Raw genomic sequence first — 221,321 nt, forward strand, 5'->3', positions numbered from 1 at the left:
CTGAGCCAGAAGGGTCTCGACCTGAGCGCGCACGGCGGGGTTGGGGGCGAGGGTTGTCAGTTCTTCGAGAAGCGGCTGGGCGCCTTGCACCTGTTCAATACCCCAAAGGTCAGCCACGCCCGCCGCATGGGCCATCAGCTCCAGATCCTGATCCGAAGCGAAGCCGATATGGTTGGGATAGCGCCGAGCCAGATCCGCCGCCGCCTCGGCCTTGCCGCGGTTGGCGGGCAGTTTCAGCGTATCGACGGCGACCGGGTCCACCTCGACCACCAGGGTGTCAAAGGCGCTCCAGTCCCGCAGGCTGTCGAACAGCGCCCCGGCGAACAGGGGGGTGTCGTGGTCGTTATGGCTTTCGCCCAACAGGACGAACTGGGCCTTCTGCGTCTGGTCGCGGAGGAAGTCGGCTCCGGGGCCGGACAGGCCGCCCTCAAAGGCGATCGGCCGGGTGTTGGCCTCCAGAAGCGCCGTCGCCCGCGCGGCCGACGCAGCGGCAGCGGCGGCGACCTCCGCCGGGGTCTTGTCCTGCGCGACCGCCGCGCCGGCGGTGCAGGCGAGGGCGGCCAGGGCCGCGATCATCAGTTTCATACCGAGGCTCATCCTACTGAATCGGGGGAGCGATCCAGTATGAACCCAGGCCCATCGCGAGATCGAACCCAAGCTTAGCCATTCAGCCGAACAGTGTCATCCCTCGCGATGACGCGGCCCCTAAAGGGGCGACTGAGGGTCCTAGCCCTCGATCCGCTCCAGCCGGGCGGCGAAGAAACCGTCCACGCCGCCGCGCTCGGCCCATTGCGAGGGCAGGATGCGCAGCCAGCCTTCAGGCGTCAGGGCCTCGTCGGGGGCGCCGATCTCGGCCGGAACGGCGGGAACCGTGCGGAAGGCCGGGTTGCGGCGCAGGAAGGCGATGACCTGGGTCTCGCCCTCTTCGCGTTCCAGCGAGCAGACGCAATAGACCAGGCGGCCGCCGGGCTTCACCTTCTCGGCGGCGACGTCCAGCAGACGGTGCTGCACGTCGGCCAGCTTGGCGACCTCGGCGGGGCGGGTGGCGCGCAGGACTTCGGGGTTGCGGCGATAGGTGCCGGTGGCGGTGCAGGGGGCGTCCAGCAGGACGGCGTCGAAGACGCGCGCATCCTCCCAGTCCTCGGCCGGAACGGCGACGACCTCGACCGGCAGGCCGGTGCGGTCGAAATTCTGTTTCAGGCGCTTCAGGCGGGCCGGCGAACGATCCAGGGCCACCACCTCGGCGCCCGTCGCGGCCAATTGCAGGGTCTTGCCGCCGGGGGCGGCGCACATGTCCAGCACGGTCTCGCCGGCCTTGGCGTTCAGCAGGCGGGCGGGGACGGCGGCGGCGGCATCTTGCACCCACCAGTCGCCGGCCTCGAAGCCGGGCCAGCCGGCGACGTCGCCGCGCTTGCCGGTGCGGACCGTGCAGCCGGGCAGGACCTCGCCCTCGACGTCCTGGGCCAGGGCGGCCAGATCGACCGAAGGCTTGGCGCTGAGATCGGTGGCGGGCTCCTCGCGGGTGGCCAGGGCCAGGCCCAGGAGAGCGGCCTCGCCGTAGGTGGCCCTCCAGCGGGCGGCCAGCCAGTCGGGCAGGTTGGATTCCGCCGTCGTCAGGCCCGGACCGTCGCGATCCACGCCGCGCAGGACGGCGTTGACCAGGTTCTTGTAGGGGCGGGTCTTGGCGTCGCGCTCAGCCAGTTTCACCGCAGTCGAGACGGCGGCGAAGGCGGGGGTGCCCAGGACCAGGGTCTGGGCCAGGGCGACGCGCAGGATGGTGCGCACCGGGGCCGGCGGGGCCTTCTGCAGGCGGCGGTCCAGGATCTGGTCGATCTCGCCCAGACGGCGCAGGGCGGCCATGGCCACGGCGCGGGCGAAGGCGCGGTCGGGCCCGTCCAGGTCCTTGGCCGGGGACTGGCTGAGCGCCTCGTCCAGACCCGTGCGCTTCTCCAGGGCGGCGTTCAGCAGGACGCCGGCGACCAGGCGGGCCTCGACGCCGATGTCGGCGTGGGGGTCGTCGGCCACGACCTCGGGCTTGGCCTCGCGACGCGGACCGCGCGCCTTTTCAGCCATGCGACGACCGCGCGCGGCCGAGCTTTTGCCCTTGGGGGTGCCACCACTCATACGGATACCTGCGTGCCCAATTCGACCACGCGGCCGGGCGGGATATGGAAGAAGTCGGTCGGATTGGCCGCGTTGCGCATCAGGAAGATGAACAGCTTGTCCTGCCACAGGGGCATGCCCTGACGCGCCGAGGGCACCACAGAGCGACGGCCGAGGAAGAAGCTGGTCGACATGATGTCGAACTTCAGCCCCTGCTTGCGGCACAGGCCGAGCGCACGCGGCACGTTCGGCGTCTCCATGAAGCCATAGGTGATGGTCAGGCGTTTGAAGTCGTCGCTGATCGGCTCCATCGTCACGCGCTGGCTGTCGGCGACGCGCGGCCGGTCGGCGGTATGGACCGTCAGGATGACGTTCTTCTCGTGCAGGACCTTGTTGTGCTTGAGATTGTGCATCAGGGCCACCGGCGCGACCTCGGGGTCCGAGGTCAGGAAGATGGCCGTGCCCGGCGCCCGGTGCGGCGGACGCGCCTTCAGCATCTCGATCAGGTCATGCAGGGGCAGGCTGTCCTTGCGGGTCTTCTCGGTCAGGATCTGGGTGCCGCGCACCCAGGTCCACATGATCAGCACCAGACCACCGCCCAGGACCAGCGGCATCCAGGCTCCATCAGGGATCTTGAGCAGGTTGGAGGTCAGGAAGACGCCGTCGATGATCCCGAACGGGACCAGGGTGCCCAGCACCGCCCACATCGGCCACTTCCACTTCTTGGTCACCACCGACCAGGACATCAGGGTGTTGACCAGCATGGTGCCGGTGACGGCCACGCCATAGGCCGCCGTCAGATTGTGCGACGACTGGAAGGTCAGCAGCAGGAACAGAACCCCGATCATCAGCAGGCTGTTCACCGCCGGGACGTAGATCTGGCCGGCCAGGGTTTCCGACGTATTGCGGATGTCGATGCGGGGCAGCAGGCCCAGCTGGACCGCCTGCTGCGTCACCGAGAAGGCGCCGGTGATGACCGCCTGGCTGGCGATGACCGTGGCCGCCGTGGCCAGGATCAGCATGGGCCAGTAGATCATCTGCGGCACCATGTTCCAGAACGGGTTGTCCGCCGCGCCGGGGTTGTCCAGCAGGAAGGCGCCCTGGCCCAGATAGTTGAGCGTCAGACAGGGCAGGACCACGAAGAGCCAGCCCTGACGGATCGGCGCCTTGCCGAAGTGACCCATGTCCGCATAGAGGGCCTCGGCCCCCGTCACGGCCAGGAAGACGCTGCCCAGGATGACGAAGCCGAGGAAGCCGTCCTTGAGCAGAAGTTCGATCCCATAGAGCGGCGACAGGGCGCGCAGGATCGACAGGTCGTCGAAGATATGGCTCAGGCCCAGGACGCCGAGGCTGAGGAACCAGACGGCGGTGATGGGGCCGAAGAACTTGGCCAGGCCGGCGGTGCCCCGCGACTGGACCATGAACAGAGCAATCAGGATGCCCGCAGAGATCGGCAGGATGAAGGGGTCCAACTGACCGTTCAGACCGGGCGCATCCTTCAGGCCCTCGACCGCCGACAGCACGGAAATGGCAGGGGTGATGACGCCGTCGCTGTAGAAGAGAGCCGCGCCGCAGACGCCGAGAATGAACAGCCAGGCGCTGCGCCGGCCGACCGCATGCTGGGCCAGGGCCATCAGCGACAGGGTGCCGCCTTCGCCCTTGTTGTCCGCCCGCATCAGGAACATGACGTATTTGAACGTCACCACCACCATCAGTGCCCAGAAGGCCAGCGACACCACGCCGATGATGGCCAGTTCGCCGCCGACGCCCTTCTGAGCGTGGCCGATGGCCTCGCGCAGGGCGTAGATCGGGCTGGTGCCGATGTCGCCGAAGACCACGCCGATGGCGCCCAGGATCAGGGCGCGATGCGTCGCCTTGCCGTGGCCCGCCCCGTGAGGAGGCGAAGACGGAGTCCCGGCGTTCGGTTGTTCGGAAGCGTTTGCGGCGGACGTCTCGGCGTCGCCGCGGGGCGTATCCCCGGCCATGCATAACCTCCGGGTCGCGCGGAACGGCGCGCCCATCAAGAGCGGCGGGCCTTTAGCCCCTTTCGGTCAGCGGTTCAATCGCGCGCCGGTTCCGCGCCCCGTTCAGCACGACGGGCCGCCGACAGGATACGTCGGTCCGTCTTGGCTTGAACCAGGACTACGACATTGTCTTCTGAGGCGGAATCCGGCGGAAGCACGAACAGGACCGGACGGCCGGTCCAGTCGCCGAGACGCTTCACGTCACGCACGACGTTGACGTGACGCACCGCCTGGCCTCGATTGTCGCCCTGACGCACCTCCACCGTCTGCAGGCCGGGCTGATAGACCACGGCCATGACCTCGGCCCCGCCGACGGGCGGACGGCCCGAACCGACGCCGACGCGGTCGCCGGTTTCGCGGAACTCGATCTCCGGCGGGTGCAGGCGGGCGGCGGCCTCGGCGTCGATGGCGGCCTGAAGCTCGGGCGAGCGCGCCCCGGACAGATGGCGGCGACCGTCGATCACCACCTGGGGCGTCGAGACGTTCCTCAGCTTCAGGGCCTGGCGATAGGCCTGCTGACGGGCGGCGAACTCGGGCTTGGCGAAGGTGTCGGGCCAGCCGAGATAGTCCCAGTAGTCGACGCCATAGGTCAGGGCGATGACGCCCGGTTCGCTCGCCACGGTTTCCAGGGTGCGATTGGCGTCGGGACAGCCGGAACAGCCCTGGGCGGTGAACAGTTCGACCACCACCGGCTGGATCGAGGCGTCACGCTCGCGCGGCGGCGCGGCGGCGCCGACCCCGATGATCGCCGCGACGAGCAAACCGCTCTTGATCAGACCCCTTGCCTTCATGGCCGCGATCCTAGTCCTTCGATCCGTCCGCGCCGCTCATAAAACCGTGAAGGGCGACGAGCCTCCCTCCTCATTGTCATCCCGGCCGCAGCCGAAGGCGAAGAGCCTGGACCGCCAAAGACATCGACGTAGCGTCCCTGGCGATCCCCGATAGCGGCAAAGCCGCTTCCGGGATGACGAACAAGGCGGGACGCCCACAGGCTTAGTCCATCAGTTGCTGGCTGAGATAGACGTAGTGCCTTGCCCAGCGGCGGGCGTTGGCCACCGGATCGGCGTCGTTGGAGTGACCCCCGGCCGTGTCCTCGTAGTAGAGGTGGTCGTGGCCCTGATCGCCCAGTCGCGCCGCGAACTTGCGGGCGTGGCCGGGGTGGACCCGGTCGTCGCGCGTATTGGTGGTGATATAGACGCGCGGGTATTTCATCTCGGGCCGCAGCTGCTGATAGGCCGAGTAGCGGGCGATGAACGCGGCGTCGCCCGGAATGCGCGGATCGCCGTATTCGCCGATCCATGAGGCGCCGGCGGGCAGGTCCTGATAGCGCAGCATGTCGATCAGCGGGCTTTCGATCACCGCCGCATTGAACAGTTCCGGATGCTGGGTGATCGACACCGAGGTCAGGACCCCGCCGTTGGACCGGCCATAGATGCCCAGGTGACGCGGGCTGGTGATGCGGCGCTGCTCCAGATCGCGGGCCACGGCGGCGAAGTCGTCGAAGGCGCGCTGGCGGTTCTCGCGCAGGGCCGCCTGGTGCCAGCCGGGGCCGAACTCGCCCCCGCCCCGGATATTGGCCTGGACGAAGACGCCGCCGTTCTCGAGCCAGAGCTTGCCCATCTCGGGCTTGTAGGCGGGCGGGAAGCTGGCCTGGAAGCCGCCGTAGCCGAACAGGATGGTCGGGCCGGTCCCGTCCATGGCCAGATCGCGCGGGCGGGTGACGAAATAGGGAATCTTGGTCCCGTCGGTCGAGGTCGCTTCGAACTGCTCGACGACATGGGTCGAGGCGTCGAACTTGGCCGGAGCCGACTTGAGTTCGGTCAGGGCGCCGGTCGAGACCTCGGCGAGGCTGAGGGTCGGCGGCGTCAGGAAGCCCTGGGTCGAGACGAAGACCTGGCCCTTGGCCTTGGAGCTGTCGCCCAGGCCCACGGCGCTGTTGGCGGGAACGGCAATGTCGGTCGCGGTCCAGCCGCTCGCGCTCGGGGTGAAGCGCTTCAGCGTGCCGACGACATTGTCGGCGACGACCGCGACGATGCTGTCGGACAGGACGGTGACGTTCTGCAGCGACTGGCGCGGGGTCGGGGTGAAGATGGTCGCCCGGTCGGCGTCGATGGCGATATCGAGCCGAACCGGTCCCAAAACGCCGATCGGCAGGGAGAGCAGCGAGCCAGCCGCATAGTCCTGACGGTCGAAGGTCCAGGCCTGATCGGGCGAGAAGATCAGATTGCCGCCCATGACGCCCTCGACGGCGACGCGTTCCGGCAGGCTCAGCTTGACCGGCTTGCCGTCGGCCAGGCGCCAGATCTCCGAGCGGAAGGTGTCCAGCGGACGGCTGAACAGCACCGCCTCGACCGCCCCGGCCTTGTCGCGGAAGACCATGGGGCTGACGCCGTAGCCGCCATCGGACTGCTGGCCGCGATAGACTTCGGTCGCGTGGGCCAGCGGGTGGCCGCGCGTCAGGGATTTGACGATGAAGGGATAGCCCGACTCGGTCATCGTGCCGGGACCGAAGTCGGTGGCGATCAGCAGGGTGTCGCGGTCCAGCCAGGTCAGGCGGTGCTTGCCCTCGGGAATGACGAAGCCGCCCTGGGACGGCGTCACGAAGGTCTTGGTGATCAGGTCGAACTCGCGGACGGTCACGGCGTCCTTGCCGCCGTCCGACAGATTGATCAGGCAGCGGGTCTCGTCCGGCGCCAGACAGTTCGCGCCCTTGAACACCCAGTCGCGGCCCTCAGCCCTGGCCAAGGCGTCGATGTCCAGCAGGGTCTCCCATTGCGGCTGGTTGCTGCGATAGCTGTCCAGGGTCGTGCGGCGCCAGACGCCCTTGGGATTGGCCGCGTCCTGCCAGAAATTGCCCAAGCCTTCGCCCAGGAAGCTGACGCCGGGAATGCGGTCGGTGGCCGTCAGGATGGCCTCGGCCTGCTGGCGGAAGGGCTCGTAGCGACGGTCGCCGGTCAGGGCCGACAGAGACTTGGCGTTCTCGGCGGCGACGAAGGCCCGGGCCTCGACCCCGTCCACCTCTTCCAGCGCCAGATGATCGTCGGCGGCCCTGACCCCCTCGGGCGACAGATCGCGCGGGAAGTGCGGCGGCGGATTGGACGCGGCGACGGCGGCGGAATCGACCGGCGCCAGGGCCAAGGCCGGCCCGGCGGCGAGGATCAACACCGGCAGGGCGGCGGACAGGAACAGAGACTTCATGCGGGCAACCTCGTAACCCGCATCAGGCGGGGGCTGGGAGTAGGGTGGGCGTGGCGCAGTCCTGGGTTTGCAGCCATCCAAGGGCGCGCGTCACAGTTTGTTCGTCCGGTATCGCTTCGTCCGGCGTCAGGCGGCCCTCAATGAAGCGCCCGGCGCCGTCGTGCACGCCGGTCGTAGTGATCTGCAGAATAGCCCCATCGGGCAGGCGATGGCTGCCGTTCGCGGTCGTCAGACCCGCCGTGGGCGCGCCGAACGTGCGGGTCCGCTCCCGGTTGTGAAAGGCGATGGCCGTCATCTCGCCGGAACTGGCCGTGCCCGGCCCCAATAGAACCGCCACGGGGGCGTCGGCCAGTCGGCCTGTCGCGCCGCGAGACGCGGCTTCATCGAGGTCGACATCGACAATCTGCTCCGCCCGACGAACCCATCGCGAATGAAGCACGGTCGCATCGCCGAAGGCGCCGAAAGGACCAACGCCCAGAAGCGGTTCAAGACCGTTGAGCATGGGCCACATATTGCCGCCGCCATTGCCGCGCAGGTCGACTACCCAACGGCAGACGCCTTCGCCTTCCAGATGTGCGATCGCCTCGACCAAGGCTTCGCGATAGGCGGCGTTCAGCGGATCGTCCCGGCCGCGAGGCATCAGCTCGGGCAAGATCAGGCGGCCAACGGCGGGCGCGACCACCTCGCCACGCGGCAGGGGTCGATCCGGCGCGGCGCTCTCTTTCGCAGCGGACGGCCCTCGGAAGCTCGAGTGTCTTTCCCCCAGCAGACCGACCGCGACCCGCAGCACGGGATGAATATCGGAGGGGGTCTCGGCGCCCGCCGCCAGACGGCCTGAAATCTCACGCACCTGGGTCCAGTCCACCGTGGCGCGATTGATGTGGCGAGCCTGCAGCGCATCGAGCGCCTCATCGAGATAGGCCTGAGCCTCGGGGGCGACCGCGCCATTTTCGGGCGCCGCCACGGCCAGGACGACGTCGTCCATATCCAGCGCGCCGGGGCCCGCCTTCATGACGCCGAAAGTTATGCGCGCCGCGTCGGCGGGCACATAGGCGATGATCTCATGCCGCGCCCAGCCGCCCGGCGTCACAGGCCGATCCGACATATTGTCGAAGAACAGCAGCCGAGACGACTCGCCGCCGTCAATCCTCAGCCACAACCCCGCCAGGGGCGCCGCCGGTCCCGTGGCCCGGAGCCAGGCGGAGAGCCGGATCGGCTGCCCCCGCCACGGCGCGGCGTCCAGATACCGGTTGGCCATGGCCGGCTGTTCGCCCAGACCGTCATGCGACAAACGGGCGAAGACTGCGCCCTGGGGCGCCGTCTCCCGAACAGGCCGGAACGCCCAACCGCCGCCGGGCTGGAAGTTCAAGCCTGGCCCGGCTTCAAAATCGATCACGACCGGCTCTGGTCCGGGCGACGCCCAGACCGGTCCGGCGGCACACAGCGCCAGAAGCGATACGACGATCCGGGCCAGACGCTTCATCGACTATTCCTTCGCCGGTTCATCCATCAGGCGGCGCGTCAGGTAGGTGTATTCCAGCGCGATGCGGCGGGCCGTTTCGCGCAGGTTGGCGCCGGCCGCGTGGCCGCCGTCGGTGTTTTCATAGAAGAGGACCGGATAGCCCAGCTCCTCCATCCGCGCCGCCGCCTTGCGGGCGTGGCCGGGGTGGACGCGGTCGTCCTTGGTCGAGGTGTGGATGAAGACCTCGGGGTAGGGCTGGCCCGCCGCCAGACGCTGATAGGGCGAGTATTGCTCGATCCAGGCGCGCTGCTCGGGGATGTCCGGGTTGCCGTATTCGCCAATCCACGAGGCGCCGGCCAGCAGCTTGTGGAAGCGCAGCATGTCGAACAGGGGCACCTGGATGACCGCCGCATTGATCAGGTCCGGGCGCTGGGTCAGCATGGCGCCCATGAACAGGCCGCCCTGCGAGCCGCCCATGACGCCGAGGTGCGGCTGGCTGGTGATCCCCCGCGAGATCAGGTCCTGGGCCACGGCCTGGAAGTCCTCATGGGCGCGCTGGCGGTTTTCCTGCTGGGCCGCCTGGTGCCATTTCGGACCGAACTCGCCGCCACCGCGCGTATTGGCGATGACATAGACGCCGCCGCGCTCCAGCCACAGCTTGCCGACCGTGGGCGAATAGCCGGGCAGCAACGACGACTGGAAGCCGCCGTAGCCATAGAGCAGCGTCGGGTTCGAGCCGTCCATGGCCATGGCGTCCTTGTGGACGACGAAATAGGGGATCATCGTCCCGTCGGCCGAACGGGCCTCGAACTGGTCTACCCGCATGCCGGCGGCGTCGAACTTGGCCGGCAAGGACTTGGTCAGATCGACCGCGCCGGTGGCCGCGTCGGCCAGATAGAGGCTGGACGGGTTCAGGTAGCCGGTGACGCTGACGAAGATCTTGTCGTCCTGTTCCGAGGCCGAGCCGACGCCGACCGAGACGTTCTGCGGCAGGTCCAGACGGGTGCGGCTCCAGTCGGCGGGGTCATAGACATAGACCGAACCGCGCACGTTTTCATAAAGGGCCACGACCAGCTTGTTGCGGGTGGCGCTGATGCCCTCGATCGCCTCACGTTCGCCGGGACGGATCACCAACTGGGCCGGGGTCTTGGGATCGGCCAGCCAGGCCTGCAGGTTCCAGGCGATGACGTCGCCGGTCTTGAACGCCTGGCCCGAGGGGGCGGTCCAGTCCTGATCCGTCGTCACCACCAGCTGGCCGTTGACCAGGGCATTGATATTGCCCTTCAGCGGCAGGGCCAGCTGGGTCGTGGAGCCGTCGGCGTTCAGACGCCAGGTTTCGCTCTCATAGAAGTTGACGCCCCGGTTCAGCAGCACCGCCTGCACCACGCCGTCGGCGTCCCGCAGGGTGTAGCCCGAGACCGAGACATCGGTCTGTTGGCCGGCGAAGACCTCGACCGCCTGATCGACGCTCTGGCCGCGTTTCATCAGGCGCACGGTGCGTGGATAGCCCGAGTCCGTCAGCGAGCCCTCGCCGAAGTCGCGCGAGATCAGCAAGGTGTCCTTGTCGATCCAGCTGGCGCCGCCCTTGGATTCCGGCAGAGAAATCCCGCCGTCCACGAAGGTCTTGGTGACGCTGTCGAACTCGCGGATCGTCACCGCGTCCTTGCCGCCGTTCGACAGGGACAGCAGGCAATAGCGCTCTTCCGGCGCCAGGCAGGTCGCGCCCTTATAGACCCAGTTGGCGCCCTCGGCGGCCGACAGGGCGTCGATGTCGAGGATGGTCTCCCAGGTCGGCGCGTCGGTGCGGTAGCTGTCCAGGGTCGTGCGGCGCCAGATGCCGCGCACGTGCTCGGCGTCCTGCCAGAAGTTGTCGACATGGCCGTCGTGGGTAAAGCCCGGCGAGGGGATGCGGTCGCGCGACTGCACCAGGTCCAGGGCCTGCTGGTGCAGGGCCTCATAGCGCGGGTCACCCTGCAGCGTCCCCAGCGAGGTCTCATTGTGCGCCTTGACCCAGGCCATGGCGCGCTCGCCCTCGACCTCTTCCAGCCAGATATAGGGATCGGTCGCGTCGCTGGTCGCGAAGCCCGGCGTGGACGTAGTAGCAGCGGCGGCGGCGGGCGTGTCAGACGAATGGGCCATGGCGACGGGTGCGGCTCCGGCGGCGAGAAGAAGGGCGGCGGCGGACGCCAGAGTGCGGATCATGTTTTCATTCCCCAAGAGAATTGGGCCCCAACAGAATTTCGGCGGCACCTTGGCGAGAGGCGAGGACGGCGGCAAGCGGCGGAAATCTTACAAGCCTGTCATCTTTCGTCGCAGTGACGGCGCGAACCGCGTCAATCGCCCTCGTCCGGAATGCACAGGATCTGGCCACAGGCCTTGCAGTGGACGGCGTCGGGGTCATGCTTCTGCAGGCCGCAGGTAGGGCAGGGGAACTTGACCTTGTGCGGCCGGATCAGGGTCTGGGCCAGGCGGATGAACAGGGTGATGCCCACCAGCATGACCACGATGGAGATGACCCGGCCCCAGTTGCCCGGCAGGGTGATGTCGCCAAAGCCCGTCGTCGTCAGGGTGGCCACGGTGAAATAGAGAGCGTCCAGATAGCCGTGGATGTGCTCGGCCTTGCCCCGGAAATAGGCATAGACGAAGCCCGTCGTGACAAAGACGAAGGTGATCAGGGCGGCCAGGGCGCGGGTGATCTCCTCGACCCGCGTATCGTCGAAGCGCCGGCCGATGGTGCGCCAGAACAGGTCGCTGTTCAAAAGACTCCAGAAGCGCAGCAGACGCAGGAAGCCGAGATTGGCCAGCCAGACCGGGAAGAGCAGGGTGGCCAGGACGAACAGATCGACCCAGACGATCGGCCGCTTCAGCCAGGACTTGAGGTCGGACCAGGCATAGGCCCGCGCCGCCAGGTCCAGGCCCAGGATGGCGGCGATCAGATAGTCCATCACATAGAAGACCCAGCCGGCCTCCTTGAGAATGGGCGTGGCCAGGAAGAAGCCGATGATGATCAGGTCGATGACGATGACCATCAGGCGGAACTTGACCGCCGCCGGCTGGGTGCCGTGATAAAGATAGCGCAGCCGCGCCTTCAGTCGCAGGCCCTCGGATTTGCCGGATTCGCTCGGTTCGGACGTCATCGCCGCCAGCGATACATGAACCGGCGAAAAATCCTATATGAAGGCGGTCATGACCCAGGCTGCTCGCCCCTACATCCGCATGAATGGCGCCGGAAACGCCTTCATCGTCGTCCAGGCCTTCGAGGAGGGTTTCCACCCCAGCGAGGCTGAGGTGCGCGCCCTGGCCGACCCGGCCGCCGGCCTGGGCGGCTTCGACCAGCTGATCGGCGTCGAACCGTCCGAGAGCGCCGACGCCTTCATGCGGGTGTGGAACGCCGACGGCTCCATGGTCGAGACCTGCGGCAACGCCCTGCGCTGCGTCGGCTGGCTGCTGCTGGAGGCCACAGACAAGGAAGAGGTGGTGATCGACACCCTGGGCGGGCCGACGACGGCGCGGCGGGCGCCAGGCCGCGGCGGGTCGGGAGATCCCGAAGGGTCGACGACCGCGGCCCACCAAGTGACTGTGGATATGGGCGCGCCGCGTCTGGACTGGGATCAGGTGCCCCTGTCCGAGGAGATGGATACGCGCGGCATCGAGCTTCAGGTCGGACCGATCGACGCCCCCCTGCTGCATACGCCCGGCGCGGTCTCGATGGGCAATCCCCATGTGGTCTTCTTCACCGACCAGCAGGACGACGCCTTCGTGCGCGGTTCCGGCTCGCTGGTCGAGCATCACCCGCTGTTTCCCGAAGGGGTCAACGTCGGCTTCGCCAAGGTCATCGACCGCGACCATATCCGCCTGCGGGTGTGGGAGCGCGGGGCGGGCCTGACCCTGGCCTGCGGCACCGGCGCCTGCGCCGCCCTGGTGGCCACGGCCCGGCGCGGCCTGACCGAGCGCAAGGCCACCGTGGTCGTCGATGGCGGCGAACTCAGCATCGATTGGGACGAGGCGTCCGGTCACGTCTTCATGACCGGCCCGGTCGAGGTCGAGCGCACGGGGCTTCTGCCACAGGTCTAGAGCGAAATCGGTTCAGATGCGATCGCATCTGAACTCAGATATTCGCTCCAGCATCAATCCTGAAGCCTGATTCACGGCATCGGCGGAATCGCGAAGCGATTCCACCTCTACCGATCAGGCTCTAGGCAATCTCTCCTGACGTAGCGTCAGCGGTTGTCCCGCCACGTCCCACGATCTAGGAACAGAAGGCGCCTGCCCTTCCCGAGATCGAAATGCCCGAATTGACCGACAAACAGACCTTCTCCGACGACGACGCGCTGGAGTTCCACAACGCGCCGACGCCGGGCAAGATCTCCATGGCCCCGACCAAGCCCATGGCGACCCAGCGCGACCTGTCGCTGGCCTATTCGCCCGGCGTGGCCGTGCCGGTCCTGGCCATCGCCGAGGACGTGGACAAGGCCTACGACTATACGTCCAAGGGCAATATGGTCGCCGTCATCTCCAACGGCACCGCCATCCTGGGCCTGGGCAACCTCGGCCACATGGCGTCCAAGCCGGTGATGGAAGGCAAGTCCGTCCTGTTCAAACGCTTCGCCGACGTCGACAGCTTCGACGTCGAGGTGAAGACCACCGACCCGGACGAGTTCGTCACCGTGGTCAAGAACATCGGCGACACCTGGGGCGGCATCAACCTGGAGGACATCAAGTCCCCCGAATGCTTCGAAATCGAAGCCCAGTTGCAAGACCTGCTGGACATCCCCGTCTTCCATGACGACCAGCACGGCACGGCCATCATCTCGACCGCCGGCCTGATCAACGCCGCCCATATCGTCGGCAAGAAGCTGGAAGACCTGAAGGTCGTCCTGTCGGGCGCCGGGGCGGCAGGTCTGTCGTCCATCGCCCTGATGAAGGCCGCCGGGGTCAAGGCCGAGAATACGGTCATCTGCGACCGCCAGGGCGTGATCTACAAGGGCCGCGACAACGTCTCGCAATGGCAGGCGGCGCACGCCACCGACACGCCCCTGCGCACCCTCGAAGAAGCCATGGTCGGCGCCGACGTGGTCCTGGGCCTGTCAGCCAAGGGCGCGATCAGCAAGGAGATGGTCGCCTCCATGGCGCCCAATCCGATCATCTTCGCCATGGCCAACCCGGACCCCGAGATCACCCCCGAAGACGTCAAGTCGGTGCGCTCGGACGCCATCATCGCCACCGGCCGCTCGGACTATGTGAACCAGGTCAACAACGTCCTGGCCTTCCCCTACCTGTTCCGCGGCGCCCTGGACGTGCGCGCGCGTCAGATCAACCACGAGATGAAGATCGCCTGCGCCCACGCCCTGGCGGCCCTGGCCCGCGAGGACGTGCCGGACGAAGTCGCCGCCGCCTATCGCGGCCGCAAGCTGAAGTTCGGCCCGGAATACATCATCCCGACCCCGTTCGACCCGCGCCTGATCTGGTACATCCCGCCCTTCATCGCCCAGACGGCGATGGAGACCGGCGTGGCGCGCAAGCCCATCGCCGACATGGACGCCTATCGCATCTCGCTGAAGCAGCGGGTCGATCCGTCCGCCGCCCTGATGCAGAAGATCTCCTCGGCCGTGCGTTCGGGACCCAAGCAGCGCGTGGTCTTCGCCGAGGGCGAGGAGCAGTCTGTGATCCGCGCCGCCTGGGCCTTCAAGCAGGCCGAGCTGGGCACGCCCATCCTGGTCGGCCGCGAGGACCTGATCCGACAGAACGCCGCGGAAGCCGGTCTGAATTTCGACGAACTGGGCATCGACATCGTCAACGCCCGCACCTCGGGCCACAATGTCGAATACACCGACTGGCTCTATGAGCGCCTGAACCGTCGCGGCTATCTGCGTCGCGACGTGCAGCGCATGATCAACCAGGACCGCAACTACTTCGGCGCCACCATGATCGCGCGCGGTCAGGCCGACTGCATGGTCACCGGCGTGACCCGCAACTTCAACATGGCCCTCAAGGAGGTCCGTCGCGTCCTCGACGTCACGGACCGCATGATCGGCCTGTCGATCCTGCTGGCCAAGGGCCGCACCCTGTTCGTGGCCGACACCTCGATCCACGAACTGCCCAACGCCGCCGAACTGGCCGAGATCGCCATCAAGGCCGCCGGCACGGTCAAGAAGCTGGGCCGCAAGCCGCGCGTCGCCTTCCTCAGCTACTCGACCTTCGGGGACCCGCCCGGCGATCGCGGCGAGAAGGTCCGCGAGGCCATCCGCATCCTGGACAGCATGGACGTCGACTTCGAATACGAAGGCGAAATGCCGCCCGAGCTGGCGCTCAACCCCGAAGCCCGCGCCAACTATCCCTTCATGCGCCTGACCGGCGACGCCAATGTCCTGGTCATGCCGGCCATCCACTCGGCGGCCATCTCGACCCGTCTGGTGCAGTCCCTGGGCGGCGCCACGGTGATCGGCCCGCTGCTGGTCGGCCTGGAGAAGTCGGTGCAGATCGTGCCCCTGGGCGCCTCGGTCAACGAGATCATCACCGCCGCCACCTTCGCTGCCTACGCCGAGGGCGCCTCGGTCGAAGACTGACGGCTCATCACCGCCCGTAAGACGTGGAGAGGCGGCCTTCGGGCCGCCTCTTTGCGTTTGGGCCCTAGGCTTGCCGCTTCAAGCGCCGCAGCTCGAAGGTCTGCCGCACCCACTCCAGGGCGCAGAAGACGACGGCGATCAGGCCCAGCCAGGCGGCGATGACGAACATGGACGCATAGCCCTGACGCTCGATCAGTTCGCCAAGCGCGCCGCGCCCCAGGGTGCCGATCAACAGGGCCAGGGAGGTGAAGACGGCGAACTGCACCGCGCCGAACATCTTGTTCGACAGAGCCGACAGATAGGCGACGAAGGCGGCTCCAGCGAAGCCGCCGGCGATGTTCTCGCCCGCGATGGCCAGCATCAAGCGTGCCAGGGGCTCGCCGACATGGAAGAGGCCGAACAGCTTGTAGAGGCCGGTCGCCGTCATGAAGGGATGGATGACCGGCGCCCCAAGGGCCAGATCCATCATCAGCAGGTTGGTCGCCGCCGACAGGGCCGCGCCCAGCAGCAGGCTGGCCATACGGCCGATGACCAACAGCGCCCAACCGCCCAGGCCGATGCCGAGAATGGTCATGACCACGCCGAAGGTCTTGGACGCCAGGGCGATCTCGGTCTTGGTGTGACCCAGGGCGCCGCCGGTGTCGCCCATGTAGAAGGGGAAGGCAAACGGCCCCCAGACGCCGTCGGTGATGCGATAGGTCAGTATCAGGCCCAGGACGATGACCGCGCCCCAGCCCAGACGGCCCATCAGTTCGACCAGGGGCGCCAGGATGGCGTCATAGAGGGTGTTGACCAGGGCCGGGGCGTCGCGCTCGCTCGCCACCGGTGCGGTCTTGCCGCCGCGCCAGACGATCAGTCCGGCTAGTAACGCGGGCAGGATGACGGCCCCGCCGACGATCCACGGCCCCCAGGTCGCGGTGAACTCGCCCGCGCTCGGCGCCGGGGTGACGCTCAGCGCCGTGACCATGAAGCGGATCAGCATGAAGGCGGCCCAGGCCCAGGCCATCAGGGTGGCGGCCAGGGCGATCATGCGCAGACGCGGCGAGCCGATGCGCTCGCGGGCGATGGCCTGCTGGGCCGCCGGCTTGGGCTCGGGCGCGATCAGGGTCCCCAGCAGGCCGAGGCCCATCAGGCCCGCGCCGATGACGAAGGTCGAGGACCAGCCGAGATGATCCGCCAGCACCAGGGCGCCGGCGCCGCCGACCAGGGCTGCCGTGCGGAAGCCCAGTTGATAGACGGTGGACAGCAGATCGACCGGCACCCGCTCATCGGCGACCTCGATCCGCCAGGTGTCGATGACGATGTCCTGGGTCGCCGAGGCGAAGGCGCCGAGCGCCGCCGCGCCCGCCAGCATGGCGATGGCCCCCGTGCCCGGATGCGACAGGGCGATGGTCAGCAGGGCGCCGACCAGAACCACCTGACACAGGATCAGCCACGATCGACGCCGCCCCATCCTGCCGATGATCGGCGGGGTCAGACCGACCGAGGGCGACCACAGGAACTTGAATGCGCCGAACAGCCCCACCCAGGACAGGACGCCGATGGTGGCCACCGAGACGCCCGCGTCCGACAGCCAGGCGTTCAGGGTGCCGAACAGCATGGCGAAGGGCAGGCCGGCGGAGAAGCCCAGCAGCAGCATGGCCAGGGTGCGCCGCTCGCGGAAGGCCGCCCTCAGCACGCCCAGGCCTTTCGGCGACGGCTGCAGGGCCGCGACCTCGGAAGCGGGCATCTTCGTGTCGGTCATGCGGCTCTCCGGCGTACGCCGCCGGAAACGGGCGGTCGTGGGAACTAGGCCCCGACCTTGGCGCGGTTGCCGACGTTCGTCCAGCGGGTCAGGGCGGCGCGCAGGGCGTCAGCCTCCAGCGGCTTGGTCAGGTGATCGTTCATGCCCGCCTCCAGGCAGGCGATGCGGTCCTCGGCGAAGGCGTTGGCGGTCAGGGCCACAATGGGGGTGCGCTCGCCGCGCGCCCGCAGGGCCCGCGCCGCGCCCGGTCCGTCCAGACGCGGCATCCGCATGTCCATGAAGATCAGGTCGAAGCGGGCGTCCTTCAGCGTCTGCAGGGCCTCATGCCCGTCGGCCGCCGTCTGGACCACGCAGCCCTCGCGGCGCAGCAGGGTCTTGGCCAGGAGGGCGCCGACCGGATTGTCCTCGACCAGCAGGACCCGCAGCCCCTTGAAGGCGACGGGGGTGACGCGGTCGTCGTCCTGGCCCCGTCCGACCGCGACGGTCAGACCCTTGCGTCGGCCGGCGGCGGCCAGCACCCGCTCGGCCAGCGAGGCCCGGCGCAGCGGCTTGATCAGATAGCTGTGGAAGCCCGCCGCGCGATAGCGGTCGACCAGATCGCGCTCGCTCGGTTTCAGCAGAATGACAGCCTCGCCCTGCGACGGCTTGACCATCAGGGCGCCGTCCTCGGCGGCGGCGTGGTCGATCAGGGTCACGCCCGCCTGGCGCGCGACGCGGCCGCCCGAGGCCTCTATCTGCGCGCTCGCCGCCTGACGCACGAAGGGATCAGGAGTGCGCACAGCCACCACCACCCCGTCCAGCGGACGCTCGCGCGGCGCAGTCTCGGCGACGGGGAAGGGGGCCTCGAACCGGAAGCGCGCGCCGGGGCCGTCGGGCCGATCGCTCACGACGACCGTGCCGCTCATGGCCTGGGCCAGACGACGGACCACGGCCAGACCCAGACCGGCGCCGTCGAAACGGGCGGCGTCCGAGGCGTCGGCGTGACCGAACTCGTCGAAGATGCGGCTGCGCGCCTCTTCGGGCACGCCGGGGCCGGTGTCGTCCACGACAAAGGCCAGACGCGGGCGCGCGGCGGTTCCGCCGGCGCGCTCGACCGTCAGGCGAACCCCGCCCCGGTCGGTGAATTTCACGGCGTTGCCGGCCAGGTTGAACAGGACCTGACGCAGGCGGCCCTCGTCGGCGACCACGTCGGGCGCATCAGCGGCGACCGACCAGACGATCTCCAGCCCCTTGTCGTGGGCCTTGGGACTGAGCAGTTCGGCCACGCCGCGCGCCAGGCCTTCCAGATCGACGGGGGCGGGATCGAACTCCAAGGCCCCGGCTTCCAGACGAGCGAAGTCCAGCAGGTCGTTGACCAGGCCCAACAGGTGTTCGGCCGACTTCTGCGCCGCCTCGGCATAGGCGCGCTGGGCGCCGTCCAACTTGGTCCGCGACAGCAGGCCCAGCATGCCGATCACCCCGTTCAGGGGGGTGCGCATCTCGTGGCTCATCAGGCGCAGGAATTGCTGCTCGGGCGCATCGGACGGCGCTCCGGGGGGGGCGGCGGGCGTGATCTCGGTCGATGCGTGCGTTCTGCGTGCCTGTCCCATGAGCGCCAGCCTAGCGCCCAAAGGGTTAAGCGTGGCCGAACGAGGGTTTCAGGTCTCAGAAGGCGGGTGTTTCGCTGCGATGCGCGGTCTGACGGTCGAAATCGCCCTGGGCCCCGACGGTGGTGCGCCGATACATCAGGGCTTCGGCGACGTGCCGACGCAGCACCCCGGTCGAGCCGTCCAGGTCGGCGATAGTGCGCGCCAGCCGGAGCGTCCGCGTCCAACCCCGAGCCGTCAGCCCCCCGGCCTCGCCCGCCCGCATCAGCAGGGCCCGGCCTGCGTCATCCGGCGCGGCGAAACGATCCAGGGTCTCGCCCGAGGCGCGGGCGTTGATAGCCTGATCGCGCGCCTTGTCGGGATCGAACCCCGCCGCGCGCACCCGCTCCTCCTGTTGAGCGCGGGCGTTCGCCACGCGGGCGGCGGCCTCGGCCGTGCCCTCGGCGGGGGCGGGCAGGGCCATGTCGGCGGCGGTGACCGGCGGGGTCTCCACCGTCAGGTCGATGCGGTCGAACATGGGGCCGGAGATGCGGTTCTGATAGTCGCGCTGACAGCGCGGAGCCTTGCCGCAGGCGCCGCGCCCGGCCCCGCCCAGACCACAGCGGCAGGGGTTCATCGCCGCCACCAGTTGGAAGCGCGCCGGATAACGGACATGGGCGTTGGCCCGCGCCACCACGATCTCGCCCGTCTCCAGCGGCTGACGCAGGCTGTCGAGCGCCTGGGCCGAATATTCGGGCAGTTCGTCAAGGAAGAGGACGCCGTTGTGGGCCAGGGAGGCCTCGCCCGGCTTGGCCCGCAGACCCCCGCCGGTCAGGGCGGCCATGGAGGCGGAATGGTGCGGCGAGCGAAAAGGCCGGTCCCTTGTCAGGGCGCCGCGATCGATCAGGCCCGCCACCGACCAGACCATGGAGGTCTCCAGCAACTCCTGAGGCGTCAGCGGCGGCAAGAGGCCCGGCAGACGCTGGGCCATCATCGACTTGCCCGAGCCGGGCGGGCCGATGAAGAGCAGGTTGTGGCCGCCCGCGGCGGCGATCTCCAGCGCCCGCTTGGCGCTTTCCTGACCCTTGACCTCGCGCAGGTCGGGAACCGCGCCGCCCGCCGTCACCGGGCCGGGTTCGGGCGCGCGCAGCACCTGGGTTCCCCGGAAGTGGTTGATCAGGCCGATCAGCGAGCGCGGTGCCAGGATGGCCGTGTCGCCCGCCCAGGCGGCCTCGGGGCCATTGGCCTCGGGACAGATGAGGCCCAGCCCCATGGCCCCCGCCGCCATGGCCGCCGGCAGGGTTCCGCCCACGGCCGCGATCTGGCCGTCCAGCCCCAGTTCCCCGACCGCCGCCCAGCCGTCGAGGGCATCAGGCGCGATCACCCCCATGGAGGCCAACAGGGCCAGGGCGATAGGCAGGTCGAAATGACTGCCCTCCTTGGGCAGGTCGGCGGGCGCCAGGTTGGCGATGACCTTCTTGGGCGGCAGGGCCAGGCCGATGCCGGCGAAGGCGCCGCGCACCCGTTCACGGCTTTCGGCCACTGCCTTGTCCGGCAGGCCGACGATGGCGAAGGCCCCGGCGGGCGTCGCCACCTGCTGCACCTCGACATCCACCCGCCGCGCCTCGACCCCGTCGAATGCGACCGTCACCACCCGCGCGACCATGGGCTCCCTCCCGCTGACCAAAAGAGAACAAATCACGAACTTAAATGGATAGCAAGAGCGCCGTTATCTAAGGCGCATCAAGGCAACCCGGCCTCAGGCGCCAGGGTGTGGATCACCTCGCCCGCCGCATTGAGGAACTGGATGGCGCCGAAGCCTTCCTCGGTCACCGTCATCCGCACGCGCGGCCTGTCGTTCTTGTCCGACAGGGCCACGGCGGGGGTGCCGTCGGCGGCGACCGACAGACGCATCCGCGTCGGCGTCTGCACGCCCGGCGTCAGGGCGTCGCCGAGACCCGGCTCACGGATCAGAGGCGGGGCCTGGTTGATGACGAAGCTGACGGCGCCGTCCGGCGACACGCGCCAGCCGATGGCGTCCATGGCCGGATGATCCAGCGCCAGCACAGCCATGCCGCCGTCGACGTCAGCGGTGCCGAAGCCGCCGCGCTCGCTGCCCTTGTCGTCATAAAGAATCAGACCGGCCACGTTGAAGGCCCGCTTGTACTGAATGCCGTCGATGATGGGGGCGGGCGTGGCCCCCGACAGGGTCATGCGGATGGTCCCGTCGGCGTCGACGATGTCGATGCGTCGCGCGGTGATGCGCTCATGGTCCGGCGTCTCGACGCGCGTCTGCGGCGTGCGGGTCTCGATGATCCGCTCCAGCGCCTCCAGCGACGGGCGTTTCGGCCCGGCGTCCTGCGCCATCGCCGGCGCGGCGATCAGCAGAGCCAGGCCGGCCAGCGTCCCGACAATCGTCATTCTGGTCATGGGGTCCCCTCCTGTCATGCGCGGCCTAAAGGGCCTCGCGCGTCTTCCTTTCGATCACGTCCCACATCAAGGCTGTCGCATCGACGCCGCTGAATTTCAGCAACTGCTGGGCCCCAGTGGGGGAGGTGACGTTGATCTCGGTCAGGTAGTCGCCGATTACGTCGATGCCGACGAAGATCAGGCCGCGTTCCTTCAGATAGGGGCCGATGGCGGCGCAGATCTCCAGGTCGCGCGGCGTCAGTTCCACCGGGGCCGCCGTGCCGCCGACGCGCAGGTTGGAGCGCACCTGATCCTTGGCCGGGATGCGGTTGATGGCGCCGACCGCCTCGCCGTCGATCAGGATGATGCGCTTGTCGCCCTTGGACACGGCGGGGATGAATTTCTGGATCACCAGGGGGTCGCGCGATCCGGCGGCGTGGATCTCGATCAGGGCTTCCAGATTGGGGTCGTCGGCCTTCAGCCGCACCACGCCCGAGCCGGCGGCGCCGTGCAGGGGCTTGAGCACCACGTCGCCGTGACGGCGATGGAAGTCGACCAGGGCGACCGGGTCAGACGACACCAGGGTCGGCGGCTGCAGACCGGGGAAGAGGGTGGCGATCAGCTTCTCGGGGGCCGAGCGCACCTCGGCCGGGTTGTTGACCACCAGGGTCTTCGGATGCACCCGCTCCAGCAGATAAGTGGCGGTGACATAGGCCATGTCGAAGGGCGGATCCTGACGCATCAGGATGACGTCCACATCCTCGGCCAGGTCGAGAACGACCTCGGGGCCAAAGTCGGCGTGCTCGCCCTGGACCGTGTTCACCGTCACCGGACGGGCGCGGCAGAACAGGCGGCCTTCGTCCAGGGCCAGGGTGCGGAAGTCGTAGATCCACAGCCTGTGGCCGCGCGCCTGACCCGACAGGGCCATCAGAAAGGTCGTGTCGGACTCGACGTTCACCGCCTCGAGCGGGTCCATCTGGATGGCGACTTTCAGCATGGGTAGTCCTTGGTAAGGGGCGCTATCGCTCGCGCCGCCGACGCTCGCGGCTTGAGCTAGTTTTAGTTCGCTATGCTCGCGTCGCGGACGCTCGCGGCTTGAGCGCCGAAGCGCCGTCCCTGCCTAATTGAGGGCGTCAGACGCCCGCCGCAAGGCCACGCTTCAGTTCAGGCGCATCCGCACCCGGTCCATGCTGGCGCGATGGGCGTCGGCGGGACCGTCGATGGCGCGGGCGCGCGACAGGGCCTGCAGCGCCCCGGTCAGGGCACCCTGCTTTTCGCGCGCCGCGGCGACGTCCAGCCAGGGCCGGTGATCCTCCGGGTCCAGGAGGGCGCGCCGCAAGGCCGAGCGCTCGGCGCCCTCATAGTCCTCCGCCAGCAGGGCCCGGGTGAAGAGAACATTCTGCAGACGGATCAAGGCCTGACGATCGCTGACCGGCGCCATCAACAGGTCCAGCCGGTCGGCCACGTGGGGCGTCAGCCCCGCCAGCAGGGCGCGTCGCGTCAGTTCGCTGGGCAGAACCAAACGACCCTGGCTGAAGGGATCCAGCGCCACAGGCCCCTCGGGCGTCTCGACACGCAGAAGGACGTGGCCGGGGAAGTCCACCGCCGCCGCCTTCAGCCCCGCCCGGCGCGCCGCGTCCAGATAGAAGACCACCAGGGCCGCCGACAGGCCGCGCCGCCGTTCGGCCACGTCGATGACGTCGGTGTTGCCCGGATGATCATAGTTGAGAAGATCGCCGTTCAAACGCAGGTCGCAGGCCATGGTCTCGGCCAGGGCGTCGTCGGGACTTTCGTTGGACGCGCGTTCCTTGACCCGCTGGGCGGCCTGATCGGCCAGCAGCCGGACCGGCTCGGGATCGCGGAAAGGATAGTCGTGGATGGCGCAGGCGATGGCGCAGTCGAGCAGCGGGAAGCCGTCGTCCTGGGCGGTTCCCGCCTGGGTCAGAATGGTCTCGGCGTCGTCGCGGGTCACGCGATGTCCGTTCCTGTGGTCGTCACGCCGCGAAGATGACGCGGAAATCGTCCGGGAGCCAGCGCCACCATATCAATCCGCAGGTTCAACCCCTGCAACGAGGGCCGGCTTCGGGCCACGGCGGCGCCGGCGACGGCCAGACGACCGTGTTGTTCCGGGCCGAGCGCCAGGATCGCCGCCTCGATCGTGCGACGTCGCTTGACCTCGACCACCGCCAAGGTGCGGCCGCGTCGGGCCAGGATGTCGATCTCGCCGCCCCGCCCCTTCAGGCGGAAGGCCAGGATCTGATAGCCCTTGAACATCAGCCAGACGGCGGCGATCCATTCGGCCCCGTGGCCCTGGCGATGCGACCGCACGCCCAAGGCCCGACGCCAGCCCCTTTGCGGGCGAGGCGGCGACGGCGGGGGCCGCAGGCGGGGCTTCACCGCCCCTGCATTTCCAGCGCCCGCTTGTAGAGGGGCTTTCTGGGAAGATTGAGCGCCTTGGACACCTCCGCGGCGGCCTCGCCCGGCGGCAGGCGGGTCAGGGCCTCGGCCAGGGCCGCATCGGCGTCGGCGGCGCTGGCGACCTCGGCCTCGCCAGGGCCGATAACCACGACGATCTCGCCCTTGGGCGCGTCGCAGCGCGGGTCGGCGGCCAGTTCGGACAGGGTTCCCCGCACGGCCTCCTCATAGAGCTTGGTCAGCTCGCGGGTGACGGCGGCGGGGCGGTCGCCCAGGACCTCGGCCATGTCGGTCAAGCTGTCCTTCAGGCGCGGGCCGCTCTCGAAGAAGACTAGGGTCTGACGCCCGGTGCGCAACTCCTCCAGCATGGTCTTGCGCGCCCCCGACTTGGGCGGCAGGAAGCCGGCGAACAGCACCCGATCGGCGGGCTGACCCGCCAGGCACAGCGCGGCCAGCAGGCTGGAGGCGCCAGGGATGGGGTGGACCGGCAGGCCCTCGGCTATGGCGGCGCGGGCCACGACATAGCCGGGGTCCGAGACCAGAGGCGTGCCGGCGTCCGAGACCAAAGCCACCACCTCACCCGCCTTCAGCCGCTCGACGGCGATCTCGGCGGCGCGGGCGGAGGCGTGGTCGTCGCAGCGCTCCAGCTTGGCGCGCAGCCCATAGGCGGTCAGCAGCTTGGCGGTGACACGGGTGTCCTCGGCCAGGACCAGGTCGGCGGCGGCCAGGACGTCCAGCGCCCTCAGCGTCATGTCGCGCAGATTGCCGATGGGCGTGGCCACCAGATAGAGGCCGGGCGCGACGGAGCGCGCGGGCGGGGCGGTCGGCGGGAAGAGAGAGGCGTCGAAAGACATGACCTCATCCTAGAGGGCGTCACCCTGTCGCGAAACCCGCCAGTTCCGGGAACCCGGTTCAGATTGAGGCGCTCATGTGTCCAAGCGGCGCAGAAACCGCAAAGCTTAGGGAAACGCACCAATGTCCAAATCCACCGCCATCGTCCTCGTCCACGGCTTCTGGGGCGGCGCCGCCCACTGGGCCAAGGTCATCACCGAGTTGAGCCGGCGCGGCTACACCTCGCTGCACGCCGTCGAGATGCCGCTGACCGCCCTGGCCGACGACGCCGAGCGGGTGCGCAAGATGGTGCGCCAGCAGGAGGGCCCCGTCATCCTGGTCGGCCATTCCTACGGCGGGGCGGTGCTGTCGGAGGCGGGCGACCTGCCGAACGTGGCGGGCCTGGTCTATGTCGCCGCCTTCGCCCCCGACGCCGGCGAAAGCCCCGGCGGCATCACCCAGGAAGACCCGCCGGTCGCCGCCCCCAACCTGGCCCCCGACAGCGACGGCTACCTGTGGGTCAAGCCCGACAAATTCCACGAGAGCTTCTGTCAGGACCTGACGGCGGACGAGGCCCTGGTCATGGCTGTAACGCAGAAGGCGCCCTTGGCCACCACCTTCGGCGACGCCGTCACGGCGCCCGCCTGGAAGGCCAAGCCCTGCTGGTATCAGATCTCGAGCCAGGACCACATGATCGCCCCGACCAACCAAGCGCGCATGTCGGCGCGGATGAACGCCCGCAAGGTCATCACCCTGGACGCCAGCCACGCCTCCCTGGCCTCGCACCCGGTCGAGATCTGCGACCTGATCGAGGAAGCCGTCGCGGCGATCTGATCTAGGTCAGCAGGGTCCGCAGCACGGCGTCCAGCACCGGACGGCCGGTCGCCGTGGCTGCGACCCGACCCTGGCGCAGTTGCAGAAAACCATCAGAGATCAGGTCGGCTAAAGGGCCGGTCTGATCCGACAGGTCCAGCGCCGCCAGCGTCGCCAGAGACACCCCCTCGACGGTGCGCAGGCCCAGAAGCACCAACTCCTCGGCGGCGCCAGACGCATCCAGGGCCTCGCGCTCAGCCCAGGGCGATCCGTGCGCGACCCCTTCGACATAGTCGGCGATGCGACGGTGGGCGACGGTCGCCGTCCGCTCGCCGTTCAGCGTCAGCCGTCCGTGGGCCCCGGGACCGAGACCCAGATAGTCGCCGCCGCGCCAGACGTGCAGGTTGTGGCTGGACCGCGCCGCCACGTCGCGGGCGTGGTTGGACACCTCATAGGCCTCGAACCCCGCCCCCTCGAGCACCGCCTGCGTGGCCTCATAGAGAGACGCGGCCAGGTCCTCGTCCGGCGGGGTCAGGGCTCCGCGCGCAAAGGCGCGGCCAAAGGCCGTCGTCGGCTCTATGGTCAGTTGATAGGGCGACACGTGCTCGAACCCCAGGTCCAACGCCGTGGTCAGCTCCGCCGTCCAGTCGGCCACGGACTGCCCCGGCCGGGCGTAGATCAGGTCGATGGACAGGCGCGCGAAGGCCCTGGCCGCCGTCTGCACCGCGCGGCGCGCCTCCGCCGCCGAATGGTCGCGGCCGAGGAATTTCAAGGCGGCGTCGTCGAACGACTGCACCCCCATGGACAGGCGGATGATCCCGGCGACGGCCAGTGCGGCATAGCGGCCCGCCTCGGCGTCGGTGGGATTGGCCTCCAGGGTGATCTCTATGTCTCCCGCCGGAGGAAACAGGGCCTTGGCCCGCGCGATCACCGCCGCCACGGCCTCGGGCGGCATCAGAGACGGGGTGCCGCCGCCGAAGAAGATGGAGGCCAGACGACGCGGCCCGACCAGGCGGCTCTGCGCCTCCATGTCGGCCAGGATGGCCTGGACCAGCCCGGCCTGTTCCTCGACCCTTCCTCGGTCGCGCACGACGTTGAAGTCGCAATAGGGACAGATGCGGGCGCAGTAGGGCCAGTGGACGTAAAGGGCCACATCCCTGGGGTCCCTAACGCCTCGCTCGCGAAGCGACGCTGCTTGAGGGTCCCGAGAACCAGGCAGGATGTCAGTCAATCAGCGCCGCCTTCAGCCGCGCGAAGGCGCGGGCGCGGTGACTGATCGCGTCCTTCTCGGCGTCCGTCATCTCGGCGAAGGTCCGGTCCGAACCCTCAGGCCGGAAGATGGGGTCATAGCCATGCCCCCGGTCGCCGCGCGGCGGGAAGAGCAGATCGCCGTCGAGGCGGCCTTCGACCACCACGCAGGGGCCGTCGGGCCAGGCCACCGCAAGCGCAGACGTGAACCAGGCGCGGCGATCGGTCGATCCGATCTCCTCCAGCCGCTCCTCGACCTTCTTCATGGCCAGGGCGAAATCCTTGCCCGGCCCGGCCCAGCGCGCCGAGAAGATGCCCGGCGCTCCATCCAGGGCCGCGACCGACAGGCCGGAATCGTCGGCCAGAGCCACCTCGCCCGAGGCCTCGGCGGCGTGGCGGGCTTTCAGCATGGCGTTGCCGACAAAGGTGCTCTCGGTCTCGTCCGGTTCGGGCAGGTTGAGGCTGCCGGCCGTGACGATCCTGTAATTTCCATCCAGCAAGGCTTCGATCTCGCGCGCCTTGCCCGGATTGTGAGTCGCGGCCACCAGCCGCATCCCCTTGATCAGCTTGAGATTCATGGCGCGACCTTACCTCCGTCCGACGCATTGCGGAAGTTTAACATCGTTAAACGATATGTAACGTGATTTTCGACGGGGTCACCCCTATCTTCAATCTCAAGAACGGGGGTCGCACCGTTCAGACGAAGCGAAAGAGACGCAACGTTTACCCAGCGACACCACAGAAACGCACGAAAATCGTGCAACAACGGAGAGATACGATGCAAGCGATGAAAACCTCGATCTGGATGGACCGCGTCGGCCACGGCTTCTTCAACGCCCTTCTGCTGGCCGCCCTGCCCACCGCCGCCATCGCCCTGTTCATCCAGAGCCTGTGATCCGATCCGGATCGCTCTGGAGGCTTTGACGATCAGCATGAACACCGCGAAGAATAGCGCCGCGTGAGGGTTCGCCGGACCCCACGCGGCGATCGCCGCCCGAACCACCCGGCCTGAGATCCGACTTCATGCGCCTCCCGAAGCTGACGTCCATCGGGATCCGTGCGCCGCGCCTGACAGGCGCCGACCTGCGCCCGCCGCTTCGGACCCCCAACCTCAGAACTCTGGGCCCGGGCTCCGTATCCAGCCTGCTGAAGATCGCGCTGGACGTCGCCTATGTGCTGCTGGCCCTGATCACCGGCGTTCTGCTGCTGCTCTGGGTCGCCTCCGTCTTCATTCCGCTCGACAACATCAACGTCACCGTCACGGACGGCGACAACGGCCGGCAGATGCCGCTGACCCGTCCGCTGCTGCTGTTCGGCGTCGGCGCCATGACCGCCTATTTCGGCGGCTTCCTGATGATCCTGCGCGGCCTGCGCAAGATCTTCCGCACCCTGACGCTCGGCGATCCCTTCCAGCCCGACAATGTTCGCCGCCTGCGCCAGATCGGCCTGATCCTGGCCGTCGTCACCGGCGGCGTCTGGGTGGCGCAAGGCCTGGTGGCCGCCCGTCTGGCCCCCGGGGTCATGGAGCCGCAAGGCGTCAGCGACCTGCTCACCCCCGTCTTCTCCATCCTCGTCGTCTTCGTCCTGGCGGAGGTTTTCCGCGAAGGCGCGCGCCTGCGCCGCGAATCCGAACTGACGATCTGATCTCGAAACGCTAAGCTCACCCCATGGCCATCCGCGTCCAACTCGACCGCATCCTCGCCGCACGGCGCATGTCGCTGACCGAACTCGCCGACCGCGTCGGCGTGACGGTCGCCAATCTGTCGATCCTCAAGACCGGCAAGGCGCGCGCCGTGCGCTTCTCGACCCTGGACGCCCTGTGCCGCGAGCTGGACTGCCAGCCCGGCGACCTGCTGGCCCATGAGCCCGGTCCCGGCGACGCCTTCGACGACGAGGATTGAGGTGGCCCGCAAAGGCCCGCCGGACTCTTCTGACGACGACAAGCGCATCTGGGCCCGTGTCACCGGGACGGTGACCCCGCCCGCGCGCCGCAAGGCCGCCCGCGTCACCCCCGGCGCCGTCCTGCCCGATCCTGAAAGCCCGCCGGTCGTCGCCAGGCCCGCGCGCGGCGTCGCCGGCAAGAAACGCAACGCGCCGGATCAGACGCCGGCCTTCGAGGCCCTGGGTATCGTCGCCCCTGTAAAGCCCACGCTGGCTCGCGCCCGGCCGACGCCCGAGGAGTTGGAGCCGCGCCGCCAACGTCGCCTGTCGCGCGAACGCGATCCGATCGAGGCCCGCATCGACCTGCACGGCTTCGGCCGCTTCGAGGCCGAGGACCAGCTTCGGGGCTTTCTCATCGGCTGCCAGATGCGCGGCCTGCGCTCAGTCCTGGTCATCACCGGGCAGGGGCGGCGCGGCGGCGGGATCATCCGCGGTTCGGTGCACGACTGGCTGACCGGACCGCACCTGCGCGGCGTGGTCTCCGGCTTCGCCTCGGCCCACCGCCGCCACGGCGGCGACGGCGCCCTCTATGTCACGCTGAAACCGCGCGCCTGACAGCGACTACCCCTGGGCGTTGCGGATCGCCGCCGCTCCGGCGACCGGGGCGATGACCACGGCGAACAGGACATAGGCGGCCAGCAGGGCCAGAGCTGAAAGCGGGTCCTGACCATTGGCCGCCCGCGTCAGGGCGCCGGCGCCGAACACCACCGGGGGGATGAACAGCGGCAGGACCACCACCGCGATCAGCAGGCCTCCGCGCTTGGCCCCCAAGGCCAGGGCCGCGCCCAGCGCTCCGGTAAAGGCGAAGCCCAGGCCGCCGATGGCCGCCGCCAGGGCGGTCAGACCGATCAGATGGGCCGGCTGGCCCAGGGCCAGGGCCGCGACCGGGGCCGCGACCGCCAGCGGCAGGCCCGTCGCCAACCATTGGGCCAGAGCCTTGATCGCAACCGTCGCCTCCAACGGCAAGGGGCCGAGCGCCAGCAGGTCCAGCGCCCCGTCCTCCAGATCGCGCTCGAACAGCCGCTCCAGCGACAGGAGCGAGGCCAGGGCCAGGGCCATCCAGCTGGCCCCCGAGGCCGCCGGAGCCAGAACGCGCGGATCGCCGCCCGCCGCCAGCGGCAGGATGGCGGTCAGGCACAACATGAAGCCGCAGGCCAGCAGAGGCCCGCCGCCGCCGCCCCAGGCCAGCGACAGCTCACGGCCGAACAGGACCCGAACGGCCTTCACGCCAGATCTCCAAGGTCAAGCCCGCGCGCCGGAACGGGCAGAGGGTCGTGCACCGCCGCCAGGATCATCCCGCCCGCCGCCAGATGCGCCGCCATCAGCTCGGCCGCGACCGCCCGCCAGCGCTCGTCCAGCGGGGCCAGGGGTTCATCCAGCAGCCAGAGGACGCGCGGCGCGGCGATGAGGCGCGCCAGCGATAGGCGCCGCTTCTGTCCCGCCGACAGCTTCCTCGTCTCCAGATCCAGCAGGGGCGTCAGGGCCAGGCGGGCGACGGCGGCTTCGCGTGCGGCCTCATCGCCGCCCAGCCAGGCCGTCTGGAAGTCGAACTCCTGACGCGCCGTTCGCGTCGGCTTCAGGCCTTCGAGATGACCCAACAGATGGACGCCGCCCTGCCGCGCGGTCTCCTGATCCAGCGCCTCACCGTCCGCGCCGCCAAAAGTGATCGCGCCCGAATCCGGCCGGATGAAACCCGCCACGGCCCGCAACAGACTGGTCTTGCCCGCCCCATTGGCCCCGGTCAGGGCTGTGGCCTCGCCCGCCGAAAGCCGCAGCGACAGGCCCTGGAACAGGAGGCGCTCGCCGCGCGACAGGCTCAAGGCCGCGATGTCGACCGCCGTCAGCATGAACCCGCCGATTTGCGAACCCTTCTCAATGTCCATGACGCCCGTGTGGATACATGGACGGCTTCCCCGCACAGGACTATATCCGCAAGCGCCGCAGCAGGCTTTCGCCGCGCGCGCCTGGGACCTGTGCGCCCCGGCGTCCAGCGCGCGAAGGCGCAACCGAATTGTCGGGCGGCGTTAGTCAGAGGACTTATCTCCATGCCGTCGATTGACAGCCTCAAGACCCGTCAGGACCTTTCGGTCGGGCGCAAGAAATACGCCTATTACAGCCTTCCCGCCGCCGAGGAAGCCGGTCTGGCCGGGATTTCCCGTCTGCCGCGCTCGATGAAGGTGCTTCTCGAGAACCTGCTGCGCAATGAAGACGGCGTCTCGGTCACCGAGGACGACCTCAAGGCCGTCGCCGCCTGGATCGAGAACAAAGGCGCCGTCGAGCACGAAATCGCCTTCCGTCCGGCCCGCGTCCTGATGCAGGACTTCACCGGCGTTCCCGCCGTGGTCGATCTGGCCGCCATGCGCGACGCCATGGACAAGCTGGGCGCCGACGCCAAGAAGATCAATCCGCTGGTCCCCGTCGACCTGGTCATCGACCACTCGGTCATGGTCGACCACTTCGGCACCGCCAAGGCCTTCGGCGAGAACGTCGAGCGCGAGTATGAACGCAACATCGAGCGTTACAACTTCCTGCGCTGGGGCTCCTCGGCCTTCAACAACTTCCGCGTCGTGCCCCCCGGCACCGGCATCTGCCACCAGGTGAATCTTGAGAACCTGGCCCAGACCGTCTGGACCCTGGACGAAGGCAAGAAGACCGTCGCCTATCCCGACACCGTCGTCGGCACCGACAGCCACACCACCATGATCAACGGCCTGGCCGTCCTGGGCTGGGGCGTCGGCGGCATCGAGGCCGAGGCCGCCATGCTGGGTCAGCCGATCCCGATGCTGATCCCGGAAGTCGTCGGCTTCAAGCTGACCGGCAAGCTGCCGGAAGGCGCGACCGCCACCGACCTGGTGCTGACCGTCACCCAAATGCTGCGCAAGAAGGGCGTGGTCGGCAAGTTCGTGGAATTCTTCGGCGACGCCATCGCCGGGATGACCATCGAGGATCAGGCCACCATCGCCAACATGGCCCCGGAATACGGCGCCACCTGCGGCTTCTTCCCGGTGTCGCGCGCGACCATCGACTATCTGACGGCCACCGGCCGCGACAAGGCGCGCGTCGCCCTGGTCGAAGCCTACGCCAAGGCCCAGGGCCTGTGGATCGACGAAACCTCGGAAGACCCGGTCTTCACCGACGTTCTGGAGCTGGACATCTCGACGGTCGTGCCGTCGCTGGCCGGTCCCAAGCGTCCGCAGGACCGCGTTGAACTGACCGTCGCCGCCCCCTCGTTCGAGACCGCCCTGGCCGAGGTCTTCGGCCGCCCGACCGACGCCGAGCGCGCCGCTGTCGAAGGCGAGAAGTTCACGGTCGGCGACGGCGACGTGGTGATCGCCGCCATCACCTCCTGCACCAACACCTCCAACCCGTCGGTCCTGATCGCCGCCGGTCTGGTGGCGCGCAAGGCCCACGCCCTCGGCCTCAAGGTCAAGCCCTGGGTCAAGACCTCCCTGGCCCCCGGCTCGCAGGTCGTCACCGATTATCTGACCGACGCCGGCCTGCAAAAAGACCTGGACGCCATGGGCTTCAACCTGGTCGGCTACGGCTGCACCACCTGCATCGGCAACTCGGGCCCGCTGGACCCGGCCATCTCGAAGGCGATCAACGACAACGGTCTGGTCGCGACCTCGGTCCTGTCGGGCAACCGCAACTTCGAAGGCCGCGTGAACCCCGACGTCCAGGCCAACTACCTGGCCTCGCCGCCGCTGGTCGTGGCCTACGCCATCGCCGGCTCGATGCGCATCGACATCACCAAGGACCCGATCGGTCAGGACAAGAAGGGCAAGGACGTCTTCCTGAAGGACATCTGGCCGACCTCGCAGGAGATCGCCGACATCCAGAAGAAGTCGGTCACCCCGGCCATGTTCGCCAAGCGCTACAAGGACGTCTTCAAGGGCGACAAGCACTGGCAGGCCATCAAGGTCACCGGCGGCCAGACCTATGAATGGGAAGACACCTCCACCTACGTCCAGAACCCGCCCTACTTCGAAGGCCTGTCGATGGAGCCGGCCCCGGTCAGCGACATCGTGGAAGCCCGCATCCTGGGCATCTTCGGCGACAGCATCACCACCGACCACATCAGCCCGGCCGGTTCGATCAAGAAGGCCTCGCCCGCCGGCGTCTATCTGACCAACCACGGCGTCGACGCCCTGGACTTCAACAGCTACGGCGCCCGCCGCGGCAACCATGAAGTCATGATGCGCGGCACCTTCGCCAACATCCGCATCCGCAACAAGATCACCCCGGACATCGAGGGCGGCGTCACCAAGCACTTCCCGTCGGGCGACACCATGTCGATCTACGACGCGGCCATGCGCTACCAGTCGGAAGGCCGTCCCCTGGTCGTCTTCGCCGGCAAGGAATACGGCACCGGCTCGTCGCGCGACTGGGCGGCCAAGGGCACGCGCCTGCTGGGCGTCCGCGCCGTCATCGCCGAAAGCTATGAGCGCATCCACCGCTCGAACCTGGTCGGCATGGGCGTGGTGCCGCTGCAGTTCAAGCAGGACGGCTGGCAGAAGCTGGGCCTGACCGGCGAGGAAATCGTCACCATCCGTGGCCTGACCGACGCCAACATCGGCAAGCTGAAGCCGCGTCAGGACCTGTGGGTCGAGATGTTCCGCCCGTCGGACGGCAAGATGGCCCGCTTCCCGGTCCGCTGCCGCATCGATAACCAGACCGAGCTGGACTACCTGCTGGCCGGCGGCGTCATGCCCTACGTCCTGCGCAACCTGGCCGGCGGCCCGCAAGCCGAGACGCCCGCCGCCGCCGAGTAAGGCGAGGCTTCAGGCAAGAACTGGAAAGGCCGGCGGATCGCTCCGCCGGCCTTTTTTGTGGGCGGAGGGCAGAAGAGCGCTAATCCCGCACCAACGCCCTATTGAAGCGACGCCGAGAGCGTGGACTTCCGCCAGGCATTGGGCGTAGCGCCCTCCCAGCTTCTGAAGGCGCGATAGAAGGACCGCGTGTCCTGATAGCCGAGCATATAGGCGACTTCGGCGATGTCGCTCGTTTGGTCGGACAAGAGGCGACGGCTGAGTGCATGCCGGGCTTCGTTGAGCAGGTCGCGGAAGGCGGTTCCCTCCTCGGTGATCCGGCGTTGCAAGGTCCTCTCGCTCATGCCCATCTCGCGGGCCACATCGGCGATGTCGGGGCGGCCGCTGGGCAGGGCGTGCAGCAGGACGGTTTTCACCTGATCGCCGAGCGAGGTCTGGGCCTGAAGATCACGCAGTGCCCCGGCCAGGGCGGGCGTCAGCATCTCCAGCAGTTCGGGGTTATGGCCGGCGAAAGCCAGGTCGAGGTCGGCTTGACGCAGCACCATGCGGTCCTGCTCTGCACCATAGCGAACGGGGCAGTTGAAATAGACCGCATGGGCGTCCGACGTTGGGTGGCTGCGACGCAACTCGACCTGCAGCGGCGCGATCATCCGACCGGTTCCGCGTCGGCCCAACTCCATCACGGTGGCGAAGGTGATGTCCGTGGCGATGTGCGGTTCGGCTTCTGTCGCGTTCGGCCAGAGATGGCTGACGGTCGCCGTCGTCGGGTCTTCGTCGATCTGAAGCGTCTCGGGCGTGCAAAGACGCTTGAACCGCGCCAGACGCAGCAGGCCGTCGCGATAGTCGCGGGCATAGAAGGCCGCCAGGCTGGAGGGCGGATGCGCGCCCGTCTCGGCGTTTGAGGCCAGGCGCAGTCCCAGGCCCGGATCGCCGGACAGGTCTTCGACGGCCCGCCACAGGGCGAAATACTGGGCCGTAGTAAGCGTAGCGGCGGGTTGCAGGCGCAGCATGACGGGCAGGCGGGCGCGGCGCAGCACGTCCGGCACGGACAGACCCTCGCGCTCCAGCGCCTTCCACAGGGCTGAGGGAAGCCGGCAGCGATCCGGCGTCGCGGATTTCATGGACATGGAAGCCTCCCTCTTTCGGCGACGAACTCAGCCCATCTGGCTCAGGATCAGGCGGTCGAAGACGCGGTCGCCCAACCATTTGCGCACGCCGATCATCATCTTCGCATATCGGCCGGCGGCATAGCGGGTTCGAGGACGAGGCGAACGCACCGCGCGCGACACGACATCGGCGATGACGGAGGGGTCTGTGCCGCGGCCATGGCCGTAGGATTTCTGGGTCGTCCGGGCGACGGCCCGCGTGACCTCGGAATAGGGGCCGCCATTGACGCGTTTCATCAGGCTGGCGGCCGAGACGTCGCCGAAGCCGGTTTCGATCAGGCCCGGCTCGACGATGACCACCCGGACGCCGAAGGGCGCCAGTTCCAGACGCAGGCTGTCGGACCAACCCTCCAGGGCGTGCTTGGTGGCGTGATACCAGGCGCCCAGCAGGGTGTAGACCTTGCCGCCCATCGAGGTGATGTTGACGATGGTTCCCGCCTTGCGATCGCGCATGGCCGGCAGCAGCAACTGCGTCAGGCGCGCCGCGCCGAACAGATTGACCTCGAGCTGATAGCGGGCCTCGTCCAGGGGAATGTCCTCGACGGCGCCATAGAGGCCGAACCCGGCGTTGTTGACCAGGACGTCCACGCCCCCCGTTTCGTCCAGAATGGTCCGCACCCCGGCCTCGACCTGATCGTTCATGGTCACGTCCATCCGCAGCGGGATGGCGCCGAGGGCGGCCAGGTCGTCCATCTTGTCCACGCTGCGCGCGGCGACATAGACTCTGTACCCGTCCTTCAGCAGTTGGCGTGCGATGGCCTTGCCCATGCCGGAGGAGGCTCCGGTCACCAGAGTTGTCTTGTGTCTGTTTGTCTGGGTCACGTTCGTCTCTCCCGTTGTCGAGGCGAACCTAGGTGACGATCGCCGCCATGAGAGTGACCAACGTCGCCAGAATTGGGGCGAACAACGCCAATCCTGTGCAGCCAGCGGCGGTCCGCGATCCAGGGGAAAACCCAATGACGGCTATTGGCGGCGTAAGGCTGTCACCGCCTTTGCCCGCAAAAAGGCCGGCGGATCACTCCGCCGGCCCTTCTCATTTCAGACTGCCGTCCGCCTTACTCGGCCGCGACGCGATCCGCGTATTCGGGGATCTGGTCGAAGTTCATGTAGCGATAGACATCGTCGCGGTCGGCGTCGATGACGCCCATCTCGGCCATGTACTCGGCCACGGTGGGGATGCGGCCCATCTTGGAGGCGACGGCGGCCAGTTCGGCCGAGGCCAGGTAGACGTTCGAGCCCTTGCCCAGACGGTTGGGGAAGTTGCGGGTCGAGGTCGAGACCACGGTCGCGCCCTCCTTCACCTGGGCTTGGTTGCCCATGCACAGCGAGCAGCCCGGCATCTCCATGCGGGCGCCGGCGCCGCCGAGGGTCGAGTAGTGGCCCTCCTTGGTCAGCTCCGAGGCGTCCATCTTGGTCGGCGGGGCCACCCACAGACGGGTCGGGATGTCCTTCTTGCCCTTCAGCAGCAGCGAAGCCGCGCGGAAGTGGCCGATATTGGTCATGCACGAACCGATGAAGACCTCGTCGATCGGGGTCTCTTGCACCGCCGACAGCAGGCGCGCGTCGTCGGGGTCGTTGGGGGCGCACAGGATGGGCTCCTTGACGTCCGCCAGGTCGATCTCGATGACGTGGGCGTATTCGGCGTCGGCGTCGGCCTCCAGCAGGTGGGGCGCGGCCAGCCAGGCCTCCATGGCGTCGATGCGGCGCTGCAGGGTGCGGGCGTCGGCGTAACCGTCGGCGATCATGTTCTTCATGAGCACGATGTTCGAGGTCATGTACTCGATGATGGGCGCCTTGTTCAGCTTGACGGTGCAACCCGCCGCCGAACGCTCGGCCGAGGCGTCGGTCAGTTCGAACGCCTGTTCCACCTTCAGGTCGGGCAGGCCCTCGATCTCAAGGATGCGGCCCGAGAACTCATTGACCTTGCCCGCCTTGGCCACGGTCAGCAGGCCCTGCTGGATGGCGTAGTAGGGAATGGCGTGGACCAGGTCGCGGAGCGTAATGCCCGGCTGCATCTCGCCCTTGAAGCGGACCAGGATCGACTCCGGCATGTCCAGCGGCATGACGCCGGTGGCCGCGCCGAAGGCGACCAGACCCGAGCCGGCCGGGAAGGAGATGCCGATGGGGAAGCGGGTGTGGCTGTCGCCGCCGGTGCCGACGGTGTCGGGCAGCAGCAGGCGGTTCAGCCAGGAGTGGATCACGCCGTCGCCCGGACGCAGGGCCACGCCGCCGCGGTTGGAGATGAACTGCGGCAGTTCGCGGTGCGTCTTGACGTCGACCGGCTTGGGATAGGCGGCGGTGTGGCAGAAGGACTGCATCACCATGTCGGCCGAGAAGCCGAGGCAGGCCAGGTCCTTGAGTTCGTCGCGCGTCATCGGGCCGGTCGTGTCCTGCGAGCCGACCGTGGTCATGCGCGGTTCGCAATAGGTGCCCGGACGGATGCCCTGACCTTCCGGCAGACCGCAGGCGCGGCCGACCATCTTCTGGGCGACGGTGAAGCCCTTGCCGCTGTCTTCCGGCGTGACCGGCAGGCGGAATTCGGTCGAGGCGGCCAGACCCAGGGCCTCGCGGGCGCGGGCGGTCAGCGAGCGGCCGATGATGAGGTTGATGCGGCCGCCGGCCTGGACCTCGTCCAGCAGGACCTGCGACTTCAGCTCGAAGTCGGCGACCTTTTCGCCATTCTTCTCGATCTTGCCCTCATAGGGATAGATGTCGATGACATCGCCCATGTTCAGGCTGGTCACGTCGACCTCGATCGGCAGGGCGCCGGAGTCTTCCTGGGTGTTGAAGAAGATCGGGGCGATCTTGCCGCCCAGGGTCACGCCGCCGAAACGCTTGTTCGGCACGAAGGGGATGTCCTGACCGGTGGCCCAGATGACGCTGTTGGTCGCCGACTTGCGCGACGAGCCGGTGCCGACCACGTCGCCGACATAGGCGACCAGATGGCCCTTGGCCTTCAGGTCCTCGATGAAGGACATGGGGCCGCGCACGCCGTCCTGTTCCGGCGTGATGCCCGGACGCGCGTTCTTCAGCATGGCCAGGTAGTGCAGCGGAATGTCGGGACGCGACCAGGCGTCGGGCGCAGGCGACAAGTCGTCGGTATTGGTCTCGCCGGTGACCTTGAAGACGGTGACGGTGATCTTGTCGGCGACCTTGTCGCGGCTAGTGAACCACTCGGCTTCGGCCCAGGACTTCAGCACGGCCTCGGCGTTGGCGTTGCCGCCCTTGGCCAGCTCGGCGACGTCGTGGAAGAAGTCGAACATCAGCAGGGTCTTCTTCAGACCCTCGGCGGCGACGGCGCCGACGATCGCATCGTTCAGCAGGTCGATCAGCGGCTTGACGTTGTAGCCGCCGACCATGGTGCCCAGCAGCTCGGTGGCGCGTTCGCGCGACAGCGACGGCACGGCGAAGTCGCCATGGGCCACGGCGGACAGGAAGGAGGCCTTGACCTTGGCCGCGTCGTCCACGCCGGGCGGCACGCGATGGGTCAGCAGGTCCAGCAGCTCCTGCTCGGCGACACCGGCGGGCGGCGCCTTGATCAGCTCGATCAGGTCGGCGGTCTGCTCGGCCGACAGCGGCAGCGGCGGAATGCCCAGGGCCGCGCGTTCGGCGACGTGAAGACGATAGGTTTCGAGCATGAGCGGCCTTCCTTGGTCCAGTCGCGGCATGACCGACCCGTCGGCCCGCCAAAACCGCGCGTGGCCTTTCCCACATAAGGGTCAGGGTCGCAAGGGAAGGGGGCCGGTCCGACCTTCGACCTCCGTCGTAGAGGGGCCTCATCCCTCACTCGTCATCCTCAGGCTTGACCCGAGGATCGAGCGGAGCCACGCGCTCGACCTTTCAGGTGTCGCACAAGCGGACAATCCGATCCTCGGGTCTAGTCCGAGGACGGCGGAGAAGGAGATAGGCATGCGAAAGGCATGGCGGCTTCAGGGCCGCCGCGCCTCAGCCTCAGTCCAGCTTGAGCGCCTCGGCCAGCAGGCGGGCCTCCGCCGCGCGGCTGGAGCCGGTGCGCCAGGCGACGACGATCTCGCGGCGAGGGGCGTCGGCGGAGATGGGGCGGACCACGACGCCGGGATTGTCGGCCAGGCCGGCTTGCACCGCCATCTGCGGCAGGAAGCTGACGCCCAGACCCGAGGACACCATCTGGACCAGGGTGTGCAGGGAGGTGGCGGCGAAGACGTCCTCGCCGCGCGGGGCCTCGATATTGACGGCGGCCAGGGCCTGATCGCGCAGACAGTGGCCGTCTTCCAGCAGGATCAGGTCGTCGGCCTTGAGCATACCCTCGGGGATCGGACCGGCGCCCGCCAGCGGGTGGCCGACCGGAGCGGCGGCCAGGATCTCGTCGTCGCCGATGCGGGCGTGGTCGATGCCCGGCGCCTCATAGGGCAGGGCGATGACGGCGGCGTCCAACTGGCCCGCCTTCAGCCCGGCGATCAGGCGCGGGGTCAGGTCCTCTCGAATGAACAGGCGCAGGGCCGGATAGCGGTCGCGCAGGCCGGGCAGGGCGCGGGGCAGCAGGAAGGGGGCGACGGTGGGGATGATCCCCAGGCGGAACCGGCCCGACAGGGGCTTGCCGGCGTTGCGCGCCGCCTCGACCAGATCCTCGGTGCGGGCCAGGACGTCCTCGGCGCGCTTGACCGCCTCGGCGCCGACGGCGGTCAACTGCACCGCGCCGCGCGTGCGCTCGACCACCGGCGCGCCCAGGATCTTCTCCAGTTCCTGCACCCCGGCCGACAAAGCCGGCTGGCTGACATGGGCCGCCTCGGCCGCACGGCTGAAGGAGGCGTGCTCGGCCAGGAGCTTGAGATAATGGAGCTGTCGCAGGGTGGGGAGCATGCGCCCCACATAGGCGCGCCCTATGGTGTTTTCAAAGACAATCGAAGTCATTGATGAAGCAAGGCGCCGCGAACCGGTCGGTCCGCGGCGCTGCTCGGCCCCTAGTTCAGATCGAACCGGTCGGCGTTCATCACCTTGGTCCAGGCCGCGACGAAGTCCTTGACGAACTTCGCGCCCGCGTCGGCCGAGGCGTAGACCTCGGACAGGGCGCGCAACTGCGAGTTGGAGCCGAACACCAGATCGGTGCGGGTGGCGGTCCACAGTTCCTCGCCACTGGCGCGGTCATTGCCGGTGAAGACCTCGTCGGCGCTGTCGTCGACCTGTTTCCAGCCCGTGCCCATGTCCAGCAGGTTGACGAAGAAGTCGTTGGACAGGACGCCCGGCCGGTTGGTCAGGACGCCGTGGGTCGAACCGCCGTGGTTGGCGCCCAGAACCCGCAGACCGCCGACCAGGACCGTCATCTCCGGCGCCGTCAGGCCCAGCAGCTGGGCCCGGTCGATCAGCAGCTCCTCGGTCGGGACGTTGAAGCGGACCTGCAGATAGTTGCGGAAGCCGTCTGCGCGGGGCTCCAGCACCTTGAAGCCGTCGACGTCGGTCTGGTCCTGCGAGGCGTCGGTGCGGCCGGGCGTGAAGGGGACGGCCACGTCATGGCCGCCGGCCTTGGCCGCCTGTTCGACCCCGACCACGCCGCCCAGGACGATCAGATCGGCGATGGAGACGTTGGCGCCCGACGCCGCCTTGATGTCCTCATAAACCTTGAGGACGCGGGCCAGCTTCGCCGGTTCGTTGACGTCCCAGTCCTTCTGCGGGGCCAGGCGCAGGCGGCCGCCATTGGCGCCGCCGCGATGGTCCGAGCCGCGATAGGTCACGGCCGAGGCCCAGGCCGTCGACACCAGGTCGGCGACCGACAGGCCCGACGCGGCGATGGCCGCCTTCAGCGCCGTGACGTCGGCGTCCGACAGGGCCGGTCCGGCGTGGGCCGGGATCGGATCCTGCCAGATCAGGTCCTCGGCCGGCACGTCAGCGCCCAGGTAGCGGGCCTTGGGTCCCATGTCGCGGTGGCACAGCTTGAACCAGGCGCGGGCGAAGGCGTCGCCGAAATAGGCCGGATCGGCGCGGAACCGCTCCATGATGGGGCGATAGGCCGGGTCGATCTTGAAGGCCATGTCGGCCGTCGTCATCATCGTCGGCACGCGCTTGCCCGGCGTATGGGCGGCCGGGGCCAGGGTTTCCGGCGGATTCCCCACGGGTTGCCACTGCTTGGCCCCCGCCGGGCTGCGAACCAGTTCGTAGTCATGGTCCAGCAGCATGTCGAAGAAGGTCATGTCCCAGGTCGTCGGCGTGGGCGTCCAGGCGCCCTCGATGCCCGAGGTGATGGTGTGGTCGCCGACGCCGCTCTCATGGCCCGAAATCCAACCCAGGCCCTGCTGGGCGATGTCGGCGCCCTCGGGGCTGGCGCCCACCTTGGAGGCGTCGCCGGCGCCGTGGGCCTTGCCGAAGGTGTGCCCGCCTGCGGTCAGGGCGGCCGTCTCCTCGTCATTCATGCCCATGCGGGCGAAGGTCTCGCGAATGTCGCGGGCCGAGGCCAGGGCTTCGGGCACGCCGCCGGGACCTTCAGGGTTCACATAGATCAGGCCCATCTGGATGGCGGCCAGGGGCTCTTCCAGGGCCATGTCCTTGTCGGGCTGGATGCGGGTCTGGTTGCCCTCGTCGCCGACCCAGTTTTCCTCGGTGCCCCAATAGACGTCCTTTTCAGGCTCCCAGACGTCGGCGCGGCCGCCGCCGAAGCCGAAGACCGGCCCGCCCATCGACTCGATCGCCACATTGCCGGCCAGGATCATCAGGTCGGCCCAGGACAGCTTGGCGCCGTACTTCTGCTTGATCGGCCACAGCAGGCGGCGCGCCTTGTCCAGGTTGCCGTTGTCCGGCCAGGAGTTGAGCGGGGCGAAGCGCTGCTGGCCCGCGCCCGCGCCGCCGCGCCCGTCCCCGGTGCGATAGGTTCCGGCCGAATGCCAGGCCATGCGGATGAAGAAGGGACCATAGTGGCCATAGTCCGCCGGCCACCAGGGCTGGCTGTCGGTCATCAGGGCGGTCAGGTCGCGCTTCACCGCCGCCAGATCCAGCGACTTGAAGGCCGCAGCGTAATCGAAGTCGTCGCCCATGGGGTCGCCCGACTTGCCCTGCTGATGCAGGATGTCCATGGCCATCTGATTGGGCCACCAGTCGCGATTGGTGCGCCCCAGAAGCGAGCGCAGCGCGCCCGGCTCCTTCTTCGGATCGTGGAGTGGAGTGGGGCCGCCTGCTTGTCCGTCCATGATTTTCCTCCTGTTCAGCAGATTAGACCGCGAGCCTACGCCCGGTTCCGCGCCGAAGGAAAATCGATAAACTTTCTCAGGATTAGCAGTTGAACTTATAGCCGGGCTTGGTCGCCCCTCCCTACCGAGCGCCGCCGGTCATAAGTTAAATTTATTCGCACGTGCGAAATGATCGATTTGACTTCCAGGACGCCACGGCCCATTTGACCCCCATCGGCGATGCACCTCCCTGCGACGCCGGCTGTCTTACATTGTCAGAATGGAGCTCCACTATGCTGGGCGTCGGTCAAAAACTGCCTGAATTCAAGATCACTGGCGTGAAGCCGGGCTTCAACGACCACGAAGAAAACGGCGTCTCGGCGTTCGAGGCGCTGACGCAGGACAGCTTTGACGGCAAGTGGAAGGTCATCTTCTTCTACCCGAAGGACTTCACCTTCGTCTGCCCGACCGAAATCGCCGCCTTCGCCAAGCTGGGCAAGGACTTCGAAGACCGCGACACCGTGGTTCTCGGCGGTTCGACCGATAACGAATTCGTCAAGCTGGCCTGGCGCCGCGACCACGCCGACCTGAACAAGCTGCCGATCTGGCAGTTCGCCGACACCGGCGGCAAGCTGGCCCGCGACCTGGGCGTCCTGGACGAAGAAAACGGCGTCGCCCTGCGCGCCACCTTCGTCGTGGACCCGCACAACGTCGTACAGCACGTCTATGTCACCAACCTGAACGTCGGCCGTTCGCCGGAAGACACCCTGCGCGTCGTCGACGCTCTGCAGACCGACGAGCTGTGCGCCTGCAACCGCCCGGTCGGCGGCGAGACCCTGGCCGCTTAAGTACTGGCCAAGGAAGGCCCGGACCGCGTTCGTACTGGTCCGGGCCGCCCCTCTTGAAGAGGCGGCGGCGGGCGACTGTCGCCGCCTTTTTCATGCCCGACGTTCAGTCCTGACATGGCGCGTCGGCAAGCCCTATATTGTATCCGGCGCAAGCGGCGCCGTTGAGCAGAAGGAAGTTCCCCATGTCCCTCGACGCCCTGCGCGACCTCATCCCGGCCTATGGCAAGGACATCTCGCTGAACCTGTCGTCGCTCGCCAATGAAACGGTGCTGAACGACCAGCAGAAGTGGGGCTGCTTCCTGGCCTCGGCCCATGCCATCGGCGTCGCCCCGGCGGTCAAGCTGATCGAAGCCCAGGCCGCCACCGTCCTGTCGCCCGAGGCGATGAACGCCGCCAAGGCCGCCGCCGCCATCATGGGCATGAACAACATCTACTACCGCGCCCTGCACCTGATGAAGAACAACGAGTACACGACCCTGCCAGCCAAGCTGCGCATGAACGTGATCGCCAATCCGGGCGTCGACAAGCTGGACTTCGAACTGTGGTCCACCGCCGTCTCGGCCATCAACGGCTGCGGCGCCTGCATCGACGCCCACGAGGGCGAACTGCGCAAGCACGCCGTGCCCAACGTCCAGATCCAGGCCGCCCTGCGCATCGGCGCCGTGGTCCACGCCGCCAGCCGCATCCTGGCGTCGGAAGCCGCTCTGGCTGAATAGTCAGGCGAACCGATCCTCTGGATCGCAGACGGCAAAAAGGCGCGGATCGCTCCGCGCCTTTTTCAATTTCAGCTCCCGCGTCAGTCCTTGCCGACGGAGCTCTCGGCGCCCGTCATCTCGCGCATCATGTCCAGCACCAGCTTCTGCTGACGCACAGACAGCTGAGGTGCCAGACGGCCGATCTCGATGCTCTGCCGCGTGGCGGGGAAGTCGTTCACGAAGGGCTCGGCCTCGCCTTCGGCCATGCCCGGAGCCGCCGTCGTCAGCCCTTCGAAGAAGTAGGCGATATCGACCTTGAAGAAGCGGGCGATGTCCCAGAGCTTGGACGCGGACACCCTGTTCGTGCCCTTCTCGTACTTCTGGATCTGCTGGAAGGTCAGACCCAGGGCGCGCCCCAGATCACTTTGGTTGTAACCGAGGGCGATCCGTTTTTCGCAGACTCGCCGACCCACGTGCCGGTCCACCGGATGGGGACCGTCCTCAGCAGAGCCTCTGACCATTGCCTTCTCGCCTAAAATTACGCCCGAACTCGATTACTCACCTGTCCCGAAATGCGACGGATAGCCCGCGCTGTCACGACAATTCGCGCGACGCGGGTTTAGCGCCGTCTCCAGAACGTCGCCTCAGTCCAGGTCTTCGTTCTTCAAGGCTCGAATGACCGCCAAGGCTGTGCGCTGACGCTGAGGCGACAGTTCTCGCGCCGCCGCGCCTATCCTTTGCACCAGCATCCCCTGGCTTTCGGTGGGCGCTGGGGCCGAGGTCTCGCCCGCCTCGTCATGCAGGCTAAAGGGACGCTGCGGCTCGGGAAGGGGAATAAAGGCGGCGGAAGGTCTGGCCGTCACAAAGGGCTGATCCCTGAACACGGCGGCGACCTCAATGTTCAGCGCCTCGCAGAACTGCCACAGACGCGCGGCCGGCAGGCGATTGGCGCCGCTTTCATGACGACCCCACTGGTTCGTGGAAATGTCGAGCATCCGCGCCATGTCGGCCTGGGTCAGGCCGTGGTTCTCGCGAATGGCGCGCACGCGCACGCCCAGGGGCACGTCGATGTGCTGCGTGCGTTTGCGATCCTCGTCGTCCTCAGCCTTGGTCATGCTCGCCCCTTGCGGCGCCCCAACGAAAAGCCGCCCGCCAACATGAGGGCCAGCAGGACGCCGAACAGGCCGTCACCCCAGCGACCGTAGAGGGTCGGCGCCGCCGGTTCCGGCAGGTGCACGTCGATGACGCCGGCATGGCCGGGGTCCAGCCGCTTGCCGTCCACCACCCGGCCCCAGGGGTCGATCATGGCCGAGACGCCAGTGGGGGTAGCCCGCGCGATGGGCAGGCCGGTCTCGATGGCGCGATAGCTGGCCAGGTTCAGGTGCTGACGCGGCCCCGAGGTGGCGCCGAACCAGGCGTCGTTGGAGACATTGACGATCCAGGCCGGACGGGCGTCGCCGCCGGCCGGGGTGAAGCCCGGATAGAGGCTCTCGTAGCAGATCAGCGGCTGGACCTTCGGCGCATTGACCAGGCTGATCGGCGCGGGTTTTGCGCCGGCGCTGAAGTCGGCGGGCACGTGCACCAGGCTGCGCACGCCGATCTTGCTCATCAGCCGCCCCATGGGCAGGTATTCGCCGAAGGGCACCAGACGGTGCTTGTCGTAGATGGCGCCGATGCGCATCCCCGCCGCGCCCTCGTCGTGCAGGGCGAACAGGCTGTTGTAATAGCGGGCGCCGCCCTCGGCGGTCGGGTCCGCCTCGCCTCGGCTGAGGCCCATCAGCAGGGTCTGACCGGTCTGCAGGGCGCCGGAAATCGCCTGGGCGTCGGGCGAGTTGAAGACGTCGTTGGCGGTGGCGGGCAGGGCCCCCTCGGGCCAGACCACCACGTCGGGAACCACCGCCCCCTTCTGGGCGGTCAGGGCGACATAGCGGTCGACGATGGCCTGATAGGCCTCGGGGCTCCACTTGGATTCCTGAGGAATGTCGGCCTGGACCAGACGCACCAGGGTCGGGCCATCGACCCGCTCGGCCGACGACAGGCGCGCGGCGCCGAAGCCGAACAGGCCCGCCAGAACGGCGACGCCCAGGCCGGCGGCGATCAGACGCGGCCGCCGCGCTCCGTCCCCGACCAGCAGGCCGAGCGCCGAGACCCCCGCCAGGGTAATGAGGCTCAGGCCATAGACCCCGCCGATCGAGGCGAACTGCGACATGGCCGAACCCGCCGCCCAGGCCGCGCCGGTCGGGTTCCACGGAAAGCCGGTCAGGACATGGCCGCGCAGCCATTCCAGCAGGGCGAACAGGGCGGCGAACAGCAGGACGCGGCGCGCGCCCGCTGGCGCGAAACGGCGATAAAGGGCCGTGGCCGCGCCGAAGAAGAGCCCCAGCCCCATGGGCAGCAGGCTGGCGGCGAAGGGCGCCATCCAGGCCTGATCCTTGTTGACCAGAAAGGCCTCGGCCACCCACCAGCAGCCGATGAAGAAGTAGGAAAAGCCCGCCAGCCAGCCGACCCAGAAGCCGCCCTTGACGTTACGCGAACGCTCGGCCAGCAGCATCAACAGGGGATAGCCCAGCAGACCCGGCAAGATCCCGAACGGCGGATGGGCCAGGGCCGCGCCGGCGCCCGCCAGCAGGGCCAGGGCGATGCGGCCCCAGCGGTTCGTCAGCACGCCCCCCCAAAGGGCCGACAGGCGGTCGATCATGCAGTGGTCTCGCGTTCGGCTTGATAGGGATCGGCGACGCCGAGCGACGCCAGGATCTCGCGCTCCTCCGCCTCCATCTCCTCGGCCTCGGCGTCGTCCTCATGGTCGCGGCCCAGCAGGTGAAGGACGCCGTGGACGACCAGATGGCTCAGGTGATCCGACAGGCTCTTGCCCTGGGTCTGCGCCTCCGCCGCGCAATAGGCGTAACCCAGAACCACGTCGCCCAGATGCGGAAAAGCGCTCTCAGCCGCCGGGAAGGACAGGACATTGGTCGGCCGGTCCTTGTCGCGGAAACGGGCGTTCAGGTCCTGCACCCCGGCGTCGTCGGTCAGCAGGACGACCAGGTCGCCCTCGACCGTGCCCAGCGCCGCCGTCGCCGCGCGCAGGACCACCGCCTCGGCGTCAGGCAGCGCAGTCGTCCAGGCCGCGTCCTCGACTTCGATCTCGATCATCAGTCTTCGTCCTCGAGGTCGGGCAGGGGGCGATGGCGCGCGGAATCGGCGTCATAGGCGCGCACGATGCGCTCGACCATGGCGTGGCGCACCACGTCCTCGGCCTTGAAGGCCTGAACCCCGACCCCCTTCACGTCCTTCAGGATGCGCAGGGCGTGGCTGAGACCGGAATCGCGCGGATTCAGCAGGTCGATCTGCGACGGATCGCCCGTCACCACCATGCGGGCGCCCTCACCCAGACGGGTCAGGACCATCTTCATCTGCAGCCGCGAGGTGTTCTGGGCCTCATCGACGATGATGAAGGCGTGGCTCAGGGTGCGGCCGCGCATGAAGGCGATGGGGGCGGCTTCGATCTCGCCCTTCTCGCGGCGGCGACGCACGTCCTCGACGCCGAGAATGTCGTTCAGCGCCTCCCAGATTGGGGCCAGATAGGGGTCGACCTTCTCGTTCAGGTCGCCCGGCAGGAAGCCCAGCTTCTCGCCCGCCTCGACCGCCGGGCGGGTGATGACCAGGCGGTCCACCTGGCCGCGCCGCAGCAGGGAGGCGCCATAGGCCGCCGCCAGGAAGGTCTTGCCCGTGCCCGCAGGCCCGACTCCGAAGGTCAGTTCGCAGCGGCTGAGCAGATCCAGATACTGGGCCTGGGCCGCCGTCTTGGGAGCGATGGCCCCGCGTCGACCGACGGGCAGGGCCACGGCGTCCGGCACGACCCGGCCGTGGTCCGGTCGCGGCTGCGACACGGCGGCGCCCAGGGCCATCCGCACGTCGGCCTCCGTGATCTCGGCCCCTGCATCGGCCCGCTTGGCCAGAGTCTCGACCACACGCTTGGCCTGGGCTCGGTCCCGCGCCGAGCCGTTGATCGACACGCCGCCGCCGGGCGCCTCGACCAGCACCTTGAAGGCGTCCTCGATCAGGGCGACGTGGCGGCTGTTGGGACCGATCACGGCCCGCAGCGCCTGATCGCTCAGAGACAGGAATTCGGACTCTCGCGCCATAGGTTTCCTTGTTGGGGTCCCTACCGCCTCGCTCGCGGAGCGAGGCTGCTTGAGGGACGTCAAACTACAATACTGACACTAGATAGTGCCTGGGTCAGCCAACCGCCCGTTCAAACTGTTCTGGGCGCCGCTGATGATCTCCACCGGAACGATCTGACCCAGCAGATGATCCGCCGCCTCGACGTGGACGGCCTGCAGATAGGGCGAGCGCCCGATGGCCTGCCCTGCGTAGCGGCCCTTCTTTTCGAACAGAACGGCCAACGTCTTGCCCGCCTGGGCGGCGTTGAAGGCGGTCTGCTGCTCGAACAACAGGGCCTGGAGCCGTTGCAGCCGCTCCAGTCCGACCTTCTCCTCGATATGGCCAGGCATGGTGGCGGCGGGCGTGCCGGGACGCGGCGAATAGACGAAGCTGAAGGCGCCCGCATAGGTGACCTGGCGCACCAGATCGAGGGTGTCCTCGAAGTCGCGATCCGTCTCGCCGGGGAAGCCGACGATGAAGTCCCCGGCGATGGCCATGTCGGGCCGCGCCGCGCGGATGCGAGCAATCAGGTCGATGTATTTCTGGCGGCCATGCTTGCGGTTCATCAGCCGCAATACCCGGTCGGACCCAGCCTGCACCGGCAGGTGCAGATAGGGCATCAGGGCGTCCAGATCGGCGTGAGCTTGGATCAGGTCGTCGCTCATGTCGTTGGCGTGGCTGGTGGTGTAGCGGATCCGGTTCAGGCCGGGGATCTCGGCCAGGGCATAGGCCAACCGCGCCAGGGTGAAGGGCTTTCCGTCCGGTCCCTCGCCGTCATAGGCGTTGACGTTCTGACCCAGCAGGGTGACCTCGCGCACGCCCCGGTCGGCCAGGGCGCGGGCCTCAGCCAGCACCGCCGCCACGGGCCGCGACCACTCGGCGCCGCGCGTATAGGGGACGACGCAGAAGGTGCAGAACTTGTCGCAGCCCTCCTGCACCGTCAGGAAGGCGGTCGGGCCTTCGCCGCTCCGCGTGGCGATCATCTCAGGCGTCAGGGCGTCGAACTTCTCGTGCGGGGCGAAGTCGGCGCCGATGCGCTCGCCGCGCGCCCGCGCCGTGCGGGTCAGCAGTTCCGGCAACTGGTGGTAGGCCTGGGGCCCGACCACCAGATCGACCGCCGGCTGGCGCTTCATGATCTCCTCGCCCTCGGCCTGGGCGACGCAGCCGGCCACGGCGATAGTCATGCCGCCGTCGCCGCGCGCGACCTTGCGCTCGCGCATCTGCTTCAGCTTGCCCAACTCCGAATAGACCTTCTCGGCGGCCCGTTCGCGGATGTGGCAGGTGTTGAGGATGACGAAGTCGGCCCCCTCCGGCGCGTCCGTCGTCGCATAGCCCAGCGGGCGCAGGACATCGGCCATGCGCTCGCTGTCATAAACGTTCATCTGACAGCCGTAGGTCTTGATGAACAGGCGTTTGGGCGCCGCTGGAATGGCAGCGCCTTCGGCCTTTTCGATGGGCTTTTCGAGCGTATCGGTCATGCCCGGCTTATGATCGCCGAAGCCGGCGACGGCAAGGCGAGCGCCGTGATCAGGCTCAGCTGTCGGCCGCTTCCGGTTCGACCCGCGCCGCATGGCGCTTGTAGATCAGGCCTTCGCGTTCGACCGGCTCGGCGCCGGGGATGGCGTGGCCGTAGAGCTCCAGCTTGTGGCCGACCAGTTCAAAGCCCAGACGCTTGGCGATCTCGGTCTTCAAGCGCTCGATCTCGGCGTCGAAGAACTCGATGACCTCGCCCGTCTTGGTGTCGATCAGGTGGTCGTGGTGATCGTCGCCCGCCTCTTCATAGCGGCTGCGGCCGTCGCCGAAGTCGTGCTTCTCGACCACGCCCGCCTCTTCAAACAGGCGCACGGTGCGATAGACGGTGGCGATCGAGATATGCGGGTCAATGGCCGAGGCGCGGCGATACAGCTCCTCGACATCAGGGTGATCCTCGGCCTGGGACAGGACGCGGGCGATCACGCGCCGCTGCTCGGTCATACGCATGCCGCGGTCGGCGCAGAGTTTTTCGATCCGTTCCATGGGCCGGAAGATAGGCTGAGCCGTCGCCTTATGGAAGCTATCGAGTGAAGTTCAACGACAGGACCAGAGCATCCTCGCGGCTTCCATCCGTGCGCGCATAATATCCGCGCCGACGACCGGCCTCATTGAAGCCCGTGCGGGCGTAGAGGGCGCGGGCGGCGACATTGTCTTCGGCCACTTCCAGGAACATCCGTTCGGCCCCCAGGGCGGCGGCGCGCACCACGGCGGCCTCGACCAGACGGGCGCCCAGGCCGCCGCGCCGGGCGGCGGGCCGCACGGCCAGGGTCAGGATCTCGGCCTCGTCGGCGACGACCCGGATCAGGATGAAGCCGTCGTCCTCGGCCACAGCAAAGACGCCGGGCGAGGCCAGAAGAGCCGATAAACTGGCCGCGTCCCAGGGGGCGTCGAAGGCCTCGGCGTGAAGGAGGGCCAGGGCGGCGGGATCGGTCACGATGCGGCGATCGGGCGCGGCTGGCCCGGCAGCCGGCTGGGCGGCGTGGCGTCGGGCGCGCGCAAATAGAGAGGCGCGGGCAGGGCGATCGTCGGGTCAGCCCCGGCCGTCAGACGCGCCAGGGCCTCGGGCGAAGGCGCGGCCAGGGGCTCCGTATCCGCCAGCCCCAATCGTTCGGAGAAGCCATCGACCAAGACGGCCGCGCCCGAACCAACCAGCGCAGGCGTGGCCCCGGCGGCGGCGTCCAGAATAAGGTCCGTCGCGGCCTCCAGGGGCAGGGCTTCGGCCGGCCCCACGGCGACGCCGTCGCGGAACAGGCGCGCATAGACCTGGCCCCGGCGGGCGTCGATCACGGCCGCGACCAGACCGGCCTGATCGACAGAAGCCGCCAGGGCGTCCAGGGTCGAAACGCCGACCACGGGACGATCCAGGGCGGCGCCCAGGCCCTGAGCGAAGGCCAGACCAACGCGCAATCCGGTGAAGGAGCCCGGCCCGACCGTGACGCCGATCCGGTCGATGGCCTCGAAGCCGCCGCCGGCTTCCTTGGCCGCATCGGCGACCGCGTCGCGGACCATGCCCGCCAGCCGTTCCTGATGGCCCTTGGTCATCAGTTCGGAGCGCAGACCCAGCCGACGCCCGTCCTCGACCACGCAGGCCGTACAGGCGCCCAGCGCCGTATCCACGATCAGAACTCTCATCGCGGCCTTCCTATCGGGGCGGTCAGGCCGACGCCAGCGCCTCGACCACCCGGCTCACCGCCTGACGCAGGGCCGGATCGCTGATCCGGGGGAAGGCCTCGGCCAGGGCGCGGCCGTCCGCCGTCGCCGTCAGGTCGCGCAGACCGGCCATGGGGTCGGGCGCATCGGCCCGCGCGGGAAAGAAGTCGGCCACCGAACAGCCCAGGACGGTCGCCACCTGATGCAGGCGCGAGGCCGAGACTCGGTTGGCGCCCTTTTCGTACTTCTGCACCTGCTGGAAGCTGACCCCCAACTGCTCGGCCAGAGCCGTCTGCGACAGGCCGAGCGCCGACCGACGGGCGGCCATCCGCAGGCCCACGACGGCGTCGATATGCTGAGTGCGGCGGTTCATGGACGGCGGCTCCTTGACGTTCACCGCCGCACAGTTTCATAGAGCGCGATGAAACACAACTGTTTCGTTTCATCACTCGTCCAGCCGCGCCGTCACGGCCGAGACGGCGCGCGCCGAATGACGTGGGATCCGCTCGATGGTCAGCAGGGCGCCGGCGCCGCGCACCACCAGCTCGGCCTCGTCGGAGCGAACATAGAGCCGCGCCCGCAGACTACCGTCGTCCATCTCGATGACGCAGCCCTGATCCCGGCGCGGCCAACGGCCCGGCGCATATTCCAGCACCGTCCCGGCGGCGGCCCAGGGGGCCAGGTCGTCGGTGGAGAGCTGCAGCCGCCGCCGCTCGACCATAGGCGCGGCCTCGAAGGCGCGACCGCGCGCCTGAAGCCCTTCCGATGGGCCCTTGGGCGGGAAGATCAGGGCAGGGGCGGCGCCGACCAGAAGGGTCAGGTCCTCGGGCGTGGCGTCCAGGGCGGCGGTCAGACGGCGCTGCACGTCGGGGCGGAACAGGCCGGGGCGCTTGCCCGCCTCGTACAGGCCCCAGCCCTGACTGGTCATGCCGATCCTCGTGCCGGCCTCGGCCTGGCTCAGCCCCCGCTCGCGGCGCAGGGCGGCCAGGGCTTCACCGAGGGCGCGCCCCTCGGCCCCGGCGTCATCATCGGAGGTGAAACGGGCCATGCGGCGATCATGCCCCACGGCCCGTTCGGACGATAGTGTTTCATGTGAAACAGCGGGCGCAACCGTCCCCACACCCCTTGTCGTCACCCTCGGGCTTGACCCGAGGGTCGGGTGAAGCGGCGCGCTCGTCGCATCCAAGGTCGAGAAACCGGACAATCCGATCCTCGGGTCAAGCCCGAGGATGACGGAGCTGGAATGCGCTCAAGCAGCGAGCGACCGCGTCGCTAGCGGTAGCGCCCCTTACTTAAATGACCTGCTCTACGCTGGTCACCTCGGGGACGTAGTGCCGCATCATCTGCTCCACGCCCGCTTTCAGCGTAGCGGAGGAGGAGGGGCAGCCCGAGCAGGCGCCGCGCATGCGCAGACGCAGGACGCCGGTTTCCTCGTCGAAATGGTCGAACAGGATGTCGCCGCCGTCCTGGGCCACGGCCGGGCGGATACGGCTGTCCAGCAGGCCCTTGATCTCGGCCACGATCTCGGTGTCCTCGCCGGCGTCCTCGGCCGTCGCCGGAGCGTCGCGCGTCAGCGGCGCGCCCGAGACGAAATGGTCCATGATGACCGACAGGATGGGGGCCTTCATGGCGCTCCAGTCCGGGGCCTGAAGGCCGCGCGTGACCGAGACATAGTCGGCGCCGAAGAAGACGCCCTCGACGCCCTCCAGCTCGAACAGAGCCTCTGCCAGGGGCGAGGCCGCGGCCTCGTCGATGGTGCGGTATTCCAGCACGCCTTGCGGAGCCACGTCGCGGCCCGGCAGGAATTTCAGGACTTGGGGGTTCGGCGTGGGTTCGGTCTGGATGAACATGGCCGGGAGATGCGCCCCCACAGCGCCGTCTTCAAGACCCCAGATGTCGCATCGAGTCTATGAAGTGCAATCTCGCTCAAGTAGCGAGGCTCCGCGAGCCGAGCGTAGCGACTTCTAAAACATGAAGCTGCCGCGCGGCTTGCGACAGCGACCTCTTAAATCACGCCAGGTCTTCAATGTCCGCCTCGGTCAGTTCGCCGGGCACGATAGTCACGGGCAGCTTGCGGCCGGTGAAGGCGCCGCCCTGTTTCAGCACGGCCGAGACCAGGGGGCCGGGACCGCGCGAGCCGGAGCCGGCGGCCAGGACCAGGATCTTGATGTCGGGGTCGGCGCCCACGGCCTTGCGAATGGCGCCCTGGGGGTCGCCTTCCTCGATCAGGAAGATGGGCGGGGCGCCGGACTTCTCGGCGGCCTCCTCGCCGAGACGGTTAAGGAGCAACTCAGCCTCTTCGCGCTGCTGACGGCGGATTTCGTCGCGGACGCCGGACCAGTGCTCGTCCGATCCGCCGGGCAGGGCGCGCAAGAGGACGACGCGGCCGCCCGTCGACTTGGCGCGCCGGGCGGCGTAGCCGAGGGCCGCGCCGAACTCGGGGCTGTCGTCGACGACGACGAGGAACTTCCTGGGCATGAGGTCTTTGCGCCTTGCGGATCTCTGAACAGCGGCGACCACCTAACGCCAAGCCGCCCCAAACGCCAAGGCCCGCCCGCCTCGCCGAGAACGACGAAACGAGCGGGCCCATTTAGGCAGATGTCACGCGACTGCGCTCAAGCAGCGAGCCGCCGCGCGGCGAGCGATAGCGCTCTAAAGAGAGCGAGCGACCGCGTCGCGAGCGTAGCGCTCTGGGAAGCCTTAACTTCCCAGGACCTCGCGAATAGCCCCGTTGGCGATGGTCAGCTTGGCGAAGGTCCAGCCCGTGCCCGATGTCTCGATCTCATCGACCGAGCCGCGCAGGGATTCGACCTGGCCGATGCGGCCGCCGATCCAGGCGTCGACGGCCGCCTCGGCGGTTTCCTCGCTGGCGCCCGCCGCCTCGGCCGAGGCCTGGGCCACGGCGCGGGTCAGCTGAAGCTGCTCGGCCATCAGGTCCTGGATCAAACGACGCACAGCCAGGCGGTCGAAGTGGTCGCCCGACGGGATCGAACCGGCTGCGACGCGCAGACGGTCGAAGTCGAAGGCGGCGCCGACCTGGTGATAGAGGCGGGCCATGGCCGGCGCGCTCCAGCCCAGTTCATTGGCCAGGTCGCCGATGTCCGCCGTGGCCACCATGGGCCGCAGCAGGGCGATGTCGCGCGCCAGGTCTTCCGGCGCGCCCAGGCTGACGAAGGTCGCGACGCGAGCCTCATACTGCCCTTGCTCGAAGCGCGACAGCACCTCGGGGCCAGCGGCGCGCAAGGCGTCGGCGGCGGGCTGGTAGGCGGCGATCATGCCGCTCACCGTGGTTTCGGTGCGGGCCGCGCGACGGGCCAGCCAGTAGGTCTGGCGACGCAGGACCTTGGCGATCTCGCGATAGAGGGCGGTCTGGGCCTCGGCCGGGATCTTCAGGTCCAGGGCGGAGACCGCCTTCCAGGCCTGATCCAGACGGAAGACCTGACGCGCGGTCTCGAAGGCCGTGACCATGGCGGCGGTGTCGCATTCCGCCGCCGCCCGCAGGCGGTCGGGGAAGGTCGGCCCGGCCATGTTGACGATCTCGTTCGACAGCACGGTGGCGATGATGTCGCGACGCAGGCGGTGGCGCTTCATGTCGTCCTCGAACTTCGCCAGCGGGGCCGGGAAGTAGTGGACCAGAAGGCGCTCGAAGAAGGCGTCGTCCGGGGCCGAGGAGCCGACGATCTCGTCGAACAGCTCCAGCTTGGAATAGGCCGTCAGCACCGCCAGTTCGGGACGGGTCAGGGCCAGGCCCTGCAGCTTCATCTCGGCCATGCGAGCGTCGTCGGGCAGGTATTCCACCGCCCGGTTCAGCTTACCGACCGACGCCAGGTGCTGCATGAAGACCTGCTGGGCGTCGAGCGCCTCGGCGCCCTCGGCCTCCTGCAGGCTGACCGCCAGGGTCTGGTCGTAGTTGTGGACCAGGACCTTGAGGCCGACCTCGTCGGTCATCGACTTCAGCAGGGCGTTGCGGTCCTCGGCCTTGAGGTTGCCCGAGGCGATGGCGCCGCCGGTGAGGATCTTGATGTTCACCTCATGGTCGGACGAGTCCACGCCGGCCGAGTTGTCGATGGCGTCGGTGTTCAGGCGCATGCCCGCGCGCGCCGCCTCGATACGACCCAGCTGGGTGGCGCCCAGGTTGGCGCCCTCGCCCAGGACCAGGGCGCGCACGTCGCCGCCGTTGATGCGGATGGCGTCATTGGCCTTGTCGCCGGCCTGGGCGTTGGTCTCGCCGCCGCCCTTGATGTAGGTGCCGATGCCGCCGAAGTAGAGCAGCTCGGCGCGGGCCTTGAGGATGGCCTGCATCAGGGTGGTCGGGTCGACGCTGTCGGCCTCGATGTCCAGCAGCGCCTTGATTTCCGGGGTCAGCTCGATGGTCTTGGCCGAACGCGAGAAGACGCCGCCGCCTTGCGAGATCAGGCCCTTGTCATAGTCCTGCCAGCTGGTGCGCGGGGTCTCGAACAAACGCTTGCGCTCTTCCCACGACCTGGCCGTGTCCGGGTTGGGGTCGATGAAGATGTCGCGGTGATCGAAGGCGGCGACCAGCTTGATCGCCTTGGACAGCAGCATGCCGTTGCCGAAGACGTCGCCGGACATGTCGCCCACGCCGACCACGGTGAAGGGCTCGGACTGGATGTCCTTGCCCATCTCGCGGAAGTGGCGCTTGACCGCCTCCCAGGCGCCGCGCGCCGTGATGCCCATCTCCTTGTGGTCGTAGCCGACCGAACCGCCGCTCGCGAAAGCGTCGTCCAGCCAGAAGCCGTAGGCCTGGCTCACGCCGTTGGCGATGTCCGAGAAGGTCGCCGTGCCCTTGTCGGCGGCCACGACCAGATAGGGGTCGTCGCCTTCCCAGGCCACGACATCGGCCGGGCGCACCGGGGCGCCTTCGCCGACGATGTTGTCGGTGATGTCCAGCAGGCCCGACAGGAAGGTCTTGTAGGCGCGGATGGCCTCGGCCTGGACCGCGTCGCGGTCACCGCCGACCGGCAGTTGCTTGGGATAGAAGCCGCCCTTGGAGCCGACCGGCACGATGACCGAGTTCTTGACCTGCTGGGCCTTCACCAGGCCCAGGACCTCGGTGCGGAAGTCGTCGCGACGGTCCGACCAGCGCAGGCCGCCGCGCGCCACCGGGCCGAAGCGCAGGTGGACGCCCTCGATGTGCGGGGCCCAGACGAAGATCTCGCGGAAGGGCTTGGGCAGGGGCAGATCTTCAAGCTCGCGCGAGGCGATCTTGATCGAGATATGCGGCTTGGCCACGCCCTCGGCGTCGACCTGATAGAAGTTGGTGCGCTTGATCGCGCCGATCAGCAGGGCGATGCGGCGCAGCACCCGGTCGTGATCCAGGCTCTTCACGTCCTGCAGCAGGGCGATGATCTTGTCGTTCAGCTCGGCGACCAGGGCCTCGCGTTCCGCGACGCCGCCGCCGTGGGCCGGATCGAACTTGGCCTTGAACAGCGACAGGATGGCGCGGGCCACGGTCGGATATTCGCGCAGGGCCGTTTCCTGCACCGCCTGCGACGGGTCCAGACCCGTCTGCTGGCGATAGCGGGCCAGCGTGCGGATCAGGGCCGCCTCGCGCCAGTCGACGCCCAGTTCCAGCACCAGACGGTTGAAGCCGTCGCTCTCGGTGCGACCGGTCCAGACGGCCGAGAAGGCGGCCTCGAACGGGGCCTTGATGTCGGCGAAGGTCAGGGCCTCGCCGCGCGGGTCTTCCAGCAGGAAGTCGTGGATATAGATGGGGGCGTCGCCGGTCGTGCGGACGACGTGGTCCGATTCTTCCAGCGTCTTCAGACCCATGTCGGCCAGGATCGGCAGGACATCCGACAGCGGCACGGCCGACCCGCGACGATAGAGCTTGAAGCGGAACTGCAGCGGGCTCTCGTCCGCCGTGCGGAAGGCCCGCACGGCCACCGGCTCGGCGTGGACGCCGTCGCCCATCGAGCCGTCGTTCAGGCGGTCGAACTGCTCCAGGTCGGCCACGGCCTCAGCGGCGTCGTAACGGTCGCGATAGGAGACGCCGAAGCCCTCGGCCCATTTGGCGCTGGTCGGGCCGACGGCGACTTCATCGACATCGGCGGCGCGCAGGGCGGTCTCGAAGCGGTCGATCCAGCTGCGGCCGGCCTCGGCCACCTCGGCCTCCAGGGCCTTGGGATCGGGGTTGAGGTGGGCGCCCGGCTCGACGCCGATGATGTAGTGGACGCGCGTCAGCGGCTGGTCCGTCAGCTGCGGATACCAGGCCGAGACCCGGCCGCCCCAGGCCTTGGCCAGGATGCCGCCGATGCGCTGACGCAGGCCGGCGTCGAAACGTTCGCGCGGGATGAAGCACAGGACCGAGACAAAGCGGTCGAACGGGTCGCGGCGCGTGAACAGGCGGATGCGCGGGCGGTCATAGAGGTGCAGGACGCCCAGGGCCGTATCCAGCAGCTCGTCCTCGCTGATCTGGAACAGCTCGTCGCGGGGGTAGTTCTCGAGGATGTTCTTCAGGCGCTTGTAGTTGTGGCTGCCCGGGGTCTTGCCGGCGCGTTCCAGCGCATTGGCGACCTTGCGCCGGATCAGCGGCACCTCCTTGGCCATCTTGTCATAGGCCTCGGCGGTGAACAGGCCGACAAAGCGGGTCTCGCCCGAGGCCTTGCCGTCCGCGCCGTAACGCTTGACCCCGACATAGTCCATGTAGGCGCGGCGATGGACGCGCGAACGCATATTGGCCTTGGCCACCGTGACCGGCTCGCTCTCGTCCAGCTGACGCTGCATGGCCGGGGTCAGGACGGCGGGTTCCGAGGCGCGACGCAGCACACGGCGCTCGGGATCGTTCAGTATGCCCAGGCCCTGGTCCGAGACCTCCAGCGGGGCCTCGGCCGCATAGCCGCCGTCGGCGCTGCGCGGATAGGCGTAGTCGCGGGCGCCCAGGAAGACGAAGTGATCGCTCTTGGCCCAGCGCAGGAAGGCGATGTTCTCTTCCAGCACGGCCGGATCGACGGCGGCGGGGGGCGAGGCCTCCAGCTGCTCGACGGCGTCGCGCATCAGCTGGACCATGGCGGCGTGGTCGGCCACGGCGGCGCGCACATCGGCCATGGCCTGGGCCAGGCCCTCGCCCAGAGCGTCGCGACGCTCCTGGGGCAGGGGGTCGATGACGACGATGATCAGGGAGTCGCGGCGGCCGGCCTCGACCTCGACGATCGGGTGGAAGAGGGCGCGCACGGTGACGCCGGCCTCGGCCAGTTCGCCCAGGACGCTGTCGACCAGGAAGGGGGCGTCGTCCTGCAGGATCAGGACGCTGTCATAGCCGGTCGGGGCGCCGTCGGCGCCGGCCAGGGGGCTGACGGTGACGCGGGCCGGCTCGCCGGCCTTGCGGCTCTGGGCCGAACGCCAGGCCTGGCCCAGCAGGGCGGCCAGGTCGTCGCCGCCCAGCTCGGGCGTCTCGTCGGCGGCGTAGTCGTCGAAGGCCTGAGCCAGGAAGGACTTTTCAGCGGCGCCCGGCGGGCCGTCGACAATCCGCGCATAGGCCGCTTCCAGCGCCTCCAGAGTTGCTGGCGTGGCGGAAACTGTGCGCGGAGCGGCGGACATGGTGTGGTCTCGAACAGCACGGCCTGAGGCCGCAGGGATTTGACCGCGCCACCTTAGCGCCGCGGGCGGTGATGGCTAGGCCGGCTGAGGCGGCTAAGACCCTGAATTTCTGTGTGCAGCGCACCATGTTGCGCCAGGGGCCCACAGTTGGGCGAATTTCGGTCTTTGAAACGGAAAACCCGACAAAAACCGCCCCAATTCGGCCCCGATCCGACGCGGCGTATTCGACAAACAGGGGGCTGAAAAGAACAAGGCCGCCGAGCGTGAAACGCTCGACGGCCTGCTTGGGGTCCGGCGCAGGAGGGGGAGGGAGCGCCGGTCCTCTGGACTTCGCGGCCGGGAGGGGGAGGGGGGCCGCGTCGTCTGATTGGGTAGATAGTCGCCAGATATGGCGGATCAAGGGCAGGATCAGCCTTCTTTCGGGTCTTTTTCATGCGGCGCCTTGCCGCGCCCCGACAGGCCCTTGAACCAGCCGCCCCCCTTGGGTTTTTCCGGCGGCGTCTTGCGCGGCGCATAGGGTTCGCCGTCGCCCGACAGCAGGACCGCGATCCAGCGCGAACCCTTGAATTCGGCCAGAATCGCCATGGCCATGACCGCCAGGGGCGTCGACAGGAACATGCCCGGCACGCCCCACATCTTGCCCCACAGGGCCAGGGCCAGCAGGACCACCACGGGGTCGATGTTCTGATTGTCGCCCTGCATGCGCGGCTGGATCATGTTGCCGACGATGAAGAGCAGGGCCTGCAGGCCGACCAGAAGAATCAGGGCGGGCCAGTAGCTCTCGAACTGGACCAGGGCGAACAGGGGCGGGGCGCAGCCGGCGATGGCGCCGCCCAGCACCGGAATGAAGCCGACGATGAAGATGACGAAGGTCCAGAACTCGGCGTTCTGAAGCCCCACGGCCCGCATCAGGACCCAGGCCACAGCGCAGATCATGACCCCCGTCACGGCCTGAACCCACAGATAGCCCTCGACCCCGCCACGCACGCGATTGAACACTTCCAGCGCCTCGTTGCGGGCGCCGCGGTCGGGGAACATGGCGACGATCTTCTTCCTGAAGCCCGCCTGCGAAGCCAGCAGGAAGCCCAGATAGACCATGACGAAGAAGGCGCCCGAGGCCACGCCCTGGGCCTGCATCGCCGTCTGGGTCAGCCAGCCGCGCAGGTCGATGCCCGCGATCAGGTCCTGCAGGGTCGGCGGGTCCTTGACCCCGACCAGGCCGCTGACGTCGGCGATGATGTGGTCCAGGCGCGGACCGATGCTGGCCGAAACGCCCGAGGCGTCGGTGAAGAAGCCCGCCGCCCCATCGACAATGATCCAGATCGACAGAAGGAAGCCGAGCACCACCACGATCAGGGCCGCCGTCCCGGCGAAGCGCGACGGCACGGGCGTCCGATGCTCGATGGACCGCTTCACCCCGTCGATCATGATCATCAGGAAGATGGCCATGGCCAGGGGCGTCAGGATATCCCGCAGCCAATAGAGGGCCGCGCCCGACGCCACGACGGCGATCAGGACCAGGGCGTTGCGTGCGACCGAGGAGGTCGGAACCGAGATGGGCAGTTTCATGAGCGGGACTGTCGGCGGCGTCGGGGACAGCGTCAATCGCTGTAAAGCCGCACGGTTCCGCCTTGCGGCCTCGCCTCGGTCGGCTAAGCATGGGGGCAGACTGCAGGAGACGACTGAATGACCGACGCCCCCGCCGCCCTCTTCCTCGGCCAGTCCTTCGAGGGCGCCGCTGAAAACCTGCTGTTCAAGCGCGCCAACCGCCACGGCGTGGTCGCCGGCGCGACCGGCACGGGCAAGACCGTAACCCTGCAGATCATGGCCCAGGGCTTTTCCGACGCGGGCGTCCCGGTCTTCTGCGCCGACGTGAAGGGCGACCTCTCGGGCATCAGTCAGGCGGGCGACACCGCCAAGTTCGGCGAGCGCGCCGGCAAGATGGGGCTGACCCTGACCGGCAAGGCGGCCCCCGTCGTCTTCTGGGACCTCTATGGCCAGAAGGGCCACCCGGTGCGCGCCACGGTGTCCGACATCGGCCCGACCCTGCTGGCCCGGATGCTGGAACTCAACGACGTGCAGGAGGGGGTCCTGACGGTCGCCTTCCACGTCGCCGACAAGGAGGGCCTGCTGCTGCTGGACCTGGAGGACCTGCGCAGCCTGCTGGCCTATGTCGGCGAGAACGCCCAGACCATCGGCCGCGAGGTCGGCAATGTCTCGCCCACCTCCATCGCCGCCATCCAGCGCGCCCTGCTGCAGTTGGAGCAACAGGGCGGCGACGCCTTCTTCGGCGAACCGGCCCTGCGGCTGGAGGACATGATGCGCACCTCCCTGGACGGGCGGGGCCAGGTCAATGTGCTGGACTCCACCCGGCTGATGAACAGCCCGCGGCTGTATGCGGCCTTCCTGCTGTGGCTGCTGTCCGAGCTGTTCGAGCAACTGCCCGAGATCGGCGACCCGGAGAAGCCGCGCCTGGTCTTCTTCTTCGACGAGGCCCACCTTCTGTTCAACGACGCGCCCAAGGGCCTGCTGGAAAAGGTCGAGCAGGTGGTGCGCCTGATCCGCTCCAAGGGCGTCGGCGTCTATTTCGTCACCCAGAACCCGGCCGATATTCCCGACACTGTCCTGGCCCAGTTGGGCAACCGGGTGCAGCACGCCCTGCGCGCCTACACCCCCGCCGAGCAGAAAGGCCTGCGCGCCGCGGCCCAGAGCTTCCGCACCAATCCCGGCTTCGACACGGCCGAGGCCATTCAGGGCCTGGGCGTGGGCGAGGCCCTGGTCTCGACCCTGGACGACAAGGGGGCTCCGACCGTGGTGGCCCAGACGAAGATCCGTCCGCCGGACTCACGCCTCGGCCCCGCCACCGACGCCGAACGCGCCGCCGTCATGGCCGCCAGCCCGGTACGCGGGACCTATGACACGGCGGTCAACCGCGAGTCCGCCGAAGAGGTCCTGAACGCCCGCCGCGCCCAGGCCGACCGCATCGAGGCCCAGGCTCAGGCCGACGCCGCCGAGGCCAAGGCCGCCGAAAAGGCCGCCCGCTCGGCGCCCGCCCCGGCGCGCGAACGCGCCGCGCCTCGCGCTCGCGCCTCGTCCCGTCAGACCCCGATGGAGGCCCTGACCAAGTCCGTCCTGCGCACCGCCGGCTCGACCATCACCCGCGAACTGCTGCGCGGCGTCCTGGGCAGCCTGAAGCGGCGGTAGGGGCCGGCCCTCCAGTCTCCGTCACCCCGGAAGGCCCAAAGGGACGATCCGGGGCCCAGGCGCCGAAACCCATGGCGAGGACGCAGAAACCTCAACCGCCTGGGTTCCGGGTTCGCTATGCGCCCCGGAATGACGGCTGAGGGTGGGAAGCGGGCTTCAACGCGGCTTGCTCGCTCCCTTGAGAAAGGTCCGCCGTACCGCGTTGAAAGCTGCTGCCTTAACTGCGGCACGTTCCGCAGGCGATAGGGTATCGTCGTGTTCAGCGACGTATTGATCCGGAGCCCTAGTCTGTGGCGTTGTGGCCTTCCGGCGAACCCAAGATCGAAAAATACCAAACATCCGCGAGGCTATCCCGCTAAATTGAATTTCCGCAACGGGTCGATAGCAGACAACCGCCCCCGCCTCAGCCCCTCGGAGTCAACCGCCACATCCTGAGCGGATGCCGCACCGCCCCCGCCTCCTGACCCGCCGCATCGCCGCGGCCGATGTAGAGGTCGGCGCGGACGGGGCCGCGGATAGCCGAGCCGGTGTCCAGCGCCATGACCAGACCGCGATAGCTGGCGCGGGCGCCGACCAGATTGCCGCCGTCGGCTTCGATCCAGACCGCCTCGCCATAGGTCCAGCGCGAGGGGTCCACCGCCACCGAGCGGCGCGCGGGCAGGGGGACCCCGGCGGCGCCGGTCGCCTCCTTGCCGTCGTCGGGGCTGACGGCGAAGAAGATGTAGCGTGGGTTGAGGGCCATGACCTCGCGCGCCTCGGCGCCGCGATGGGCCGACAGCCAGCCGCGAATGGCGTCGCCTGAGGTGCCGTTCTGGGGCAGCAGGCCGCGCTCGGCCATGGGGCGGGCGATGCCGACGAACCTGGCGCCATTGTCGGCGGCGTAGGCCGCACGCAGGCGGGCGCCGTCGGGGAAGCTCAGGGTCCCCGAGCCCTGGATCTGCAGGAAGAAGAGGTCCTCGGCCTTCATCCAGGCCAGGGCCGTCGACTGGGCCGACCCCGCCTCGATGGCGGCGCGGTCGCCGACCTCGGACAGGTTGGTCGGGCGGCTGAGCACCGGGGCGTCGAACTCGGCGTCGGGCGTGCGACGGGCGGGGTATTCCGGCGCGAAATAGGCCGTCAGCAGACCGGCGCGACCGTCGTCGGTGCGGGCTTCCGTGGCGACGAAATTGCTCTCGAGGAAGGCGCGGGCGTCGCTGGGCGACAGGCGCCGCGCGGCCAGGTCGCGCGCGCGCGCGCAAACGGCCTCGGCCGCCGCGCCTCGCGCCCGAACGCAGCCGGCGACATAGGCGCGCAAGGCGGCCAGATGGTCTTCCTCGGCCCAGCCCGGCAAGGCGGTCAGGCTCATCCCCTCGACGGGAGTCGGCGGGGTGATCGGGCCAGGACCGGGCGACACCGGCGGCACGACCGGCGGGGTCGAGGCGCAGGCGGCCGCCAACAGCAGCAGCGACAGGCCGCCGAGCCGGGCCGCGCCCGACCGGTCGAACGGCAGGGCGGAGGCCAGGGCGCGCATCAGGCGCTGGCCGGCTCGACGCGGGCCAGGGCCCAGTTGGGATCGGCGGCGCCCAGGGCCCGCTCGAAGGTCCACAGTTCGGCGGTGCGGCGCTCCTCGGTCGAGGCCTCGCCCTCGGCCGGGGTCACGGTGCTGCGCATCTCGGCCAGGAAGCGGACCTTGGCGACGGCGCGCTCGTCCTTGACCGTGGCCAACTCCAGATCGGCGCGGGGCGTGTGCAGGAACTCGGCCTGTTCGCGCTCGCCGCGCGCTTCACGCGCCGCGATGCCGGCCTCGAACGAGGTCATGACCGATGGGGTCAGCAGGGGACGCAGGGCCTCGCGGTCGCCCGAGGCGTAGCCCCGCACGATGGTCTCATAGGCCTGCCGGGCGCCCTCGACGAAGCGGGCCGGATCAAAGGCGGGATCGCGCGCCTTCAGCCCGGCGATGGCGGCGGCCGTGGCGGCGTCCAGGCCCGGCGTGGCGGGGGCCGGCGCCTGGCCGGCGATGGCGGCGGTCTGGGGCAGACGGGCGTCTTCCTGGGGCTGACGGCCGACCTTCTTGCCCAGCACATTGTAGAGCATGAACAGCAGCACCGCGGCGACGATGGCGAACATGACGATCTGGAATTGGATGGGCACGGGCTTCACCTGATTGGCGCGCGCCCTGGGGGTGTCGGCGGGCGCGCATCTGTTGTCCCGAGGATTAGGGGGCGTTCCCGCCGGGCGCAAGGCGAGGGGGGATCAGAACACCGGTCTCGACGTTGCGGCCAATAGCCTCGCCGTGTTAGTCGCGGGCCCTTCACCCCGGGCCCGGAGCGGTCCGGCGTCCCTCGTTTTCAGACTGACGGCTTTCCTTCATGACCGACGCCACCGCCCCCGCCGACGCCGCCAACGGCCAGACCACGACGCTGGAAGGCCAGGGCCAGCCCGCCGGTCCCGGCTTCCGCATCCTGGCGCAATACGTCCGCGACCTGTCCTTCGAAAACCCGCGCGCGCCGGAAAGCCTGCGCATCGACGGCAAGCCCGCCATCGACATGGGCGTGGAAATGAACGCCGCAGGTCGTCCCGACGGTCTGTTCGAGCTGGACCTGAAGCTGTCGGTCAAGGCCACCGGCGACGACAAGAACCCGGTGTTTCACGTGGAACTCGTCTATGGCGGCCTGTTCGCCCTGAGCGGCGTCGCGCCCCAGGACATCGAGCCCATGCTGCTGATCGAGTGCCCGCGCTACCTCTTCCCCTTCGCCCGCCAGGTCATCGCCCAGGCGACGTCGGACGGCGGCTTCTACCCGCCCTTCATGGTCGACCCCATCGACTTCGCCGCCATCTACGTCGCCCGCCAGCAGCAGATCGCCGGCGGCCCGGCCGAAACCGGCCAGGCATAATATAAGAAAGACCGCTAACGCCCGTCGCGCGGCGACGGCCTGCTTGAGCGGAAGATTTGGGGGCGTCCGATGGGGCGCCCCTTTTCTATTTCAGGTTGGGGTTAGCGACATGCTGAAGGTCATCGCCGAGGACTTCATCAAGCCCGAGCACGTCGAGGCGGTCATGCCCCTCTATCGCGAACTGGTGCGGCTGACGCGCGAGGAGCCTCTGTGCCGGGCCTATGATCTGTTCACGGATCAGCGCGCGCCCGGTCACTTCATCTTCATCGAGGAATGGCCCGATCAGGCCGCCCTGGATGTCCACTGCGCCAGCGAACATTTCCGTCGCCTGGTCCCCCAGATCGACGCCTTCCAGGAAAAGCCCGGAACCTACATCCTCATGGACCCGGCGGTTTAGGCCGCCGCCTCGTCCTTGGCCTCGACCGCGACGGTCACGCCGTAGCCGGCCCACAGGCTGTGGTCCTTCAGCGTCGCTTTCAGGAAGGCCAGATGCGCCGCCTGCTCCGCCTCGGTCGAGCGGAAGGGCAGGGGGTGGGGTCGCGCCCCATGACTGACCGAAGCGGCGGCCGCCGTGGCCTGGGGACCGCGGGTCGTGGTCAGATCCAGCGCCCGCTCCTTGCCCCCGCGCAGCTCCAGATAGACCTCGGCCAACAGGCGGGAGTCGATCAGGGCCCCGTGCAGGGTCCGGTCCACCAGCGAGATCTTGAAGCGCTTGCACAGGGCGTCCAACGAGTTGGGCATGCCCGGAAAACGCTTCTGCGCCAGTTGCAGGGTGTCGATCCACCGCGCCTGCTCCGGCGGCTTCTGGCCGATGCGGCTGTATTCGAAGTCGATGAAGTTGCGGTCGAAGTTGGCGTTGTGCGCGATCAGGGGCGCATCGCCGATGAACTCCAGAAGGTCGCCTGCGATCTCATGGAACTTGGGCGCGTCCTTGACGTGATCATCGGTGATGCCGTGGACCCGGATGGCGTCCGGCGGGATCAGCCGCTCGGGATTGACCAGGCGGTGAAAGGTCCGCCCCGTCGGCAAGAGGTCGTAGATCTCGATGCAGCCGACCTCGATCAGACGGTCGCCCGTCTTGGGATCAAAGCCAGTGGTTTCAGTATCGAGAACGATTTCGCGGGCCATGGACCCTTAATGCCGGGCTTCGATCTTTTGCGAAAGGCTCAAGCCGCCTTCAGGGTCGCCTGAACAGCGCGCGCTACCGCCAGACTGCGTTCGGCCTCCGCCACGTTCCCGTCCTCCAGATGCCAGGCCGCCGACAGACAGGCGTGACAGAAGCCATAACCGAGAACAGCGGCGACGGGCCGCTGCGCCGCCGGCGCCAGAACGTCCGCCAGACGGCGCGCTCGCACCGGGTCGGTGCGCAGATCCTGACGCTCCAACGGATTGTAGAGCAGGTTGGCCGCGTCATAGGCCGGGTCGCCGATGAGGCCGTGCGGATCAATAGCCAGCCAGCCGCGTCGCCCAAACAGGATGTTGTCATGATGCAGGTCGCCGTGCAGCGGTTGAACCGGCCCGCCCGCCAGGGTCTTCAGCCACGCGCTGGCCTCGGCAAACAGCCCCCCTTCGCGCTCGCCCGCCGCAGTCAGGGCGGCGAACCGATCCGTCATGGTTTGCAGGCCCTCGGCGCGACGATCCGAAGGGGCGTGTAGAACCCGCAGCACCTCAGCGGCGATCAGGGTCGCGGCGGCGTCGCCGTCCTGATCCAGCACCTGGGCCAGGGTCCGTTCGCCAGCGTCCTCCAGCATCTGCCAGCCGCCGTCGACGGCCAGCACGCGCACAGCGCCCAGACCTTGGCGCCAATCGAGATAGGCTATGGCGTGGGCGGCGTCCGACGCCGCCTGGGCGCTGACGCGCTTGACCACCACCGGATCGCCGTTCAGGCGGCGCGCCCGCCAGACCTGACCGCCGACGCCCTCGGCCAAAGGCGTCGCTTCAATGATGCCCCAGCTTGACGGCAGGGCCGACGGCGTCATGGCTCGACGCGAACAGGTTTGGCCCAATCCCGCGACAGGACTGTACCCACGATCTGGGCCACCTGTTCGCGCGCCGCGTCCAGGCCTTGGCCGGTATCGACCAGGAAGTCGGCGCGGCGGCGCTTCTCGGCGTCGGGCGTCTGGCGCGCCAGGATGGCCTCGAAGCGCTCACGGGTCATGCCGGGCCGGGCCAGAACCCGCGCCGCCTGAACCTCCGGGTCGGCGGTGACCACGACCACGGCGTCCACGAAGGCCTCGCCGCCGGTCTCGAACAGCAGGGGGATGTCCAGCACCGCCAGCCGCACGCCCTCGGCCCGCGCCGCCGCCAGATCCTCGGCCCGGTCCTGGGCCACCAGAGGATGGACGATGGCTTCCAGGCGTTTGAAGGCGGCTTCGTCGCGACCGAGCCTCTCGGCCAGACGGGTGCGGTCCACAGCGCCGTCGACGACCACGCCGGGGAAGGCCGCGCCCAGCGGTTCGACCGCCGCGCCGCCATGTCCATAGAGGCGATGCACGGCGGCGTCGGCGTCCCACAACAAGGCGCCTTCGTCGGCGAACATCCGCCCCGTGGTCGACTTGCCCATGCCGATCGAGCCGGTCAGGCCGAGGATGATCACGCGGCCTCTCCCAGATGGGCCAGCAGCAGGGCGCGCAGGTCCAGCGGCGGCGGCGGTCGGCGGAACAGAGCGGTGAAGGAGGGCGCCGCCTGACCGATCAGCATGGCCAGGCCGTCCACCGTGGTCAGCCCACGCGCTTGCGCCACCGCCAGAAAGGGGGTGACGACGGGCTTGTAGGTCATGTCCATGACCACGGCGGTCGGCTTCAGCATCGACAGGTCGATGCTCGGCGGCACGCTCAGCGCATTAACGACCAGATCGGCCTCAACCAGGGCCGTCTCCTCCGCGACGCTGACCGAGGGGCCGAGATCGGCGGCCAGGGCCTCGGCCCGGTCGCGTGAGCGATTGAGGATTCGGATTTGCGCTCCCGCCTCGATCAGGGCGCCGGCGCCGGCTCTAGCCGCCCCGCCCGCACCGAGCATGACCACGACGGCGCCTTGCAGGTTCAGCCCCGGCGCCTGTTCGGCCAGGGCGTAGAGAACGCCGACGCCGTCCGAGCTGTCGGCGCGCACCCGCCCCGCCTCAAACACCAGGATATTGGCCGATCCGGTGGCCTTCGCCGCCTTGCTGGCCTCGTCGGCCAGGGCGAAGGCCTGTTCCTTGAAGGGGGCGGTGACGTTCAGGCCCTGGACCAGACCGGCGCGGCCTGCGGCGACCAGGGCGTCGAACCCGGCGGCGTCCTTGGGCGCGAAGGGCATATAGGCGCCGTCGATGGCCCCGGCTTCCAGCCAGGCGTTATGGATGACTGGGCTGAGCGAATGGGCCACCGGCTGGCCGGCGATGCCGGCCAAGAGGGCCGCGCCAGTGATGCGATTGGGGCGAGTAGGGGAGGGGCTCACGACAGGATCACTCCGGCGCGGCGCAGTTCGGCCAGCACCGGCCAAAGCGGCAGGCCCAGGACGGTGAAGTAGTCGCCCTCGACCGCCTCGAACAGTTGCGAGCCCAGGCCTTCCAGCCGGTAGGAGCCGACGCAGGCCAGCAGGGCCTCGCCTTCGGCCGCGAGATAGGCGTCTAGGAAGGCGTCGGAAAAGTCGCGCATCCTCATCTCGACCGTGTCCACGCCGGACCAGACCACCTGGCCGTTGCGGGCCAGAGCGGCGCCGGAATGCAGTTGGTGGGTGCGGCCGCGCATGGCCATTAGCCGTTCGCGCGCCGCCGCAAGGGTCGGGGCCTTGGACACCAGGCCCCCGTCAAAGGCCAGGGTCTGGTCGGCGCCCAGGACCCAGGCCTCGGCGTCGTGGCGCGACACGGCTAGCGCCTTGGCTCGCGCCAGCTCGACCGCCAGTCCCACCGGATCGACGCCCGGCGTCTTCAGCGCGTCCTCGTCCACATCGGCGACCTGAACCGTGAAGGGCACGCCTGCATCGGTCAGGACGGCGCGCCTTGCTGCGCTCTTGGAGGCCAGGATCAGGCGTTCGCCATCGGTCGTCGTCACGAGGGGGCTCCGGGGGTGTCCTGGCGACGGCTGCGCCGCTCGCTCAACAGGTTGATAATGGCGGCCGCAGTCTCCTCGACCGAGCGGCGGGTCACGTCGATGGTCGGCCAGCCGCGCCGTTCGAAGGCGCGGCGCGCCTTGACCGTCTCGTCGCGCACGGCGTCATGATCGACATAGTCGGAGGCCCGCGCGGCGTTCAGCCCCTCCAGCCGGTTGCGGCGGATCTGCACCAGACGATCCGGCGACACCGTCAGGCCGACGACCAGCGGATGCTTCAGCTGGGTCAGCCGCTCGCCGTCTTCCTGGCCCGGCACCAGGGGCACATTGGCGGCGCGGATGCCGCGGTTGGCCAGATAGATGCAGGTCGGCGTCTTGGAGGTCCGGCTGACGCCGCACAGGACCACGTCGGCGTGCTCCAGCTGATCCAATGTCCCCTGTCCGTCGTCGTGGGCGATGGCGAAGTCCAGAGCGCCGATGCGGTTGAAATAGCCGTGGTCCAGCGCGTGCTGAGCCCCGACGCGGGTCGAGATATTGGTGCCCAGATAGCCCGAAAGAGCGCCCACCAGAGGGTCCAGGGCCCCGATCTGCGGCGTCTGCAGCCGACGGCAGCCTTCCTCCAGCTGTTCGCGCAGGTCGCGGTCGACCAGGGTGTGCAGGACCACGCCCGGCGCCCCCGCCACCTCCTCCAGCACCCGCTCCATCTGCCTGGGCGAGCGGACCAGGGCGTAGATATGTTCAATGGGAATGACGCCGTCGAAACGGGCGATCACAGCCTTGGCCATGGCGTTCAGGGTCTCGCCGGTCGAATCCGACACCAGATGGACATGGAAATAGGTGGCGAGGCGCGATGACGGGCGTGTGGGGCTCATGGCTCTGATCGTCTCCTCATCCTTCGCGCCCGGATAGGCTCTGACTCTGTCCCCGACAGCCTGTGCAAAAGCCTGGGCGCCGTTCGACATCGCCTGGGCGCCGCCAGGGCGCCGATTGGGCGCCGAATCCTCTAGCAAGCTCGGACGCCGGTCGCGAGCGGGGATCGCGGGCGCCGATGGCCGAACGGCGCCTGGAGTCATTCATACAGGCGCCGAATTTCTATCCTCACCAGGGGATAAGGCGCCTTGTCCAAATTTGGCGCCCGGCGCCTTTCCCACAACGGCGCCCAGATCGGACTCCTGCTACAGCAGACTCAGAGCGGGTTATCCCCGCAATCAACACACCATGACGGCGGCCCTCGGATTCATTCGCCCGCCATCGGGGAGAAGTCTGTCGATCATCGGGAGGATCGGATTCTATCCCCGCGTTCCAGCCCCCTGCTTCCAACCTCCAATTTTCTTTCAATTCTTAAATCTGAATAGGGATTGAGGCTTGGAGGTGTGCATCCTAAAGCCCAAGGCATGAGCACCCCTCTTCTGATCCAGGCTCTCCAGGGCCAGACTACGACCCGTCCGCCCGTGTGGTTCATGCGTCAGGCGGGGCGCTACCTGCCGGAGTACCGCGAACTGCGGGCCAAGGCGCCGGACTTCATCGCCTTCTGCATGAACCCGGAGATGGCGGCCGAGGCGACGCTTCAGCCCATGCGCCGGTTCGGCTTCGACGCGGCCATTGTTTTCGCCGACATCCTGCTGATCCCGGGCGCCCTGGGGCAGAAGGTCTGGTTCGAAGCCGGCGAAGGCCCGCGCCTGGGCGCCCTGCCGTCGGTGGAGTCCATGCGGGAGCTGGCTTCCGGGGCAGGGGAGGCCCTGAAGTCGGTGGGCCAGACCCTCAGCCTGGTGCGCGCTGAACTGGAGCCGTCAAAGGCCCTGATCGGTTTCGCCGGGGCGCCCTGGACCGTGGCCACCTATATGCTGGACGGAGAAGCCCGCACCATCGGCAAGGGCGAACGGGCTCAGGCCCGGACCTACGCCTATGCCGAACCGGAAAAGGTCGCGGCCCTGCTGGAGGTTCTGGTCGAGTCCACCGCCCATTATCTGAAGATGCAGCAGGACGCCGGCGCCCAGGTGTTGAAGATCTTCGAGAGCTGGGCCGAGGGCCTGCCCGACGATCTGTTCGAAAGTCTGGTCCTGAAGCCTCACCAGGCGCTTGTGGCCCGCGCCCGCGCCCTGGGGGTCACGGTGCCGCTCATCGGCTTCCCAAGGGGCTCTGCGGCGCTTGCAGAGCGGTATGCGAGCAGTTGCGACGTCCAGGCCGTGGCGCTGGACACCGCCTGCCCTCTGGAAGTCGGCAAGCGGGTTCAGGCCATCAAGCCGATCCAGGGCGCGCTCGACCCCCTCCTGTTGCGCGCCGGCGGCGATGCGTTGGATCGCCGCGTCGACCAACTGCTCGAGGCCTGGGGCCAGGGACCGTGGATCTTCAACCTGGGTCACGGCATCCTGCCCGACGTGCCGATCGCCCATGTCGAACAGGTCCTGCGCCGGATCGGAGCCCAGTGACCATGACCGCCGAGGCCCATCGCCCCAACCGCCGCGTGGCCGTGGTGCTGACCAATCTCGGCGGACCGGACGGGCCTGACGCGGTCAAACCCTTCCTGTTCAACCTGTTCAACGATCCGGCCATCATCGGTCTGCCGGGGATCGTGCGCACGCCTCTGGCTCGGTTGATCTCCACGCGCCGCGAGAAGTCGGCCCAGGCCAACTACGCGCGGATGGGCGGGGGCTCGCCCCTGCTGCCCGAGACGCTGAAGCAGGCGGCGGCCCTGTCCGAAGCCCTGGCCGAGGCGGCGCCGGGCGACGAGACAGAGGTCTTCATCGCCATGCGCTACTGGCATCCTCTGACCGAGGATACGGCGAAGGCGGTGGCGGAGTTTCAGCCCGACCATGTGGTTCTGTTGCCCCTCTATCCGCAGTTCTCGACCACCACGACAGCCTCGTCGCTCAAGGCTTGGCGCGAGGCCTATAAGGGGCCGGGCGAGGTCCACGCCGTCTGCTGCTATCCCGACGCCGAGGGGCTGATCGAGGCCCAGGTCCGTCTGATCCGCGAGACCATGGACAGGGCCGAGGGCCGACCGGTGCGCGTGCTGTTCTCGGCCCACGGCATCCCGGAAAAGCTGGTCGCGGCCGGCGATCCCTATCAGGCCCAGGTCGAGGCCACGGTCGCCGCCGTCGTCGCCCGCATGGGGCTGACCGACTGGGCCATCTGCTATCAGAGCCGGGTCGGGCCGCTGAAATGGCTGGGGCCGTCAACGCCCGAGGCGGTCGAACAGGCGGGCCGGGACGGGGTCGGCGCCGTGGTCGTGCCCATCGCCTTCGTCTCCGAACACATCGAGACCCTGGTCGAACTGGATCACGAATACGCCGAACTGGCCGAACAGGTCGGCTGCGCCCCCTATCTGCGCGCGCCCGCCGTCGGCGTGGAGCCGGCCTTCATCGCCGCCCTGGCCCAGGCCGTCGAGGCGGCGCTGGAAACCTCGGGGGTAGCGCCGCAGGGCGCGTCCAGGGGTGGACCATGCGCCCACTTGAAAGCCTGTCCCGGCGGCTGTTCAAAGGCGGCCTGACCGGTCGAGGGGGAGCCTCATGGACTATTACAACCTCGCTCGCGGGCTTCACATCCTGGCGGTGATCGCCTGGATGGCCGGCATGCTCTTCCTGCCGCGCCTGTTCGCCTATGACGCCGAACAGAAGGCCAAGCCTGAGCCGTTGCGCGGCGAGATGCAGGCCCTGCTGCGCCTGTGGCAGACGCGCCTGCTGCGCATCATCATCAATCCGGCCATGATCCTGGCCTTTGTCTTCGGCGGCTGGCTGCTGTGGCTGCGCAGCGGCGACGGCGCCGACTGGTCTTTCGCCCACCAGCCCTGGATGGTGACCAAGCTGACCGGCGTCTTCCTGCTGGCGGCCTGGCACGGCTTCCTCGCCGGTCAGAGGAAGAAGATCGCCGCCGGGACGTCGAAATACTCGGGCCGTTTCTGGCGCATGACCAACGAGATTCCCTTCCTGCTGGCGATCGTCATGGTGCTGTCGGTGACGCTGGAGTGGACATTCTAGGGGCGATATCGCGAGCGACGCGGTCGCTCACTGCTTGAGCGCAGGTCCCTTTTGATACCGCCTTGCTTGACGGCGCCCGGTCATTCGTGGTTCGGCTGGCGATGAACCGTTCGGCGTAGGCCGCAGGGCGGTCCCTCTCTTCTCGCGACGCCTGCCGGTTCGATCCTGCGGGAGCCCGTCGCCCTCCCTCTGGCCGCAAGGCCGCGACATCGACAGACGAACCGCCCTCGACGCTCTTTGCGTCCGAGCGCGTGAGCGAGCACGCCATGACCGACACGCCTGAAAACAACGACCAATCCTCGGAAGTGGTTGAAACTGTTGCTGAACGTCCGCGCAAGACGCTGACCTTGGGCGGGTCGCGCGCTGCCGCCGAACCGACGCCGGAACCGGAAGTCGAGATCGAAGCGGTCGCGGAGATCGTCAACGACGACACCGGCGTCGACACGACGGCCGACGACGAGGACGAGGACGGCGAGCCCATCGTCCCCAACGGCCGCATCACCCTGCAGGAACTGAACGAGAAGACGCCGGAAGACCTGGTCGCCTTCGCCGAGGGCCTGGACATCGAGAACGCCGGCAACCTGCGCAAGCAGGACCTGCTGTTCGCCATCCTCAAGACCCTGGCCGACGAAGAGGTCGAGATCATCGCCTCGGGCGTGCTGGAGATTCTGCCGGACGGCTTCGGCTTCCTGCGCAGCCCCGACGCCAACTATCTGCCCGGCCCGGACGACGTCTATGTCTCGCCGTCGCAGATCCGCCGCTTCGGCCTGCGCTCGGGCGACACGGTGCACGGCGCCGTGCGCGGCCCGCGCGAGGGCGAGCGCTACTTCGCCCTGCTCAAGGTCGACACGATCAACTTCGAAGACCCGGAGATGGTCAAGACCAAGGTCCTGTTCGACAACCTGACGCCGCTCTATCCCGAAGAGCGTCTGCACATGGAAATCCAGGACCCGACGCTGAAGGACCGTTCGGGCCGGGTCATCGACATCGTCGCCCCGCTCGGCAAGGGCCAGCGCTGCCTGATCGTCGCCCCGCCGCGCGTGGGTAAGACGGTCATGCTGCAGAACATCGCCAAGTCGATCGAGAAGAACCACCCGGAAGTCTTCTTGATCGTCCTGCTGATCGACGAACGCCCCGAAGAAGTCACCGACATGCAGCGCACGGTGAAGGGCGAGGTCGTCGCCTCGACCTTCGACGAGCCCGCCACCCGTCACGTCGCCGTCGCCGAAATGGTCATCGAAAAGGCCAAGCGTCTGGTCGAGCACAAGAAGGATGTCGTCATCCTGCTGGACTCCATCACCCGCCTGGGTCGCGCCTACAACGCCACCGTCCCGTCGTCGGGCAAGGTGCTGACCGGCGGCGTCGACGCCAACGCCCTGCAGCGGCCCAAGCGTTTCTTCGGCGCCGCGCGCAATGTGGAGCAGGGCGGTTCGCTGACCATCATCGCCACGGCCCTGATCGACACTGGTTCGCGCATGGACGAGGTCATCTTCGAAGAGTTCAAGGGCACGGGGAACTCAGAAATCGTCCTGGACCGCAAGGTCGCCGACAAGCGCATCTTCCCGGCCATCGACGTGCTCAAGTCCGGCACCCGCAAGGAAGACCTCATCACGCCGAAGGATCAGCTGGCCAAGACCTATGTCCTGCGCCGAATCCTCAACCCCATGGGCCCGCAGGACGCCATCGAGTTCCTGCTCGACAAGCTGCGCCAGTCCAAGAACAACGGCGACTTCTTCCAGTCGATGAATACATAATTCCGGCCCTAGCGCCGCCCGCCCGGCGGGCGGCTGCTTGAGGGCATGTTTCACGTGAAACACGCGAGGGCGTCATGAAGCTGAACATCGAGATCGACTGCACCCCGGCCGAGGCCCGCGCCTTCCTGGGTCTGCCCGACGTGACGCCGCTCAACGACCATCTGGTGGCCGAGATGCAGAAGCGGATGGACGCCAATATGGCGGCCATGCAGCCCGATGAACTGATGAAGACCTGGACCAGCTTCGGGGTTCAGGCCCAGGATCAGTTCCGACGCCTGATGGAAGCCGCCGTCACGGGCGCGCCCAAGGGCTGACGATTTGACCGCCAAGGCCGACACCATCTTCGCACTGGCCACCCCGCCGGGGCGGGGCGCCATCGCCATCCTGCGCCTGTCCGGTCCGGGCGTGGACGCGGCCTTGACCGCGCTCGGGGCAGGGGGGCTGACCCCGCGTCTGGCCGCGCTTCGCACCCTGCGCCATGACGGCGAGATGGTGGATCAGGCCCTGGTTCTGCGCTTCCCCGGACCTAATTCCTACACCGGCGAAGACTCAGCCGAACTGCATCTGCATGGCGGACGGGCCGTGATCGAGGCCGCCAGCCGCGCCCTGATCGCTCTCGATGTTCGACCCGCCGAGCCGGGCGAGTTCACCCGTCGCGCCTTCCAGAACGGCCGCATGGACCTGGCCCAGGCCGAGGCCGTGGCCGACCTGATCGACGCCGAGACGAGCGCCCAGAAGTCTCAGGCTCTGGGCCAGCTGGACGGCGCCCTCAGCGCCGCCTACGCCGGTTTTCGCCGCGACCTGCTGAAGGCCCTGTCCCTGGTCGAGGCCGAGATCGACTTCCCCGACGAGGAGGTGCCCGACAACCTGGCCCGCACCGCCGGGCCGGTTCTGGACCAGTTGGCCGCCGATCTGCGCGCCGCTCTGGCTGATTCCGACCGGGGACGGCGGGTGCGCGAGGGCTATCGCATTGTCCTGATCGGCGAAACCAATGCCGGCAAGTCCTCGCTGTTCAACGCCCTGACGGCGCGCGAGGCGGCCATCGTCACCCCCATCGCCGGCACCACGCGCGACGTGCTGGACGCCGAACTGATGATCGGGGGCTACGCCGTCACCCTGTCCGACACCGCCGGCCTGCGCGACAGCGACGACCTGGTCGAGGCCGAGGGCATCCGCCGTGCGCGGTTGCGAGCGGAAGGCGCCGACCTGCGGCTCTGGGTTCGGGCGCCGGGTGTGGGGCAAGATGGAGGGCAGGGCGATGATCCCGCAGCCGCCTTCGCTCAGGCCGAGGATTTGCAGATCCTCAACAAGGCCGACCTCGGCGCCACCACGCCTGCCGAAGGGCTCGAAGCCCTGACCGTCAGCACCGCGAGCGGACAGGGGCTGTCCGAACTGCACGACTGGATCGTCGCCCGTCTGGCGCGCGACCTGTCCGGCGCCGACTTCCCGGCGGTGACGCGCGAGCGCCATCGCCGTCGTCTGGCCGAGGCCTTGGCCGCGGTCGAGGCGGGGCGTCGCGCCATCGACCTGGCGCCGGAAATGGCGGGCGACGACCTGCGCCGCGCCGCCGACGCCCTGGCCCGGGTCACCGGCGCCATCGGCGTCGAAGACATTCTGGGGGAGGTCTTCTCGACCTTCTGCATCGGCAAATAGCCGCCGAACCCCGGTGTTTCACGTGAAACATCGGCCTCGTTCCAGTGGCGATTTCGGCCGGGATGGACTATGTCCTCGGCCATGAGCTCCTCCCCCTCGAACACCTTCGACGTCATCGTCATCGGCGGCGGCCACGCCGGTTGCGAAGCTGCAGCCGCCTCGGCGCGCGCCGGCGCCCGCACCCTGCTGCTGACCCAGAAGCTGGAAACCGTCGGCGAGATGAGCTGTAACCCGGCCATCGGCGGTCTGGGCAAGGGCCATCTGGTGCGCGAGATCGACGCCCTGGACGGCGTCATGGGGCGTCTGGCTGACGTGTCCGGCATCCAGTTCCGCCTGCTCAATCGCTCCAAGGGCGCCGCCGTGCGCGGTCCGCGCAGCCAGATCGATCGTCGTCTCTATCGCGAGGCCATGCAGGCCGAACTGGCCCAGACGCCGAACCTGACCCTGATGGCCGGTACGGCCGAGGCCCTGATCCTCAATGGCGACCGCGTCGTCGGCGTGACGACGGGCGAGGGGGCAGAGTTGCGCGCCGGGGCCGTGGTCCTGACGACCGGCACCTTCCTCAACGGCGTCATCCATCGCGGCGAGGAGCGGATCGCCGCCGGTCGTTTTGGCGAGGCGCCGTCGACGGGCCTGGCCGCCGACCTCTATGGCTCGGGCCTGATGATGGGGCGTTTGAAGACCGGCACGCCCGCGCGTCTGGACGGCCGCACCATCGCCTGGGATCGTCTGGAGATGCAGGCGGCGGATGACGAGCCTGTGCCGTTCAGCTTCCTGACCGACAAGATCGCGGTGCCGCAGATCGCCTGCGGCATCACCCATACGACCGAGGAAACCCACCGCATCATCGCCGAGAACCTGGGCGAGAGCGCCGTCTATGGCGGCAGGCTGTCGGGGCGCGGCCCGCGCTACTGCCCCTCGATTGAGGACAAGGTGGTCCGCTTCGCCGACAAGACCAGCCATCAGGTCTTCCTGGAACCCGAAGGTCTGGACGACCCGACCGTCTATCCCAACGGCATTTCGACCTCGGTGTCGGACGCCACCCAGATGGCCTTCCTGCGGACCATGCCCGGTCTGGAGACCGTCGAGGTCTTCCGCTTCGGCTACGCCATCGAATACGACTACGTCGATCCGCGCGAACTGACCCCGGCGCTGGAGGTCAAGAAGCGGCCCGGCCTCTATCTGGCGGGCCAGATCAACGGCACGACCGGCTATGAGGAAGCGGGGGCGCAGGGCCTGATCGCCGGCCTCAACGCCGCCCGCGCCGCCGCCGGTTCAGACCCCATCATCCTGGGCCGTGACCAGGCCTATATCGGCGTCATGATCGACGACCTGGTGACGCGCGGCGTCACCGAACCCTATCGCATGTTCACCAGCCGGGCAGAGTACCGCCTGACCCTGCGCGCCGACAACGCCGACGTCCGCCTGACGGGACTAGGCGTCGCCGCCGGCGTGGTCGGGTCTGAACGCGCCAAGGTATGGCTGGACAAGGCTGACCAGTTGGACCGGGCGAACCGTGTTTCACGTGAAACCCAGTTCACGCCCAAGGAGGCCGGCGCCCTGGGCATCACCGTCAACGCCGACGGCCAGCGTCGCTCGATCCGCGACCTGCTGTCCTTCCCCAATGTGACGCTGGATCAGTTCGTCGCCGTCCGGCCCGAGATCGCCGACTGGTCGCCCGCCGTGCGCGAGCAGGTCGAGATCGACGCCGTCTACGCCGGCTATCTGGATCGACAGGCGTCCGAGGCCGAGGCCCTGCGTCGGGAGGAGGGGCTGTCCCTGCCCGAAGGCCTCGACTACGCCGCCATCGGCGGTCTGTCGAACGAGGTCCGCGAGAAGCTGAGCCTGGTTCAGCCCCGCAGCCTGGGGCAGGCAGGCCGGATCGAGGGCATGACGCCGGGCGCCCTGACGGCCCTGCTGGCCCATGTGAAGAAGGCGACGTCGCTCGCCGCAGAAGTCGAGACCATTGTCGCGTGAGCCTGGACCCCGTCGCCGCCTTCCGCGCCCATACCGGCGCCAGTGCAACCCAGATCGCTGATCTGACCGTCTTCCTCGCCATGCTGACCGAGGCCAATGCGGTGATGAACCTGGTCGGGCCGGATTCCATTCCCGACTTCTGGAACCGCCACGCCTGGGACAGCGCCCAGTTGCTGGCTCTGGCGCCCGAGGCCCTGACCTGGGCCGATCTGGGCGCCGGCGCCGGCTTCCCCGGCGTGGTCCTGGCCATCATGCTCAAGGATCGGCCCGAGGCCCATGTCTGGCTGATCGACAGCCTGGGCAAGCGCTGCCGCTTCCTGCAGCAGGTGGTGGACGCGCTTGATTTGCCCGCCACTGTCATCAACGGTCGGGCCGAGGAGCAGGACGTCGAGGTCGAGATCGTCACCGCCCGCGCCGTGGCGCCGATGGAGAAACTGCTGGCTTATGCACAGCCTTACTTCCAGCACGGTGCACAAGGTCTGTTCCTGAAGGGGGAGAAGGCCGAAGCCGAGTTGAAAGAGGCGGCCAAGGTCTGGCAGTTTAAGAGCGACCTCTCCGTCTCGCGCAGCGACCCGCGCGGCCGCATTGTTTCTGTCCGGAGCCTTCGCCGTGTCCGCTGATCGCGAGAAACAGACCCGAGTGCATCAGACCCGCGTTCTGGCTGTCTCCAACCAGAAGGGCGGGGTGGGCAAGACCACGACCGCCATCAACCTGGGCACCGCCCTGGCCGCCATCGGCGAGAAGGTGCTGATCGTCGACATGGACCCGCAGGGCAACGCCTCGACGGGGCTGGGTGTTCCACGTGAAACACGCCGCGCGACCATCTATGACGTCATCGTCGACGGCCGTCCGATCGACCTGTCGGCGGTGGAAACCGCCGTGCCGGGCCTCTTCATCGTCCCCGCCGACGCCGACATGTCGGGCGTCGAGATCGAACTGAGCCAGGCGGATCGCCGTTCCTATCGTCTGCGCGACGCCCTGGCGGCGCAGGGGGGCGAGGGTCATTCCCGGTATGACTATGTCCTGATCGACTGCCCGCCGTCGCTGAACCTGCTGACGCTGAACGCCATGGCCGCCGCCGATGCGGTGCTGGTGCCGCTGCAGTGCGAGTTCTTTGCGCTGGAGGGCCTGACCCAGCTGATGCGGACCATCGACATGGTCAAGCAGAGCCTCAATCCGGCGCTGGAGATCCAGGGCCTGGTCCTGACCATGTATGACCGCCGCAACGCCCTGTCGGGCCAGGTGGCGGCCGACGTGCGCGCCCACTTCGGCGACAAGGTCTATGACAGCGTCATTCCCCGCAATGTGCGGGTGTCCGAGGCGCCGTCCTTCGGCAAGCCGGTGCTGATCTATGATCTGAAATGCACCGGCAGCCAGGCCTATCTGAAGCTGGCGCGCGAGCTTGTGGCCCGTGAACGCCAGCGTCGTCAGGCGCTCGCCGCCTGATTGGCGGCTATCTCGATTAAGTAGAACGGAATCAGCATCTTGTCCGAACGTCAACGTGGTCTGGGTCGCGGCCTTTCGGCCCTTCTAGGAGAAAACGTCGCCGAGAGCGCGCCGGTGGACGGCGGCGTTCAGCCGACGGGCGTGCGCGCCGTGCCGATCGAGAGCCTCAAGCCCAACCCGGACCAACCGCGCAAGTATTTCAGCGCCGAGAACCTGGAAGAACTGACCGCCTCGATCCGCGACAAGGGTGTGCTGCAGCCAATCCTGGTGCGCCCCCAGCCGGGCGAGGACGGCATGTGGCAGATCATCGCCGGCGAACGTCGCTGGCGTGCGGCCCAGGCGGCGCGCCTCAAGGCCGTGCCGATCATCGAACGGGCCATGGACGACGTGGAGGTGATGGAGGTCGCCATCATCGAGAACGTTCAGCGCGCTGATCTGAACCCGGTCGAGGAGGCCCTGGCCTATGGCTCGCTGATGTCGCGCTTCGGCCGCACCCAGGACGCCCTGGCCGGGGTGGTGGGCAAGAGCCGCAGCCATGTGGCCAATACGATCCGCCTGCTGCAACTGCCCGACAGCGTGCTGGACCATGTGATGGAGAACCGGCTCTCGGCCGGCCACGCCCGCGCCCTGATCACCGCCCCCAACCCCGAGGCCCTGGCCGAACAGGTCCTGGCCAAGGGGCTGAACGTGCGTCAGACCGAGGCCCTGGCCCGCCGCGCCGCCGAGGGCCCCAAGCCGTCCAAGGCCAAGCCGGCCCTGAGCGGGGAGGGCGCCGCCGACGTCGCCGCCCTGGAACAGGATCTGGCCGACGCTCTGGGCCTCAAGGTCCAACTGACCGACAAGGGCGGCAAGGGCGAGATCACCATCAAATACGCCACCCTGGAACAGCTCGACGACCTGTGCCGTCGCCTGATGCGGGGCTGACGGGCCTTTCCGGTCTGGCCGTGCTAGGGTGCGGCCATGACTGACCAGACCGACAAGATCAGCGCCACCGAAGCCCTGAAACGCGCCCTCGCAGCGAAGAAGGCCGGCACGCAAGCGGGGCCGGCCGGAACCAAGGGCGGCGCGCGCGGGGCGGAGAAGGTGATGCAGCGTCAGGCTGCGGCGGCGAACAAGCCCGCCTTCCGCAAGGCCTCGAAGCGCGGCTGATCCGCGTTAGGGGCGAGCGGCTGCGCTTCTCGCCGCCTTGAACTGTTCCAGCCTGGCGTCCTGTTCAGGCAGGGTCGGGACATTGACCGCCGTGCGCAGGGCATCGGGCAGAAGGTCCCGATCATAGGGCTCCAGCGTCGGCTCTCCGCCGCTTACCATGCGGGTCTGGGTGCCATAGATCTGCTTCCGGTCGATGGACTGTAGGTAGCGATCCAGCGTGGCCGCTGCGATCCATGCTGCGCCGGATGAGCCCTTGGCGGCGCCGGTCACCGCCAGGCTATGGGCCAGAAGATAGTCGTCGGGCGTCGATCCGTGCTGGAAGATGAAGGCGGCCGCGCGATAGTCCTCGCCGGTCTGCAAGGCCCCCGCGTCCAGCAGGGCGCGGGTCTGGGTGCGGCGGACGGCGTCCTCGGCGTTCATCTGCTCGACGAAGGCGCGGTCGCGGTACTTGGCGGGGTCGATATTGGCACGAACGGCCTGATCAGCGGCGTAGAGGGCAGCCATCTCGGCGTTGTCTGCCAGACCTTGTTGGGCCGAGGCCAGGTTTGGCAGACACAGGCAGACGGCGGCGACGGCCGCAGCACAGGATAGACGCATGATTTCCCCCCTCGACGGCCCACCCAGGGCGAAGAGGGATCAGATCGACGAATTGCGGCGGAGTCCAGGCGCGTCGATTAAGCTTCGGGCAGACGCTGTCAGAGCCCCATGCGCTTGGCGCGGGCGGCGATTTCCAGCAGCAGGCGTTCGGCGATCAGGGCCTCGGGCAGGCCCGTGGTCTTGGTGGCGATGTCGGCCGTGTTGACGCTGTCCTGCACCTCGTCGAGCAGTTCCAGGCGCCAGCTGCGGGCTTGGCGCAGGATTTCGGCCTCCTGTTTCCAGAAGACCCCGGCGGCCTTGGCGGCCTCCTTGGGGCCGGCGCCGGAGGTCAGAAGGACGTTGATGCGGCGCAGCTTGCCCAGGTGGATGGCGGCCATGCGCACGGCCATGACGGCGCTTTCGCCTTCGGCCAGGGCGCGGCGCAGGCCCGACTGGGCCGGTCCGGGCCGCCCGCCAAAGGCCTGAAGCGCCGCGTCGGACAAGGAGGCGTCGGGCTCGACCCCCAGATGTTCTTCCAACTCTGGCGTGTCGATGGTCCGGCCGGAGCCGGGGCCGATATAGAGCACCAGCCGCTCGATCTCCTGGCGCATCAGGCCGCGTTCGCGCGGCAGACGGGCGACGAAACGGTCCAGGGCGTCGCTGGTCAGGCCCACCTTGTCGGCGCCCAGGGCTTCGCGCGTCATGCGGGCCACGTCGCCGACCTCGTCTTCGTAGCAGGCGATGCCGACAGCGCCGGGGGACTTCTCGGCGGCCTTCCTCAGGGCGGATTCGCGACCCAGGGCCCCGGCCTCGATGACCAGCATGGCGTCGGGGTTGTAGCCGCCCTCGGCATGGATGGTCAGGGCCGCGGCGATGGCCTTGTCGACGCCGGCCTTGCCGTCGGACAGGCGGATGCGCACCAGGCGGCGCCCGCCGATCATGCTCAACGCCGTCAGGGCCTCCTCCAGCCTGACCGCGTCGCCGTCGATGTCGGCCTCGGTCAGGAAGGTGACGTTGAACGGGTCGTTCAGGTCGGGCGTGATGGCCTTGTAGAGGGTCAGGGCGCGTTCGGTGACGCCCGAACGGTCCTTGCCGTGGATCACCGCCGCGCGGATGCCGGCGTCCGGCGACCTCAGGAAGCGATCGACCTCGGGCCGCTTGGCCAGGATCACGCTGAGACCCCCTTCAGAACAGGCCTCACTGGCCCGCCAGGGCGCGCATCATGTCCAGCCGGATCAGGCGCGCCAGATCGGCGGCGGCCCGGTCCTCGCCGTCCTGCTGGGCGGCGATGGCGGCATAGGGCTGGTCGGCGGCGGCATAGGTGGTGGTTGTGGTCTGCGAGCCCTTGATCGGGGCGCCCCCGCTGACCGGGGTCAGGACCCAGTCGGCCTTGACCGTCAGCTCATAGCGGCTGGCCGTGTCGTCGATACGGCGGCCCAGGGGGCGGCGTTCCTGCGTCACCTCGGTCGCCAGGCGATAGAGGGGCTGGGCCGAACCGTCGCGACCAAAGGCGTCCTCCAACTGCTCGCGCAGGCGATAGCCCAGGCGGTTGTCGGGGGTGGTCACGGCGATGCGCGACAGCCCCGCGCCGATGCCCAGGTCGCCATACATGGGCGTGAAGCCGCAGCCGGACAGCAGGGTCGCGCCGGCGACGGCGATCAGGGCCAGGGCGCGACGCATCAGCCGGCCACCAGATTGACGATACGGTCGGGCACCACGATCACCTTGCGGATGCTGAGGTTGTTGGCGGCAAGGTAGGCCTGAACCGTCGGATTGGCGAGAGCGGCGGCCTCGACCGTGGCATTGTCCGAACCGCGCGGCAGGACGACCTCGCCGCGACGCTTGCCGCCGATCTGGACGGGCAGGACGACCTCGTCGTCGGCGGCCAGGGCGGCGTCGAAGACGGGCCAGGGGGCGTCCAGGACCATGCCCTCCTCGCCCAGACGCGCCCAGCCTTCCTCGGCCAGGTGCGGCGTGAAGGGAGCGATCAGGCGGGCCAGGGTCGTCAGGGCGGTCTTCTTCGCCTCGGCGCCGGCCTTGTCGTGCTGACGGATGGTCGCCAGGAAGGCGTAGAGCTTGGCGATGGCCGAGTTGAAGCGGAAGCCCTCGACGCCTTCGCTGACGGCCTTGATGGTCTTGTGCGTTTCGCGGATCAGGCTGGCGTCCACGTCCGCGTTGGCCGAGGCGGCTGGGTCGAAGCCGTCGAACTCGGTCCAGACGCGCTGGACGAAGCGGCTGGCGCCCTCGACGCCGCCGGCCGACCACTGCACATCGCGTTCGGGCGGGCTGTCCGACAGGACGAAGAGGCGGCCGGCGTCGACGCCATAGGCCTCGATGATGTCCTGGGGCGCGACCACGTTCTTCTTGGACTTGGACATCTTCTCGATGTCGCCGATCGTCAGGGCGGCGCCATTGGACAGGCGGGTGGCGACGCGCCGGCCGTCCACCGTCTCGATGCGGACGTCGGAGGGCTCGACCCAGCGCGGCTTGCCGCTGGCCTCATGGCCTTCGTAGTAGGTCTCGTGGACCACCATGCCCTGGGTGAACAGGCCGGCGAAGGGCTCCTTCACGTCCATCAGACCGGCGTCCGACAGGGCGCGGGTGATGAAGCGGGCGTAGAGCAGGTGCAGGACCGCATGCTCGACGCCGCCGATATACTGATCGACCGGCAGCCAGCGGGCGGCGGCGGCCTTGTTGATCGGCTCGTCGGCCTTGGGATCGGCAAAGCGGGCGAAGTACCAGCTGGAATCGACGAAGGTGTCGAGCGTGTCTGTCTCGCGACGGGCTTCGCCGCCGCAGGTCGGGCAGGCGACGTGCTTCCAGGTCGGGTGACGGTCCAGCGGATTGCCGGGCACGTCGAAGGTCACGTCCTTGGGGAGCTCGACCGGCAGCTGGTCGGCGGGGACCGCCACCGGACCGCAGGCCTCGCAGTGGATGATGGGGATGGGGCAGCCCCAGTAGCGCTGGCGGCTGACGCCCCAGTCGCGCAGGCGGTAGATGGTCTTGGCTTCGCCGGCCGCAGCGCCCTCGATGCGGGCGATGGCCTCGGCCTTGGCGGCTTCGATGTCCAGACCGTTCAGGAAGTCGGAATGGAAGATGGAGCCGGGGCCGGTATAGGCCTCAGTTCCCACGGCGAAGTCGTCGCCGGCGCCCTCGGGGCGGACGACGGGGATGACCGGCAGGCCGTATTTGCGGGCGAAGTCCAGGTCGCGCTGGTCGTGGGCCGGGCAGGCGAAGATGGCGCCCGTGCCGTATTCCGACAGGATGAAGTTGGCGATCCAGACCGGGATCTCGGCGCCGGTGAAGGGATGGACGACCTTCAGGCCGGTGTCCCAGCCGATCTTCTCGGCCTGTTCGATCTCGGCCTGGGAGGCGCCGCCCTTGCGGCATTCGGCGACGAAGGCGGCGACCTCGGGGTCAGCCTCGGCCAGCTGCTTCGAGATGGGGTGATCGGGGGCCAGGCCGACGAAGCTGGCGCCGAACAGGGTGTCGGGTCGAGTGGTGTAGACCTCGACGGCGTCGTGACCAGACGGGGCCGCGTCGGGCGCGAAGGCCCACTTCATCTGCAGACCCTTGGACCGGCCGATCCAGTTTTCCTGCATCAGGCGAACCTTGTCGGGCCAGCGGCCTTCCAGTTCCGACAGGCCGTCGATCAGATCGTCCGCGTACTGAGTAATACGCAGGAACCACTGGTTCAGCTTGCGCTTCTCGACCAGGGCGCCCGAGCGCCAGCCGCGGCCGTCGATGACCTGTTCATTGGCCAGGACGGTGTTGTCGACCGGGTCCCAGTTGACCACGCCGTCCTTGCGATAGACCAGGCCGCGTTTGTAGAGCTCCAGGAACCAGGCCTGCTGCTTGCCGTAATAGGCCGGGTCGCAGGTGGCGAACTCGCGGCTCCAGTCCAGCGACAGGCCCAGCAGCTTCAGCTGGTCGCGCATGGTCGCGATGTTGGACCAGGTCCAGTCGCCAGGGTGGACGCCGCGCTCCATGGCCGCGTTCTCGGCCGGCATGCCGAAGGCGTCCCAGCCCATGGGGTGCAGGACGTCGAACCCTTGCGCCCGCTTGTGACGCGCCACCACGTCGCCCATCACATAGTTGCGGGCGTGGCCCATGTGGATGTTGCCCGACGGATAGGGGAACATCTCGAGCACGTAATAGGTCGGACGGCCGGTGTCGGCGTTGGACACCGAAAAGGCGTCAGCAGCCGCCCAGCGGGCCTGCTGGCGGGGTTCGGCGGTCTTGGGCTCGTAACGAGTGGCCACGGCGTATCCTGAGGTATCGCCTCAGGCGCGAAGCTTGAGGCGGCCCTGAGGTCTGCGTTGGGGTGGCGGGTGAAGGGCGGCTCTTAGCGAGCCGCGTTGGCGAGGTTGAGCTGACGCGCGCGGGTCAGGATGGCGTTTTCCAGATCGGTTTCCGTCTGGGCCGCGACCGGGGCGGCGGTCCAGGCGCCGGCGGCGTCCTTGACTTCCTTGGTCACCGAGACGTTCAGAGCGTCGGCGCGCAGACGGCGGTCCAGGATGAAGACGGTGGCCTTGAAGCGCTCGTTCGGCGCCTGCGGATTGACGTACCAGTCATAGTTGACCACGCCGCCCCACGGATCGGCGCTGGTCAGGGGCATGAAGGCCAGGGTGTCCAGGGTGGCGCGCCACAGATAGGCGTTCACGCCGATGCCCAGTTGGGCGTCGGCCTTGGGGGCCTTTTCCTGGCCGCCGACGAAGGGCAGGCTGGAGCAACCGCCCAGCAGCAGTCCCGACGCGATCAGGGCGACCGCAGCGCCGCGAACAAATGCCATTCCGAGGTCTCCGTAAAGGTTCGAGGTCGAGCCGCAGAGCGGATCCAGGTACGCGTGCGCCCGTCGATCCGCGCACGCCTGCGCCGCAGCCACGCTCTATAACACGGGCGAAAGGGGCGATGACAAGGCGAACCGATGTTCAAGCGGCGCTAAGTCGACTTATTGGCGTGGTGTCAGCGCCACAGGACTCGCAAGAGTCGTGCGGAACGACCTGTGGATGACTACGTTTCGTTGACCGGGTGGACCGGCGGTGTCTAATCGCTGTGTTCTTGAGCTTCGGCTCAGGTTCAGGAAACAAGGGTCGGCGCGAGAACGTCGCCCAAGGGTTGGAAGATGCGTTTCGTTGCGATCATCGCTGCGACTGTGGGTGCCCTGGCTATCGCCGGGACGGCTCATGACGCCTCGGCCCAAGCCCAGTCCCGCCGCGCCCCCGCCGTCTCCCTGACCGAAGCCGCCCAGGCCTCGCATGCGGCGCCCGCGCCGCAACGTCGCGGCCTTCGCTGGAACGACAGCGGCCGTTGGGGCCTGAACTTCAATCTGAACCAGCCCGTCGGCCGTGAGACCGACTGGGGCGACGTCGAGGCCGGCGCCTACTACCGCCTCAGCCCGCGTCTGCGCGTCGGCGCCGCCGCCAACCTGGCCTCGCCCGAGATCGACCCGGCCCGCGCCCCCGAAAGCGCCGCCGACCGCCGCGCCGCGCCGCGCGTGCGTCTGGAAACCATCTTCAAGTTCTGATCGCGTCGGCCCTCAGGGTCTGAAGGCGGTCTGCACGGCGTCCACGCCCGCGATCCCGCACGCGCCGGATCCGATCAGAGCCGCGACATTGGCCGCGCTGATCCCGCCCAAGGCGTAGGCGGGGCAAGGGGCCAGCGCCGCCAGCGCCTTGAAGCCCTCGAGCCCCAGCGCCGTCTTGGCCGCCGAAGCGCCGCCCGCCGGAAACACCGGCGACAGGACCAGGGCGTCCAGATCGCGCGCGTTCTTGACCGCTTCGGGCGAATGGGCGGCGCCGGTCAGCAGCCAGTCGGGCCGCCGTCCCGACAGGGCGTAGGCCGCCGACAGAGCCCGCTCGGGCAGATGCACCCCGTCGGCCTCGACCCGCTCGGCTAGATCCGCATCCAGTCCGACCAGCAGACGCACCCCGGCCGCCTTGGTCGCCGCCCGCAGCCGCAGGCCCGTCTCCAGGGCGTCAGCCGCGCCGAAAGACCGGAAGACCACGCCCGCGCCGGCCGGCAGATGGGCCGCCGTCTCCCACGGCCGAGGCGTGCGCGACGGGTCGGTGAAGAACAGAAGCGGGGGCAGGGGAGGTTTCGCCGGGCTGACAGCCGCCGCCGCACGGGCTAGAGCCGTCGCCGTCCGCCACAGGGCGTCTGCGTCTTCGGTGAGGGTCATGACCGCCTCTAATCCTGCTTCCGCCGCTTCGTCCATCGCCGATCGCTTGGCCGTGGTGCGCGAGCGTATTGCGAAGACCTGCGTCGCGGCGGGCCGCGATCCGTCATCCGTGATCCTGACCGCCGTGTCCAAGACCCAAGCGGATGAAGCGTTGGAGGCGGCGCTCGCTGCCGGCCAGCGCGTCTTCGGCGAGAACCGGGTGCAGGAGGCGCAAATGCACTGGGCCGCGCGCCGCGCCGCCTTGCCCGATCTGGAACTGCGTCTGATCGGCCCCTTGCAGACCAACAAGGCGGTCGAGGCGGTCGAATTGTTCGACGTCATCGAGACCCTGGACCGCGAAAAACTGGCGGCCGCCCTGGCTGTGGCGATGGCGAAGACCGGCCGCCGTCCCCGTGTCCTGGTCCAGGTCAACACTGGCGCCGAGTCGCAGAAGGCGGGGGTCTTGCCGCAAGATGCCGACGCCCTGATCGCCGCCGCGCGCGACGACCACGGCCTGAACCTCGAGGGCCTGATGTGCATCCCCCCCGCCGACGAAGCGCCCGAACCCCACTTCAGGCTGCTGGCCGAGATCGCCGCGCGAAACGGCCTGTCGGTTCTGTCGATGGGCATGAGCGGGGACTATGAAACCGCCATTTCCAACGGCGCGACCCATGTGAGGGTCGGTTCGGCCCTGTTTGGGGAACGAATTGCGCCTCTAAAGCCCTCTTAAAGCGATGAAATAGCGGAGCGCCCTTGGCGAACCCTTCAAGCCTCGCCATTCTCTACCCATGCCGACGCCCAAGACCATTCTGATCATCGACGACGACGACGACCTGCGCGAGGCCTTGGCCGAGCAACTGGCCCTGCACGAGGAGTTTCGACCCGTCCAGGCCTCGACCGCGACCGACGGGGTGCGTCAGGCGCGCGAGGTTCGCGCCGACCTGATCCTGCTGGACGTCGACCTGCCCGACATGGACGGTCGCGAGGCCTGCCGCCTGATCCGCAAGGCCGGCGTCTCGACCCCGGTCATCATGCTGACGGCCCAGTCCTCGGATTCCGACGCCATCCTCGGTCTCGACTCGGGGGCCAACGACTATGTCACCAAGCCCTTCCGTTTCGCGGTCCTGCTGGCCCGCATCCGCGCCCACCTGCGCAGCCATGAACAGTCCGAGGACGCCGTCTTCCAGATCGGCCCCTACGAGTTCCGCCCGGCGTCGAAGATGATGCTGGACGATAAGGGCAAGAAGGTCCGGTTGACGGAAAAAGAGACCAACATCCTCAAATACCTCTATCGCGCCGGGGCCAAGCCCGTGTCGCGCGAGGAGCTGCTGACCGAGGTCTGGGGCTATAACGCCGGGGTCACCACCCATACCCTGGAAACCCACATCTATCGTCTGCGCCAGAAGATCGAGCCGGAGCCGGGCCAGGCGCGTCTGCTGCTGACCGACGCGGGCGGCTACCGCCTGCAGCCCTGACCGGACGATGAGCGAGCGTCGTCCGACCCCGCCCCTGGTGGCGCTTCGGGCGTTCGACGCCGCCGCGCGCCTGGGCAGTTTCCGTGAGGCCGCCGAGGAGCTGGGCGTCACCCCCGGCGCCGTCAGCCGCCACATCAAGGCGCTGGAGATGCGGCTGGGCCTGCGCCTGTTCGAGCGCTTCAACCGCTCCGTGGTCCTGACCGCCGACGGCCGCCGCCTGGCCCAGGGCGTGGCCGACGCCTTCGAGCGGCTGGAAAGCGCCCTGGAGGCCGTGCGGCCCGGTCGCAGCCGCCAGCTGAGGATCTCGGCCCTGCCGTCGCTGGCGGGCAAGTGGCTGTCGCCGCGGCTGCACCGCTTCAGCGAGGACAATCCCGACCTGGACCTGATCGTCTTCGCCGAGGACCGCATCGCCGACCTGTCCAATGGCGAGGCCGATGTGGCGCTTCGCTATGGCGAGGGTCCCTATCCCGGTCAGACGGCGCGTCGGTTGATGAGCGAACGCCTGATCCCCGTCTGCGCCCCGTCCCTGGCGGCGGCGCGCAAGGTCAACACCCCGGCCGATCTGCTGGACGTGGTCCTGATCCATGAGACCTGGCACGACATGCCCTATGCGGACCGCATGGGCTGGAAGGCCTGGTTCGAAAGCGCCGGGGTCGCCGACCCCCGTGTCCAGCACCTGCGCGGACCGGTCTTCAGCCATAGCCATCTGGTGCTGGAGGCCGCCCTGTCGGGACGCGGGGTGGCTTTGAGTTCGGCGCCCCTGGCCGCCGACGACCTGAGGGAGGGACGGCTGATCCAGCCGGTCGATCATGCCCTGACCAACAACCTGGCCTATTGGGCCGTGGTCCTGCCCGAGCGCGCCGACGAGCCCAAGCTGCGGCGCTTCCTCAACTGGATCGAGGCCGAGGCCCACGCCGATCCCGTCGGGTGATTGAAACTCACTCGACCTAGCCTAACCGTGGTTTGTCCACAGGGGCGCAAAGGGGCATGTTCAGCGGGCTCGGATCTCCCCGCCGACAAGGAACCTCATCATGAAACTCGTGCATCCCCGCGTCAACGCCTTCTCGTTCGAAGCCGTCGTCGTCTTCACCGGCAGCGTCACCCTGATCCTGCTGGGCGTTCTGGCCGGCGCCAAGCTGCTCGGCGCCGCCTAAGATCAGCTCCGGCTGATTTCAGCTCAACGCGGGCGCCATTCGCTGAGAAGGGCGCCCGTGGCTCCATCCTCGAAGGCCAGCCGGTCCAGCCGCAGCGCGGCGACGCAGACCGGCCGGCTTTCCGCGTCCCTCTGGACGCATTTCACGGCCTTGCCGTCGGCGAAGCTCGTCAGCCGCCCTTCCAGCCGCAGCGCGTAGCCGCCCGGCGCCGGCGTGGGCGCGATCCCTTTCTCCCCCCGAATGACATGGGCGTAGGCCTGATCCTGGCCCCGGCCCTGGCGCCGCCCCAGACGCGAGCCGTCCGCCTCGACCACGGCCGCCAGCCCCGCCGTCCGTTCCGGCGGGACCACGACAGGCGGAGGCGGCGCTTCAACGGCGGCCTTGGCGGATTTTGACGCCTCGGCTTCGACCTTGGCCGCTTCGGGCGGGGTTGCGGGCGCAACGACAGGCGCCGCGGTCGCTGTTGCGGGGCAGGCGTCCAGCCCGCTCCAGGGCCGTGCGATCCAGAAGCCTTCGACGGCGTCCCATTGATCCAGGCCCGCTTCCAGCGCTGGCCCGGCGCCGCCGGCCAGAACCCTGGCCTTCAGGTCCTCGGGCGTGACCGTCAGGGTCAGGCCGCCGTCAGGGTTGCGGACCAGGCGCGGAAGGCCGGCGACCGTCGCCTCGTCTGTGTTGACCGTTCCGCCGCATCCGAAGGGCAGGCGCACCGACACCGTCCGGCCGTTGAGGGCCGCCTCGCTGGTCCGTCCGTCGGCCAGGGCCGATCCGGCCTCGCTCAGGGCGGCCAGGACGGCGAAGCGGTTCAGGTTGCTGTCCAGCACGACCGTCGGCGAAGGCGCGGGGGCGGGCGTCGGCTCCGTCGTCGGCTCGGGCGGGCGCTGACACCAGACCAGAAGCGGCAGGGCGGCGAGGACAGCGACGGGCGCGACGAGACGGGTCGTTGTGATCGGCATGGAACCAGCCTAACACGAGAAACGCTGAAGGGCGCCCCCGGCCGAACAATCGGCATCCACAGCGGGGGCGAGGGCCGGGGAGGGTCCGCGCGCGCGTGACGCTGGATCAGATCATCGCACTCATCGTTCTGGTCGCCGTGGTCGGGGTGATGATCCACGGCCGGATGCGATCCGACGTGGTGGCGCTCAGCGGGGCGGCGGCCCTGCTGCTGTTCGGGGTAGTGCGCCCGGTCGAGGTCCAGAGCGCCTTCGCCAGTCCCGCCGTCATCGCCCTGGCCGGCCTGTTCGTCATCGCCTACGCCATCGAGTTGTCGGGCCTTCTGGGTCTGATGATCCGCAAGGCCACGGCCCTGTGCCGGCGGTTCGGCGCGGTCGGCATCTGGGCGGTGATCGGCCTGTGCGGCTCGGTCGGCGGCTTTTTGAACAATACGCCGGTGGTGGTTCTGGCCGCGCCCGTGGTGCGCGACATGGCCCGGTCGCTGAAGCTGTCGCCCAAGCGTTTCCTGATGCCGCTCAGCCATGTGACCGTCCTGGGCGGCCTGCTGACCCTGATCGGCACCTCGACCAATCTTCTGGTCAACGACATGGCGCGCAACGCCGGCCAGCCGGTCTTCAGCCTGTTCGAGATCACCCCGGTTGGCCTGGTCATCGCCCTGGTCGGCGGTCTGTGGCTCTACTTCTTCGGCGCGCGCCAACTGGGCCGCACCGCCAGCCTGGACGAGGAAGCCGAGGCCGAACGCGAGCGGATCGAGGCCGAGGCGCGGGCTGAGGCTGAGGCCCAGGCCAGGGCTCAGGCGGCGGCGCGCAAGCCGCGCCTGGGCCGTTGGCGGCTGCCCTTCTCCCTGCCGGCCCTGATCCCTCTGGGCGAAAGCCGCAGCCAGCGCGACGGCACCGGCGACGCCCACCTGGGCGATGTCGAGCTATACGCCTCGGCCGATCGGCCGCTGCAGTGGCGCCGCGCCCTGATCGCCCTGACGGTCTTCGTCCTGGTGGTGGCGGCGGCGGGGCTGGGCCTGGCGCCCATCGCGGCGGCGGCCTTCGCCGGGGCGGTGGCCCTGATCCTGCTGGGGGTGCTGACGCCGGACGAGGCTTATTCGGGACTGAAGCCCGACATCCTGCTGCTGATCGCCGGCATGGTGGTGGTCGGCACCGCCATCGAGGTGACCGGGCTGGCGGCCCAGGGGGCGGGCCTGCTGATCGAGGTGATCCGCCCGTTCGGGCCGCTGGGCGCCCTGATCGTGCTTTACGGCGTGACCCTGTTCGCGACCGAGCTTCTGTCCAACGCCACGGTGGCGGTGCTGGTGACGCCGATCGCGGTGGCCCTGGCCGAGAGTCTGGGGGTCGATCCCCGCCCCTTCCTGGTCGCGGTGATGATGGCCGCCTCGGCCGCCTTCGCCACCCCCTTCGGCTATCAGACCAATGTGCTGGTCTATCAGATGGGCGGCTACAGCTATCTGGACTTCGTGCGGGTGGGCCTGCCGCTGAACCTGATCACCTGGGCGGCGGCCATGGTCGCCATCCCGATCTTCTTCCCCTTCTGATCGACGGGATCAGACGTCCAGGTCCATGACGACCGGGGCGTGGTCGCTGGGCCGTTCCCATTCGCGCACGGTGTCCAGGATGCGGGCGCTGCCCTTGACCACGGCGGGCGTCAGGCCCGGCGAGGTCCACAGGTGGTCCAGCCGCAGGCCCCGGTTCGACACGCGGAAGTCCTTGGCGCGATAGCTCCACCAGCTGGCCAGCTTGACCGGGTCGGGGATCTGGTCGCGCACCACGTCGGCGAACCCGCCGGCGTCCTGCAGCCGGCGCAGGGTCTCGATCTCGCCGGGCGTATGGCTGACGACCTTGAGCATGAACTTGTGATTGAAGACGTCGTTGTCGCCCGGCGCGATGTTGAAGTCGCCGGCCAGGACCAGGGGCCGCTGCTGGTCGCGGGTCTTCATCTCGGCGGTCAGCCGCTCATAGAAGTCCATCTTGTGATCGAACTTCGGGTTCAGCTTGCGGTCGGGAATGTCGCCGCCGGCCGGGATGTAGAAGTTCTGCACCTCGACCCCGTTGATCAGGCCCGAGACGCAGCGGCCGTGGCCCTCGCGGCAGACGTCGAGCGCAGGGCCTTCGCCGTCAAGAATGGGCAGGCGGCTGGCGATAGCCACGCCGTGCCAGCCCTTCTGGCCGCGGATCTTCAGATAGGGCAGGCCCATCGCCTCGAAGGCTTCGCGCGGGAACTGGTCCTCGGTGCACTTGATCTCCTGCAGGCACAGGACGTCGGGCGCGTACTCGGCGACGAAGCGGGCGATCTGGTCGACGCGCAGGCGGACCGAGTTGATGTTCCAGGTGACGATGCGAAGGGTCATGGCTTGGCCTTAGCAAACCGGCCCGGACGCGACATGAAAAAAGCGCCCGGAACGGGTCCGGGCGCTGTTCAGTTCGTCTCTCTCGCCGCCGGGAGGGGATGATTCCATGGCGGACAGAACGGCCGCCGCCGTTCTGTGGTCAGAATGTCACACGAGCGAAAAAAGTCAAATCAACAAAATGAGTCAGGGTTGTGCCGTTCCTGCGACAGATCGCTCTGGTTGCGATCCCTAGTTGCGGCTGGGGCGACGCGTCGGGTCGCGCAGCTGGAACAGGCTGGCGGCCAGACCGGAGGCCGGCTGCAGCGAGGTCAGCTGGATGCGGGTGCGCGAACCTTGCGCGTCGGTGATGCTCCATTCCTGCAGGCGCAGCGGCGAGCCGGCGAAGGCCAGGATGACCGAGCCCTCGGCCGGCTTGGAGGCGTCGCGGGCGGTGATAGCGAAGGCGCCGGAGGCCATGCGGGTGACGCGGTCGATGCGCACGCCCTGATCCAGACGGACCTCGCGGGCCAGGAAGGTCGACAGCGGCGTGGCCCGCAGCGGCACCTGGCGGAAGACGTTCAGGCGCGGGTCGTAGCGCTTGACGTTGTTGCCGTCGGCCACGACCAGCAGACCCGCCGGGTCGCTGTATTCGAAGCGCATCTTGCCGGGGCGTTGCAGCCAGAACTTGCCGGTGCGGCGCTGGCCGCCTGGTCCGGTCTCGACGAAGTCGCCCTGGGCCGCCGTCAGGGCGGTCAGATAGGTCTGGGCCTGACGCAAGGTCGCCTGATCCTCGGCGGACAGGTTCGACTGGGCCGAGGCGGGCGCGGCGGCGATGATCGCCAAGGCGGCGGCGCTGAAGCCGAAGGCGCGGCGTGAAAGGGTCATGTCTTTTCTTCTCCCGTTCTGAACGGTTTTCGACCCGACGAGGGTGTGAGCTTCATCTGGCAGGCTGATGACGTCAGCCTGACCATATTCCGGCGCTTCGATGAAGCGGCGTTCATTGTTTTTGGGGTCCTATCGCTCGCCGCGCGGCGGCTCGCTGCTTGAGGACATGGGCGTTCCAACGGGTCTGGGCGGCAGGCGGTTCCGAACGGCGTCCCGGCGCTGAAGCAGCGAGGCTCCGCGAGCCGAGCGATAGCGCCCGGCGGCGAAGCCGCCGCCTCGGCGCAGCCGAAACTACATAGGCGGCGGCCCTGCCAGGATGTCGCGCTTGCCGGCGTGGTTGGCGGGGCTGACGACCCCTTCCTGCTCCATGCGCTCGATCAGGGTGGCGGCGCGGTTGTAGCCGATCTGCAGGCGGCGCTGGATGTAGGAGGTCGAGGCCTTGCGGTCGCGGGTGACCACGGCCACGGCCCGGTCATAGAGGTCGTCGCCCGACATGCCGTCGCCGTCGCCGCCCATGGCCCCGTCGCCGTCGCCGTCCGGCTCGTCGGTGATCAGGTCGAGGTAGTCCGGCTCGGCCTGGAGGCGCAGGTGCTTGCACACCTCCTCGACTTCCTGATCGGTGACGAAGGGGCCGTGCAGGCGGGTGATGCGGCCGCCGCCGGCCATGTAGAGCATGTCGCCCTGACCCAGCAGCTGCTCGCCGCCCTGTTCGCCCAGGATGGTGCGGCTGTCGATCTTGGAGGTGACCTGGAAGCTGATCCGGGTCGGGAAGTTGGCCTTGATGGTGCCGGTGATGACGTCCACCGAGGGGCGCTGGGTGGCCATGATCAGGTGGATGCCGGCGGCGCGGGCCATCTGGGCCAGACGCTGGACCGCGCCTTCCACGTCCTTGCCCGCGACCAGCATCAGGTCGGCCATCTCGTCCATGACCACGACCAGATAGGGCATGGGCTCGGGGCGGATCTTCTCGCTCTCGTAGACCGGGCGGCCTTGCTCGTCGAAGCCGGTCTGGACGGTGCGCTCGAAATGCTCGCCCTTTTCCTGGGCTTCGCGGGCGCGCTCGTTGTAGCTGGCGACGTTGCGCACGCCGAGCTTGGACATGCGGCGATAGCGGTCCTCCATCTCGCGCACGGTCCACTTCAGGGCCACGACCGCCTTCTTGGGATCGGTCACGACCGGCGCCAGCAGGTGCGGGATGCCGTCATAGACCGACAGCTCCAGCATCTTGGGGTCGATCATGATGAAGCGGCACTCGGCGGGCGAGTGGCGGAACAGGATCGACAGGATCATGGCGTTGACCCCGACCGATTTGCCCGAGCCGGTGGTGCCCGCGATCAGCAGGTGGGGCATGCGCGCCAGGTCGGCCACATAGGGCTCGCCGCCGATGGTTTCGCCTAGGGCCAGGGGCAGCAGATGGCTCTTCTTATCGTACTCGCCGCTGGCCAGCAGGTCGCGCAAGTAGACGGTCTCGCGCTTGGCGTTGGGCAGTTCGATGCCGATGGCGTTCCTGCCCTGCACGACCGAGATGCGGCAGGCGCGGGCCGACATGGAGCGGGCGATGTCGTCGGCCAGGGCCACGACGCGGCCGTGCTTCACGCCGGGGGCGGGGACCAGTTCATAGAGGGTGACGACGGGGCCGGGGCGGATCTGATCGATCACGCCGCGCACGCCGAACTCCTGCAGCACGCCTTCCAGCATCTTGGCGTTCTGCTTCAGCGACTCCTCGTCTACGGCGCCGCCGCGCTGGCCGGGCTTGGCCAGGATGCCGAGAGAGGGCAGGTCAAAGCCCTCGCCGGGCTCGAAGTCGAAGGTCGCCTGATCGGCGTCGCTGCGCGGCTTGGGCGCCTTGACCGCCGCCACGCGCGGCTCGACCGTTTTCGGCGCGCGGGCCGAGGGCGGGGCGACCGGGGCGGGGGCGGCCTCCTCCCACGGCGGCGCATAGGCGACGGGCTCGTCATCGGCGTAGGGATCGGAGGCGTAGTTGTCGTCGGCCTCGAGGTCGGCGGCGGGCGCGGCGACCGGCGGCGTCTCGGGCTGTTCGTGGACGCGGCGCGGTCGGCGCGAGGCGGTCGCGGCGGCGGGCGCGGCCTCGGCTACGGCGCGGGCGGGCTTGGCCGGGCGCTCGGCCTGCTGGGCGCGGCGGGCGGCGTTCTTCTCGGCGGCCCAGCCGGCGGTGTCGGTGAAGTCGCGCAGGCGCAGGCCCACGGCGTAGCCCAGACCCCACAAGGCCAGGATCAGGAACAGGCCGCCGGCGATCCAGCGTCCAGCCGGAATGTGTAGGGCGGCTAGGCCTTGCGCCGACAGGCCGGTCACGCCGTCGCCCCACAGGCCGCCCAGCCCGGCGGCCAGCGGCCATTTGGCGGGCGCGGCCAGGGCCGACAGGGCGGCGGACAGCAGCAGGACGCCGACGATCGCGCAGAAGACCTTGAAGGCGGTGGGCTGCAGCCGGTGTTGCAGGGCGTCGCCGATGGCGGTGGCCAGGCCAAAGGCGATCAGCAGCAGGACGGCGGGCCAGGCGGCCAGGCCCAGGGACTGCATCATCAGGTCGGCGAAGACGGCGCCGGTTCCGCCCAGCCAGTTGGTCGCGCCCTGCGTCGAGGCGGCGTTGAGGCTGGGGTCGGCCGGGTTCCACGAGATCATGGCCACCAGCAGCAGGCTGGCCAGCAGGGCTTGCAGGACGCCGCGGAACCGAACGGCGAAGGGCGCCGCCCAGACGATGCGGGCGGTGGACCAGGCGCGTTGGCCGAGCGCGAGGGCGACGGACATGAAGGCGAACCTCAGAAGACTAGGCCCCCCTTGTCGCGCGACAGGGTTAAGGGGCTGTTTACCAGGCGGCGATCGGGCCGCCGCGACCTCTCGCCTCTGGACGCGGGCGGCCATCGGCGCGACACAGGCGGCATGGCTCAGACGGACTACGACATCATCATCGCGGGCGCGGGACTGGCGGGGGCGACGTTCGCGCTGGCGGCGGCGCAGGGCGGACTGAAGCCGGTGCTGGTCGATCCCCAGCCCTTCGACGCCCAACTGGCGCCGACCTTCGACGGGCGCTCGACGGCCATCGCCTATTCCACCTTCCGCATGCTGGACGCTCTGGGTTTGGGCGAGAGCTTGCGGCCCCACGCATGCCGCATGGACCGCATTCTGGTGACGGACGGCAAGCGGCCGGGCGCCGCCAGCCGCCCGCCGTCGCCCGTCTATATCCGCTTCGACGCCGATGAGATCGGCGACCGCAACGGCGGCGAGCCCCTGGGCTATATGCTGGAGAACCGCCGCATCCGCACGGCCTTGGCCGAGGCCGTGACCGCCGCCGGGATCGAGGTCCGCGCCCCCGCCGCCGTGGCCGGGGTTGAGGTCGGGCCCGGCCTGGCGACCGTGACGTTGAAGGACGGCGCGACCCTCAAGGCGCCGCTGGTCGTGGGCGCCGAGGGGCGCGGCTCGACCGTGCGTCAGGCCGCCAAGATCGACACCCTGGGCTGGGGCTATGGCCAGAGCGGCGTGGTGGCGACGGTCAAGCTGGGCCGCGACCACGGCAATGTCGCCCACGAGTATTTCCTGCCGGACGGCCCCTTCGCCATCCTGCCCCTGACCGAGCAGCGCGCCAGCCTGGTCTGGACCGAGAGCACGCGCCGGGCCGAGGCGCTGAAGGCGGCCTCGGACGAGGCCTTCCACGCCCACCTGATGCGCCGCTTCGGCGAGTTCCTGGACGGGGTCGAGGTCGTCGGGCCGCGCTTCGTCTATCCCCTGTCGCTGCAACTGGCCGAGAAGCTGACCGCGCCGCGCATCGCCATCCTCGGCGACGCCGCCCACGGGGTGCACCCGGTGGCGGGGCAGGGGCTGAACATGGGCTTGAAGGACGCCGCCGCCCTGGCCGAGGTCCTGACCGACGCGGTGCGGATCGGCGAGGACATCGGCTCGGAGCTGGTGCTGGAGCGCTACGCCCGCTGGCGTCGCTTCGACAACGCGGCCCTGGCGGCCGGCTTCGACGGCTTCGTCCGGCTGTTCTCCAATGATCTGCCGCCGGTGCGGCTGGCCCGCGACCTGGGCATGGCGGCGGTCAATCGCATCGCCCCCCTGCGCCGGGCCTTCATGCACGAAGCGGGCGGGGCGACGGGCGACCTGCCGCGCCTGCTGCGCGGCGAGGCTCTCTAAAGCGAAGAAACCCTATCGCTCGCGCCGCGGGCGCTCGCTGCTTGAGGGCAGAGGGGACCGCGTAGCGGTGGGGCGCGGTATCCTTCTAGTCGTGGGTGTGCAGCAGGACGTCGGCGTCGTTGCGGCGGTCAGCCTCCTCGACCGCGCAGCGCAGGGCCGAGGCGCGGGTCTGGAACAGGCCGAAGAAGAGGCCGTCCGAGGAGGCTAGGCGCCAGACCCGGCCCAGGCGGCGGATTTCGAACAGGACAGGCGCGGCGCTCATGCGTGCGGCGCCGTTTGGTGCAGGCCGTCGGCCTGGCGCTGAAGTTGGCGGGCGATGCGCAGGGCGGCTTCGCGGTCCTTGAAGGGGCGGGTGGCGCAGTCGTCCAGGGTGACGCACCAGCCGCCGTCGCGGGCGACGACGCCATAGGCGCGATGACGGTGAGGCGGAGCCGGCCGGGCGTCGGGATAGCCGCTCATCATCGCGGGCGGCCCTGGTTGCGGGGCGTGCAGCCGAGATAGAGGGCCAGAACGGTCTGGGTCATGCGCCAGACCGTGGGCGGGGCGGCAGGCTTCAGGGACTGGTTCAGCAGGGCGCGGCGGCTCATGGGGGTCTCCTTCATGAGGCGAAGAAGACGCCCAAGCGGCGTAAGGGCGCGATGCGGAAAGCGGGCCGCCGCCTAAGCGCGGCGTAAGCTTCAGTCCCCTTTTCAGTCCAGGGGGCGGGCGTCCTCGGCCAGCATGATCGGCACGCCGTCGCGGATGGGGAAGGCCAGCTTGGCGCCGGCCGAGATCAGTTCGTTGCGCTCGCGGTCATAGGTCAGGCGGCCGCGCGTGACCGGGCAGACCAGGACCTCCAGCAGGCGGGGATCGACCGAGACGGGGGTGTTGAAGGCGTCGCTCATGGAGTCTTTCTTAGGGGGCTATCGCGCTTTGCGCTACTTGAGCCCGTTTGGCGGGCCGTGTCCCGAGGGCGCTGACGCATTGGCGCGCGGGCTGTGAGTGGTAGCTACTGCATCGCCGGGCCGTCGTCGTCGTCGTTGGCGGCGGCTTCGATGCGCAGGAGGGCGGTCAGGGCCTCGGCGCGGGCGTCCAGGGTGTCGGCCTCCAGCAGGGCCTGCTTCTCGGGCGGCTCGAACGGCAGGGCCATGGCCAGGCTGTTGATCAACGCTTCTTGAGGCGCTGCCTCGGCCGTGTCCCAGTCCACGTTCAGCCCCCGGTGCTCCAGATAGGGGCGGAGCGCATCGAGGAAGCCATGACGGTCGAACTCGGCGGCGGGGTCGGGGGCGCGCAGGTCGGCCTCGAAGGCGGCGAAGTCGGCGTGGACCTGACGATAGGGCGTCTTGACCTGAAGCTCGGTGGTGACGCGGAACCGGCAGACCCCGGTCAGGGTGATCAGATAGCGCCCGTCCGAGGTCTCGTTGAAGCTGGTGATGCGTCCGGCGCAGCCGACGCGGGCCAGGGGCGGCTGAATGTCCATGCCGCCGATGGGCTGGATCAGGCCGATCATCCGGTCCCCGGCCATGGCGTCGTCCACCATGTTCAGATAGCGCGGCTCGAAGACGTTGAGCGGCAACTGACCGCGCGACAGCAGGATCGACCCGGGCAAGGGGAAGACCGGGATGACCTGGGGCAGCTCGATCGCCTTGATATAGCCCTGAGCCATCGCCGGTCTCCGATCAGGCGAACAGGATGGAGGACAGGCGGCGGCGGCCGTCGCGGGCGACCTCGCTGGTCGCGCCGGCGGCCTCGAACACGGTCAGAAGCTGCTTGCGCGCCGCCTGGTCGTTCCACTCGCGGTCGGCCTTGACGATGGCCAGCAGCTGATCGACCGCGCCGTTCAGGTCGCCCGACGAAGCCAGGGCCAGGGACAGGTCGTAGCGGGCCTGATGATCATTGGGATCGGCGGCGATCTTCGCCTCCAGCTCGGCGTGGGCGCCGGTCGGGGCGGCGGCGGCCAGCGACAGCTGGGCGCGGACGCTCTGGACCATGGGATCGGTGGAGTCGGCCGGGGCCATGGCGATGGTCTGACGCGCCTGTTCGGCGTCGCCCTCGGCCAGATAGACGCGGGCCATGCCGGCGATGGCCTTTTGGTTGTCCGGCTCCATGGTCAGGACGTGGGCGAAGGCCTGGGCCGCGCCGCCGAGGTCGTTCAGCGACAGGGATTCCTCGCCCAGCGACAGCAGTTGCTCGACGTCGGTGTTGACGCCCGCGCCGCCGGTCAGCTTGTCGATGAAGGCCTTGATCTGGCTGTCCGGGATGGCGCCCTGGAAGCCGTCGACCGGCTGGCCGTTGACGAAGGCATAGACGGTCGGAATCGACTGGACCCGCAGTTGCCCCGCATAGGCCGGGTTGGCGTCGACGTCGATCTTGACCATCTTCACCGCCCCGGCGGCGCCGCGCACGGCCTTTTCCAAAGCCGGGCCGAGGGTGCGGCACGGGCCGCACCAGGTGGCCCAGAAGTCGACGATGACGGGCTGATGCTTCGAGGCCTCGACCACGTCGGTCATGAAGCTGGCGTCGCTGCCGTCCTTGATCAGGTCGTCGGAAAGCGTGGGGTCGGCGAAGGTCATGATCGGGTCCGCGTAAGGGTCGAAGAATCGTAACGGATCAGATGGCGTCGGGATGCCTCGCCATCAAGCGGCAAGTGCAGGAAGTGAGGCGTCTGGCCGCAACCGCGACCGGTCCGCGCGAAAAACAGAGTCCAATTCGTCTGAATCGTCTGAAATCGGAGAGCGGACTCGTATGACTATAGTGGATCGCTGCGTCAGAAGAGGTCGCTCCCGAAGTAAAAGCCCTCCCCCTCGAGGGGGGAGGGATGGGTAGGGGTGGAGGCAGATGATGTGACCTGAGAACGCAGGAGGCGCGGTCGCGTCTCTCGCGCCTTTATGGCCAGGGTCGTGTTCACACCCCCATCCCCGGCCCTTCCCCCCTCGAGGGGGAAGGGGGCAAGAAGGCTGGTCTACAGCCGGTCCATGCGCAGCCAGCGACGGTCGCCCAGCCAGGCGGTCTTGAGCGCGCTCTCGGCGGCGGCGGCTTCGTCCGCGTGGCCTTGCGCCGCCTCGCTGCGGGTCAGGCCGTAGAGGGCCCAGCCGTTGTTGGGGGTCTGGACCAGGGCGTAGCGGAAGGCCTCGGCGGCCTCGGCGGGACGGCCGGCCTGATAGAGGGCCGCGCCCAGGGACTGATTGACCGGGTAATACCAGTAGGGCGGCTCCTGATAGGGCAGCGTCGCCTCGATGGCGACGGCGCGGCGATAGTGGTCGGCGGCTTCACGATGGCGGCCCTGGGCCGCAGCGAAGCGGCCGCGCGCCACGGCCTCGGCCAGGGTCAGCAGGTCAGGGGCGGGCACGCCCTGGGCGACCATGTCGGCAAAGGCGTCGGACGCCTTCAGCGCGGTCAGGGCCGCCAGTTCGCGGTTGAAACTGGCCCGGTCGCGCAGTCGGGCGTAGGCCACGGCGCGGGCGTAATGGCGCATGGCGACGGCATAGGGCAGGCGGGCGTCGGGGGCGGGCGCGGCCAGGATGGTTCGCGGCGCGGCGAACTGGGCCAGGGCCTGCCAGGGGGCGGCGTCGATGACCTGAATCCAGGCGATTTTCGCCGAGGTCGCCGGGTCCAGCACGGTCCTCAGCCGTCGCGCCTCGCGCAGGGCCGTGTCCATGTCGCCGGCCATCTGGGCCGAGGCGACGATGAAGTGGATGTTGTGCGGATAATAGCCGTAGCGGACCAGGCTCTCGTCGCCCGTGTCGCGGATGAAGGCCTCGTCGGCGCGCGCCGCCGCGACGTTCAGTCGGATGGAGTCGGCGTATCGCCCGCGCCGCACATAGATGTGGCCGGGCATGTGGACCAGGTGCCCGGCGCTGGTCGTGGGGGCGGCGGCCAGGCGGTCGGCGGCGGCCTCGGCGCGCTCGGGATCGGCGGCCTCCATCAGGTGGATGTAGAGGTGGGCGGCCTGCTCATGCCCGGGGGTGCGGGCCAAAACGGTCTCGACCAGACGCACCGCCTCGCCGCTGCGCCCGACCGGGGTGCGCTTGTCGGCCTGCCAGTAGTTCCACGGCGTGGTGTCCATCGCCGCCTCGGCGGCCAGGACGGCGATGTCGTCATCCTCGGGGAAGCGGGCCGCGACGGCCAGCATGGCGTCGGCGTAGGCGGCGTCCAAGGCGGCGCGATCCGCCGCCGGGTCGTCCGAATAGCGCCGGGCCAGGGCCTCGATCAGGGCCTGTTCCTGCGGCGTGCCGAGGGTCCGCAGGGCCATGGCGCGCTCGAGGGCCTTGAGCGCCGCCGCCCGGTCGCGCTCGTCCATCGGGGCGTTGATGTTGGGGCCCAGCGCCACGGCCTCGCCCCACCAGCACAGGGCGCAGTCGGGGTCGAGGCCTTGCGCCTCGCGGAAGGAGCGCACGGCGCCCGCGTGGTTGAAGCCGTAGGCCAGCGTCAGGCCCTGGCTGAAATAGGCCTGGGCGCGGGGATCGCGCGTCGTGGCGATCAGGGGCGAGGTCGTCAGGTCGGGATAGAGGGGGATGGGCTGGGCCTGGCTGGCCGGGGCGGCGACGGCCGAGGCGATCACCAGCTCGCGCAGCAACGCTCCGCCCGCCTGGCCCGGCCCGCACAGGGCGCCGAACAGGCCGGTCGGATCGAGCGGTGGCGACGACAGGCGCGGCGCGGCGGCCGACCCCGTCAGGACCAGACCGGCGCCGCCGACGGCCAGGGCTTTCCACAACAGTCGCATGCACCGTCTCCCTGTCAGGAACTGACGCGATGAAGGCCCGCAGCGCCGGTCGGCGCGAAGATGAAGAACGGCGATATTATTCCGGGGCGCGCCGTCGAGACAGGAGATTCAGGGAAACGGGATTTTTCGGCCGTCACACGCGATTTTGCGCAACGAACATCTGGCTTGGCGCGCCTTCTGTCGAAAGTTTAACTTGCGAACGAGGGCCGGCTGCCGCCTCTGGGCGCGCTGTTGTCCGAGGCTGTTTTGACCGATCGCCCTTCTCTTCGTTTGAACCCTCTGCATCGGCCCGAAAGCTATCGGGACGTGTTCGGCGGCCATCGACGGCTTCATATCCCCGAGATCCTGACGCCGGACTCGGCTCGGGAACTTCATGGCTTGCTGCAGGACGCCGAGGACTGGACGCGGTCTTTTCACGTCGGAACGGGTCAGGACCTCGACATCAGCGTCAGGGAATTGGAGGCGATGCCGGCGTCTGAACGGGCGGAGCTGGAGCGATCCCTGGCGGATTCCAGCACCGACACCCTTCAATATGTGTTCGACACGGTGCGGATATCGGCGGAGCTGGAAGCGGGTCGCCCTGTGGCGCGGGCGATGCAATCGGCGCGGGACTTCATCAACAGCCGCGCCTTCCTCGACTTCGTGGCCGCCGTGACCGGCGACGAGCGTCTCGCCTTCGCCGACGTGATGGCCACGCGGTACCTGCCGAACCATTTCCTGACCGCTCATGGCGACGAGAACCCCCTGCAAAGGCGTCTCTACGCCTATGTCCTGAATTTGACGCCGATCTGGCGCGCCGACTGGGGCGGAATTCTCATGTTCCTCGACGACGACGGCCATGTCGCGGAGGGCTATGTGCCGGCCTTCAATGCGCTCAACCTGTTCGCCGTGCCCCAGCTCCATGCGGTTTCGATGGTCACGCGCCTGGCCCAGACGCCACGCCTGTCGATCACGGGCTGGATCCACGCCGCCGGCTAGAGGCGAGAATGTGACAAACTTGCGGCGATACCTTGCCGTCTTGTAAGACTTGCGCCCATGGGCGGGCAAAGAACAGGTTCGGGCGAACCGCGAGCGGACATAAGGCGCGTGCTGGCCGGGCGCCCGCCTGACCAGCCTGCACCCGTCTGGCGAGGAGAGGGGCCTTTCGCGGTTGCCGAAGCCTCGGCTGAACTGGAGCAGTTCGTCTCCGAGGCGTTGAAGGCCTTGGGACTGGAGGCGGAGGGGGCGCCGCTCCTCGTTCGACATGGCCCTGGTCAGCGCGGCTTGCCGGCTGCGCCGTCAGCGGGGAACTGGCGGTTCACCCTGGAACTGACCGATGCGCGTCGGACCATGGACGGCGGTCTTTTGCTCTTCGTGGAGGAGGGGAGCCGCGTTCGGGGGTGGCGGGCCGAGACGGGGATGATGACGCTGTGGCGGGGGGAGGATCCCGACCTGACCGAACTCGCGCCGGGGGCGTCGGACCGGATCATGCTCCTCGGCCGGGCCAGGGCGCTGGAAGTCTAGGCGAGGATCGCACGGCGCTCTCGGCTCAATCCAGGGCGTCGAAGTCCACCACCAGGGGCTGACGGTCCAGCCGGGTCAGGAGGCGGCGGAAGGCGGCCTGGTCGAGCGCGGTGGTGGCGGTGTTGGTCAGGGGGTGGAAGTTGACGATGTCGGCCTCCCACAGGCGCTGATCCAGGACGAAGGTCACGCGACGATCCACGTCGTTGATCAGGCCCAGCGCCGTGACCGAGCCGGGGCGGACGCCCAGGGTCTCCCACATCAGGGTTTCATTGCCGAAGGAGAGGCGGTCCGAGCCGAGGGTCCGGTGGGCGCGCTTCAAGTCGATGACCGTGTCCTGGGCCGCCGAGATCAGCCACAGCCGACCCTTCTTGTCCTTGAGAAACAGGTTCTTGGTGTGCAGGCCGGGCAGGGCGGCCTTGAGCTCCAGGCCTTCCTCGACGCGGAAGACGGCGGGGTGGTCGTGGGTGGTCTGGGTGATGCCGTTCCCCGCCATCCAGGCCAGCAGACGCGCCCGGTCATAGGCGGGCGCGGACTCGGGTGTGGCCTCGGGGGCGGGCAGTTCGGGGGCGGTGTCGGTCATCTCGGCCTTGTCGGACAGGCGGCGGGGGCGATAGGGGAGGAGGACATCATCCTTACCCCTGTTCGACCTGTTTGGGAGCCGCGTCTTGGAACTGGAATGCTATCCGATGAGCCCCCGGCCGTGCGACCTGGTGCCGGGCCGTCAGTCGCGCAACTGGATGGACGCCTTCGCCAGCCGGCATCCCTATCGCTGCCTGCCGCTGACCATGGCCAATACGACGGGGTGGGAGATCCTGGTCCCGTTCGGCTTCACCGCTGAATGGAACGGCGGTCCGGCCCAGTCGGACATCAAGATCACGCCCGACCGGCCGCAGCCGGAACTGGACCACTTCGTCACCTCGCACTTCTCGCGCGGGGTGCTGACCATGCACCCGCAGTATCTGTTCCGCACCCCGCCGGGCTGGGGCATGCTGGCGCAGGGCTCGCCCAACCACGTCAAGGACGGCATCCAGCCGCTGACGGGTCTGATCGAGACCGACTGGCTGCCCTTCCCCTTTACGATGAACTGGATCTTCACGCGGCCGGGCAAGGTCAAGTTCGAGAAGGGCGAGCCCTTCTGCTTCATCCTGCCGGTCGAGCACCGCAAGGTGGAGGCCTTCGAGCCGGTGATCCGTTCGCTGGACTCCAACCCGGGCATGAAGGGCCAGTTCGAGGCCTGGAACCGGGCGCGTACCGACTTCAACACCCGCCTGGCCTCGGGCGATCCCGATGCGGCCAAGGAGGCCTGGCAGCGCTTCTACTTCAAGGGCGAGGTGCCCGAAGCCCTGGGTTCGGCGCCGGCGACCCACTCGAACAAACGACGCTTGAAGACGCCCAGAGTCGGCTGAAGCCGACCCTGGGGTCTTTTTTAGGGGGCCTATCGCCCTTCGGGCTGCTTGAGGCCGTGACCACAGACAGCAACGCCCGCCTCTGCGATGAGGCGGGCGTTTTTAGTTCTGCGCTCAAGCAGCGAGCGATAGCGCGCTCTTACCTGGAAGCAGGCCGGGTTACGCGGCTGCCCAGGTTGTTGATGACCTCGCGGGCGTCGAAGGCGTTGGGGTCGCCGGCGGGCTTGGGACCGCGGCCCATGACGATCTCGGCCGTGGCCTCGTAACGGTCGACCTGGCGGATGTCGCGGTCACGACCCCAGTAGGGGTCCCAGGTGCTCCAGTAGCCGCGCTGATAGAAGCGCCATTGGGGACCCCAGTAGGGACCGTAGCGGTCGTAGTAGAAGGGGTCCGGCGTCGTATAGAAGCGGGTGTCGCGGTCAGTGGCGCGGGTCACGGTGGCGAACCAGTCGTAGCCGTTCTCGACCGTCAGCTCGGCTGAGCGCAGCAGCAGGGACATCTCGACCTGGTCGCGCGAGGTGACCGAGTTGCCCGAGAAGCTGACGCTGAAGCGGTTGCTTTCGAGCCGTTGCTCGGCGTAGCCGCCGCGCTGGCCGTTCACGCCGGCCGGCTGATAGGGGGTGGCGGTGGCGCAGGCGCCCAGCGCCAGGGCGCCGGCGAGAGCAACCAGAACCGACGTCTTGCGAAGGTTTTTCATGGGAGGTTCTCCTTGAACATCCATAGAACGTCGATGGTGCTGAACGACAGGTGAACAGCCAAGTTCCCGAGCCTGCGACACAGACGCCTATCCGTGCAATCTGGTGACGATCAGGATCGCCGCAAGGACCAGCAGACCGCCGACGAAAATTCCGAATCCGCGCTTGAAACGGGGCTCGTTCATCCGGTTCGCCAGGGCGGCGCCGCCGAGGCCGTAGGCGCTCATCGACAGGACGTCCATGCCGATGGTGGCCAGGGCGAACAGGGCCAGCTGGGGCGCGACGGGACGGTTGACGTCCAGGAAGGGCGGCAGGACGGCGGTGAAGAAGAGGATGGCCTTGGGATTGGCGATCTGGACTGTAAAGCCGTCGATCAGGGCGCTGCGGCCGCGCCTGACCTCGACATGGTCGGGCTCGGCGGCGGTGGCGAAGGCGCCGCGCAGGGCCTTGATCCCCAACCAGGCGACATAGAGGGCGCCCAGGACGGCGATGAGGCGAAACACCTGGGGGAAGGCGGCGACCAGGGCGCCGAGGCCCAGGGCGGCGGCGCCGAACCAGACCAGGGTGGCGGCGTTCATCCCGACCACGCCGATCAGGGCCGAGGCGCGGCCCTTCTCCATGCCGGTCGCCACGGCGAACAGGTTGGCCGGTCCAGGCTTGATCGCCATGACGGCCATGACGCCCAGGAAGGCGGCGTAGAGATGCGGATCGACAGGAAGCGCGGCCATAAGACCCTTTCCGGCCCGGCGCCGGTCAGGTCAAGCTCTGGAAGCGCGGATCAGGCTTCGGCGGGCGGGGCGGGCGGCGCCGGGGGCGCGAGCGGGGTGTTGAAGGCGGCTTCCACCTCTTCCAGCGCCGCTTCCGACTGACCGACGGCGTAGTCGGCCACCAGGCCGTAGGTGACCATCTGGTCGGGGTCGGCGTGGGCCCAGGCGCCGTTGGTCGCCAGGCCCTGAACCATGGGTTCGACGCCGGCCAGGGCCTCGGCCACCACGGCGTCGATGTCGATCTCGGCCAGGGCCTGCTGGGCGATCTCGCCGGCCTGTTGCGTGGCCAGGCTGGTGAAGGCGCTGACGTGGGGCTGATACTCGGACCACAGGGCGGCGATGCGCAGGCCCTTGACGGTTTCGTCGAGGGCGTCGTCGTCCTGGATGGCTTCGGCGCGTTCGCCGAACTCCTCCATCTTGGTCTCGAACGCGGCGGCGGCGGCCTCCAGCTGAATCTCGGCGGCGGTCTTGGCCTCCTGAGCCACGGCGGCGGAGACGGGCAGCAGGGCGAGGGCGGCGGCGAGCGACAGGGCGCGGATCATGACGGATCTCTCCTTCGACGGACGCCGCAGGGTCCGCCGAAGGAGGGCCGATCTCAAGTGAAATCGCGGTAAGGGAGGCGCGTTCGCCCGCCCTCGGGCCGGATCAGTTGGGCGCAGCGGGGGCGACGGGCGCCGCCAGGGCCTGGTCGATGCTGGCGCGGATCTGGGCCGAGGCGGCGCGCAGTTGCGCCGGGGCGGCTTCGGCGGCGGCGAGGAGCTCGTCCTTTTGCTCGGCCCGCTCGGGCAGGGCGGCCATGGCGCGCAGGAAGCTTTCCAGGTCGCCGGCGAAGGCGTCGAACTTGGGCTCGTAGCGGTCCATGATGGCGTTGGTGCGCGCCTTCTTGGTCGCGGCGTCGAGAGTTTGGTCTTCCATCACCGCCTGGAGTTCGACGCCCATCTGCTGGGTTTCGGCCTCGAAGGCCATGCCCTTGGCTTCAAAGGCGGCTTCCTCGGGCGACTGGGCGGGGGCGGCGGTGACGGCCGGGGCCGCCGGGGCGGCGTCCTGAGCAAAGGCGTGGGCGAAGGCGGGCGCGGCGAAGGCGAGCGTCGCCGCAGCGGCGGCGAGGGTCAGACGCAGGGACATGGAAAGAGCTCCGGCAGGGCGGGAGCTGGATACTCGCCGCAGGACTGTATCGATCGCCTTGATCGACGATCGCGGCAAGGTTGGCCTTGTCAGAGGCCGAGGGCAAGCGCCAGCATGGGGCCATGAAACGATCTCATCTTCTTTTCGGCCTGGTTCCTTTCTGTATGGGCGCGGCGCTCGGGCTTCTGGCGAGCGGGGGCGAGGCCCAGGCTCATGCACAGGCCAAAAACCAGGCCCGAACCTATGTCACGTCGGGCGAGTGCGGCGGGCGGCCGGCGACGACGGTGCGGATGGCGCCGGACCTCTGTCTGGGCCTGGTCTGGCAGGGAACGGGCGCCGACGGCCCGCGCATGCCGCGCGGTCTGATGCCGATGGCGGACGGCGACTGGCTGGTGACCGACCTGGGCGGCTGGGAGGCGGGCAGGGGCGCGATCTGGCGGCTGTCCTTCGCGGCGGACGGCGCGGCGCGCTGGCGGCGGCTGGCGGGCGGCCTGTCCATGCCGCACACGGTGGCGCGCGGGCCGGACGGGCGGATCTATGTGTCCGAGATGAACCGGATTCTGACCCTGGACCCGGAGGCGGCGGACCCGGCGGCCAGCGTGCGCACCGTGATCGGCGACCTGCCGGACAACCGGCTGCACGACAATCGCCATCCGCTGTCGAGCTTCGTCTTCGACGGCGACGGCGACCTGCTGGTCAATGTCGGGGCGCCCAGCGACCGCTGTTTGGACGCGGCGGGCAAGGTGAAGGCGGATGCACGCGGGGCCTGCGTCGAGGACGCCGCCACCGCCCAGGTGCGCCGACACGCCTATCTGGGGAACGGACGCTGGGCTGAGGACAGCACGGTCTTCGCCAGCGGTCTGAGGAACTCCATCGCCCTGGTGCGTCATGCGTCGGGGACGGTGCTGCAGGCGGAAAACTCGGTGGACCTGCCGACGGCGGAGCATCCGTTCGACGAGGTCAATGTGCTGCGACAGGGCGGGCACTACGGCTGGCCCTATTGCGTCGATCTGCAGACGCCCTTGCCTGGCTGGTCCGCGCGTCAGGCGCGGTGCGGCGAGCGGGAGCGGCCTGTCGCCCTGTTGCCGCCGCACGCGGCGCCGCTGGACATGATCTATTACGACGGGGCGATGTTCCCGGAGCTGCGCGGCCGTCTGCTGATGACCTGGCACGGCTTCCGCCGCACGGCGGGCCGCATCGTGGCGGTGGAGACGGATGCGCAAGGCGTGCCCCTGACCGACGTGGGCGGGCGTTACGCCATCTATCCGCGCGGGTCGCTGGCCTATCCGGCGGGGGCGCCGAGCGTGAAGGGCAAGGTATTGACGCCGGGCTGGGATCGGGAGGCGGGGCGACAGCCGCGCGGCTCGCCGGTGGTCATGGCCGTCGCCGCCGACGGCTCGATCTGGGTCACGGACGACCGCAGCCGGGCGATCCTGAGGATCGCCCGGCCCTAGTCTTTCGGCGTCCTAGTCCCGGGTGCGGGCGTCGCGCTTGGCCAGAACGCGCAGGCGCAGGGCGTTCAGCTTGATGAAGCCGGCGGCGTCCTTGTGGTCATAGGCCTGGACGCCTTCCTCGAAGGTCACCAGGTCCTGGTCGTAGAGGCTGTAGGGGCTCTCGCGGCCGATGACCGTGGCGTTGCCCTTGTAGAGCTTGACCCGCACTGTGCCGGAAACCTTCTCCTGGCTCTTGTCGACGGCGGCCTGCAGCATCTCGCGCTCGGGCGAGAACCAGAAGCCGTTGTAGACGAGGTGGGCGTACTTGACCGCCAGTTCGTCCTTCAGGTGCATGGCGCCGCGGTCCAGGGTGATGGACTCGATGCCGCGGTGGGCGGCCAGCAGGATGGTGCCGCCGGGGGTCTCATAGACGCCGCGCGACTTCATGCCGACGAAGCGGTTCTCGACCAGGTCCAGACGGCCGATGCCGTTGTCGTGGCCGTACTGGTTCAGGGCGGTCAGGATGGTGGCGGGCGACATGGCCTCGCCGTTGATCGAGACGGCGTCGCCCTTTTCGAAGCCGATCTCGATGACCGTGGCCACATCCGGGGCGGCTTCCGGCGAGATGGTGCGCTGGTGGACGAACTCGGGGGCCTCGACGGCGGGGTCTTCCAGCACCTTGCCCTCGGACGAGGAGTGCAGAAGGTTGGCGTCGACCGAGAAGGGGGCCTCGCCGCGCTTGTCCTTGGAGATCGGGATCTGGTGCTTCTCGGCGAAGTCCAGCAGGGCCTCGCGCGAACGGAACTCCCACTCGCGCCAGGGGGCGATGACGTGGATGTCGGGGTTGAGGGCGTAGTAGCCCAGCTCGAAGCGAACCTGGTCGTTGCCCTTGCCGGTGGCGCCGTGACAGACGGCGTCGGCGCCCAGCTGGCGGGCGATCTCGATCTGGCGCTTGGCGATCAGCGGACGGGCGATCGAGGTGCCGAGCAGATACTGGCCTTCATAGAGGGCGTTGGCGCGGAACATGGGGAAGACGAAGTCGCGCACGAACTCTTCGCGCAGGTCGTCGATGAAGATGTTCTCGGGCTTGATGCCCAGCTTCAGCGCCTTTTCCTTGGCGGGGGCCAGTTCTTCGCCCTGGCCCAGGTCGGCGGTGAAGGTGATGACCTCCGCGCCGTATTCCTCCTGCAGCCACTTCAGGATGATCGACGTGTCCAGCCCGCCCGAATAGGCGAGGACGACTTTCTTGGGGGCGGGCGAGGTCATGGGTCGAAAAATCCTTTCGGGACGCGGGGAGGCGTATCTGGCGCGCTTAAAGGACCAGACGCCCCCCGATGCAAGGGCATGATTGTGTCGTGGGCGCTGGATGTGAAAAAGGCGCCGCGGCCGAAGCCGCGACGCCCTTCACTGGATCAGGCGATCACAGGCCTCAGACGAGGGCCTTGAGCTGGTCGACCAGATCGGTCTTTTCCCAGCTGAAGCCGCCGTCGGCGTCGGGCGTGCGGCCGAAGTGGCCGTAGGCGGCGCTGCGACGATAGATGGGCTTGTTCAGGCCCAGGTGTTCACGGATGGCGCGCGGCGAGGCACCGCCGATCAGCTTGGGCAGTTCGGCCTCCAGCACCGCCTCGTCGATCTTGCCCGTGCCGTGCAGGTCGACGTGGACCGACAGGGGCTTGGACACGCCGATAGCGTAGGAGATCTGGATGGTGCAGCGGTCGGCCAGGCCGGCGGCGACCACGTTCTTGGCCAGGTAGCGGCAGGCGTAGGCGGCCGAACGGTCGACCTTGGTCGGGTCCTTGCCCGAGAAGGCGCCGCCGCCGTGCGGGGCCGCGCCGCCGTAGGTGTCGACGATGATCTTGCGGCCGGTCACGCCGGCGTCGCCGTCAGGCCCGCCGATGACGAAGGTGCCGGTCGGGTTGATGTGCCACTCGGTCTCGTTGGTGATGAAGCCGGCGGGCAGCACCTTCTCGACATAGGGTTTGACGATGGCCGCGACCTGATCCTGGCTCAGGCCGTCCTTGTGCTGGGTCGAGACGACGATCGAGGTGGCGCGCACCGGGCGGCCGTCCTGATAAAACAGAGTGACCTGGCTCTTGGCGTCGGGCTCCAGGCCCGGCTCCTGACCCGAATGGCGGGCCTCGGCCAGGGCCTTCAGGATGTTGTGGCTGTATTGCAGGGTGGCCGGCATCAGCTCCGGCGTCTCGTTCGAGGCGTAGCCGAACATGATGCCCTGGTCGCCGGCGCCCTCGTCCTTGTCCTCGCCGGCGTCGACGCCCTGGGCGATGTGGGCCGACTGCGGGTGCAGGTTGTTCTTGAAGCGGAAGGTCTTCCAGTGGAAGCCGTCTTGCTCATAGCCGATGTCGCGCACCACGCCGCGCACCGTGTCCTCGATCTCCTGCTCGACGCCGGGAGCCCAGTTGCCCTCGACATCCATGATGCCTTTGCCGCGGATCTCGCCGGCCAGAACCACCAGGTTGGTCGTCGTCAGGGTCTCGCACGCCACGCGGGCCTCGGGGTCCTTGGACAGGAACAGATCGACGATGGAGTCGGAGATCTGGTCCGCGACCTTGTCGGGGTGGCCTTCCGAGACGCTCTCGGAGGTGAACAGAAACGACGAACGGGCCAAGGCAGGCTCCTGCAAGACGGTGAGGCCGACAGACATATAAAGATATGCTTATACGTTCAAGTGATGACCGAAAAGTGGAGCGGAATCCTGTCGCGCACGCCGCAGGCCGGACCGACGACCAGGGCCGGGCTTTCCTGCATTATCAATGTCTGGAAGGACGGTGGTGCCGCTTAGGTGACGCGTTTCTTGATGGAGCTGAAAGTCAATAAACTCGGTGTTTTCAGGATCTTGCCATCAAAACTGCTACACCTCTGAGGGCGAAACTGCTACACCACCGCCCATGGCAAAGCCCCCTGCCGGAAGGCCCATCAGCGTCCCGAGCCCAATCAAACGCGGGGGCTCACGCTTCTACTACGTCCGCGTGAAGGTCCCTCAAGGAGCCCGCGAGGTTCTGGGCAAGACCGAACTCTGGCAGTCGCTTGGCACGGAGGACCTCGCCGTCGCTCGCGCCCGTGCGGTCGTCGAGGTGGGACGGATGCGGGAACAGATAGAGGCCGCCCGCCGGAACCCCGACGGGACCCGCAAGGACGCCAAGGGCGACCCCACGGCCGAACAGCGGAAGGCTGAGGCATGGTGGATGGAGCGCCGCGTTCCCGATCCCCAACAGTCGGGGCGTTATGTCATCCCCGAGGACCTGGAGGCGGCATGGGACGCCACGGTGGAGGAGCTGGCGGGCGAGCCCGTGAATGACGACGATGGCGTGTCCGGTCCTCGATACGACCCTGACAGGGAGCGGGCCGCTCTGGCGCTGGTCGGGAAGGTGAGGGGGACCGCAGTCCCCATTGCGGAGGAACTGGACCGCTACATGGCCCAAGAGGGCGTGAAGGCGAGCTATGCGGCGCGGACGCGGGCCGCGACGAAGGCCCTGACTGATTGGCTCGCCGCCAACCGCCACGCAGACAACATCCAATCGGTGACGGGTCGGGTCGCAGATCAGTTCGCGGACAGCGCCGCCGAGGGTCGGACTGTTAAAACGCTAAACTCCTATATCTCTGCGCTGTCCGCCTATTGGACGTGGATGAAGAAGCGCCACGTCGTGGACGCAAACCCTTGGGTAGGGTTGTCTCGAAAGGAGGTGGATCGGAGCGCCAACGCTAAGAAGCGAGCGTTTACAGACCCCGAGATCAAGGCGCTGCTGTTAGGACCCGCCAAGGCCACGCTGAGGGACATGATGCTTCTCGCTGCCCTGACGGGGATGCGTCAGGCCGAGATCGGAAATCTGAGGGTTCGCGATACCGAGGGGGGCGTCTTTGTCGTCATCAGGAGCAAGACCACCGCCGGGGAGCGGTCGGTCCCGATCCACCCCGACCTGACCGCCCTAGTCGCCCGACGCGTTGAGGGCAAAGCGGCCGACGCCTACCTGCTGGAGGAGCTGACAGCTCCCGCCAGTCGGCCGGAGCGGCGGGGCTACAAGGTCGCGGAATGGTTCACGGCCTACCGTCGTGACCTCGGCCTCGACGCGCGCCAGGACGGACGCCGTCAGTCGGACGCTGACTTCCACTCCTTCCGACGGTGGTTCGCCACCAAGGCCGAACAAGCAGGCCAACCACCGCACGTCATCTCAGCCGTCCTGGGACATAAGGAAGGGCGGGGCGGCATGACGTTGGGTGTCTACTCGGCGGGTCCGTCGCTTGAGCAGTGTAGGGCGGTGGTGGAGGCGGTAAGGCTGCCCGACATTGGCCCCCTGAAATAGGAACCACCCTAGGAGCGGAGGAACGACGCCTCCTCAGGATTCCCTAAGGGTCCCCTAAGGATATCCTCAGGAACGGGCGAGGGGTGTGGAGGGACATTTAGGGGATGGACGTGTGCTGGCCCCATGTCTGATGGGTTTAGGGTCACTCATCTGTGGGGTCATATGTGTCTGGGAGCGCAGGCTCCTTCCCCCATAGGCACCCTGTTTGAGAGCGTGGAAGGGGCGAAGCTGTCGGCAAGCGTCGTTTGATTGCGTCAGAGCCGTTTCGGCCCTCGCAGCCCCTCCGCTGGTGTCCGGGATGGGTATACCCACGGCGGACGGGCCCAAGCTGTCCGAAGCGGGTTGACCTGACAATTATCGGACGATAGTTCCGGCTTCATCCTAGACCTTTCCGGACGCCTCCATGCCTGCCCCGATCACCGCACCTGCCTCACTCCACTTCGTGGAGGTCTTCTGATGGCCGTCGTCGGTTACGCCCGCGTGTCGTCCGTGGGGCAGTCCCTGGAGGTGCAGGAGGCCGCCTTGGTCGAGGCGGGGTGCGGCAAGGTGTTTGCCGAGAAGAGGTCAGGAACCACCCAGGAGGGCCGTGAGGAACTGCGGCGTGCACTGGAGTATGTGCGGGAGGGCGACACGTTCGTTGTTACCCGCATCGACCGTCTGGCCCGTTCCGTCACGGACCTGAGTGAGGTGGTCGCCGTCCTCACCGCCAAGGGGGTTAGCTTCCGCGCCCTCCAGCAAGGGGAGTTCGACACCACGGCCGCCACGGGCCGCCTGTTCCTGACCATGCTGGGGGCGTTCGCGGAGTTCGAGACGAGCCTACGCCGTGAGCGCCAGATGGAGGGGATTGCTAAGGCGAAGGCCGAGGGGCGCTATAAAGGTCGCCCTATCACGGTGGATAGAGCCGCCATCCAGCGTCTCCATGCGGAGGGGATGAAGCCCATGAAAATATCTCAGCACCTCAGCATAGCCCGATCCACTGTCTATGAGGCTTTGAAATCGCTGGGGTAGCCGGGCGCTGCCCTGCTTTTTTTGCTTCACCGCTCGATCAGCTCAGAGATCGGCGTTTTGACACCTGTCAGCTTCGTGTGGGATATGCCGATTCGACCGGGGGGCACGATGGCGACCAATCTACCGATTTTGGACAAGATCACATTCGAGGTGGTGGAAGACGCGGAAGCGAAAATAGAACAGGCGCTCGACTGCGATGTTCTGCATAGCTTCGGCGAGCTCCGTTTCGGCATTGTCCCTCTCTTCAGGGGCGTGGTGGAAGAGCTTGCCAGCCGCCCCAACAAGCGTGCGGCGCTTGGCGTCTGTCTGACGACTCCTGGTGGTCAGGCTGAAGTTGTTGAGAAGCTCGTTGAGCTCATTCGCCACCACTACGACACGGTGTATTTTATCGTTCCGAATATGGCGATGTCGGCGGGCACCATATTCTGTATGTCTGGCGACAAGATATACATGGACTACTCTTCTTCTCTGGGGCCTATCGACCCTCAAGTCCCGGATCGCGATGGTAAATATCTGGTCCCGGCTCTTGGTTACCTAGATAAGGTGGCCGAGCTAGTTCAAAAGTCTAAGGACAACGAGCTTAGTCCGGCCGAGTATGTCTTGTTCGAGAAGCAGGACTTGGCGATGCTCCGATTCTATGAGCAGGCGCGCGACCTTTCGAAAACATTACTCAAACAGTGGCTCACCAAGTTTAAGTTTAAAGATTGGGCAGCCCACAGAACTCATAACATCGGTGCTCCCGTGACTCAGGACCAGAAGGTCCAGCGCGCGGAAGAGATCGCCATGTTGCTGTCTGACAACACGCACTGGCATTCCCATGGCCGGTTCATAGGGATGCAGACTCTAAAGGACGTTGTCCGCCTCGAAATCGACGACTTCGGGGAGGATAAGGAACTTCAAGAGGCCGTGCGGCGTTACAGTGACGGCCTTTCAGAGTATCTTAACCGGCTAGGCGTCCCATTCTACGTCTATAGCCGCCACACCGCGAACTGACAGGAGCCCCCATGGAAGCCGAAGTGAAGCAAGCGCTTGCCTCGTTCGATGAGAAGGACGCTGCATTCCGTGAGCAGGTTGAGCGTGCCCGTGCTTTTCGAGATCGTCTATCGGCCGCTGGCCTGGACGTTAGGCCGCAGGGTTTCTCGGTGCCGTTGATGCAGCGCCTTGAAACGGCTGGTTCGCCTATCCTGGCGTCGATCCGCGCTTAACAATAAGCTGAATGCCTAGAAGGCGGGGGCGGTCCGAACGGGCCGCCTTCTTTTTTGCGTGATTCGACCGGGCTGGCGATGACGGCTGCTTGCGCAGAACTGCTACACCTCTAGCGGCCGAAACTGCTACACAACCTCTGAGGGCGACCTTGAGAAGGCGTTGATTTTCTTGGGGTTTCCCTGCGCGGGAAAAGGTGGTGCCGCTTAGGTGACTCGAACACCTGACCCCATCATTACGAATGATGTGCTCTACCGGCTGAGCTAAAGCGGCTCCGGTCGGCGGCTCGGACATGTGTCGGAGAGCCGCGCGAGGTGGGGTCTTTATACGGCTCCGACGGACTTGCCAAGCGCTGTCAGCAGGGATGTTTCATCCGGGGCGTCGGCGATGCGGATTTTGGTGAAGCTGGAGGCGGAAAGCGGGGCGGCGGCGGCGGGGGAGATGCAGACGGCGAGCCGGTCACGAGCGGCGTCGGGCGTCAGGGCCGCAGCCAGGGCGCGGGCGGCGCGGGGGGAGTGGAGGAGGACGGCGTCGAAATCGGCGGGCGGGGCGACGTCGGTTTCCTCGGCGGCGTAGACGGGCAGGCGCTGGATGATGTGCGCCGGCAGGAGGGCGGGCAGGTCGCCGGCGGGCTCGCGGGCGCCGGGGGCGAGGATCAGGCCGTCGACGGGCGTGGCGGCGATGAGGCGGGCGAGGGCGTGGATGTCGCCGGCGGCGGAGCGGGCGTCGGTGAAGCCGGCGTCGCGGGCGGCCTCGGCGGTGGCGTCGCCGACAGCGAAGACGGGGCGGTCGCGCAGGTCGGGCGTCAGGGCGGCGAAGGCGGCGACGCCGTTGGGGCTGGTGAAGGCCAGGGCGGCGACCGTGGCGAAGTCTGGCGCCGGGGTCAGGGCGTCGGGCAGGGCGCGGAGGGTCAGCAGGGGGGCGACGATCGGCTCGTAGCCCAGCGCCGTCAACCGGGCGGCGCTGCGCGCAGCCCCGGGCTGGGCGCGGGTGATCCAGACGCGGCGGATCGGCCGCATGACCTAGAGGACGATCTTCTGGTCGCCGGCCTCGGCCTGGACCTCGCCGCCGAGGCGAAGGCCCAGGCTGCGGGCATGGTCGAGGGCGGTCGTGGCCGAAACGCCCGAGATTTCGCCGACGCGTCGCCAGCGGGCCGAGCCGTCGGGGCTGAGCATTTCCGTGGTCAGGCGCAGCACGTCGCCTTCGATCAGGGCGTAGGCGCCGATGGCGGTGCGGCACGAGCCTTCCAGCGCGGTCATGGCCCCGCGCTCGGCGGCGACGCAAAGCGCGGTCAGGTCGTGGTTGAGGACCCGCGTCCAGTCGGCGGAGGCGTCGTCCACGCGGGTCTGGATGGCCAGGGCGCCCTGGCCCGGCGCGGGCAGGAAGTCGTCGAGCGACAGGCGCTCGCGGATCACGTCCGAGAAGCCGAGACGGTTCAGGCCCGAGCAGGCGAGGAGGATGGCGTCGAAGTCGCCGTCTTTCAGCCGCTTCAGCCGGGTGTCGACATTGCCGCGCAGCATCTCGATCTGCAGGTCGGGGCGCAGGGCCAGGGCCTGGGCCTGACGCCGCAGCGAGGCGGTGCCGAGACGGGCTGCGTGCGGCAGTTCGGCGAAGTTGGCGAAATGCTCGCTGATGAAGCCGTCGCGGGCGTCTTCACGCATCGGGACGGCGGCGATGGCCAGGCCTTCGGGCTGTTCGGCGGGGACGTCCTTCATCGAGTGGATGGCGACGTCGACGCGGCCGTCGAGCAGGGCCTCCTCGATCTCCTTGGTGAAGAGGGCCTTGCCGCCGACTTCCAGCAGGCGGCGGTCCTGAATCCGGTCGCCGGTGGTGACGATCTCGACCAGAGGGACCAGGGTTTCGATGTCGGCCTCGGCCACGCCGAGCGCGCGGCCGATGGCGCGCTGCATCATGCCGGACTGGGCCAGGGCCAGCTTGGAGCGGCGGGTGCCGATGCGAAGAAGCGGGGTCATGGGGTCGCGCAGCCGTTGCGAAAGGGGAACCGGGCCGCTACCTCGACCCGATGAACACTGGCGCGGACTATAGCAGCGGGACGACGGGGGCAACCAAGCCGAGCCTTGGCGCGGATGAGGCCGAAGGCCGCGTGCTGACGGTTCTGGGTCTGGAGACCAGCTGCGACGAGACCGCCGCCTCGGTGGTGCGCCTGTCGGCGAGCGGGGCCGAGGTCCTGTCCAGCGTCATTCACAGTCAGATCGACGAGCACGCGGCCTTTGGCGGGGTGGTGCCGGAAATCGCCGCCCGCAGCCATGTCGAGATGATCGACGGGGTGGCGCGCCGGGCCATGCGCGAGGCCGGGATCGACTACGCCGCCCTGGACGGGGTGGCGGCGACGGCCGGTCCGGGACTGGTCGGCGGGGTCATGGTGGGTCTGAGCTACGGCAAGGCCGTGGCCCTGGCGCGCGACCTGCCGCTGATCGCGGTCAACCATCTGGAGGGCCATGCGGTGTCGGCGCGGCTGGGGGCGGAGACGACCTATCCCTTCCTGCTGCTGCTGGTCTCGGGCGGGCACTGCCAGCTTCTGGAGGTGCGCGGCATCGGCGACATGAGCCGGCTGGGCACCACCATCGACGACGCGGCGGGCGAGGCCTTCGACAAGATCGCCAAGGCCATGGGGCTGGGCTATCCGGGCGGGCCGGCGCTGGAGAGGCTGGCCGAGAAGGGCGACGGGTCGCGCTTCGACCTGCCGCGGGCGCTGCTGGGGCGCAAGGACTGCGACTTCTCCTTCTCGGGCCTGAAGACGGCGGCCTCGCGGCTGGCCCAGACCTGCGTGAGCGATCAGGACAGGGCCGATCTGGCCGACGCCGTGCAGAAGGCGATTGCGCGCCAGCTGGCCGAGCGGACCGAGCGGGCCATGACGGCCTATGCCGAGGCGCATGATTCTTTGCATTTCGTCGTCGCCGGGGGCGTCGCCGCCAACAAGACCATCCGGCGCACGCTGGAGGATCTGGCGACGAAGCACGGCTTCAGCTTCCTGGCGCCGCCGCTGGTCTATTGCACCGACAATGCGGCCATGATCGCCCTGGCGGGGGCGGAACGGCTGGAAAAAGGGCTGACGTCCGACATCGATGTCGCCGCACGGCCGCGATGGCCTCTGGACGAGGCGCGCGCGAACGCCGATCCTGTGCACAAGAAAACGGGCCGCAAGGGCGCCAAGGCTTGAGGGCCTTGGGTTCGGGCGGTGGTCGGGGGACCGGAGAAGACATGGAATTTCACACGGCAGGCGTAATTGGCGGCGGCGCCTGGGGCACGGCCCTGGCCCAGAGCGCGGCGGCGGCGGGCCTGGCGGTCGTCCTGCAGGCGCGCGAGCCCGAGGTGATCGAGAGCATCCGCACACGGCGGATGAACGACGCCTTCCTGCCGGGGATCGAGCTGGACTCGGCCATCAACGTGACCTCAAGCTTGGCCGATCTGGCCGACTGCGATCTGATCCTGGCGGTGCCGCCGGCCCAGCACATGCGGGCGACGCTTCAGGCCTTCGCCCCCTACGCCCGACCGGGCCTGCCTATCGTCCTGTGCGCCAAGGGCATTGAGCGCGGCTCGCTGAAGCTGATGACCGAGGTCCTGGCCGAGACCATTCCCTCGGCCACCCCCGCCGTCCTGTCGGGACCCAGCTTCGCCGCCGAGGTGGCGCGCGGCCTGCCCAGCGCCGTGACCATCGCCTGTGAGGACGAGGATATGGCGGTCGCCCTGGCCACGGCTCTGTCGGGGCCGGTCTTCCGACCCTACTTGGCCGACGATCTGATCGGGGCCGAGACGGGCGGGGCCTTGAAGAACGTCCTGGCCATCGCCTGCGGCATCGTCGAGGGCCGCGAACTGGGCCGCAGCGCCCACGCCGCCGTCATCACGCGCGGTTTCGCCGAGATCGTCCGCGTGGCCCAGGCCCTGGGCGGCAAGGCCGAGACGGTGGCGGGCCTGTGCGGCCTGGGCGATCTGGTGCTGACCTGCTCCAGCCCGCAGTCGCGCAACATGAGCCTGGGCCTGGCCCTGGGGCAGGGCATGAGCGTCGAACAGGCCCTGGCCGGCAAGCGCTCGGTGGCCGAAGGTTATGAGAGCGCGCCCGCCGTGCGCGAACTGACCCGCAAGCTGGGCGTCGAGACCCCGATCTGCGAAGCCGTCGCCGCCGTCCTGGCGGGCGAGACCACGGTGGACGCCGCCATCGAGGCCCTGCTGACCCGGCCGCTCAAGCCCGAACGCGAATAGCGGGTGTGGGGATGACGGACGAGCCGGTTGCCGAAGAGCGCAAGCGCGTCTGGAAGACGCCGCCGAATGTGCCCCTGTGCGCCGAGGCCGACCTCAATGATCCCGGTTCGCGCGGCTTCGTGCTGCAGATTGGCGAAGCCTTCTTCCACGGCTTCGTGGTCAAGAAGGACGGCGAGGTGGCCGGCTGGGTCGACCGCTGCCCGCACGCGGGCTTCCCCATCGCCATGGAGCTGGACCGCTATCTGACCCCGGACGGCTCGCTGATCATGTGCGGCTGGCACGGGGCGGTGTTCGAGCCGCTGTCGGGCGCCTGCGTCGGCGGGCCGTGCGCGGGCGGCAAGCTGACGCCCTGGCCGGTCGAGGCCAGGGGCGGGATCATCAGGACGGCCTGAGGCGATCCCCTGCCGTCATCCTCGGGCTTGACCCGAGGATCGAGCCTTCGGCTCTGCTTCGACGGATGAATGGACCACTGTCCTGGCTCGCTCTGACGCCGGTTGCGCGCGGAACAGCCGATCCTCGGGTCAAGCCCGAGGATGACGAAGAGGCATGAGAAGCGGCTATTCCTTCGGGACCAGCTTCGGGTCCTTGGTGAAGGCCTCGTCAACCTCTTCCTCGGTGATGCGCTTGGACGGATCGCCGGGCTGGTTGAGGTTCTGTTCCTCGGTGCCGTCGCCCATCATGCCGGGGTAGGGCGTCTTGGGATCTTTTTCGGCCATGTCAGGCTCCTTGCTGGGTCACAGCAAGCAACACCCCTGGACGAGGCGGCGTTCCATCACGCGCGCTTGAGCCGGGCGGGCGTCAGGGCTTGAGACGTTTGGCGTTGGCGACGGCGGCGGCGTGGATGGGCGACAGGGCCTGGGCCTGCAGCTTCAGTATCGCATCGCCCATGGTCCAGCTGTCGGCGACGGCCCGCGACCACAGGCCCAGGCCCCAGGCGGTCTGCAGGGCGGCGGCGCCGGCCAGGCTGTCGGCGCGGGCCAGGCGGGCCAGATGGGCCGAGGCCTCAAGGCTCTCGCGGTCGGCGATGCGGCGGCCCTGATCGGCCAGATCGAGGGCGCCGGACGCCACGGCCCCGGCCGAGGCGGTCAGGGCCTCGACCTTTTCCGTCCCCATGCGGCCCAGCTCGGCGTGATCGGCGCGCAGGGGATCGGCCAGGGCCTCGCCCATGATGGCCAGGCGCCGGGCGATGACCTGGGCCGAGGCCTCGGCGGTCTCCTGTCCGGCGCGGGCGGTGCGGGCGGCGCGAGCAATGGGGTTCATGAGGGGAGCCTGGGCCTGTTCCGCCTGCCGGGCAAGGGGAACAGGTCCAGGTTTCAGTTTCCTGGCAGCTTCAGGGCAGGACTTCGGCGGCGAAGGCCGAGACGTCCTGGATCAGCGCCGGGATGGAGGCGTCGATGATGCGCTGGCCGGTCTCGGGGCTGGCCTGGGCCGGGTCCGAGCCGATGCGGCCGTCGGGGAAGCGGGCGCGGTAGTCGAGGGCGTCGCGGATCGGACCCATGGGGGCGATCTTGGGGCTGTAGTCGGCGATCTTGATGTGGTCGGGATAGGCCGCCTGGGTGACGGCGATCTCGGACGGGGTGGCGTGGGCGCCGTGACCGACCGGGAAGATCTCCTCGCACAGCCTGTGCACGCCGGGCAGGTCCCACCAGTTGCGCAGCTTCAGCACGAAGGGCGGACGCTCCTCGACGAAGGACCACTCGGCGTAGATCTCGGCGAAGGTCGCCTCGATGGTGGCCACGTTGCCGCCGTGGCCGTTGAGGAAATAGATGCGCTCGAAGCCGTGACGGGCCAGGGACGAGACCCAGTCGGTGATGGCGGCCATGAAGGTCGAGGGGCGCAGGGAGATGGTGCCGGGGAAGGCCAGGTGATGCTGGGCCATGCCGATGTTGAAGGTCGGGGCGATGATCAGCCGCTCGTCGCCCTTCTCGGCGGCGTGGGCGATGATTTCGGGGCAGAGCCAGTCGGTGCCCAGCAGGCCGGTCGGGCCGTGTTGCTCGTTCGAGCCGATCGGCACGATGACCGTCTTGGACAGGGCGGCGCCGGATTTCAGGCGCGCGTCGATCTCGGGCCAGGACGACAGGTGGATCAGCATGGGGGAACTCCGCAAGGACAGGGCTGGCCGGGCCTTTACGCCGATCCGGCCAAAGGGCCAAACCGCAGCCTAGTTCGGGGCGAAGGCGCGGATGAAGCGGCGGGCCGTCTCGCGGGCGCGCGCCGGGGCGTCGTCGTCCCTGGGGTGGGGCAGGCCCAGGACCGCGCGCAGGTGACCGTGGCCCAGGACCATGCCGGCGAACATCTCGGCGGCGGCGGCGGGGTTGGGCACAGACAACAGGCCGAGGCGGTCCTGTTCGGTCAGCCAGGCGGCGATGCGGCGGACGCTCTCGCCCGGCCCGGCGTCATAGATGGCGCGGGCCAGTTCCGGGGCCTCGGGCGACATCAGGGCGACGCCGCGCAGGGAGGCCCCCTTGCCCTCGCAGCAGATCTTGCTGATCAGGGTCTCGGCGATGGCGGTCAGGACCTCTTCCGGCGCGGCGCCCGACCGCAGGGGCGCGGTGACGGCGTCCGAACGCTGGGCCGCCAGGGCCCGGCCGATGTCGGTCTTGGTGGGGAAGCGGTTGTAGAGGGTCTGTTTCGACACCCCCGCGCGCCGGGCGATCTCGGTCATGGAGGCGCCCGCTCCCTTTTCCACGAACAGGTCCGAGGCGGCCTGGAGGATGGCTGCGCTCTTGAGCTCGTCGATCTGACCGGGAGCGCGGGGCATCAGTGGACCTCGGACGGACCGGCCGAGGGGTCGGCCTTGCCGGGCTTGGACAGCAGGGTGACGAAGGCGGCGCAGGCGCAGGCGATGGCCAGGAGGGCGAAGGCGTCGCCGAAGGCCAGGGTCGTCGCCTGCTTCTGCAGCATGCCGTAGAAGGCCTTCATCGCCGAGGCCTGCGGGTCGATCGAGCCCGAGAAGCGCTGGGCCAGGCCGGCGATCATGTTCCTGACGGCGGTGTCCGACTGATTGATGGCCGAGGTCAGCTCGACCATGTGCAGGGCCGAGTTCTGGGTCAGGGACGTATTGAGGATGGCCAGGCCGAAGGCGCCGCCGACGTTGCGCGACAGGTTCACCAGCCCCGAGGCGTTCTTGACCATGTGCGGCGGCAGGGTGGACATGGTCACCTGCTGGGAGGCGATCATGGCGATCATGACGCCGCAGCCGCGCACGGCCTGAACCCCGGCGAACTCCCAGAAGCCCCACTGGTCGGTGACCAGGCGCGCGTCCCACATGCCCCAGGCGCACAGGATGAAGCCCAGGAACATCAGGATGCGCGGATCGACGGCCCGCACCAGACGCCCGGCGAAGGGGGCGGTGGCGAACATGGCCAGGCCCGACACGACCATGGTGGTGCCGACCTCGGCCGCCGAATAGTCGCGCACCCGTCCGAGGAAGAGGGGCAGCAGGAAGGTGCCGCCGAACAGGGCCGCGCCGACGATGAAGGTCATGATGACCCCGACCACGAAGTTGCGGTTGGCGAAGGCGCGCAGCTCGACGATCGGGTTGTAATAGACCAGCGAGCGCCAGATGAAGGCCGGGCCGCAGATGGCGGCGACCAGGCTGAGCAGCAGGATGTGGTCGTCGGCGAACCAGTCGTTCTTGGCCCCTTCCTCCAGCACGAATTGCAGGCTCATCAGGAAGGCGGCCATCAGGCCCAGGCCCCACCAGTCGAAGCCCTTGGCCAGGCTGGCGTCGCCCTTGTCGAAATGGGCGTAGCGGCCGACCAGAAACAGGACGACCACGCCGGGGAAGATGTTGATGAAGAAGAGCCAGCGCCAGCTGAGCCATTCCGTTAGGTGTCCGCCCAGGGTCGGGCCGACGGTGGGGGCCAGGGTGACGATCAGGCCCATGATGACGCTGGCGGTGACGCGCTTCTCGGGCGGGAAGGCGGTGAAGGCCACGGCGAAGACGGTCGGGATCATGGCCCCGCCGAGGAAGCCCTGCAGCGCGCGGAAGAAGATCATCATCTCGACCGACGACGACAGGCCGACGGCCACGCTCATGATCAGGAAGCCGACGCAGGAGGCCAGGAAGAGCTTTTGCGTGCCCCACAGCCGCGACAGATATCCCGACAGGGGGATCATCACGACCTCGGGGATCAGATAGGCGGTCTGGATCCAGCTGATCTCGTCGGCCGAGGCGCCGACCCCGGCCTGGATCTGGGGCAGGGAGGCGGCGACGATCTGGATGTCCAGAATGGCCATGAACTGGCCGATGACCATGCCGGCGAAGCCGAGCAGCAGGACGGGCCAGTTGATCTCCGGCTTGGCGCTCGCCTCGGCCGGAGCGCCCGCCGAAACGGCGGCGTCGGTCACCGGGCCGTGTCCAGGGACGCGGTTTCAACCTGGCCCAGATGGGCGTCGGCGAAGGCGGCGCCGCCCTGGCTCTTCAGGTCCACCTTGACCTCGACCGACAGGCCGGGACGCAGGGCGATGGGCTCGCCCGAGGCGCGGCGGTCGACGACGATGCGGACCGGGACGCGCTGGGTGATCTTGGTGAAGTTGCCGGTGGCGTTCTCGACCGGGATCAGGGCGAACTCCGAGCCGGTGGCCGGGGCGAAGCTGTCGATGCGGCCGACGATGGCCTGGCCGGGGAAGGCGTCGGCCTTGATCTCGACCTCCTGGCCCAGGCGCATGCGGCCGACCTGGGTCTCCTTGAAGTTGGCGACCACATAGGTGTCCTGCAGGGGGACGATGGACATCATCTGTCCGCCGGCCTGAACCACCTGGCCGACGCGGACGCCGCGCGCGCCGACGACCCCGCCGACGGGGGCGCGGATGACGGTGCGGTCCAGGGTCAGCTGGGCCTGCTCGACCAGGGCGCGGGCCTGTTCGACGGCGGCGACGCTCTGGCTGCGGGTCGAGCCGAGGACGGCGGCGGTGCGTTGTTCGGCGGTCAGGGCGGCCTGGGCCTGGGCGACCGAGGCGCGGGCGGTCTCGGCCGTGGCGCGCTGGGTCTCGATGCGCTGCTGCGACACCCAGCCCTCGGCGGCCAGCTTGCCGTAGCGGTCGACCTCGGCGCGGGCCAGTTTGGCCTGGGCGTCGGCCTGGGTCACGGCGGCGGCGCGGGCGGCGATATTGGCCTGCTCCTGTTCGGCGCGGGCGTCGACATTGGCCACGGCGGCGGTCAGGGCGGACAGGTTGGCCTGGGCCTGGGCCAGGGCGGCCTTGGCGTCGGCGTCGTCCAGACGGGCCAGGACCTGACCGGCCTCGACGCGCTGGTTGTCCTTGACCAGGACCTCGACGACCGAGCCGCTGATGCGGGGGCTGACCAGGACGGTGTCAGCCTGGACGAAGGCGTTGTCGGTCGCCTCCCAGCGCTGCTTGCCTTGCCACCAGACCACGCCTCCGGCGATCAGGGCGAGGCCGACGACGCCGCCGACGATCAGGGGCAGGCGTTTCTTCAGAGTGGCGGGGAGGGCCATGGGGAGACAGCTCGCTTCGATTTCGGCGCGTAAAATGGACAGGGGCGTCCAAAATACAAGAGGCGCCTGCGCGATTTCGTCGCACCGTGTCGATTCCGCCCGGTTGACGCCGCGCTCGGGGAAGGCGAAGCGAGGGGATGACCCTTCGTCCACGCGCTCCGTCCAAGGCTGTCCGCGCCGCCCTCAGCCCGCCCAAGGGCAAGCGGTCGCGTGCGCCGAAGAAGGCGCCGGTCGGGGCGATAATCGGCTGGCCGCCGGACGAGGATCGGGTCGAGGACATCTTCGTGCGCCTGTCGGGGATCATGCCGGACCCCAAGACCGAGCTGGACTTCGTCAATCCCTACACATTGGTCGTGGCCGTCGCCCTGTCGGCCCAGGCGACCGACGTGGGGGTCAACAAGGCGACCAAGGCCCTGTTCGCGGTGGCCGACACGCCGCAGAAGATGCTGGCCCTGGGCGAGGAGGGGCTGATTCCGCTGATCGCCTCCATCGGCCTCTATCGCACCAAGGCGCGGAACGTCATCGCCGCAGCCCGGATGCTGGTCGAGCAGCACGGCGGCGAGGTGCCGTTGAACCGCGCCGACCTGCAGGCCCTGCCGGGCGTGGGGCGCAAGACCGCCAGCGTGGTGCTGAACGAACTGGGAATCGAGCCGGCCATCGCGGTGGACACCCATGTGTTCCGCGTCTCGCACCGGCTGGGGCTGGCCAATGGTTCGACCCCGGACAAGGTCGAGGCGCAGCTGCACAAGGTGGTGCCCGAAGCCTGGCTGCCCAAGGCCCACCACTGGCTGATCCTGCATGGCCGCTACACCTGCCTGGCGCAGCGGCCCAAGTGCGGGGCCTGCGTTATTGCGGACCTGTGTCCGTCGCGGGCGAGCTTCGTGGGGGTTTAAGCCGCCCCTATGCGCCGAGTGTAGGCGCGTCATCACGCCTGCTGTCTCCCTTCCCCCTCGAGGGGGGAAGGGCCGGGGATGGGGGTGCGGAACGCGACATAGCCGATAGGGCGCATGAGACGAAGTGCCGATCTCCAGCACTCCAGTGGACAGGGGCCTGCCTCCACCCCCACCCAACCCTCCCCCCTCGAGGGGGAGGGCTACTGACTACAGCCCCAGCCGGTCCGCCACGGCGCGGCCGAAGCGGGCGCCGGCCTCGGGCGCGGCGCCGAGGTAGAAGTCCGGCTCGATCAGTTCGGCCTCCATCAGCAGCCACTGGCCGTCGGCGTCGGGCACCATGTCTATGCGGGCGTAGAGAAGCGGCTCGTCGATGGCGGCCAGGGTCCGCTCGGCCAGGGCGAGGGCGCCCTCGGGGGCCTGATCCAGCCGCTGATACCGGCCGCCGTACTGGACCTGGATGCGGAACTCGTCGGCATGGCCGGGGCGCTTGTTGACGACGTGGCTCAGTTCGCCGCCGAAGAAGAGCAGCGAGGTCTCGCCCGCCGTGGCGATGGTCGGCAGGAAGGGCTGGATCATGGCCCCGCCGACCGGCGCGTCGGCCAGTACGTCTTCCAGCAGGTCGCCAGCCGCGACCTTGAGCGTGCGCCAGGCGCCGCCGGACACGGTCGGCTTGACGATCAACTGCTCGGCGCCGGTGGCGGCGAAGGCGGCCTCGACCACGGCGGGGCTGGCGTGGTCGGTCCAGATGGTCGGCGGGATGGCCACGCCCTTTTCCGCCAGCCGGGCGAGATAGCGCTTGTCCGAGTTCCAGCGCAGCACCTCGGCGGGGTTGGCCAGGGGGGCGCCCGCCTCGGCCCATGTGGCGCAGGCCTGCATCCAGGCCTCGTGGTCGCGGTGGTAGCCCCAGACGATCAGCGGCAGGACCAGGGGAAAGTCCATCAGGCCATGAGCGCTGTCGACATGATCGGTCCAGGGCGTCGGCCGGGCCTTGATCCCCGCCGTGGCCAGGGCCGCCGCCAGTCGGTCCAGCACGCCCGGCCATTGCCCGGCGTAGGAGGGGTCGGCGGGGTCGGGGGTCAGGACGGCGACGTCGGTCATGCGAGTACTCCTCGGACGGGAACTGCATAGGCTGTTTTCGGCGGCGGCGAAAAGCCCGGTGCTGGCGTCGCGGCGTCTGGCCCGCTATGGGGCGCACATGACCCAGACCGCCATCTCCACCGCCCGCTTCGACGTCTGCGCCGTCGGCAACGCCATCGTCGACGTGCTGAGCCCGTGCGAGCCCGCCTTCCTCGAGGCGCAGGGCCTGACGCCCGGCTCGATGCAGCTGGTGGACGAGGCCCAGAGCGCGGCCCTCTATGACGCCATGGCGGCGGGCGTCGAGGCCTCGGGCGGGTCGGCCGGCAACACCGTGGCGGGCGTGGGCTCGTTCGGCGGACGCGCCGCCTATATCGGCAAGGTCGCGAAAGACACGCTTGGCGAGGTCTTCAGCCACGACATCCGCGCCGCCGGCGTCCACTTCGACACCCCGGTTCTGGAAGGCGGCGCGGGCGCCGGCTTCGGCACCGGCCGCTGCCTGATCAACGTCACGCCCGACGCCCAGCGCACCATGTGCACCTTCCTGGGCGCCGCCAACCAGCTGACGACCGCCGACATCGACGCCGAGCTGATCGGCGCCAGCGAGATCGTCTATCTGGAAGGCTATCTGTTCGACCCGGCCCCGGCCCGCGCCGCCTTCGAGGCCGCCGCCGCCGCCGCTCATGCTGCGGGCCGCAAGGTCGCCATCACCCTGTCGGACAGCTTCGTCGTCCACCGCTGGCGCGCCGAGCTGCTGGCCTTCATCGAGGCCTCGGCCGACATCGTCCTGGCCAATGAAGGCGAACTGCACGCCCTGTTCGAGACCGAGGATTTCGACCACGCCGCCGCCCACCTGGGCCGCATCGTCGAGGTCGCCGCCGTGACGCGCGGTGAAAAGGGCTCGGTCATCTTCCGTGGCGACGAGCGGGTCGAGGTCGCCGCCTTCCCGGTCGACAAGGTGGTCGACACCACGGGGGCGGGCGACCAGTACGCCGCCGGCGTGCTGCTGGGTCTGGCGCGCGGCCTGTCGCTGGCCGAGGCCGGCGCCCTGGGTTCGCTGGCCGCCTCGGAAGTGATCGCCCACTGGGGGCCGCGCCCGATGGTCAAGCTGGAGGCCCTGGCCGCCGAGCACGGGCTGAAGCTGTAAATCATACAGTTCAATCGTCATTCTCGGCCTTGTGCCGAGAATCCAGACGCACGACGCCTGCAACTCAGGTCTCGTCGTGGGCCGCCAACCACGCCTGAGTTTCTGGATCCCCGGGACAAGCCCGGGGATGACGGAGGAGGGGCGCTGTTTTGCGGATCGCGACAACCGGGGCGGCTTGCCGTTCTCCGCCGCGCCGCGTAATCGGCGGACCATGTTCGGCCTCGCCAATCCCGACCGCTTCATGCGCTTCACCCGCCCGCTCACGCCGGTGCTGTGGGGGCTGGCGCTTGTCCTGCTGGCGGTCGGAACCTGGCTCAGCTTCACCGCGCCCGCCGACTATCAGCAGGGCGATACGGTGCGGATCATGTTCATCCATGTCCCCGCCGCGACGCTCGGCCTCGGCGCCTATGCGGCCCTGGGCGTTTCCAGTTTCTTCGCCCTGGTCTTCCGCCATCCCCTGGCCGACGCCGCCGCGCGCGCCGCCGCCCTGCCGGGCGCGGTGCTGACGGGTCTGGCCCTGATCACCGGCTCCTTGTGGGGCCAGCCCATGTGGGGGACCTGGTGGGTGTGGGACGCGCGTTTGACCAGCGTCCTGGTGCTCTTCCTGTTTTACCTCGGCTACATGGCCCTGCGCGCCTCGATCGACGACGAGCAGAAGGCCGGCCGCGCCGCCGCGGTCCTGGGCCTGGTCGGTCTGATCAACCTGCCCATCGTCAAGTTCTCGGTCGACTGGTGGAACACCCTGCATCAGCCGGCGTCCTTGCTGCGCGCGGGTGGGACCAGTCTGGACCCGGCCTATCTGGCGCCTCTGCTGACCATGATGGCGGCCTATGGGATGCTGTTCGGGGCCATCTGGCTGACCTCGATCCGCACCGAGGTGCGCCGCCGCCGCGTCCTGACCCTGCGCGCCCGCGCCGCGCAAGAAGCCTGAGGAGCCGCCGATGCTGGATCTCGACATGAGCCCCTATGGCGTCTTCGTCTGGTCGTCCTGGGCGATCAGTGCGGCAGCCCTGGCCGCCATTTCTCTGCGCGCCCTGGTGGCCGCCCGGCGCTGGAAACGGGAACTGGCCCGTCTGGAAGAGGCCCGCAAATGAACCGCTGGTTCGCCCTGATCCCGATCGCGGCCCTGGCCGCGCTGGGCGTCTTCCTGATGGTGCAACTGAACACGATGTCCGGCGCGCCGGGCGAGGGGCGCGAATACAAGCCCGACGCCCTGGTCGGCCAGCCCATCCCCGAGACCGTCCTGCCCATCCTGCAGGGCGACGTCGAGACCAATCAACGGCTGGACCTGAAGACGGCGGGCGTCGGCAAGCCGATGATCGTCAACCTGTTCGCCAGCTGGTGCGCGCCGTGCCGCCTGGAGCATCCCCAGCTGATGAAGCTGAAGGCCCAGGGCATCAATGTCATCGGCGTGGCCTACAAGGACGACCCCGTCGCCACCCGCGCCTTCCTCGATGAACTGGGCGATCCCTACGCCCTGGTGCTGGTGGACCGCGAGGGGCGGGCGGGGCTGGATCTGGGCGTCTCGGGCGTGCCGGAGAGCTTTGCCGTGGACGCCTATGGGACCATCGTCGCCAAGTCCTCGGGACCGGTGCTGACCGACGCGGACCTGCAGAAGCTGGTGGACGCCCTGAAGGCGCCGGTTCGCTAAAGGCCGCCCGCGCGAAACAGGGTGAATCGCGCATTAACCATATCTAGAGCCTTTGGGCGGATCGTCGGCCCATGTCCGCGATTCCTTCAGAACGCCCGGCCTTCCCGCCTCCCGCAGGCGGCGCGGCCCATGCGCTGAGAACCTCCCAGTCCGCCTTCTTCCGCGCGGCCATGGGCATGAGCGCGCCGACGCCCGTCGCCGCCGCTCCGGTCGAGACGCGGGCGGACACGCCGGTTCGCGCCGCGCCGACGCCCGAAGCCTCCGTCACCGCGCGTTATCAGCGGCCGGGCTCGCTGCTGGACATCCGGGTCTAGGCCTTCGCCGCTTCCTTCAGCGGGATGATCACGGCCTCGATCGCGCCCGCATCGGCGGCCGGTTCGACAGCCTTCTTCTTCTTTTTCGGCTTGGCGCCGTCCTGGGCCTTTTTCGCCGCCTTCTCGGCCTTGCGCGCGTCCTTGGCCGCCTTCTTGGCCGCCTTGGCTTCGGCCCTGGCCTGTTCCGGCGCGGCGTCGGCGGCCTCGGTCAGGCTGGTCAGCAGGTCGAGGAAGCCCTCGCGCCTGGCCTTGGGCAGCAGGGCCAGGATGCGCTTGTCGGCGGCCTCGACGCGGGGGCGGGCGTCGGCCAGAGCCGTCTGACCGGCCTCGGACAGGCGCACGGCCTTGGCGCGGGCGTCCAGGGTCGAGCGTTCGCGCTCCAGCAGGCCCTTGGCGGTCATGCGGGCGACCAGATCGGCCAGGGTCGAACGGTCGATGCCGGTGGCCTTGACCAGATCGGTCTGAGTGAGCCCTGAGCGCACCGACACCGCCTCCAGCACCGCGAACTGGCGCTGGGTCAGGCCGTCGGGGCCCGCCTCTTCGGCGTAGATGTCGAGCGACAGCTGCAACACCCGGTGCATCAGGTGACTGGGCGAGTCCGCCAGTCCGCCCTTGATCTTCGCCTGCTTGCCTGACTTGACCATCGTCTTCGTTTCCCGTCTGGGCCCTGTTCCGGCCGCGAGGAGAGGGCCGGACATGGCGTGACAGCTAACAGCCGCGCTTTACGCTTTGACGACGATAAGCCTGACGGTTTGAAGACATTTTATCAGGGGGCCTACCGCCCTCACGGGCTACTTGAGGCCATTGTTCCGGGACCTACCGCGCTTCGCGCTGCTTGAGGCCGTTAGGCTTCGTCATCCCGGAAACGGCGCAGACGTTATCCGGGACCGCAGAGGAACGCCACGCTCAGGCCAAGGTTGCGTCTGTGGCGGTCCCGGCTCGGCGCCCTGGCGGGCTTGGCCGGGATGACGGGGCTTAAAGTCCCGTGTCGGGCGAGATGGGGCCGGGGTCTTCGTCCTTGATCATGTTCTTCATGATCAGCGGCACCTGGCACAGGCCGAAGATGGAGGCGGCGATCCACAGGACGCCGCGGAAGGCGGTCCAGACGCCGTTGGGATCGGGCGTTCCCAGGTTCAGCGCCGACCAGATGGCGGTGACGGCGGCGGGGCTGCGGAAGACCTCGTTGGCGACGGCGACGCAGAGGAAGTAGATTCCATAGCGGAAGGTCAGTGTGCGCCAGGCCTGATCCGTGACCTTGATGGCCGAACCCAGCAGGGCCTTGAATGGCGACTTCTTCAGCGGGATGGACCCCAGCAGGACGGCGGCCAGCAGGCCGTTCTGCACCGTCAGCTTCAGCTTCACGAACAGGTCGTCGTCGGTGAGGATGGTCAGGGCGCCGAAGACCAGGGCGAAGCCGCCGGTGATCAGGGGCATGGGGGCCAGCCGGCGCTCCAGCACGAAGCCGACCGTCAGGGCGATGGCCGAGGCGATGACCAGGACCCAGGTGGCCTTGATCATGTCGCGGGTGATGAAATAGGCGGCCATGAAGGCGATCAGGGCGCCGAAATCGACGGCCTGACGAATCCACTGCGGGCGCTTGGTCTCGGTCGCTTCACTCATCACTCAGTCCTCGAGCCCGACCAGGGATCGGGAAAACGCGCGCGCGTCGAAGGCTTGCAGATCCTCGACCCCCTCGCCGACGCCGATCAGCTTGATCGGGGCGTCGGAGGCCTGGGCGACGGGGACCAGGACCCCGCCGCGCGCCGTGCCGTCCAGCTTGGTCATCACGACGCCAGACACGTAGGCGGTGCGGCCGAAGATCTTTTCCTGTTCCAGGGCGTTGCGGCCCACGGTGGCGTCCAGCACCAGCAGGGTTTCGTGCGGGGCCTCCGCGTCGACCTTCTTGAGCACGCGGACGATCTTGAGCAGTTCGTCCATCAGGGCGGACTTGTTCTGCAACCGCCCGGCGGTGTCGATCAGGACCACGTCGTAACCCTCGGCCTTGGCCTTGGCATAGGCGTCGAAGGCCAGGCCGGCGGCGTCGGCGCCGTCGCGGCGGCTTTCGAAATCGGCGCCGGCGCGCTCGGCCCAGACCTTCAGCTGTTCGCGGGCGGCGGCGCGGAAGGTGTCGCCGGCGACGATCATCACCTTGGCGCCCCTGGCCGTCAGGTCAGACGCGATCTTGCCGAGCGTCGTGGTCTTGCCCGAGCCGTTCACGCCCACGAACAGGACCACATAGGGCTTGGGTCCGTTGAGGGGATCAAACGTCGCCTGACGCGGCAGCAGTTCGGCGGCCACGGCCTCGGCCAGGGCCTCCTTGATCTCGCGCTCGTCGGAGCTCTTGCCGAAGCGCAGCTCGCGGAAGCGTTCGACGATGCGGGCCGAGGCGGCGGGACCCAGGTCGCTCTCGATCAGGTGCTCTTCCAGACGCTCCAGCGCCTCTTCGGACAGGGGTTCCTTCACGAAGGTCGAGACGACCTGTTCGGTCATCTGTTTCGAAGACCGGGACAGACCCGCGCTCAGTCGCTGGAACCAGCCTTTTTTGGGCGTATCGCTCATGCTGCGAGCCTTAGCCGACAGCGGTTCGCAGGTCACGCGCGATCCTTGCGGCGCCTTTTTCTTCCGTCATTCTCGGGCTTGTCCCGAGAATCCATAAACGCCGGGGTTGACGGGGGGGCGCTGTCGGCCGACCTCGAGTCTATGGATCCCCGGCACAAGGCCGGGGATGACGGCGGAGGGGGCGGACGCGGCCGGAGGTCTTGGACCGAGCGCGTCCGACAGGAGCGAAAGATTGATGGCGAAGACGCATTCCTTCCACGCCCCGCGCAGTCACGGCTTCGTGCGCGTCGCCGCCGCGACCCCGGTGGTCCATGTCGCCGACCCTGCCGCCAACGCCGAGGAACACGAACGGCTGATCCGTCAGGCGGGCGAGCAGGGCGCAGACCTGCTGGTCTTCCCCGAACTGTCCTTGAGCGCCTACGCCATCGACGACCTGCACATGCAGGCGGCCCTGCTGGAAGAGGTCGAGCGCCAGATCGCGCATCTGGCCGAGGTGGCGGACGAGGCCGGCGTCATCGCCGTGATCGGCGCGCCGGTCCGCAACGGCGACGCCCTGTTCAACTGCGCCGTGGTGCTGGGCGGGGGCGAGGTGCTGGGCGTGGTCCCCAAGACCTATCTGCCCAACTATCGCGAATACTATGAGAAGCGTTGGTTCGCCTCCGCCGCCAGCCGCAGCGAGGATGCCGTCCTGCTGAACGGTACGAGCGTCGATTTTGCGCCGGGTCTGGTGTTCGAGGCGACCAACCGGCCGGGCTTCGTCTTCGCGGTCGAGATCTGCGAGGACTTCTGGGCGCCGCAGCCGCCGTCGACGCGGGCGGCGCTGGCCGGGGCGCGCATCCTGTGCAACCTCTCGGCCTCCAACATCGTCATCGGCAAGGCGGACGAGCGGGCCCTGCTGTGCGCCAGCCAGTCCAGCCGCACCCTGTCGGCCTATGTCTTCGCCGCCTCGGGTTGGGGCGAGAGCACGACCGATCTGGCCTGGGACGGTCAGGCGACCATCCACGAACTGGGCGGCAAGCTGGCCGAGGGCGAGCGGTTCGCGCTGGAGAGCCATCTGACGGTGGCCGACGTGGACGTGGACCGCATCGGTCTGGACCGGCTTCGCAACGGCACCTTCGCCGACTGCGCCCGTCTGGAAGGCGAGGCCGCGACCGTGGTTCCGTTCGAGGCGGGGCAGGGACCGGGCGACGCCCTGATCCGTCCGCTGGACCGCTTCCCCTTCGTGCCGGACGACGCCGCGCGTCTGGATCAGGACTGTTTCGAGGCCTTCAATATTCAGGTTCAGGGCCTGATGCGGCGGATGACGGCGACGGGGTCGAAGGCCCTGGTGATCGGCGTCTCGGGCGGTCTGGATTCGACCCAGGCTTTGCTGGTGGCCTGTCGCGCCTTTGATCGGCTGAACCTGCCGCGCACGGGCATTCTGGCCTTCACCCTGCCGGGGTTTGCGACCTCGGAGGGGACCAAGTCCAACGCCTGGAAGCTGATGCAGGCGCTGCAGGTGACGGGGGCCGAGATCGACATTCGCCCTGCCGCCGAGCAGATGCTGCGGGACATCGGCCATCCGTTCGCGGACGGCCAGCCGGTGCACGACATCACCTTCGAGAATGTTCAGGCGGGTCTGCGGACCGACTATCTGTTCCGTCTGGCCAGCCAGAACCACGGTTTTGTCCTGGGCACAGGCGACCTGTCGGAACTGGCCCTGGGCTGGTGCACCTATGGCGTCGGCGACCACATGAGCCACTACAACGTCAACGGCGGGGTGGCGAAGACCCTGATCCAGCACCTGATCCGCTGGGTGGCCGAGCGCGGTCTGGTCGGCGAGGCGGCGACGCCGACCTTGCACGCCATTCTTGCCACTGAAATCTCGCCCGAACTGGTGCCGGCGGGCGCCGACGGGGCGATCCAGTCGACGCAGTCCATCGTCGGCCCCTATGCCCTGAACGACTTCTTCCTCTTCTACATCAGCCGGTTCGGGCTGAAGCCGTCCAAGGTCGCCTATCTGGCCCACCAGGCCTGGGGTGACGCGGCGACGGGCGCCTGGCCGGTCGGCCTGCCGCAGGGCGAGCGGGTCGCCTATGATCTGCCTACCATCAAGGCCTGGCTGAGGAAGTTCCTGATCCGCTTCTTCCAGACCAGCCAGTTCAAGCGCTCGGCCGTGCCGAACGGGCCCAAGGTGGTGACCGGCGGGTCGTTGTCGCCCCGCGGCGACTGGCGGGCGCCGTCGGACTCGTCAGCGCGCGTCTGGCTCGATGAACTGGACGCCAATACGCCCGATTGACGGGCCTGGGGTTTACGTATCGGCCTGGCGCGGGTTAGCGTTTGGGCCTCCCCGCCCTCTGTGAGCCTGACACAACCCGGTCGTGCGGGAGAGCCCGGACCTGTCCGGGTCAGCCTTGGGCTGAGCGTTCGGGACTGCAGAAGGATAAGCCATGCGTTTTGCAACGGCCGCCGCCCCGACCGCCATTCTGGCCCTGTTCATGACCGCTGCGCCCGCCCTGGCGCAGGACGCCGCCACCCCGCCTCCGGCCGCCGCGCCGGCCCCGGCGGGCGATCCCACCGATGCCGAACTGACCCAGTTCGCCGCCGCCATGAAGACGGTGCAGAGCGTGGCCGCCGCCGTCCAGAACGGCGCCCCGACCGAGGCGCAGCAGGCCGAAATGGCCGCCGCCGTGCAGAACTCGGGCTTGGCCGTCGAACGCTTCAACGCCATCTCGACCGCTGTTTCGGGCGACTCCGTGCTTCAGGCCCGCGTCGCCGTGGCGGGAACCGCGCCGTCGGCGCCGGGTTCGATCGGCGCTGGCGTCACTGACGCCGAAGCCGGTCAGTTCGCCGCCGCCATGGGCGAGATTTCCGGCATCGCCCGCGCCTTGAACGGGGCTCAGCCGAGCGCCGAGCAGCAGGCCCAGATGGCCGCCGCCATCCAGGGTTCGGGCCTCGACATCGAGCGCTTCAACGCCATTTCCGCCGCCACGGGTCAGGATGCGCATCTTCAGGCGCGCATCGCCCTTGCCCAGGCGCGTCTGGCCGAATAGGCCCGGACAAGCGGGGCTGTCGCGGATGCGGCGGCCCCCTTTCTCTATCTCAGGCAGGATCGACCATGACCGACGACGTGACCAAGGACTCCAACGGCAACATCCTGGCCGACGGCGACAGCGTGACCCTGATCAAGGACCTGAAGGTCAAGGGCTCGGGCGGGGTGACCCTGAAGCGCGGGACCATGGTCAAGAACATCCGCCTGACCGGCGACCCCGACGAGATCGAGGCCAATGTCGAGAAGGTGCGCGGCCTGGTGCTGCGGACCGAGTTTGTGAAGAAGGCCTAGCGCCTTCCTGCAACCGTCATCCTCGGGCTTGACCCGAGGATCGGACGATCCACCTGCGCGACGAGTGATCTGTGGAGCGCACCGCTACCCTCGATCCTCGGGTCAAGCCCGAGGATGACGGCGGGGGTGGAGCGAGCCTTCCGTGTCCTGACGGCTCAGCCGACCCCCGCCAGGAAGGTCAGGATGCCCGCGCGGGCTTCGGGCTCGTCCAGCATGGGGGCGTGGCCGACGCCGGGAACCTCGACATAGGCCATGCCGGGCGCCGCTTCGCGCATCCGTCCGGCGATCTCGGCGCTGAGCAGGTCCGAGGCGCCGCCGCGCACCAGCAGGCTGGGCCGTTCGGTGGTCAGGGCCTTGAAGGCCGGCCACAGGTCGGGGACCAGGGCCGCTGCCCCCGCCGCCTTGATCGGGACGGAGATGTCGGGATCATAGTTCAGCACCGGCCGGCCGTCGGCGTCTTCGCGGAAGATGCGACGGGCGAAGGCGCCCCAGTCGGCGTCGTCGTAATGAGGGAAGGCGACGGCGTTGATGTCGCGGGCGTAGGCGGCCGCGTCGGCCCAGGTCGTGATCTCGACCGTCTTGCCGGTATAGGCCGCGATACGGGCCAGGCCCTCGGGCGCCACCTCGGGCCCCACGTCGTTGATGACGGCGGCGGCGATGGCCTGGGGCTGGATCGCGGCCAGGGCCATGGTGATCAGCCCGCCCATGGAGGTGCCGAGGAAGACGGCCTTGGCGATCCCCGTCTGCTCCATCAGGGCGATCATGTCGTGCGCATAGACGTCGGGTCGGTAGGTCATGGGATCGGCCGCGCGATCGGACAGGCCGCGTCCGCGCACGTCGACCGCCAGGACGCGACGGCCGCTCTGGGCCATCAACCCGGCGATGACGCCGAAGTCGGCGCTGTTGCGAGTCAGGCCGTGGATGGCGATGACCGGCAGACCCGCCGCGCCCGCCGCCGGGGCGTAGTCGCGCGCATAGAGGCTGAGCCCGTCCGGCGAAGTCCAGCGGCGCTCGACATAGCGTTCAGCAAAGGGCGAGGTCTGGGCGGGCATGCGTGTCTTCTCCGGCGGTTTCTTATGACCTTGGCTGTGAGATTAATTCACCAGATGAAGAATTGCGATCAGCCGATCAGCACGCCCGCGACAAAGTGATCAAGGTCGCCGCCCTCGGGGAAGCGATGGCCGGCCACCCCCGCGCGTCGCGCCGCCTCCAGGTCCGAGGGCTGATCGCCGATCATCAGCGAGCGGGCCGGGTCCAGATCATGCTCGGCGATGGCCTTCAACAGCATGCCGGGGTTGGGCTTGCGGTCGGGATGGTCGGGATGGCGATAGCGTTCGTCCACTGCCTCGGCGTGATGCGGGGCGGCGTAGACGGCGTCGATGCGAGCCCCGGCCTCGGCCAGGCGCGCGACCAGCAGGGCGTTGAAGCCGTGCATGGTCTCTTCGCTGAACAGGCCGCGCGCCACGCCTGACTGGTTGGTGACGATGACGACGACATAGCCGGCGTCATTCAGCCGCTTCACCGCCTCGGCGGCGCCGGGGATGAGGACCAGTTGGTCGGGGCGGTGCGGATAGCCGCAATCGACGATCAGGACGCCGTCGCGGTCGAGAAAAGCGCCTGGTCGCTTCATGGGGCGGCTCATGCGGGCTCCGTCAGCAGGGCCGAGAAGGCGGTCATCAGGTGGTAGAGGGTCGAGGCGGGCGTCGAGGCGTCCTGCGGGCGACCCTGGGCGTCATAGCTGTCGATCCACAGACCGGGCGTCTCGGTCGCCAGATGGGTGGCGAAGACGGTGTCGGTCAGGGTGAGGGCCTGGTCGGTCCGACCGCGCAGCAGCAGGGTGCGGAGGGCCTCGGTCTGGCCCCACAGGCGAGCGCCGCCGTCGCGCACCACGCCGATGCGGTCGATCTCGCGGACCATCAGCCCTTGTGGGTTGACGCCGTTGGTCAGGGCCGAGGCGAAGAGGGCCTGGGCCGGTCGCTCATGGCCGTCGAAGCCCAGGCGGCGGGCCTGATCCAGCAGCCAGATCCATTCCATGTGATGGCCGGGCTCGATCACCTGTCCCGCGCCGCCGGGCGCGATGGACCAGTCGGCGGTGAAAAACTCGCCCAGCATCAGGTGTTCGCGGTCGAAGAAGCGGGTGGCGAACAGGTCCAGCACGCGCCGCGCCGCCGCCTCGAAGGCCGGGTCGGGGGCGACCGCCTGCCAGGCCAGAAGGGCCTCCAGCATGTGCATGTGCGGGTTCTGGCGGCGCGGCAGGACCGGCGGCAGGGCCTCCTGCCAGCCGCCGTGAACGGGGTCGGCCATCTGGGTTTCGATGGCGGCGAGGGTGGACAGCGCCAGGGGCAGGGCGCGCTCGTCGTGCAGCACGCGATGAGCGGCGGCCAGGGCGAACAGGACGAAGGCCAGGTCGTAGAGGTCGGGCGCGGCGTCGATGACGGCGCCCGCGTCGTCCATGGCGCGGACCCACAGGCCGTCGTCACGGCGGTAGTCGCGGATCAGGGCGTCCAACCCGCGCTGAGCGACGGCGGCGCCTTCTGGCCAGCCCAGGGCGGCGGCTTCGGCGAAGACATAGACCTGACGCGCCTGGACCCGCGTGCGGCGCGGCGCCCCGACCATCGGGCGGCCGTCGAAGTCGAGCTTCTCGAAGAAGCGGCCCTCGGCGTCGATCCCGACCTGGGCCCACAGCGGCAGGGCCTGGCCGAACAGCCAGTCGCGAACCCGATTCTGCGTCGTCGAAAGCGTCATGATCCCTTGGGCTTAGGCAGGCTTGCGGGCTTTGCCAAGCATGGCTTTCGTTGCAACCGGCAACGCGAAGTGACCCTGACGAGTTTGGTGCTGGGCGGCGGCTTTGATAGGAGGCCGCAACGACATAACCTCCTCCTTAGTCCACGCGCCCGGTCGCGCAGGGCGTCACCGAGAGAGCCTTCATGACCATTCCCTTCATCGACCTTCAGGCCCAGCGCCTTCGCCTCGGCGGCAAGATCGAGGCCGCCGTCGCCGACGCCGTCGTCGGCGGCGCCTGGGTCATGGGCCCGCAGGTGCGCCAGTTCGAGGCCGACCTGGCCGCCTTCGGCGCCGCCAAGCACGCCCTGGGCTGCGCCAACGGCACCGACGCCCTGGCCCTGCCGCTGATGGCCTGGGGCGTGGGCCGCGGCGACGCGGTCTTCGTGCCCAGCTTTACGTTTGCCGCCACCGCCGAGGTGGTGCCGTGGTTCGACGCCGAGCCGGTCTTCATCGACGTGGACGCGACGACCTACAACATGAGCCCGGCCCATCTGGAGGCGGCCATCGAGGTGACGCTGAAGGAAGGCCGCCTGACGCCGCGCGTGGTCATCGCCGTCGACCTGTTCGGCCAGCCCGCCGACTATCCGGCCATCAAGGCGATCTGCGACAAGCACGGCCTGAAGCTGATCTCGGACTCGGCCCAGGGCTTCGGCTGCACGATCAATGGCGAACACCCGCTGAAGTGGGCCGACATCACCACCACCAGCTTCTTCCCGGCCAAGCCGCTGGGCTGCTACGGCGACGGCGGGGCGGTGCTGACCAATGACGACGACCTGGCCCAGCTGATCGATTCCATTCGCGTGCACGGCAAGGCGGTGGCGGTCGACCTGAAGGACAAGACCTTCGACCACGACCCCAAATATCTGAACATGCGCATCGGTCTGAACAGCCGTCTGGACACTATCCAGGCCGCCGTCCTGATCGAGAAGCTGAAGGTCTTCGGCCAGGAGATCGAGTGGCGCAACCGCATCGCCGCCCGCTACAACGAAGCCTTACGTCCCCACGTCGCCGCCGTGCCGGACGTGCCGGCGGGCAATGTCTCGAACTGGGCGCAGTACACCATTGAGCACGAGGATCGCGACGGTCTGGCCGCGCATCTGAAGGAACAGGGCGTGCCGACGGCGGTCTATTATCCGATCCCGCTGCACCTGCAGCCCGCCTACGCCCACTATCCGCGCGGGCCGCAGGGCCTGCCTGTCACCGAGCGCCTGATGGAGCGGGTCATCAGCCTGCCGATGCACTCGGATCTGGACGAAGCGACCCAGGACCGCATCATCGCCGCCGTCGCCAGCTTCAAGGCTTAAGCATTTCCGTCATCCCGGCCGAAGCGTCAGCTTAGAGCCGGGACCGCAACAGACGCCGGCGCTTCCGGCGGTCCCGGATAGCCCTGCGGGCTTCCGGGATGACGAAAGAAAGAGATCGCATGACCCAGCAGACCCCCCTCAAGATCGGCGTCGCCGGCGCCGGCGTCATGGGCCGCAACCACGCCCGCGTCCTGTCCGAACTGCGCGACGTCGAGCTGACGACCGTGTTCGATCCCGACGCCGTGACGGCCGAGGGCGTGGCCGCCGCCTATGGCGCGAACGCCGTGACCACGGCGCAGGCCTTTGTCGCCGCGGGCCTGGACGCCGCCGTCATCGCCACGCCGAACCGTTTCCACGCCGAGCTGGGCGTGGCCCTGCTGAACGCGGGCGTCCATGTCTTGGTCGAAAAACCGATCGCGGCGACGGTCGCCGACGCCCAGGCCATGATCGACGCGGCCAAGGCCAACAACCGCGTCCTGATGGTCGGCCACGTCGAGCGCTTCAACCCGGCGGTGGACACGGTCAAGCGCGCCATCGACGGCGACGAGATCATCTCCATCCAGATCACCCGCGTCGGCCCCTTCCCGCCGCGCATGGGCGAGGTGGGGGTGGTCATCGACCTGGCGGTGCACGACATCGACATCATCCGTCACCTGACGGGCTCGGAAGTGGTCGAGGTCCAGTCCTTGCTGGGCCACACCCATGCCTCGCGCGAGGATTCGGCCCTGCTGCAGTTCCGTATGGCCAATGACGTGATCGCCCACATCACCACCAACTGGGTCACCCCCTACAAGACCCGCACCCTGCAGGTCGCCACCAAGAACCGCTTCATCGTCGCTGACCTGATCACCCGCCAGGTGACCGAGTATTTTGGCCAGCAGCCGGACGGCTCCTATTCGACGCGGATGCTCAACTCCTGGCCGGCCGAGCCGCTCAAGAAGGAGCACGAGGCCTTCGTCCACGCCATCCGCACCGGCGAGACGGCGGCGGTCTCGGGCGAGGACGGCCTGCGCAATCTGGAAGTGGCGCTGCGCTGCCTGGGCGAGCCCTAGACTTTGGGCTCGCCGCCCGGTCGGAAGACCAGGCGGCAATGCAGGCGGCCGTCAGCGTAGTCCATGGTCGCCGACCCGGCCAGGGTGGTGCGGATGCTGACGTCGATCAGGCGCGAGCCGAAGCCTGACCGCGTCGGCGGGGCCACGACCGGGCCGCCATGTTCGACCCAGTCCAGGGTGATGCGGCCGTCCGCATCGACCGCGCTCCAGCGAACGTCCACCCATCCTGCCGCTTCGCTGGGGCATTTCAACGGGCCGTATTTGGCGGCGTTGGTGACCAGTTCGTGCAGGATGAGGCCCATGGACAGGGACTGCTCGGCGCCCAGTGTCACCTCAGGCCCCTCCATCCGCAGACGATCCTCGGCATAGGGGCGGAACTCCTGGATCAGGAGGTCGCGCAGCCCCGCTTTCTCCCAGCCGTTGGCGGTCAGCAGGTTATGGGTGTCCGACAGGGCGATCAGCCGCGCCTCGAACAGCCGCATGAATTCCTCGACGCTGGATGAGCGGCGGGCCGTCAGGGCGGCGATCGATTGGATGGTGGCCAGGGTGTTCTTGACCCGGTGGTTCAGCTCATTGATCAGCAGGCGCTGGCGATGCTCGCTGGTGGCCAGGGCGGCGAAGGCCTGGCGCCGGTCGGTGACGTCGGTGATGACCCCGGCCAGCTTGATCGGCCGCCCCGAACGCGAGCGGATCAGCCGACCGCGCAGCAGCAGCCATCGCCCGCTGTCCCGCATCTGATACTCGGCGTTGTATTCGCCGTCGCCGTTGAGGGCGCGGGCCAGGGTGGCGGCGCGCCGGGGCAGGTCTTCGGGCTTCAGCTTGCGCACGAAGTCGCGGGCGCCGAAGGCTTCGCCGTGGGCCAGGTCCAGATATTTGCGCGCGCGCCCGGACAGCCAGAGGGTCTGGCCCGGAAGGCTGAGCTCCCAATAGCCGACCCCGCCCGCGTCGATGATCGAGATCAGCTTGTCGCGCTGGCCGATCATGGAGGCCGCCAGGGCCAGAAACAGGATGACGACGGTGACGGCGGCGACGCCGACGGCCAGCATCAGCGGCGGCGCGCCCGGCGGGTCGAGGCTTGCGGCGGACTGGAGCGGCGAGAGCGTGAGCGCCGACATGGCGACATGGTGCATGCCCACGACCGCCAGGCCCAGGACGACCGCCGCGCCCAGCCGCCACAGGGGCGAGCGCGCCCGCTCGGCGGCGAACAGGGCGGCGATGGAGGCGGACAGGGCGATGGAGGCGGACAGGGCGATGGCGGCGGACAGGGCGACCGGGGCGGGAGCATAGGTCAGGACGGTCGTCGTTCGCAGCGCCGCCATGCCGAGGTAGTGCATGGCGCAGATGCTGGCGCCCATGACGAACCCGGCGATGACGACGCGACCGGCGCCGCCCCGCGAGGCGATCAGGAAGGCGAGGCTTGAGCCGGCGACGGCCAGAAGAAAGGAGGCGGCGGTCAGTCCCGGGTCGTAGTGGACGGGGGCGGCGGGATTGAACCCCAGCATGGCGATGAAATGCATCGACCAGACGCCCCCGCCCATGGCCGCCGCCGCCGTGGCCAGCCAGGCCAGGCGTCCGGCCCCCTGATGCGCCCGCGCCTGCTGGAACAGGTCCAGCGCCGTCCAGGCGGCGAAGACGGCCACCAGAAAGGACAGACCGTCGAAGACGGACAGTGGGTGTAGGTGCACGGTCCAGCCTCCTCGATCTGAAAATGCGCCGAATTTCAGGGTTACTGCAGCGCCGTTCTTCCGGTCTTGTCCAGCGCCCGAAACGGGTGAGGCCTAGCCCCTGGCCATCTGCATGCTCAGCCATTCGGCGATCAGGGCCGGCTTGTCGGCGCCCTCGATCTCGACAGTCAGTTCGTGCTTCAGCAGCCAGCGGGTCACGCCGTCCTGGGCGCCCTTGTCCTCGGCGGACAGCAGCTTGAAGCGGCCGCGCACCTTGGAACCGGCCGGGACCGGGGCGAGGAAGCGCAGTTTGTCGAAGCCGTAGTTGACCCCCATGACCATGCCGTCCAGCGGGGCGACGGCGTCATAGCTCATGGCTGAGGCCAGGCTGAGGGTCAGGAAGCCATGGGCGATGGTTCCCCCGAAGGGAGTGGCGGCGGCCCGCTTGGGATCGACGTGGATGAACTGTTCGTCCTCGGTGATGCGGGCGAAGGCGTCGATGCGAGCCTGATCGACCGTGATCCAGCGACTGAGGCCGACCTCCTGGCCGACCAAGGATGGCAGATCGCTGGCTTTCGTCATCGGGCCCCTCCGTTTGACGCAGCCTTGACTGCGTCGCGGGCGAGCGCAAGGGGGCCTCCCGCGCCGTCATCCCGGACATCGCGCCAGCGATGAGCCGGGACCGCCGGAAGCCCTGACGACGGTGTTCTGGGCGGTCCCGGCTCGCCCAGCGGGCGTCCGGGATGACGGTCAGGCGGCGCTGAACCGCCCCTCGATGATCTCGGCGAACAGGCCCGGATCGACATTGCCGCCCGACAGGACGATCCCGGTGGTCAGGCCCTCGGCCGCGACCTTGCCGGACAGCAGCGCCGCCAGGGAGACGGCGCCGCCCGGCTCGATCACCAGCTTCAGCCAGCGGAAGGCGAAGCGCATGGCCTCGGCCACCTCGGCGTCGGTGACGGTCGCGGCGCCCGCCAGGCGCCGATTGATCGGCCAGGTGATCTCGCCCGGCATGGGGGCCATCAGGGCGTCGCAGATGGAGGGCGCGCCCTGCGGGTGGGCGACGCGTTCACCGGCCGCCAGCGAGCGGCGGGTGTCGTCGAAGGCTTCGGGCTCGACGACGATGACGCGGGTGTCGGGGCTCTGTTCGGCCATGACCAGATTGAGCCCGGCGATCAGGCCGCCGCCCGAGGCGCCGCACAGCAACTGGTCCATCGGGATGCCGGCCTGTTCGAGCATCTCCAGGCCCACCGTGCCCTGACCCTCGATGATGAAGGGGTCGTCGAAAGGCGGGACGAGGATGGAGCCGCGCTCGGCCGCGATCTCTGCGCCGATGGCCTCGCGGCTCTCGCTCCAGCGGTCGTAGAAGCGCACCTCGCCGCCGAAGGCCCGCACGCCCTCGACCTTCACCTTAGGACTGTCCGCAGGCATGACGATCAGGGCGCGGGTTCCCACGGCCTGCGCCGCCGCCGCCACGCCCTGGGCGTGATTGCCCGAGGAATAGGCGACCACGCCGCGCGTCTTCTCCTCATCCGTCAGGCGGCTGATGCGGTTGTAGGCCCCGCGAAACTTGAAGGCGCCGGCGACCTGCAGCGTCTCGGCCTTCATCAGGACGCGACCGCCGACGGCCGCGTTCAGGGCCGGATGCTCGATCAGCGGCGTGCGGACGGCGGCGGGAGCGATCTGGCGGGCGGCGTCGAGGACGCCGGAGAAGGAGGGGGTGTGCATAGGTTCCCTCTTACGCTCAGCCTTCGCCTCTGCATAACTCACATCATGCAAGCGAACATGATCCTCGCCATCGACCAGGGCACCACCTCGACGCGGGCCATCGCATTCGAGGTGTCGCAGCCTCAAGCAGATGCGCCTCAAGCAGGGCGAAGCCCGATAGGCCAAAAGAATGGAGGCGCGTTCAGCGCCGTCGCCGTCAGTCAGATTGAGTTGGCGCAGCATTTCCCGCAGTCGGGCTGGGTCGAGCATGACGCGGCCGAGATCTGGCGCGCGACCCTGCAGACCTGTCGTGAGGTGGTGAGGAAGGCGGGCGGCGTCGGCCGCTTCGCCGCCGTCGGCATCACCAACCAGCGCGAGACCGCGGTGCTGTGGGACGCGGCGACCGGCGAGCCCTTGCACCGGGCGATTGTCTGGCAGGACCGGCGCACTTCGGACGTGACCACGCGGCTGGCGGCGGACGGGCATGAGGCGTCGGTTCAGGCCGCGACCGGCCTGATCCTCGACCCCTATTTCTCGGCCTCGAAATACGCCTGGCTGCTGGACGCCGTGCCGGGGGCGCGCGAGCGGGCGGCCAGGGGCGAGGTCAAGCTGGGCACCATCGACGCCTGGCTGATCTGGAAGCTGACCGGCGGACAGAGCCATGTCACCGACGCGACCAACGCCAGCCGCACCAGTCTGATGGACTTGCGGACGCTGACGTGGCGCAATGATCTTTGCGACCTGTTCGATGTGCCGATGAAGGCCCTGCCCGAAATCCGAGGCTGCGCCGATCATCTGGGCGACTGTGACGCCAGCCTGTTCGGGCGGGCGCTGCCCATTCATGGATCGGCGGGGGACCAGCAAGCGGCTTTGGTCGGCCATGGGGCGCTGCAGGCCGGGGACGCCAAGATCACCTATGGCACCGGGGCCTTTCTGGTCGCCAATGTCGGGGACCGGCCGGTGGCCTCGACCTCGCGGCTGCTGGGGACGTTGGGATACGCGGCTGACGGCCAGGTCGCCTATGCCTTGGAAGGCTCCATCTTCTCGGCGGGGTCGGCGATCCAGTGGCTGCGCGACGGGTTGAAGGTGATCTCGGACTCGCGTCAGTCCGAGGCCATGGCCCAGACGCTGAAGGACAATGGCGGGGTCTATCTGGTGCCGGGCTTCACTGGTCTGGGCGCGCCCTGGTGGAAGCCAGAGGCGCGCGGCACGGTCATCGGTCTGACCCGCGACAGCGGCCCGGCCCACTTCGTCCGCGCGGCGCTGGAAAGCCTGGCCTATCAGACGCGCGACCTGCTCGATGCTCTGAAGAAGGACGGGGCGCCGCCTTTGACGCGGTTGAAGGTGGACGGCGGGGTCACCGCCAACGCCTTCGCCATGCAGTTCGTCGCCGACATCTGCGAGGTCGAGGTCGAGCGCCCGGCCTTCCAGGAGATGACGGCCATGGGGGCGGCCAGGCTGGCGGCCTTCGGCGTCGGCCTGACGGGCGAGCTGTGGACCGCGCCCGCCGAGGCCCCGGCTGTCTGGCGCCCGCGCATGGGCGAGGAGGAACGGGCGCGTCTGCTCAAGGGCTGGCGCGGGGCGGTGAGGGCGGCCATCATCGCCGCGACGCCCGACGCGGGAGAGAGCGAATGACTGAAACTCTGGACGCTCAGGCGGCCTTTTCCGGCACGCGCGAGGTGGACGAACGCTATCGCCTGGACGAGGCGGCGCTGGATCGGTGGTTGAGCGCGAACCTCGAGGGCTACGCCGGACCGCTGACGATCCGTCAGTTCAAGGGCGGCCAGTCCAACCCGACCTATGAGCTGACCACGCCGGGGCGGACCTATGTGTTGCGCAGGAAGCCGCCGGGCGCCCTGCTGGCCAGCGCCCACGCCGTGGACCGCGAGTTCACCGTCATCTCGGCCCTGCACGCGCAGGGGTTTCCGGTAGCGCGGCCCTATGCTCTGTGTACGGATGAAGCCGTCATCGGCTCGATCTTCTATGTCATGGACAAGGTCGAGGGGCGGGTCTTCTGGGACCTGAAGCTGCCGGGTCTGGCCCCGATGGAACGCCGCGCCGTCTATGAGGCCCAGACGGATGCGCTGGCGGCCCTGCACGCCTTTGATCCCTCCGCCATCGGCCTGGGCGACTACGGCAAGCCGGGCAATTATTTCGCCCGTCAGGTCGGGCGCTGGACCAAGCAGTATCGGGCCTCGGAGATCGAGCCGATCGCGGCCATGGACCAGCTGATCGCCTTCCTGCCCGACAGCCTGCCGCCGGAAGGGCCGACGCGGATCGTCCACGGCGACTTCCGCCTCGACAATCTCATCCTTGATCCCAGCGAGGCCAGGGTGAGGGCGGTGCTGGACTGGGAGCTGTCGACCCTGGGCGATCCCATGGCCGACTTCTCCTATCTGCTGATCGCCTGGGTCATTCCGGCGTCCTTGCGCAATGGTCTGGCGGGGGCGGATCTTGCGGCCCTGGGCATTCCCTCGGTCGAGGAGACGGTCGAGCGCTACGCTGAAAAGACGGGGACGGCGGCGCCGCAGAACCTCGACTGGCTGTTCGCCTACAACCTGTTCCGGCTGGCCGCCATCTGTCAGGGCATAGCCGGGCGGGTGCGCGACGGCACCGCCGCCAGCGCCCACGCCAGGACCATGGCGGCCCAGGTCGGGCCCCTGTCGGACGCGGCCTGGGGCTTCGCCCGAAAGGCCGGGGCGTGAAGCTTTACGATAATTAAAACAGTTTTTGTTGCGGTTGGATTTGTGAAACGGCGCCGGAAGCCCTACCTTCCGGTCTGGAGCATTGATCAAGATGTCTGACAGCCAAAGATTCCCCGTCGCCGCCCACGCCCTGGCCTATCTGGCCCACAAGGGCGCCTATTCGGCCGCCGACGCCGCGCCCAGCGCCGTTCTGGCCGCCTCGGTGCCGACCAATCCGGTGGTCATCCGCCGGGTGACGGCCCTGCTGGCCAAGGCGGGACTGATCGCCACGCGCCCCGGCGCCTCGGGCGGGTCCTGGCTGCTGCGTCAGCCCGAGACCATCCGTCTGGACGAGGTGCTGAAGGCGGTGAACGGCTGCGCCCATCTGGGTTCGACCCCGGCCGGGGCCAAGGGCTGCCCGGTGGGCGAGCATATCCCCCGTCAGGTGGCCAAGGCCCTGACCGCCGCCGATCGGGCCGCGGGCGCGGCCCTGGCCAAGATCACCATCGCCGACCTGCTGGAGGCGGACCCTGCCTCGCTGCGCGCCTTCGCGCCGCACGGCTCCTGTCCCGTCGCCGCCTGACGCGCGTCGCTTGGGGGAGCGCACCATCCTGATCACGGGGGCCAGCGCCGGCATCGGCGCGGCCCTGGCGCGCGAGTGCGCCGCGCGGGGTCATGACCTGATCCTGACCGCCAGGCGCGAAGGCCCCTTGCAGGCCCTGGCCGAGGACCTGACGGCGCGGCACGGCGTGACCGCCAGCGTCGTGGTCGCTGATCTGGCCGAGCCCGCCGCGCCCGTCGCTCTGGTCGAGGCGATCAAGGCGCGCGGCCTGAGCGTCGACGGCCTGATCAACAACGCCGGCTTCAGCCGGACCACGGGCTTTCTGGCGACCGAACCGGCCGACCACGCCGCCATGATCCGCGTCATGCTGACGGCGCCGGTCGAGCTGTCGCGCCTGCTGCTGCCCGGCATGGTCGAACGCAACTGGGGCCGGGTGCTGAACGTGGCCTCCCTGGCGGGCCAGATGCCGGCGACGGGCGGCGACACCCTGTATGGGCCGATCAAGAGCTTCCTGATCAAGGCCTCGCAGGGCCTGTGGCTGGAGACGCGAGGGACGGGCGTCCACGTCACGGCGCTCTGTCCCGGCTACACCTATACCGAGTTCCACGACGTCAACGGCTCGCGCGAGCAGGTGTCGAGCGCCTATCCGGCCTGGATGTGGATGGAGGCCGAGCGCGTGGCCCGCATCGGCTGGGATGCGGTCGAGGCCAACCGGCCGCGCGTCACGCCGGGGCTCGCCAACAATGTGCTGGCGGCGCTCGGCGGGCTGCTGCCCGACGCCCTGGCGCTGAAAATGGTCGGCGGCCACGCCAAACGTCTGGATAGGCTTTAGCCGGAACGCGCCGTCATCCCGGAAAGCGCGCAGCGCTTATCCGGGACCGCAACAGACGCTGACCGTTGAGTCTTGGGCGCTCCCGGCTCTTCGCTTCGCTGCGGCCGGGATGACGGCTGAGGTCAGTGACCGCCGGCGGGGTAGGGGGCGGTGACGCCGATGCTGAACATGCCGGGGATGGCCTCGCCCAGGCCGGCGATGATGAACTGGATGGCCAGGGCGCACAGGATCAGGCCCAGGACGCGGACCACGATGGCCATGCCGACGTCGCCAAGGATGCGGCTGATCGGGCCGGTGGCGGCGAAGCAGAGGAAGGTGACGACGCAGGCGGCGACCATGGCGGACAGGGAGGCGACCGTGCCCGCCGCGCCCAGCTTCTGGGCCTCGCCGGCGTTGATGATGATGGCCGAGATGGCGCCGGGGCCGATCATCAGCGGGATGGCGAAGGGCACGATCAGGCGCTTGAAGCGGCGCTTGGCGTAGCCGCGCACGTCCTTGGCGTCGGTCACGGCGTCCGCGTCGGCGAAGATCTTGAGGAAGTCCTCGCGCGCCATGTCGAGACCGAGCAGCAGCAAGAGGATGCCGCCGGCGATGCGGAAGGCGGCCAGGGAGATGCCGAAGAACTGCAGCAGGCCCAGGCCGGTGAAGAAGAAGAAGGCCAGGAAGGCGACCGCGAAGGCGCAGATCATGGCCGAGACGCTGATGCGCTGACGCAGCGAGGCCCCGGCGGTGGCGGCGGCGAAGATCGGCACATTGCCGATAGGATCGAGAAGCGCGAACAGCGCCACGAACAGGTTGACCCCCAGATCGACCGCGTTCATTGCTTGCCCCCGCCCTTAAATCCCGCCGCGCGACCCCGCGACCCTTGGTCTCACCTATCGGGGCATCCGCGCGCGCCTGCAACCCGCCGAGAGCCGGAAATGTCGCCAGATCGTCCCAATCGCCCGTTTGATCCCCGCGTCATCTGCGCCCTGGACGTGCCGACGACCGACGAGGCGCGGGCCCTGGTCGAGCGCATCGGCGACGCGGTCGGCTTCTACAAGGTGGGACTGCAGCTGTTCGCCTCGGACGGCATGGGCCTGGCGCGCGAACTGAAGGCGGCGGGGGCTCAGGTCTTCCTCGACTGGAAGCTGCACGACATCGGCGCGACGGTGGAGAAGGCGACGGCGGTGCTGGCCCATGCGGGCTGCGACCTGCTGACGGTCCACGCCCGGCCTCAGGTCATGGCGGCGGCGGCGCGTGGCGCGGCGGGGTCGGATCTGAAAATCCTGGGCGTCACCGTCCTGACCAGCCTGACCGAAGACGACCTGAAGGCGGACGACCACAGCCTGTCGGCCGCCGATCTGGTCGAACTGCGGGTGCGTCAGGCGCTGGAGGCGGGCGTTCACGGCGTGGTCTCCAGCCCGCATGAGGCGGCGCGGGTGCGCGAGATCGCCTTGGCGGCGGGGCGCGACGACTTCCTGATCGTGACGCCGGGCGTGCGGCCGACCGGCGCGGCCTTGGACGATCAGGCGCGGGCGGCGACCCCGGCCAGCGCCCTGGAGGCCGGCGCGACCCATCTGGTGGTCGGACGCCCGATCACCGCCGGGACCGATCCGCGCGCGGCGGCGCAAGCCATAACCGCGGAGATCGCGTTGATCTGAGCGCCCGCAACCCCTTGATCCACGTGAAACAAAAAGGGCGGCCTCCCTGCGGGGGCCGCCCTTTGTCGTATCAGCCGCGCTCGCCGGGCTCCTGCATATAGGGCCGCTCGGTCGGCGAGCGGTGATGCGGCGGAGGCGGGGGAGGGGGCGGCGCGTCGGGCACGGCGTAGTAGCCCTGCTCGAAGTTGACGACGGGAGGCGCGGTCTCGACACGCGGCGGGGCCACGTGGACCTGGGGCTGGGCGACCTCGACCTGGGCCGGGGCGACGCGGACGTCGGCGGGGGCCACATAGACGGGCGGCGGGGCGACGTGGACGCGGGCCGGTTCGACATAGACCGGGGCCGGCTGCACATAGACCGGCGGGGATTCCACATAGACCGGCGGCTGCGAGACATAGACCGGAGGCTGGCTCACATAGACCGGTTCGGGCCGGTAGTGGACCGGTTGCGGCGGCGGGCCGCAGCGGCAGTCCGAGGCGTAGCCGCCCTGTTGGTAATAGCCCTGCTGATATTGGCCCTGCGCGTATTGGGTCTGCTGATAGCCGCCGCCGCGCGACCAAGGATAGCGACCATAGCCGTCGACGACGTAGCCATAGGGCATGGAACGGGTCACGCCGCTGTAGCCATAGCCGCCGTGACGGATCGGCTGCTGCGCCGGAGCGACCACGACGGGCGGGCGATAGCCGGCGCCGCCGTAACCATAGCCGTAGCCATAGGCCTCGACCGGGCCGTAGCCGCCCTGCCAGCCCGTGTCGCTGTAATAGGTCTGGACGCGGCTCTCGACGATCGGGCCGCGCTGGGCCCCATACTGGGCATAGCCCTGCTGGGCATAGCCCTGCTGGGCGTAGCCGGAGGCGGCGTTGTGGCGGACATGGCGCGTCTGCGCCTCGGCGGTTCCGGCGACGAGCAGGGCCGCGCCGACAGCGATATACAGAACAGCCTTCATGGCCACGCTCCTTGTTTCAGCCGCAAAGGTTAACGCGGTTTCCGTCAGAGCGTTCAATATTCTCCCGATACGCGAGCGACGCGGCCTTCCGGCTCAGAAATCGACGGCCAGACCCTTCTTCTCCCAGTCGCCGTAGCGGGTCGGTTCGGGACCGCGCGGACCGCCGTGCTCGTCCGCCAGAACCACTTCTTCGCTCGCCTTGCGACGTTCGGCCGCTTCCAGCAGGGCGCGACGCGCCACCGCGCTCAAGGGGCGCTCTGGGGTCGCGTGGGGCACGTCGGCGTTGAAGGCGGGCGCCGTTTCAACATCGTCAGCGGCGGGCGGGGTGGGCTGTTCGGTCACAGGGGGTCTGCCTTGAGGGCGGGGAAACAGGGCCTCACATAGACGTTCAGGACTTCTTCGCCACCCCCGACGCCGCCTGGACCGCATGAACCATCTCAAGACCTTCGCCCTGCTCGCCGTGATGACCGCCCTGTTCATGGGGCTGGGCTATCTGATCGGCGGCGCGACCGGCATGGGCCTGGCCCTGGTCGTGGCGGCGGGGATGAACCTGTTCAGCTACTGGAACGCCGACAAGATCGTGCTGAAGATGTATCGGGCCCAGGTGGTGGACGAGAGCCATCCCAACGCCGTGGTCCGCGCCTATGTCGCCGACGTCAAGCAGATGGCGACGGATGCGGGCCTGCCCCTGCCGACCATCACCATCATCCCCAACGATCAGCCCAACGCCTTCGCCACCGGCCGCAATCCGCAGAACGCGGCCGTGGCCGCCACCAGCGGCCTGCTGGACATGCTGACGCGCGAAGAGGTGCGCGGGGTGATGGCGCACGAACTGGCCCATGTGAAGAACCGCGACACCCTGACCATGACGGTGACGGCCACGGTGGCGGGGGCCATCGCCATGCTGGCCAACTTCGCCCTCTTCTTTGGCGGCGGCGACGACCGTGAGCGTCCTGGCGGCCTGATCGGGACCATCGCCCTGATGATCCTGGCGCCCATGGCGGCGGGTCTGGTGCAGATGGCCATCAGCCGCGCCCGCGAATACGAGGCCGACCGCGTCGGCGCCGAGATCGCCAAGGACCCCCACGCCCTGGCCTCGGCCCTGCAGAAGATCGAGGCCTATGCGCGCGGCGCGGTCAACGTGCCGGCCGAGCGCAATCCGGCCACGGCCCATATGTTCATCATCAACCCGTTGAACGGAAAGGGCGCCGACAGCCTGTTCTCGACCCATCCGGCCACCGGCAATCGCGTCCGCGCCCTGATGGAGTTGGGGACAAAGATGGGCATGGGGCGACGTCCGACGACGGCGCCTGTGGCTGCGGCCCGGCCTTCGACCAGCGTGCCGACCACGCCCTCGACGCCGACGGCCCCGCGCGGTCCCTGGGGCTAGAACCGGGCTGATCGCCTTTGCGTGCGCGGCCTTAAGGGGTTAGAGCGCGCGCCATGACCGACAAGTCCGCTCCTCCCGCCGATCAGCCCGCCTTTGACCAAGACCGTCCCGAGTGGGCCCAGGCCCACGGCCCGCTGCGCTCGTTCGGGCGCATCAAGTCGCGGCCGATCAAGGCGCGTCAGGCGGCCCTGTTCGACACCCTGATGCCGCAGATCGCCGTGCCGGACCCGGCCAAGGGGCCGATCGATCCATTGGCCCTGATGCCCGAGGCCAAGGAAGCCTGGCTGGAAATCGGTTTCGGCGGCGGCGAGCATCTGGCCGAACAGGCGACGCGCCACCCGGACGCCCTGATGATCGGCTGCGAGCCCTTCCTCAACGGCGTGGCCTCGGCTCTGCGCCATGTGGAGGAGGGCGGTCTGAAGAATGTGCGCCTGCACGCCGACGACGCCCGCGCGGTGATGACGGCCCTGCCGGACGCCTCGCTGGACCGGGTGATGATCCTCTTCCCTGACCCCTGGCACAAGGCGCGTCACAACAAGCGCCGCTTCCTGCAGGACGAGACGGCGGTCGAGATCGCCCGCCTGCTGAAGCCCGGCGGCCGGGCGCGCTTCGTCACCGACTGGCTGGACTACGCCGAGTGGGCGCTTGAGCGGCTGGCGCGCACGCCGGGCCTGACGCGGATCGTGGCGAGCGACATCCAAGAGGGGGGCGCCGACTGGTTCGCCGTCCCCGCCGACCACGTCGTCACCCGCTATGAGGAAAAGAAGCTGGGCGACACCACGCCGATCTTCCTGGAATTCCAGCGCCAGGCCTAAGGCGGAGCGTCGTTTCGGCGGCGATCCGCGACCTTGGTCGTAAGGGCGACTACGCAGGGAGTTCTACGCAAGCGGAGTTTTCCGCTGCGTTTACCGGCGTTCTTCATCCTGACCCTGACAGTCAGGGGATATGACGAATGCGTAGTTTGACGATCGGCGGCAGGGTGAACCTGCTGTCGGTGCTGGCGGTGGCCGGCCTGCTCTTGGTGACGGGCCTCTCGCTCATGAAGCTGGACGGCGTGATGCGCGCCGAGATCGCCGACCGGACCAAGAAGACGGTCGAGGTCGCCCACAGCGTGGTCTCCCACTATCAGGCCCAGGAACAGCTGGGCGTGATGACGCGACCCCAGGCCCAGGCCGCGGCCCTGTCGACCCTGCGCGCCCTGCGCTACGGCCAGGACGACTATTTCTGGGTCAACGACATGCAGCCGCGCATGGTCATGCACCCCTTCAGTCCGCAACTGGAGGGTCAGGACCTGAGCACCAAGACCGACGCCGACGGCGTCTTCATGTTCCGTGAAATGACCGAGATCGCCCGTCGCGACGGGGCCGGCTTCCTCAACTACAACTGGGCCAAGCCGGGTCAGGAAGAACCGGCGTCCAAGGTCTCCTACGTCAAGGCTTTCGCGCCCTGGGGCTGGGTGGTCGGCTCGGGCGTCTATACGGATCAGATCGTCGCCGCCGTGGGCCGCGCGGCCCTGACCCTGGGCGGCATGGCCCTGCTGGTGGCCCTGGCCATGGGCGTGGCCGGCTGGAGGCTGGGCCGTTCGGTCGCCGGGCCGGTCGTGGCTCTGGCCGACCGCATGAAGCGGCTGGCCGACGGCGACAAGACCGCCCCCATTCCCGGCCTGGCCCGTCACGACGAGATCGGCCGCATGGCCGGGGCGCTGGAAGTGTTCCGCGACGCCGCCATCGCCAATGAGCGTCTGGAGGTCGAAGCCGCCGTGGCCCGCCAGGCCGCCGAGGAAGAGCGCGCCCGCGTCGAGGCCGAGAAGGCCCGCACCGCCGAGGAGGACCGCATCGCCGTCGTCGCCCTGGGGCAGGGCCTGCAGGCCATGGCCAGCGGCGACCTGACCCACCGCATGACCGCCCAGGTGGCGGCGCGTTCGGAACAGCTGAAGACCGACTTCAACACCGCCATCGCTCAACTGGAGCAGGCCGTGGCCGTGGTGGTGGACAACGTCGCCGCCATCCGCTCCGGCTCCAGCGAGATCAGCCAGGCCTCGGACGACCTGTCGCGCCGCACCGAGCAGCAGGCCGCCAGCCTGGAAGAGACCGCCGCCGCCCTGGATCAGATCACCGCCACGGTGAACCGCACCGCCGACGGCGCGCGGCAAGCCTCCAGCGTGGTCCAGTCGGCGCGCGGCGACGCCGAGAAGAGCGGCGTCATCGTTCGCGACGCGGTCGAGGCCATGACGGCCATCGAGCAGTCCTCGGCCCAGATCGGCAACATCATCGGCGTGATCGACGAGATCGCCTTCCAGACCAACCTCCTGGCCCTGAACGCCGGGGTCGAGGCGGCGCGGGCGGGCGACGCCGGTCGCGGCTTCGCCGTGGTCGCGTCCGAAGTTCGGGCCCTGGCCCAGCGCTCGGCCGAGGCGGCGAAAGAGATCAAGACCCTGATTTCAGCCTCGGGCCATCAGGTCGGCGCGGGTGTGGCCCTGGTCGGCCAGACCGGCGAGGCCCTGCAGCGCATCGTCGGACGCGTGGCCGAAATCGACGGCCTGGTTTCGGAAATCTCGGCCTCGGCCCAGGAGCAGGCCACGGGCCTGCAACAGGTCAACACCGCCGTGAACCAGATGGATCAGGTGACCCAGCAGAACGCTGCGATGGTCGAGCAGTCGACCGCCGCCAGCCACTCGCTGTCGCAGGAGGCCGACGTCCTGGCCGCCTCGGTGTCGCGCTTCCGCACCGGCCATGCGGCTGCGCCCAGGCTCGCCGCCGCGCCGGTTCGCACGCCGCAGCCGGTGGCCCAGACGGTGGCGGCCCTTCGCAAGGCGGGCGGCGCCGTCCGCAAACCGGCCCTGGCGGTGGTCACGGACGGCTGGGAGGAGTTCTGATCGGCATGACGACGGCGGGGGCTGACACGGCCCCCGCTTTCGCCTATATGACCGCTCACATCGTTAGACCGGCGTCCAACGGCGTCGTTTCAAGCGGCGGCCCGGACGGACCGCCGCTTTTGTATTTGGACCTGACCCTTGCGCGCCAAGACCGCTGAAGACCGCGCCCTGCTGGAGATGATCGACCCCGTGGCCGAGAGCCTGGGGCTGGCCGTCGTGCGCGTGCGCCTGATGGGCGGCACCCTGCGCCGTCGCCTGCAGATCATGGCCGAGCGCGTCGTCGACAACGACATCTCGGTCGAGGAATGCGCCCGCCTGTCGCGCGCCGTGTCGGAAGTCTTCGACGCCGCCGACCCGATCAGCGGCGAATATCTGCTGGAAGTGTCGTCGCCCGGCATCGACCGGCCTCTGACCCGCCTGCTGGACTTCCAACTGTTCGAAGGCTTCGAGGCCCGCCTGGAAACCGACCGCATGGTCGAGGGGCGCAAGCGTTTCAAGGGCGTGCTGGCCGGCGTCGAGGGCGACAATGTCGCCATTGATCTGGACGGCGAAGACGATACGGCCCTGATCCCGTTTGAATGGGTCGCGGACGCCAAGCTGGTGCTGACCGACGAGCTGCTGAAGCGGGGCGCGGCCCTGCGCGCGGCGCGCGGCGAACCCGAAGACGACGGCCTGCCGGAAGGCGCGGCTGAAGAAGACGAACAAACCACCCCGACCTCGACCAAGGACAAAGCCTGATGGCCGTCACCGGTATTTCCGCCAACCGTCTCGAACTGCTCTCGATCGCCGACGCTGTCGCGCGTGAGAAGAACATCGACAAGGAAATCGTCATCGAGGCGATCGAGGAGGCGATCCAGAAGGGCGCCAAGTCGCGTTACGGCGCTCATCACGACATCCGCGCCAAGATCGACCACAAGACCGGCGAACTGTCGCTGACCCGCCACGTCACCATCGTGCCGGACGACTGGCAGCCGGAAGACGAGCTGGAAGAGTTCAACGACAGCGCCATGGTGCGCCTGAACGACGCCTCCAAGCGCGACCCGGAAGCCGAGGTCGGCAAGGAATACGTCGAGGTCCTGCCGCCGTTCGAGTTCGGCCGCGTCCAGACCCAGATGGCCCGCCAGGTCGTGACCGGAAAGGTCCGCGAGGCCGAGCGCGCCAACCAGTACGAAGAGTTCAAGGATCGCGTCGGCGAGATCGTCAACGGCACGGTCAAGCGCGTCGAATACGGCAACACCATCGTCGACCTGGGCCGTGGCGAAGGCATCATGCGCCGCGATCAGTCGATCCCGCGCGAAGTGTTCAACGTCGGCGACCGCGTCCGCACCTACATCTACGACGTGCGCCCGGAGGCCAAGGGCCCGCAGGTCATGTTGTCGCGCGCCCACCCGGGCTTTATGGCCAAGCTGTTCGCCCAGGAAGTGCCGGAAGTCTACGACGGCGTGATCGAGATCCGCGCCGCCGCCCGCGACGCCGGTTCGCGCGCCAAGATGGCCGTCCTGTCGAACGACAGCTCGATCGACCCCGTCGGCGCCTGCGTCGGCATGCGCGGCTCGCGCGTTCAGGCGGTCGTCGCCGAACTGCAGGGCGAGAAGATCGACATCATCCAGTGGAACGACGACGAGCCCACCTTCATCGTCAACGCCCTGGCCCCGGCCGAAGTGGCCAAGGTGGTCATGGACGAAGAGGCCGACCGCGTCGAAGTCGTGGTGCCGGACGAGCAGCTGTCGCTGGCCATCGGCCGTCGCGGCCAGAATGTGCGCCTGGCCTCGCAGCTGACCGGCTGGCAGATCGACATCATCACCGAGTCGCAGGATTCGGAGCGTCGTCAGAAGGAGTTCGCCGAGCGGACCGCCCTGTTCCAGGAAGCCCTGGACGTCGACGAGACCATCGCCCAGCTGCTGGTCACCGAAGGCTTCGCCACCATCGAAGACCTGGCCTTCGTGGAATCCTATGAAGTCGCCGAGATCGAGGGCTTCGACGAGGACACCGCCGAGGAACTGCAGACCCGCGCCCGCGAATACCTGGACCGCAAGGCCGCCGAGCTGGACGCCAAACGCGTCGCCCTGGGCGTCGAGGATGCGGTGCTGGACGTGCCGGGCGTCTCCGGCGCCATCGCCGTCGCCCTGGGCGAAGGCGGCGTGAAGACGGTCGAGGACCTGGCGGACCTGGCCACCGACGAAATCCGCGGCGGCTACGAAGTCCGCAACGGCGAGCGCGTGAAGGTTCCGGGCGTTCTGGAAAGCTTCAACCTGTCGCAGCAGGACGCCGAGCTGCTGATCCTGCAGGCCCGCGTGGCCGCCGGCTGGATCGACGCCTCGGAACTGCCGCAGGTCGAAGAGCCCGAGTATGAGGAAGAAATCTTCGCCGAAGCCGGTGAAGAGGGCGCCGAATACGAGGCGCAAGCCGTTGATGTCGATGCGGAGGTCTTCGCCGAAGACCTCGAGCCGTCGCAAGACTGATGGGAGCCGCAGCCGTCCATGACCCCGAACGAGGCGCTGATCGATAGAGACCGTCAGGACCTGGTGACCCGCCAGGTTCTCGATGAATCTCGCCTGATCCGCTTCGTGCCGGCGCCGGACGGCTCGGTCGCTCCCGACCTGGCGCGCAAGCTGCCCGGCCGCGGCCTCTGGGTCGCCGCTGACCGCGCCTCGATCGAGGCGGCGGTGAAGAAGAACCTGTTCGCCCGCTCGGCCAAGGCGCCGCTGAAGCCGGCGGCGGACCTGGCCGATCTGGTCGAGAAACTGCTGGTTCGGCGCTGTCTCGACCAGCTGGGCCTTGCCCGGCGCGAAGGCGTGCTTATCTCTGGCTTCGAAAAGAGCGCCGCCGCCATTCGCGGCGGTCGTGCGGCCTGGGTCATCGAGGCGGCGGATGGGTCCGCCGACGGTCGAGGCAAGCTTCTGGCCCTGGCGAAACACCCGTCCCCGGCGCCCAAAATCTGCGGCGCCTTCACGGCGGACGATTTGAGTTTGGCCCTTGGGCTGGAAAATGCGATACACGCCGTCCTGCTGCAAGGCGGGCGAGCCGATCGTTGGACCCTTGAGGTCGAGCGACTGGCGGGATTTCGGCCTCTGCGTCCAGAGAGCTGGCGCCGGAACGGCCCCGGCGACGGCGCCGAGGACGACCGGGGCGAGACCCCGGAACGAGAGCCTGAGGCTTTTGGCGGGCGAGGACCTGTTTCCTGACCAGGGAGCGGGACCACGCCCGGCTATGGGTGTTTGACGAGACGATGGCGGAATTCTCCGCCCCGAGTAAAGCGACCGGATGAGCGACGAAAACGACAAGACCGAAGACGGTAAGACCCCTGCCAACGCGCCTTCTCAAACGGGGCCGCGCGCTCCGCTGAGCCTGAAGCCGCGCGCGGCGGGATCGGTCTCGACCGGCACCGTGAAGCAGAGCTTCAGCCATGGGCGGTCCAAGACCGTGGTCGTCGAGACGAAGCGTCGCGCCGGCGCCGTCCCCGGACATCAGCGTCCGCAGGGCTTCGACGTCTCGCGTCCGCGCGCCGATCAGGGCGGCTCCAACGCGCCGCGCAGCAATGCGCCGCGCAGCGGTCCGGCCGGCGGCGCCCTGTCGGTCGAGGAACAGGAGGCGCGTCGCCGCGCCATCGCCCTGGCCACCCAGGCTCAGGCTGAGCGCGCCCGCGCCGCCGACGCCGAGAAGGTCGCCCGCGAAGCCGCTCAGCGCGATCAGGCCGCCGCCGCCGAAAAGGCCGCCGAAGCCGCCCGCGCCGAAGCCGCCGCCGCCAAGGCCGCGGCCGACGCCGCCCGCGCCGAAGCCGCCAAGCTGACGGCCGCCGCGCCGCCGGCCGCCCCGGCCAAGCCCGCCGCACCCAAGGTTGAACTGCCCAAGGTCGAGCTGCCGAAGCCGATCGTTCCGGCGCCGACGCCCGCGCCGACCCCGGCGCCGGCCGCTCCGGCCCCGCGTCCGGCCCCGCCGGCCCGTCCCGTGGTCAACTTCGGCCAGCGCGCGCCTAAGATCCCGACCGGCCGTGCGCCGATCGAGCGTCCCGCCTTCGGCGGCCGTTCGGCCCGCGAACAGGCCATGGGCGACGGCGATCGTCCGCAGTCCGACCGCCCGCAGGGTTCGGAGCGTCCGCAAGGCGGCCGCCCCCAACAGGGTGATCGTCCGCAGGGCGCCCGTCCGGCCGCCAGCCAGACCGTCCGCTATTCGGCCCTGAACCCGAAACCGGCGCCCGGCGCCGCCCGTCCGGGCGCGGCCCGCACCGGCCCCGGCGGCCGTCCGGCCCCGAACGCCCCGCCGGCCACGCCGGACGTGGCCCGTCCCAGCCGCGCGCCCGGCGCCGGCTTCGGCCGTCCGGTCCGTCCCGAGGACGACCGCGACAAGCGCTTCTCGGACGCCGGCAAGGCGGTCAGCCGCACGCGTGGCGAACCCAAGCGCCGCGAAGGCCGCCTGACCATCCAGTCGGTCGCCGGCGACGGCGACACCGCCGAGCGCATGCGCTCGCTGGCCTCGGTCCGCCGCGCCCGCGAACGCGAGAAGGAAAAGCGCAAGGGCGGGTCCACCGACGAGCCGCGCACGGCGCGTGAAGTGGTCATCCCCGACGTCATCACCGTGCAGGAGCTGTCCAACCGGATGGCCGTTCGCGGCGTCGACATCATCAAGTTCCTGATGCGTCAGGGCATGATGATGAAGATCAACGACGTGATCGACTCCGACACCGCCGAACTGGTGGCCGAAGAGTTCGGCATGACGGTCAAGCGCGTGTCGGAATCCGACGTCGAAACCGGCTTCATCGCCGAGGCCGACGACGAGGACGCCACCACGCCGCGTCCGCCGGTCGTGGCCATCATGGGTCACGTCGACCACGGCAAGACCTCGCTGCTGGACGCCCTGCGCACCACGGATGTGGCCGCGGGCGAAGCCGGCGGCATCACCCAGCACATCGGCGCCTATCAGGTGCGTCTGGAAGACGGCCAACGCGTCACCTTCCTCGACACTCCGGGCCACGCCGCCTTCTCGGCGATGCGGGCGCGCGGCGCCACCGTCACCGACATCGTGGTCCTGGTCGTGGCCGCCGATGACGGCGTCATGCCGCAGACGATCGAGGCCATCCGTCACGCCAAGGCGGCCGACGCGCCCCTGATCGTGGCGGTCAACAAGATCGACAAGCCGGACGCCAACTCGCAGAAGATCGTCAACGAGCTGCTGCAGCACGAAGTCATCGCGGAAAGCCTGGGCGGCGACACTCAGATCATCGAGGTGTCGGCCAAGAACCGCATCAACCTCGACGGCCTGATCAACGCCATCCTGCTGCAGGCCGAGGTCATGGACCTGCGGGCCAACCCGGACCGTTCGGCCGAAGGCGTGGTCATCGAGGCCAAGCTGGACAAGGGTCGCGGCCCGGTCGCCACCGTCCTGGTCAAGCGCGGCACGCTGAAGCGCGGCGACATCGTCGTGGCCGGCTCCGCCTGGGGCAAGGCGCGCGCCCTGCTGGACGAACGCAATGCTCAGCTGACCGAAGCCGGTCCCTCCGTTCCGGTCGAGATCCTCGGCCTGTCGGAAGCGCCGTCGCCGGGCGATGTCTTCGCCGTGGTGGAGAGCGAGGCTCGCGCCCGTGAACTGACCGAGTATCGCGAGCGTGCGCGCCGCGAGAAGAATCAGGTCTCGGGCGGTTCGGTCTCGCTGGTCGACATGATGTCGAAGCTGCAGTCCAAGAAGGTCAACGAATTGCCGGTCGTCATCAAGGCGGACGTGCAGGGTTCGGCCGAAGCCATCGTCGGCTCGCTGGAGAAGATGGGCAACGACGAAGTCCGCGCCCGCACCGTCTACTCGGGCGCCGGCGGCATCACCGAGAGCGACGTCAACCTGGCCAAGTCGGCCGGGGCGCCGATCCTCGGCTTCAACGTCCGTGCCTCCAAGCAGGCGCGCGATCTGGCCGAGCGCGAAGGCGTCGAGATCCGTTACTACTCGATCATCTACGACCTGCTGGACGACATGAAGGGCGTGCTTTCGGGCATGCTGGCGCCGCTTCAGCGCGAAACCTTCCTCGGCAACGCCAAGGTGCTGCAGGTCTTCGACATCACCAAGATCGGAAAGATCGCCGGTTGCCGGGTGTCGGAAGGCGTGGTCCGCAAGGGCGCGCGCGTCCGCATCATCCGCGACGACGTGGTGGTGCTGGAACTGGGCGTGCTCAACACGCTCAAGCGTTTCAAGGACGAGGTCAACGAAGTGCCCTCGGGTCAGGAATGCGGCATGCAGTTCCAGGGCTTCCAGGACATCAAGGAAGGCGACTACATCGAGTGCTTCACCGTGGAATCGGTCAAGCGCACCCTCGACTAGGACGTCTGAGTTCGTTCAGGGCGTCAGGGCGCGGTCTCGAAAGGGACCGCGCCCTTTGTCTTTGTCCGGGCGAGGCTTCACGACGGCGGCCGGCCCGTCTAGGGTTCTCGGGTCGCCGGGGGGCGTTCATCGAGGGGCCGCCATGCGTCGCCACATCTTGCCTGTGATCCTGGTCGCCGCATCGGCCCTGGCCGGGTCCGCCGCCGCCGACACCCGCTTTCTGGCCTTTGACGCCCGTGACCGGACGACCCAGGCCCTGACGCGCGGGGTGACCCTGGAGGTCGAGCGCGGCCTGTTCGGCGCGGTGGCCGTGCGCAATCTGTTTTCCAGCACCTCGCGCGGGTCGGCCAGCTTCATGCGCGGCGGTCCCGACGCCGTGCGCCGCGCCCTGCCGGCGGGCGCCAGCCAGAGCGGCGTCTATTCCATCGTGCAGGAAGGCGACGGGCGTGGCCTGTCGCGCGCCCTGTGTCCGGGGGCGGAAGAGAGCTGGCTGGTGATCGGTCGGGTCAAGGCCGGACGCCCCATGACCATGCAGGCGGTCGGGCGCTGGAGCGACGGTCAGTATCGCCACTGTGTCGAGCTGAACTATGACTACCGCGGCGAATGGGCGACGCAGCAGGGCAATAGCCCGGCGCGAGACGCCCCTGTGGCCTACGGTCCGAACTGAGGGCCATGAGGCCGCCGGGCCGGTTCCTGCTGGCGGGTCTGATCGGCGCGGTCGCGGCCCTGTGGACCCTGACCCGGCCCGGCGACGCCGCCCTCTATCCCACCCCGTCGGATGAGGCGGGGGTGACGGTCTATCTGCTCGACAACGGCTTCCACACCGACCTGGCCGTGCCGCGCGCGGCCTTGATGGCCGGGGGCGGGCCCCTGACCGAGGCGACGGCGAGCCTGGCGCCCGGCGACTGGGTGCTGGTCGGCTGGGGCGATGCGGTCTTCTATGTCGATCAGAGCCCGATCTCGGGGCGGCTGCCCGACGGCGCGCGGGCCTTCTTCAGGCCGGGCAACGCCTCGGTCGTCATGCTGGATCCCGAAGCGGGCGACCCGGCGCGGCGCTTCCGGGCCGAGGACCGTCATGTCCTGAGGCTGTCATCCGCCGGCATGGCGGCCTTGCGGGCGCGGGTGCAGGCCTCGCTGGCGATCGATGCGGCGGGCCGCCCGGTGTTGACGGCCGCCCGACCCGGCGACGACGCGCGGTTCTTCGCCAGCCGCGAGACCTTCTGGATCGGCCACCTGTGCAATCATTGGACGGCGGACCTGCTGTCGGCGGCGGGTCTGGACGTGCGGCCCTTTCGCGCCGTGACCTCCGGCGAGGTGATGCGGACGGCGGCCCGAGCAGAGAGGCTTGCAGCGGCCAAGCTGGACTTGAAGCCCGAGCGCGACTAGACCGCGCCCTTCGCTTTTTCAGCCGGCGTCCGATCCCCGGCGAGCGACGAAGGAGGCGCGCCATGAGCCGCAAGCAACACACCCGCAACGCCACCGGTCCCCAGGGGCCGTCGCAGCGCCAACTGCGCGCCGGCGAACTGATCCGGCACGCCCTGGTCGACGTGCTGCGCGAACAGGCGATCCATGACGAGGCCCTGCTGGGCGTGTCGATCACCGTGACCGAGGTGCGGCTGTCGCCGGACCTGAAGCACGCCACCTGCTTCGTCGAGCCCCTGGGCGCCGGCGTCGAGGCGGCCGTGACGGCGGGCCACGAGAGCCAGATCATCAAGGCGCTGAACACCCACGCCAAATTCCTGCGCGGTCAGCTGGGCCGTCACATCGACATGAAGTTCACCCCGGACCTCAAGTTCCGTCACGACGAGAGCTTCGACGCGGCCAGCCACATGGATCGGCTGTTCGACGACCCGCGCGTGCGCGCCGATCTGGCGCGCCCGGACGTGCAGGACGAAGACTGACCGATGGCGCGCCGCAAGAAGGGCGAGATCGTCAACGGCTGGGTCTGCCTGGACAAGCCGTTCGAGATGGGGTCGACAGAGGCGGTGACCAAGATCCGTCGCCTGTTCGACGCCCAGAAGGCGGGTCACGCCGGCACCCTGGACCCCCTGGCCTCGGGCATTCTGCCCATCGCTCTGGGCGAGGCGACCAAGACCGTGCCCTTCATGATGGAGGCCGAGAAGGTCTATCGCTTCACCATCCACTGGGGCATTTCGACGGACAGCATCGACCGCGAGGGCGAGATCATCGGCCGCTCGGACGTTCGCCCCTCGGTCGAGGCGGTCAAGGCGGCCCTGCCCAGCTTCGTCGGCGAGATCGATCAGGTTCCGCCGCAGTTTTCGGCCATCCGCGTCAACGGCGAGCGCGCCTATGACCTGGCGCGAGACGGCGCCGAGTTCGAGCTGGAAGCCCGCAAGGTCGTGATCCATGAGGCGGCGGTGACCGACGCCCCGGACGCCGATCACGTCGAGATCACCATGAGGACGGGCAAGGGCGTCTATGTCCGCTCGCTGGCGCGGGATCTGGCGGCCATGCTGGGCGCGGAAGGGCATGTTTCGGCCCTGCGGCGCGAGCAGGTGGGGCCGTTCTCGACCGAGAACGCCGTCACTCTGGATTTTCTCGTCGATCTGGCGCATAAGGGCGCCGCCTTGGAAGGCTTGCTGCCCGTTTCGACCGCTCTGGACGACATCCCGGATCTGGCCGTCACGGAACAGGACGCCTTCTCGCTGAGGCAGGGACGGCCGATCGTTCTGCTCCCCCGTCAGGTTGAAACCTTGAAGAGCCAGCTTTCCGCCGGCTCGCGCACGGTGTCGGCCTTCGTGGGAGAGACCCTGGTCGCGCTCTGCACCATGCGGGCCGGACGGCTAGAACCCGACCGTGTTTTCAATCTCCCCTAGCGCTCGTCTTCGGGCGGCGCGACAGGGCTCCAACATGGAGACTCTCGATGTCGATTACGGCTCAACGCAAGGGCGAAGTCATCGCTGACAACGCTCGTTCGGCTGCAGACACCGGCTCGGCCGAGGTCCAGGTCGCGATCCTTTCGGAACGCATCGCCAACCTGACCGAGCACTTCAAGACCCACAAGAAAGACAATCACTCGCGTCGCGGCCTTCTGAAGATGGTCTCGCAGCGTCGTCGTCTGCTTGACCACCTGACCAAGGTCGATCGCGAGCGTTACACCGCTCTGATCACCAAGCTGGGCCTGCGTCGCTAAGGCGGCCGACCGGCAGCGGATAGATTTCTCGAGGCGCGGGCGGACACGTCCGCGCCTCGTTCCGCACCTAGAGCACTTCCCTGTGAGGCGGATTGTCGTTCGCTTCGGGAGTGTGAATACCGAGAGCTTCCTGCGCGCCGCAGGTCTTTAACGGCGCAGACGCGAGGGCCAGGACGGTCCTTGCTCCATCCGCCCGGACGCGATGGCGCGACCGGGTTTTCGGGGACCGAGGGACTGAACAGCCCGAGGCTCCACACACCCCCGCCGGGAATACGCCCGCGGGAGACGAAAGAAGAAAAATGTTCGATATCAAACGCAAGACGATCGAGTGGGCCGGCCGCCCGCTGACGCTGGAAACCGGCCGCATCGCCCGTCAGGCTGACGGCGCCGTTCTGGCGACCTACGGCGAGACCGTGGTCCTGGCCACCGTCGTCTACGGCCGCGCGCCCAAGCCGGGCCTGGACTTCTTCCCGCTGACCGTCAACTACCAGGAAAAGACCTTCGCCGCCGGCAAGATCCCGGGCGGCTACTTCAAGCGTGAAGGCCGTCCGTCGGAGAAAGAGACCCTGGTCTCGCGCCTGATCGACCGTCCGATCCGCCCCCTGTTCGTCAAGGGCTTCAAGAACGAGACCCAGGTCGTCATCACCGTGCTGCAGCACGACATGGAAAACGACCCGGACGTCCTGGGCATGGTCGCCGCCTCGGCCGCCCTGACCATCTCGGGCGTGCCCTTCATGGGCCCCATCGGCGCCGCCCGCGTCGGCCTGATCGACGGCGAGCTGGTTCTGAACCCCGCCATCGACGCTATGGCTGACTCGGCGCTGGACCTGGTCGTCGCCGGCACGCAAGACGCCCTGATGATGGTCGAATCCGAAGCCAAGGAGCTGTCGGAAGAGAAGATGCTCGAGGCCCTGATGTTCGCGCACGCGGGCATGCAGCCGGTCATCGACGCCATCATCGACCTGGCCGAGCACGCCGCCAAGGAGCCGTTCGACTTCCAGGCCGAAGACCACTCCGACGTCGTCGCCTCGATCAAGTCGCTGGTCGGTAACGACATCAAGGCCGCCTACGCCCATCCGGGCAAGTATGAGCGCCGTTCGGGCGTTGACGCGGCCAAGAAGACCGCCGCCGCCGCCCTGGTGAAGACCGACGAGAACCCCGAGGGCGTCGACAGCTCCAAGTTCTCGGCCGCCTTCAAGGAATGCGAAGCCGACGTCCTGCGTCGCGACATCATCGAGAACGCCCACCGCGTCGACGGCCGTGCCCTCGACAAGGTCCGCGCCATCGTCTCGGAAGTCGGCGTCCTGCCGCGCACCCACGGTTCGTCGCTGTTCACGCGCGGCGAAACCCAGGCCCTGGTCGTCGCCACCCTCGGCACCGGCGAGGACGAGCAGTACATCGACAGCCTGTCGGGCACGTACAAAGAGTCCTTCCTGCTGCACTACAACTTCCCCCCCTACTCGGTGGGTGAAGCCGGCCGCATGGGTTCGCCCGGCCGTCGCGAAATCGGTCACGGCAAGCTGGCCTGGCGCGCGATCCGTCCGATGCTGCCGACCAAAGAAGACTTCCCCTACACCATCCGTCTGGTCTCCGAGATCACCGAGTCCAACGGCTCGTCCTCGATGGCCACGGTCTGCGGTTCGTCGCTGGCCCTGATGGACGCCGGCGTGCCGCTGGTCCGTCCGGTCTCGGGCATCGCCATGGGTCTGATCCTGGAGCCGTCGGGCGAGTTCGCCATCCTGTCGGACATCCTGGGTGACGAAGATCACCTGGGCGACATGGACTTCAAGGTCGCCGGCACGTCGGAAGGCATCACCAGCCTTCAGATGGACATCAAGGTCGCCGGCATCACCAAGGAGATCATGGAGCAGGCCCTGACCCAGGCCTCGGCCGGTCGTCTGCACATCCTCGACGAAATGTCGAAGGCCATGGACGCCCCGCGCGCCGAACTGGGCGAGCACGCTCCCAAGATCGAAACCATCAAGATCCCGGTCGACAAGATCCGTGAAGTGATCGGTTCGGGCGGCAAGGTGATCCGCGAGATCGTCGAGAAGACGGGCGCCAAGATCGACATCGGCGATGACGGCACCATCAAGGTCGCCGCCAACGACCAGGAGAAGATCGACGCCGCCAAGGCCTGGATCCAGTCCATCGCCTCGGAACCCGAGCTGGGCATGATCTACTCCGGCAAGGTCGTGAAGGTCGTCGACTTCGGCGCCTTCGTGAACTTCTTCGGCGCCAAGGACGGCCTGGTCCACGTGTCCCAGATCGCTCTGGAACGCGTCGCCAACCCGGCCGACGTCCTGTCGGAAGGCCAGGAGGTCAAGGTCAAGTTCCTGGGCTTCGACGATCGCGGCAAGACCAAGCTGTCGATGAAGGTCGTCGATCAGGAAACCGGCGAAGACATCACCGACAAGATCAACGCCGAGCGCGCTGAACGCGGTGAAGCCCCGCTGTCGGAAGACACCGGCGGCCGTCCGAAGCGCGAAGGCGGTGATCGCGGCGGCGACCGCGGCCGTCGCCGTCGCGACTAAGCCTCACGGTTGAACGGAAGAAGGCCCCGCTGGAAACAGCGGGGCCTTTTTTCTTGGAGAGCGCAATGGGACCCTCTCCCATTGGGAGAGGGGTCAGGCCCCGCATTCCTTTGGCTTCTCCTCATCCGCCCCGTACATGGCGCAGGAGCGGTCGATCTCGCCCTGGATCATGTCGCAGGGGTTGGCGCTGTTGCAGGGCGGGCGGGTGGCGGGGCTGACGGCGATGCAGCGCTCGACCAGACGCTTGGCGCGGGCCTCGCCGATCTCGGCCAGGCAGGAGCCGGGCTCCCCGGCCGGGACGGCGACAGGCGTGACGACGGGGGCCTCGGGTTCGGGCGCGACGGCTTCAGGCTCGGTCTTCGGCTTGGGCGGCGCGACCGGGGCGGGGGGCGGCGCGTCCTTGATCGGCACGGCGTCGATCGGTTCCTGCGACAGCCGGGTGTCCACGCCCGCGGGCTGCGGCGGTTCGGCGGGCGCGGGTTGGCCGCAGCCGGTCAGCAGGGCGGCCGTCAGGGCCAGAAGAGAGGCGGCGAGGGCGGGGCGCATGAGGCAGTCTCCGTTCGCAGGAGACGCCAGCATGCCTTGATCGGCCCTCGCGGCCTAGTCTTCGATAGAGGCGGCCTACTTGGCCAGGGCGGCGCGCTGCAGGGCGAACAGTTCGCCGCAGCCGATCCCGGCCAGTTCGAACAGGCGGTCGAACTCGGGGCGGCTGAAGCCGCGCTTCTCGCCCGTGGCCTGGATCTCGACGATGCCGCCGGCGCCGGTCAGGACGAAGTTGCTGTCGGCCTCGGCGGTGGAGTCTTCTTCGTAGTCGAGGTCCAGAACCGGCAGGTCGTTGAAGATGCCGCACGAAACAGCCGCCACTTGGTCGATGATGGGATTGGTCTTCAGCACGCCTTCCTCGGTCAGGTAGTTGAAGGCCGAGGCCATGGCCACCCAGGCGCCGGTGATCGAGGCGGTGCGGGTGCCGCCGTCGGCCTGGATGACGTCGCAGTCGATCAGGACCTGACGCTCGCCCAGGGCTTTCAGGTCGACCACGGCGCGCAAGGAGCGGCCGATCAGGCGCTGGATTTCCTGGGTGCGGCCCGACTGCTTGCCGGCGGAGGCTTCGCGACGGCCGCGGGTGTGGGTGGCGCGGGGCAGCATGCCGTATTCGGCGGTGACCCAGCCCTGGCCGGTGTTGCGCATCCAGCCCGGCACCTTTTCCTCGACCGAGGCGGTGACCAGGACCTTGGTGTGACCGAAGGTGACCAGGCACGAGCCCTCGGCGTAGCGGTTGACGCCGGTCTCCAGCGTGACGGCGCGGAGTTGTTCGGGGGTGCGTTCAGACGGGCGCATGGGATTTCCTTGGAACCTGAGTGGGGCGTGCTTATCCTGAAAGCGTGAGCCTGTATGCCCCCCATCCGTCGCCGTTCGGAAGCGCCCCCGCTGGCCTGGGGACGCTGGACGCGCGCGCGCGCGACATCTTCCGCCGCATCGTCGAGACCTATCTGGAGACTGGCGAGCCGGTCGGGTCGCGCACTATCTCGCGCGGCGGGCTGGCCCTGTCGCCGGCCTCGATCCGCAACACCATGCATGACCTGACGCTGGCGGGCCTGCTGGCCTCGCCGCATGCCTCGGCGGGCCGGGTGCCGACCCATGCGGGCCTGCGGCTGTTCGTCGACGGCCTCTTGGAAGTCGGGGACATCGGTCAGGACGAGCGGCGCGAGATCGACGCCCGTCTGGCGGGCAAGGGCCGAAACTTCGAAGAGGCGCTGGACGCCGCCAGCAATCTTCTGTCCGGCCTGGCCGGCGGGGCGGGCATCGTCGCTAGCCCGGTGCGGGACGCGGGGGTCAAGCACGTCGAGTTCGTGGCCTTGGGTCATGATCAGGCCCTGGCGGTCTTGGTCGGGGACGACGGCACGGTCGAGAACCGCCTCATGCCCCTGTCGGCGGGGGTGACGCCCTCGACCCTGAGCGAGGCCTCCAACTTCCTCAACGCCCGGCTGAAAGGCCGGCCCCTGGCCGAGGCGCGCACCGAGATGAGCGCCGAACTGGACGCCGCCCGGCGCGAACTGGACGCCGCCGCCGCCCGTCTGGTCGAGGACGGTCTGGCCGCCTGGTCCGGCGGGGGCGAGCGCGACCGGGCCCTGATCGTGCGGGGGCGGGCCAACCTGCTGCAGGACGCCCAGGCCGTCGAGGATCTGGAGCGGGTCCGCGTCCTGTTCGACGATCTGGAGCAGAAGGAACAGCTGATCGGCCTGCTCGACGGCGTCGGGGCGGCCCAGGGCGTGCGCATCTTCATCGGCGCGGAAACGCGACTGTTTTCGCTTTCGGGTTCCGCCGTGATCGCGGCGCCCTATATGACGGGTCGGCAGCGGATGCTGGGCGCCATCGGCGTCATCGGCCCCGCAAGACTGAACTATGCCCGTGTCATCCCGTTGGTGGACTATACCGCTCGGGTGCTGGGCCGGATTCTGGACGGACAAGAGACGTGAACGACATCAACGACGAAACGCGCGACCAACTCGAGCAGGACATGGGAGAGGCCGCCATCGACGCCGCACAGGAAGCCGCCGAAGACGGCGACATGGCCGTGGTCGACGCCCTGATCGCCGAGCGCGACCAGTGGAAGGACCGCGCCCTGCGCGCCGTGGCCGACGCCGAGAACATCAAGCGCCGCGCCGAGACCCAGGCCAACGACGCCCGCGCCTACGCCATCCAGCGCTTCGCCAAGGACCTGCTGAGCGTGGCTGACACCCTGGAGCGCGGTCTTTTGTCGGCGCCCAAGGTGCTGGAAACGGCCGAGGCCGACAGCGCCGCCGCCGCCATGGTCACCGGCCTGGAGCTGACGCAGAAGTCCCTGTTGTCGGCCTTTGAATCCAACGGTCTGACCCGCGTCGCGCCCCAGCCGGGCGAGGCCTTCGATCCCCACCTGCATCAGGCCGTGATGGAGCAGCCCTCGGACAGCGTGCCGGGCGGCACGGTGATCCAGACCCTGCAACCGGGCTACGCCCTGTTCGGCCGCACCGTCCGCGCCGCCATGGTGGCGGTGGCCGCCAAGGGGTCGGGTCCGACCGGCGGCGGCTATGCCGAAGCCAATACGACCGGCGGGAATTTCGACGCCAAGGCGTGAGCCTCGGCTGATTGAGAACTGGAAAGGCCCGGGGCAGACGCTCCGGGCCTTTTTGTTGAGCCGAGCCCTCCCCCTCGAGGGGGGAGGGCTGGGTGGGGGTGAGGGCAGGCCGTTTCCGGTGAAGCCTCGGGGGACGCAGTCCGCGCCTCGTGCGCGCTTTCCTTCATGCCCAGCGGCTCCACCCCCATCCCCGACCCTTCCCCCCTCGAGGGGGAAGGGAGCTATTTCAGCTTCTGCTCGAAAAACGCCAGCAGCCGTCGCCACCCGTCCTTCGCATCCGCCTCGCGGTAGCTGGCGCGATAGTCGGCGTGGAAGCCGTGCGGGGCGTCGGGATAGACCACGATCTCGCTGCCGGTCTTTCCAGCGGCGGCCAGGGCCGCGCGCATGACCTCGACGCTGGCGACCGGAATGCCGCCGTCCTGTCCGCCGTAGAGGCCCAGCACCGGGGCCTTCAACTCACCCGCCAGATCGACCGGCCAGGGGCGGCCCGCCGTCGCCTGGGCCTCGGTGGCGTTGGCGGCGGGGGCCAGGCGGCCGTACCAGGCCACGCCGGCGTCCAGGGCAGGGAAACGGGCGCAGGCCTGCCACACCACCTTGCCGCCCCAGCAGAAGCCGGTGATGCCGACCTTGTCCGACCGGGCCCAGGATTGCAGGCCGATCCATTCCAGGGTCGCGCCGACGTCGCCCATGACCTGCTCGTATCCGGCGGCGGCGACGATGGTCATGATGGCTTGCATGTCGCTGAGCGGGGCGGGGTCGGCCTGGCGCACGAAGAAGGCCGGGGCGACGGCGGCGTAGCCGGCCTTGGCCAGGCGGCGGCAGATGTCGCGAACGTATTCGTGCACGCCGAAGATCTCGGACACGACGATGACGGCAGGGAAGGGACCGTCGCCCTCGGGCCGGGCCAGATAAGCGGGCAGTTCGAAACCGTCCGGCGCGGGATAGGAGACGGTGTGGGCGATCAGGCCGGCGCTGTCAGTGGTCACGGGGCTGGCCGACTGGCTGAGGGCTGCGGGGGCGTAGGCGGCGAACATCAGGCCGCCCGCCGTGGCCAGGCCCAGGCTGCGGCGGCTGGGGGCGATCTGGTCGGGGCTCAGGCCTTCGGGCCGGGTGATCAGGGTCATCGCGGGTCTCCGGTGCGGCTTCAGGTGCGGCTTCAGGTGCGGGACTGTGACCCGGCTTTGACGCCGCCGTCGAGTCCCGATCAGAGCGCCCCCGCTCAGCGCGCTCGTCGCAGGGTCAGATTGATCCGCCCGCCGCCGGGGACCAGTTGCGATGACCCGGCCAGCAGCCGATCGATTCCGTGCCGCGCCAGCCGAGCCGGACCGGTCAGGGCGCAGACGTCGCCCGAGGCCAGCTTCAAGCTCTGGGTCCGACCGCCCTCGGCCGGACCGATGCGGAACATTGCGGTATCGCCCAGGGACACCGACAGGACCGGGGCGGTCAGGTCGGCCTCGTCCCGATCCTGATGCAGGCCCATCTTCGCCTCGCCGCGATAGAGGTTGACCAGGCAGGCGTCGGGCGGGGCGGGCCAGCCGGTCAGGGCGTCCCATAGGTCCAGCAGGGCCTGCGGCATGGCCGGCCAGGCTTGGCCAGTGACCGGATGGGTCGGCTGATAGCGATAGCCGGCGCGGTCCGAGACCCAGGCCAGGGGCCCCATCCCCGTCATCTCCACCGAAAAGGGCCGGCCGCCGGGCGTCACGGGGCGATAGAAGGGGGCCTCGTCCGCCGCCGCCCACACCTGATCCAGCAGGGCCTTCTGCGCGGCTGCGTCCAGCGCGCCGGGCCACAGGCGAAAGCCGGGCAGGCCGGTCGGGGTTTCGCGGGGCGAGGACATGCTCATCATGTAAGACCCTTCTCCCGATGGGAGAAGGCGGCCCGAAGGGCCGGATGAGGGTCGCCGGCGTCCCTCGGCGTCAGCCGCCACAAGAACCGTCGCCACGGCTTTCGCCGACTGGGGCCGTCGCCCCTCATCCTCCCGCCGCCAGCGGCGGGCCCCTCCCTCTCCCATCGGGAGAGGGTTCATGGCGGGAAACGCCACCGAATCCGCCCCGAACCGCACGAAACCCTTGCAGCCCCTGCGGTCTTTCCCATATCCGGGCCAGTCTGGAAGAAACCCCGAAGTTCCTGGGGCTTTCGACCGCAACCATTCAACCCGCCCGACCGGACGACCGGAACGGCTTTCAGCCCAACTGGGGGCGGTCACGCGCGGCGCTTTTCGAAGGCCGCCGCATCGCCCGCCGCAAGGAGTGAAAAGACAAGCTCATGGCCAAGATTATCGGCATCGACCTCGGCACGACCAACTCGTGCGTCGCCGTCATGGACGGCAAGAACCCCAAGGTCATCGAGAACGCCGAAGGCAACCGCACGACCCCGTCGGTCGTGGCGATCCAGGACAGCGGCGAAGTGCTCGTCGGCCAGCCTGCGCGTCGCCAGGCGGTCACCAACCCGACCAACACCTTCTTCGCCATCAAGCGCCTGATCGGCCGCAACTTCGATGACCCGGTGGTGGCCAAGGACAAGGGCATGGTGCCCTATGAGATCGTCAAGGGCCCGAACGGCGACGCCTGGGTGCGCGCCCACGGCAAGGACTATTCGCCCCAGCAGGTCTCGGCCTTCACCCTCGGCAAGATGAAGGAGGCCGCTGAGGCCTACCTCGGCGAGACCGTGACCCAGGCCGTGATCACCGTTCCGGCCTACTTCAACGACGCCCAGCGTCAGGCCACCAAGGACGCCGGCAAGATCGCCGGCCTGGAAGTCCTGCGCATCATCAACGAGCCGACCGCGGCCGCCCTGGCCTACGGCCTGGAGAAGAACGAAGGTCAGAAGATCGCCGTCTATGACCTGGGCGGCGGCACCTTCGACGTCTCGATCCTGGAGATCGGCGACGGCGTCTTTGAGGTGAAGTCGACCAACGGCGACACCTTCCTGGGCGGCGAGGACTTCGACCTGCGTCTGGTCGACTACCTGGCCGACGAGTTCAAGAAGGAGCAGGGCGTCGATCTGCGGACCGACAAGCTGGCCCTGCAGCGCCTGAAGGAAGAGGCCGAGAAGGCCAAGAAGGAGCTGTCCTCGACGACCCAGTACGAGGTCAACCTGCCCTTCATCACCATGAACGCCTCGGGCCCGCTGCACCTGAACATCAAGCTGTCGCGCGCCAAGCTGGAAGCCCTGGTCGAAGACCTGATCACCCGCACCATCGAGCCCTGCAAGAAGGCCCTGGCCGACGCCGGTCTGAAGGCGGCGGACATCGACGAAGTCGTCCTGGTCGGCGGCATGACCCGCATGCCCGCCGTGCAGGAAGCCGTGAAGAAGTTCTTCGGCAAGGAGCCGCACAAGGGCGTGAACCCTGACGAGGTCGTGGCCCTGGGCGCCGCCGTTCAGGCCGGCGTTCTGCAAGGCGACGTCAAGGACGTTCTGCTGCTGGACGTGACCCCGTTGACCCTGGGCATCGAGACCCTGGGCGGCGTCTTCACCCCGCTGATCGAGCGCAACACCACCATCCCGACCAAGAAGGCCCAGGTCTTCTCGACCGCCGACGACAACCAGTCGGCCGTGACGATCCGCGTCTTCCAGGGCGAACGCCCCATGGCCGCCGACAACAAGGTCCTGGGTCAGTTCGACCTGATGGGCATTCCCCCGGCGCCTCGCGGCATGCCGCAGATCGAGGTCGCCTTCGACATCGACGCCAACGGCATCGTTCACGTCACCGCCAAGGACAAGGCGACCAACAAGGAGCAGTCGATCCGCATCCAGGCCAACGGCGGCCTGTCGGACGCGGACATCGACAAGATGGTCAAGGAAGCCGAAGCCAACGCCGCCGCCGACAAGGTCCGCAAGGAACTGGTCGAGGCCGTCAACGGCGCCGACAGCCTGGTCCACTCGACCGAGAAGGCCCTGTCGGAACACGGCGACAAGATCGACGACGCGACCAAGGCGACCATCCAGTCGGCCCTGGACGACCTGAAAGCGGCCAAGGAAGGTTCGGACCCGGAAGTCATCCGCGAGAAGACCAACACCCTGGCCCAGGCCTCGATGAAGCTGGGCGAGGCCATGTACGCCGCCCAGCAGGGCGCCGGTGAAGACGGCGCCTCGGCTGAAGCCCCCGCCGACGACGGCGTGGTCGACGCCGAGTTCGAGGAAGTCTCGGACGAAGACGACAAGAAGAACGCGTAACGAAACGCGACTGAAGACGACCGGCCCCGCTTGCCAGACGGCAGGCGGGGCCGTTTCATAAAACTTGCATCATTCGACCGGGCGCCCATGTCAGCAGGCATGGTCATTTGGTCATCCGCGACCGCACGATCCGAGGCTCAACACGGACGGCGGAGGCGGCGGGAAAGTAAGAGGACGAACGCCTGATGGCGCAGCGTGACTATTACGAGATTCTGGGGGTCGAGCGGACCATCGACGCGCCGGGCCTGAAGTCGGCCTATCGCAAGCTGGCCATGATTCACCACCCGGACCGCAACGGCGGCTCCGAAGAATCCCTCGCCCAGTTCAAGGAGATCTCCGAGGCCTATACGGTCCTGTCGGACGATCAGAAGCGCGCGGCCTATGACCGGTTCGGTCATGCGGGCGTGAACGGCGGCGCCGGCGGCGGCGACCCGTTCGGACGCGGCGGCGGTCAGGGTTTCCACGACATCAACGACATCTTCTCCCAGGTCTTCGGCGACGCCTTTGGCGACGCCTTCGGCGGCCGGGGCGGCGGGCGCCAGCAGCAGGCGGGGCCGCGTCGCGGCTCGGACCTGCGCTACGACCTCGAGATCACCCTGGAGCAGGCCTACAAGGGCGCTGAGGTCGAGATCGCGGTTCCGACCACCATGACCTGCGAGGTCTGCGACGGATCGGGCGCCAAGGCCGGGACCAAGCCAAGCATCTGCTCCACCTGCGGCGGCGCCGGACGCGTGCGCCAGGCCAACGGCTTCTTCCAGGTCGAGCGCACCTGCCCCCGCTGCGGCGGTTCGGGTGAGATGATCTCGGACCCCTGCGGCGCCTGTCACGGCCACGGTCAGGTCCGCAAGAACCGTCAGCTCAGCCTCAAGATCCCCGCCGGCGTCGACGACGGCTCGCGCATCCGCCTGTCGGGCGAGGGCGAGGCGGGTCAGCGCGGCGGCCCGCGCGGCGACCTCTATGTCTTCCTGTCGGTGCACGACCACGAACTGTTCGAGCGCGACAACCTGGATCTGCTGGTCACGGTGCCGGTGCCTATGACGGTGGCGGCGCTGGGCGGCGTGGTCGACGCCCCCTGCCTGGTGTCCGAGGCCTGCGACGGCAAGTGCAAGGCCACGGTCGAGGTGCCGGCCGGCGCCCAGACCGGCAAGACCGTCCGCATCAAGGGCAAGGGCATGCCCCACCTGAACGGCCGCCAGCGCGGCGACCTGGTGGTGGAGCTCTTCGTCGAGACCCCGACCGACCTGACCCCGCGCCAGAAAGAACTGATGCAGGAGCTTGCGGCCTCGTTCGGAGAGAGCCAGAATCCGCGCAACTCCAGTTTCGCCGGCAAGGCCAAGCGGTTCTGGGCCGATATTCTGGGCGGCGACGCCGACACTCCGAAAGAGACTGCGTGAGCGACATCTTCCACGCCGGCATCTCCGGCGCCCGGGGCCGCATGGGCCGCGCCGTTTCGCAAGTCCTGGACGCCCGCGAGGATGTGGTGGTCGCCACCCGCTTTGATCGCGGCGAGACGCCTGATCTGAACCTGTGCGACGTCGTCATCGACTTCTCGACGCCCGAGGCCTCGGTCGAGCTGGCCAAGGCCTGCGCCGCGCGCGGCGGTCCGGCCCTGGTCATCGGCTCCACCGGTCTGTCGCCGGAACAGGACGCCGAGATCGAGGCGGCCGCGGAAAAGATCGCCATCGTCCGCAGCGGCAACTTCTCGCTGGGCCTCAACATCCTGATCGGCCTGGTCGAACACGCCGCCCAGCGTCTGGACGGCCGCGACTGGGACATCGAGGTGCTGGAGACCCATCACCGGCGCAAGGTGGACGCCCCCTCGGGCACCGCCCTGATGCTGGGCGAGGCCGCCGCCAACGGCCGGGGCCGCGATCTGGAAGACCTCAAGACCGCCCCCTATGACGGCATCACCGGCCCGCGCGAGCCGGGCAAGATCGGCTTCGCCTCCCTGCGTGCCGGCGGCGTCATCGGCGAACATACTGTGCTGTTCGGTTCGGATGACGAGCTGCTGACCCTGTCGCATTCGGCCATCGACCGCTCCTTGTTCGCCAAGGGCGCCGTGGCCGCCGCCGCCTGGGTGCGCAATCGCCGCCCCGGCCTCTATGACATGCAGGACGTGCTCGGCTTCCGTCAGGCCTGAGGCGGATGATCCGACACGGCGCCAGCTACGGCATGACCCTGCGGGTCGCGTCGGCCTTCAGCTTCTCCCTGATGTACGCCCTGATGAAGTGGGCGGCGACGCTGGAGCCGGTCTCGGCCGGCGAGATGGTCTTCTATCGCTCGATCTTCGGTCTGCCGGTGGTCCTGTTCTGGGTGCTGAACCTCAAGGGCGGACTGGCCTTGATCTCGACCCGGCGACCCCTGGTCCATCTCTGGCGTTGCGGCCTGGGGGTGTCGGGCATCCTGCTCATCTTCCAGGGGCTGCGGCTGCTGCCGCTGGCCGACGCCACCACCATCGGCTTCACCGCCCCCATCTTCGCCACCCTGCTGTCCATCCTCTTCCTGAAGGAAAAGGTCGGGCGCCATCGCTGGACGGCGGTGGCCCTGGGCTTCCTCGGGGTTCTGGTCATGGTGCGCCCCGGCGCCGAGGGCGCGCCGCCGTTGAGCGGGCTGATGTTCGCCCTGGGCGGGGCCTTCGTGGCCGCCTCGGTCACCGTCACCCTGCGCCAGCTGGGCAAGACGGAATCCGCCACCGCCATTGTCTTCTGGTTCTTCATCGCCTGCGCCTGCGTGGGCGGCGGCCTGGCCTTGATCGACGGCCACAGCCACAGCTGGCGAGTGCTGGCCATCCTGGCGGCGGGCGGTCTGGCGGGCGGCTTGGCCCAACTGCTGATGACTACCTCATTGCAGCACGCCCCGGTCTCCGCCCTGGCGCCGCTGGATTATCTGCAGATGGTCGGGGCGGTGGTGCTGGGCTGGCTGCTGCTGCGCGACACGCCGACGGCGGCGACCCTGACGGGGGCCGCCCTGATTGTGGGCAGCGGCCTCTACACCGCCTGGCGCGAGCACGTGCTGAAGCGCGAGATCACCCCGCCGTCGCCGAGCTCCTCGGTCTGAAGCGCCTGCCGCCATAGGTCCAGACGGGACGAGCGCTCGACGATCAGCCGATCCAGGGCGCTGGAGAGCGCAGGGCCTCTTTGCGGCGCAATCATGCCCCAGATGGGGAAGGCGCGACGCGTGATCCGCTCGCGCGCCAGAACGACGATATCGTCATGCCGCGCATCGAAATGCAGATGAAGCATCAGGATGTCGAGGGCAGTGGGGCTGCCTTCCAGAATCTGGACGAAGACGTCGCCACTGAGGGCCAGGGCGCCGGTGACGCCGACCTGGGCGTTGCGAAAGGCCGAGACGTGAACAATGTCGGCGATCTGTTCGGCGGCCTGCTCGTGGGGCAGCCTGGCGCGGCTGCAGTAAACGAGCTGGTCCAGGGTGTTCATGCCGCCATGCTAGGGTGAACTTGGCCGACCCGTAAAGCGCCGCTTGCTTAGCGGCCCGTCGAGCCGAAGCCGCCGGCGCCGCGCGCGGTCTCGTCCAGGGCCTCGACCTCGGCCATGACGGCCTGGGCGTAGGGGGCAATGACCATCTGGGCGATGCGTTCGCCGCGGTTGATCTCGAAGGCGATCTGGCCGTGGTTGATCAGGATGACCCCGACCTCGCCGCGATAGTCGCTGTCGATGGTGCCGGGCGAATTCAGGCAGGTGACGCCGTGCTTCAGGGCCAGACCCGAGCGGGGGCGCACCTGGGCCTCATAGCCAGGCTCCAGCGCAATCTTCAGACCGGTCGGGATCAGCCTGCGCTCGCCCGGCGCCAGGATGACCGGCTCGAATTCCGCCACGGCGGCGCGCAGGTCCATGCCGGCCGATCCCGTCGTCTCATAGGCGGGCAGGGCCAGGCCCTCGGCGTGGGGCAGGCGTTCGACGCGGACAGTGGTCATGGAATCTCTCAGGCCTTGAAGTGATCGGCGATGCGGGCGGCGAGCTTCCTCGCCACCTCGGTCTTGGACTGACGCGGCCAGGGCTCGGCGCCGTCCCGGGTGAACAGGGTCACGGCGTTGCCGTCCGAGCCGAAGACCTCGCCCGAGACGTCGTTGCCGACGATCCAGTCGCAGCCCTTCCTCGACAGCTTGGCGCGGGCGTTGCCCTCCAGGTCGCTGGTCTCGGCGGCGAAGCCGACCACTAGTTTCGGACGCTTCGGACCGGGCGCCGAGACGCCGGCCAGGATGTCAGGGTTCTCGATCAGGGCCAGGGAGGGCGGGCCGCCCGGCTTCTTCTTGATCTTGCCCGAGGCCACGCCGTCCACGCGCCAGTCGGCGACGGCGGCGCTCATCACGGCGATGTCTGCGGGCAGGTGGGCCTCGACGGCGGTCTTCATCTCGACGGCGGCCTCGACCCAGAGGCGGGTGACGCCGACGGGGGCGTCCAGGGCCACGGGGCCGGAGATCAGGGTCACATTCGCCCCCAGTTCGGCCAGGGCGGCGGCGACCGCATAGCCCTGCTTGCCGCTGGAGCGGTTGGTCAGGCCGCGCACCGGGTCGATGGGTTCAAAGGTCGGTCCGGCGGTGACCACGGCGGTCTTGCCGGTCAGGGGGCGGCCGTCCGGCCCGGCCAGCAGGCGGGCGATCTCGTTGAAGATGACGGCGGGTTCGGCCATGCGGCCGGGGCCGAACTCGCCGCAGGCCATGATCCCGTCGTCGGGGCCGACCACGGCGACGCCGTGAAAGCCGTCAAAGCCCTTCAGCCGCTCGACATTGGCCTGAACCGCCGGGTGCAGCCACATGCGCACGTTCATCGCCGGGGCCAGCAGCACCTTCTTGTCGGTGGCCAGAAGCGTGGTCGAGGCCAGGTCGTCGGCAAGGCCATTGGCGGCCTTGGCGATCAGCCCCGCCGTGGCCGGCGCCACCACCACCAGATCGGCCCAGCGCGACAGCTCGATATGGCCCATGGCCGTCTCGTCCTCGGGCATGAACAGGGCCTGGCGCACGGGATGGCCGGTGAGGGCCGCCAGGGACATGGGGGTGACGAACTCGGCCCCGGCGGGGGTCAGCAGGCTCATCACCTCGGCCCCGGCCTTCTTCAGCAGGCGCGTCAGCTCCAGCGCCTTGTAGGCGGCGATGCCGCCGCCGACGATCAGCAGGACCTTGCGGCCCGAAAGCGAGGATGCGGTCATGGGGAATCTCTAGCGGGACCGCATGACGCCGTCGAGACAGGGCGCTTTTCAAACAGAAATGTCAGTAGGAACATTGCGCGAACGCGCGCTCTGTGCATACCTGTGTTCGGCGGGTTCTTCAGGGAGGGTGACCCATGCGGATTCAGATGGCGGCGGCGGCTTTTTCGGCGCTGGTCCTGGCGGCCTGCGACAGCGGCGGCTCGGCGGTTGAAACGCGCGACCGGGCGGCGGCCGAACCCGTCGCCCTGATTTCGGCGGCGGCGTCCGAAAGCGAAGCCGTCGAGGCGGCGCCCGAGGCCAAGCCCCCGGTCACGGCCAATCGGCGCGAAACCGCCGACGCCAAGGTGCAGCGCCTCTATGAGCGCAACGGCGCGGCCTTTGGGGCCAGGTCGGCGGATGAGTATCTGAGCAAGGTGCGGGCCTTCACCGAGGCGACGCCCAAGGGGACCGAGACGGTCAAGCGGCCGAACGGCGACACCCTCTATTATCAGGCCGCGACCAACACCTTCGCCGTGGTGGACCGCAACGGCGTGCCGCGCACCATGTTCAAGCCCGACGACGGCCCGGCCTATTGGGCCCAGCAGAAGGAACGGGCGCCGACCTTCGGCCAGCGCCGCTCGAGCGGCGGCGCGTCGGAATAGGACGAGCCCGCCCCACTCGCCGTCATCCTCGGGCTTGACCCGAGGATCGGGCGTTCAGCGCGCTCGACGGTGAAAGCCTGGGCGCCGGCCGCAGATCATCCTGACTCGGGTCAAGCCCGAGGATAACGGACGTGTATTGCGCCTCAGGCCGCGTCGAAGGTCAGGGGTGCGCCCCAGAAGCGGGCGATCAGGTCCGACTGCGGACCCGGCGTGCCGGTGGTCAGGAAGTCGCGACGGCCCGACGATCCCAGCTCATATTCCGGGTGGCGCGCGAAATAGCGCTCCAGGGAGTCGGCCACGGCGGTCGGCTGGCTGATCACCTGGACCCCGGCGGGCAGGGCGGCGGCGAACAGGTCGGCGACAATCTCATAGTGGGTGCAGCCCAGGATGGCCTTGTCCGGGTGACGGCCGATGCGACGGCGCAGGGCGTCGACGTGGTCCTCGACCACCACCTTCAGCTCCTCGGTCGGGGCGCCCAGTTCGATCAGGCCGGCCAGGCCGGGGCAGGGCTCGGTGAAGACGGCCAGGTCCTCGCGGCGCTTGTCGATCTCGATCTCATAGACCCGGCTCATGGCCGTGGCGGCGGTGCAGAAGACGCCGGTGACGTCGATCGCCTGCTTCTTCTCGCCTTCCAGACGGCCGTTGCGCTCGGCCTCATAGGACCAGGGCAGGCCGGTGGCCGCCTCGATGGTCGGGACAATGATGCCCAGGACATTGACCGGCCGGCCCAGCTTATCGCGCATCCCCGGAATCCAGGTCTGCTGCAGGCGACGCAGGGCGATGGCCGAGGCCGTGTTGCAGGCCAGGACGACGACCGAGGCGCCGGCCTCGAACAGACGCTCGCACCCGGCGCGCGTCAGCGCGACGATGTCCTCGCCGCCGCGCCCGCCATAGGGGGCGTGGGCCTGGTCGCCCAGATAGATGAAGTCCCGCGTCGGAAAGCGGGTCGTGAGTTCGCGGTGGACCGTCAGTCCGCCCACGCCGGAGTCGAAAACGCCTATCGCCATGCAGCGGCCTTTAGACCCGTGGGGTTCCGTCGTCCAATGGTTAGGATTACATCGAGGCATAAGCCCGCCCGGACGAGCACGTCGGGGAGGGTCAGAAACAGCTATGGTTGGGAGACCTGGATGCACAGACGCCATCTTCTCATCGGGGGCGCGAGCCTCTTCGCCCTGACGGGCTGCGCCTCCGCCGGCGCTCTGGAGAACGGAATGACAGGACCGACCGCCGCTTCCCTGTCGACGGCTGACGAGGCGCGTATCGCCCGCGCCGTCCTGCCGACCACGGCCCCGCGCGCCGAGCTGCTGCAGCCCTGGACCGGCCCCTACGAGGGCGTGCCGCCGTGGGACAAGGTGACCGCGCCGAAGATGCGCGAAGCCATCCTGGAAGGGATTGAGCTGCAACGCGCCGACATCGCCGCGATCGCCAACAACCCCGACGCCCCGACCTTCGCCAACACCCTGGTGGCGATGGAGCTGGTGGGCGAGCCGCTGGACCGCGCCATCAACGTCTTCAGCGTCATGACCTCGAACATCGGCGGCGAGCAGTGGGATGTGCTGGAGACCGAGCTGTCGCCGATCCTGTCGGCCGCCTCGGACGAGATCACCTTCAACGAGAAGCTGTTCCAGCGCATCAAGGCCGTGGCCGACGGCGCTGCTGCCAATGGCCTGAACGCCCAGCAGACGCGTCTGGCCGAGCGCAGCCGCGATGCCTTCATCCGCAACGGCGCCGCCCTGGACGCGGCCGGCAAGGCCGAGCTGGGCCGCATCAACACCGCCCTGTCGAACGCCTTCACCGGCTTCGGTCAGAAGGTGGTGGCCGATGAGAACACCTGGACCGTCATCACCAGCGAAGCCGGCCTGAAGGGCCTGCCGGACTCCAACAAGGCCGCCGCCGCCGCCGCCGCGCGCACGCGCAACGTCCAGGGCTGGGCTATCGTCAACACGCGCTCCAGCGTCGATCCCTTCCTGACCTTCGCCGACGACCGCGCCCTGCGCGAACAGGTCTGGAAGAAGTTCGTCAAGCGCGGCGACAACGGCGACGCCAACGACACAAAGTCGACCATCGCCCAGATCGTCGCCCTGCGTCAGCAGCGCGCTCGCCTGCTCGGCTTCGGCAACCACGCCGAATGGCGCATGCAGGACACCATGGCCAAGACCCCGGCCGCGGCCATGGAGCTGATGCAGCGCGTCTGGGCCCCGGCCAAGGCCCGCGTCGCCGAGGAGGTCGCCGACATGAAGGCGATCGCCGGCTTCGACATCGAGCCCTGGGACTACCTCTACTTCGCCGAGAAGGTCCGCAAGGCCAAGTACGACCTCGATCAGAACGAGCTGAAGCCCTACTTCGAACTGCACGCGGTGCGCGCGGCCTCCTTCTACATGGCCGAGCGTCTGTACGGCTTCGTCTTCAAGCCCCTGGCCAAGGGAACCGTCTCGACCTTCGAGCCGGACGTGACCACCTATGAGGTCACCGACAAGGCCACCGGCAAGCTGATCGGCCTTTACTACGCTGACGACTTCGCCCGTCCGGGCAAGCGCTCGGGCGCCTGGATGACCACCTACCGGTCCTTCTCGCAGCTGACGGGTTCGAAGCCGATCCTGGCCTCGAACAACAACAACTTCGTCAAGGCCGAGGCCGGTCAGCCCCTGCTGATCTCGCTGGACGACGCCGAGACCCTGTTCCACGAGTTCGGCCACGCCCTGCACTACTTCTCGTCGGTGGTGACCTATCCGTCGTTCGGCAACACGCCGCGCGACTTCGTGGAATATCCGTCGCAGGTGCACGAGCACTGGGTGCTGAGCCGTCCGATCCTCGACGGCTACATGAAGCACGTCGAGACCAAGCAGCCGATGCCGCAGGCGCTGGTGGACAAGATCGAGGCCTCCTCGACCTTCAACCAGGGCTACGCCACGGTCAGCTATCTGTCCTCGGCCCTGGTCGACATGGACCTGCACACGCAAGGAACGCCGCCGACCGACATTGCGGCCTTCGAGAAGGCCTCGCTGGACCGTCTGGGCATGCCGAAGGAGATCGTGATGCGGCACCGCCTGCCGCAGTTCAACCACCTCTTCACCTCGGACGCCTATTCGGCCGGCTACTATTCCTACCTGTGGTCGGAAGTGATGGACGCCGACACCTGGGCCTACTTCGAAGAGTCGGGCGACGTCTTCAACCCGGACATCGGCGGCCGCTTCAAGTCGATCATCCTGGCCCCGGGCAACACCACGGACCGCGGCGACGCCTATCGCCAGTTCCGCGGCCGCAACCCCGACGTGGCGGCCCTGCTGAAGGTGCGCGGCTTCCCGACTTCCTAAGGGGGCCTACCGCTCATCCTTGAGTGGCCTATCGGCCTTCGGCCTACTTGAGGCCGTTGACTGCTGAATCTGGAAAGGGCCCGGTGGAGCGATCCGCCGGGCCTTTTCTATTCCAGCCGGGGTGGCGTATGCCTTGGCCGTTCAGTTGAAGGAGCGCCCATGAGCGTCGTCGCCTCCTACGTCTACAAGGACGGCAAGCGCGTGCGCGAGGCGCCGCTGACCGACGCGGGGCTGCGGCTCAAGCCGGGCGAGTATCTGTGGATCGGCCTCTATGAACCCACGGACGAGGAGTTCGAGGGGCTGGTGCGACGCTTTCGCCTGCACCCGCTGGCGGTCGAGGACGCGCTGTCGGCGCATCAGATGCCCAAGATCGAGGTCTATGGCGGCGAGCTGTTCATCGTCGCCCGCACGGCCCAGAAGGGCGACGACGATCATATCCTCTATGGCGAGACCCATGTCTTCGTCGGGTCGCGCTTCGTCATCACCATTCGCCACGGCTCGGCCCGCGCCCACACCCAGCTGCGCGCCCAGCTGGAGGCCTCGCCACTGCAGTTGAAGCACGGCGCTGACTTCATCCTGCACGGGGTGCTGGACTTCATCGTCGACGGCTATGTGCCCATCGTCGACGAGATCGAGGACAGCGTGCTGGAGATGGAGCAGAGGGCGCTGGACAGCTTCCTGTCGCGCGCCGACATCAAGCGCCTGTTCCTGCTGCGCCGCGAACTGTTGAAATTCAGCCGCGTCCTTGGCCCGATGGAGGAGGTGGCCAACAAGTTGCAATCGCTGGACCTGCCCTGCATCGACCGTGAGGTCCGGCCCTATTTCCGCGATGTGGCCGACCATGTACGGCGCGTCGCCAGCCGAACGGCGGCGCTGCGCGACATCCTGTCGTCAGTGTTCGAGGTCTCCAACCTGCTGGAGCAGCAGCGTCAGGGCGTCATCACCCGCAAGTTGGCCGCCTGGGCCGCCATCCTAGCGACCCCGACGGCGGTGGCCGGCATCTACGGCATGAATTTCGAACACATGCCGGAGCTGCGTTGGGTCTATGGCTACCCGGCGACCATGGCGGCCATCGCCGCCATCTGCATCGGTCTCTACGTCACCTTCAAGCGCTCGAAGTGGCTGTGATCAGCCGCTGTTTCTGAGGCCCGCCGCCACGCCGTTGATGGCCAGCAGGATGCCGTTGCGCACGCGCGGGTCGTCGTCGCCCGCCCGTCTGCGGCGGATCAGCTCGATCTGGACGTGGTTCAGCGGCTCGACATAGGGCATGCGCTGGCGGATCAGGCGGTCCAGCTCGGGCTGGCCGCCCAGCAGGTCGTCGTGGCCGGTGATCGACAGGACGGCGGCCTTGGTGCAGTCCCACTCCTGACGGATGGCGCCATGGATGCGCTCGGCCAGAGCCGGGTCGGGAACCAGTCCGGCGTAGCGCCGGGCGATGGCCATGTCGGCCTTGGCCATCACCATCTCCATGTTCTGGACCACGGTGCGGAAGAAGGGCCAGGCGGCGGCCATGTCGCGCAGCTCGTCCGGGTCCTCGCCCTGGACCGCCGAGCCGAAGCCGAACCAGCCGGGCAGCATGACCCGCGACTGCGACCAACTGAACACCCAGGGAATGGCGCGCAGGTCCTCGATGGCGGTGGAGGTCGAGCGCGAGGCCGGGCGCGAGCCGATCTTCAGGTCGGCAATCTCGGCGATGGGGGTGGCGGCGCGGAAATAGTCGACGAAGCCCGGCGTCTCATAGACCAGGGCGCGATAGGCCTTCATCGACGCCGCCGACAGGCGCGCCGCCGTGGCCCCGTGCTCAAGGCTGTAGCCGCCGTCGGTTTGAGGGCCGAGCGAGGCCAGCAATGTCCCGCAGGTCAGGGCGTCGAGGTTCCTCTGCGCCACCTCCGGCTCGCCGTACTTGTTGGCGATGACCTCGCCCTGTTCGGTGACGCGGATGCGGCCGGCCACCGTCCCCGCCGGCTGGCCCAGCACGGCCGAGAAGGATGAGCCCCCGCCGCGTCCCACGGCGCCGCCGCGACCGTGGAACAGTTGCAGCCGGACCCCCGCCGCGCGGGTCACCTCCAGCAGGGCGCGCGAGGCCTCGTGCAGTTCCCAGCCCGAGGTCAGGTAGGAGCCGTCCTTGTTCGAGTCCGAATAGCCGATCATGACCTCCTGCACCCCGCGCGCGGTCGCCACGGCGCGAGCGGACGGCTCGGCCAGCACACGCTCCAAGGTGGGTTGCGAGGCGCGCAGGTCCTCGATGGTCTCGAACAGGGGCGCGGCCTGGATGGGGCAGGCGGCGGGATCGGCCGGGTCGTAGAGGCCGACCTCCTTGAGCAGCAGATAGACCTCCAGCATGTCCGAGGCCGCGTCGGTCTTGGAGACGATATGGGTGCGGATGGCTTGGGGCCCGAAGGCGGACAATGCCTGGGCCGCCGCCTGCAGGATGGCGCGTTCCTTCAGGGTCTCGGGCGCATACTCCGCATACGGAGAAAACAGCGGGCGCGGCCCGGCCAGTTCGCGCGCCAGCAGGGTCAGGCGGGCCTCTTCGTCCAGGGCCGCATAGTCGGGACAGACGCCCGCCACCTTTAGAAGATCGCCCACGACCCGTTCATGCACGTCGGAGTTCTGACGCAGGTCCAGGGTCGCCATGTGGAAGCCGAAGACGTCGGCCGCCGTGATCAGCCGGGCCAGGCGGTCGTCGGCGAAGACGGCGCCGTGGGTGCGGATCAGGCTGTCGTGCAGCACGGCCAGATCGGCGCGGAAGGCGTCAGGCCCCTCATAGGCCGGAGCCTCGAACGAGGCGGGCAGGGGGGCGGGGCCGCCGGTGAGCGCCAGGTGGGTCGCCGACAACCGGGCGTAGATGCGGCTGAGCGCCCGGCGATAGGGCTCGTCCGCGCGCTGGATCGAAGCGTCGGCTGAGCTCTGGGCCAGGGCCGCCAGTTCGGGGGTGACGGAGGTCAGATCGGCGGAAAGGCTCAGTTCCTCGCCGAGCGCATTGGCCTCCTCCAGATAGAAGCGCAGCACGGCGCGCGACTGGGTGCGGAAGGCGGCGGCCAGGACCTCGGCGTCGACATTGGGATTACCGTCGCGGTCGCCGCCGACCCAGGTGCCGATGCGCAGGAAGGGCGGCAGATCGGGCGTGTCCAGCAGGGCGCGCCACTCGGCCAGCTGGGCCGGAGCGACGTGCAGGAAGATGCGTTGCAGCCAGTCGGTGACGGTGTTGATCTCGTCCTGCACCACCAGGCCGGAGGCGCGGGTCAGGCGCGTGGCCCACAGGATGACGATCTGGCGGCGCAACTCCGCTTTCAGACGGGTAGGCGAACAGGCGATCCCGTCGCGGTCGCAGCCGTCCAGCAGGGCGCCGACGGCGGCGATGCGGTCGATGACGCTCTTGCGGCGCACTTCGGACGGGTGGGCGGTCAGGACGGGCGAGATCAGGGCCTGGGACAGCAGGTCGCGCACCGCGGCCCGGTCCACGCCGGCCGCATCCAGCCGCTTCAGCGCCCCTTCGGGCGTGTCGGCGCGTTCGCCGGCCTCGGCTTGATCGCGGGCGCGGCGCTTGCCCGCCCGGTCCTCGGCGACATTGGCCAGAAGCGAGAAGGCGGCGAAACCGTGGGTCAGGCCGATGGCCTGATCCAGCGACAGATCCTTGAGCAGGGCCTCCAGTTCGGCGGCGTCATGCGAGGCCGGGTCGCGGTGATAGGCCACCGAGGCCTGACGCACCGCCTCGATCCGGTCGTAGAGTTCCTGACCGCCCTCGTCGCGGATCACCTCGCCGAGCAGGGCGCCCAGCAGGCGAACTTCGTCGCGCAGTCGATCGTCGGCGGCCTGGATCATCGCATTGTCCTTCAGCGGGGAGGCTGGAACCGGAACCGTATCAGCGGAATCCGAACCGCCTAGCCCCTATGGTCAACGCTGAAACCCTTTGTGTGGTTGTTGGATGATGTTGGAAGTTGTTGCGCAAGATTCGACATTCCCCCTGGAATGCTCCATAAGCCGCCGCTTCCGGCGCAATTGAACCTGCGCCTCCTCCATCACGACAGCTTTCTTGGTCGTGCTACCGCGCTGAGCGCTACTTGAGCACAGCCCATTCGGGCTCAAGTAGGCCGACCGGCCGATAGCCCCAAAAAAGAACGAGGATGGCGAGGACCCTCTGCCGACGTGATCGTCGCCAGAGGCTGTTTCTCTATGGAGGTCAGGGTTCGCGCATGAAAGGTTTTGAATGTTCGAGGCTCTGAACGAGCGGCTGACAGGCGTCTTCGACCGGATCACCGGCCGCGGCGCCCTGTCCGAAAAGGATGTCGAGGAAGCGCTGCGCGAAGTCCGCGTCGCCCTGCTCGAGGCCGACGTCGCCCTGCCGGTGGTCAAGGACTTCATCAGCCGCGCCAAGGAACAGGCGACCGGCGAAGAGGTCATCCGTTCGGTCAAGCCGGCCGATCAGGTGGTCAAGATCGTCTATGACGGTCTGGTCGAGATGCTGGGCGGCGAAGAGCCGACCCCGATCAACATCAATGCGACGCCGCCCGCCGTCATTCTGATGGCCGGCCTTCAGGGCTCGGGCAAGACCACGACCTCGGCCAAGCTGGCCCTGCGTCTGACCAAGTTCGACAAGAAGAAGGTCATGATGGCCTCGCTGGACACGCGTCGTCCGGCGGCCATGGAGCAGCTGGCGACCCTGGGTCAGCAGATCGAGGTCGCGACCCTGCCCATCGTGGCGGGCCAGTCGGCGGTCGAGATCGCCAAGCGCGCGCTGCAATCCGCCAAACTCCAGGGCTTCGACGTCCTGATCCTCGACACCGCCGGCCGCATCACGCTGGACGAGGCCCTGATGGCCGAGGTGGCCGAGGTCGCCCGCGTCGCCAATCCGGTCGAGACCCTGCTGGTCGCCGACAGCCTGACGGGTCAGGACGCGGTCCGCACGGCCGCCGCCTTCCACGAGCGCCTGCCGCTGACCGGCCTGGTGCTGACCCGCGCCGACGGCGACGGCCGCGGCGGCGCCATGCTGTCGATGCGCGCCGTCACCGGCCTGCCGATCAAGTATCTGGGCGCCGGTGAAAAGGTCGACGCCCTTGACGTCTTCGACGCCCGCCGCGTCGCCGGCCGCATCCTGGGTCAGGGCGACATCGTCGCCCTGGTTGAAAAGGCCGCGACCGAGCTGGACCAGGCCAAGGCCGAGAAGATGGCCCGCAAGCTGGCCAAGGGTCAGTTTGACCTGGACGATCTGGCCGCCCAGCTGCAGCAGATGAAGAAGATGGGCGGGCTTCAGGGCATCATGGGCATGCTGCCCGGCGTGGCCAAGCTGAAGGCCCAGATGGCCGACAGCAACGTCAACGACAAGATGATCGCCCGTCAGGAAGCCATCATCAGCTCCATGACCAAGGCCGAGCGCAAGAAGCCCGACCTGCTCAACGCCAGCCGCAAGAAGCGCGTCGCCGCCGGCGCCGGCGTCGAGGTCCAGGACATCAACCGCCTGCTGAAACAGCACCGGCAGATGGCCGACATGGTCAAGTCCCTGTCCAAGGGCGGCGGCAAGAACCTGCAGAAGATGGCCGCCATGATGGGCGGTCTCGGCGGAGGCGGCGGCGGAATGCCCGGTCTCCCTGGTATGGGCGGCCCCGACATGGCCCGCCTCAAGGCTCTGGGCGGCGGCAAGATGGCCGAACCCAGCGCCGACGAAATGAAAGCCATTCAGGACCGGCTCGCCGGCCTGGGCGGCGGACAACTTCCGGGAGGCCTTCCGGGCCTGCCGGGCTTCCCGAAAAAGAACTGATTTCGACTTTCTAGAAAGAGACTGAAAATGCTGAAGATTCGTCTGGCCCGCGGCGGCGCCAAGAAGCGCCCCTACTACTACATCGTCGTGGCTGACTCGCACGCTCCGCGCGACGGCAAGTTCATCGAGCGCGTCGGCAGCTACAACCCGATGCTGCCCAAGGACAGCGCCCAACCGCGCGTCACCCTGAAGGCCGACCGCATCGCCGAGTGGCTCGGCAAGGGCGCCCAGCCGACTGACCGCGTCGCGCGCTTCATCAGCCAGTCGCAAGACGAAGTTCTGGTCGGCAAGGTCACCTGGACCCAGTCGAACAACCCGAACAAGGGCACGCCGGGCAAGAAGGCCCAGGAACGTGCTGCTGAGCGCGCCCAGCGCGAAGCCGACCGTCTGGAAGCGGAAGCCGCCGCCAAGGTCGAGGCTGCTGAAGCCGCCGCCCGCGCCAAGGAAGAAGCCGCTGCCGCTGCTGAAGCCGCCAAGAACGCTCCGGCTGCTGAAGAAGCCCCGGCCGAAGCCGCTGCTGAAGAAGCTCCGGCCGCCGAAGCGACCGAAGAACAGGCCTAAGCCTTTCGTGCGTCATCCCGGAACCGCCGTCAGGCGGTATCCGGGACCGCCAAGGGCGCTGCAGTTCCACATTGTCGAGCCTGCCGTGGCCCCGGATATCGCTTCGCGATTCCGGGGTGACGTTTATGAGGAGCTCCCATGTCTGACTCGAAACTGATCCTCGTCGGCCAGATCGGCGGCGCCTTTGGCGTGAAGGGCGAGGTGCGGATCACCGCCTTCACCGCCGATCCCATGGCCCTGATGGCCTATCAGCCCCTGCTCAAGGCCGACGGAACCCCGGCCCTGACCCTGCTCTCGGCGCGGCCGGACAAGGCGGGCGTGGTGGCCAGGGTCAAGGAGATCACCGTCAAGGAGCAGGCCGACGCCCTGCGCGGCCAAAAGCTGTTCGTGCCGCGCGACCGCTTGCCTGAGCCGGAGGAAGACGAGTTCTACCTGACGGATCTGGTCGGTCTGCAGGCCCGCGACCTGGACGACGCCGTCGTCGGCACGGTCAAGTCGGTGCAGAATTTCGGCGCCTCGGACATGCTGGAGATCGCCCCCAAGGAGGGCGGTCCGACCTGGTATCTGCCCTTCACCCGCGAGGCGGCGCCGGACCTGCGCATTTCTGATGGCTGGCTGCGCATCGTGCGCCCGACCGAGGTGGACGAGCGCGACGAGGTCTGATCGACCGCCACTGATGCGGTGGCTATTGCGGCGGGCGGCCAGGCTTCCAACATGGAAGGCTCACCCTCGTTTTCGGAGCGCCTGATGGCCGACCTGTCCGCCTTCCCGATCACCCGCCAGTATCCGGCCCTGCATCCCGACCGGCTGCAGCTCTACTCCCTGCCGACGCCGAACGGGGTCAAGGTCTCCATCCTGTTGGAAGAGCTGGGTCTGGCCTATGAGCCGCATCTGGTGGACATCGGCCAGAACGAGACCTGGACGCCCGACTATCTGTCGCTGAACCCCAACGGCAAGATCCCGGCCATCATCGACCCCGACGGTCCCGGCGGCAAACCCCTGCCTCTGTTCGAATCCGGGGCCATCCTGGTCTATCTGGCCGAGAAGACAGGGCGCTTCCTGCCCGCCGATCCGGCGGCGCGCTATGAGACCCTGCAGTGGGTCTTCTTCCAGATGGCGGCGATCGGCCCGATGTTCGGCCAGGTCGGCTTCTTCCACAAGTTCGCCGGACGCGAGTTCGAGGATAAGCGCCCGCGCGACCGCTACGTCGCCGAGTCGCGGCGTCTGCTGGGGGTTCTGGAAGGGCGGCTAGAGGGCCGCGACTGGATCATGGGCGCGGACTACACCATCGCCGACATCGCCATCCTGGGCTGGGTGCGCAACCTGATCGGCTTCTATGAGGCGGGCGATCTGGTCGGCTTCAACGACTTCCCGCGCGTGGCCGCCTGGCTGGAACGGGGTCTGGCGCGGCCGGCGGTGCAGCGGGGTCTGAACGTCCCGGCGCGGCCTTAAACAAGGGGTGCGGGGGCGGGCGGAAGCGCCGCGCCCCCGTAAAACTCGAACCTGGAACTCAGACTTCTTCGGTCGGGGCGTCGCCGACGTACTTCTTGATCGACTCGATCGCGCGCTTGGCGCCCGACTTGTCCGAATAACCCTCGGTCGAGAAGATGATCTCGGAGTTGTATTTGAACCGGACGCGGAACTCGCCGGCCTTGTCCTGATAGACTTCAAACTTGTGCGCCATGATCGCCTCGCTCTGTGGCCGCCAATCGACCGAGCCTCAGGCTGTCACAGTCGCGCTTGGGACGGAAGGGCGAGAAATGTAAAACCGGGGCACGCGGCGCCGGGACAGGCGAGGCGGGTCAGGCGCGCGACTTGATCCAGCGCCGCGCGGCCAGGGCGGTAAAGCCGACCGCCAGCCCCCAGAAGGCCGAACCGACCCCGAACAGGGCCACGCCTGACGCCGTAGCGGCGAAGGTCAGCACCGCGGCCTCGCGATCCTCGGCCAGGCTCATCATGCCGGTCAACGATCCCGTCAGCGGGGCGATCAGGACCAGGCCGGTGATGACCGCCAGCGCCCCGGTCGGCATGGCGATGAAGAGGCCGGCCAGAGGCGCGGCGAACAGGGCGACGACCAGGTAGATCAGGCCATAGAGGACGCCGACGGTCCAGCGCCGCTCGGGGTCGGGATGGGCCTCGGGGCCGGTGCAGAGGGCGGCGGTGATGGCGGCCAGATTGACGCCGTGGGCGCCGAAGGGGGCCAGGACCGTGCTGGTCAGGCCGCCCCAGAAGATCAGCTTGCCGGCGGGCGGGGCGTAGCCGGCGGCCCGCAGCACCACCAGACCGGGCAGGTTCTGCGAGGCCAGGGTCACCAGATAGAGGGGCAGGGCCAGGCTGATCGCCGCCTTCCAGTCAAAGGCGGGCATGACCGGCGACAGCTGGCCGAACAGGCCGGTCCCGGCAGGCAGGCCGACCTGACCGCGCAGGGCCAGAACCGCGAAGGCCGCGACCAGAACGGCGGGCAGGGCCCAGGCGGCGGCGACGCGGCGCATGATCAGGAAGACCGCCAGCAGACCCGCCGCCAGCCCCATGTCGGCGGGGAAGACCAGAAACAGCTTGAGACAGAAGGGCAGCAGCACCCCCGCCAGCATGGCCGAGGCGATGGCGGCCGGGATGCGCTCGGCCAGCCGCCCCAGGGCCGGGACCAGCCCGGTCAGCACCATCAGCAGGCCGGCGATGACGAAGGCCCCGACGGCCGTGGACCAGCCCAGCCCCAGCGTCGAGGCCGCCAGCAGGGCCGCGCCCGGCGTCGACCAGGCCAGAACGACCGGCATCTTCAGCCGCCAGCTCAGCACCGCGCCGGGCAGGCCGATGCCGAGGCAGAGCGCTGTGACCATGGAGATGATCTGGACGGGCGAGGCCCCCAGCGTCTGCCCCGCCTGAACGATCAAGGCCACCGTGCCGCCGAAACCGATGACGGTCGCCACGGCGGCGGCGGAGAAGCTGGCGGGGGGCGGCAGGCGGTACGAACTCATGCGTCAAAGCTAGGCTGGGCGGCGGCGCCCTGAAAGCAAAAAGGGCCGCCGGTTTCCCGACGGCCCTTTTCATTTCCAGAACCCGAAGGGGATCAGCCCTCGACGTCGTCCGGCAGGCCGACGGCGTGGAAGCCGGCGTCGACGTGGACGACCTCGCCCGTGGTCGAGCGGCCCAGGTCCGAGCACAGCCACAGGGCGGCGCCGGCGACGCCTTCCATCGAGGTCTCTTCCTTGATCAGCGAGAACTGCGCCGACTTGGAGTGCAGGCCGCGCCCGCCCGAGATGCCGGCCAGCGACAGGGTGCGCATCGCGCCCGCCGAGATGGCGTTAACGCGGATGTTCTTCGGACCCAGGTCGCGGGCGATGTAGCGGGTCGCGGCTTCCAGGGCGGCCTTGGCCACGCCCATGGTGTTGTAGTTGGGGATGACGCGTTCCGACCCCAGGTAGGTCAGGGTGATCATTGAGCCGCCGTTGGGCATCAGCTTGGCCGAACGCTTGGCCACGTCGACGAAGCTGAAGGCCGAGATGTTCATGGCCAGCAGGAAGCTGTCGCGGGTGGTGTTGTCGACGAAGGAGCCCTTCAGCTCGTCCTTGTTGGCGAAGGCCACCGAGTGGACGACGAAGTCGATCGTGCCGAATTCTTTTTCCAGCTCCTCGAAGGCCTTGTCCATCGAGGCGTCGTCGGTGACGTCGGCCTGGATCAGCAGCTTGGCGCCGACGCTTTCGGCCAGAGGACGCACGCGGCGCTCAAGGCTCTCGCCGAGGTAGGTGAAGGCCAGCTCCGCGCCCTGGGCGGCCAGCTGCGAGGCGATGCCCCAGGCGATGGAACTGGAGTTCGCGACCCCCATGATCAGGCCCTTCTTGCCCTTCATCAGGTCGCCGGTGGGCATATCCCAGCCTTCGCTCGTCGCCATGGGTTCGTCTCCGTATCTGAACTTGATCCGCCTTTTGGACGGGTGCGGCGCGGGTGACAAGTCGCGGCGCCGCTGGCGTTCGGCGCGGAGCCTCCTAAGTTGAGGGACGATGAGTCTTGATCCGCACAGTTCAGACGCCGCTCAGCTCGGTCCGGTCTTCTTCGACCGGCAGGAGTTGGGGCTGGTGCTGCGGGTCTATGGCCGCATGGTCGCCGCCGGGGAATGGCGCGACTACGCCATGATCGGTCACAAGGAGGTCGCCGAGTTCGCCGTCTTCCGCCGCTCGGGCGACGCGCCGCTTTATCGGATCGAGAAGCGGCCGGCTCTGCGTCTGAAGCAGGGGCAATGGGCCGTGATCGGCGAGGGCGGCCATGTGCTGAAACGCGGCCGCGACCTGGCCCAGGTGCTGCGGGTTTTCGACAGCCGCAAGTTCAGCGTGGTGGAGTAGGGCCAAACCCCGCTCATCCCCGCGGAGGCGGGGACCCAGTGCTTTGGCTTCAAGACACTTCGATCAACGGATGAACGCTCCGCCCGGCGCTCTTGCTGGGTCCCCGCCTCCGCGGGGATGAGCGGATAGGGTTGCTGTCAGTGCAATGAAAAAGGCCCCGACGTTTCCGCCGGGGCCTTCATTCTTGATGGCCTATCGCGCTTGCGCGCTCTTGAGACCTTTATTCCCGGCTGCCGCCCATGAAGGCCAGCAGGAACTGGAACAGGTTCACGAAGTTGATGAACAGGCTCAGGGCGCCGAAGCCCGTGGCCACGCCCATGGCTTCCTGATTACCGCCGAGCGCGTAGTAGGTCATCTTCAGGCGCTGGGTGTCATAGGCGATCAGACCCGAGAAGATCAGCACGCCGAGACCCGAGATGATCAGGTACATCACGCCCGACTGCATGAACATGTTGACGATCGAGGCGATGACCAGGCCGATCACGCCCATGATCAGGAAGCTGCCCATGGCGGTCAGGTCCTTCTTGGTCGTGTAACCGACCAGGCTGAGGCCGGCGAAGGCCGCCGCCGTGACGAAGAAGGTCGAGGCCAGCGAACCGCCGGTGTAGCGCAGGAACAGGACGCCCAGACCGGCGCCGATGGTCGAAACCACGGCCCAGTAGAGCATGTTCACGCCCTTGGCCGTCGGGTTCTTCATGAAGAACATCGAGCCGAACAGCATGACCAGGGGCGAGAACTGGACGACCATGCCCAGCAGGGTCAGGCCGATACGGCCGTCTGCTCCGCGAGCAAACAGCAGTTGTTGAACCGGCTCAACGTTGCCGGTGACATAGGCGAGGGCGCCGGCGACCACCAGGCCGAGGGCCAGCTTGTTGTAGACGCCGAGCATGAAGGCGCGCAGACCGGCGTCGACGGACATGTCCGCCGACTGCGGAAGCGGGCGCGCATAGCCGTTGTTGAAGTCGCTCATCGCGAAAGAAGTCTCCTGAGTGGACGGCAAATGCCGACCTTGACGGGAAATATCGGGACGGACGGCCCGCCTTGCAAGGAAAACCCGTCTTCCGAACACACGTTCCGCCCGCTACCAAGGGTCGCATGTTGCGCCTGTTCACCGCCATTTCGATCCCGGAAGACGTCGCTGAGACGCTTCAGCGCCGCCAGTCGGGCCTGCCGGGCGCGCGCTGGCGGCCGCTGGACGCCCTGCACGTCACCCTGGCCTTCTATGGCGAGGCGTCCGAGCGCACGGCGGACGATCTGGCGTCTGAACTAAGCCGAGCCGAGGGCGGCGGGGCCTTCGAGATCACCCTGAACGGCGTCGGGGCCTTTGGCGACGCCCACCGCACCCACACCCTGTGGGCCGGGCTGGAACGGTCGGAGCCGCTGAATGTCCTGGCCGGGCGCTGCCGTTCGGCGGGCGAGCGGGCGGGCGTGCCGCCGGAGAAGCGCGAATACCGACCGCACGTCACCCTGGCCTATCTGAAGCCCCAGACGAACCCGGACCGCATCGGGGCATGGATCACGGGGCACAACCTGCTGCATTCGCCGCCGATCCGCATCGACCGTTTCTGCCTCTATTCCAGCGTCCTGACCGGCGACGGCAGCGTCTACAGCCTGGAGCGGGAGTATCTGTTGTGATCGAGCGTCCGACCTCGAGCCTCGGGCCGACGCTGGAGACAGAGCGTCTGTTTCTGCGTCCGCCGACGCTGGAGGACTTTCCCCGCTGGGCCGACTTCATGAGCGACTCGGAGACGACCCGCTTCATCGGCGGGGTGCAGTCGAAGCACGAGGTCTGGCGCGCCATGGCATCGGTCGCGGGCATGTGGGCCTTGCAGGGCGAGGGCATGTTCTCGCTGATCGAGAAGGCGACGGGTCAGTGGATGGGCCGCATCGGCCCGTTGCATCCCTATGACTGGCCGGGTCGCGAGGTGGGCTGGAGCCTGCACCGCGACGCGACCGGCAAGGGCTATGCGGTCGAGGCTGCGGCGGCGACCATGGACTATGCCTTCGATGTGCTGGATTGGACCGATGTCATCCACTGCATTGACCCGGACAATCGCGGCTCGGAAAAGGTGGCGCTACGTCTGGGGTCAACCAATCGCGGGCCGGGCCGCATCCCGCCGCCCTTTCAGGATCATGTCGTCAACCTCTGGGGCCAGACGCGCGAGGAATGGCGCGTGAACCGATTGAGGCTGGGCCGCTGATCTGACCGTCATCCCGGAAGCGGCGTAGCCGCTATCCGGGACCGCCGAATACGCCAAAAGCCTATGTCCTGGGTGGTCCCGGCTCTCCGCCTCGCTGCGGCCGGGATGACGGAGAGGGATGATGCGGAGGAAAGGTGCAGCTTGCGGCAGGAACATAGGCGGAACATAAAGGCGGCATGGCCGCCTCTGTCCTTGATCTTGAACTGGTCTTCAGCCGGCCGGAGACCACCCTGTCGGTGACGCGCGGCGCGGCGCGGCTGATGCGGGACATGGGCTATGCGCCCCTGCTGGAGGTCTGCCTGCCCAATGGGCGGCGCGCCGACGTCATGGCCCTGGGGTCGAAAGGCGACATCGTCATCTGCGAGGTGAAGTCAGGCGTGGAGGACTATCGCGTCGACCGCAAATGGCAGGAATACGGGCCCTTCTGCGACGCCTTCTACTTCGCCGTCGCGCCGGAGTTTCCGCAAGCGATCCTGCCGGACGAGCCGGGCCTGATCGTCGCCGACGGCTTCGGCGGGGCGGTGGTGCGCGCGGCGCCGACGACGCCCCTGGCGCCGGCGCGCCGCAAGGCCCTGACCCTGGCCTTCGCCCGGCTGGGCGCGCTCAGGGCGTCAGGTTAGGGAGATCGCGCCAGGCCGCGGTCCCGGCCAAGACTGAAGGTCCGATCCGCCCGCACTCCGCCCGCCAGCATGTGGCGGGTGATGCGTTCGAAGTGCTGGATGAAGACGGACAACTCGGCGCGCCGTTCGAGAGGCAGGGCGGCCGGGGACAGACCCATCAGGCCCGCCTCCTGTTCGCAGCGCCAGTCCATCACGGCGTCGAACGAGGGCGCCTTGAGGAACAGCAGGGCGTCGAAACGGGCGAAGGCCTCGGCGTAGGAGCCGGCCAGTTCGGCGTTGACCGCGCCGCGCCAGAGCCCTTGTCCATCCTGTTCGCGCTCCACGGCGTTGATCGGGGCGATCAGGTCGGCCTCGACCTGGGGCGTCGCCCCCAGGCACCAGCCATCGACCAGCACCGCCGACGGGCGGCCCGTGAACACAGGCCATTGCGTCTCGGGGCGGCGATCGTCGGCCAGCTTGTCGAAGGCGGGCAGGGCGGTTCGGCTGGCGGGACCGGCGGCGCGCAGGGCGGCGATGGTCGTGTCCAGCAGCCCCAGATCATGCGTGCCGGGCGGGCCGCGCACGGCGAACAGGGGATGGACCGCCCTGCCCTTGGCCTCGCGCTCGGCCTGGGTCAGATAGACGTCGTCCAGCGACAGGTGCGCCGCGCCCCCTCGTTCGGCGGCGGCGCGGGCCAGGGTGGTCTTGCCTGACCCCTGCGCCCCGGCGATCCCGATCAGCGGGATGTGTCCAGGCCGCGCATGGACCGTGATCAAGGCCCCGACCGCGTCCAGCAGCCGGGCGTCGATCATCTCAGTGTTGGCTTTGCGGCAGGCGCACGATCAAGCCGTCCAGGTCGTCGCTGACGCGGATCTGGCAGGACAGGCGGCTGTTCGGCTCGACGTTCTCGGCGAAGTCGAGCATCGACTCCTCCATGGCCGAGGGGCGGCCGGTTTCGGCGGCGAAGTTCTCGTCGACATAGACGTGGCAGGTGGCGCAGGCGCAGGCGCCGCCGCAGTCGGCGTCGATGCCGGGGACGTTGTTGCGGATCGCACCTTCCATGACGGACAGGCCGTTCTTGACCTCGACCGTGTGCTCGGTCCCGTCGTGCTCGATGTAGGTGATCTTGGCCATGCAGGCGTCTTAGCCTCGTCGGCGCGGGAGGCAAGCCCGGATGGCTATGAAAAAGGCGGTCGAGTCGTCTCGCCCCTTCCTGCCGTCATTCCGGGGCGCGAAGCGAGCCCGGAACCCAGGCGCCTGCTGTGGCCACGTCCCGGTCAGATGAAACGCCTGGGCCCCGGATCGCTCCTGCGGGTCGTCCGGGGTGACGGCAATATGAAGCTGGCCATGAAAAACCCCCGGAGCCTGACGGCGCCGGGGGCTGTTCGGATGGATCGGTCGGAAGCCCTAGGCCGCCGCGCGCTTGCGGCTCGGGGCCACCATCAGCTTCTTAGTCTCGGCGATCGCCTTGGCCGGGTTCAGCCCCTTGGGGCAGACCTGGGCGCAGTTCATGATCGTGTGGCAGCGATACAGCTTGAAGGGGTCCTCGAGGTCGTCGAGGCGCTTCTGGGTCGCATCATCGCGGCTGTCCGAGATCCAGCGGTAGGACTGCAGCAGTGCCGCCGGGCCGAGGTATTCTTCCTGGTTCCACCAGTAGCTGGGGCAGGAGGTCGAGCAGCAGGCGCACAGGATGCACTCATACAGGCCGTCCAGCTTCTCGCGGTCGGCGGGCGACTGCAGGCGCTCCTTCTCCGGGTCCGGCTCGTCGGACTGGAGGTAGGGCTGGATCGAGTCGTACTGGGCGTAGAAGAGGCTCAGGTCCGTCACCAGGTCCTTGACCACCGGCTGGTGGGGCAGGGGGGCCACGGTGATGTTGTGCGACGAGCACTCGTCCCAGCCCTTGGTGCAGGCCAGGGTGTTGCGACCGTCGATGTTCATCGAGCAGGAGCCGCAGATGCCTTCACGGCACGAGCGACGGAAGGACAGGGTGGGGTCGATCTCGTTCTTGATGTGGATCAGGGCGTCCAGAAGCATGGGGCCGTGATCGTCGGTCGAGACCTCGTAGCTGTCCCAGCGCGGATCGGAATCCGTCTCCGGGTCATAGCGATAGACCTTGTAGGTCTTGACGTTCTTGGCGCCGGCCGGGGCCTTGTGGACCTTGCCGGTCGTGGGCTTGGAGCCGCGCGGGAGGGTGAGTTGAACCATCTGTCTGCTCTCCCTTAGTAAACCCGAGCCTTGGGCTCGATGTACGAAACTTCGTCGGTCATCGTGTACTTGTGCACCGGACGGTAATCGATCTGGACGCCTTCGCCCGGACGCTTCCAGGCCAGGGTGTGCTTCATCCAGTTGACGTCGTCGCGGTCCGGGTAGTCCTCGCGGGCGTGGGCGCCGCGCGATTCCGTGCGGTTGGCCGCACCTTCGATGGTGACGAGGGCCTGAGCGATCAGGTTGTCGTACTCCAGCGTCTCCATCAGATCCGTGTTCCAGATCAGGCCGCGGTCCGTGGTCTTGATGTCGGCGCCGGCGGCGTCGATCGAGCGCAGCTTCTGGACGCCTTCGTCCAGGGTCTTGCCGGTGCGGAAGACGGCGGCGTCGGACTGCATGGCGCGCTGCATCTCGAGACGCAGCTTGGCGGTCGGGGTCGAGCCCGAGGCGTTGCGGAAGCGGTCGAGGCGGGCCAGGTGCTCGTCGGTCTGGGCCTTGGAGGCCGAGGGCACGGCGGAGTTCTTGTCGACGACTTCACCACAGCGCAGGCCGACCGCGCGGCCGAACACCACCAGGTCGGTCAGGGAGTTGGAGCCCAGACGGTTGGCGCCGTGCACCGAGACGCAGGCGGCTTCGCCCACGGCCATCAGGCCCGGAACCACGCTGTCGGGGTTGCCGTCGCGCAGGGTCAGCACCTCGCCGTGATAGTTCGTCGGGATGCCGCCCATGTTGTAGTGGACGGTCGGCAGGACCGGGATCGGCTCCTTGGTCACGTCGACGCCGGCGAAGATCTTGGCCGATTCCGAGATGCCCGGCAGGCGGGCGTGCAGGATCTTGGGATCCAGGTGGTCCAGGTGCAGGAAGATGTGGTCCTTGTTCGGACCCACGCCGCGACCTTCGCGGATTTCGATGGTCATGGAGCGGCTGACCATGTCGCGCGGGGCCAGGTCCTTCACGGTCGGCGCATAGCGCTCCATGAAGCGCTCGCCTTCCGAGTTGGTCAGATAGCCGCCTTCACCGCGGGCGCCCTCGGTGATCAGGCAGCCGGCGCCATAGATGCCGGTCGGGTGGAACTGCACGAACTCCATGTCCTGCAAGGGCAGGCCGGCGCGCAGCACCATGGCGTTGCCGTCGCCGGTGCAGGTGTGGGCCGAGGTGGCCGAGAAGTAGGCGCGGCCGTAGCCGCCGGTCGCCAGCACCACCATCTTGGCGCGGAACTGGTGCATCTGGCCGGTGTCGAGCTGAAGCGCGGTGACGCCGGTGCAGGCGCCGTCCTGCATGATCAGGTCCAGGGCGAAGTATTCGACGAAGAACTTGACCTCGCGACGGACCGACTGGCCGTAGAGGGTGTGCAGGATAGCGTGGCCGGTGCGGTCGGCGGCGGCGCAGGTGCGCTGCACCGGGCCTTCGCCGAAGTTGCGGGTCATGCCGCCAAAGGCGCGCTGGTAGATCTTGCCTTCTTCGGTGCGCGAGAAGGGCACGCCCCAGTGTTCCAGCTCGTAAACGGCCTTGGGCGCGTTACGGACCAGGTATTCGATGGCGTCCTGGTCGCCCAGCCAGTCCGACCCCTTGACGGTGTCGTACATGTGCCACTGCCAGCTGTCCTCGCCCATATTGCCGAGCGAGGCGGAGATGCCGCCCTGCGCCGCGACCGTGTGCGAGCGGGTCGGGAAGACCTTGGTGACGCAGGCGACCTTCAGGCCCTGCTGGGCGGCGCCGAGGGCCGCGCGCAGGCCCGAACCGCCCGCGCCGACGACGACGACGTCGTATTCGTGATCGATAAGCTCGTAAGCAGCCATGGCGGGATCAGACTCCGGCGGGCAGCGGGGCGGAGCCCATCGCCACACGCACGATGAAGAAGATGCTGGCGGCGGCCAGCACGAGGAAGACGAGGTTCGACAGGTTGATCAGGGTCGTCCGGGCCGAGGGCGCGGGGACGTAGTCCTCGATGATCACCTTCCAGGCCAGGCTGGCGAACAGGAAGAAGACGATGGCGGTCAGGCCCAGCAGGCCGGCGTTCAGGCTGTTGCCGAACCAGGCGACCACGGCTTCATAGCCGGCGCCCGCCAGGGTGAAGCCCGACGACAGGACCCATAGGCCCAGCGGCATCAGGGCCAGAAGGGCCAGCTTCTCGATCTTCCATTCACCGGCGCCGTGGCGCTCGGAGATCTTCACATGGTTCTTGAACTTGGGGGCGGCGCTCACAGCGAAACCTTTCCGGCGGCGAACAGGACGACCCAGAACAGCACGGTCACGACCAGAGGGCCCCAGACCGCGATATTGGCCATCAGATTGGCGGACTTCAGATCAAGGCCCTTGCCGGCGTCGTTGATCAGGTGGCGGGCGCCGTTCAGCAGGAAGGAGAAGACCACCAGCGACAGGCCGAACCAGATGAACAGACCGAAGGGCGAGGCCGAGCAGGCCAGAACCTTGGCGTAGGCCTCGGGGCCGGCGGCGACCGCCGCGACCCAGGCCAGCAGCAGAACGGCGCCGACCGTGGCCGCGCCGATGGTGACGCGGAACAGGATGGAGGCCGTCATGGTCACGTGCCACCGCCAGACGTCGGTGAAGGGCGACATCGGCGCCACATGGCCATTGGGATGGCGGACGTAGCGGCCAGTGGGGTCGCCCGCACCCTGGGGAAGGTTCGACATGCGAATGGTTCTCAAAAAACCTGTGGAAAAACAGGTCCGGTTGCAGTGCGATAGGCTTTAGTGACCGCGAAGGCCGGGTGTCAACGAACCGGGCCGGATAAGCGCTGCGGATCGCAATTTCCTGATCAGGCCTCGCGAATGGCTCGCAACAGGGCGGCTTTTTCGTCCGCAGGCAGAGGCAGGGCGCCGGGGCGCCCCCAGATCGGGTCGGGCCACAGGCCGTCGTCGCGGCGACGCCCGACGACATGGACATGCAGCTGGCGGGTGACATTGCCCAGGGCCGCCGTGTTCAGCTTGTCCACGGGCCGGCCGGCCGCCTCGGCGAGGGCGCGCACCACCTCGCCCGCCCGCACCACTTCATCCATCAGGGCCGTCCGCTGTTCGCGGTTCAGGTCGTCCAGCTCGACCGCGCCTTCGACGCGCGGCAGCAGGATCAGCCAGGGGAAGCGGGCGTCGTCCTGCAGCCGCACCTGGCACAGGGGCCAGTCGACGGCGAAGACGGACCCGGCCTCGAAGGCGGCGTCAGCTTTGAATTCAGTCATGTCAGATGCTCGTCCTCGAACCAGCGCAGGCGATAGGCGTTCATCGCCGTCGTCGCCAGCCGGGTCGTCAGCCGCCAGTTGACCACGGCCCCGACGGGGGCTCCGATGACCGGGATCAGCTGGGCCAGCTTGGCCAGGTCGATGTAGTCGCGATACTCCAGCTGGAACCTGCGCCAGTCGAAGTCCTGGATGCGCTCGGGCTGGTGCAGGCCGCGTCCCGCCGCCTCCAGGGCCGCCAGGGCCTCGGGCCGATGCCGGGCGCTGGAAAAGGCCAGCTGGAAGATGCGCAGCAGATAGAGACGCTCGGCCAGGCTCTTGCCCGAATGGCCGTAGAGGGCGCCGATCTCGGCCAGCAGCTTGACCTTGATGGCCAGCAGGGCAGGAAAATCGGCCGCCGCCAGCAGGAAGCCGCCCGCCCCCGCCACCCCGCCCTCGGCGCTGGCCGTGGTGCGATAGAGGTCGATGCGGGTGCGGATCAGGTCTTCGCGCGTCCTCAGGTCGCCATGCAGCAGGGGCTTGGCCGTGGTCCATTCGGCCCCCGCCATGACGCCTCGCGTGGTCAGCTCTACGCCGGAGGTGACGATCTGGTGCACCCGCTCGGGGATGATCTTGTTGATCCGATCCTGGGCGGCGCGAGTGGTCATGTCCCACAGGCCGGGACGGCGCAGCTGGCGTTCGCGCCAGGCCTCGGCCTCGCCCAGGACGCGGGCTTCATATTGGCGGTCGTCTTCCGTGGCGGTCATCATGCCCCTCTGGATGCGGCGACCCTCGCAGGGGCTGACCAAAGGCGCAACGCCCGGCGCTTGCTCCCGCTCCCTTGCGGGTCTAGACCGCCCGCCATCGAGTACCGTTTCGCACACGCAACATCGACTGGAGAGACCTGTATGGCTCGCGCGAAGATCGCCCTCATCGGCGCCGGAATGATCGGCGGAACCCTGGCCCACGTGGCCGCGCGCGAAGCGCTGGGCGACGTCATCCTGTTCGACATCGCTGAAGGCACGCCGCAAGGCAAAGCCCTCGACATCGCCGAAGCCTCGGCCGTCTTCGGTCAGGACGTGGCCCTGAAGGGCGCCAACGACTACGCCGACATCGCGGGCGCCGACGTCTGCATCGTCACCGCCGGCGTGCCGCGCAAGCCGGGCATGAGCCGCGACGACCTGATCGGCATCAACCTCAAGGTCATGAAGGCCGTCGGCGAGGGCATCAAGCAACACGCCCCCAACGCCTTCGTCATCTGCATCACCAACCCGCTCGACGCCATGGTCTGGGCCCTGCAGAAGTTCTCGGGCCTGCCCAAGGAGAAGGTCGTCGGCATGGCCGGCGTTCTGGACTCGGCCCGCTTCGCCTACTTCCTGGCTGAAAAGACCGGCGTCTCGGTGCAGGACATCAACGCCTGGACCCTGGGCGGCCACGGCGACGACATGGTGCCGATGGTGCGCCACTCGACCGTGGGCGGCCTGCCGCTGCCGGACGCCGTCGCTGCCGGCTTCCTGACGCAAGCCGAACTGGACGCCATCGTCGAGCGCACCCGCAAGGGCGGCGGCGAGATCGTGGCCCTGCTGAAGACCGGCTCGGCCTTCTACGCCCCGGCCGAAAGCGCGATTGCGATGGCCCGCTCCTACCTGCTGGATCAGAAGCGCGTCCTGCCTTGCGCCGTCTGGCTGTCGGGCGAGTACGGCCTGTCCGATCTCTACGTCGGCGTCCCGGCCCTGATCGGCGCCGCCGGCGTCGAGAAGATCGTCGAGTTCACCACCAACGACGACGAAAAGGCCATGTTCGCCAAGTCGGTCGAGTCGGTGAACGGCCTGATCCAGGCCTGCAAGGACATCGAGCCTTCGCTGGCTTAAGCCAGCGAAGAGGCGCTATCGCTCGGCTCGCGGAGCCTCGCTGCTTGAGCGCATAGCCGTTCCGGCCGCGTCGGGTCGAGAAGGCGGAGCCTTCTGACCGCGGCCGAACAAAAATGGAAAGGGCCGCATCTTCGGGTGCGGCCCTTTTTCGTGCGCCACACCCCTCACCCCACACTCCGCCGTCATCCTCGGGCTTGACCCGAGGATCGGACCATCAAGTGCGCGACGTGGGACAATGACCCGCACCAGGCGCCGCATCCTGCCAAAGGCGGGCTGGTTGAACGCTCGATCCTCGGGTCAAGCCCGAGGATGACGGAGAGAAGAAGAGGGCAGGCCTCAGGCGTGAACCGGCGCCGCCTCTTCCGCCTCGCTCTCATCGCCCCTCTGCTCCAGCCAGGAGGCGCTGCGCATCTCGTTCAGGCGCGACACCGTGCGCTCGAACTCGAACGCTCCGACACCCTCGGCGTAAAGCTTCTCAGGCTCGGCCTCGGCCAGGACCACCAGCCGGGTCTTGGCCTCGTAGAGGGCGTCGATCAGCGTCACCAGACGTCGCGCCTCATGGTGGTTGGCGGGGCTCAAGGTCGGCACGTCGGACAGGAAGAGGGTGTGGAAGCGTCGGGCGATGGCCAGATAGTCCTGCGGCCCCAGGGGCGAGCCGCACAGTTCGGTAAAGGTGGCGCGCGCCATGCCGCCGACCGTGCGCTGCACCCGGACCTGACGGCCCAGAACGGGCAGGGCCACCGGCTCTTCCGGCTCTCCGCCCTTGAGGTCCGACCACAGGGTCTCGAAACCGGCCCGCGCCGCATCGTCCAGCGGCGAGAACCAGACCTTCGCCCCCGCCATGCGGTCCAGGCGGAAGTCCCGCGCCCCGGCCGTCTCCACCACCTCGCAGCGTTCCCTCAGGATGTCGATGAAGGGCAGGAAGAGCTGGCGGTTGATGCCGTTCTTGTAGAGGTCCTCGGGCGCGCGGTTCGAGGTCACCGCCAGGACCACCCGCTTCTCGAACAGGGCCTCGAACAGCCGGCCCAGGATCATGGCGTCGGCGATGTCAGTGACCTGCAGTTCGTCAAAGCACAGCAGCCGCGCTTCCGAGGCGATCAGGGCCGCGATCGGCGGAATGGGGTCGTCGCCTTTGGCTGTCCCGAACACGGCCTTGCGGGCGCGCGGATCGCCGTCGCGCCACTGCTTCACCAGATCGTGGATGCGGGCCATGAAGGCGTGGAAGTGGGCGCGCACCTTCTTCTGTTCGGGCGTGGCCGAGTAAAACAGGTCCATCAGCATGGACTTGCCGCGTCCCGGCGGCCCCCAGATGTAGATGCCTTTGACCTCGGGCGGGCGGCCGAACAGGCCCTTCCTGGCCAGGTCCGCCTCCAGCCGTTCCAGCGCGGCCAGCAGCTCCAGTTGCTGCGGATCGGGGGCGATGACGCCCTCTTCGACGCGGATGTCGTAGGCGTTGCGGATACGGGAGGTCATGGTCAGCGGCATAGCCCCAAGGGACCGATCAGGGAAGGCGGAGCGGATTCATGCCTTCTGACGCAGGAATTTGGTGAAAACCGGTTGCTTCGCGCCTGCGAAAGACCCAAATGCAGAACCGCTTTTCTCCCCAGCGCCCCTTCTAAGGATATTCTGATCATGGGCTATCGCGTCGCCGTCGTTGGCGCCACCGGCAATGTCGGTCGCGAAATGATGAACATCATCGAGGAACTGAACTTCCCCGTCGACAAGATGCACGCGATCGCCTCACGAAAATCCAAGGGCGTCGAGGTGGCCTTCGGCGACAAGACGCTGAAGTGCGAGGACCTGGAGCAGTTCGACTTCTCCACCGTCGACGTCGTGCTGATGAGCGCCGGCGGTTCGGTGTCGAAGGAATGGTCGGAAAAGATCGGCAAGGCCGGTCCCATCGTCATCGACAACTCCTCGGCCTTCCGCATGGACCCGGACGTGCCGCTGATCGTGCCGGAGGTGAACCCCGATGCGGTCAAGCTGGCGCGCAAGAAGAACATCGTCGCCAACCCCAACTGCTCGACGGCCCAGCTGGTCGTGGCGCTGAAGCCCCTGCATGACGCGGCCAAGGCCAAGCGCGTCGTCGTCTCGACCTATCAATCCGTGTCGGGCGCCGGCAAGGAAGGCATGGACGAGCTGTGGAACCAGACCAAGGCCATCTACGGCCTGGGCGACGCCACGCCCAAGAAGTTCCCCAAGCAGATCGCCTTCAACGTCATTCCCTACATCGGCTCCTTCCGCGACGACGGCTACACCGACGAGGAAGCCAAGATGTGGGACGAGACCCACAAGATGATCGACCCCTCGATCAAGCTGACCGTGACCTGCGTCCGCGTGCCGGTCTTCGTCGGCCACTCGGAGGCCGTGACGGTCGAGTTCGATCGCCCGATCGAGCCGGACGAGGCCCGCGAAATCCTGCGCGAGGCGCCGGGCGTCCTGGTCATCGATAAGCTGGAACACGACGGCTACATCACCCCCGTCGACGCCGCCGGCGAGCATGCGGTCTATGTGTCGCGCATCCGCAAGGACCCGACCGTCGAGAACGGCCTTTCGTTCTGGGTCGTGTCGGACAACCTGCGCAAGGGCGCGGCCCTGAACGCCGTCCAGATCGCCCAGCTGCTGGACGAGACCGGCGTCATCACCCCGTCCAGCGGCTACCGCAGCCTGACGGTCTAAGTACTCGCCGTCATCCCGGCCGTAGCGAAGCGTAGAGCCGGGACCGCCACGAACGTCGCCGTTTGATGCGGTCCCGGATCGATCCTTCGGATCGTCCGGGATGACGCTTATCAAGGCGTCCGCCCAGTGACCGCGTCCCCCTCTGCGACCTCGTCCGAAGCCCGCGCCGCCCTGATGGCGGGGGTGGGTTGCTATCTGCTGTGGGGCTTCATCCCCCTGGTTTTCCAGCAGATGGCGCATCAGGGCGCCGACGCCTGGGAGATCATGGGCCACCGCGCCGTCTGGGGCCTGCTCTGGGCCTTGCTGCTGGTCCTGATCGCGCGTCAGTGGACTCAGGTGGTCGCCGTCTTCCGCCAACCCAAGGTCCTGGGCTGGCTGGCCCTGTCGGCGGTGCTGATCGCGACGAACTGGACCACCTATGTCGTGGCGGTGAACAACGGGCGGACCCTGGACGCCTCGCTGGGCTACTACCTCAATCCCCTGCTCAACATGGCCGCCGGGGCCTGGTTGTTCCGTGAACGGATCGACCGCTTCGGCGCCGCCGCCATCGGCCTGGCCGCCGTCGGGGTGGTGCTGCAGACCCTGGCCCTGGGCCACGCCCCCTGGGTCTCCCTGCTGCTGGCCTTCAGCTTCGCCGCCTACGGCATCATCAGAAAGCGCGTCTCGGTCGAGGCCCAGACCGGCCTCTTCATGGAGTGCCTGCTGCTGGCCGCGCCGGGCCTGGCCTGGGTGATCTATATTCAGGCGACGGGGCAGGGGCATTTCACCGCCTCGCCCGCCGCCACCTTCTGGCTGCTGTTCGCCGGTCCGGCCACGGTCATCCCTCTCGCCCTCTTCGCCTGGGCGGCGCGGCGCATGCCCCTGTCCAGCATGGGCTTCCTGCAGTTCCTGGCTCCGACCATCGTCTTCTTCATCGGCATGATGCAGGGCGAGGCCCTGGGGGGCTTACGCATCGCCTCCTTCGCCTTCATCTGGCTGGGCGCGGCGGTCTTCGCCGTCGGCGCGGTGCTCAAGGTCCGACGCGCCAGCCGCACGGCCGAGACCATTGTCGCCCCGGAACCCGGCCTGCTGGACGACCCGGCCGAGGACCGCATGGGGGCCCTGGACCAGGAAGCGCGCGTCCCGCGTTGAGATTGGCGGCCGTTCCAGCCTAGAAGGGCTGATGATCCGCGCTCGCTCTCTCGCCGTCCTTGCTCTTTCTGTCGCCCTGGCGACCGGCTCGTCCGCCTGCGCCCAGAGCGTCGGCATGCAGGGGGGCGGCGACGAAGTCATCCGCACGGCGCGCAGCGAGGCGCCCGCGCCGCTGGCCCCGCCGGTGGTCGTGCCGACCACGGCCGAGACCTTCGACGCGGTGAGCAACACCCTGGACGCCGCCGCCGAGGCCTGGTCCTCGGGCGACGTCGAGGCGGTCATGGCCACCTATGTCCAGGACGAGCCCCTGCTGGTTTTCCTCGGCGACACTCCGCTGAAGGGGCCGGACAGCGTGCGCGCCGCCCTGCAGGCCCGCGCCGCCCAGCCCGGCGGCCTGGGCCAGATGACCTATGAGTGGTTCGAGACCCTGCAGTTCGACGTCAACACCACGGTGGTTTCCGGCCGGGTGGTCATGCGACGTGAGGGCAAGACTGATCGCGGCCTGTTCACCCGCGTTCTGCGCCGCACCGAGGACGGCTGGCGCATCGTCCACGACCAACTGGCCTGGGGCGCCGACGCCTGAGGCTTTGACGCGGACCTTGCGCATAAGAGGCCGCGCTGGCGCCAGTGTTTCATTGAGATTGGCCGCATCGCGATGACGGATGCGCGCCCTGGTCAGTAACGACGTCATAGTCGCCCTCTGATCTTTCTCATCGTCCGCTCGACATCCCGCCTCCCTCTCCCTGTGGGAGAGGGCTTGAGCCTCGGAGAGCCGCAGGCGATCCGTCAGGCGAAAGGGTGAGGGTTGAAGTCTTCAGTCGGCGTAAGCCGCCGCATATCCTCCCCACCTTACCTGCGGGTATGCAGGTGCTACGAAGGGTAGGGATTGAGGTTCCTGTGCCACGGCGAGCGCCGACTCACACGGTGAACCCTCACCCTTTCGCTCGGCCAATCGCTTCGCTCTTGGGAGCTCAAGCCCTCTCCCATCGGGAGATGGGCCGCCGCCTCCTACAGCGCGGCGTAAAGCGCCTCGACCAGGCGCAGGGCGCGTGGATCGCCGATCAGGTGCGGCGACTGGCGCGTCATGACATAGGCGGCCGAAACCCCCGTGGCCGGATCGGCGAAGGCCATCGACCCGCCCCAGCCGGTATGGCCCACGCTCGCGGGATTGGACCCGAAGACCTTCAGGCTCTCGTTGCGCATGAAGCCGGCCGCCCAGCTCATGTCGAAGGGCACCACCTTGTCGAAGCCCCGGATGCGCTCGCGCGTCGCTTGCGCCAGCGTGTCCGCCGACAGCATCGTCTCACCGTCCAGGGCGCCGCCCGTGGCGACGATGGACATCATCCGCGCCAGGTCCTTGGCCGTGCCGTGCAGATTGGCCGAGGGGATTTCCGCCATGCGCCACTCGGTCGAGCCGCGCCCGCCGGGGGCCGAGCCGCGATCGAGGAAGGCCGCCTTCTTGATGGCGTCGATGGGGCCGAGGTCCGGGGCGGCGGTCGGCTTGCGCATCTGCGCCACCCGCCCATGCTCGCTCTCGGGCAGGCCGATCCACAGGTCGAGATCCAAGGGCTGAGCAAAGTCCTCGCGCAGGGCTGTGCCCATGCTGCGCCCATCGACGATGCGGAACAGCTCGCCGGCCAGATAGCCGATGGTGATGGGGTGATAGCCCGAGGCCGTGCCGGGCTCCCACAGCGGCGCCTGAGCCGCCAGCCGGTCCAGAACCGCCTGCCGATCAAACCAGATCTCCGGCTCGACCCCGCCGTCGAAGCCCGGCAGGCCCGACTGGTGGCTCATCAACTGGCCGACGGTCAGCCGCTCCTTGCCCGCAGCGCCGAAGGCCGGCCAGTGGTCGGCGACACTGTCCTCATAGGACAGCAGCCCCTTGTCCACGCAGCGCGCGATCATCAAAGCCATGACCGCCTTGCCGGTCGAGAAGACCGGGACCAGGCTCTTGTCCGTGAAGGGCGTGCGCCCCGCCGTGTCGGCCGACCCGGCCCAGAGATCCACGGCCACCTCCCCGTCGATGACGACGCTGAAGCGCGCCGCCTGTTCGTTCAGCCTCTCGGGCGCGTCGACGAAGTTGGCGGCGAAGGCGTCCTTCACCGCGCTGAAACGGGCGGGGCAGAGGCCGTGGATGTCGGGCGCTTGGGTCATGCGGGCGGTCTAGCGCGTCAGGCCGCCGGGGTCACGGCTTGCGCGCATCGGCCGAGGCGTTGCGCGCCGCCTCGAACTCATCGCCCGGCTTCCACGCCGGCCAGTCGCGCGAATTGGCCAGGGCGGCGCCGACCTCATAGAGCAGTTGAACATCGGCGGCGGCGGCGTCCATCTTCCACTCCGGGGTCCATTCGTCCGTGGGCTGATGATAGCGGTTGGCGACATAGTCGCGGCTGGCGGCGTTATGGCCCGTAAAGCCCGCCGCGGCGAACAGGGCGGGCACGCCCTTCCGCGCCAGCGGGAAGTGGTCCGAGCGATAGAAGGCCCCGGCCTGGGGCGCCGGATCGGGGATCAGGCGACGGCCTTCGCGCCCGGCGAAGACGGCCAAGCGGTCGTCCAGATCATTCTTGCCCGCGCCTATGACGACGATGTTGGGGTCGATCTCGGTCCCCGGCAGCAGGCTGTCCATATTGATGTTGGCGACCGTGGTCTCCAGCGGCCAGACCGGATTGGCGGCATAATACTCGGCCCCCAGCAGGCCCGTCTCCTCGGCGGCCCAGCTGACGAAGACGGTCGAGCGTTCGGGGCGCGGCCCCTCGGCGAACAGGCGGGCCAGCTCCAGCACGGCCGCCACGCCCGTCGCATTGTCGACGGCGCCGTTATAGATGTCGTCGCCGTTCTTGGGCGTCGCCCGGCCATAGGCGTCCCAGTGGGCGCCGAACATCACCGTCTCGTCCGGGTGGGTCGCGCCCGGCAGGCGAGCCATGACGTTGCGGGTCTGAACCCGGTCGGCCTTCTGGCCGAAGTCGATGGACATGGTGACGCCGTCCAGCGCCACCGGTCGGAAGTCGGGCGTGCGCGCCTGGGCCTTTAGCGCGGCGAAGTCGAGCCCGGCGTCCTGGAACAGCTTTTCGGCCACGGCGCCCTGGATCCAGCCCTGGGCCTCCACGCGTTCCTTGTCCGGATCGGCGCGGACGATGTCGAACTTGGGCGCGGTCGAGGAGTTCTGCAGCGTCGACCAGGGATAGCCCGCCCCCGCCGTGTCGTGGATGACCAGGACCCCCGCTGCTCCGTGCGACGCCGCCACCTGGAACTTGTAGGTCCAGCGGCCATAGAAGGTCATGGCCTGACCGTCGAACTGGCCGGTCACCGGATGGCCTTCCGGGGCGTTGAAGTCGGGGTCATTGACCAGGACCAGCATGATCTTGCCAGTCAGATCGACCCCCTTGTAGTCGTCCCAGCCGCGCTCGGGCGCGTCCACGCCATAGCCGACGAAGACCAGGGGCGCGTCCTTGAGCGAGATATGGCTCACCGGCCGGTCGGAGGAGACGATGACGTCTGTGGCCCGCTGCAGGGCGGTGGTCTGTCCCTTGGCGCTGACGCTGATGGCGGCGGGTCCGTCCTGGCTGGTGCGGCTGACCTGGGCTGTCTGAACCCAGGCGCCGTCGGGGCCGCCGGGCTCCAGCCCGAGCGCCTGAAACTGCTGCGTCAGCCATGCGATGGTCTTGTCCTCGCCCGGCGTGACCGGAGCGCGGCCCTCGAACTCATCCGAGGCCAGGACCCGCGTCGCCTCGCTGAGCCGGACCGGATCGACGCGGCCCAGAGGGGCTGTCTGAGCGAGGGCCGAGGTCGAGGTCATCAGCGCGGCGATCAGGCCAAGGGCGGCGGCGGAACGGGACGTTGACATGAAGCGCACTCGGTCAGCGAGAGAAGGCTGACACGCTGCCCCCTCGCGCCCCGCCTGTCGACCCCCGCCCTTGGTCGATCAGCGCGCCTTCAGCCAGTCCGCCGCGCCCTGCGCCGCGACGACGCCGGAGGCGAAGGCGGCCTGCAGCAGATAGCCGCCGGTCGGGGCCTCCCAGTCCAGCATCTCGCCGGCGAGGAAGACGCCGGGGCGGGCTTTCAGCATCAGGTGTTCGTCCACGGCGTCCAGCGTTACACCGCCCGCCGAGGAGATGGCGCGGCTCAGGCCCTGAACCCCGGTCAGGGTGAGGCTGACGCCCTTGATGCGCGCCGCCAGCGGACCCGGCTCGGTCGGCAGAGGCCCGGCCTCGCGCAGCAGGGCGACGGCCAGGGGATCGAGGTGGACGGCCTTCCTCAGCCAGTTGGACAGGCTGTCCTTGCCGCGCGGCCTCAGCAGTTTCTGGGTCAGGGCCTGCCGGCTGATGTCGGGCCGCAGGTCCAGCATCAGCGTGGCCGAACCGTCGCGGGCGATGGCCTCGCGCAGGTCCGCCGAGAGGGCGTAGATGGCCCCGCCCTCGATCCCATAGGCGGCGATCATGGCCTCGCCGCGCACGGTGCGACCGGCATGGCTCAGGGCCACGCCCTTGATCGGCTGGCCGGCGAAGCGGTCTCGGAACAGGGGCGACCAGGCCAGGTCGAAGCCGACATTGGCGGGACGGAAGGGGGCGACAGCGACGCCCGCCGTCTCCAGTTCGGGAACCCAGGCGGCGTCGGATCCTAGCTTCGCCCAGCTGGCGCCGCCGAGCGCGAGGACCACGGCGTCGGGCCGTTCCAGCCGCTCGCCCTCGGGCGTGTCGAAGCTCAGTGCTCCGTCCTTCCAGCCGGTCCAGCGCGAGCGGGTGCGGATCTCGACGCCCAGGCCCTCCAGCCGCGCCAGCCAGGCGCGGAGCAGGGGCGAGGCCTTCATGGCCTTGGGGAAGGCCCGGCCCGAGGAGCCGACAAAGGTCGCTTGGCCCAGACCCTCGACCCAGGCGATCAGATCTGCGGGCGAAAAGGCGTCCAGCCAGTCCGCGACGCGGTCCCGTGCCGGGGCGTCGTAGCGGTTCAGGAAGGGCGCTTGCGCCTCCGAATGGGTCAGGTTCAGCCCGCCGCGCCCGGCCATCAGGAACTTGCGCGCCACCGAGGGCATCCGCTCATGCACCGTGACGCGCAGGCCCGCCGAAGCCAGGCGTTCGGCCGCCATCAGCCCGGCGGGGCCGGCGCCGATCACGGCGACAGCAGGAGGTGTGGAGGAAGGCGCGTCTGTCATCACGCCTTCCTAGACCGGAACGTCCGCGAACGGCATACGCTCTGTCCTCATGAGCGTCGCCTTCACCCGAGAAGAAGATCTGGAAGCCACGGCCGCCGACCTGGTGGACCGTCCGATCTCGCCCCATCCCAACCACGTCACGGCCGAGGGCCTGGCCCAGATCGAAGCCGAACTGGCGGCGGCGCGGGCGGCCTATTCGGGGGCCCAGGTCAAGGGCGCGATCGAGGCGGACCGCACCGCCATGGCCCGGGCCACGCGCGACCTGCGTTACTGGGCGGCGCGCCGGGCCTCGGCCCAGCTGCTGGAGACGACGCCGGACGGGCGCGCGCGCTTCGGCGGCTCGGTGACCATCGAGCGCGAGGACGGCCGCACCCAGACCTGGCGCATCGTCGGGGAGGACGAGGCCGACCCGGCCAAGGGCAGTGTCAGCCACGTCTCGCCCCTGGCCCGCGCCCTGATGGGCAAGCGCGAGGGCGACGAGGCGATAGTGGCGGGCCAGTCGGTCGAGATCGTCGCGGTCGACTGAGGGGCTTAAAAGCCGCCCGTCCCCTTCTCTTTCGCCACCGGCTGGAAGTCGCGCACGAAGCGTTCCAGCAGGCGGACGCTGAAGCCCGCCGAGCCCGCCGGCTTGACGTCATTGGCGCCGCCATAGGCCATGTTGGCGATGTCCAGGTGGGCCCAGGGCGTCTCGGGCCGCGCAAAATAGCCGATGAAGTGGGCGCCGGTGCCCGCGCCTGCGCCGCCTTCGCCGGAGTTCTTGATGTCGGCGATGGTCGAGCTGGTGCCCCCGACATAGGAGGGGTGCAGCGGCAGGCGCCACAGGCGCTCGCCGGTCGCGTCGCCCGCCACGCGCAGCTGGTCGGCCAGGGCATCGTGGCGGCTGAACAGGCCGGCGTAGTCATTGCCGAGCGCCCCGCCGACCGAGCCGGTCAGGGTGGCTACGTCGACGATGGCCGCGGGGTCGAGACGGGTGTCGGCCCAGACCACGGCGTCGGCCAGGACCAGACGCCCTTCGGCGTCGGTCGAGATGATCTCGATGGTGCGGCCGTTCATGGCGGTCAGGACGTCGCCGGGACGGATGGCGTTCCCGTCGGGCATGTTTTCGGCCAGGGCCGCGACGGCGGCCACATCGACCGGGGCGCCCGCCCTGGCCAGGGCCAGGACGGCGCCGACGACGCTGGCGGCGCCGGACATGTCCATCTTCATATTGCCCATATTGGCGCCCGGCTTGATGGAGACGCCGCCGGAATCGAAGGTGATGCCCTTGCCCAGCAGGGCGACGGGACCGACGTCAGGCGCGCCCTGACCCTTGTAGCGCACGACCAGCAGGCGTGGGGGACGCGGAGAGCCCTGGCCGACGCCGAGCAGCGAGCCCATGCCGAGGGCCTGCATGGCGGGCACGTCCAGAACCTCGATCTCGACGCCGGGAACGCCGGCGAAGGCGACGCGGGCGCGCTCGACGAAGCTCTCGGGATAGATGACGTTGGCGGGTTCGTTGGAGATGTCGCGGGTCCAGGCCATGGCCTCGACCAGGGCCGCGCCGCGTCGCCAGGCGGCCTGAGCGCCGGCCGCGTCGTCGGCGACGAGGGTGATCCCGCCCGGCGCGGCGACGTCGCGGCCGGTGGTGCGGTGCAGGTCGGAGCGGTACTGGCCGAGGCCGAGGCCGGTCGCCAGCTCGGCGGCGTTGTCGGCGGACAAGCCGGCGGTCAGGACGGTCATTGCGCCGGGCTGGGCGATCAGGGCGCGACCGGCGACGGTCCCGGCGGTCTGGACCTCAGAAGGCTTGGCCTCGGTCGGCAGGCCGACGACCAGGATGCGGTCCCAGCCGCCGACGCCGTGCAGGCTCAGGGTCTGGCGCGCCTTGTAGTCGAAGCGGGCGGCGGTCAGGGCGGCGGCCACGGCCTCGCGCACGGCGGGGGTCAGGGCGGCGCCGCGCGCAGCCAGATCAGCCTCGGCCCCCAGGGGCAGGACCAGGGCGCCCGACGGCTGGCCCGGCGTGGCGGCGAAGGTCACGGCGCGCTGCGCGGCGGGGGCGGCGCGTGGCGTCAGGGCGGCGGGCGCTGCGGCGGCGGCTCGACGCGATTGGGCCTCGGCCGGCAGGGCGACGCTCAGGCTGACGGCGGCCAGGGCGGCAGCGGCGGCGAAGGTCGGAATGGTCTTGGTGCGGCGCATCGGTCGGAGCCCCCTCGGTGTCGATGAAGGTGCGTTTATGGCCAGGCTCGCCGGAGCGGCGCAAACCGTTCCGGCGATGCGGGGGGCGACCGCGACGCCGTGTCGCGGCGGCCGGTCAGCAGGCGGCGCGGCCGGGGCGCAGTTTCGGCGTCGACGCGACGGCGAGCTTGGCCGTCGCAGGCGCGGCGGGTTTGCGGGCCTCCAGCAGGGCGCCGATCCAGCCCCACGCGGGTTCCTTATGAGTGCGATACATCTCTTCCATCGGTCGTCCTCCTTTCGTGTGAGGCGAATATGCGGTTGACGAACGGGGTTCACAAACGAGACCATAGAGCTCATGCATAAGGCTTGCTTATGACTGACGTTCTGCCCCGCATTCCCGTCGACGCCTTGAGGGTGTTCGAGACGGCCGCACGCCTGCTCAGCTTCACCCGCGCCGCCGAGGCTCTGGGCATGAGCCAGGCGGCGGTCAGCTGGCGCATCCGCGACCTGGAGCAGAGGCTGGACCGGCCCCTGTTCGTGCGCGGCGTGCGGCAGGTGTCGCTGACGCCCGAGGGCGAGCGGCTGGCCACGGCCTCGATCGAGGCCATGACCCTGTTGCGCCGCGCCGTGGCCGACGTGGTCGAGGCGGATCAGGGCGTGCTGGCCATCACCACGTTGCAGACCCTGGCGACCCAGTGGCTGGCGACGCGGCTGGGGGCCTTTCAACTGGCCAACCCCGATCTGGCGGTGCGGGTCGACACCAGTTCCGTCCTGTCCAGCCTGGGCGCCGACGGCCTGGACGTGGCCCTGCGCTTTGGCTCGGGTCGGTGGCCGGGGCTGGAGAGCCGCTTCCTGATGCCCGCCGTCTTCACCCCCCTGTGCACCCCGGCCATGCGCGAGCACCTGGATCTGAAGACGCCGGCGGACCTGAAGCGCGCCCATCTGGTGGGCGAACCGGCCGAATGGGCCGCCTGGTTCGCCGCCGCCGGGGTGGCGCCCGCCGACGCGGCGCCTTCGCCGCGCCTGACCGCCGACAACCAGGCCATGGAGGTGGCGGCGGCGCTCGGCGATCAGGGTGTGGCCCTGGGCTCGCCCATCCTCTATGGCCGGGAGATCAAGCGAGGGCTGCTGGTCCGACCTTTCGAGCAGACGGTGGCCCTGGCCGAGGGTTATTGGCTCTGCTACCCGCCCGCCCGCCGCCTGACCCCCAAGATCGCCCGCTTCCGCGACTGGATCCTGGACACCGCGCGCGACGATCCGGCGGTGGTCGAGGGGGCGCGGCTGGCGGGACGGGCAGTGGGGGAGGTCGGGGGTTGATCCTTCTCTTGCGTGTGGCGGCGGCTTTGGGCGCTTCTTTCCGATGTCGCGAGACCCCTTATCCGTCGACCTTCGGTCGCCACCTTCTCCCACAAGGGGAGAAGGAACTTCTTGAGTGCGCCCGGAGTGATTGAGTAATACCGTTTCGACGAAGACAGACGCCCCGCGCGAAGAGTTGGACATGAGCTCGGGGCAGGCGCCGGTCTTATCGGCTACCCCCGGCGCCCATGACGGGCAGGTCAGGCCGACGACCTGATCCTGGAACGGTCCGCGTAACCCCCGCGACCCTGATCGAGACCTCTATGGCGGACGGGTCGAACGCCCCGTCTCTAGGCCCCATCGATGTGATGTCTGAAGTGGGGTCTACCGCCCTTCGGGCTACTTGAGACCCCGAGATTAGCCCGCGTTCGCGCGCTGCCCCCTTCACTCCTGAACCCTCCGTCTGATCCATCGCCGCCTTCCGCTGGGTGCTCCCTTGCCCGGCGCGCGCGATGGAGGGCGGAGGGTTCGACAAGACCCCCGTTCTCTCCGCTCCCGCCGCCGCTTCGGTTCGCCGGCCGAGCGAGCCCTCCCCTGCGACGGGACGGGAGAAGGATGGGGGATGTCGGAGGTGCGGCGAGTTGTTTGGCCTGAGCGTCGCGCGATCCCGCTGATTTTCAGGGATTGGCGGGGCGGGATGTGAAAGCCCGCGCGTTTCCCTTCTCCCCTTGCGGGAGAAGGTGGCAGCCAAAGGCTGACGGATGAGGGGTCTCTCCGCGCGTTGAACTGAGAGCCTTGGCCGCCGTCGCGCAACCCCTCATCCGGCCCTGTCGGGCCACCTTCTCCCGCAAGGGGAGAAGGGAAATCAGGGCAACGCGTTTCGCCGGGATGAGCGAAGTTGGAAGGCAAAAGAAAAAGGGCGGGACCTTGCGATCCCGCCCTTCCGTAGTCTTGGCGTTGGATGGCTTGGACTTAGAAGTCCATGCCGCCCATGCCGCCCATGCCGCCCATGTCGGGAGCGCCGCCGGCGCCGCCCTTCTTGGGAGCGTCAGCGATAGCGGCTTCCGTCGTGATCATGATGCCGGCGACCGAGGCGGCCGACTTCAGAGCCGAACGGACGACCTTGGCCGGATCGATCACGCCCATCTGGACGAGGTCGCCGTATTCTTCGGTCTGGGCGTTGAAGCCGAACGAGGCGTCGGTCGACTCCATGACCTTGCCGACCACGATCGAGCCTTCGACGCCCGAGTTTTCCGAGATCTGACGGATCGGAGCCTGCAGGGCGCGACGGACGATGGCGATGCCGGCGTTCTGATCGGCGTTGGAGCCCTTCAGGTCGACCAGCTTCTTGGAGGCTTGCAGCAGGGCCACGCCGCCGCCCGGGACGATGCCTTCATCGGCAGCGGCGCGGGTGGCGTTCAGGGCGTCGTCGACGCGGTCCTTCTTTTCCTTCACTTCGACTTCGGTCGAACCGCCGACGCGCAGGACGGCGACGCCGCCGGCCAGCTTGGCCAGACGCTCTTGCAGTTTTTCCTTGTCGTAGTCCGAGGTGGTGTCCTCGATCTGACGCTTGATCTGGCCGACGCGGGCTTCGATGCCGTCCTTCTCGCCAGCGCCTTCGACGATGGTGGTGTCGTCCTTGGTGATCTGGACCTTCTTGGCCTTGCCGAGCATGTCGAGCGTGACAGTCTCAAGCTTGATGCCGAGGTCTTCCGAGATGACCTGGCCGCCCGTCAGGATGGCGATGTCTTCCAGCATGGCCTTGCGGCGGTCGCCGAAGCCCGGAGCCTTGACGGCGGCGACGCGCAGGCCGCCGCGCAGCTTGTTGACCACCAGGGTGGCCAGGGCTTCGCCTTCGATGTCCTCGGCGATGATCAGCAGGGGACGGCCCGACTGAACCACGGCTTCCAGCACCGGCAGCATGGGCTGCAGCGAGGTCAGCTTCTTCTCGTGGAGCAGGATGAGGGGCTCTTCGAGGGCGACCTCCATCTTGTCGGCGTTGGTGATGAAGTAGGGCGACAGGTAGCCGCGGTCGAACTGCATGCCTTCGACGATGTCGACGGTGGTTTCAGCCGTCTTGGCTTCCTCGACCGTGATGACGCCTTCGTTGCCGACCTTGGCCATGGCCAGGGCGATCAGCTCGCCGATTTCAGCGTCGCCGTTGGCCGAGATGGTGCCGACCTGGGCGATTTCCGAGTTGTTCGAGACCGGCTTGGAGATGGTCTTGACCTCGTCCAGGGCCACGGCGACGGCCTGGTCGATGCCGCGCTTCAGGTCCATCGGGTTCATGCCGGCGGCGACGGCCTTCAGGCCCTCTTGCACGATGGCCTGGGCCAGGACGGTGGCGGTGGTGGTGCCGTCGCCCGCGTTGTCGTTCGCCTTGGAGGCGACTTCGCGGATCATCTGGGCGCCCATGTTCTCGAAGGCGTCTTCCAGCTCGATCTCTTTGGCGACCGAGACGCCGTCCTTGGTCGAGCGCGGGGCGCCGAACGACTTCTGGATCACGACGTTGCGGCCCTTGGGACCCAGGGTCACCTTGACGGCGTCAGCCAGGACGTTGACGCCCTTCAGCATCTTGTCGCGGGCGTCGGTGTTGAATTTTACGATCTTGGCGGCCATTGCGGGCTGCTCCTGTTTTTATGCGTATGTTCTGGACGATGAGGACAGACGTCGGGTGCTTACGAGAGCACGCCCAGGACGTCGGATTCCTTCATGATGATCAGGTCTTCGCCGTCGATCTTCACTTCCGTGCCCGACCACTTGCCGAACAGGATGCGGTCGCCGGCCTTCAGTTCCAGGGCGACGTGCTTGCCGTCTTCGTCACGGACGCCGGGGCCCACGGCGACGACTTCGCCTTCCTGGGGCTTTTCCTTGGCCGTGTCGGGGATGATGATCCCGCCCTTGGTCTTGGATTCTTCTTCCACGCGCTTGACCAGCACGCGATCGCCGAGCGGACGAAACGCCATCGGACTTCTCCCTCTTAAACCCCCGAAGCGGGGCGTTCTGAAATGGTGGGCGGCGCCCCCGCGACCGCCGCTTTGGCAGCCGGCCGACGTGAGTGCTAACGCATCGGGCAAGTAGGAGGGCGGCTCCGGGGCGTCAAGGCGAGTGCGGCGAAACAACCTGGATTTCGGCCTGTTGACTCCAAGAACTTTAAATTACAAAGTTCATTGTCTTCGTGAAACGCAGGGGGCCGCCCTGGCTCCGGTCACGAGGGGAGGAGAGAGACATGCAAGCGGTTCAAAAGGCGGCCCTGGCCGCCGCCCTGTCGTCCTTGGTGCTGATGGGGGCCGGTTCAGCCCTGGCCGGGGACGTCGTCATCACCGTCACTGGGGTTCAGGCGCGCGGCGGCGACCTGCTGGTCGGGTTGCAGAACGCGGCCCAGTTCATGAAGCACGAAGGCGACCACGGCGAGATCATCAAGGCCCCCGCCGCCGGGACCCGGGTCGTGACCCTGAAGGACGTGCCGCCGGGCGACTATTCCGTCTCGGTCCTGCACGACCTGAACGGGGATCAGCAGATGGCCCTGGCGAACGGCATGCCTGCAGAGGGCTGGGCCATGGTCCGCGGCGAAACCCTGAGGGCCGCCCCGACCTTCGACCAGGTCAGGTTCACCGTGCCCGCGAGCGGCGACGCCCGTGTGAACGTGGCCATGCAGTATCCGTCCGTGCGCTGAGACGGACGGACGAAGCGGCTCCTGGCGCCCGGCCGGGAGCCGACTTCGGCGGCCGCGCCAGATGACTGGAAAATGAACGGAACCCCTTGGGGTCGTTCAGCGGGGGCCTCCTAAAAGGGAGACAACGGATCAACCGGCTTTCGAAAGGAGCCCCGCCATGAAGACCATTTCCAAGATCGGCGTCGGCGCGATCGCTCTGACGATGCTGGCGACCACCCCCGCCGCCGCCCAGTCCTATCGCGACCGGGATCGCGACAACACCGGCCGCGACGCCGTGCTCGGCGCCGTCGTCGGCGGCGTCGCCGGCG

217 protein-coding genes and 1 tRNA gene (2 of these 218 cut by a window edge) are annotated in these 221,321 nt (G+C 68.6%); 95 read left to right on the plus strand and 123 right to left on the minus strand.

Features of this window, described 5'->3' with window-relative positions; genetic code table 11:
* The 8 genes from ACR9FL_RS16665 to ACR9FL_RS16700 all read right to left on the minus strand — a co-directional run.
* A protein-coding gene (locus ACR9FL_RS16665) for a hypothetical protein (RefSeq protein WP_436356443.1) crosses the window boundary here: on the minus strand, positions 1-585 show its beginning. 657 nt of this gene lie to the left of the window's left edge; only the first 585 of its 1,242 coding nucleotides appear in the window; it begins with the start codon at positions 583-585; its stop codon lies beyond the left edge, outside the window.
* 141 nt (positions 586-726) lie between these two features.
* Entirely contained in the window at positions 727-2,124 is a 1,398-nt protein-coding gene (locus ACR9FL_RS16670) for an RsmB/NOP family class I SAM-dependent RNA methyltransferase (protein WP_436356444.1), read from the minus strand.
* A complete protein-coding gene (locus ACR9FL_RS16675) occupies positions 2,121-4,088 on the minus strand; it encodes a potassium transporter Kup (RefSeq protein WP_436356445.1) in 1,968 nt (655 codons plus the stop codon). The genes ACR9FL_RS16670 and ACR9FL_RS16675 overlap by 4 nt, the downstream gene beginning before the upstream one ends.
* Positions 4,089-4,162: 74 nt before the next feature.
* Positions 4,163-4,918 carry a DUF1223 domain-containing protein gene (locus tag ACR9FL_RS16680; protein WP_296175711.1) on the minus strand — a complete coding sequence of 252 codons (756 nt, stop codon included), beginning with the start codon at positions 4,916-4,918 and terminating at the stop codon, positions 4,163-4,165.
* Between the two features lie 202 nt (positions 4,919-5,120).
* Positions 5,121-7,325 (minus strand): prolyl oligopeptidase family serine peptidase, encoded by a 2,205-nt coding sequence (locus ACR9FL_RS16685; protein ID WP_436356446.1) that lies wholly within the window; start codon positions 7,323-7,325, stop codon positions 5,121-5,123.
* A 22-nt stretch (positions 7,326-7,347) separates the two neighbouring features.
* Positions 7,348-8,808, minus strand: coding sequence for a S41 family peptidase (locus tag ACR9FL_RS16690; protein WP_436356447.1), 1,461 nt, complete (start codon positions 8,806-8,808; stop codon positions 7,348-7,350).
* A gap of 3 nt (positions 8,809-8,811) precedes the next feature.
* Complete coding sequence (locus ACR9FL_RS16695; protein ID WP_436356448.1) at positions 8,812-10,989, minus strand: prolyl oligopeptidase family serine peptidase; 2,178 nt, start codon at positions 10,987-10,989, stop codon at positions 8,812-8,814.
* 131 nt (positions 10,990-11,120) lie between these two features.
* Complete coding sequence (locus ACR9FL_RS16700; protein WP_296175705.1) at positions 11,121-11,924, minus strand: potassium channel family protein; 804 nt, start codon at positions 11,922-11,924, stop codon at positions 11,121-11,123.
* Positions 11,925-11,973: 49 nt separating this feature from the next.
* On the opposite strand from ACR9FL_RS16700, the gene dapF reads away from it, so the two are divergent.
* Both dapF and ACR9FL_RS16710 read left to right on the plus strand, forming a co-directional pair.
* Entirely contained in the window at positions 11,974-12,861 is an 888-nt protein-coding gene (gene dapF, locus ACR9FL_RS16705; RefSeq protein ID WP_296175704.1) for a diaminopimelate epimerase, read from the plus strand.
* Positions 12,862-13,073: 212 nt separating this feature from the next.
* Entirely contained in the window at positions 13,074-15,353 is a 2,280-nt protein-coding gene (locus ACR9FL_RS16710) for an NADP-dependent malic enzyme (RefSeq protein WP_436356449.1), read from the plus strand.
* Between the two features lie 64 nt (positions 15,354-15,417).
* Here the strand turns inward: ACR9FL_RS16710 and ACR9FL_RS16715 are convergent, their stop codons facing one another.
* The 8 genes from ACR9FL_RS16715 to rsmI all read right to left on the minus strand — a co-directional run bounded on the left by ACR9FL_RS16715 (position 15,418) and on the right by rsmI (position 24,340).
* Positions 15,418-17,097: an AmpG family muropeptide MFS transporter gene (locus tag ACR9FL_RS16715; RefSeq protein ID WP_436356450.1), complete on the minus strand. Its 1,680-nt coding sequence runs from the start codon at positions 17,095-17,097 to the stop codon at positions 15,418-15,420.
* A gap of 44 nt (positions 17,098-17,141) precedes the next feature.
* Positions 17,142-18,686, minus strand: coding sequence for a response regulator (locus ACR9FL_RS16720; protein ID WP_436356451.1), 1,545 nt, complete (start codon positions 18,684-18,686; stop codon positions 17,142-17,144).
* 55 nt (positions 18,687-18,741) lie between these two features.
* Positions 18,742-20,328: a YifB family Mg chelatase-like AAA ATPase gene (locus ACR9FL_RS16725; RefSeq protein ID WP_436356452.1), complete on the minus strand. Its 1,587-nt coding sequence runs from the start codon at positions 20,326-20,328 to the stop codon at positions 18,742-18,744.
* A 77-nt stretch (positions 20,329-20,405) separates the two neighbouring features.
* Positions 20,406-21,092 (minus strand): hypothetical protein, encoded by a 687-nt coding sequence (locus ACR9FL_RS16730; protein ID WP_436356453.1) that lies wholly within the window; start codon positions 21,090-21,092, stop codon positions 20,406-20,408.
* Positions 21,093-21,117: 25 nt separating this feature from the next.
* A complete protein-coding gene (gshB, locus tag ACR9FL_RS16735; RefSeq protein WP_436356454.1) occupies positions 21,118-22,068 on the minus strand; it encodes a glutathione synthase in 951 nt (316 codons plus the stop codon).
* Between the two features lie 162 nt (positions 22,069-22,230).
* Positions 22,231-23,043 carry a SirB1 family protein gene (locus ACR9FL_RS16740; protein ID WP_296177774.1) on the minus strand — a complete coding sequence of 271 codons (813 nt, stop codon included), beginning with the start codon at positions 23,041-23,043 and terminating at the stop codon, positions 22,231-22,233.
* Positions 23,040-23,399, minus strand: a complete 360-nt coding sequence (locus ACR9FL_RS16745; RefSeq protein WP_436356455.1) for a YraN family protein — start codon at positions 23,397-23,399, stop codon at positions 23,040-23,042. Before ACR9FL_RS16745 ends, ACR9FL_RS16740 begins: the two co-directional genes overlap by 4 nt.
* A gap of 65 nt (positions 23,400-23,464) precedes the next feature.
* Positions 23,465-24,340 carry a 16S rRNA (cytidine(1402)-2'-O)-methyltransferase gene (gene rsmI / locus ACR9FL_RS16750; protein WP_436356456.1) on the minus strand — a complete coding sequence of 292 codons (876 nt, stop codon included), beginning with the start codon at positions 24,338-24,340 and terminating at the stop codon, positions 23,465-23,467.
* Positions 24,341-24,461: 121 nt separating this feature from the next.
* On the opposite strand from rsmI, the gene ACR9FL_RS16755 reads away from it, so the two are divergent.
* Complete coding sequence (locus tag ACR9FL_RS16755) at positions 24,462-25,151, plus strand: alpha/beta hydrolase (RefSeq protein ID WP_436356457.1); 690 nt, start codon at positions 24,462-24,464, stop codon at positions 25,149-25,151.
* Between the two features lies 1 nt (position 25,152).
* Here ACR9FL_RS16755 and hemW read toward each other — a convergent pair whose 3' ends face one another.
* On the minus strand, positions 25,153-26,283 hold the full coding sequence (gene hemW / locus ACR9FL_RS16760; protein ID WP_436356458.1) for a radical SAM family heme chaperone HemW: 1,131 nt from the start codon (positions 26,281-26,283) through the stop codon (positions 25,153-25,155).
* A gap of 70 nt (positions 26,284-26,353) precedes the next feature.
* Positions 26,354-26,956, minus strand: a complete 603-nt coding sequence (rdgB, locus tag ACR9FL_RS16765; RefSeq protein ID WP_436356459.1) for an RdgB/HAM1 family non-canonical purine NTP pyrophosphatase — start codon at positions 26,954-26,956, stop codon at positions 26,354-26,356.
* A gap of 445 nt (positions 26,957-27,401) precedes the next feature.
* Here rdgB and ACR9FL_RS16770 point away from each other — a divergent pair, with 445 nt between their 5' ends.
* The 3 genes from ACR9FL_RS16770 to ACR9FL_RS16780 are packed head-to-tail and all read left to right on the plus strand — an operon-like array spanning position 27,402 to position 28,874.
* Positions 27,402-28,022 (plus strand): DUF2975 domain-containing protein, encoded by a 621-nt coding sequence (locus ACR9FL_RS16770; RefSeq protein WP_296177767.1) that lies wholly within the window; start codon positions 27,402-27,404, stop codon positions 28,020-28,022.
* Positions 28,023-28,045: 23 nt separating this feature from the next.
* Positions 28,046-28,279, plus strand: coding sequence for a helix-turn-helix domain-containing protein (locus ACR9FL_RS16775; RefSeq protein WP_296177765.1), 234 nt, complete (start codon positions 28,046-28,048; stop codon positions 28,277-28,279).
* 1 nt (position 28,280) lies between these two features.
* Complete coding sequence (locus tag ACR9FL_RS16780) at positions 28,281-28,874, plus strand: Smr/MutS family protein (RefSeq protein WP_297932568.1); 594 nt, start codon at positions 28,281-28,283, stop codon at positions 28,872-28,874.
* Between the two features lie 6 nt (positions 28,875-28,880).
* Here ACR9FL_RS16780 and ccmB read toward each other — a convergent pair whose 3' ends face one another.
* Together ccmB and ccmA are read right to left on the minus strand one after the other, a co-directional pair.
* The gene (ccmB, locus tag ACR9FL_RS16785) at positions 28,881-29,546 is read right to left on the minus strand and encodes a heme exporter protein CcmB (protein ID WP_436356460.1); all 666 of its coding nucleotides are present in this window, start codon (positions 29,544-29,546) and stop codon (positions 28,881-28,883) included.
* Entirely contained in the window at positions 29,543-30,166 is a 624-nt protein-coding gene (gene ccmA, locus ACR9FL_RS16790; protein ID WP_436358175.1) for a heme ABC exporter ATP-binding protein CcmA, read from the minus strand. Before ccmA ends, ccmB begins: the two co-directional genes overlap by 4 nt.
* A 198-nt stretch (positions 30,167-30,364) precedes the next feature.
* On the opposite strand from ccmA, the gene acnA reads away from it, so the two are divergent.
* Entirely contained in the window at positions 30,365-33,091 is a 2,727-nt protein-coding gene (acnA, locus tag ACR9FL_RS16795) for an aconitate hydratase AcnA (RefSeq protein WP_436356461.1), read from the plus strand.
* 98 nt (positions 33,092-33,189) lie between these two features.
* On the opposite strand, the gene ACR9FL_RS16800 is transcribed toward acnA, so the two are convergent.
* From ACR9FL_RS16800 to katG, 5 genes are all read right to left on the minus strand, one after another.
* Positions 33,190-34,215: an AraC family transcriptional regulator gene (locus ACR9FL_RS16800; protein WP_296176296.1), complete on the minus strand. Its 1,026-nt coding sequence runs from the start codon at positions 34,213-34,215 to the stop codon at positions 33,190-33,192.
* 27 nt (positions 34,216-34,242) lie between these two features.
* Complete coding sequence (locus ACR9FL_RS16805; protein ID WP_436356462.1) at positions 34,243-35,043, minus strand: oxidoreductase; 801 nt, start codon at positions 35,041-35,043, stop codon at positions 34,243-34,245.
* Positions 35,044-35,309: 266 nt separating this feature from the next.
* A complete protein-coding gene (gene acnB / locus ACR9FL_RS16810; protein WP_296176293.1) occupies positions 35,310-37,892 on the minus strand; it encodes a bifunctional aconitate hydratase 2/2-methylisocitrate dehydratase in 2,583 nt (860 codons plus the stop codon).
* Between the two features lie 313 nt (positions 37,893-38,205).
* Positions 38,206-39,093, minus strand: coding sequence for a hydrogen peroxide-inducible genes activator (locus ACR9FL_RS16815; protein WP_436356463.1), 888 nt, complete (start codon positions 39,091-39,093; stop codon positions 38,206-38,208).
* 101 nt (positions 39,094-39,194) lie between these two features.
* Entirely contained in the window at positions 39,195-41,408 is a 2,214-nt protein-coding gene (gene katG / locus ACR9FL_RS16820; RefSeq protein ID WP_436356464.1) for a catalase/peroxidase HPI, read from the minus strand.
* Positions 41,409-41,680: 272 nt separating this feature from the next.
* Between katG and ACR9FL_RS16825 the strand changes: the two genes are divergently transcribed.
* Complete coding sequence (locus ACR9FL_RS16825) at positions 41,681-42,235, plus strand: peroxiredoxin (protein WP_296176289.1); 555 nt, start codon at positions 41,681-41,683, stop codon at positions 42,233-42,235.
* 182 nt (positions 42,236-42,417) lie between these two features.
* Positions 42,418-42,951 carry a carboxymuconolactone decarboxylase family protein gene (locus ACR9FL_RS16830; RefSeq protein WP_296176288.1) on the plus strand — a complete coding sequence of 178 codons (534 nt, stop codon included), beginning with the start codon at positions 42,418-42,420 and terminating at the stop codon, positions 42,949-42,951.
* An 80-nt stretch (positions 42,952-43,031) separates the two neighbouring features.
* On the opposite strand, the gene ACR9FL_RS16835 is transcribed toward ACR9FL_RS16830, so the two are convergent.
* The 15 genes from ACR9FL_RS16835 to ACR9FL_RS16905 form a co-directional block, all read right to left on the minus strand.
* The gene (locus ACR9FL_RS16835; protein ID WP_436356465.1) at positions 43,032-43,451 is read right to left on the minus strand and encodes a helix-turn-helix domain-containing protein; all 420 of its coding nucleotides are present in this window, start codon (positions 43,449-43,451) and stop codon (positions 43,032-43,034) included.
* 123 nt (positions 43,452-43,574) lie between these two features.
* Positions 43,575-44,045 (minus strand): helix-turn-helix domain-containing protein, encoded by a 471-nt coding sequence (locus ACR9FL_RS16840; protein WP_296176284.1) that lies wholly within the window; start codon positions 44,043-44,045, stop codon positions 43,575-43,577.
* Complete coding sequence (gene lnt, locus ACR9FL_RS16845; protein WP_436356466.1) at positions 44,042-45,628, minus strand: apolipoprotein N-acyltransferase; 1,587 nt, start codon at positions 45,626-45,628, stop codon at positions 44,042-44,044. The genes ACR9FL_RS16840 and lnt overlap by 4 nt, the downstream gene beginning before the upstream one ends.
* Positions 45,625-46,080 carry an rRNA maturation RNase YbeY gene (gene ybeY, locus ACR9FL_RS16850; protein ID WP_436356467.1) on the minus strand — a complete coding sequence of 152 codons (456 nt, stop codon included), beginning with the start codon at positions 46,078-46,080 and terminating at the stop codon, positions 45,625-45,627. The genes lnt and ybeY overlap by 4 nt, the downstream gene beginning before the upstream one ends.
* Complete coding sequence (locus tag ACR9FL_RS16855) at positions 46,080-47,072, minus strand: PhoH family protein (protein WP_296176278.1); 993 nt, start codon at positions 47,070-47,072, stop codon at positions 46,080-46,082. Before ACR9FL_RS16855 ends, ybeY begins: the two co-directional genes overlap by 1 nt.
* Before the next feature lie 78 nt (positions 47,073-47,150).
* Positions 47,151-48,569 (minus strand): tRNA (N6-isopentenyl adenosine(37)-C2)-methylthiotransferase MiaB, encoded by a 1,419-nt coding sequence (gene miaB / locus ACR9FL_RS16860; protein ID WP_436356468.1) that lies wholly within the window; start codon positions 48,567-48,569, stop codon positions 47,151-47,153.
* Between the two features lie 55 nt (positions 48,570-48,624).
* The gene (locus ACR9FL_RS16865) at positions 48,625-49,107 is read right to left on the minus strand and encodes a Fur family transcriptional regulator (RefSeq protein ID WP_297933939.1); all 483 of its coding nucleotides are present in this window, start codon (positions 49,105-49,107) and stop codon (positions 48,625-48,627) included.
* A gap of 37 nt (positions 49,108-49,144) precedes the next feature.
* Complete coding sequence (rimI, locus tag ACR9FL_RS16870) at positions 49,145-49,558, minus strand: ribosomal protein S18-alanine N-acetyltransferase (protein WP_436356469.1); 414 nt, start codon at positions 49,556-49,558, stop codon at positions 49,145-49,147.
* The gene (tsaB, locus tag ACR9FL_RS16875) at positions 49,555-50,256 is read right to left on the minus strand and encodes a tRNA (adenosine(37)-N6)-threonylcarbamoyltransferase complex dimerization subunit type 1 TsaB (protein ID WP_436356470.1); all 702 of its coding nucleotides are present in this window, start codon (positions 50,254-50,256) and stop codon (positions 49,555-49,557) included. The genes rimI and tsaB overlap by 4 nt, the downstream gene beginning before the upstream one ends.
* 22 nt (positions 50,257-50,278) lie before the next feature.
* Positions 50,279-50,647 (minus strand): helix-turn-helix domain-containing protein, encoded by a 369-nt coding sequence (locus tag ACR9FL_RS16880; protein WP_296177187.1) that lies wholly within the window; start codon positions 50,645-50,647, stop codon positions 50,279-50,281.
* A gap of 72 nt (positions 50,648-50,719) precedes the next feature.
* Positions 50,720-51,322, minus strand: a complete 603-nt coding sequence (locus ACR9FL_RS16885; protein WP_436356471.1) for a helix-turn-helix domain-containing protein — start codon at positions 51,320-51,322, stop codon at positions 50,720-50,722.
* Between the two features lie 244 nt (positions 51,323-51,566).
* Positions 51,567-52,124 (minus strand): NifU family protein, encoded by a 558-nt coding sequence (locus ACR9FL_RS16890; RefSeq protein ID WP_436358176.1) that lies wholly within the window; start codon positions 52,122-52,124, stop codon positions 51,567-51,569.
* 160 nt (positions 52,125-52,284) lie between these two features.
* Positions 52,285-52,752, minus strand: coding sequence for a universal stress protein (locus ACR9FL_RS16895; protein WP_105564243.1), 468 nt, complete (start codon positions 52,750-52,752; stop codon positions 52,285-52,287).
* Positions 52,753-52,974: 222 nt separating this feature from the next.
* The gene (locus tag ACR9FL_RS16900) at positions 52,975-57,834 is read right to left on the minus strand and encodes an NAD-glutamate dehydrogenase (protein ID WP_436356472.1); all 4,860 of its coding nucleotides are present in this window, start codon (positions 57,832-57,834) and stop codon (positions 52,975-52,977) included.
* 408 nt (positions 57,835-58,242) lie between these two features.
* Positions 58,243-59,403: an AI-2E family transporter gene (locus tag ACR9FL_RS16905; RefSeq protein ID WP_436356473.1), complete on the minus strand. Its 1,161-nt coding sequence runs from the start codon at positions 59,401-59,403 to the stop codon at positions 58,243-58,245.
* 117 nt (positions 59,404-59,520) lie between these two features.
* Here ACR9FL_RS16905 and ACR9FL_RS16910 point away from each other — a divergent pair, with 117 nt between their 5' ends.
* Entirely contained in the window at positions 59,521-61,038 is a 1,518-nt protein-coding gene (locus ACR9FL_RS16910; RefSeq protein ID WP_296177201.1) for a helicase HerA-like domain-containing protein, read from the plus strand.
* Between the two features lie 403 nt (positions 61,039-61,441).
* On the opposite strand, the gene ACR9FL_RS16915 is transcribed toward ACR9FL_RS16910, so the two are convergent.
* Positions 61,442-62,548 (minus strand): MltA domain-containing protein, encoded by a 1,107-nt coding sequence (locus ACR9FL_RS16915; RefSeq protein WP_436356474.1) that lies wholly within the window; start codon positions 62,546-62,548, stop codon positions 61,442-61,444.
* Positions 62,548-63,162, minus strand: coding sequence for a TIM44-related membrane protein TimA (gene timA / locus ACR9FL_RS16920; RefSeq protein WP_296176936.1), 615 nt, complete (start codon positions 63,160-63,162; stop codon positions 62,548-62,550). The genes ACR9FL_RS16915 and timA overlap by 1 nt, the downstream gene beginning before the upstream one ends.
* A gap of 224 nt (positions 63,163-63,386) precedes the next feature.
* Here timA and secB point away from each other — a divergent pair, with 224 nt between their 5' ends.
* Positions 63,387-63,911 carry a protein-export chaperone SecB gene (gene secB / locus ACR9FL_RS16925; RefSeq protein WP_296176902.1) on the plus strand — a complete coding sequence of 175 codons (525 nt, stop codon included), beginning with the start codon at positions 63,387-63,389 and terminating at the stop codon, positions 63,909-63,911.
* A gap of 109 nt (positions 63,912-64,020) precedes the next feature.
* On the plus strand, positions 64,021-64,308 hold the full coding sequence (locus tag ACR9FL_RS16930; RefSeq protein WP_436356475.1) for a putative quinol monooxygenase: 288 nt from the start codon (positions 64,021-64,023) through the stop codon (positions 64,306-64,308).
* Here ACR9FL_RS16930 and dnaQ read toward each other — a convergent pair.
* Genes dnaQ through ACR9FL_RS16960 form a run of 6 tightly spaced genes read right to left on the minus strand, consistent with a single transcriptional unit; the run spans position 64,305 to position 68,811 of the window.
* Positions 64,305-65,039, minus strand: a complete 735-nt coding sequence (dnaQ, locus tag ACR9FL_RS16935; RefSeq protein ID WP_436356476.1) for a DNA polymerase III subunit epsilon — start codon at positions 65,037-65,039, stop codon at positions 64,305-64,307. The genes ACR9FL_RS16930 and dnaQ overlap by 4 nt on opposite strands.
* 38 nt (positions 65,040-65,077) lie before the next feature.
* The gene (locus ACR9FL_RS16940; protein WP_436356477.1) at positions 65,078-65,890 is read right to left on the minus strand and encodes an aminoglycoside phosphotransferase family protein; all 813 of its coding nucleotides are present in this window, start codon (positions 65,888-65,890) and stop codon (positions 65,078-65,080) included.
* A complete protein-coding gene (gene coaE, locus ACR9FL_RS16945; RefSeq protein WP_436356478.1) occupies positions 65,887-66,507 on the minus strand; it encodes a dephospho-CoA kinase in 621 nt (206 codons plus the stop codon). The genes ACR9FL_RS16940 and coaE overlap by 4 nt, the downstream gene beginning before the upstream one ends.
* The gene (locus ACR9FL_RS16950) at positions 66,504-67,346 is read right to left on the minus strand and encodes a shikimate dehydrogenase family protein (RefSeq protein WP_436356479.1); all 843 of its coding nucleotides are present in this window, start codon (positions 67,344-67,346) and stop codon (positions 66,504-66,506) included. Before ACR9FL_RS16950 ends, coaE begins: the two co-directional genes overlap by 4 nt.
* Positions 67,343-67,942 carry a Maf family protein gene (locus ACR9FL_RS16955; protein ID WP_436356480.1) on the minus strand — a complete coding sequence of 200 codons (600 nt, stop codon included), beginning with the start codon at positions 67,940-67,942 and terminating at the stop codon, positions 67,343-67,345. The genes ACR9FL_RS16950 and ACR9FL_RS16955 overlap by 4 nt, the downstream gene beginning before the upstream one ends.
* On the minus strand, positions 67,939-68,811 hold the full coding sequence (locus ACR9FL_RS16960) for a pyruvate, water dikinase regulatory protein (protein ID WP_436356481.1): 873 nt from the start codon (positions 68,809-68,811) through the stop codon (positions 67,939-67,941). The genes ACR9FL_RS16955 and ACR9FL_RS16960 overlap by 4 nt, the downstream gene beginning before the upstream one ends.
* Before the next feature lie 522 nt (positions 68,812-69,333).
* On the opposite strand from ACR9FL_RS16960, the gene hemE reads away from it, so the two are divergent.
* The 11 genes from hemE (at position 69,334) to ACR9FL_RS17015 (ending at position 79,895) form a co-directional block, all read left to right on the plus strand.
* Positions 69,334-70,368 (plus strand): uroporphyrinogen decarboxylase, encoded by a 1,035-nt coding sequence (hemE, locus tag ACR9FL_RS16965; RefSeq protein WP_436356482.1) that lies wholly within the window; start codon positions 69,334-69,336, stop codon positions 70,366-70,368.
* Between the two features lie 2 nt (positions 70,369-70,370).
* A complete protein-coding gene (hemH, locus tag ACR9FL_RS16970; RefSeq protein WP_436356483.1) occupies positions 70,371-71,429 on the plus strand; it encodes a ferrochelatase in 1,059 nt (352 codons plus the stop codon).
* 19 nt (positions 71,430-71,448) lie between these two features.
* Complete coding sequence (locus tag ACR9FL_RS16975) at positions 71,449-71,916, plus strand: CopD family protein (RefSeq protein ID WP_436356484.1); 468 nt, start codon at positions 71,449-71,451, stop codon at positions 71,914-71,916.
* Between the two features lie 266 nt (positions 71,917-72,182).
* Positions 72,183-73,670, plus strand: a complete 1,488-nt coding sequence (gene rho, locus ACR9FL_RS16980) for a transcription termination factor Rho (protein WP_436356485.1) — start codon at positions 72,183-72,185, stop codon at positions 73,668-73,670.
* Positions 73,671-73,744: 74 nt separating this feature from the next.
* Entirely contained in the window at positions 73,745-73,984 is a 240-nt protein-coding gene (locus ACR9FL_RS16985) for a DUF6489 family protein (RefSeq protein WP_105564219.1), read from the plus strand.
* Positions 73,985-73,988: 4 nt separating this feature from the next.
* Positions 73,989-75,323: a tRNA uridine-5-carboxymethylaminomethyl(34) synthesis GTPase MnmE gene (gene mnmE / locus ACR9FL_RS16990; protein ID WP_436356486.1), complete on the plus strand. Its 1,335-nt coding sequence runs from the start codon at positions 73,989-73,991 to the stop codon at positions 75,321-75,323.
* An 81-nt stretch (positions 75,324-75,404) separates the two neighbouring features.
* A complete protein-coding gene (gene mnmG / locus ACR9FL_RS16995; RefSeq protein WP_436356487.1) occupies positions 75,405-77,300 on the plus strand; it encodes a tRNA uridine-5-carboxymethylaminomethyl(34) synthesis enzyme MnmG in 1,896 nt (631 codons plus the stop codon).
* A complete protein-coding gene (gene rsmG / locus ACR9FL_RS17000; RefSeq protein ID WP_436356488.1) occupies positions 77,297-77,920 on the plus strand; it encodes a 16S rRNA (guanine(527)-N(7))-methyltransferase RsmG in 624 nt (207 codons plus the stop codon). The genes mnmG and rsmG overlap by 4 nt, the downstream gene beginning before the upstream one ends.
* A gap of 19 nt (positions 77,921-77,939) precedes the next feature.
* Positions 77,940-78,746, plus strand: coding sequence for a ParA family protein (locus ACR9FL_RS17005; RefSeq protein ID WP_436358177.1), 807 nt, complete (start codon positions 77,940-77,942; stop codon positions 78,744-78,746).
* Between the two features lie 39 nt (positions 78,747-78,785).
* On the plus strand, positions 78,786-79,670 hold the full coding sequence (locus ACR9FL_RS17010) for a ParB/RepB/Spo0J family partition protein (RefSeq protein WP_436356489.1): 885 nt from the start codon (positions 78,786-78,788) through the stop codon (positions 79,668-79,670).
* Between the two features lie 36 nt (positions 79,671-79,706).
* Positions 79,707-79,895, plus strand: coding sequence for a hypothetical protein (locus ACR9FL_RS17015; RefSeq protein ID WP_207824239.1), 189 nt, complete (start codon positions 79,707-79,709; stop codon positions 79,893-79,895).
* A gap of 6 nt (positions 79,896-79,901) precedes the next feature.
* On the opposite strand, the gene ACR9FL_RS17020 is transcribed toward ACR9FL_RS17015, so the two are convergent.
* The 5 genes from ACR9FL_RS17020 to ACR9FL_RS17040 all read right to left on the minus strand — a co-directional run bounded on the left by ACR9FL_RS17020 (position 79,902) and on the right by ACR9FL_RS17040 (position 85,263).
* Positions 79,902-80,492, minus strand: a complete 591-nt coding sequence (locus tag ACR9FL_RS17020; protein ID WP_436356490.1) for a hypothetical protein — start codon at positions 80,490-80,492, stop codon at positions 79,902-79,904.
* 98 nt (positions 80,493-80,590) lie between these two features.
* A complete protein-coding gene (gene holA / locus ACR9FL_RS17025) occupies positions 80,591-81,643 on the minus strand; it encodes a DNA polymerase III subunit delta (RefSeq protein ID WP_436356491.1) in 1,053 nt (350 codons plus the stop codon).
* 25 nt (positions 81,644-81,668) lie between these two features.
* Positions 81,669-82,151 carry an LPS assembly lipoprotein LptE gene (lptE, locus tag ACR9FL_RS17030; protein WP_436356492.1) on the minus strand — a complete coding sequence of 161 codons (483 nt, stop codon included), beginning with the start codon at positions 82,149-82,151 and terminating at the stop codon, positions 81,669-81,671.
* Positions 82,151-84,733 (minus strand): leucine--tRNA ligase, encoded by a 2,583-nt coding sequence (gene leuS / locus ACR9FL_RS17035; RefSeq protein ID WP_436356493.1) that lies wholly within the window; start codon positions 84,731-84,733, stop codon positions 82,151-82,153. The genes lptE and leuS overlap by 1 nt, the downstream gene beginning before the upstream one ends.
* An 83-nt stretch (positions 84,734-84,816) precedes the next feature.
* Entirely contained in the window at positions 84,817-85,263 is a 447-nt protein-coding gene (locus tag ACR9FL_RS17040) for a DUF3576 domain-containing protein (protein ID WP_436356494.1), read from the minus strand.
* Between the two features lie 333 nt (positions 85,264-85,596).
* Between ACR9FL_RS17040 and ACR9FL_RS17045 the strand changes: the two genes are divergently transcribed.
* Positions 85,597-85,998, plus strand: a complete 402-nt coding sequence (locus ACR9FL_RS17045; protein WP_296176488.1) for an NtrZ family periplasmic regulatory protein — start codon at positions 85,597-85,599, stop codon at positions 85,996-85,998.
* A gap of 12 nt (positions 85,999-86,010) precedes the next feature.
* Here ACR9FL_RS17045 and ACR9FL_RS17050 read toward each other — a convergent pair whose 3' ends face one another.
* Positions 86,011-86,652: a thiamine phosphate synthase gene (locus tag ACR9FL_RS17050; protein WP_436356495.1), complete on the minus strand. Its 642-nt coding sequence runs from the start codon at positions 86,650-86,652 to the stop codon at positions 86,011-86,013.
* Between ACR9FL_RS17050 and ACR9FL_RS17055 the strand changes: the two genes are divergently transcribed.
* The 4 genes from ACR9FL_RS17055 to ACR9FL_RS17070 all read left to right on the plus strand — a co-directional run bounded on the left by ACR9FL_RS17055 (position 86,651) and on the right by ACR9FL_RS17070 (position 89,260).
* Positions 86,651-87,361 (plus strand): YggS family pyridoxal phosphate-dependent enzyme, encoded by a 711-nt coding sequence (locus ACR9FL_RS17055; RefSeq protein ID WP_436356496.1) that lies wholly within the window; start codon positions 86,651-86,653, stop codon positions 87,359-87,361. The genes ACR9FL_RS17050 and ACR9FL_RS17055 overlap by 2 nt on opposite strands.
* 58 nt (positions 87,362-87,419) lie before the next feature.
* Positions 87,420-88,106, plus strand: a complete 687-nt coding sequence (locus ACR9FL_RS17060) for a response regulator transcription factor (RefSeq protein WP_105564206.1) — start codon at positions 87,420-87,422, stop codon at positions 88,104-88,106.
* Between the two features lie 7 nt (positions 88,107-88,113).
* The gene (gene gcvA, locus ACR9FL_RS17065) at positions 88,114-89,037 is read left to right on the plus strand and encodes a transcriptional regulator GcvA (RefSeq protein WP_296176495.1); all 924 of its coding nucleotides are present in this window, start codon (positions 88,114-88,116) and stop codon (positions 89,035-89,037) included.
* 100 nt (positions 89,038-89,137) lie between these two features.
* The gene (locus ACR9FL_RS17070; RefSeq protein ID WP_436356497.1) at positions 89,138-89,260 is read left to right on the plus strand and encodes a hypothetical protein; all 123 of its coding nucleotides are present in this window, start codon (positions 89,138-89,140) and stop codon (positions 89,258-89,260) included.
* 23 nt (positions 89,261-89,283) lie between these two features.
* Here the strand turns inward: ACR9FL_RS17070 and ACR9FL_RS17075 are convergent, their stop codons facing one another.
* Positions 89,284-90,213, minus strand: a complete 930-nt coding sequence (locus ACR9FL_RS17075; protein ID WP_436356498.1) for a hypothetical protein — start codon at positions 90,211-90,213, stop codon at positions 89,284-89,286.
* A 95-nt stretch (positions 90,214-90,308) separates the two neighbouring features.
* Between ACR9FL_RS17075 and ACR9FL_RS17080 the strand changes: the two genes are divergently transcribed.
* Entirely contained in the window at positions 90,309-91,754 is a 1,446-nt protein-coding gene (locus ACR9FL_RS17080; protein ID WP_296176502.1) for an SLC13 family permease, read from the plus strand.
* Between the two features lie 9 nt (positions 91,755-91,763).
* On the opposite strand, the gene xth is transcribed toward ACR9FL_RS17080, so the two are convergent.
* The 3 genes from xth to ACR9FL_RS17095 form a co-directional block, all read right to left on the minus strand.
* Entirely contained in the window at positions 91,764-92,567 is an 804-nt protein-coding gene (gene xth, locus ACR9FL_RS17085; RefSeq protein ID WP_296176505.1) for an exodeoxyribonuclease III, read from the minus strand.
* Between the two features lie 228 nt (positions 92,568-92,795).
* On the minus strand, positions 92,796-93,431 hold the full coding sequence (locus ACR9FL_RS17090; protein WP_436356499.1) for a LolA family protein: 636 nt from the start codon (positions 93,429-93,431) through the stop codon (positions 92,796-92,798).
* A 291-nt stretch (positions 93,432-93,722) separates the two neighbouring features.
* Complete coding sequence (locus tag ACR9FL_RS17095; protein WP_436356500.1) at positions 93,723-96,197, minus strand: DNA translocase FtsK 4TM domain-containing protein; 2,475 nt, start codon at positions 96,195-96,197, stop codon at positions 93,723-93,725.
* Between the two features lie 132 nt (positions 96,198-96,329).
* Here ACR9FL_RS17095 and ACR9FL_RS17100 point away from each other — a divergent pair, with 132 nt between their 5' ends.
* Positions 96,330-97,580: a UbiH/UbiF/VisC/COQ6 family ubiquinone biosynthesis hydroxylase gene (locus ACR9FL_RS17100; protein WP_436356501.1), complete on the plus strand. Its 1,251-nt coding sequence runs from the start codon at positions 96,330-96,332 to the stop codon at positions 97,578-97,580.
* Positions 97,581-97,665: 85 nt separating this feature from the next.
* Here the strand turns inward: ACR9FL_RS17100 and ACR9FL_RS17105 are convergent, their stop codons facing one another.
* The 7 genes from ACR9FL_RS17105 to ACR9FL_RS17135 all read right to left on the minus strand — a co-directional run bounded on the left by ACR9FL_RS17105 (position 97,666) and on the right by ACR9FL_RS17135 (position 102,282).
* Positions 97,666-97,842 carry a hypothetical protein gene (locus ACR9FL_RS17105; RefSeq protein WP_436356502.1) on the minus strand — a complete coding sequence of 59 codons (177 nt, stop codon included), beginning with the start codon at positions 97,840-97,842 and terminating at the stop codon, positions 97,666-97,668.
* Positions 97,839-98,042, minus strand: a complete 204-nt coding sequence (locus tag ACR9FL_RS17110; RefSeq protein ID WP_436356503.1) for a hypothetical protein — start codon at positions 98,040-98,042, stop codon at positions 97,839-97,841. Before ACR9FL_RS17110 ends, ACR9FL_RS17105 begins: the two co-directional genes overlap by 4 nt.
* Complete coding sequence (locus tag ACR9FL_RS17115) at positions 98,039-98,167, minus strand: hypothetical protein (protein WP_296178511.1); 129 nt, start codon at positions 98,165-98,167, stop codon at positions 98,039-98,041. Before ACR9FL_RS17115 ends, ACR9FL_RS17110 begins: the two co-directional genes overlap by 4 nt.
* A gap of 102 nt (positions 98,168-98,269) precedes the next feature.
* Positions 98,270-98,464, minus strand: coding sequence for a Trm112 family protein (locus tag ACR9FL_RS17120; protein ID WP_046652703.1), 195 nt, complete (start codon positions 98,462-98,464; stop codon positions 98,270-98,272).
* A gap of 104 nt (positions 98,465-98,568) precedes the next feature.
* Positions 98,569-99,225, minus strand: coding sequence for an LON peptidase substrate-binding domain-containing protein (locus ACR9FL_RS17125; RefSeq protein ID WP_296178519.1), 657 nt, complete (start codon positions 99,223-99,225; stop codon positions 98,569-98,571).
* 13 nt (positions 99,226-99,238) lie between these two features.
* Complete coding sequence (locus ACR9FL_RS17130; RefSeq protein ID WP_296178521.1) at positions 99,239-100,132, minus strand: thioredoxin family protein; 894 nt, start codon at positions 100,130-100,132, stop codon at positions 99,239-99,241.
* 389 nt (positions 100,133-100,521) lie between these two features.
* Positions 100,522-102,282, minus strand: a complete 1,761-nt coding sequence (locus ACR9FL_RS17135) for a hypothetical protein (RefSeq protein ID WP_436356504.1) — start codon at positions 102,280-102,282, stop codon at positions 100,522-100,524.
* A 378-nt stretch (positions 102,283-102,660) separates the two neighbouring features.
* Between ACR9FL_RS17135 and ACR9FL_RS17140 the strand changes: the two genes are divergently transcribed.
* On the plus strand, positions 102,661-103,260 hold the full coding sequence (locus ACR9FL_RS17140) for a 2OG-Fe(II) oxygenase (RefSeq protein ID WP_296177138.1): 600 nt from the start codon (positions 102,661-102,663) through the stop codon (positions 103,258-103,260).
* A gap of 108 nt (positions 103,261-103,368) precedes the next feature.
* Positions 103,369-103,785, plus strand: coding sequence for a hypothetical protein (locus ACR9FL_RS17145; protein WP_436356505.1), 417 nt, complete (start codon positions 103,369-103,371; stop codon positions 103,783-103,785).
* Between the two features lie 25 nt (positions 103,786-103,810).
* Here ACR9FL_RS17145 and ACR9FL_RS17150 read toward each other — a convergent pair whose 3' ends face one another.
* Complete coding sequence (locus tag ACR9FL_RS17150) at positions 103,811-104,365, minus strand: prolyl-tRNA synthetase associated domain-containing protein (RefSeq protein ID WP_436356506.1); 555 nt, start codon at positions 104,363-104,365, stop codon at positions 103,811-103,813.
* A gap of 85 nt (positions 104,366-104,450) precedes the next feature.
* Between ACR9FL_RS17150 and ACR9FL_RS17155 the strand changes: the two genes are divergently transcribed.
* Positions 104,451-105,191, plus strand: a complete 741-nt coding sequence (locus ACR9FL_RS17155) for a DUF6065 family protein (RefSeq protein WP_436356507.1) — start codon at positions 104,451-104,453, stop codon at positions 105,189-105,191.
* A 139-nt stretch (positions 105,192-105,330) separates the two neighbouring features.
* Here the strand turns inward: ACR9FL_RS17155 and ACR9FL_RS17160 are convergent, their stop codons facing one another.
* The 4 genes from ACR9FL_RS17160 to ACR9FL_RS17175 form a co-directional block, all read right to left on the minus strand.
* Positions 105,331-105,888 carry a CC0125/CC1285 family lipoprotein gene (locus tag ACR9FL_RS17160; RefSeq protein ID WP_436356508.1) on the minus strand — a complete coding sequence of 186 codons (558 nt, stop codon included), beginning with the start codon at positions 105,886-105,888 and terminating at the stop codon, positions 105,331-105,333.
* Between the two features lie 87 nt (positions 105,889-105,975).
* Positions 105,976-106,614: a LysE family translocator gene (locus ACR9FL_RS17165; RefSeq protein ID WP_436356509.1), complete on the minus strand. Its 639-nt coding sequence runs from the start codon at positions 106,612-106,614 to the stop codon at positions 105,976-105,978.
* A 50-nt stretch (positions 106,615-106,664) separates the two neighbouring features.
* Positions 106,665-107,195 carry a hypothetical protein gene (locus ACR9FL_RS17170; protein WP_296177125.1) on the minus strand — a complete coding sequence of 177 codons (531 nt, stop codon included), beginning with the start codon at positions 107,193-107,195 and terminating at the stop codon, positions 106,665-106,667.
* A gap of 103 nt (positions 107,196-107,298) precedes the next feature.
* Complete coding sequence (locus ACR9FL_RS17175) at positions 107,299-107,778, minus strand: translation initiation factor IF-2 (protein ID WP_436356510.1); 480 nt, start codon at positions 107,776-107,778, stop codon at positions 107,299-107,301.
* Between the two features lie 122 nt (positions 107,779-107,900).
* Between ACR9FL_RS17175 and ACR9FL_RS17180 the strand changes: the two genes are divergently transcribed.
* A complete protein-coding gene (locus tag ACR9FL_RS17180; protein ID WP_436356511.1) occupies positions 107,901-109,232 on the plus strand; it encodes a PQQ-dependent sugar dehydrogenase in 1,332 nt (443 codons plus the stop codon).
* Positions 109,233-109,244: 12 nt separating this feature from the next.
* Here the strand turns inward: ACR9FL_RS17180 and ACR9FL_RS17185 are convergent, their stop codons facing one another.
* Together ACR9FL_RS17185 and metK are read right to left on the minus strand one after the other, a co-directional pair.
* Positions 109,245-110,477, minus strand: a complete 1,233-nt coding sequence (locus tag ACR9FL_RS17185) for an argininosuccinate synthase (RefSeq protein ID WP_436356512.1) — start codon at positions 110,475-110,477, stop codon at positions 109,245-109,247.
* A gap of 163 nt (positions 110,478-110,640) precedes the next feature.
* Positions 110,641-111,837 (minus strand): methionine adenosyltransferase, encoded by a 1,197-nt coding sequence (metK, locus tag ACR9FL_RS17190; RefSeq protein ID WP_436356513.1) that lies wholly within the window; start codon positions 111,835-111,837, stop codon positions 110,641-110,643.
* A gap of 280 nt (positions 111,838-112,117) precedes the next feature.
* Between metK and ACR9FL_RS17195 the strand changes: the two genes are divergently transcribed.
* The 4 genes from ACR9FL_RS17195 to ACR9FL_RS17210 all read left to right on the plus strand — a co-directional run bounded on the left by ACR9FL_RS17195 (position 112,118) and on the right by ACR9FL_RS17210 (position 115,743).
* On the plus strand, positions 112,118-113,530 hold the full coding sequence (locus ACR9FL_RS17195; RefSeq protein ID WP_436356514.1) for a DUF6538 domain-containing protein: 1,413 nt from the start codon (positions 112,118-112,120) through the stop codon (positions 113,528-113,530).
* A 456-nt stretch (positions 113,531-113,986) separates the two neighbouring features.
* The gene (locus ACR9FL_RS17200; protein ID WP_436356515.1) at positions 113,987-114,538 is read left to right on the plus strand and encodes a recombinase family protein; all 552 of its coding nucleotides are present in this window, start codon (positions 113,987-113,989) and stop codon (positions 114,536-114,538) included.
* 108 nt (positions 114,539-114,646) lie between these two features.
* Positions 114,647-115,531, plus strand: coding sequence for an SDH family Clp fold serine proteinase (locus tag ACR9FL_RS17205; protein ID WP_436356516.1), 885 nt, complete (start codon positions 114,647-114,649; stop codon positions 115,529-115,531).
* An 11-nt stretch (positions 115,532-115,542) separates the two neighbouring features.
* The gene (locus ACR9FL_RS17210) at positions 115,543-115,743 is read left to right on the plus strand and encodes a hypothetical protein (protein ID WP_436356517.1); all 201 of its coding nucleotides are present in this window, start codon (positions 115,543-115,545) and stop codon (positions 115,741-115,743) included.
* Positions 115,744-115,938: 195 nt separating this feature from the next.
* Here the strand turns inward: ACR9FL_RS17210 and ACR9FL_RS17215 are convergent.
* The 3 genes from ACR9FL_RS17215 to hemC all read right to left on the minus strand — a co-directional run bounded on the left by ACR9FL_RS17215 (position 115,939) and on the right by hemC (position 117,714).
* Positions 115,939-116,014, minus strand: a tRNA-Thr gene (locus ACR9FL_RS17215).
* A gap of 50 nt (positions 116,015-116,064) precedes the next feature.
* The gene (locus ACR9FL_RS17220) at positions 116,065-116,760 is read right to left on the minus strand and encodes a uroporphyrinogen-III synthase (protein ID WP_436356518.1); all 696 of its coding nucleotides are present in this window, start codon (positions 116,758-116,760) and stop codon (positions 116,065-116,067) included.
* 3 nt (positions 116,761-116,763) lie between these two features.
* Complete coding sequence (hemC, locus tag ACR9FL_RS17225; RefSeq protein WP_436356519.1) at positions 116,764-117,714, minus strand: hydroxymethylbilane synthase; 951 nt, start codon at positions 117,712-117,714, stop codon at positions 116,764-116,766.
* A 50-nt stretch (positions 117,715-117,764) separates the two neighbouring features.
* Here hemC and tsaD point away from each other — a divergent pair, with 50 nt between their 5' ends.
* Genes tsaD through ACR9FL_RS17240 form a run of 3 tightly spaced genes read left to right on the plus strand, consistent with a single transcriptional unit; the run spans position 117,765 to position 120,354 of the window.
* Complete coding sequence (gene tsaD, locus ACR9FL_RS17230; RefSeq protein WP_436356520.1) at positions 117,765-118,922, plus strand: tRNA (adenosine(37)-N6)-threonylcarbamoyltransferase complex transferase subunit TsaD; 1,158 nt, start codon at positions 117,765-117,767, stop codon at positions 118,920-118,922.
* A 41-nt stretch (positions 118,923-118,963) separates the two neighbouring features.
* On the plus strand, positions 118,964-119,962 hold the full coding sequence (locus ACR9FL_RS17235; protein ID WP_296178045.1) for an NAD(P)H-dependent glycerol-3-phosphate dehydrogenase: 999 nt from the start codon (positions 118,964-118,966) through the stop codon (positions 119,960-119,962).
* Positions 119,963-119,973: 11 nt separating this feature from the next.
* Entirely contained in the window at positions 119,974-120,354 is a 381-nt protein-coding gene (locus ACR9FL_RS17240; RefSeq protein WP_296178043.1) for a Rieske (2Fe-2S) protein, read from the plus strand.
* A gap of 165 nt (positions 120,355-120,519) precedes the next feature.
* On the opposite strand, the gene ACR9FL_RS17245 is transcribed toward ACR9FL_RS17240, so the two are convergent.
* From ACR9FL_RS17245 to ACR9FL_RS17270, 6 genes are all read right to left on the minus strand, one after another.
* A complete protein-coding gene (locus ACR9FL_RS17245) occupies positions 120,520-120,678 on the minus strand; it encodes a hypothetical protein (protein ID WP_200168678.1) in 159 nt (52 codons plus the stop codon).
* 82 nt (positions 120,679-120,760) lie between these two features.
* Entirely contained in the window at positions 120,761-121,222 is a 462-nt protein-coding gene (locus ACR9FL_RS17250) for a phasin family protein (protein ID WP_436356521.1), read from the minus strand.
* A 70-nt stretch (positions 121,223-121,292) separates the two neighbouring features.
* Complete coding sequence (locus ACR9FL_RS17255) at positions 121,293-122,054, minus strand: creatininase family protein (protein ID WP_436356522.1); 762 nt, start codon at positions 122,052-122,054, stop codon at positions 121,293-121,295.
* Positions 122,055-122,123: 69 nt separating this feature from the next.
* A complete protein-coding gene (locus ACR9FL_RS17260) occupies positions 122,124-122,723 on the minus strand; it encodes a TetR/AcrR family transcriptional regulator (protein ID WP_436356523.1) in 600 nt (199 codons plus the stop codon).
* On the minus strand, positions 122,723-124,315 hold the full coding sequence (locus ACR9FL_RS17265; protein WP_436356524.1) for a DHA2 family efflux MFS transporter permease subunit: 1,593 nt from the start codon (positions 124,313-124,315) through the stop codon (positions 122,723-122,725). Before ACR9FL_RS17265 ends, ACR9FL_RS17260 begins: the two co-directional genes overlap by 1 nt.
* Positions 124,312-125,424 carry an HlyD family secretion protein gene (locus ACR9FL_RS17270; RefSeq protein WP_296178037.1) on the minus strand — a complete coding sequence of 371 codons (1,113 nt, stop codon included), beginning with the start codon at positions 125,422-125,424 and terminating at the stop codon, positions 124,312-124,314. The genes ACR9FL_RS17265 and ACR9FL_RS17270 overlap by 4 nt, the downstream gene beginning before the upstream one ends.
* Positions 125,425-125,561: 137 nt before the next feature.
* Between ACR9FL_RS17270 and nth the strand changes: the two genes are divergently transcribed.
* Positions 125,562-126,317 carry an endonuclease III gene (nth, locus tag ACR9FL_RS17275; RefSeq protein ID WP_296178035.1) on the plus strand — a complete coding sequence of 252 codons (756 nt, stop codon included), beginning with the start codon at positions 125,562-125,564 and terminating at the stop codon, positions 126,315-126,317.
* A gap of 207 nt (positions 126,318-126,524) precedes the next feature.
* On the opposite strand, the gene ACR9FL_RS17280 is transcribed toward nth, so the two are convergent.
* A complete protein-coding gene (locus ACR9FL_RS17280; protein WP_297932975.1) occupies positions 126,525-127,415 on the minus strand; it encodes an ATP-grasp domain-containing protein in 891 nt (296 codons plus the stop codon).
* 97 nt (positions 127,416-127,512) lie between these two features.
* On the opposite strand from ACR9FL_RS17280, the gene ACR9FL_RS17285 reads away from it, so the two are divergent.
* The 5 genes from ACR9FL_RS17285 (at position 127,513) to ACR9FL_RS17305 (ending at position 130,503) form a co-directional block, all read left to right on the plus strand.
* Complete coding sequence (locus ACR9FL_RS17285; protein ID WP_436358178.1) at positions 127,513-128,538, plus strand: adenosine kinase; 1,026 nt, start codon at positions 127,513-127,515, stop codon at positions 128,536-128,538.
* 211 nt (positions 128,539-128,749) lie between these two features.
* Positions 128,750-129,469 carry a heme ABC transporter permease gene (locus tag ACR9FL_RS17290; protein WP_296178668.1) on the plus strand — a complete coding sequence of 240 codons (720 nt, stop codon included), beginning with the start codon at positions 128,750-128,752 and terminating at the stop codon, positions 129,467-129,469.
* Positions 129,470-129,479: 10 nt separating this feature from the next.
* Entirely contained in the window at positions 129,480-129,632 is a 153-nt protein-coding gene (gene ccmD / locus ACR9FL_RS17295; protein WP_436356525.1) for a heme exporter protein CcmD, read from the plus strand.
* Positions 129,629-130,189 (plus strand): DsbE family thiol:disulfide interchange protein, encoded by a 561-nt coding sequence (locus ACR9FL_RS17300; protein WP_436356526.1) that lies wholly within the window; start codon positions 129,629-129,631, stop codon positions 130,187-130,189. Before ccmD ends, ACR9FL_RS17300 begins: the two co-directional genes overlap by 4 nt.
* A gap of 71 nt (positions 130,190-130,260) precedes the next feature.
* Entirely contained in the window at positions 130,261-130,503 is a 243-nt protein-coding gene (locus ACR9FL_RS17305; protein ID WP_436356527.1) for a hypothetical protein, read from the plus strand.
* Here ACR9FL_RS17305 and ACR9FL_RS17310 read toward each other — a convergent pair.
* The 3 genes from ACR9FL_RS17310 to ftsY form a co-directional block, all read right to left on the minus strand.
* A complete protein-coding gene (locus ACR9FL_RS17310) occupies positions 130,500-131,147 on the minus strand; it encodes a MarR family winged helix-turn-helix transcriptional regulator (protein ID WP_436356528.1) in 648 nt (215 codons plus the stop codon). The two genes, ACR9FL_RS17305 and ACR9FL_RS17310, sit on opposite strands and share 4 nt — an antisense overlap.
* 331 nt (positions 131,148-131,478) lie before the next feature.
* Positions 131,479-132,123: an inner membrane-spanning protein YciB gene (locus ACR9FL_RS17315; RefSeq protein WP_296175308.1), complete on the minus strand. Its 645-nt coding sequence runs from the start codon at positions 132,121-132,123 to the stop codon at positions 131,479-131,481.
* A gap of 3 nt (positions 132,124-132,126) precedes the next feature.
* The gene (gene ftsY, locus ACR9FL_RS17320) at positions 132,127-133,062 is read right to left on the minus strand and encodes a signal recognition particle-docking protein FtsY (RefSeq protein ID WP_436356529.1); all 936 of its coding nucleotides are present in this window, start codon (positions 133,060-133,062) and stop codon (positions 132,127-132,129) included.
* Between the two features lie 235 nt (positions 133,063-133,297).
* Between ftsY and ACR9FL_RS17325 the strand changes: the two genes are divergently transcribed.
* The 3 genes from ACR9FL_RS17325 (at position 133,298) to ACR9FL_RS17335 (ending at position 136,384) form a co-directional block, all read left to right on the plus strand.
* Positions 133,298-135,340, plus strand: a complete 2,043-nt coding sequence (locus ACR9FL_RS17325) for an NAD(+) synthase (RefSeq protein ID WP_436356530.1) — start codon at positions 133,298-133,300, stop codon at positions 135,338-135,340.
* 151 nt (positions 135,341-135,491) lie between these two features.
* The gene (locus tag ACR9FL_RS17330) at positions 135,492-136,094 is read left to right on the plus strand and encodes a DUF4168 domain-containing protein (protein WP_436356531.1); all 603 of its coding nucleotides are present in this window, start codon (positions 135,492-135,494) and stop codon (positions 136,092-136,094) included.
* Positions 136,095-136,159: 65 nt separating this feature from the next.
* The gene (locus tag ACR9FL_RS17335; protein ID WP_207824154.1) at positions 136,160-136,384 is read left to right on the plus strand and encodes an alkylphosphonate utilization protein; all 225 of its coding nucleotides are present in this window, start codon (positions 136,160-136,162) and stop codon (positions 136,382-136,384) included.
* Positions 136,385-136,539: 155 nt separating this feature from the next.
* Here ACR9FL_RS17335 and ACR9FL_RS17340 read toward each other — a convergent pair whose 3' ends face one another.
* The 3 genes from ACR9FL_RS17340 to ACR9FL_RS17350 form a co-directional block, all read right to left on the minus strand.
* Positions 136,540-137,436: an alpha/beta fold hydrolase gene (locus ACR9FL_RS17340; RefSeq protein WP_436356532.1), complete on the minus strand. Its 897-nt coding sequence runs from the start codon at positions 137,434-137,436 to the stop codon at positions 136,540-136,542.
* Positions 137,437-137,504: 68 nt separating this feature from the next.
* Positions 137,505-138,026, minus strand: a complete 522-nt coding sequence (locus ACR9FL_RS17345; RefSeq protein WP_436356533.1) for a D-glycero-alpha-D-manno-heptose-1,7-bisphosphate 7-phosphatase — start codon at positions 138,024-138,026, stop codon at positions 137,505-137,507.
* Positions 138,023-139,129: an AGE family epimerase/isomerase gene (locus tag ACR9FL_RS17350; protein WP_436356534.1), complete on the minus strand. Its 1,107-nt coding sequence runs from the start codon at positions 139,127-139,129 to the stop codon at positions 138,023-138,025. Before ACR9FL_RS17350 ends, ACR9FL_RS17345 begins: the two co-directional genes overlap by 4 nt.
* Before the next feature lie 182 nt (positions 139,130-139,311).
* Between ACR9FL_RS17350 and ACR9FL_RS17355 the strand changes: the two genes are divergently transcribed.
* Together ACR9FL_RS17355 and ACR9FL_RS17360 are read left to right on the plus strand one after the other, a co-directional pair.
* Positions 139,312-140,472 carry a DegT/DnrJ/EryC1/StrS family aminotransferase gene (locus ACR9FL_RS17355; RefSeq protein ID WP_436356535.1) on the plus strand — a complete coding sequence of 387 codons (1,161 nt, stop codon included), beginning with the start codon at positions 139,312-139,314 and terminating at the stop codon, positions 140,470-140,472.
* A 119-nt stretch (positions 140,473-140,591) separates the two neighbouring features.
* A complete protein-coding gene (locus ACR9FL_RS17360) occupies positions 140,592-141,524 on the plus strand; it encodes a Gfo/Idh/MocA family oxidoreductase (protein WP_436356536.1) in 933 nt (310 codons plus the stop codon).
* Here ACR9FL_RS17360 and ACR9FL_RS17365 read toward each other — a convergent pair.
* From ACR9FL_RS17365 to ACR9FL_RS17375, 3 genes are all read right to left on the minus strand, one after another.
* On the minus strand, positions 141,521-143,209 hold the full coding sequence (locus tag ACR9FL_RS17365; RefSeq protein ID WP_436356537.1) for an MHYT domain-containing protein: 1,689 nt from the start codon (positions 143,207-143,209) through the stop codon (positions 141,521-141,523). The genes ACR9FL_RS17360 and ACR9FL_RS17365 overlap by 4 nt on opposite strands.
* Positions 143,210-143,302: 93 nt before the next feature.
* Positions 143,303-143,770: a MaoC family dehydratase gene (locus ACR9FL_RS17370; protein WP_436356538.1), complete on the minus strand. Its 468-nt coding sequence runs from the start codon at positions 143,768-143,770 to the stop codon at positions 143,303-143,305.
* A gap of 168 nt (positions 143,771-143,938) precedes the next feature.
* Positions 143,939-144,916 carry a threonine ammonia-lyase gene (locus ACR9FL_RS17375; protein WP_436356539.1) on the minus strand — a complete coding sequence of 326 codons (978 nt, stop codon included), beginning with the start codon at positions 144,914-144,916 and terminating at the stop codon, positions 143,939-143,941.
* A 57-nt stretch (positions 144,917-144,973) separates the two neighbouring features.
* Here ACR9FL_RS17375 and glpK point away from each other — a divergent pair, with 57 nt between their 5' ends.
* The 4 genes from glpK (at position 144,974) to ACR9FL_RS17395 (ending at position 148,973) form a co-directional block, all read left to right on the plus strand.
* Positions 144,974-146,530 carry a glycerol kinase GlpK gene (gene glpK, locus ACR9FL_RS17380; protein ID WP_436356540.1) on the plus strand — a complete coding sequence of 519 codons (1,557 nt, stop codon included), beginning with the start codon at positions 144,974-144,976 and terminating at the stop codon, positions 146,528-146,530.
* Positions 146,527-147,600, plus strand: coding sequence for a phosphotransferase (locus tag ACR9FL_RS17385; protein WP_436356541.1), 1,074 nt, complete (start codon positions 146,527-146,529; stop codon positions 147,598-147,600). Before glpK ends, ACR9FL_RS17385 begins: the two co-directional genes overlap by 4 nt.
* 91 nt (positions 147,601-147,691) lie before the next feature.
* Positions 147,692-148,162: an Rrf2 family transcriptional regulator gene (locus ACR9FL_RS17390; RefSeq protein ID WP_436356542.1), complete on the plus strand. Its 471-nt coding sequence runs from the start codon at positions 147,692-147,694 to the stop codon at positions 148,160-148,162.
* Between the two features lie 10 nt (positions 148,163-148,172).
* Entirely contained in the window at positions 148,173-148,973 is an 801-nt protein-coding gene (locus ACR9FL_RS17395) for an SDR family NAD(P)-dependent oxidoreductase (protein WP_436356543.1), read from the plus strand.
* A 122-nt stretch (positions 148,974-149,095) separates the two neighbouring features.
* Here the strand turns inward: ACR9FL_RS17395 and ACR9FL_RS17400 are convergent, their stop codons facing one another.
* The gene (locus ACR9FL_RS17400; protein ID WP_296175348.1) at positions 149,096-149,794 is read right to left on the minus strand and encodes a MarC family protein; all 699 of its coding nucleotides are present in this window, start codon (positions 149,792-149,794) and stop codon (positions 149,096-149,098) included.
* 99 nt (positions 149,795-149,893) lie between these two features.
* Here ACR9FL_RS17400 and pyrF point away from each other — a divergent pair, with 99 nt between their 5' ends.
* A complete protein-coding gene (gene pyrF / locus ACR9FL_RS17405) occupies positions 149,894-150,616 on the plus strand; it encodes an orotidine-5'-phosphate decarboxylase (protein WP_296175350.1) in 723 nt (240 codons plus the stop codon).
* 70 nt (positions 150,617-150,686) lie between these two features.
* Here pyrF and ACR9FL_RS17410 read toward each other — a convergent pair whose 3' ends face one another.
* Positions 150,687-151,562 (minus strand): hypothetical protein, encoded by an 876-nt coding sequence (locus ACR9FL_RS17410; RefSeq protein WP_436356544.1) that lies wholly within the window; start codon positions 151,560-151,562, stop codon positions 150,687-150,689.
* 93 nt (positions 151,563-151,655) lie between these two features.
* Positions 151,656-151,904, minus strand: a complete 249-nt coding sequence (locus ACR9FL_RS17415) for a DUF1674 domain-containing protein (protein WP_296175354.1) — start codon at positions 151,902-151,904, stop codon at positions 151,656-151,658.
* Between the two features lie 85 nt (positions 151,905-151,989).
* Between ACR9FL_RS17415 and htpX the strand changes: the two genes are divergently transcribed.
* The 13 genes from htpX to pnp all read left to right on the plus strand — a co-directional run bounded on the left by htpX (position 151,990) and on the right by pnp (position 167,818).
* Entirely contained in the window at positions 151,990-152,952 is a 963-nt protein-coding gene (gene htpX / locus ACR9FL_RS17420; protein WP_296175355.1) for a zinc metalloprotease HtpX, read from the plus strand.
* Between the two features lie 53 nt (positions 152,953-153,005).
* Positions 153,006-153,767 carry a tRNA (guanosine(46)-N7)-methyltransferase TrmB gene (gene trmB, locus ACR9FL_RS17425; protein WP_436356545.1) on the plus strand — a complete coding sequence of 254 codons (762 nt, stop codon included), beginning with the start codon at positions 153,006-153,008 and terminating at the stop codon, positions 153,765-153,767.
* 137 nt (positions 153,768-153,904) lie between these two features.
* Positions 153,905-155,827 carry a methyl-accepting chemotaxis protein gene (locus ACR9FL_RS17430; RefSeq protein WP_436356546.1) on the plus strand — a complete coding sequence of 641 codons (1,923 nt, stop codon included), beginning with the start codon at positions 153,905-153,907 and terminating at the stop codon, positions 155,825-155,827.
* A gap of 138 nt (positions 155,828-155,965) precedes the next feature.
* Positions 155,966-156,565 (plus strand): ribosome maturation factor RimP, encoded by a 600-nt coding sequence (gene rimP, locus ACR9FL_RS17435; protein WP_296175362.1) that lies wholly within the window; start codon positions 155,966-155,968, stop codon positions 156,563-156,565.
* On the plus strand, positions 156,565-158,289 hold the full coding sequence (nusA, locus tag ACR9FL_RS17440; protein ID WP_297933238.1) for a transcription termination factor NusA: 1,725 nt from the start codon (positions 156,565-156,567) through the stop codon (positions 158,287-158,289). The genes rimP and nusA overlap by 1 nt, the downstream gene beginning before the upstream one ends.
* Before the next feature lie 18 nt (positions 158,290-158,307).
* Positions 158,308-159,012, plus strand: coding sequence for an RNA-binding protein (locus tag ACR9FL_RS17445; RefSeq protein ID WP_436356547.1), 705 nt, complete (start codon positions 158,308-158,310; stop codon positions 159,010-159,012).
* A gap of 79 nt (positions 159,013-159,091) precedes the next feature.
* Complete coding sequence (infB, locus tag ACR9FL_RS17450) at positions 159,092-162,130, plus strand: translation initiation factor IF-2 (RefSeq protein ID WP_436356548.1); 3,039 nt, start codon at positions 159,092-159,094, stop codon at positions 162,128-162,130.
* 142 nt (positions 162,131-162,272) lie between these two features.
* Entirely contained in the window at positions 162,273-162,797 is a 525-nt protein-coding gene (locus ACR9FL_RS17455) for a hypothetical protein (RefSeq protein ID WP_296177962.1), read from the plus strand.
* A gap of 5 nt (positions 162,798-162,802) precedes the next feature.
* Entirely contained in the window at positions 162,803-163,516 is a 714-nt protein-coding gene (locus ACR9FL_RS17460) for a DUF2459 domain-containing protein (protein ID WP_436356549.1), read from the plus strand.
* A gap of 62 nt (positions 163,517-163,578) precedes the next feature.
* Positions 163,579-164,031 (plus strand): 30S ribosome-binding factor RbfA, encoded by a 453-nt coding sequence (gene rbfA, locus ACR9FL_RS17465; RefSeq protein ID WP_296177960.1) that lies wholly within the window; start codon positions 163,579-163,581, stop codon positions 164,029-164,031.
* A gap of 3 nt (positions 164,032-164,034) precedes the next feature.
* Positions 164,035-164,967 (plus strand): tRNA pseudouridine(55) synthase TruB, encoded by a 933-nt coding sequence (truB, locus tag ACR9FL_RS17470; RefSeq protein ID WP_436356550.1) that lies wholly within the window; start codon positions 164,035-164,037, stop codon positions 164,965-164,967.
* Between the two features lie 47 nt (positions 164,968-165,014).
* Complete coding sequence (rpsO, locus tag ACR9FL_RS17475; protein WP_296177957.1) at positions 165,015-165,284, plus strand: 30S ribosomal protein S15; 270 nt, start codon at positions 165,015-165,017, stop codon at positions 165,282-165,284.
* 299 nt (positions 165,285-165,583) lie between these two features.
* A complete protein-coding gene (gene pnp / locus ACR9FL_RS17480) occupies positions 165,584-167,818 on the plus strand; it encodes a polyribonucleotide nucleotidyltransferase (RefSeq protein ID WP_436356551.1) in 2,235 nt (744 codons plus the stop codon).
* Between the two features lie 93 nt (positions 167,819-167,911).
* On the opposite strand, the gene ACR9FL_RS17485 is transcribed toward pnp, so the two are convergent.
* Both ACR9FL_RS17485 and rph read right to left on the minus strand, forming a co-directional pair.
* Positions 167,912-168,364, minus strand: coding sequence for a hypothetical protein (locus ACR9FL_RS17485; RefSeq protein WP_436356552.1), 453 nt, complete (start codon positions 168,362-168,364; stop codon positions 167,912-167,914).
* Between the two features lie 75 nt (positions 168,365-168,439).
* A complete protein-coding gene (gene rph, locus ACR9FL_RS17490; RefSeq protein ID WP_436356553.1) occupies positions 168,440-169,156 on the minus strand; it encodes a ribonuclease PH in 717 nt (238 codons plus the stop codon).
* A 50-nt stretch (positions 169,157-169,206) separates the two neighbouring features.
* Here rph and hrcA point away from each other — a divergent pair, with 50 nt between their 5' ends.
* Both hrcA and grpE read left to right on the plus strand, forming a co-directional pair.
* Complete coding sequence (hrcA, locus tag ACR9FL_RS17495) at positions 169,207-170,295, plus strand: heat-inducible transcriptional repressor HrcA (protein WP_436358179.1); 1,089 nt, start codon at positions 169,207-169,209, stop codon at positions 170,293-170,295.
* A 41-nt stretch (positions 170,296-170,336) separates the two neighbouring features.
* A complete protein-coding gene (grpE, locus tag ACR9FL_RS17500; protein ID WP_436358180.1) occupies positions 170,337-170,933 on the plus strand; it encodes a nucleotide exchange factor GrpE in 597 nt (198 codons plus the stop codon).
* Positions 170,934-171,154: 221 nt separating this feature from the next.
* Here the strand turns inward: grpE and ACR9FL_RS17505 are convergent, their stop codons facing one another.
* Both ACR9FL_RS17505 and ACR9FL_RS17510 read right to left on the minus strand, forming a co-directional pair.
* Positions 171,155-172,057 (minus strand): dienelactone hydrolase family protein, encoded by a 903-nt coding sequence (locus ACR9FL_RS17505; protein ID WP_436356554.1) that lies wholly within the window; start codon positions 172,055-172,057, stop codon positions 171,155-171,157.
* 95 nt (positions 172,058-172,152) lie between these two features.
* On the minus strand, positions 172,153-172,779 hold the full coding sequence (locus tag ACR9FL_RS17510; RefSeq protein WP_436356555.1) for an alpha-ketoglutarate-dependent dioxygenase AlkB family protein: 627 nt from the start codon (positions 172,777-172,779) through the stop codon (positions 172,153-172,155).
* A 419-nt stretch (positions 172,780-173,198) separates the two neighbouring features.
* Here ACR9FL_RS17510 and dnaK point away from each other — a divergent pair, with 419 nt between their 5' ends.
* From dnaK to ACR9FL_RS17530, 4 genes are all read left to right on the plus strand, one after another.
* The gene (gene dnaK / locus ACR9FL_RS17515) at positions 173,199-175,109 is read left to right on the plus strand and encodes a molecular chaperone DnaK (RefSeq protein WP_436356556.1); all 1,911 of its coding nucleotides are present in this window, start codon (positions 173,199-173,201) and stop codon (positions 175,107-175,109) included.
* Positions 175,110-175,294: 185 nt separating this feature from the next.
* Positions 175,295-176,503, plus strand: coding sequence for a molecular chaperone DnaJ (gene dnaJ / locus ACR9FL_RS17520; RefSeq protein ID WP_296177395.1), 1,209 nt, complete (start codon positions 175,295-175,297; stop codon positions 176,501-176,503).
* Entirely contained in the window at positions 176,500-177,249 is a 750-nt protein-coding gene (dapB, locus tag ACR9FL_RS17525) for a 4-hydroxy-tetrahydrodipicolinate reductase (protein WP_296177393.1), read from the plus strand. The genes dnaJ and dapB overlap by 4 nt, the downstream gene beginning before the upstream one ends.
* Before the next feature lie 5 nt (positions 177,250-177,254).
* Positions 177,255-178,166 (plus strand): DMT family transporter, encoded by a 912-nt coding sequence (locus ACR9FL_RS17530; RefSeq protein ID WP_436356557.1) that lies wholly within the window; start codon positions 177,255-177,257, stop codon positions 178,164-178,166.
* On the opposite strand, the gene ACR9FL_RS17535 is transcribed toward ACR9FL_RS17530, so the two are convergent.
* From ACR9FL_RS17535 to coaBC, 3 genes are read right to left on the minus strand one after another with little or no spacing between them, the layout of a single operon-like run.
* Positions 178,097-178,546: a BLUF domain-containing protein gene (locus ACR9FL_RS17535; RefSeq protein ID WP_436356558.1), complete on the minus strand. Its 450-nt coding sequence runs from the start codon at positions 178,544-178,546 to the stop codon at positions 178,097-178,099. The two genes, ACR9FL_RS17530 and ACR9FL_RS17535, sit on opposite strands and share 70 nt — an antisense overlap.
* A 47-nt stretch (positions 178,547-178,593) precedes the next feature.
* Positions 178,594-179,043: a dUTP diphosphatase gene (gene dut / locus ACR9FL_RS17540; protein ID WP_296177387.1), complete on the minus strand. Its 450-nt coding sequence runs from the start codon at positions 179,041-179,043 to the stop codon at positions 178,594-178,596.
* 8 nt (positions 179,044-179,051) lie between these two features.
* Positions 179,052-180,275 carry a bifunctional phosphopantothenoylcysteine decarboxylase/phosphopantothenate--cysteine ligase CoaBC gene (gene coaBC / locus ACR9FL_RS17545; protein WP_436356559.1) on the minus strand — a complete coding sequence of 408 codons (1,224 nt, stop codon included), beginning with the start codon at positions 180,273-180,275 and terminating at the stop codon, positions 179,052-179,054.
* Between the two features lie 134 nt (positions 180,276-180,409).
* On the opposite strand from coaBC, the gene ACR9FL_RS17550 reads away from it, so the two are divergent.
* Positions 180,410-180,916, plus strand: coding sequence for an S-type pyocin family protein (locus ACR9FL_RS17550; protein WP_436356560.1), 507 nt, complete (start codon positions 180,410-180,412; stop codon positions 180,914-180,916).
* A 143-nt stretch (positions 180,917-181,059) separates the two neighbouring features.
* Here ACR9FL_RS17550 and ACR9FL_RS17555 read toward each other — a convergent pair whose 3' ends face one another.
* Positions 181,060-181,923 carry a glutamate racemase gene (locus tag ACR9FL_RS17555; protein ID WP_436356561.1) on the minus strand — a complete coding sequence of 288 codons (864 nt, stop codon included), beginning with the start codon at positions 181,921-181,923 and terminating at the stop codon, positions 181,060-181,062.
* A 120-nt stretch (positions 181,924-182,043) separates the two neighbouring features.
* Here ACR9FL_RS17555 and ACR9FL_RS17560 point away from each other — a divergent pair, with 120 nt between their 5' ends.
* Both ACR9FL_RS17560 and corA read left to right on the plus strand, forming a co-directional pair.
* Positions 182,044-184,230 carry a M3 family metallopeptidase gene (locus ACR9FL_RS17560; RefSeq protein WP_436356562.1) on the plus strand — a complete coding sequence of 729 codons (2,187 nt, stop codon included), beginning with the start codon at positions 182,044-182,046 and terminating at the stop codon, positions 184,228-184,230.
* Between the two features lie 159 nt (positions 184,231-184,389).
* Positions 184,390-185,358, plus strand: coding sequence for a magnesium/cobalt transporter CorA (gene corA, locus ACR9FL_RS17565; RefSeq protein ID WP_436356563.1), 969 nt, complete (start codon positions 184,390-184,392; stop codon positions 185,356-185,358).
* On the opposite strand, the gene ppc is transcribed toward corA, so the two are convergent.
* Positions 185,359-188,055: a phosphoenolpyruvate carboxylase gene (gene ppc / locus ACR9FL_RS17570; protein WP_436356564.1), complete on the minus strand. Its 2,697-nt coding sequence runs from the start codon at positions 188,053-188,055 to the stop codon at positions 185,359-185,361. It lies immediately after the preceding gene.
* A 385-nt stretch (positions 188,056-188,440) separates the two neighbouring features.
* Between ppc and ffh the strand changes: the two genes are divergently transcribed.
* From ffh to ACR9FL_RS17590, 4 genes are all read left to right on the plus strand, one after another.
* The gene (gene ffh / locus ACR9FL_RS17575; RefSeq protein ID WP_296177078.1) at positions 188,441-189,988 is read left to right on the plus strand and encodes a signal recognition particle protein; all 1,548 of its coding nucleotides are present in this window, start codon (positions 188,441-188,443) and stop codon (positions 189,986-189,988) included.
* 27 nt (positions 189,989-190,015) lie between these two features.
* Positions 190,016-190,549, plus strand: coding sequence for a 30S ribosomal protein S16 (gene rpsP, locus ACR9FL_RS17580; protein ID WP_296177081.1), 534 nt, complete (start codon positions 190,016-190,018; stop codon positions 190,547-190,549).
* Positions 190,550-190,687: 138 nt separating this feature from the next.
* A complete protein-coding gene (gene rimM / locus ACR9FL_RS17585) occupies positions 190,688-191,212 on the plus strand; it encodes a ribosome maturation factor RimM (protein WP_436356565.1) in 525 nt (174 codons plus the stop codon).
* A gap of 84 nt (positions 191,213-191,296) precedes the next feature.
* Positions 191,297-192,001 (plus strand): glutathione S-transferase N-terminal domain-containing protein, encoded by a 705-nt coding sequence (locus ACR9FL_RS17590; RefSeq protein WP_436356566.1) that lies wholly within the window; start codon positions 191,297-191,299, stop codon positions 191,999-192,001.
* Positions 192,002-192,059: 58 nt separating this feature from the next.
* On the opposite strand, the gene ACR9FL_RS17595 is transcribed toward ACR9FL_RS17590, so the two are convergent.
* The 3 genes from ACR9FL_RS17595 to ACR9FL_RS17605 all read right to left on the minus strand — a co-directional run bounded on the left by ACR9FL_RS17595 (position 192,060) and on the right by ACR9FL_RS17605 (position 194,414).
* Entirely contained in the window at positions 192,060-192,233 is a 174-nt protein-coding gene (locus ACR9FL_RS17595; protein ID WP_076224443.1) for a YegP family protein, read from the minus strand.
* A gap of 118 nt (positions 192,234-192,351) precedes the next feature.
* Positions 192,352-193,524: a benzoate/H(+) symporter BenE family transporter gene (locus tag ACR9FL_RS17600; protein WP_436356567.1), complete on the minus strand. Its 1,173-nt coding sequence runs from the start codon at positions 193,522-193,524 to the stop codon at positions 192,352-192,354.
* 92 nt (positions 193,525-193,616) lie between these two features.
* Positions 193,617-194,414 carry an enoyl-ACP reductase FabI gene (locus ACR9FL_RS17605; protein WP_199183615.1) on the minus strand — a complete coding sequence of 266 codons (798 nt, stop codon included), beginning with the start codon at positions 194,412-194,414 and terminating at the stop codon, positions 193,617-193,619.
* Positions 194,415-194,547: 133 nt separating this feature from the next.
* Here ACR9FL_RS17605 and ACR9FL_RS17610 point away from each other — a divergent pair, with 133 nt between their 5' ends.
* Positions 194,548-194,886: a DUF2794 domain-containing protein gene (locus tag ACR9FL_RS17610; protein ID WP_436356568.1), complete on the plus strand. Its 339-nt coding sequence runs from the start codon at positions 194,548-194,550 to the stop codon at positions 194,884-194,886.
* Positions 194,887-195,106: 220 nt separating this feature from the next.
* On the opposite strand, the gene ACR9FL_RS17615 is transcribed toward ACR9FL_RS17610, so the two are convergent.
* On the minus strand, positions 195,107-195,856 hold the full coding sequence (locus ACR9FL_RS17615) for a Bax inhibitor-1/YccA family protein (protein ID WP_436356569.1): 750 nt from the start codon (positions 195,854-195,856) through the stop codon (positions 195,107-195,109).
* Between the two features lie 125 nt (positions 195,857-195,981).
* Between ACR9FL_RS17615 and thpR the strand changes: the two genes are divergently transcribed.
* The 3 genes from thpR (at position 195,982) to mmcB (ending at position 197,707) form a co-directional block, all read left to right on the plus strand.
* Positions 195,982-196,521: an RNA 2',3'-cyclic phosphodiesterase gene (thpR, locus tag ACR9FL_RS17620; RefSeq protein WP_436356570.1), complete on the plus strand. Its 540-nt coding sequence runs from the start codon at positions 195,982-195,984 to the stop codon at positions 196,519-196,521.
* Positions 196,518-197,087: a GNAT family N-acetyltransferase gene (locus tag ACR9FL_RS17625; protein WP_436356571.1), complete on the plus strand. Its 570-nt coding sequence runs from the start codon at positions 196,518-196,520 to the stop codon at positions 197,085-197,087. Before thpR ends, ACR9FL_RS17625 begins: the two co-directional genes overlap by 4 nt.
* Positions 197,088-197,263: 176 nt before the next feature.
* Entirely contained in the window at positions 197,264-197,707 is a 444-nt protein-coding gene (mmcB, locus tag ACR9FL_RS17630; protein WP_436356572.1) for a DNA repair putative endonuclease MmcB, read from the plus strand.
* On the opposite strand, the gene ACR9FL_RS17635 is transcribed toward mmcB, so the two are convergent.
* The 8 genes from ACR9FL_RS17635 to ACR9FL_RS17670 all read right to left on the minus strand — a co-directional run bounded on the left by ACR9FL_RS17635 (position 197,704) and on the right by ACR9FL_RS17670 (position 203,830).
* Entirely contained in the window at positions 197,704-198,498 is a 795-nt protein-coding gene (locus tag ACR9FL_RS17635; RefSeq protein WP_436356573.1) for a kinase, read from the minus strand. The genes mmcB and ACR9FL_RS17635 overlap by 4 nt on opposite strands.
* 1 nt (position 198,499) lies before the next feature.
* The gene (locus tag ACR9FL_RS17640) at positions 198,500-198,820 is read right to left on the minus strand and encodes a 2Fe-2S iron-sulfur cluster-binding protein (RefSeq protein ID WP_297933198.1); all 321 of its coding nucleotides are present in this window, start codon (positions 198,818-198,820) and stop codon (positions 198,500-198,502) included.
* 273 nt (positions 198,821-199,093) lie between these two features.
* Positions 199,094-199,891: a succinate dehydrogenase iron-sulfur subunit gene (locus ACR9FL_RS17645; protein ID WP_436356574.1), complete on the minus strand. Its 798-nt coding sequence runs from the start codon at positions 199,889-199,891 to the stop codon at positions 199,094-199,096.
* A gap of 14 nt (positions 199,892-199,905) precedes the next feature.
* The gene (gene sdhA, locus ACR9FL_RS17650; protein WP_346506238.1) at positions 199,906-201,690 is read right to left on the minus strand and encodes a succinate dehydrogenase flavoprotein subunit; all 1,785 of its coding nucleotides are present in this window, start codon (positions 201,688-201,690) and stop codon (positions 199,906-199,908) included.
* Positions 201,691-201,697: 7 nt separating this feature from the next.
* Positions 201,698-202,096 (minus strand): succinate dehydrogenase, hydrophobic membrane anchor protein, encoded by a 399-nt coding sequence (locus ACR9FL_RS17655; protein WP_436356575.1) that lies wholly within the window; start codon positions 202,094-202,096, stop codon positions 201,698-201,700.
* Entirely contained in the window at positions 202,093-202,545 is a 453-nt protein-coding gene (sdhC, locus tag ACR9FL_RS17660; RefSeq protein ID WP_436356576.1) for a succinate dehydrogenase, cytochrome b556 subunit, read from the minus strand. Before sdhC ends, ACR9FL_RS17655 begins: the two co-directional genes overlap by 4 nt.
* A 125-nt stretch (positions 202,546-202,670) precedes the next feature.
* The gene (locus ACR9FL_RS17665) at positions 202,671-203,087 is read right to left on the minus strand and encodes an HIT domain-containing protein (RefSeq protein WP_436356577.1); all 417 of its coding nucleotides are present in this window, start codon (positions 203,085-203,087) and stop codon (positions 202,671-202,673) included.
* On the minus strand, positions 203,084-203,830 hold the full coding sequence (locus tag ACR9FL_RS17670) for an EcsC family protein (RefSeq protein ID WP_436356578.1): 747 nt from the start codon (positions 203,828-203,830) through the stop codon (positions 203,084-203,086). The genes ACR9FL_RS17665 and ACR9FL_RS17670 overlap by 4 nt, the downstream gene beginning before the upstream one ends.
* 141 nt (positions 203,831-203,971) lie before the next feature.
* Here ACR9FL_RS17670 and mdh point away from each other — a divergent pair, with 141 nt between their 5' ends.
* Positions 203,972-204,934 (plus strand): malate dehydrogenase, encoded by a 963-nt coding sequence (mdh, locus tag ACR9FL_RS17675; RefSeq protein ID WP_436356579.1) that lies wholly within the window; start codon positions 203,972-203,974, stop codon positions 204,932-204,934.
* A 336-nt stretch (positions 204,935-205,270) separates the two neighbouring features.
* Here the strand turns inward: mdh and zapE are convergent, their stop codons facing one another.
* Positions 205,271-206,407, minus strand: a complete 1,137-nt coding sequence (zapE, locus tag ACR9FL_RS17680; protein ID WP_436356580.1) for a cell division protein ZapE — start codon at positions 206,405-206,407, stop codon at positions 205,271-205,273.
* Positions 206,408-206,566: 159 nt separating this feature from the next.
* Between zapE and ACR9FL_RS17685 the strand changes: the two genes are divergently transcribed.
* The 3 genes from ACR9FL_RS17685 (at position 206,567) to ACR9FL_RS17695 (ending at position 209,327) form a co-directional block, all read left to right on the plus strand.
* Positions 206,567-207,613 (plus strand): aspartate-semialdehyde dehydrogenase, encoded by a 1,047-nt coding sequence (locus ACR9FL_RS17685; protein WP_314428748.1) that lies wholly within the window; start codon positions 206,567-206,569, stop codon positions 207,611-207,613.
* Between the two features lie 126 nt (positions 207,614-207,739).
* Complete coding sequence (rarD, locus tag ACR9FL_RS17690) at positions 207,740-208,744, plus strand: EamA family transporter RarD (protein ID WP_436356581.1); 1,005 nt, start codon at positions 207,740-207,742, stop codon at positions 208,742-208,744.
* 31 nt (positions 208,745-208,775) lie between these two features.
* On the plus strand, positions 208,776-209,327 hold the full coding sequence (locus tag ACR9FL_RS17695) for a YybH family protein (RefSeq protein WP_436356582.1): 552 nt from the start codon (positions 208,776-208,778) through the stop codon (positions 209,325-209,327).
* Between the two features lie 425 nt (positions 209,328-209,752).
* On the opposite strand, the gene ACR9FL_RS17700 is transcribed toward ACR9FL_RS17695, so the two are convergent.
* The 3 genes from ACR9FL_RS17700 to ACR9FL_RS17710 all read right to left on the minus strand — a co-directional run bounded on the left by ACR9FL_RS17700 (position 209,753) and on the right by ACR9FL_RS17710 (position 213,890).
* On the minus strand, positions 209,753-210,898 hold the full coding sequence (locus ACR9FL_RS17700) for a serine hydrolase domain-containing protein (RefSeq protein WP_436356583.1): 1,146 nt from the start codon (positions 210,896-210,898) through the stop codon (positions 209,753-209,755).
* A 31-nt stretch (positions 210,899-210,929) separates the two neighbouring features.
* Positions 210,930-212,585 (minus strand): M28 family metallopeptidase, encoded by a 1,656-nt coding sequence (locus ACR9FL_RS17705; RefSeq protein ID WP_436356584.1) that lies wholly within the window; start codon positions 212,583-212,585, stop codon positions 210,930-210,932.
* A 78-nt stretch (positions 212,586-212,663) separates the two neighbouring features.
* Positions 212,664-213,890, minus strand: coding sequence for an NAD(P)/FAD-dependent oxidoreductase (locus ACR9FL_RS17710; protein ID WP_436356585.1), 1,227 nt, complete (start codon positions 213,888-213,890; stop codon positions 212,664-212,666).
* Positions 213,891-213,939: 49 nt separating this feature from the next.
* Between ACR9FL_RS17710 and greA the strand changes: the two genes are divergently transcribed.
* Positions 213,940-214,416, plus strand: coding sequence for a transcription elongation factor GreA (gene greA, locus ACR9FL_RS17715; protein ID WP_296177553.1), 477 nt, complete (start codon positions 213,940-213,942; stop codon positions 214,414-214,416).
* A gap of 5 nt (positions 214,417-214,421) precedes the next feature.
* Here the strand turns inward: greA and ACR9FL_RS17720 are convergent, their stop codons facing one another.
* Together ACR9FL_RS17720 and ACR9FL_RS17725 are read right to left on the minus strand one after the other, a co-directional pair.
* Complete coding sequence (locus ACR9FL_RS17720) at positions 214,422-216,062, minus strand: leucyl aminopeptidase (protein ID WP_436356586.1); 1,641 nt, start codon at positions 216,060-216,062, stop codon at positions 214,422-214,424.
* A 115-nt stretch (positions 216,063-216,177) separates the two neighbouring features.
* Positions 216,178-216,324 carry a hypothetical protein gene (locus tag ACR9FL_RS17725; RefSeq protein WP_436356587.1) on the minus strand — a complete coding sequence of 49 codons (147 nt, stop codon included), beginning with the start codon at positions 216,322-216,324 and terminating at the stop codon, positions 216,178-216,180.
* A gap of 89 nt (positions 216,325-216,413) precedes the next feature.
* Between ACR9FL_RS17725 and ACR9FL_RS17730 the strand changes: the two genes are divergently transcribed.
* A complete protein-coding gene (locus ACR9FL_RS17730) occupies positions 216,414-217,358 on the plus strand; it encodes a LysR substrate-binding domain-containing protein (protein WP_436356588.1) in 945 nt (314 codons plus the stop codon).
* 951 nt (positions 217,359-218,309) lie between these two features.
* On the opposite strand, the gene groL is transcribed toward ACR9FL_RS17730, so the two are convergent.
* Positions 218,310-219,956, minus strand: a complete 1,647-nt coding sequence (groL, locus tag ACR9FL_RS17735) for a chaperonin GroEL (RefSeq protein ID WP_436356589.1) — start codon at positions 219,954-219,956, stop codon at positions 218,310-218,312.
* A gap of 59 nt (positions 219,957-220,015) precedes the next feature.
* The gene (gene groES, locus ACR9FL_RS17740; protein ID WP_003167913.1) at positions 220,016-220,303 is read right to left on the minus strand and encodes a co-chaperone GroES; all 288 of its coding nucleotides are present in this window, start codon (positions 220,301-220,303) and stop codon (positions 220,016-220,018) included.
* A gap of 263 nt (positions 220,304-220,566) precedes the next feature.
* Between groES and ACR9FL_RS17745 the strand changes: the two genes are divergently transcribed.
* Together ACR9FL_RS17745 and ACR9FL_RS17750 are read left to right on the plus strand one after the other, a co-directional pair.
* Positions 220,567-221,013, plus strand: a complete 447-nt coding sequence (locus tag ACR9FL_RS17745; protein WP_436356590.1) for a DUF2141 domain-containing protein — start codon at positions 220,567-220,569, stop codon at positions 221,011-221,013.
* Between the two features lie 157 nt (positions 221,014-221,170).
* Positions 221,171-221,321, plus strand: partial view of a hypothetical protein gene (locus ACR9FL_RS17750; protein WP_297934899.1) — the beginning only. 287 nt of this gene lie beyond the right edge of the window; 151 of the gene's 438 nt are visible here — the first part of the coding sequence; it begins with the start codon at positions 221,171-221,173; the stop codon falls past the right edge of the window.

The organism is Brevundimonas sp. CEF1, assembly GCF_051353055.1.
Lineage (GTDB): Bacteria > Pseudomonadota > Alphaproteobacteria > Caulobacterales > Caulobacteraceae > Brevundimonas.

Excerpts from the sequence above, each read along its gene's own strand:
- ACR9FL_RS16815 (WP_436356463.1), bottom strand. The coding sequence starts at position 39,093 with ATGCTCCCCACCCTGCGACAGCTCCATTATCTCAAGCTCCTGGCCGAG.
- ACR9FL_RS17400 (WP_296175348.1), bottom strand. The coding sequence starts at position 149,794 with ATGAACGCGGTCGATCTGGGGGTCAACCTGTTCGTGGCGCTGTTCGCG.
- ACR9FL_RS17195 (WP_436356514.1), top strand. The coding sequence starts at position 112,118 with ATGGCAAAGCCCCCTGCCGGAAGGCCCATCAGCGTCCCGAGCCCAATC.
- ACR9FL_RS17340 (WP_436356532.1), bottom strand. The coding sequence starts at position 137,436 with ATGCCCGCCCAGACCTCGCCCTTTGCTGAACGCTATGTCGAGCGCCGC.
- ACR9FL_RS17200 (WP_436356515.1), top strand. The coding sequence starts at position 113,987 with ATGGCCGTCGTCGGTTACGCCCGCGTGTCGTCCGTGGGGCAGTCCCTG.
- ACR9FL_RS16835 (WP_436356465.1), bottom strand. The coding sequence starts at position 43,451 with ATGGTCAGAGGCTCTGCTGAGGACGGTCCCCATCCGGTGGACCGGCAC.
- ACR9FL_RS17510 (WP_436356555.1), bottom strand. The coding sequence starts at position 172,779 with ATGATGAGCATGTCCTCGCCCCGCGAAACCCCGACCGGCCTGCCCGGC.
- rdgB (WP_436356459.1), bottom strand. The coding sequence starts at position 26,956 with ATGAATCTCAAGCTGATCAAGGGGATGCGGCTGGTGGCCGCGACTCAC.
- ACR9FL_RS17610 (WP_436356568.1), top strand. The coding sequence starts at position 194,548 with ATGAGTCTTGATCCGCACAGTTCAGACGCCGCTCAGCTCGGTCCGGTC.
- ACR9FL_RS17560 (WP_436356562.1), top strand. The coding sequence starts at position 182,044 with ATGCACAGACGCCATCTTCTCATCGGGGGCGCGAGCCTCTTCGCCCTG.
- rpsO (WP_296177957.1), top strand. The coding sequence starts at position 165,015 with ATGTCGATTACGGCTCAACGCAAGGGCGAAGTCATCGCTGACAACGCT.
- ACR9FL_RS16770 (WP_296177767.1), top strand. The coding sequence starts at position 27,402 with ATGCGCCTCCCGAAGCTGACGTCCATCGGGATCCGTGCGCCGCGCCTG.
- ccmD (WP_436356525.1), top strand. The coding sequence starts at position 129,480 with ATGCTGGATCTCGACATGAGCCCCTATGGCGTCTTCGTCTGGTCGTCC.
- pnp (WP_436356551.1), top strand. The coding sequence starts at position 165,584 with ATGTTCGATATCAAACGCAAGACGATCGAGTGGGCCGGCCGCCCGCTG.
- ACR9FL_RS16710 (WP_436356449.1), top strand. The coding sequence starts at position 13,074 with ATGCCCGAATTGACCGACAAACAGACCTTCTCCGACGACGACGCGCTG.
- gcvA (WP_296176495.1), top strand. The coding sequence starts at position 88,114 with ATGAGCGAGCGTCGTCCGACCCCGCCCCTGGTGGCGCTTCGGGCGTTC.
- ACR9FL_RS16715 (WP_436356450.1), bottom strand. The coding sequence starts at position 17,097 with ATGACCGACACGAAGATGCCCGCTTCCGAGGTCGCGGCCCTGCAGCCG.
- rpsP (WP_296177081.1), top strand. The coding sequence starts at position 190,016 with ATGCTGAAGATTCGTCTGGCCCGCGGCGGCGCCAAGAAGCGCCCCTAC.
- infB (WP_436356548.1), top strand. The coding sequence starts at position 159,092 with ATGAGCGACGAAAACGACAAGACCGAAGACGGTAAGACCCCTGCCAAC.
- hemH (WP_436356483.1), top strand. The coding sequence starts at position 70,371 with ATGACCGCCGAGGCCCATCGCCCCAACCGCCGCGTGGCCGTGGTGCTG.
- ACR9FL_RS16800 (WP_296176296.1), bottom strand. The coding sequence starts at position 34,215 with ATGTCCATGAAATCCGCGACGCCGGATCGCTGCCGGCTTCCCTCAGCC.
- miaB (WP_436356468.1), bottom strand. The coding sequence starts at position 48,569 with ATGACCGATACGCTCGAAAAGCCCATCGAAAAGGCCGAAGGCGCTGCC.
- htpX (WP_296175355.1), top strand. The coding sequence starts at position 151,990 with ATGAACCATCTCAAGACCTTCGCCCTGCTCGCCGTGATGACCGCCCTG.
- ACR9FL_RS17270 (WP_296178037.1), bottom strand. The coding sequence starts at position 125,424 with ATGGCCCTCCCCGCCACTCTGAAGAAACGCCTGCCCCTGATCGTCGGC.
- ACR9FL_RS17615 (WP_436356569.1), bottom strand. The coding sequence starts at position 195,856 with ATGAGCGACTTCAACAACGGCTATGCGCGCCCGCTTCCGCAGTCGGCG.
- ACR9FL_RS17090 (WP_436356499.1), bottom strand. The coding sequence starts at position 93,431 with ATGACCCTTTCACGCCGCGCCTTCGGCTTCAGCGCCGCCGCCTTGGCG.
- dut (WP_296177387.1), bottom strand. The coding sequence starts at position 179,043 with ATGACCACTGTCCGCGTCGAACGCCTGCCCCACGCCGAGGGCCTGGCC.
- sdhA (WP_346506238.1), bottom strand. The coding sequence starts at position 201,690 with ATGGCTGCTTACGAGCTTATCGATCACGAATACGACGTCGTCGTCGTC.
- lnt (WP_436356466.1), bottom strand. The coding sequence starts at position 45,628 with ATGATCGACCGCCTGTCGGCCCTTTGGGGGGGCGTGCTGACGAACCGC.
- groES (WP_003167913.1), bottom strand. The coding sequence starts at position 220,303 with ATGGCGTTTCGTCCGCTCGGCGATCGCGTGCTGGTCAAGCGCGTGGAA.
- ACR9FL_RS17175 (WP_436356510.1), bottom strand. The coding sequence starts at position 107,778 with ATGTCCCTGCGTCTGACCCTCGCCGCCGCTGCGGCGACGCTCGCCTTC.
- ACR9FL_RS17150 (WP_436356506.1), bottom strand. The coding sequence starts at position 104,365 with ATGACCGACACCGCCCCCGAACTGCCCGCCCCCGAGGCCACACCCGAG.
- nth (WP_296178035.1), top strand. The coding sequence starts at position 125,562 with ATGACCCTTCGTCCACGCGCTCCGTCCAAGGCTGTCCGCGCCGCCCTC.
- glpK (WP_436356540.1), top strand. The coding sequence starts at position 144,974 with ATGATCCTCGCCATCGACCAGGGCACCACCTCGACGCGGGCCATCGCA.
- ACR9FL_RS17670 (WP_436356578.1), bottom strand. The coding sequence starts at position 203,830 with ATGACCGCCACGGAAGACGACCGCCAATATGAAGCCCGCGTCCTGGGC.
- ACR9FL_RS16985 (WP_105564219.1), top strand. The coding sequence starts at position 73,745 with ATGAAGCTGAACATCGAGATCGACTGCACCCCGGCCGAGGCCCGCGCC.
- ACR9FL_RS17070 (WP_436356497.1), top strand. The coding sequence starts at position 89,138 with ATGAAACTCGTGCATCCCCGCGTCAACGCCTTCTCGTTCGAAGCCGTC.
- ACR9FL_RS17315 (WP_296175308.1), bottom strand. The coding sequence starts at position 132,123 with ATGAGTGAAGCGACCGAGACCAAGCGCCCGCAGTGGATTCGTCAGGCC.
- ACR9FL_RS16865 (WP_297933939.1), bottom strand. The coding sequence starts at position 49,107 with ATGGAACGGATCGAAAAACTCTGCGCCGACCGCGGCATGCGTATGACC.
- ACR9FL_RS17700 (WP_436356583.1), bottom strand. The coding sequence starts at position 210,898 with ATGACCCAAGCGCCCGACATCCACGGCCTCTGCCCCGCCCGTTTCAGC.
- ACR9FL_RS16900 (WP_436356472.1), bottom strand. The coding sequence starts at position 57,834 with ATGTCCGCCGCTCCGCGCACAGTTTCCGCCACGCCAGCAACTCTGGAG.
- ACR9FL_RS16775 (WP_296177765.1), top strand. The coding sequence starts at position 28,046 with ATGGCCATCCGCGTCCAACTCGACCGCATCCTCGCCGCACGGCGCATG.
- tsaB (WP_436356470.1), bottom strand. The coding sequence starts at position 50,256 with ATGAGAGTTCTGATCGTGGATACGGCGCTGGGCGCCTGTACGGCCTGC.
- ACR9FL_RS17285 (WP_436358178.1), top strand. The coding sequence starts at position 127,513 with ATGACCCAGACCGCCATCTCCACCGCCCGCTTCGACGTCTGCGCCGTC.
- ACR9FL_RS17120 (WP_046652703.1), bottom strand. The coding sequence starts at position 98,464 with ATGAGCGACGCCTTCAACACCCCCGTCTCGGTCGATCCCCGCCTGCTG.
- secB (WP_296176902.1), top strand. The coding sequence starts at position 63,387 with ATGACCGACGCCACCGCCCCCGCCGACGCCGCCAACGGCCAGACCACG.
- dapF (WP_296175704.1), top strand. The coding sequence starts at position 11,974 with ATGACCCAGGCTGCTCGCCCCTACATCCGCATGAATGGCGCCGGAAAC.
- katG (WP_436356464.1), bottom strand. The coding sequence starts at position 41,408 with ATGGACGGACAAGCAGGCGGCCCCACTCCACTCCACGATCCGAAGAAG.
- ACR9FL_RS17430 (WP_436356546.1), top strand. The coding sequence starts at position 153,905 with ATGCGTAGTTTGACGATCGGCGGCAGGGTGAACCTGCTGTCGGTGCTG.
- ACR9FL_RS17325 (WP_436356530.1), top strand. The coding sequence starts at position 133,298 with ATGGCGAAGACGCATTCCTTCCACGCCCCGCGCAGTCACGGCTTCGTG.
- ACR9FL_RS17105 (WP_436356502.1), bottom strand. The coding sequence starts at position 97,842 with ATGAGCGCCGCGCCTGTCCTGTTCGAAATCCGCCGCCTGGGCCGGGTC.
- ACR9FL_RS17290 (WP_296178668.1), top strand. The coding sequence starts at position 128,750 with ATGTTCGGCCTCGCCAATCCCGACCGCTTCATGCGCTTCACCCGCCCG.
- ACR9FL_RS17695 (WP_436356582.1), top strand. The coding sequence starts at position 208,776 with ATGATCCGCGCTCGCTCTCTCGCCGTCCTTGCTCTTTCTGTCGCCCTG.
- ACR9FL_RS17485 (WP_436356552.1), bottom strand. The coding sequence starts at position 168,364 with ATGCGCCCCGCCCTCGCCGCCTCTCTTCTGGCCCTGACGGCCGCCCTG.
- ACR9FL_RS17280 (WP_297932975.1), bottom strand. The coding sequence starts at position 127,415 with ATGACCGACGTCGCCGTCCTGACCCCCGACCCCGCCGACCCCTCCTAC.
- ACR9FL_RS17370 (WP_436356538.1), bottom strand. The coding sequence starts at position 143,770 with ATGACGAAAGCCAGCGATCTGCCATCCTTGGTCGGCCAGGAGGTCGGC.
- ffh (WP_296177078.1), top strand. The coding sequence starts at position 188,441 with ATGTTCGAGGCTCTGAACGAGCGGCTGACAGGCGTCTTCGACCGGATC.
- ACR9FL_RS17165 (WP_436356509.1), bottom strand. The coding sequence starts at position 106,614 with ATGGCCGCGCTTCCTGTCGATCCGCATCTCTACGCCGCCTTCCTGGGC.
- dnaK (WP_436356556.1), top strand. The coding sequence starts at position 173,199 with ATGGCCAAGATTATCGGCATCGACCTCGGCACGACCAACTCGTGCGTC.
- ACR9FL_RS16840 (WP_296176284.1), bottom strand. The coding sequence starts at position 44,045 with ATGACCAAGGCTGAGGACGACGAGGATCGCAAACGCACGCAGCACATC.
- ACR9FL_RS16880 (WP_296177187.1), bottom strand. The coding sequence starts at position 50,647 with ATGAACCGCCGCACTCAGCATATCGACGCCGTCGTGGGCCTGCGGATG.
- dnaQ (WP_436356476.1), bottom strand. The coding sequence starts at position 65,039 with ATGGCCCGCGAAATCGTTCTCGATACTGAAACCACTGGCTTTGATCCC.
- ACR9FL_RS16730 (WP_436356453.1), bottom strand. The coding sequence starts at position 21,092 with ATGACCAGAATGACGATTGTCGGGACGCTGGCCGGCCTGGCTCTGCTG.
- rph (WP_436356553.1), bottom strand. The coding sequence starts at position 169,156 with ATGCGCCCGTCTGAACGCACCCCCGAACAACTCCGCGCCGTCACGCTG.
- ACR9FL_RS17115 (WP_296178511.1), bottom strand. The coding sequence starts at position 98,167 with ATGAGCCGCCGCGCCCTGCTGAACCAGTCCCTGAAGCCTGCCGCCCCG.
- ACR9FL_RS16890 (WP_436358176.1), bottom strand. The coding sequence starts at position 52,124 with ATGTTCATCCAGACCGAACCCACGCCGAACCCCCAAGTCCTGAAATTC.
- ACR9FL_RS17130 (WP_296178521.1), bottom strand. The coding sequence starts at position 100,132 with ATGACCTTCGCCGACCCCACGCTTTCCGACGACCTGATCAAGGACGGC.
- ACR9FL_RS16855 (WP_296176278.1), bottom strand. The coding sequence starts at position 47,072 with ATGGCGCGAGAGTCCGAATTCCTGTCTCTGAGCGATCAGGCGCTGCGG.
- ACR9FL_RS17300 (WP_436356526.1), top strand. The coding sequence starts at position 129,629 with ATGAACCGCTGGTTCGCCCTGATCCCGATCGCGGCCCTGGCCGCGCTG.
- hemC (WP_436356519.1), bottom strand. The coding sequence starts at position 117,714 with ATGACCCCGCTTCTTCGCATCGGCACCCGCCGCTCCAAGCTGGCCCTG.
- ACR9FL_RS17745 (WP_436356590.1), top strand. The coding sequence starts at position 220,567 with ATGCAAGCGGTTCAAAAGGCGGCCCTGGCCGCCGCCCTGTCGTCCTTG.
- ACR9FL_RS17260 (WP_436356523.1), bottom strand. The coding sequence starts at position 122,723 with ATGCCCCGCGCTCCCGGTCAGATCGACGAGCTCAAGAGCGCAGCCATC.
- ACR9FL_RS16895 (WP_105564243.1), bottom strand. The coding sequence starts at position 52,752 with ATGCCCAGGAAGTTCCTCGTCGTCGTCGACGACAGCCCCGAGTTCGGC.
- ACR9FL_RS17075 (WP_436356498.1), bottom strand. The coding sequence starts at position 90,213 with ATGCCGATCACAACGACCCGTCTCGTCGCGCCCGTCGCTGTCCTCGCC.
- ACR9FL_RS16675 (WP_436356445.1), bottom strand. The coding sequence starts at position 4,088 with ATGGCCGGGGATACGCCCCGCGGCGACGCCGAGACGTCCGCCGCAAAC.
- ACR9FL_RS17640 (WP_297933198.1), bottom strand. The coding sequence starts at position 198,820 with ATGGCCAAGATCACCTACATCGAGCACGACGGGACCGAGCACACGGTC.
- ACR9FL_RS17555 (WP_436356561.1), bottom strand. The coding sequence starts at position 181,923 with ATGGCGATAGGCGTTTTCGACTCCGGCGTGGGCGGACTGACGGTCCAC.
- ACR9FL_RS16905 (WP_436356473.1), bottom strand. The coding sequence starts at position 59,403 with ATGAAACTGCCCATCTCGGTTCCGACCTCCTCGGTCGCACGCAACGCC.
- ACR9FL_RS17720 (WP_436356586.1), bottom strand. The coding sequence starts at position 216,062 with ATGCGCCGCACCAAGACCATTCCGACCTTCGCCGCCGCTGCCGCCCTG.
- ACR9FL_RS17020 (WP_436356490.1), bottom strand. The coding sequence starts at position 80,492 with ATGCGTCTATCCTGTGCTGCGGCCGTCGCCGCCGTCTGCCTGTGTCTG.
- ppc (WP_436356564.1), bottom strand. The coding sequence starts at position 188,055 with ATGATCCAGGCCGCCGACGATCGACTGCGCGACGAAGTTCGCCTGCTG.
- ACR9FL_RS16930 (WP_436356475.1), top strand. The coding sequence starts at position 64,021 with ATGCTGAAGGTCATCGCCGAGGACTTCATCAAGCCCGAGCACGTCGAG.
- coaBC (WP_436356559.1), bottom strand. The coding sequence starts at position 180,275 with ATGACCGCATCCTCGCTTTCGGGCCGCAAGGTCCTGCTGATCGTCGGC.
- ACR9FL_RS17375 (WP_436356539.1), bottom strand. The coding sequence starts at position 144,916 with ATGCACACCCCCTCCTTCTCCGGCGTCCTCGACGCCGCCCGCCAGATC.
- ACR9FL_RS16960 (WP_436356481.1), bottom strand. The coding sequence starts at position 68,811 with ATGAGCCCCACACGCCCGTCATCGCGCCTCGCCACCTATTTCCATGTC.
- ACR9FL_RS16885 (WP_436356471.1), bottom strand. The coding sequence starts at position 51,322 with ATGGCCCGTTTCACCTCCGATGATGACGCCGGGGCCGAGGGGCGCGCC.
- ACR9FL_RS17685 (WP_314428748.1), top strand. The coding sequence starts at position 206,567 with ATGGGCTATCGCGTCGCCGTCGTTGGCGCCACCGGCAATGTCGGTCGC.
- thpR (WP_436356570.1), top strand. The coding sequence starts at position 195,982 with ATGTTGCGCCTGTTCACCGCCATTTCGATCCCGGAAGACGTCGCTGAG.
- ACR9FL_RS17710 (WP_436356585.1), bottom strand. The coding sequence starts at position 213,890 with ATGACAGACGCGCCTTCCTCCACACCTCCTGCTGTCGCCGTGATCGGC.
- ACR9FL_RS17390 (WP_436356542.1), top strand. The coding sequence starts at position 147,692 with ATGTCTGACAGCCAAAGATTCCCCGTCGCCGCCCACGCCCTGGCCTAT.
- ACR9FL_RS17305 (WP_436356527.1), top strand. The coding sequence starts at position 130,261 with ATGTCCGCGATTCCTTCAGAACGCCCGGCCTTCCCGCCTCCCGCAGGC.
- acnB (WP_296176293.1), bottom strand. The coding sequence starts at position 37,892 with ATGCTCGAAACCTATCGTCTTCACGTCGCCGAACGCGCGGCCCTGGGC.
- ACR9FL_RS17185 (WP_436356512.1), bottom strand. The coding sequence starts at position 110,477 with ATGACCTCGCCCGCCCCCAAGAAAGTCGTCCTCGCCTATTCGGGCGGG.
- ACR9FL_RS16690 (WP_436356447.1), bottom strand. The coding sequence starts at position 8,808 with ATGAAGCGTCTGGCCCGGATCGTCGTATCGCTTCTGGCGCTGTGTGCC.
- ACR9FL_RS17445 (WP_436356547.1), top strand. The coding sequence starts at position 158,308 with ATGACCCCGAACGAGGCGCTGATCGATAGAGACCGTCAGGACCTGGTG.
- mdh (WP_436356579.1), top strand. The coding sequence starts at position 203,972 with ATGGCTCGCGCGAAGATCGCCCTCATCGGCGCCGGAATGATCGGCGGA.
- ACR9FL_RS17455 (WP_296177962.1), top strand. The coding sequence starts at position 162,273 with ATGCGTCGCCACATCTTGCCTGTGATCCTGGTCGCCGCATCGGCCCTG.
- ACR9FL_RS16825 (WP_296176289.1), top strand. The coding sequence starts at position 41,681 with ATGCTGGGCGTCGGTCAAAAACTGCCTGAATTCAAGATCACTGGCGTG.
- gshB (WP_436356454.1), bottom strand. The coding sequence starts at position 22,068 with ATGCTGAAAGTCGCCATCCAGATGGACCCGCTCGAGGCGGTGAACGTC.
- ACR9FL_RS17045 (WP_296176488.1), top strand. The coding sequence starts at position 85,597 with ATGCGTTTCGTTGCGATCATCGCTGCGACTGTGGGTGCCCTGGCTATC.
- ACR9FL_RS17160 (WP_436356508.1), bottom strand. The coding sequence starts at position 105,888 with ATGAAAAACCTTCGCAAGACGTCGGTTCTGGTTGCTCTCGCCGGCGCC.
- ACR9FL_RS17220 (WP_436356518.1), bottom strand. The coding sequence starts at position 116,760 with ATGCGGCCGATCCGCCGCGTCTGGATCACCCGCGCCCAGCCCGGGGCT.
- ACR9FL_RS17245 (WP_200168678.1), bottom strand. The coding sequence starts at position 120,678 with ATGGCCGAAAAAGATCCCAAGACGCCCTACCCCGGCATGATGGGCGAC.
- ACR9FL_RS17725 (WP_436356587.1), bottom strand. The coding sequence starts at position 216,324 with ATGGAAGAGATGTATCGCACTCATAAGGAACCCGCGTGGGGCTGGATC.
- acnA (WP_436356461.1), top strand. The coding sequence starts at position 30,365 with ATGCCGTCGATTGACAGCCTCAAGACCCGTCAGGACCTTTCGGTCGGG.
- ACR9FL_RS17355 (WP_436356535.1), top strand. The coding sequence starts at position 139,312 with ATGACCATTCCCTTCATCGACCTTCAGGCCCAGCGCCTTCGCCTCGGC.
- lptE (WP_436356492.1), bottom strand. The coding sequence starts at position 82,151 with ATGCGTCGCGCCCTGGCCCTGATCGCCGTCGCCGGCGCGACCCTGCTG.
- ACR9FL_RS17705 (WP_436356584.1), bottom strand. The coding sequence starts at position 212,585 with ATGTCAACGTCCCGTTCCGCCGCCGCCCTTGGCCTGATCGCCGCGCTG.
- ACR9FL_RS17235 (WP_296178045.1), top strand. The coding sequence starts at position 118,964 with ATGGAATTTCACACGGCAGGCGTAATTGGCGGCGGCGCCTGGGGCACG.
- xth (WP_296176505.1), bottom strand. The coding sequence starts at position 92,567 with ATGACCCTTCGCATCGTCACCTGGAACATCAACTCGGTCCGCCTGCGC.
- ACR9FL_RS16940 (WP_436356477.1), bottom strand. The coding sequence starts at position 65,890 with ATGACGCCGTCGGCCCTGCCGTCAAGCTGGGGCATCATTGAAGCGACG.
- ACR9FL_RS17125 (WP_296178519.1), bottom strand. The coding sequence starts at position 99,225 with ATGGCTCAGGGCTATATCAAGGCGATCGAGCTGCCCCAGGTCATCCCG.
- ACR9FL_RS16680 (WP_296175711.1), bottom strand. The coding sequence starts at position 4,918 with ATGAAGGCAAGGGGTCTGATCAAGAGCGGTTTGCTCGTCGCGGCGATC.
- ACR9FL_RS17535 (WP_436356558.1), bottom strand. The coding sequence starts at position 178,546 with ATGAACACCCTGGACCAGCTCGTTTACTGCAGCCGCGCCAGGCTGCCC.
- ACR9FL_RS17385 (WP_436356541.1), top strand. The coding sequence starts at position 146,527 with ATGACTGAAACTCTGGACGCTCAGGCGGCCTTTTCCGGCACGCGCGAG.
- ACR9FL_RS17530 (WP_436356557.1), top strand. The coding sequence starts at position 177,255 with ATGATCCGACACGGCGCCAGCTACGGCATGACCCTGCGGGTCGCGTCG.
- rimM (WP_436356565.1), top strand. The coding sequence starts at position 190,688 with ATGTCTGACTCGAAACTGATCCTCGTCGGCCAGATCGGCGGCGCCTTT.
- ACR9FL_RS17590 (WP_436356566.1), top strand. The coding sequence starts at position 191,297 with ATGGCCGACCTGTCCGCCTTCCCGATCACCCGCCAGTATCCGGCCCTG.
- ACR9FL_RS16910 (WP_296177201.1), top strand. The coding sequence starts at position 59,521 with ATGACCGACGCCCCCGCCGCCCTCTTCCTCGGCCAGTCCTTCGAGGGC.
- ACR9FL_RS17060 (WP_105564206.1), top strand. The coding sequence starts at position 87,420 with ATGCCGACGCCCAAGACCATTCTGATCATCGACGACGACGACGACCTG.
- ACR9FL_RS17595 (WP_076224443.1), bottom strand. The coding sequence starts at position 192,233 with ATGGCGCACAAGTTTGAAGTCTATCAGGACAAGGCCGGCGAGTTCCGC.
- ACR9FL_RS17050 (WP_436356495.1), bottom strand. The coding sequence starts at position 86,652 with ATGACCCTCACCGAAGACGCAGACGCCCTGTGGCGGACGGCGACGGCT.
- sdhC (WP_436356576.1), bottom strand. The coding sequence starts at position 202,545 with ATGTCGAACCTTCCCCAGGGTGCGGGCGACCCCACTGGCCGCTACGTC.
- ACR9FL_RS17410 (WP_436356544.1), bottom strand. The coding sequence starts at position 151,562 with ATGAAGGCTGTTCTGTATATCGCTGTCGGCGCGGCCCTGCTCGTCGCC.
- ACR9FL_RS17255 (WP_436356522.1), bottom strand. The coding sequence starts at position 122,054 with ATGCTGATCCACCTGTCGTCCTGGCCCGAGATCGACGCGCGCCTGAAA.
- ACR9FL_RS17180 (WP_436356511.1), top strand. The coding sequence starts at position 107,901 with ATGAAACGATCTCATCTTCTTTTCGGCCTGGTTCCTTTCTGTATGGGC.
- mnmG (WP_436356487.1), top strand. The coding sequence starts at position 75,405 with ATGAGCTCCTCCCCCTCGAACACCTTCGACGTCATCGTCATCGGCGGC.
- ACR9FL_RS17335 (WP_207824154.1), top strand. The coding sequence starts at position 136,160 with ATGACCGACGACGTGACCAAGGACTCCAACGGCAACATCCTGGCCGAC.
- ACR9FL_RS17210 (WP_436356517.1), top strand. The coding sequence starts at position 115,543 with ATGGAAGCCGAAGTGAAGCAAGCGCTTGCCTCGTTCGATGAGAAGGAC.
- ACR9FL_RS17505 (WP_436356554.1), bottom strand. The coding sequence starts at position 172,057 with ATGACCCTGATCACCCGGCCCGAAGGCCTGAGCCCCGACCAGATCGCC.
- ybeY (WP_436356467.1), bottom strand. The coding sequence starts at position 46,080 with ATGATCGAGATCGAAGTCGAGGACGCGGCCTGGACGACTGCGCTGCCT.
- ACR9FL_RS17730 (WP_436356588.1), top strand. The coding sequence starts at position 216,414 with ATGACTGACGTTCTGCCCCGCATTCCCGTCGACGCCTTGAGGGTGTTC.
- ACR9FL_RS17330 (WP_436356531.1), top strand. The coding sequence starts at position 135,492 with ATGCGTTTTGCAACGGCCGCCGCCCCGACCGCCATTCTGGCCCTGTTC.
- grpE (WP_436358180.1), top strand. The coding sequence starts at position 170,337 with ATGGGAGAGGCCGCCATCGACGCCGCACAGGAAGCCGCCGAAGACGGC.
- ACR9FL_RS17240 (WP_296178043.1), top strand. The coding sequence starts at position 119,974 with ATGACGGACGAGCCGGTTGCCGAAGAGCGCAAGCGCGTCTGGAAGACG.
- ACR9FL_RS17460 (WP_436356549.1), top strand. The coding sequence starts at position 162,803 with ATGAGGCCGCCGGGCCGGTTCCTGCTGGCGGGTCTGATCGGCGCGGTC.
- ACR9FL_RS17550 (WP_436356560.1), top strand. The coding sequence starts at position 180,410 with ATGCGGATTCAGATGGCGGCGGCGGCTTTTTCGGCGCTGGTCCTGGCG.
- greA (WP_296177553.1), top strand. The coding sequence starts at position 213,940 with ATGAGCGTCGCCTTCACCCGAGAAGAAGATCTGGAAGCCACGGCCGCC.
- ACR9FL_RS17665 (WP_436356577.1), bottom strand. The coding sequence starts at position 203,087 with ATGACTGAATTCAAAGCTGACGCCGCCTTCGAGGCCGGGTCCGTCTTC.
- ccmA (WP_436358175.1), bottom strand. The coding sequence starts at position 30,166 with ATGCTGACGGCGGTCGACATCGCGGCCTTGAGCCTGTCGCGCGGCGAG.
- ACR9FL_RS17310 (WP_436356528.1), bottom strand. The coding sequence starts at position 131,147 with ATGGTCAAGTCAGGCAAGCAGGCGAAGATCAAGGGCGGACTGGCGGAC.
- ACR9FL_RS17015 (WP_207824239.1), top strand. The coding sequence starts at position 79,707 with ATGACTGACCAGACCGACAAGATCAGCGCCACCGAAGCCCTGAAACGC.
- ACR9FL_RS16915 (WP_436356474.1), bottom strand. The coding sequence starts at position 62,548 with ATGCGCGCCCTGGCCTCCGCCCTGCCGTTCGACCGGTCGGGCGCGGCC.
- groL (WP_436356589.1), bottom strand. The coding sequence starts at position 219,956 with ATGGCCGCCAAGATCGTAAAATTCAACACCGACGCCCGCGACAAGATG.
- rbfA (WP_296177960.1), top strand. The coding sequence starts at position 163,579 with ATGAGCCGCAAGCAACACACCCGCAACGCCACCGGTCCCCAGGGGCCG.
- ACR9FL_RS17605 (WP_199183615.1), bottom strand. The coding sequence starts at position 194,414 with ATGCCCACCGGCGACCTGATGAAGGGCAAGAAGGGCCTGATCATGGGG.
- ACR9FL_RS17135 (WP_436356504.1), bottom strand. The coding sequence starts at position 102,282 with ATGCGACTGTTGTGGAAAGCCCTGGCCGTCGGCGGCGCCGGTCTGGTC.
- ACR9FL_RS17250 (WP_436356521.1), bottom strand. The coding sequence starts at position 121,222 with ATGAACCCCATTGCTCGCGCCGCCCGCACCGCCCGCGCCGGACAGGAG.
- ACR9FL_RS17055 (WP_436356496.1), top strand. The coding sequence starts at position 86,651 with ATGACCGCCTCTAATCCTGCTTCCGCCGCTTCGTCCATCGCCGATCGC.
- ACR9FL_RS16720 (WP_436356451.1), bottom strand. The coding sequence starts at position 18,686 with ATGGGACAGGCACGCAGAACGCACGCATCGACCGAGATCACGCCCGCC.
- ACR9FL_RS17040 (WP_436356494.1), bottom strand. The coding sequence starts at position 85,263 with ATGGCATTTGTTCGCGGCGCTGCGGTCGCCCTGATCGCGTCGGGACTG.
- ACR9FL_RS17645 (WP_436356574.1), bottom strand. The coding sequence starts at position 199,891 with ATGGTTCAACTCACCCTCCCGCGCGGCTCCAAGCCCACGACCGGCAAG.
- ACR9FL_RS17110 (WP_436356503.1), bottom strand. The coding sequence starts at position 98,042 with ATGATGAGCGGCTATCCCGACGCCCGGCCGGCTCCGCCTCACCGTCAT.
- trmB (WP_436356545.1), top strand. The coding sequence starts at position 153,006 with ATGACCGACAAGTCCGCTCCTCCCGCCGATCAGCCCGCCTTTGACCAA.
- pyrF (WP_296175350.1), top strand. The coding sequence starts at position 149,894 with ATGTCGCCAGATCGTCCCAATCGCCCGTTTGATCCCCGCGTCATCTGC.
- ACR9FL_RS17360 (WP_436356536.1), top strand. The coding sequence starts at position 140,592 with ATGACCCAGCAGACCCCCCTCAAGATCGGCGTCGCCGGCGCCGGCGTC.
- ACR9FL_RS17205 (WP_436356516.1), top strand. The coding sequence starts at position 114,647 with ATGGCGACCAATCTACCGATTTTGGACAAGATCACATTCGAGGTGGTG.
- hemE (WP_436356482.1), top strand. The coding sequence starts at position 69,334 with ATGAGCACCCCTCTTCTGATCCAGGCTCTCCAGGGCCAGACTACGACC.
- truB (WP_436356550.1), top strand. The coding sequence starts at position 164,035 with ATGGCGCGCCGCAAGAAGGGCGAGATCGTCAACGGCTGGGTCTGCCTG.
- nusA (WP_297933238.1), top strand. The coding sequence starts at position 156,565 with ATGGCCGTCACCGGTATTTCCGCCAACCGTCTCGAACTGCTCTCGATC.
- ACR9FL_RS16975 (WP_436356484.1), top strand. The coding sequence starts at position 71,449 with ATGGACTATTACAACCTCGCTCGCGGGCTTCACATCCTGGCGGTGATC.
- ACR9FL_RS17170 (WP_296177125.1), bottom strand. The coding sequence starts at position 107,195 with ATGATCCGCGCCCTGTCGCTCGCCGCCGCCCTCGCCCTGCTGCCCGTC.
- corA (WP_436356563.1), top strand. The coding sequence starts at position 184,390 with ATGAGCGTCGTCGCCTCCTACGTCTACAAGGACGGCAAGCGCGTGCGC.
- ACR9FL_RS16685 (WP_436356446.1), bottom strand. The coding sequence starts at position 7,325 with ATGAAGTCTCTGTTCCTGTCCGCCGCCCTGCCGGTGTTGATCCTCGCC.
- ACR9FL_RS16755 (WP_436356457.1), top strand. The coding sequence starts at position 24,462 with ATGTCCAAATCCACCGCCATCGTCCTCGTCCACGGCTTCTGGGGCGGC.
- rho (WP_436356485.1), top strand. The coding sequence starts at position 72,183 with ATGACCGACACGCCTGAAAACAACGACCAATCCTCGGAAGTGGTTGAA.
- ACR9FL_RS16830 (WP_296176288.1), top strand. The coding sequence starts at position 42,418 with ATGTCCCTCGACGCCCTGCGCGACCTCATCCCGGCCTATGGCAAGGAC.
- ACR9FL_RS17600 (WP_436356567.1), bottom strand. The coding sequence starts at position 193,524 with ATGAGTTCGTACCGCCTGCCGCCCCCCGCCAGCTTCTCCGCCGCCGCC.
- ftsY (WP_436356529.1), bottom strand. The coding sequence starts at position 133,062 with ATGAGCGATACGCCCAAAAAAGGCTGGTTCCAGCGACTGAGCGCGGGT.
- rsmI (WP_436356456.1), bottom strand. The coding sequence starts at position 24,340 with ATGTCTTTCGACGCCTCTCTCTTCCCGCCGACCGCCCCGCCCGCGCGC.
- tsaD (WP_436356520.1), top strand. The coding sequence starts at position 117,765 with ATGAACACTGGCGCGGACTATAGCAGCGGGACGACGGGGGCAACCAAG.
- ACR9FL_RS17635 (WP_436356573.1), bottom strand. The coding sequence starts at position 198,498 with ATGATCGACGCCCGGCTGCTGGACGCGGTCGGGGCCTTGATCACGGTC.
- ACR9FL_RS17345 (WP_436356533.1), bottom strand. The coding sequence starts at position 138,026 with ATGAGCCGCCCCATGAAGCGACCAGGCGCTTTTCTCGACCGCGACGGC.
- dnaJ (WP_296177395.1), top strand. The coding sequence starts at position 175,295 with ATGGCGCAGCGTGACTATTACGAGATTCTGGGGGTCGAGCGGACCATC.
- mmcB (WP_436356572.1), top strand. The coding sequence starts at position 197,264 with ATGGCCGCCTCTGTCCTTGATCTTGAACTGGTCTTCAGCCGGCCGGAG.
- ACR9FL_RS16725 (WP_436356452.1), bottom strand. The coding sequence starts at position 20,328 with ATGGTCGCGCGGGTGGTGACGGTCGCATTCGACGGGGTCGAGGCGCGG.
- ACR9FL_RS17100 (WP_436356501.1), top strand. The coding sequence starts at position 96,330 with ATGGCTCAGACGGACTACGACATCATCATCGCGGGCGCGGGACTGGCG.
- zapE (WP_436356580.1), bottom strand. The coding sequence starts at position 206,407 with ATGACCTCCCGTATCCGCAACGCCTACGACATCCGCGTCGAAGAGGGC.
- ACR9FL_RS16670 (WP_436356444.1), bottom strand. The coding sequence starts at position 2,124 with ATGAGTGGTGGCACCCCCAAGGGCAAAAGCTCGGCCGCGCGCGGTCGT.
- ACR9FL_RS17095 (WP_436356500.1), bottom strand. The coding sequence starts at position 96,197 with ATGTCCGTCGCCCTCGCGCTCGGCCAACGCGCCTGGTCCACCGCCCGC.
- ACR9FL_RS17350 (WP_436356534.1), bottom strand. The coding sequence starts at position 139,129 with ATGACGCTTTCGACGACGCAGAATCGGGTTCGCGACTGGCTGTTCGGC.
- ACR9FL_RS16700 (WP_296175705.1), bottom strand. The coding sequence starts at position 11,924 with ATGACGTCCGAACCGAGCGAATCCGGCAAATCCGAGGGCCTGCGACTG.
- ACR9FL_RS16695 (WP_436356448.1), bottom strand. The coding sequence starts at position 10,989 with ATGATCCGCACTCTGGCGTCCGCCGCCGCCCTTCTTCTCGCCGCCGGA.